165 protein-coding genes, 2 tRNA genes, 2 rRNA genes, 1 other RNA gene, 1 pseudogene and 1 riboswitch (2 of these 172 cut by a window edge) are annotated in these 180,000 nt (G+C 31.2%); of the genes and pseudogenes, 146 read left to right on the top strand and 25 right to left on the bottom strand.

Annotated elements, in window-relative coordinates; all coding sequences use genetic code 11:
• From KEC93_RS25630 to KEC93_RS25590, 9 genes are all read left to right on the top strand, one after another.
• Positions 1–1,900: ribosomal RNA gene (locus KEC93_RS25630) — 23S ribosomal RNA — on the top strand; it begins 1,016 nt to the left of the window's first position.
• A 74-nt stretch (positions 1,901–1,974) separates the two neighbouring features.
• Positions 1,975–2,091 (top strand): 5S ribosomal RNA (rrf, locus tag KEC93_RS25625).
• A gap of 112 nt (positions 2,092–2,203) precedes the next feature.
• Entirely contained in the window at positions 2,204–2,980 is a 777-nt protein-coding gene (locus KEC93_RS25620) for a sulfite exporter TauE/SafE family protein (RefSeq protein ID WP_012061187.1), read from the top strand.
• A 35-nt stretch (positions 2,981–3,015) separates the two neighbouring features.
• A riboswitch (Lysine riboswitch) is annotated at positions 3,016–3,182 on the top strand.
• Positions 3,183–3,327: 145 nt separating this feature from the next.
• A complete protein-coding gene (gene dapA, locus KEC93_RS25615) occupies positions 3,328–4,197 on the top strand; it encodes a 4-hydroxy-tetrahydrodipicolinate synthase (protein WP_077869920.1) in 870 nt (289 codons plus the stop codon).
• A 191-nt stretch (positions 4,198–4,388) separates the two neighbouring features.
• The gene (locus KEC93_RS25610) at positions 4,389–6,044 is read left to right on the top strand and encodes a SulP family inorganic anion transporter (protein WP_077309986.1); all 1,656 of its coding nucleotides are present in this window, start codon (positions 4,389–4,391) and stop codon (positions 6,042–6,044) included.
• A gap of 162 nt (positions 6,045–6,206) precedes the next feature.
• Positions 6,207–7,166 carry a phosphotransferase family protein gene (locus tag KEC93_RS25605; RefSeq protein WP_077869919.1) on the top strand — a complete coding sequence of 320 codons (960 nt, stop codon included), beginning with the start codon at positions 6,207–6,209 and terminating at the stop codon, positions 7,164–7,166.
• Positions 7,167–7,460: 294 nt separating this feature from the next.
• On the top strand, positions 7,461–8,705 hold the full coding sequence (locus KEC93_RS25600; protein WP_012061183.1) for an ammonium transporter: 1,245 nt from the start codon (positions 7,461–7,463) through the stop codon (positions 8,703–8,705).
• Between the two features lie 148 nt (positions 8,706–8,853).
• Entirely contained in the window at positions 8,854–9,192 is a 339-nt protein-coding gene (locus tag KEC93_RS25595) for a P-II family nitrogen regulator (RefSeq protein WP_012061182.1), read from the top strand.
• 254 nt (positions 9,193–9,446) lie between these two features.
• Positions 9,447–10,079 carry an HDIG domain-containing metalloprotein gene (locus tag KEC93_RS25590; RefSeq protein WP_077869918.1) on the top strand — a complete coding sequence of 211 codons (633 nt, stop codon included), beginning with the start codon at positions 9,447–9,449 and terminating at the stop codon, positions 10,077–10,079.
• Positions 10,080–10,572: 493 nt separating this feature from the next.
• Here KEC93_RS25590 and KEC93_RS25585 read toward each other — a convergent pair whose 3' ends face one another.
• Entirely contained in the window at positions 10,573–12,699 is a 2,127-nt protein-coding gene (locus KEC93_RS25585; RefSeq protein ID WP_077869917.1) for a sigma-54-dependent transcriptional regulator, read from the bottom strand.
• Between the two features lie 269 nt (positions 12,700–12,968).
• Here KEC93_RS25585 and KEC93_RS25580 point away from each other — a divergent pair, with 269 nt between their 5' ends.
• Positions 12,969–13,481: an Hsp20/alpha crystallin family protein gene (locus tag KEC93_RS25580; RefSeq protein WP_023974951.1), complete on the top strand. Its 513-nt coding sequence runs from the start codon at positions 12,969–12,971 to the stop codon at positions 13,479–13,481.
• Between the two features lie 147 nt (positions 13,482–13,628).
• Here KEC93_RS25580 and KEC93_RS25575 read toward each other — a convergent pair whose 3' ends face one another.
• Both KEC93_RS25575 and KEC93_RS25570 read right to left on the bottom strand, forming a co-directional pair.
• Positions 13,629–15,206, bottom strand: coding sequence for a DEAD/DEAH box helicase (locus tag KEC93_RS25575; protein ID WP_039773951.1), 1,578 nt, complete (start codon positions 15,204–15,206; stop codon positions 13,629–13,631).
• 222 nt (positions 15,207–15,428) lie between these two features.
• Positions 15,429–16,151, bottom strand: a complete 723-nt coding sequence (locus KEC93_RS25570) for a lysophospholipid acyltransferase family protein (protein WP_012061177.1) — start codon at positions 16,149–16,151, stop codon at positions 15,429–15,431.
• A gap of 230 nt (positions 16,152–16,381) precedes the next feature.
• On the opposite strand from KEC93_RS25570, the gene KEC93_RS25565 reads away from it, so the two are divergent.
• Together KEC93_RS25565 and KEC93_RS25560 are read left to right on the top strand one after the other, a co-directional pair.
• Positions 16,382–18,772: an HAD-IC family P-type ATPase gene (locus KEC93_RS25565; protein WP_077869384.1), complete on the top strand. Its 2,391-nt coding sequence runs from the start codon at positions 16,382–16,384 to the stop codon at positions 18,770–18,772.
• A gap of 310 nt (positions 18,773–19,082) precedes the next feature.
• Positions 19,083–19,157 (top strand) — tRNA-Arg (locus KEC93_RS25560).
• Between the two features lie 113 nt (positions 19,158–19,270).
• Here the strand turns inward: KEC93_RS25560 and KEC93_RS25555 are convergent.
• Entirely contained in the window at positions 19,271–20,425 is a 1,155-nt protein-coding gene (locus KEC93_RS25555; RefSeq protein ID WP_077869383.1) for a site-specific integrase, read from the bottom strand.
• Positions 20,426–20,698: 273 nt separating this feature from the next.
• Between KEC93_RS25555 and KEC93_RS25550 the strand changes: the two genes are divergently transcribed.
• The 6 genes from KEC93_RS25550 to KEC93_RS25525 all read left to right on the top strand — a co-directional run bounded on the left by KEC93_RS25550 (position 20,699) and on the right by KEC93_RS25525 (position 25,535).
• On the top strand, positions 20,699–21,001 hold the full coding sequence (locus KEC93_RS25550) for a helix-turn-helix domain-containing protein (RefSeq protein WP_077869382.1): 303 nt from the start codon (positions 20,699–20,701) through the stop codon (positions 20,999–21,001).
• A gap of 305 nt (positions 21,002–21,306) precedes the next feature.
• Complete coding sequence (locus KEC93_RS25545) at positions 21,307–22,110, top strand: hypothetical protein (RefSeq protein ID WP_077869381.1); 804 nt, start codon at positions 21,307–21,309, stop codon at positions 22,108–22,110.
• Positions 22,111–22,795: 685 nt separating this feature from the next.
• Positions 22,796–23,008: a hypothetical protein gene (locus KEC93_RS25540; protein WP_026886697.1), complete on the top strand. Its 213-nt coding sequence runs from the start codon at positions 22,796–22,798 to the stop codon at positions 23,006–23,008.
• Between the two features lie 13 nt (positions 23,009–23,021).
• Positions 23,022–23,759: a helix-turn-helix domain-containing protein gene (locus tag KEC93_RS25535; RefSeq protein ID WP_077869379.1), complete on the top strand. Its 738-nt coding sequence runs from the start codon at positions 23,022–23,024 to the stop codon at positions 23,757–23,759.
• 267 nt (positions 23,760–24,026) lie between these two features.
• The gene (locus KEC93_RS25530) at positions 24,027–24,413 is read left to right on the top strand and encodes a hypothetical protein (protein ID WP_077869378.1); all 387 of its coding nucleotides are present in this window, start codon (positions 24,027–24,029) and stop codon (positions 24,411–24,413) included.
• A 108-nt stretch (positions 24,414–24,521) separates the two neighbouring features.
• On the top strand, positions 24,522–25,535 hold the full coding sequence (locus KEC93_RS25525; RefSeq protein WP_077869377.1) for a hypothetical protein: 1,014 nt from the start codon (positions 24,522–24,524) through the stop codon (positions 25,533–25,535).
• Positions 25,536–25,625: 90 nt separating this feature from the next.
• Here the strand turns inward: KEC93_RS25525 and KEC93_RS25520 are convergent, their stop codons facing one another.
• The 3 genes from KEC93_RS25520 to KEC93_RS25510 form a co-directional block, all read right to left on the bottom strand.
• On the bottom strand, positions 25,626–26,054 hold the full coding sequence (locus KEC93_RS25520) for a hypothetical protein (RefSeq protein WP_077869376.1): 429 nt from the start codon (positions 26,052–26,054) through the stop codon (positions 25,626–25,628).
• 4 nt (positions 26,055–26,058) lie between these two features.
• Positions 26,059–26,430: a helix-turn-helix domain-containing protein gene (locus KEC93_RS25515; protein ID WP_172462768.1), complete on the bottom strand. Its 372-nt coding sequence runs from the start codon at positions 26,428–26,430 to the stop codon at positions 26,059–26,061.
• A 201-nt stretch (positions 26,431–26,631) separates the two neighbouring features.
• Positions 26,632–27,009 carry a helix-turn-helix domain-containing protein gene (locus KEC93_RS25510; protein ID WP_207717930.1) on the bottom strand — a complete coding sequence of 126 codons (378 nt, stop codon included), beginning with the start codon at positions 27,007–27,009 and terminating at the stop codon, positions 26,632–26,634.
• 454 nt (positions 27,010–27,463) lie between these two features.
• Between KEC93_RS25510 and KEC93_RS25505 the strand changes: the two genes are divergently transcribed.
• The 22 genes from KEC93_RS25505 (at position 27,464) to KEC93_RS25400 (ending at position 41,028) form a co-directional block, all read left to right on the top strand.
• The gene (locus KEC93_RS25505; protein ID WP_077869373.1) at positions 27,464–27,682 is read left to right on the top strand and encodes a hypothetical protein; all 219 of its coding nucleotides are present in this window, start codon (positions 27,464–27,466) and stop codon (positions 27,680–27,682) included.
• Positions 27,683–27,899: 217 nt separating this feature from the next.
• Positions 27,900–29,144 carry an SNF2-related protein gene (locus tag KEC93_RS25500; RefSeq protein WP_077869371.1) on the top strand — a complete coding sequence of 415 codons (1,245 nt, stop codon included), beginning with the start codon at positions 27,900–27,902 and terminating at the stop codon, positions 29,142–29,144.
• Positions 29,145–29,321 carry a helix-turn-helix domain-containing protein gene (locus KEC93_RS25495; protein WP_077869370.1) on the top strand — a complete coding sequence of 59 codons (177 nt, stop codon included), beginning with the start codon at positions 29,145–29,147 and terminating at the stop codon, positions 29,319–29,321.
• Between the two features lie 42 nt (positions 29,322–29,363).
• Positions 29,364–29,573 carry a helix-turn-helix domain-containing protein gene (locus KEC93_RS25490; protein WP_077869369.1) on the top strand — a complete coding sequence of 70 codons (210 nt, stop codon included), beginning with the start codon at positions 29,364–29,366 and terminating at the stop codon, positions 29,571–29,573.
• Between the two features lie 2 nt (positions 29,574–29,575).
• Positions 29,576–29,839, top strand: a complete 264-nt coding sequence (locus KEC93_RS25485; RefSeq protein ID WP_077869368.1) for a hypothetical protein — start codon at positions 29,576–29,578, stop codon at positions 29,837–29,839.
• Positions 29,832–30,149, top strand: a complete 318-nt coding sequence (locus KEC93_RS25480) for a VRR-NUC domain-containing protein (protein ID WP_077869367.1) — start codon at positions 29,832–29,834, stop codon at positions 30,147–30,149. Before KEC93_RS25485 ends, KEC93_RS25480 begins: the two co-directional genes overlap by 8 nt.
• Complete coding sequence (locus KEC93_RS25475; protein WP_077869366.1) at positions 30,139–30,402, top strand: hypothetical protein; 264 nt, start codon at positions 30,139–30,141, stop codon at positions 30,400–30,402. The genes KEC93_RS25480 and KEC93_RS25475 overlap by 11 nt, the downstream gene beginning before the upstream one ends.
• Before the next feature lie 70 nt (positions 30,403–30,472).
• A complete protein-coding gene (locus tag KEC93_RS25470; protein ID WP_172462767.1) occupies positions 30,473–30,628 on the top strand; it encodes a hypothetical protein in 156 nt (51 codons plus the stop codon).
• Positions 30,616–31,254, top strand: a complete 639-nt coding sequence (locus tag KEC93_RS25465) for an ERF family protein (RefSeq protein WP_244999361.1) — start codon at positions 30,616–30,618, stop codon at positions 31,252–31,254. Before KEC93_RS25470 ends, KEC93_RS25465 begins: the two co-directional genes overlap by 13 nt.
• Entirely contained in the window at positions 31,247–31,639 is a 393-nt protein-coding gene (locus KEC93_RS25460; protein ID WP_077869364.1) for a single-stranded DNA-binding protein, read from the top strand. The genes KEC93_RS25465 and KEC93_RS25460 overlap by 8 nt, the downstream gene beginning before the upstream one ends.
• Positions 31,640–31,664: 25 nt before the next feature.
• Complete coding sequence (locus KEC93_RS25455; protein WP_077869363.1) at positions 31,665–31,928, top strand: hypothetical protein; 264 nt, start codon at positions 31,665–31,667, stop codon at positions 31,926–31,928.
• Positions 31,929–31,933: 5 nt separating this feature from the next.
• Positions 31,934–32,119 (top strand): hypothetical protein, encoded by a 186-nt coding sequence (locus tag KEC93_RS25450; RefSeq protein WP_077869362.1) that lies wholly within the window; start codon positions 31,934–31,936, stop codon positions 32,117–32,119.
• Between the two features lie 14 nt (positions 32,120–32,133).
• A complete protein-coding gene (locus KEC93_RS25445; RefSeq protein ID WP_077869361.1) occupies positions 32,134–32,421 on the top strand; it encodes a nucleoside triphosphate pyrophosphohydrolase family protein in 288 nt (95 codons plus the stop codon).
• Positions 32,405–32,659: a hypothetical protein gene (locus KEC93_RS25440; RefSeq protein WP_077869360.1), complete on the top strand. Its 255-nt coding sequence runs from the start codon at positions 32,405–32,407 to the stop codon at positions 32,657–32,659. The genes KEC93_RS25445 and KEC93_RS25440 overlap by 17 nt, the downstream gene beginning before the upstream one ends.
• The gene (locus KEC93_RS25435; protein WP_077869359.1) at positions 32,656–35,322 is read left to right on the top strand and encodes a CHC2 zinc finger domain-containing protein; all 2,667 of its coding nucleotides are present in this window, start codon (positions 32,656–32,658) and stop codon (positions 35,320–35,322) included. Before KEC93_RS25440 ends, KEC93_RS25435 begins: the two co-directional genes overlap by 4 nt.
• A 317-nt stretch (positions 35,323–35,639) precedes the next feature.
• Positions 35,640–36,122, top strand: coding sequence for a DUF722 domain-containing protein (locus KEC93_RS25430; protein WP_077869358.1), 483 nt, complete (start codon positions 35,640–35,642; stop codon positions 36,120–36,122).
• Between the two features lie 439 nt (positions 36,123–36,561).
• Positions 36,562–36,852 carry an HNH endonuclease gene (locus KEC93_RS25425; protein WP_077869357.1) on the top strand — a complete coding sequence of 97 codons (291 nt, stop codon included), beginning with the start codon at positions 36,562–36,564 and terminating at the stop codon, positions 36,850–36,852.
• A gap of 64 nt (positions 36,853–36,916) precedes the next feature.
• Positions 36,917–37,624, top strand: a complete 708-nt coding sequence (locus KEC93_RS25420) for a hypothetical protein (RefSeq protein WP_077869356.1) — start codon at positions 36,917–36,919, stop codon at positions 37,622–37,624.
• 248 nt (positions 37,625–37,872) lie between these two features.
• Positions 37,873–38,217: a P27 family phage terminase small subunit gene (locus KEC93_RS25415; protein ID WP_077869355.1), complete on the top strand. Its 345-nt coding sequence runs from the start codon at positions 37,873–37,875 to the stop codon at positions 38,215–38,217.
• Positions 38,214–39,932: a terminase large subunit gene (locus tag KEC93_RS25410; protein WP_077869354.1), complete on the top strand. Its 1,719-nt coding sequence runs from the start codon at positions 38,214–38,216 to the stop codon at positions 39,930–39,932. The genes KEC93_RS25415 and KEC93_RS25410 overlap by 4 nt, the downstream gene beginning before the upstream one ends.
• 8 nt (positions 39,933–39,940) lie before the next feature.
• Positions 39,941–40,171 carry a hypothetical protein gene (locus tag KEC93_RS25405; protein WP_077869353.1) on the top strand — a complete coding sequence of 77 codons (231 nt, stop codon included), beginning with the start codon at positions 39,941–39,943 and terminating at the stop codon, positions 40,169–40,171.
• Positions 40,172–40,230: 59 nt separating this feature from the next.
• Positions 40,231–41,028, top strand: coding sequence for a phage portal protein (locus KEC93_RS25400; RefSeq protein ID WP_077869385.1), 798 nt, complete (start codon positions 40,231–40,233; stop codon positions 41,026–41,028).
• A gap of 34 nt (positions 41,029–41,062) precedes the next feature.
• Here KEC93_RS25400 and KEC93_RS25395 read toward each other — a convergent pair whose 3' ends face one another.
• On the bottom strand, positions 41,063–42,385 hold the full coding sequence (locus KEC93_RS25395; protein ID WP_077870076.1) for an IS3 family transposase: 1,323 nt from the start codon (positions 42,383–42,385) through the stop codon (positions 41,063–41,065).
• Positions 42,386–42,511: 126 nt separating this feature from the next.
• Between KEC93_RS25395 and KEC93_RS25390 the strand changes: the two genes are divergently transcribed.
• From KEC93_RS25390 to KEC93_RS25310, 18 genes are all read left to right on the top strand, one after another.
• Positions 42,512–42,853: a phage portal protein gene (locus KEC93_RS25390; protein WP_238893304.1), complete on the top strand. Its 342-nt coding sequence runs from the start codon at positions 42,512–42,514 to the stop codon at positions 42,851–42,853.
• Positions 42,854–43,456 (top strand): HK97 family phage prohead protease, encoded by a 603-nt coding sequence (locus KEC93_RS25385; RefSeq protein WP_077869607.1) that lies wholly within the window; start codon positions 42,854–42,856, stop codon positions 43,454–43,456. It abuts the gene before it with no gap.
• Positions 43,428–44,795 carry a phage major capsid protein gene (locus KEC93_RS25380; protein ID WP_077869608.1) on the top strand — a complete coding sequence of 456 codons (1,368 nt, stop codon included), beginning with the start codon at positions 43,428–43,430 and terminating at the stop codon, positions 44,793–44,795. Before KEC93_RS25385 ends, KEC93_RS25380 begins: the two co-directional genes overlap by 29 nt.
• Positions 44,796–44,822: 27 nt before the next feature.
• Entirely contained in the window at positions 44,823–45,092 is a 270-nt protein-coding gene (locus tag KEC93_RS25375; protein ID WP_077869609.1) for a hypothetical protein, read from the top strand.
• Positions 45,093–45,161: 69 nt separating this feature from the next.
• Entirely contained in the window at positions 45,162–45,392 is a 231-nt protein-coding gene (locus KEC93_RS26950; RefSeq protein ID WP_207652962.1) for a phage head closure protein, read from the top strand.
• Positions 45,393–45,749, top strand: a complete 357-nt coding sequence (locus KEC93_RS25365) for a hypothetical protein (RefSeq protein WP_077869610.1) — start codon at positions 45,393–45,395, stop codon at positions 45,747–45,749.
• Complete coding sequence (locus KEC93_RS25360; RefSeq protein ID WP_077869611.1) at positions 45,746–46,078, top strand: hypothetical protein; 333 nt, start codon at positions 45,746–45,748, stop codon at positions 46,076–46,078. The genes KEC93_RS25365 and KEC93_RS25360 overlap by 4 nt, the downstream gene beginning before the upstream one ends.
• A 1-nt stretch (position 46,079) precedes the next feature.
• On the top strand, positions 46,080–46,643 hold the full coding sequence (locus tag KEC93_RS25355; RefSeq protein WP_077869612.1) for a major tail protein: 564 nt from the start codon (positions 46,080–46,082) through the stop codon (positions 46,641–46,643).
• 13 nt (positions 46,644–46,656) lie between these two features.
• Positions 46,657–46,998 (top strand): hypothetical protein, encoded by a 342-nt coding sequence (locus tag KEC93_RS25350; RefSeq protein WP_077869613.1) that lies wholly within the window; start codon positions 46,657–46,659, stop codon positions 46,996–46,998.
• A gap of 582 nt (positions 46,999–47,580) precedes the next feature.
• Positions 47,581–50,115, top strand: coding sequence for a phage tail tape measure protein (locus KEC93_RS25345; RefSeq protein ID WP_172462766.1), 2,535 nt, complete (start codon positions 47,581–47,583; stop codon positions 50,113–50,115).
• Positions 50,116–50,127: 12 nt separating this feature from the next.
• Complete coding sequence (locus tag KEC93_RS25340) at positions 50,128–50,994, top strand: phage tail family protein (RefSeq protein WP_077869615.1); 867 nt, start codon at positions 50,128–50,130, stop codon at positions 50,992–50,994.
• A 2-nt stretch (positions 50,995–50,996) separates the two neighbouring features.
• A complete protein-coding gene (locus KEC93_RS25335) occupies positions 50,997–52,094 on the top strand; it encodes a siphovirus ReqiPepy6 Gp37-like family protein (RefSeq protein WP_077869616.1) in 1,098 nt (365 codons plus the stop codon).
• A gap of 1 nt (position 52,095) precedes the next feature.
• Positions 52,096–54,669, top strand: a complete 2,574-nt coding sequence (locus tag KEC93_RS25330; protein WP_077869617.1) for a hypothetical protein — start codon at positions 52,096–52,098, stop codon at positions 54,667–54,669.
• Positions 54,670–54,970: 301 nt separating this feature from the next.
• Positions 54,971–55,075, top strand: coding sequence for a CD1375 family protein (locus KEC93_RS26800; RefSeq protein ID WP_274597740.1), 105 nt, complete (start codon positions 54,971–54,973; stop codon positions 55,073–55,075).
• Positions 55,076–55,156: 81 nt separating this feature from the next.
• On the top strand, positions 55,157–55,363 hold the full coding sequence (locus KEC93_RS25325) for a BhlA/UviB family holin-like peptide (RefSeq protein WP_026886724.1): 207 nt from the start codon (positions 55,157–55,159) through the stop codon (positions 55,361–55,363).
• 7 nt (positions 55,364–55,370) lie between these two features.
• Positions 55,371–55,595: a phage holin gene (locus tag KEC93_RS25320; RefSeq protein ID WP_077869621.1), complete on the top strand. Its 225-nt coding sequence runs from the start codon at positions 55,371–55,373 to the stop codon at positions 55,593–55,595.
• Positions 55,595–56,353 carry an N-acetylmuramoyl-L-alanine amidase gene (locus KEC93_RS25315; protein ID WP_077869618.1) on the top strand — a complete coding sequence of 253 codons (759 nt, stop codon included), beginning with the start codon at positions 55,595–55,597 and terminating at the stop codon, positions 56,351–56,353. The genes KEC93_RS25320 and KEC93_RS25315 overlap by 1 nt, the downstream gene beginning before the upstream one ends.
• A gap of 88 nt (positions 56,354–56,441) precedes the next feature.
• Positions 56,442–57,752, top strand: a complete 1,311-nt coding sequence (locus tag KEC93_RS25310; RefSeq protein ID WP_077869619.1) for a hypothetical protein — start codon at positions 56,442–56,444, stop codon at positions 57,750–57,752.
• Positions 57,753–58,737: 985 nt separating this feature from the next.
• On the opposite strand, the pseudogene KEC93_RS25305 reads toward KEC93_RS25310, so the two are convergent.
• From KEC93_RS25305 to KEC93_RS25295, 3 genes and pseudogenes are all read right to left on the bottom strand, one after another.
• Positions 58,738–59,886, bottom strand: a pseudogene (locus KEC93_RS25305) (tyrosine-type recombinase/integrase).
• 466 nt (positions 59,887–60,352) lie between these two features.
• Positions 60,353–62,602 carry an ATP-binding cassette domain-containing protein gene (locus KEC93_RS25300; protein ID WP_077869620.1) on the bottom strand — a complete coding sequence of 750 codons (2,250 nt, stop codon included), beginning with the start codon at positions 62,600–62,602 and terminating at the stop codon, positions 60,353–60,355.
• A gap of 1 nt (position 62,603) precedes the next feature.
• A complete protein-coding gene (locus KEC93_RS25295) occupies positions 62,604–63,041 on the bottom strand; it encodes a MarR family winged helix-turn-helix transcriptional regulator (RefSeq protein ID WP_041900644.1) in 438 nt (145 codons plus the stop codon).
• A gap of 866 nt (positions 63,042–63,907) precedes the next feature.
• Here KEC93_RS25295 and ltrA point away from each other — a divergent pair.
• The 25 genes from ltrA (at position 63,908) to KEC93_RS25170 (ending at position 89,427) form a co-directional block, all read left to right on the top strand.
• Entirely contained in the window at positions 63,908–65,323 is a 1,416-nt protein-coding gene (ltrA, locus tag KEC93_RS25290) for a group II intron reverse transcriptase/maturase (protein WP_077870066.1), read from the top strand.
• Between the two features lie 801 nt (positions 65,324–66,124).
• Positions 66,125–66,817: a response regulator transcription factor gene (locus KEC93_RS25285; protein WP_077310227.1), complete on the top strand. Its 693-nt coding sequence runs from the start codon at positions 66,125–66,127 to the stop codon at positions 66,815–66,817.
• A 4-nt stretch (positions 66,818–66,821) separates the two neighbouring features.
• Complete coding sequence (locus tag KEC93_RS25280; RefSeq protein ID WP_077855403.1) at positions 66,822–67,874, top strand: HAMP domain-containing sensor histidine kinase; 1,053 nt, start codon at positions 66,822–66,824, stop codon at positions 67,872–67,874.
• Positions 67,875–68,201: 327 nt separating this feature from the next.
• The gene (locus KEC93_RS25275; protein ID WP_077855404.1) at positions 68,202–69,368 is read left to right on the top strand and encodes an alpha/beta hydrolase family protein; all 1,167 of its coding nucleotides are present in this window, start codon (positions 68,202–68,204) and stop codon (positions 69,366–69,368) included.
• Between the two features lie 175 nt (positions 69,369–69,543).
• The gene (locus KEC93_RS25270; protein WP_077855405.1) at positions 69,544–69,891 is read left to right on the top strand and encodes a DUF2326 domain-containing protein; all 348 of its coding nucleotides are present in this window, start codon (positions 69,544–69,546) and stop codon (positions 69,889–69,891) included.
• Positions 69,892–70,582: 691 nt separating this feature from the next.
• Complete coding sequence (locus KEC93_RS25265) at positions 70,583–71,533, top strand: DUF4179 domain-containing protein (protein ID WP_077855406.1); 951 nt, start codon at positions 70,583–70,585, stop codon at positions 71,531–71,533.
• Positions 71,534–72,163: 630 nt separating this feature from the next.
• Positions 72,164–72,922 (top strand): MurR/RpiR family transcriptional regulator, encoded by a 759-nt coding sequence (locus KEC93_RS25260; RefSeq protein ID WP_012061169.1) that lies wholly within the window; start codon positions 72,164–72,166, stop codon positions 72,920–72,922.
• Positions 72,923–73,050: 128 nt separating this feature from the next.
• A complete protein-coding gene (locus KEC93_RS25255) occupies positions 73,051–74,646 on the top strand; it encodes a PTS transporter subunit EIIC (RefSeq protein ID WP_077855407.1) in 1,596 nt (531 codons plus the stop codon).
• Positions 74,647–74,706: 60 nt separating this feature from the next.
• Complete coding sequence (locus tag KEC93_RS25250; RefSeq protein ID WP_077868157.1) at positions 74,707–76,032, top strand: 6-phospho-alpha-glucosidase; 1,326 nt, start codon at positions 74,707–74,709, stop codon at positions 76,030–76,032.
• A gap of 8 nt (positions 76,033–76,040) precedes the next feature.
• Positions 76,041–76,526, top strand: a complete 486-nt coding sequence (locus KEC93_RS25245) for a PTS sugar transporter subunit IIA (RefSeq protein WP_012061166.1) — start codon at positions 76,041–76,043, stop codon at positions 76,524–76,526.
• A 352-nt stretch (positions 76,527–76,878) separates the two neighbouring features.
• Positions 76,879–77,064 (top strand): plasmid mobilization protein, encoded by a 186-nt coding sequence (locus KEC93_RS25240; RefSeq protein WP_012061165.1) that lies wholly within the window; start codon positions 76,879–76,881, stop codon positions 77,062–77,064.
• Between the two features lie 236 nt (positions 77,065–77,300).
• Positions 77,301–78,194, top strand: a complete 894-nt coding sequence (locus tag KEC93_RS25235) for a ParM/StbA family protein (RefSeq protein WP_012061164.1) — start codon at positions 77,301–77,303, stop codon at positions 78,192–78,194.
• Positions 78,187–78,453 (top strand): hypothetical protein, encoded by a 267-nt coding sequence (locus KEC93_RS25230; protein ID WP_012061163.1) that lies wholly within the window; start codon positions 78,187–78,189, stop codon positions 78,451–78,453. Before KEC93_RS25235 ends, KEC93_RS25230 begins: the two co-directional genes overlap by 8 nt.
• A 284-nt stretch (positions 78,454–78,737) precedes the next feature.
• Complete coding sequence (locus tag KEC93_RS25225; protein ID WP_012061162.1) at positions 78,738–79,211, top strand: DUF6106 family protein; 474 nt, start codon at positions 78,738–78,740, stop codon at positions 79,209–79,211.
• A 348-nt stretch (positions 79,212–79,559) separates the two neighbouring features.
• The gene (locus tag KEC93_RS25220; protein ID WP_012061161.1) at positions 79,560–80,915 is read left to right on the top strand and encodes a sucrose-specific PTS transporter subunit IIBC; all 1,356 of its coding nucleotides are present in this window, start codon (positions 79,560–79,562) and stop codon (positions 80,913–80,915) included.
• Between the two features lie 189 nt (positions 80,916–81,104).
• Positions 81,105–82,097, top strand: a complete 993-nt coding sequence (locus KEC93_RS25215; RefSeq protein ID WP_017212311.1) for a LacI family DNA-binding transcriptional regulator — start codon at positions 81,105–81,107, stop codon at positions 82,095–82,097.
• Positions 82,098–82,118: 21 nt separating this feature from the next.
• Positions 82,119–83,576 (top strand): glycoside hydrolase family 32 protein, encoded by a 1,458-nt coding sequence (locus KEC93_RS25210; protein WP_077868158.1) that lies wholly within the window; start codon positions 82,119–82,121, stop codon positions 83,574–83,576.
• The gene (locus tag KEC93_RS25205; RefSeq protein ID WP_077868159.1) at positions 83,569–84,507 is read left to right on the top strand and encodes a carbohydrate kinase family protein; all 939 of its coding nucleotides are present in this window, start codon (positions 83,569–83,571) and stop codon (positions 84,505–84,507) included. The genes KEC93_RS25210 and KEC93_RS25205 overlap by 8 nt, the downstream gene beginning before the upstream one ends.
• Before the next feature lie 214 nt (positions 84,508–84,721).
• On the top strand, positions 84,722–85,171 hold the full coding sequence (locus KEC93_RS25200) for a nucleoside deaminase (protein ID WP_012061157.1): 450 nt from the start codon (positions 84,722–84,724) through the stop codon (positions 85,169–85,171).
• A 288-nt stretch (positions 85,172–85,459) separates the two neighbouring features.
• The gene (locus KEC93_RS25195) at positions 85,460–85,810 is read left to right on the top strand and encodes a CidA/LrgA family protein (protein ID WP_017212307.1); all 351 of its coding nucleotides are present in this window, start codon (positions 85,460–85,462) and stop codon (positions 85,808–85,810) included.
• Positions 85,807–86,511: an LrgB family protein gene (locus KEC93_RS25190; RefSeq protein WP_017212306.1), complete on the top strand. Its 705-nt coding sequence runs from the start codon at positions 85,807–85,809 to the stop codon at positions 86,509–86,511. The genes KEC93_RS25195 and KEC93_RS25190 overlap by 4 nt, the downstream gene beginning before the upstream one ends.
• 16 nt (positions 86,512–86,527) lie before the next feature.
• Positions 86,528–87,115 (top strand): hypothetical protein, encoded by a 588-nt coding sequence (locus KEC93_RS25185; protein ID WP_012061154.1) that lies wholly within the window; start codon positions 86,528–86,530, stop codon positions 87,113–87,115.
• A gap of 21 nt (positions 87,116–87,136) precedes the next feature.
• Positions 87,137–87,808 (top strand): FadR/GntR family transcriptional regulator, encoded by a 672-nt coding sequence (locus KEC93_RS25180; protein WP_041900610.1) that lies wholly within the window; start codon positions 87,137–87,139, stop codon positions 87,806–87,808.
• An 83-nt stretch (positions 87,809–87,891) separates the two neighbouring features.
• Positions 87,892–89,067, top strand: a complete 1,176-nt coding sequence (locus KEC93_RS25175; RefSeq protein ID WP_023974929.1) for an SAM-dependent methyltransferase — start codon at positions 87,892–87,894, stop codon at positions 89,065–89,067.
• 270 nt (positions 89,068–89,337) lie between these two features.
• A tRNA-Ser gene (locus KEC93_RS25170) sits at positions 89,338–89,427 on the top strand.
• Between the two features lie 165 nt (positions 89,428–89,592).
• Here the strand turns inward: KEC93_RS25170 and KEC93_RS25165 are convergent.
• Positions 89,593–90,336, bottom strand: a complete 744-nt coding sequence (locus KEC93_RS25165; protein WP_012061135.1) for a MurR/RpiR family transcriptional regulator — start codon at positions 90,334–90,336, stop codon at positions 89,593–89,595.
• Positions 90,337–90,646: 310 nt separating this feature from the next.
• On the opposite strand from KEC93_RS25165, the gene KEC93_RS25160 reads away from it, so the two are divergent.
• From KEC93_RS25160 to KEC93_RS25135, 6 genes are all read left to right on the top strand, one after another.
• Positions 90,647–91,969 carry a 6-phospho-alpha-glucosidase gene (locus KEC93_RS25160; protein ID WP_012061134.1) on the top strand — a complete coding sequence of 441 codons (1,323 nt, stop codon included), beginning with the start codon at positions 90,647–90,649 and terminating at the stop codon, positions 91,967–91,969.
• Positions 91,970–92,059: 90 nt separating this feature from the next.
• On the top strand, positions 92,060–93,616 hold the full coding sequence (locus KEC93_RS25155; RefSeq protein ID WP_012061133.1) for a PTS transporter subunit EIIC: 1,557 nt from the start codon (positions 92,060–92,062) through the stop codon (positions 93,614–93,616).
• A gap of 10 nt (positions 93,617–93,626) precedes the next feature.
• Positions 93,627–94,103 (top strand): PTS sugar transporter subunit IIA, encoded by a 477-nt coding sequence (locus KEC93_RS25150; protein ID WP_012061132.1) that lies wholly within the window; start codon positions 93,627–93,629, stop codon positions 94,101–94,103.
• A gap of 1,285 nt (positions 94,104–95,388) precedes the next feature.
• A complete protein-coding gene (locus tag KEC93_RS25145; protein WP_012061131.1) occupies positions 95,389–95,832 on the top strand; it encodes a MarR family winged helix-turn-helix transcriptional regulator in 444 nt (147 codons plus the stop codon).
• A gap of 53 nt (positions 95,833–95,885) precedes the next feature.
• A complete protein-coding gene (locus KEC93_RS25140) occupies positions 95,886–97,334 on the top strand; it encodes an MFS transporter (protein WP_077868160.1) in 1,449 nt (482 codons plus the stop codon).
• A 332-nt stretch (positions 97,335–97,666) separates the two neighbouring features.
• The gene (locus KEC93_RS25135) at positions 97,667–97,825 is read left to right on the top strand and encodes an aspartyl-phosphate phosphatase Spo0E family protein (protein ID WP_077829442.1); all 159 of its coding nucleotides are present in this window, start codon (positions 97,667–97,669) and stop codon (positions 97,823–97,825) included.
• Between the two features lie 443 nt (positions 97,826–98,268).
• On the opposite strand, the gene KEC93_RS25130 is transcribed toward KEC93_RS25135, so the two are convergent.
• From KEC93_RS25130 to KEC93_RS25115, 4 genes are all read right to left on the bottom strand, one after another.
• Entirely contained in the window at positions 98,269–99,606 is a 1,338-nt protein-coding gene (locus KEC93_RS25130; RefSeq protein ID WP_012061128.1) for a 6-phospho-alpha-glucosidase, read from the bottom strand.
• A 21-nt stretch (positions 99,607–99,627) separates the two neighbouring features.
• Positions 99,628–101,169 carry a PTS transporter subunit EIIC gene (locus tag KEC93_RS25125; protein ID WP_012061127.1) on the bottom strand — a complete coding sequence of 514 codons (1,542 nt, stop codon included), beginning with the start codon at positions 101,167–101,169 and terminating at the stop codon, positions 99,628–99,630.
• Between the two features lie 226 nt (positions 101,170–101,395).
• Complete coding sequence (locus tag KEC93_RS25120) at positions 101,396–102,109, bottom strand: MurR/RpiR family transcriptional regulator (protein WP_012061126.1); 714 nt, start codon at positions 102,107–102,109, stop codon at positions 101,396–101,398.
• Between the two features lie 171 nt (positions 102,110–102,280).
• Positions 102,281–103,051: a helix-turn-helix transcriptional regulator gene (locus KEC93_RS25115; protein WP_039773961.1), complete on the bottom strand. Its 771-nt coding sequence runs from the start codon at positions 103,049–103,051 to the stop codon at positions 102,281–102,283.
• Between the two features lie 150 nt (positions 103,052–103,201).
• On the opposite strand from KEC93_RS25115, the gene KEC93_RS25110 reads away from it, so the two are divergent.
• From KEC93_RS25110 to KEC93_RS25100, 3 genes are all read left to right on the top strand, one after another.
• The gene (locus KEC93_RS25110) at positions 103,202–105,331 is read left to right on the top strand and encodes a glycoside hydrolase family 3 C-terminal domain-containing protein (RefSeq protein WP_077868161.1); all 2,130 of its coding nucleotides are present in this window, start codon (positions 103,202–103,204) and stop codon (positions 105,329–105,331) included.
• A 95-nt stretch (positions 105,332–105,426) separates the two neighbouring features.
• Entirely contained in the window at positions 105,427–106,404 is a 978-nt protein-coding gene (locus tag KEC93_RS25105) for a glycoside hydrolase family 43 protein (RefSeq protein ID WP_077868162.1), read from the top strand.
• A 202-nt stretch (positions 106,405–106,606) separates the two neighbouring features.
• A complete protein-coding gene (locus KEC93_RS25100; protein WP_077868163.1) occupies positions 106,607–108,214 on the top strand; it encodes a glycoside hydrolase family 43 protein in 1,608 nt (535 codons plus the stop codon).
• A 121-nt stretch (positions 108,215–108,335) separates the two neighbouring features.
• Here the strand turns inward: KEC93_RS25100 and KEC93_RS25095 are convergent, their stop codons facing one another.
• A complete protein-coding gene (locus KEC93_RS25095) occupies positions 108,336–108,698 on the bottom strand; it encodes a winged helix-turn-helix transcriptional regulator (RefSeq protein ID WP_012061121.1) in 363 nt (120 codons plus the stop codon).
• A gap of 134 nt (positions 108,699–108,832) precedes the next feature.
• On the opposite strand from KEC93_RS25095, the gene KEC93_RS25090 reads away from it, so the two are divergent.
• The 18 genes from KEC93_RS25090 (at position 108,833) to ffs (ending at position 129,059) form a co-directional block, all read left to right on the top strand.
• A complete protein-coding gene (locus tag KEC93_RS25090) occupies positions 108,833–109,486 on the top strand; it encodes a flavodoxin family protein (protein ID WP_077309934.1) in 654 nt (217 codons plus the stop codon).
• 87 nt (positions 109,487–109,573) lie between these two features.
• Entirely contained in the window at positions 109,574–110,092 is a 519-nt protein-coding gene (locus KEC93_RS25085) for a nitroreductase family protein (RefSeq protein ID WP_077868164.1), read from the top strand.
• A gap of 134 nt (positions 110,093–110,226) precedes the next feature.
• A complete protein-coding gene (locus tag KEC93_RS25080; protein WP_023974917.1) occupies positions 110,227–110,373 on the top strand; it encodes a hypothetical protein in 147 nt (48 codons plus the stop codon).
• Positions 110,374–110,699: 326 nt separating this feature from the next.
• Positions 110,700–112,211 carry a sugar ABC transporter ATP-binding protein gene (locus tag KEC93_RS25075; RefSeq protein WP_012061118.1) on the top strand — a complete coding sequence of 504 codons (1,512 nt, stop codon included), beginning with the start codon at positions 110,700–110,702 and terminating at the stop codon, positions 112,209–112,211.
• Positions 112,195–113,211, top strand: a complete 1,017-nt coding sequence (locus KEC93_RS25070; RefSeq protein ID WP_012061117.1) for an ABC transporter permease — start codon at positions 112,195–112,197, stop codon at positions 113,209–113,211. Before KEC93_RS25075 ends, KEC93_RS25070 begins: the two co-directional genes overlap by 17 nt.
• A 118-nt stretch (positions 113,212–113,329) precedes the next feature.
• Positions 113,330–114,355 (top strand): sugar ABC transporter substrate-binding protein, encoded by a 1,026-nt coding sequence (locus tag KEC93_RS25065; RefSeq protein WP_077868165.1) that lies wholly within the window; start codon positions 113,330–113,332, stop codon positions 114,353–114,355.
• A 212-nt stretch (positions 114,356–114,567) separates the two neighbouring features.
• Positions 114,568–116,280 carry a methyl-accepting chemotaxis protein gene (locus KEC93_RS25060; protein WP_077868166.1) on the top strand — a complete coding sequence of 571 codons (1,713 nt, stop codon included), beginning with the start codon at positions 114,568–114,570 and terminating at the stop codon, positions 116,278–116,280.
• Positions 116,281–116,403: 123 nt separating this feature from the next.
• Entirely contained in the window at positions 116,404–117,720 is a 1,317-nt protein-coding gene (locus KEC93_RS25055; protein WP_172462765.1) for an extracellular solute-binding protein, read from the top strand.
• Between the two features lie 15 nt (positions 117,721–117,735).
• Positions 117,736–119,496, top strand: coding sequence for a sensor histidine kinase (locus tag KEC93_RS25050; protein ID WP_077868167.1), 1,761 nt, complete (start codon positions 117,736–117,738; stop codon positions 119,494–119,496).
• Positions 119,497–119,540: 44 nt separating this feature from the next.
• Positions 119,541–120,344, top strand: a complete 804-nt coding sequence (locus KEC93_RS25045) for a response regulator transcription factor (protein WP_077868168.1) — start codon at positions 119,541–119,543, stop codon at positions 120,342–120,344.
• A 312-nt stretch (positions 120,345–120,656) separates the two neighbouring features.
• Positions 120,657–121,097: a large conductance mechanosensitive channel protein MscL gene (gene mscL, locus KEC93_RS25040; RefSeq protein WP_012061111.1), complete on the top strand. Its 441-nt coding sequence runs from the start codon at positions 120,657–120,659 to the stop codon at positions 121,095–121,097.
• 309 nt (positions 121,098–121,406) lie between these two features.
• Positions 121,407–124,847: a pyruvate carboxylase gene (locus KEC93_RS25035; RefSeq protein WP_077829451.1), complete on the top strand. Its 3,441-nt coding sequence runs from the start codon at positions 121,407–121,409 to the stop codon at positions 124,845–124,847.
• A gap of 352 nt (positions 124,848–125,199) precedes the next feature.
• Complete coding sequence (locus tag KEC93_RS25030; protein ID WP_023974910.1) at positions 125,200–126,075, top strand: response regulator; 876 nt, start codon at positions 125,200–125,202, stop codon at positions 126,073–126,075.
• Positions 126,057–126,524 (top strand): chemotaxis protein CheX, encoded by a 468-nt coding sequence (locus tag KEC93_RS25025; protein ID WP_012061108.1) that lies wholly within the window; start codon positions 126,057–126,059, stop codon positions 126,522–126,524. The genes KEC93_RS25030 and KEC93_RS25025 overlap by 19 nt, the downstream gene beginning before the upstream one ends.
• Positions 126,525–126,658: 134 nt before the next feature.
• Positions 126,659–127,294 carry a TIGR01906 family membrane protein gene (locus KEC93_RS25020; RefSeq protein ID WP_031275840.1) on the top strand — a complete coding sequence of 212 codons (636 nt, stop codon included), beginning with the start codon at positions 126,659–126,661 and terminating at the stop codon, positions 127,292–127,294.
• 149 nt (positions 127,295–127,443) lie between these two features.
• Entirely contained in the window at positions 127,444–127,821 is a 378-nt protein-coding gene (gene crcB / locus KEC93_RS25015; RefSeq protein WP_023974908.1) for a fluoride efflux transporter CrcB, read from the top strand.
• Positions 127,822–127,924: 103 nt separating this feature from the next.
• Positions 127,925–128,476: a ferritin-like domain-containing protein gene (locus KEC93_RS25010; RefSeq protein ID WP_077868169.1), complete on the top strand. Its 552-nt coding sequence runs from the start codon at positions 127,925–127,927 to the stop codon at positions 128,474–128,476.
• 316 nt (positions 128,477–128,792) lie between these two features.
• Positions 128,793–129,059, top strand: an RNA gene (ffs, locus tag KEC93_RS25005) — signal recognition particle sRNA large type.
• Positions 129,060–129,213: 154 nt separating this feature from the next.
• Here the strand turns inward: ffs and KEC93_RS25000 are convergent.
• The 3 genes from KEC93_RS25000 to KEC93_RS24990 all read right to left on the bottom strand — a co-directional run bounded on the left by KEC93_RS25000 (position 129,214) and on the right by KEC93_RS24990 (position 131,576).
• Entirely contained in the window at positions 129,214–130,098 is an 885-nt protein-coding gene (locus KEC93_RS25000) for a fumarylacetoacetate hydrolase family protein (RefSeq protein WP_077841654.1), read from the bottom strand.
• Between the two features lie 126 nt (positions 130,099–130,224).
• Positions 130,225–130,716 (bottom strand): dihydrofolate reductase, encoded by a 492-nt coding sequence (locus tag KEC93_RS24995; RefSeq protein ID WP_077868170.1) that lies wholly within the window; start codon positions 130,714–130,716, stop codon positions 130,225–130,227.
• Between the two features lie 68 nt (positions 130,717–130,784).
• Entirely contained in the window at positions 130,785–131,576 is a 792-nt protein-coding gene (locus KEC93_RS24990; protein ID WP_077868171.1) for a thymidylate synthase, read from the bottom strand.
• Positions 131,577–131,874: 298 nt separating this feature from the next.
• On the opposite strand from KEC93_RS24990, the gene dnaX reads away from it, so the two are divergent.
• The 16 genes from dnaX to KEC93_RS24910 all read left to right on the top strand — a co-directional run bounded on the left by dnaX (position 131,875) and on the right by KEC93_RS24910 (position 148,348).
• On the top strand, positions 131,875–133,521 hold the full coding sequence (dnaX, locus tag KEC93_RS24985) for a DNA polymerase III subunit gamma/tau (protein ID WP_023974903.1): 1,647 nt from the start codon (positions 131,875–131,877) through the stop codon (positions 133,519–133,521).
• Between the two features lie 85 nt (positions 133,522–133,606).
• Complete coding sequence (locus KEC93_RS24980; protein WP_023974902.1) at positions 133,607–133,948, top strand: YbaB/EbfC family nucleoid-associated protein; 342 nt, start codon at positions 133,607–133,609, stop codon at positions 133,946–133,948.
• Between the two features lie 111 nt (positions 133,949–134,059).
• Positions 134,060–134,656 (top strand): recombination mediator RecR, encoded by a 597-nt coding sequence (gene recR / locus KEC93_RS24975; RefSeq protein ID WP_077310223.1) that lies wholly within the window; start codon positions 134,060–134,062, stop codon positions 134,654–134,656.
• 214 nt (positions 134,657–134,870) lie between these two features.
• Positions 134,871–135,149, top strand: coding sequence for a YaaL family protein (locus KEC93_RS24970; RefSeq protein ID WP_012061098.1), 279 nt, complete (start codon positions 134,871–134,873; stop codon positions 135,147–135,149).
• 20 nt (positions 135,150–135,169) lie between these two features.
• Entirely contained in the window at positions 135,170–135,439 is a 270-nt protein-coding gene (locus KEC93_RS24965; RefSeq protein WP_077868172.1) for a pro-sigmaK processing inhibitor BofA family protein, read from the top strand.
• Positions 135,440–135,782: 343 nt separating this feature from the next.
• The gene (locus KEC93_RS24960; protein ID WP_039772952.1) at positions 135,783–137,057 is read left to right on the top strand and encodes a CHAP domain-containing protein; all 1,275 of its coding nucleotides are present in this window, start codon (positions 135,783–135,785) and stop codon (positions 137,055–137,057) included.
• Between the two features lie 143 nt (positions 137,058–137,200).
• A complete protein-coding gene (locus KEC93_RS24955) occupies positions 137,201–139,231 on the top strand; it encodes a M13-type metalloendopeptidase (RefSeq protein WP_077868173.1) in 2,031 nt (676 codons plus the stop codon).
• Positions 139,232–139,376: 145 nt separating this feature from the next.
• The gene (locus KEC93_RS24950) at positions 139,377–139,553 is read left to right on the top strand and encodes a hypothetical protein (RefSeq protein WP_017212276.1); all 177 of its coding nucleotides are present in this window, start codon (positions 139,377–139,379) and stop codon (positions 139,551–139,553) included.
• Positions 139,554–139,772: 219 nt separating this feature from the next.
• A complete protein-coding gene (locus KEC93_RS24945; RefSeq protein ID WP_017212275.1) occupies positions 139,773–140,534 on the top strand; it encodes a helix-turn-helix domain-containing protein in 762 nt (253 codons plus the stop codon).
• A 166-nt stretch (positions 140,535–140,700) separates the two neighbouring features.
• Positions 140,701–141,048 (top strand): P-II family nitrogen regulator, encoded by a 348-nt coding sequence (locus KEC93_RS24940; RefSeq protein ID WP_012061092.1) that lies wholly within the window; start codon positions 140,701–140,703, stop codon positions 141,046–141,048.
• 130 nt (positions 141,049–141,178) lie between these two features.
• Positions 141,179–142,273, top strand: coding sequence for a polyamine ABC transporter substrate-binding protein (locus tag KEC93_RS24935; protein WP_017212274.1), 1,095 nt, complete (start codon positions 141,179–141,181; stop codon positions 142,271–142,273).
• A 31-nt stretch (positions 142,274–142,304) separates the two neighbouring features.
• A complete protein-coding gene (locus KEC93_RS24930) occupies positions 142,305–143,432 on the top strand; it encodes an ABC transporter ATP-binding protein (protein ID WP_023974897.1) in 1,128 nt (375 codons plus the stop codon).
• Positions 143,433–143,444: 12 nt separating this feature from the next.
• The gene (locus KEC93_RS24925) at positions 143,445–144,308 is read left to right on the top strand and encodes an ABC transporter permease (protein WP_023974896.1); all 864 of its coding nucleotides are present in this window, start codon (positions 143,445–143,447) and stop codon (positions 144,306–144,308) included.
• 1 nt (position 144,309) lies between these two features.
• Positions 144,310–145,110: an ABC transporter permease gene (locus tag KEC93_RS24920; RefSeq protein WP_039772956.1), complete on the top strand. Its 801-nt coding sequence runs from the start codon at positions 144,310–144,312 to the stop codon at positions 145,108–145,110.
• A 101-nt stretch (positions 145,111–145,211) separates the two neighbouring features.
• Positions 145,212–146,588 (top strand): amidohydrolase family protein, encoded by a 1,377-nt coding sequence (locus tag KEC93_RS24915; RefSeq protein ID WP_172462770.1) that lies wholly within the window; start codon positions 145,212–145,214, stop codon positions 146,586–146,588.
• Between the two features lie 278 nt (positions 146,589–146,866).
• Positions 146,867–148,348, top strand: coding sequence for an aldehyde dehydrogenase family protein (locus KEC93_RS24910; protein ID WP_077868175.1), 1,482 nt, complete (start codon positions 146,867–146,869; stop codon positions 148,346–148,348).
• A 359-nt stretch (positions 148,349–148,707) separates the two neighbouring features.
• Here KEC93_RS24910 and KEC93_RS24905 read toward each other — a convergent pair whose 3' ends face one another.
• Positions 148,708–149,460, bottom strand: coding sequence for a helix-turn-helix domain-containing protein (locus KEC93_RS24905; RefSeq protein WP_039772960.1), 753 nt, complete (start codon positions 149,458–149,460; stop codon positions 148,708–148,710).
• 347 nt (positions 149,461–149,807) lie between these two features.
• On the opposite strand from KEC93_RS24905, the gene KEC93_RS24900 reads away from it, so the two are divergent.
• The 9 genes from KEC93_RS24900 (at position 149,808) to KEC93_RS24860 (ending at position 161,549) form a co-directional block, all read left to right on the top strand.
• Positions 149,808–151,163 (top strand): putrescine aminotransferase, encoded by a 1,356-nt coding sequence (locus KEC93_RS24900; RefSeq protein WP_077868176.1) that lies wholly within the window; start codon positions 149,808–149,810, stop codon positions 151,161–151,163.
• Between the two features lie 62 nt (positions 151,164–151,225).
• Positions 151,226–152,221, top strand: coding sequence for an iron-containing alcohol dehydrogenase (locus KEC93_RS24895; protein WP_077868177.1), 996 nt, complete (start codon positions 151,226–151,228; stop codon positions 152,219–152,221).
• 665 nt (positions 152,222–152,886) lie between these two features.
• A complete protein-coding gene (locus tag KEC93_RS24890) occupies positions 152,887–153,813 on the top strand; it encodes an ABC transporter permease (protein ID WP_077309894.1) in 927 nt (308 codons plus the stop codon).
• 17 nt (positions 153,814–153,830) lie between these two features.
• Positions 153,831–154,778: an ABC transporter permease gene (locus tag KEC93_RS24885; RefSeq protein ID WP_077309892.1), complete on the top strand. Its 948-nt coding sequence runs from the start codon at positions 153,831–153,833 to the stop codon at positions 154,776–154,778.
• Positions 154,779–154,793: 15 nt separating this feature from the next.
• Positions 154,794–155,801 carry an ABC transporter ATP-binding protein gene (locus KEC93_RS24880; RefSeq protein ID WP_077309890.1) on the top strand — a complete coding sequence of 336 codons (1,008 nt, stop codon included), beginning with the start codon at positions 154,794–154,796 and terminating at the stop codon, positions 155,799–155,801.
• Entirely contained in the window at positions 155,801–156,784 is a 984-nt protein-coding gene (locus KEC93_RS24875) for an ABC transporter ATP-binding protein (protein ID WP_077869678.1), read from the top strand. The genes KEC93_RS24880 and KEC93_RS24875 overlap by 1 nt, the downstream gene beginning before the upstream one ends.
• A 158-nt stretch (positions 156,785–156,942) precedes the next feature.
• On the top strand, positions 156,943–158,598 hold the full coding sequence (locus KEC93_RS24870) for a peptide ABC transporter substrate-binding protein (protein ID WP_077869677.1): 1,656 nt from the start codon (positions 156,943–156,945) through the stop codon (positions 158,596–158,598).
• A gap of 768 nt (positions 158,599–159,366) precedes the next feature.
• Complete coding sequence (locus KEC93_RS24865; protein WP_077309884.1) at positions 159,367–160,275, top strand: D-2-hydroxyacid dehydrogenase; 909 nt, start codon at positions 159,367–159,369, stop codon at positions 160,273–160,275.
• A 17-nt stretch (positions 160,276–160,292) separates the two neighbouring features.
• On the top strand, positions 160,293–161,549 hold the full coding sequence (locus KEC93_RS24860; protein WP_077869676.1) for a DUF1015 domain-containing protein: 1,257 nt from the start codon (positions 160,293–160,295) through the stop codon (positions 161,547–161,549).
• Positions 161,550–162,193: 644 nt separating this feature from the next.
• Here the strand turns inward: KEC93_RS24860 and KEC93_RS24855 are convergent.
• The 3 genes from KEC93_RS24855 to KEC93_RS24845 all read right to left on the bottom strand — a co-directional run bounded on the left by KEC93_RS24855 (position 162,194) and on the right by KEC93_RS24845 (position 165,140).
• The gene (locus KEC93_RS24855; RefSeq protein ID WP_023976857.1) at positions 162,194–163,399 is read right to left on the bottom strand and encodes an MFS transporter; all 1,206 of its coding nucleotides are present in this window, start codon (positions 163,397–163,399) and stop codon (positions 162,194–162,196) included.
• 19 nt (positions 163,400–163,418) lie between these two features.
• Positions 163,419–163,850 (bottom strand): MarR family winged helix-turn-helix transcriptional regulator, encoded by a 432-nt coding sequence (locus tag KEC93_RS24850; protein WP_012061073.1) that lies wholly within the window; start codon positions 163,848–163,850, stop codon positions 163,419–163,421.
• Positions 163,851–164,216: 366 nt separating this feature from the next.
• The gene (locus tag KEC93_RS24845; RefSeq protein ID WP_012061072.1) at positions 164,217–165,140 is read right to left on the bottom strand and encodes a DUF2935 domain-containing protein; all 924 of its coding nucleotides are present in this window, start codon (positions 165,138–165,140) and stop codon (positions 164,217–164,219) included.
• A gap of 160 nt (positions 165,141–165,300) precedes the next feature.
• On the opposite strand from KEC93_RS24845, the gene KEC93_RS24840 reads away from it, so the two are divergent.
• From KEC93_RS24840 to KEC93_RS24825, 4 genes are all read left to right on the top strand, one after another.
• Entirely contained in the window at positions 165,301–166,641 is a 1,341-nt protein-coding gene (locus KEC93_RS24840; protein WP_012061071.1) for a potassium channel family protein, read from the top strand.
• Positions 166,642–166,848: 207 nt separating this feature from the next.
• Positions 166,849–167,442: a TetR/AcrR family transcriptional regulator gene (locus KEC93_RS24835; protein ID WP_035790090.1), complete on the top strand. Its 594-nt coding sequence runs from the start codon at positions 166,849–166,851 to the stop codon at positions 167,440–167,442.
• Between the two features lie 80 nt (positions 167,443–167,522).
• Entirely contained in the window at positions 167,523–168,344 is an 822-nt protein-coding gene (locus KEC93_RS24830) for a nitroreductase family protein (protein ID WP_077869675.1), read from the top strand.
• Positions 168,345–168,731: 387 nt separating this feature from the next.
• Positions 168,732–170,738, top strand: coding sequence for a methyl-accepting chemotaxis protein (locus tag KEC93_RS24825; protein WP_077869674.1), 2,007 nt, complete (start codon positions 168,732–168,734; stop codon positions 170,736–170,738).
• Between the two features lie 111 nt (positions 170,739–170,849).
• On the opposite strand, the gene KEC93_RS24820 is transcribed toward KEC93_RS24825, so the two are convergent.
• Positions 170,850–171,542, bottom strand: a complete 693-nt coding sequence (locus KEC93_RS24820; protein ID WP_077869673.1) for a 5'-methylthioadenosine/adenosylhomocysteine nucleosidase — start codon at positions 171,540–171,542, stop codon at positions 170,850–170,852.
• Positions 171,543–171,974: 432 nt separating this feature from the next.
• On the opposite strand from KEC93_RS24820, the gene KEC93_RS24815 reads away from it, so the two are divergent.
• The 7 genes from KEC93_RS24815 to KEC93_RS24785 all read left to right on the top strand — a co-directional run.
• On the top strand, positions 171,975–172,736 hold the full coding sequence (locus KEC93_RS24815; RefSeq protein ID WP_012061066.1) for a tRNA threonylcarbamoyladenosine dehydratase: 762 nt from the start codon (positions 171,975–171,977) through the stop codon (positions 172,734–172,736).
• Positions 172,737–172,915: 179 nt separating this feature from the next.
• Entirely contained in the window at positions 172,916–175,714 is a 2,799-nt protein-coding gene (locus KEC93_RS24810; RefSeq protein ID WP_077870010.1) for a sigma-54-dependent transcriptional regulator, read from the top strand.
• A 214-nt stretch (positions 175,715–175,928) separates the two neighbouring features.
• Entirely contained in the window at positions 175,929–176,351 is a 423-nt protein-coding gene (locus KEC93_RS24805; RefSeq protein WP_077870011.1) for a mannose/fructose/sorbose PTS transporter subunit IIA, read from the top strand.
• 74 nt (positions 176,352–176,425) lie between these two features.
• Positions 176,426–176,917, top strand: coding sequence for a mannose/fructose/sorbose PTS transporter subunit IIB (locus KEC93_RS24800; RefSeq protein ID WP_023976850.1), 492 nt, complete (start codon positions 176,426–176,428; stop codon positions 176,915–176,917).
• Between the two features lie 148 nt (positions 176,918–177,065).
• Positions 177,066–177,857, top strand: a complete 792-nt coding sequence (locus KEC93_RS24795; RefSeq protein ID WP_012061062.1) for a PTS mannose/fructose/sorbose transporter subunit IIC — start codon at positions 177,066–177,068, stop codon at positions 177,855–177,857.
• Between the two features lie 21 nt (positions 177,858–177,878).
• Positions 177,879–178,700, top strand: a complete 822-nt coding sequence (locus KEC93_RS24790; RefSeq protein ID WP_012061061.1) for a PTS system mannose/fructose/sorbose family transporter subunit IID — start codon at positions 177,879–177,881, stop codon at positions 178,698–178,700.
• Positions 178,701–179,314: 614 nt separating this feature from the next.
• A protein-coding gene (locus KEC93_RS24785) for a GNAT family N-acetyltransferase (protein WP_077870062.1) crosses the window boundary here: on the top strand, positions 179,315–180,000 show its 5' portion. Its footprint extends 262 nt past the window's final position; only the first 686 of its 948 coding nucleotides appear in the window; the start codon lies at positions 179,315–179,317; its stop codon lies off the right edge, out of view.

The raw sequence follows: 180,000 nt of genomic DNA, 5'->3' as shown, positions 1-180,000 counted from the left end.
GGAAACAGCCCAGATCGTCAGCTAAGGTCCCAAAGTGTAAGTTAAGTGGAAAAGGATGTGGGATTTCTAAGACAACTAGGATGTTGGCTTAGAAGCAGCCACTCATTAAAAGAGTGCGTAATAGCTCACTAGTCAAGAGATCCTGCGCCGAAAATGTCCGGGGCTCAAACTTACCACCGAAGCTACGGGTTCACGCTATTTTGCGTGAGCGGTAGAGGAGCGTCGTAATCGGGCTGAAGTCGTACCGTAAGGAGCGGTGGACTGATTACGAGTGAGAATGTTGGCATTAGTAGCGAGATGTAGGCGAGAATCCTACAGGCCGAATATCTAAGGTTTCCTGAGTAAAGTTTGTCTTCTCAGGGTTAGTCGGGACCTAAGGCGAGGCCGAAAGGCGTAGTCGATGGACAATTGGTTGATATTCCAATACCACTATAATCGTTATTATCGATGGTGTGACGGAGAAGGATAGGATGTGCTAGCTATTGGATGCTAGTCTAAGCGTTTAGGGAGTTGGGATTGGCAAATCCGTTCCAACAATTCTGAGGCGTGATGGGGAAGGTTCTACGGAACCGAAGTATCTGATTCCATGCTTCCAAGAAAAGCATCTAGAGAGAGAAGTAGTGCCCGTACCGCAAACCGACACAGGTAGATGAGGAGAGAATCCTAAGGCCGACGGAAGAATTGCAGTTAAGGAACTAGGCAAATTGACCCCGTAACTTCGGGAGAAGGGGTGCCTGAGAAATCAGGCCGCAGAGAATAGGCACAAGCAACTGTTTAACAAAAACACAGGTCTCTGCTAAAGCGAAAGCTGATGTATAGGGGCTGACGCCTGCCCGGTGCTGGAAGGTTAAGGGGAACACTTAGTGGTAACGCGAAGGTGTGAACTTAAGCCCCAGTAAACGGCGGCCGTAACTATAACGGTCCTAAGGTAGCGAAATTCCTTGTCAGGTAAGTTCTGACCCGCACGAATGGCGTAATGACTTGTGCACTGTCTCAACTGCAAATCCGGCGAAGTTGTAGTGCGAGTGAAGATGCTCGCTACCCGCGATTGGACGGAAAGACCCCGTAGAGCTTTACTGTAGCTTAGCATTGAATTTCGGTATTGTCTGTACAGGATAGGTGGGAGACTGGGAAACTAGGGCGTCAGCCTTGGTGGAGTCGTTGTTGGGATACCACCCTGATAGTATTGAAGTTCTAACTGGATGCCATGAAACTGGTGACAGGACATTGTTAGGTGGGCAGTTTGACTGGGGCGGTCGCCTCCTAAAATGTAACGGAGGCGCCCAAAGGTTCCCTCAGAACGGTCGGAAATCGTTCGAAGAGTGTAAAGGCAGAAGGGAGCCTGACTGCGACACCTACAAGTGGAGCAGGGACGAAAGTCGGGCTTAGTGATCCGGTGGTACCTCGTGGGAGGGCCATCGCTCAACGGATAAAAGCTACCTCGGGGATAACAGGCTGATCTCCCCCAAGAGTTCACATCGACGGGGAGGTTTGGCACCTCGATGTCGGCTCGTCGCATCCCGGGGGCTGAAGTAGGTCCCAAGGGTTGGGCTGTTCGCCCATTAAAGCGGCACGCGAGCTGGGTTCAGAACGTCGTGAGACAGTTCGGTCCCTATCCGTCGCGGGCGTAGGAAATTTGAGAGGAGCTGTCCTTAGTACGAGAGGACCGGGATGGACTGACCTATGGTGTACCAGTTGTTTCGCCAGAAGCATAGCTGGGTAGCTAAGTCGGGAAGGGATAAACGCTGAAAGCATCTAAGTGTGAAGCCCACCTCAAGATGAGATTTCCCATAGCATAAGCTAGTAAGACCCCTTGAAGACTACAAGGTTGATAGGTCAGAGGTGTAAGTATGGTAACATATTTAGCTGACTGATACTAATAGGTCGAGGGCTTGACCAATATAGTCAAGTTGTAAATACATTAAAGAAACTATGTGCAATTTTGAAAGAACAAAATTTCTTTCAAATTAAAGATCTCGTGATGATGGCATAGAGGTAACACTCCTTCCCATTCCGAACAGGAAAGTTAAGGTCTATAGCGCCGATGGTACTGCATGGGAGACTGTGTGGCAGAGTAGGACGTTGCGAGGTAAGCAAAAGATAGTTGTAATGACTATCTTTTTTATTTTAGTTTTATTAAAGTCGTAATAAGCTAATTATCTTTATAGAGAATATAATTAGCTTATTGTCGTTAGGAGAGGTTATGTATTCATATAATATGACATTGCTTATCATATGCCCATTAGTATTTTGCGCAGGTTTCGTGGATGCTGTTGCAGGTGGAGGAGGAATAATATCTTTGCCAGCATATATTTTTGCTGGAATGCCAATACATATGGCATATGGAACTAATAAGTTTGCAAATGGTATTGGAACATTTGCAGCTTCTATAAAATTTTTAAGTAGTGGTAATATAAAAATTAAACCAGCATTAATTTCAGCTATAGGTGCTATTATAGGATCTTGGTTTGGAACGCAATTAGTATTGCTACTAGATGAAAAGTATTTGCAATACTGTCTTATTATCATTTTACCTATTGTTGCAATTTTTCTTTTGTTTAACAGAAAGATTGGAGTAGAAAATAACGAAAAGAAAGTAGAACATAGAAAGATTTATTTAGTGGCAGGAATAATAGGTTTAGTAATAGGAGCTTATGATGGATTTTTTGGTCCGGGAACAGGAACATTTTTAGTTTTAGCTTTCACATCGTTTTTAGGATTCAATCTTATAACTGCGTCTGGTAATGCTAAGATAGTGAATTTGGCATCTAATTTTGCAGCACTAATAGCTTATATATTAAATGGCAAGGTTTTATTTATGATAGGTATACCTGCAGCTATATGTGCTAGTTTAGGAAATTATTTAGGGGCACATTTTGCAATTAAAAGTGGAGCGAAGATTATAAAGCCGATAATAATATTAGTAATAATTATGTTATTTGGCAAAGTGATAGATGCTATTTTATTTACAAGTAGTTAATTAAATGATATAATTCTAATAATGTAATAACGAAAACCTAAGGTAGAGGTGCTATTAATAAAGAGTATTTATTATGAGTTGGCAAACGTTGACTAATAAAGAAAGGTATTATAGCCGAAGATTTAGATTATGCAAAAATTTATTTCTGGGTATGCATAAAATATATGCATAACTGTCACGAAAGTGGAGAGCTACAAGGATTTGGTGAAGCTATAGATAATAATGTTATAGTTATGATATTATTATGTTTTAGTTTTGTACAAGTTTTATGCGGTTAACTCTACCCGTTGGTATATATGCTAACGGGTTTTCTTATTTAATAAAATAGATTTGAGGAGTTGGAGAAGTTGGCAAAGGTTGAAGGAGTTCTAGTACCATTATTAACACCATTTAAAGATGGAAAGGTAGATTTTAAATCTTACGAAAGAATGATTAATCATTACGTAGAAGAAGGAGTAAATGGAATTATACCACTTGCAACTACAGGAGAATCACCTACAATACTAGAGAATGAATATGAAGAAATTTTAGAAAAAACTGTTGAATATAATAAGAATAGAGTTCCAGTATACGTAGGATTAGGCGGCAATAATACAAGTGAAGTAATTAAAAAGCTAAAATTAGTAGAAAAGCATAAAGTGAATGGAATACTATCAGTTACACCATATTATTCGAGACCAGATCAAAGAGGTATTTATGAGCACTTTAAAAGTATATCAGAATCAACTGATTTGGATATAGTACTGTATAATATACCATATAGAACTGGAGCTAATATTGAAAATGAAACTGTGCATGTATTATCTCAGTTAAAAAACATAATAGGAATAAAAGACTGCTGTGGAAGCATGAAGCAAACAACTGAACTATTAATGAATCCCCCAAAAGATTTTTCCATCTTAACAGGCGAAGATATGTATTTTTATACGACGCTTATGCTTGGAGGACAAGGCGGAATAATGGCATCAGCACATCTAAATACTAAAGATTTTATTGAGGTATATAACTTAGCTAAGGCTAATGATCATCAAGTTGCACTAAAAAAATGGAATTCTCTATATAAAATGATACCGCTATTATTTTCAGAACCCAACCCAACACCTCTTAAATATAGCCTAAAGAAACTAGGGCTAATAGATTCTGATGAGGTTAGATTGCCATTGATGAACATTACAAAAGGACTAGAAAGTAAGATAGATAAGATATTAGGTATTTAAGAGAAAAAGCATAATTATGTTATAGATAATTGTTAAAAAAATTGAATAAGTTAACTTTAATAAAAATCACTTTTTATTAATTTCTCTATAAATTATTCTAGTAATGTAGTAATAACAAGGGATTATTTTGACTACTCTAGCATTTAGGAGTAAGATAGAGACTGACAAATTTAATAAGGAAGTGATTAGAAATGATGCCTAAGTTCTTTTCTATGATTAAGAACAAGGAAATTACTAGAGAGCAAGTTATGAAGGATATTATAGCTGGCGTTATTGTAGCTGTAATAGCATTACCATTGTCAATAGCACTTGGAATATCATCGGGAGTATCTCCAGAGAAAGGGCTTACGACAGCAATATTTGCAGGATTTATTATTTCGCTCTTAGGTGGAAGTAAAGTTCAAATAGGTGGACCTACAGCGGCTTTTGTCGTTATAATTTATTCTATTATTCAAGAGTATGGTATAGGTGGACTTGTTGTAGCAACGATAATGGCTGGAATTATGTTAATAATAATGGGGATTTTAAAGTTTGGTTCATTAATTAAGTACATACCCCAGACAATAACAATAGGATTTACTGCTGGTATAGCAGTAACGCTAGTATCCACTGAAGTCAAAGATTTTTTAGCATTGAAAATTGAAAATGTTCCAGCAGAGTTTTTTGCAAAATGGAAAAGTTATCTTACCAATATAGGAACGTTAAATACATGGTCGCTAATAATAGGTATAAGCTGTATTTTTATAATGATATTTTGGCCTAAAGTTAGCAAGACAATACCTGGATCAATGATTGCGCTAATTGTCGCTACTATTTTTGTGAAAATATTTAATATACCAGTAGAGACTATAGGAAGTAGGTTTCAAGAGATATCATCAACATTACCAATGCCTATTTTCCCTAAGATAAATATGGATGTAATAAATAAATTATTTGCTCCATCGATTACTATTGCTATACTGGCAGCATTAGAATCACTATTATCGGCAACAGTAGCGGATGGAATGATATCAGATAAACATGATTCAAATATGGAACTTATAGCTCAAGGTTTAGCTAATATTATATGTGGAATATTTGGTGGAATACCTGCTACAGGTGCGATTGCAAGAACTGCTGCTAATGTAAAATCAAATGGAAGAAGTCCAATATCAGGTATGGTACATTCTGTAACATTGTTAGCTACTATGTTAATTTTGATGCCACTTGCAAGGATGATACCAATGTCAGTACTTTCAGCAATTTTAATAATAGTTGCTTATAATATGAGTCAGTGGAAAGTATTTAAATCATTATTAAAGGCACCTAAAAGTGATGTTATTGTATTATTACTTACATTTACATGTACGGTTATATTTGACTTAGTTGTAGCAATAGCAATTGGAATGATTATGACAATGTTTTTATTTATGAAGAGAGTATCTGATACTACTAAAATCAGAGATTTGGTAGAGGAAAAGGTTTTTGATAAAGATACTAATACTGTACTAGAAAAAGCAGATGGAAGAATACGCGTATATCAAGTAAATGGTCCGATGTTCTTTGGAGTAGTAAATGAGTTTTTTGATAAAATGAAGGAAATTGAATCTTCAGTGGGGGTTGTAATTTTAGACATGAGACATACTCACGCAATAGATGCATCTGCAATAGATGCATTAACTAGATTACTTAAACATTGTAATGAGTTGAATATAAAACTTTGCTTAACACATGTACAAAATCAACCTATGAAAGTACTAAATAAGATGGGGTTTGTAGTTAAAATTGGAGTAAGTCATATATACGAAACAAAAACAGAAGCTATAGAGAAAGCTTATGATTATGTAAAGGAATTAGAAGCATCCTAGTGGATTATTCCAAAGGAAATAGTAAAATATATTGTTTAGATATTGTCGTAAATTTTAATATTTTACTTAAAAGTAATGGGACTCATAAAAAAACTTTTTTTAAGAATATTTTCATTTAATTTTGATTATAAGCAATAAGTTGAATAAATAAAGAGGTAAGGCATGGAATATAGATGGGAAAGGACATTTCCATTTTTGGAAGTTAGTAGTGCAACGATTAAAAAGTTATTTAAAGGTATATTGAAAGAATGTGACATTAATAATATTATACCAATAGATTCTGGGTGCAGGACTACAAATTATATTGTTGAATCTAATAATCTAGAAAAAAAATATATATTAAAAATATTTTTTATAAAGGGGCAGGATTATAAGAAAGAAATTAAATTATTAAATTTTTTAAGAAACTCTAAGTTCGTACCTGTACCAGAAGTATATAGAGTAAGTGAAGATGAGGATATTGGAAACAGAGAATATGCCATTTATGAATATATTGAGGGAAAGACTATAGGGCAGGCTATAAGAGAAGGTTATAGTTTGGAGGATAGTTTTGTTAGAAACGTTGCAAGGGCTTTAGCTAAAATACATAGCTATAAGTTTTCTAAGGTTGGGGCTTTAGATGAATGTTTACATATAAGAGAAGAACTACCACCACTTGTTTCATGGTATGAAAGCTTCATGGGAGATATAGCTAAGAAGCGTTTAGGAAAAACTATTGTAAATGACATTAATCGCGTAGTTAGGAAGAATGAAAAAGCATTAAGAGATTTAGATAAGGATCCTAGGCTTGTTCATGGCGATTTTCAGGGGACTAATATAATAATAAAAAATAAAATGCTAGCAGGTATATTAGATTGGGAGTTCGTAATAGCAGGGCACCCTTTAGCAGACATAGGACAGTTCTTTAGATATGAAGAATATTTTAATAGAAAATTAATTGAGGCATTTGAATATGAGTATAATAAATTTTCAGATTATAAGCTTACTCAAAATTGGTATAACATAAGTAAGCTAAGAGATCTCGTAAATTTGATTCAATTAATAGGAGCGAATGAGGAAATGCCAATTAAGCATGAAAATATAAAAAAAATAATAATTAATACATTAAGTGTTTTTGATTAGATGTTAAACAAAATTAAATCTCCTTTGAAAAAAATGTTGACAATCTTATATGGAGATAATATACTATCAATAAGAACAATGGTGTTTGAGAAATATACTCGTAAGTATATTTCTCAAGCACCTTTTTTCATTTATAAAAATTATAATTATAATTCTAAGAGACTATTAAATTGATTTTTAGATAATGTGCGCAGTTATCTCTCTATTAACAGTTATTTGAAAAAATTTAAGTGATTTCAAGATGTTAATTAGCAATTTATATCTTAAACTTACTATATTTAAGGGGGATTTTTTATGGAAATTAATTTTGGCGATAGCAGTTTTATATTGATTTGTTCAGCACTTGTACTTTTAATGACACCAGGACTTGCATTCTTTTATGGTGGAATGGTTCGTAGAAAAAATGTTTTAAATACGTTAATGTCTTCATTCTTTATTTGTGGATTAGCATCTGTAATGTGGGTTTTAATAGGCTACTCACTAGCATTTGGGGATAATATTGGAGGAGTAATAGGAGGACTTAACTTTTTTGGATTTAATGGAGTAGGTGGAGATCCTTCATCGTATGCACCTACTATACCACATGAGCTTTTTGCAGCATTTCAAATGATGTTTGCAATAATCACTCCGGCTCTTATAACAGGATCTTTAGTAGGAAGAATGAGATTCTCAGCATTATTTATATTCATAGCATTGTGGTCAATTTTAGTATACTACCCACTAGCACATATGGTGTGGGGTTCAGGTGGATTAATAAACTCTTTAGGAGCAGTTGATTTTGCTGGTGGAGATGTAGTTCATATAAGTTCAGGAGTTTCAGGACTTGTAGCTTGTATTGTATTAGGTAAAAGACGTGGATATGGTATGATGTCATATAAGCCACACAATATTCCATTTGTAGTTCTTGGAGCGGCATTACTTTGGTTTGGTTGGTTTGGATTCAATGCAGGTAGTGCATTAAATGCTGGTCCACTTGCAGTTCATGCTTTCATGACAACAAATACTGCGGCAGCGTCAGCATTACTTTCATGGATGCTAATTGAGAAAATAAAACATGGAAAGCCAACAATACTCGGAGCTGCAACAGGAGCTGTTGTAGGATTAGTTGCAATAACACCGGCGGCTGGATTCGTTCCCCTTTGGAGTTCAATTATAATAGGCGCTATAGTATCTCCAATATGCTTCTTCTTCATGACTGCAGTTAAATCTAAATTCGGATATGATGATGCATTAGATGCCTTTGGATGTCATGGAATTGGAGGAGTTTGGGGAGGTATTGCAACAGGTCTATTTGGACAAACAGCAATAAACTCTGTAGCACAATGGAATGGTCTTTTCTTTGGAGATATTAAGCTTTTAATAGCTCAAATAGAAGGTATAGCAATAACAATAGTTTTTGCAGCGGTTATGACATTTATTATCTTGAAAGTTATGAAATTATTTATGACTATTAGAGTTGAAAGTGCAGAAGAAGCTGATGGTCTTGATGTCGCTGAGCATGGTGAAACAGCATACCCAGCGTTTACTGGATTAGACTAAATATTAATATATCCATGAAACTTTATAGTATTGTGTAATGTATATATTGTGATAAAGTATTTGTATAAAAATTAGTTGTATAATTTTTAGATATATATTGTTAAAATAATATTATACATTATATAGATGATTAGGGAGGAAGTATATTATGAAAAGAGTAGAAGCTATTGTAAGACCTTCGAAGCTTGAAGAAGTTAAAGAAGCATTAAAGAATAAAAATATAAATGGTGTTACTATAAGTCAAGTTATGGGATGTGGACAACAACGTGGCTGGAAGGAATATCATAGGGGTACTGAAATAACAACAAATGTATTACCAAAAATAGAAGTTAAAATAGTTGTAGAAGATGATAAGGTAGAAGATGTAATTGAACTTATTACTTCAATTGCTAGGACTGGTGAAGTTGGAGACGGAAAAATATTTATAATTGATATTGCAGATGCTATAAGAATTAGAACAGGTGAGAGAGGAAATTCAGCTTTATAGAAATAAAGTATTCACCAATTAATATAGAATCTAACTTGCAGTAAGCAATAAGAATAAAATATATAGAAAATAGTAGGTTGATCTGTTTTGATATAGATTTACCTACTATTTTCTATATATAAATAATGTATTAATATTGAAAGTGACTTTTTAAAAACTTTTGAGTTTAATAATTTTGATATTAGATATACTAATATTGTTGAATTAAAATAAAGTTTATTGGTTCAGTAGAAAATGTCTAATAGGAGTATATTATGAATGAAAAAGAAATTTTTTTAAATATTGAGGAGCGTTTAATTAGCGATGATAAGCCATCTATTTACTTAGAGAATGCACTAAAAAATCATAATCTTGATAATTATCCATTTTCAATGATAAGTGACTTACGAGATGTTGATCAGAATCCTAAATTTCATCCGGAAGGGAACGTCTTTGTACATACAATGATGGTTATTGATCAAGGAGCAGTAAATAGAGAAAGAAGCAGAGATAAAAGAGTATTTATGTGGGCGCTTCTATTGCATGATATAGGTAAAAAACCTACTACTAAATTAAGAAAAGGAAGACTAACATCTTATAACCACGACAGTATAGGAGCTGAAATGGCTAGAGAATTTCTTACATATTTTAATATGGAAGAAAACTTTATAGATGAAGTAAGAGGGCTTGTAAGATGGCATATGCAAAGTTTATTTGTAACTAAAGATATGAAATTTCAAAATATAGGAGACATGCTAAGAGATGTAGATATAAATGAGATTTTCTTAGTTTCCATCTCAGATAGGTTAGGTAGAGGTAATTTAGATCATATAGAAATAAATAAAACAAAAGAGGAAGTAAGAAAGTTTAAAGAAAAAATAACTGATTTCAAAAGAAAAAATAAATAATCATCTGAATGTAAGTGATTAAATTTGTTAAAAAAAATGTAGATTAACTACATTTTTTTTAACAAATTTAATCAACTATGTGAGATTGAACACCTGAAGGTGAAAATTGTGTTAATATATGTTCCAACTAGATTACCTATATCCTCACGTGATTTTAATATAACTATGTCTACATTTTTGAGTACCGAAAATCATTTTTGCTGATTTGATAGGCTTTTTTGAGAAATTTTTATAAATGCCTACAATTAATGAAATCACTACTTTACCACCTTTTAATTACTATTTGGATACTAATATATAGCATTAACAGCCTCATTAGTGTGTCAGAGAATATTCAATACGATTAAGAATACAGTTCTATTGTATTTAATATGGTAAAATTATACAAAGTCAATACTGTGTATTAATTCTTTAATATACTTTATTTTAGAAATAATATATTATCTAATATTTACAAGATTATTTTGATACTAAATTCAGAATTGGATGAAGTTTAGTATTCAGTAATAATGTTATTTGCATAGCCTCTAAAACCATTAATTAGATAAGAATAAACGGCGTTTAGATTTGTATTATAGAGGGAACATGCTCTAACAGCCTCTAGAACTAATTGTGTTGATACCATATCTAAACTTTTAGTATTAATGTTAGTATGTTCATTTATAACATCACTCAAATTATTTAATGATCCCATATCTACTAAAAGCAATACTCCTTTACCTTCATCGACTATTTTAACTTTTTCAATAACAGTTTGTAATATATCAGAAGGCGTCATTTCAAGAGGTATATCTACAGCTAAAATATTATCAACATCAAAGAGCTTTCTAGCAACAGCAACCATACTTGTTGCTGCACTCGAACCATGAGAGGCAACTACTATCCCAACCCTTTCTTGGTGAGAGGATTCTTGTATTGAAGCTAAAAGCAATGATAGATAATCAACCTCAATTGCAGGAATAGTCATATTATAACGTTTTTGGGTCAACTGATGGATTTCAGTTGCAACATCATATTCTTTATTGTTAACAGATAACTGTAGCTCAATATGTGATGAAAAAGAGACCTTTCTTTTCTTAATTCTATTAAACAGAGCGCTAAAATGTAGGCTTACCGCATAAATAAATCGTTCATTTAATTTTCTATTTAATCTGGATTCTGCCAGAGCTTTGATCTCTTCAACAAATTCAACAATATCTTTATTGACAATTTTTAATAAGACTTCACGACGATTTGTATCGTTTTTAAGCCTAGCGTAGAATTGCTTTAAATGAATATTGATGTCAGTAGTTATAAAATCTTTTATATAATCATCGCTCATGCCTTCTTCATGAAGAGCAGAAGTTTTGTCCTCAACAATGTTATAAATATTAAAAGGTGGTTTATAATCATCAGTTTCTAAGAAAGTTTTATCACCATCGGGTTGAATTGTAATTGTGTTAGGGATTGTATCACATTCTGTTACATTAACTTTTCCTTTAGCGCTAAAAGTTAAAATTTTGTTTTTTATATTAGATGGGAATAAGTTTAAATTTATATCAATACATTCATCTGTATTAATACAGTTTAAAAATCCTTTTCCACACGCTAATTGAATATTCAATTTAAGCTGTCCAACATTTCCGTAAGATGTACTTCTTATTAAAGCTTCAATAGATTCAGCTGAAATTTTAATAGTTTTGTTAACTCTTTGAGCTTCATTTGATAATAAATAGTGTATCAATTCAATTTGATCATCAATTGGTCTTTCATCAAAACTTGGAATAGTTATAGTTATTGGAATTTTTCTTATGAAAGTATTAAGTAATGTGGAATTAGGATCTTCCGTTGTGGAACCTATTAATAGTATACTAGCTCTTCGGGTGCTACCTGTTTCGCCAAGTTTATTGTAAGTTCCTGTATCCATGAAGTGAAATACCATTTCTTGAGCTTCATGTGGTAATCTATGTATTTCATCAAGGAGTAAAATGCCTCCATCGGCTCTTGAAACAATACCATCGGTCTCTTTAGCGGCACCTATAAAGGAACCTTTGATGTGTCCAAAAATATACGATAGAAGAAGTTGTGGATTATTAGCATAATCAGCACAATTAAAAACAACGAAAGGAGCATCTTTTGAGAGCCTTTTTATATATTTAGAGTATTCATACATTATGTTAGCAAATAAACTTTTGCCAACGCCTGTACCACCAATTATTAATGTATGCAATCCGTTTGGTGGGTACATCAGTGCTGCTTTGGCTTGTTCAATTTGATTTTTTAAACTTGTATTAGCACCAATTAAATAGTTAAAAGGTGACTTATTCTCAGTAAATGCATTTGAAGGAGAAGAAAGTAATATATTAACATCTAATATTTCCTCTAAATCTTCAGGTAGCTTTATAGATAGTATATTTTCAAGGCAACTTCTATCAAAATACATAACTGGCCTATTTTTTATTTTAATAATTTTCTTTTCTCTACAGAGAATATTAAGATCTTTTGAAACATTATTCCTTAATATATCTAATTTTTCGCCAATTTCTTGGGCACTAAACCCCTTTTGATCTAAAAATTTATCTTTATTAAAGTTCTTAGAATTTTTTAAAATATAGTTATAAATCTTATCAATACGCTTCATTATAGTATCCTCCTATATATAATAAATATTGTAATATCTTATATGAGATTATTCAATAGTGTATTGATATATATTGAAAAAAGAAACGCTTTGGATTAATAGAGTATTAAAAAGTAATGATATTATACACTTGAAAAAATTGAGTAATATTTAGAATTGATACACTAATTAAAGTTTAAAAATACAACTAAAATTAAGATAAATGATTTAAACAAATTGGAAGTTTATAAATATTATATAAGTGTTAAGAAATATATTGGGAGGAAGATATGTTTAAAATTTTTACTTTTGGATTTGATAATGTTTTTAATACAAACAATATAGAAAAGATAAGTGGAATTATGAATTCATTTTTAGATAACTTTGATATAAATGAATTTGCTAAAAATAATGAGGATATTTCTTCTGATGAAGGAAATAGAGAAGAATATAATAATTTTATAAAACTTAATCGGTATGATGATATGTATCATCTAACTATAGATCTAAAAGGTATTGATCTTAGAGAGTTAAGCATAAGATATGATCCAGGAATACTAGATATAAACTTAAATAGATTAGAAATCAAAAAAAGTGGATTTGGGATATTTTCTAATACTGCTCTTGTTAAGAAGGCTTATAATAAAAAATTTAATGATATTGAGGATATAGACACAAATCAGATACTTAAAAGTATTGATAATGGAGTTCTTAGTATAATAATGCAGAAAAAGTATTCGTTAGAAAATACATCGAATATAATAGATGTGGATTCTTATCAAGATGATGCGGATATACAGTAATGTATAAGGAATAGCATGAAATGTTTTAATGTTATTTTTAGAGTAGTTATTTTTATAATAAAAGCAAAAAAGGGAGGATAAGCTCTAGGCATTATACCTAAATTTAAATCTTCCCTTAAGTAAGAGTATTAAGAATAAAAAGTTTTATTATCTCTTACGCTTATTAGCAACTTCAACATTAACCTTCTTCTTATTAATTTTTCCACCAGGACAATTTTTTAATATTTTAGAAGATATAGACTCATCAACAGTTACAAATGAGAAGTTTTCCATAAGGTCTATTTGACCAATTGCTGAAGCATTAACTTTTGTCATATCTTTAATATAATTAATTAATACTTTTGGAGTCAAACCGTCTCTTTTGCCGACAGAGAAAAATAAACGAACATCTTCTTTTTTAGGAGCTTCTAATTTGTTTGAACTGTAATCAAATACAATTTCATTTTCAAACTTCATTTTCATTAGAGCTGAAATAACTGATACTGCATCATAAGATTCAGTCAATTCTATTGCACTTGGTATAAACTTAGTAAGATCACCAGCTTTAATAGTACTCTCAACCTCTGACATCATGTCCTTAAATTTTTTATTATTAATTTCTTCTGCAGTTGGAACTGGCTTTTGTGTGATTGAACTTTTAGTAACATTTTGAATTTGTTTAAGCATTGAAAAATCCTTTGGAGTTACTAAAGAATAAGCTGTACCGCTTTTATTTGCTCTACCAGTTCTACCAATTCTGTGAACATATGATTCTACATCTTGAGGTAAATCATAGTTAAATACATGAGTCACACCTTCTACATCTATACCTCTAGCAGCAACATCAGTAGCTATTAATAGATTTAGTGTACCTTCTTTAAATTTATTTAAAGTAGTTAATCTGTGAGCTTGTGTCATATCTCCATGCATACCTTCAACCATATAACCTTTTGATTGTAGCTCTTGTACAAGCTCATCAACGCCTCTTTTAGTTCTACAGAATATTATAGCCGAACTAGGATTATCTAGATCAAGTAACCTACAAAGAGCTTCTAATCTATGCTTATTATTAATCATAAAATAACTTTGCTCAATTTTAGATACAGTTAATGAACTCCTCTTAATACTAACAAGTTTAGCATCTGGTTTCATATACTTTTTAGCCAACTTTGCTATTGGATCAGGCATTGTTGCTGAAAATAATAAAGTTTGTCTTTCAGATGGTGTATGACTAAGAATTTCTTGAATATCATCGATGAATCCCATGTTAAGCATTTCGTCAGCTTCATCTAGTACTAGAAATTCTATACTTTCTAAATGAAGGCATTTTCTTTTTACAAGATCTAATATTCTACCAGGTGTTCCAACTACAATATCGACATCACCTTTTCTTAGTGCTCTGATTTGTCTGTCGATTGAATCTCCACCATAAACAGCTAGAGTTACAATTTTCTCATATTTAGAAAGTCTTTGTATCTCCTCATTAACTTGAACAGCAAGTTCTCTTGTTGGTGCTAAAATAAGAGATTTGATTCCTCTATTATCACTCATCTTGGTGATAATTGGTAAGCTGTAAGCTGCAGTTTTTCCGGTACCAGTTTGTGCCTGCCCTATTAAATCAGCGCCACTAAGTGTTACAGGGATACTTTGTTCTTGTATTTGAGATGGTTTTGTAAAACCAAGGTCTGATATTGCCTTAACAATACTCTCTTTAAGACCTAATGTAGCAAATTGATTATCATTCATTAAATATCCTCGTTTCTTTGTTTCAAAATTAGTTATTTTTGTTTCGATAACTTATATTAAAGTTTTATATATAAGTCAAATGAATTCATTATAACACAATAGATAAATTCATGTCAAAAGATATTATAATCTAAATATATTATTAGCAGCATTTAGTATAAAATATACTTAAATTGATGCATAAAAATAAGCTGCCTAATTTAAGGCAACTCGCTTTTTATATTAGTGTAGCTTGCAAGCACTAGATATGATAGAATGAACAGTTTCAGGGAGTTTTTCTAGCTCGTCTTTGTTTAGAGCAGCAACATCTATTAGAGGATGTATCACTAATTCTATATCAGAACTTTTTATTGCATTATTATTTTCTTCCATAAGCTTATATGTCCCATTTATGGTTAGTGGAACTATAGGACATTTAGATTTTGTAGCCAACTTAAAGCTTCCACTTTTAAACTCATCTACAGACTTGCCTTTGCTTCTAGTGCCCTCTGGGAATATTACCATTGAATAACCAGACTTTAATAAATTAACGCCTTCAACTATTGATTCAGCGGATTTTCTTAAGTTATCTCTATCCATAAAAATGCAATTTATATATTTCATCCAAGTACTAATAAGAGGTAGTTTTTCAAGCTCCTTTTTTGCAATAAATCCTTTTGGAATGTCTATGCAGCTTAGAAGCAATGGAATATCAAAGTTACTTTGGTGATTAGATACAAATAATACAGTTTGATCTTTTGGAAGATTATCTAAGCCGATAACATTAATTTTTGCACCTGATATTTTCATTATAAATTTTCCCCAAGAATGGCTTACTTTATGAATGAAATATTTTCTTCCTTCAATATCGCCTTTATTGGTTAAGATTTTTATTCTAATTCTATAAATAGATGAAAATATAAGACTTATTATTAATCCGAGATAAAAATAGATAGTTCTTAACATTAAAAATTACACACCCTTAATCTATTAATTTTTACACTAATCAGTATAGTATAAAAATTAATAGATTGAAAGACTAAATAGATTACATACCTATTAAAAATTCAATAAAATTAATTTAAAATTAAGTAAATAATTAGGGTAAAATAATATTAAAAAATGTATAATATATAAGACAATGATAATTCTATGAAATAGTATAGCAAATAATTTACATAGGCAGGAGAAATTTGATGAATTTAAATAATAATACTTTGAATATGAAGGAGAAAGATGCTGAAACTATAATTGGCTTAACATCTGAAGAAGTTAAGCAGAGAATTAAAGAAGGAAAAGTAAATCACATTCCGAAAACACCATCAAGAACTATGCCTCAAATAATAAGAGCTAATTTGTTTACAAGGTTTAATGCAATAAACTTTGTACTTGCAGCAATAATTATTCTAGCAGGATCACCTAAGAATGCTATATTTGTGGGCGTTATAATAGTGAATACATTAATTGGAGTGGTTCAAGAAATTAAAGCTAAGCGCACATTAGAAAAGTTATCAGTCATAAGTTCTGCACATGCAAAAGTTCTTAGAAATGGTGAAATAAAGGAGATTGCAATAGAAGAAATTGTATTGGATGATGTGATTTATCTGGAAACCGGCATGCAGGTATTGGCTGATGGAGAAGTTTTGCATAGTAACGGATTAGAAATAGATGAGTCTATGTTAACAGGAGAAGCTGATGCAATATCTAAAAATTACAAAGAGATATTGCTATCTGGAAGTTTCGTAGTATCTGGAGAGGGATATGCGATTGTTACAAAAGTAGGTAAAGAAACATATTCGTCTACTCTTGCTGAGGAAGCTAAGCAATTTAAAATAATAAATTCAGAGCTACAAGCAGCAATAGATAAAATTTTTAGAGTAATAATATGGATTGTACCTCCTCTATCTGCATTATTAATAGTAACTCAACTAAGAATACCAGGGAATACGTGGCAGGATGCATTAATAGGAGCAGTATCAGGAATTGTAGGAATGATACCAGAGGGATTAGTATTACTAACGAGTGCCACATTCATAGTGTCAATTATAAAATTATCTAAATATGATACTTTAGTTCAAGAGTTGAGTGCTACAGAAGTCTTAGCAAGAGTTGATGTACTTTGTTTAGATAAGACAGGAACTTTGACTCAAGGAGAGTTAAGATTGTCAGAAGTGAAGAATATTAGTTCTAAAAGTTCTGAAGATATAGATAATGTATTAGCAGCATTAATAAATAATTTACCAAGTAATAATCCAACTCAGAAAGCTATATTAGAAAAATATAAGGAATATGATAAGGAAATCAAAGTTTTAGACAAAATTGCTTTCTCATCTAAAAGAAAATGGAGTGGAGCTACTTTTGAAAAGCTTGGGACATGGGTACTTGGCGCACCGGAAATAATATTGGGTAAGGAATATCAGTTAATAGAAGAAATAGTTAAAGAAGAAGCTAGAAAAGGAAAAAGAGTTTTATTACTAGCAAATCTTCATAATAATTTGAATGAAAAATTAGAAGGTAAGATAGAAAGTGTAGCACTATTGCTAATTGAGGATATCATAAGAGAAGCAGCACCTGATGTATTAAAGTACTTTGATAGTCAAGGCGTAGGGGTGAAGATTATTTCTGGAGATAGTCCTATTACCGTTTCAGAGGTCGCAAGAAGAGCAGGTGTAAGTGGCTGGGAGAAATATGTGGATGCAAGAGAGTTGCCAGAGGATAATGAAAAATTGAAGAATTTGATTCAGGAGATGACTGTTTTTGGAAGAGTTACTCCGCATCAAAAGAAAAGAATTGTTTTAGCTCTTCAGGAGATGGGTCATACTGTTGCAATGACAGGTGACGGAGTAAATGATGTACTTGCTTTAAAATCATCTGATTGCGGCATTGCAATGGCAAATGGCTCTGATGCAACAAAGGCTGTAGCCCAATTAGTATTAATGAAATCTGATTTCACTGCGCTTCCTAAAGTTCTTGAAGAGGGAAGAAAGCAAATTAATAATTTGGAGAGAGTATCAGAATTATTTTTATCCAAAACTGTATTTTGCATAATTTTATCATTTGTATGTTCTATATTATTTATAGAGTATCCAATACTTCCAATACAGTTGTCATTAGTGGGAAGTTGCGCTATAGGAATTCCATCATTCTTTTTAGCGTTATTGCCTAGCACGGGTGGAGTTAAAAAGGGATTTTTAACAAGAATATTAACTGTTAGTATTCCTAACGGGATATTACTTGCTATATTTATACTTATAACATTTATTATATCAATACAAATGAATCTCCCAATGGATTACAGTAGAACTTTAGCAGTACTAATGTTTTCTGGAATTAGTATGGTGGTATTGCTTAGAGTGGCAAGACCGTTAACTAAGTTTAAAACGATAATGTGTTTATCTATGTTTGGGATAATAGTGTTAGGGTTCTTAACACCAATAGGAAGATATATATTTAGTTTAACTAAAATACAATTAAGTCATTGGCTCATATCGCTAGCAGTAATAATAGCATCCAGTCCTCTGATAACCAAAATTGTAGATATATTTAGAGTTAGAGTTAATAAGAAATTTAAAGTTAAAACAATTTAAAATTATAAGGCTTAAATACATATAGAGGGTATTTAAGCTTTATTTTTACAGTTTTGGCCTAGTACATTCAGATTTTTTGCTTATTAGTTTAGAAGTTCATATGGAGCTAGAAGAAGAATAAGTTATAATATTTGTGTTTTATCAAGTATTTATAAAAAAATTTGTTTTTTTAAAAGTTATTAATCAGACCTTTAATATCTAATATAATTTATTTTTTTATGTAAAAATAAATTATTAATTTGACAATGACAAATAATTGTAATAAAATTTATAAGTACAAATTAAACAAAAAAGGATATTTAAATATTATGCTCCTATAGTTAAATGGATAGAACAATCCCCTCCTAAGGGATAGATGTGGGTTCGATTCCCGCTGGGAGTACCAAGTTGTATAAAGAAACGGCTTAACCATGCGGGTTGAGCCGTTTCTATTTTCTGAAAAAGTGTTTATTTGGTGTTTGTTTTCCTTGGAAAAGTTTTTATGTGTTTATTCGGTGCTTAGTTTGAGATTGCATTTATAAACATATCATTTAATAAATCGGCAGTATTATTTCTCATATCTTCCATAACATGAGTATAAGTATCTAGTGTTTCAGTAATACTTTTATGGCCTAGTCTTTCAGATACAACTTTTATATTTTCACCTTTAAATATCAATAATGTAGCATGAGTATGTCTAAGACCATGAAAACTAAGTTGGGGCAAGTTCATATAACTATCCATCTTATTTTTAGATTTTTTATAATCTGCCAGTGATAATTTATATCTTGATATTTCTTTAGTAAAATTCATTGATAAATTACGTGGATTACACATAAGCCCTTCACGACTTAATACTACAAAATCAGTATCAAGTGCATTATCTTTAATAGATTTTAAATAGTTGACTAATATTTCAGGTAATGCAATTTTTCTATAGCTTGTCTTTGTTTTTAATTTATCTGAAAGGAATAAAGTTTTAGTTGTTTTATCAATTATAGCTTGGTTTCTAATAATAAAATATCCATTATCTAAATCTACATCACACCAACGTAAACCACATAATTCACCGATTCGTAAACCTGTAAAGATTTCAATTAATATTGGTGTATTTAAATAATTATCTTTTATAGCATTTAAAAAAAAATCAACTTCAGATTTGTTCCAAAATGAAACTTTATTTTTTTCAATCGGAACTCTATCAATGTCAACAGGAACCAGATATATTAATTTATTTTTTTGTGCATATCTAAGGCAATTGCTTAAAGTTTCTAATATCTTTTTAGCACTTGAAGGTTTGGCACCCTCATTAATGAGACTATTATAAAAGTCTTGAACGACTATATTAGTAATCTTATTTAATTTATAATGCCCCAATTTTGGTATTATGTGCGTATTAATTCGAGATTTATAATTACTTACAGTATTAATTGATATAGTATTAATTTTGAATTCATTGAACCATTTAGTGATAAAATCTTTTAATAATATATTGCTTTCAGAGGTAGGAACATACCCTTTATGTTTTTTGGATACAATTTCAGTTGCCCATTTTTCAGCATCTTTTTTAGTTTTAAAACCTTGCTTTTTTGTTCTGTTTTGTTTACCGTCTTCGTATCCAAGACTTACACTAACACTCCAATTATATTTAGATATTTGTTTATATGTTGCCATTTGTTCACCCGCTTTTTAAATTTTCATTTTGGTAAAGATTTATTTAATAATTCTGAAAACAAAACAATTACTGGCCAATAATTCTGTCAACAAAACTATTATATAAAAATAATTTGCTTTTGTAAACGGAAATAATAAGAATTTGTTAACGGAAATAAAGATATTTAAAGAAAATCAAATTTAAATACATCTATAAGAGGAATATAAGGTTTTTATTAAATATAATAAATTGATATTATATTAATATAGATTAAAGAAATTAGGAGGAAGAAAATGAATTCAACAAATGACAAAACAATCTTTAAAATAAAAGAGATTTCAGCAAGATATAATATTCCAGTTACTAGATTAACCCTAGCAGTAAGGCAAGGAAAGTTGAAAGCCGTGAAGTCGGGAAAAGAGTATTTAATTACATTGAATGAAGTACATAGGTATTTAGGTATTGAAACAACTAGCGAAAGTCTAGAGAAGGAATTATATATTAGAGAGTTAGAAAGTAGAATTAAAAGTTATGAAATTCAATTAATGGCAATAAAAAATTGTATTGGAATGATAGATAAAGTAGTTACGTGCTAATAATAAAATTATCTATAATAATGTTAAATATTCAATAGAGAATAAAACATTTAATATTGATAATGAGAAAATTACTGTAGTTTTAAAGAAAATATAATAGAAAATTAAGAACCTTTAAAGAGGTTCTTTTTATAATGCAAAGTAACCTTTTTATTCCTCAATTTGGACGTTTTAAGGATATTTAATTGACTCAATATGTCAGTATATATATTATTTAACATATAGTTAATTAGGGGAAGTATCAATATTTTCGACAAATCCCGCGGTTGACTAATAAAATATTATATAAAGAGGAGAGATTGAGAATGATGAATTCTAAAACACTAAAATTTGTTGCTTTAACTTTAATGCTTGCTACAGCAACAAGCTTTACACCAGCAGTAACTTTTGCAGCAACAAATAACAACACTAAGGTAGTCAATAAAAGTATTGACGTTAAAAAATCAGGAAAGTCCAATTTTAAAATTTGGGATAAAAATTTGGCTCATGTTATGTATACTTATGATGAAGATGGCAAATCTTATAAGGTTATGGAAAGTATGAATTCTAAACTTACAAATGGTAATAGTAAGATTTATGTCAAAAATATCGAAACTGGAGATTATGAATTAGATTCCACTTTAACAACAACTGTAGAAAATGGAAAGGTAACTATTAAGACTACAGATGTTAAAACAAATAATACAACTACCGATTCATTGGATTTAAGTGCGAAAAATTTAAATAAGATGAAACAACAAGGTGGAATACATCTAGATTATAGAGAACCAGATGAAAATTTGACAGATTGGGAATATAGTGCCCCATTCTTTGGTTCAAGCAGGATAAAAAGATATACATTAATTGCAGTAACTGGTGTAATTGCAGGTGTTATTGGATCATTAGGTACTCCTATATCAGGTGGAACATCAGGCGCAATAGGCGCTGTAGCTGGTGCCATTGTAGCTGATGAAATTCCTCTTGTATTTTGGGGACAAGATGTATTTTATAAATATATTATTGGAACTAGCACTCCAGGAGCTGAAAGAAGTTTGACAACATTCTATTCTGATTCAAATAGAAACAACCAAATTGGTGATACAATAGTCAATGAATATTATTCTGATTAAAAATAATGGTGGTAAAATATATTGAAAACTATTATAAAATATTTTAAACAAATAAATACATTAATTATGATATTCATAATGGTATTTATTGCTTTAAGTGAAAATAGCAATACAAGATATTTAATAGTAAGTTGCTATTTAGTAGTACTCTTATTATTTATGTCTTATTATATAATTAAAATTAAGCCTATTAAAAAGAGTAGTATAATATCTGAAATTATATTACTATGCGTCTTTGTTGTATGGCTTATATATATTGTATTTAAATTAATATTATAAAAGAGGTGAGATATTATTTTAATATCTCACCTCTTTTATAATATTAATTCAATTTTCATAATTTAGGATGCAGTCAAGAGTCAGCTCGTATTGTTCACATTATCCACAGAGTTACGCTTTTAGTAACACTATTTTTGTGGAGTGTTACTCTTTTAGTAATAGAGAGGTACGATTTTAGTAATACTAGAGTTACTAATTGAGTAATAGAGTGTTACGCTTTTCGATACTATATATATATTACATATATTTATTATTTATATTTATTATTAAAAACAACGTTATCAGTTTAGTTTTATAGTAATAATAGTTTAAGACAAATTAGTAAAAAAAAATTGAGTATACTATTGACGTGTATAGACGTCTATAGTATATTTGATATGTAAGATGAATGGAAGGAGGTAAATGAATGGCACTCGAGCGATTTACTTGCAGACTAGAGCCTGAAGTGTATGACACTTTATATCGTATGAAAAATGAAAGTATGATTGATGCTAGTAAGATAACAAATAAAGCAGTTAAAGAATATTTAATTGCCAATGGTTACGAAATACGATTAAATACAGAAGAAGAAAACGAGATTATATTTAAGGATGTAAGGAACAAGAAACAAAGGAAGTAAGGGGGGAATGATAGTGATTAAAGATTTACTAAAGACAATGCTAAATATAAATAATGATATCAATCTAAAACCAAGTGAAAAGATCCTACTAAGTAGCTTAATATTATATCATAGTCATAAAGATGGATATTCTTATCCGAACTATGAGCATTTAATGATTACATTATCAACTAATAGAAAAGCAACTGTTTCAGATACTTTAAAGGCATTGGAAGAAAAAAAGTATATCACTATCAAAAAAGGTAGAGGGAATAAAAATTTATATTTTATACATAAATATTTATTCTACGTTGGCGAAGGAACAAAGAAACAAGAGAAACCAACAGAAGAACCGAAAGAATTACCAGTTGATAGCAACGGTAAAAAACCCCTTGAAAATCAAATACACGTAGATGAAGTTATTCTGGAAGATTCAGAGGATAAAAAAGTAATTCAAATTGCTAATTATACAGGATTTAACAAAAAGCAATCTAAAGAGTTATTAAAAGATAGTGGAAATGATGCTGCAAAAATTATAAAAGCGTTTGACCACATGAAGAGCCAAAATAATATCAATGATGAATTCAAGTATACAAGATGGGCCATAAAGAATGAGAAGAAAATAAAAGTTGAATTCAAAAACCCGTATAAAAAGGACTGGGCAGTTCCACAATTCAATAATTTTGAGCCTAGGGAGTATGATTATGATTCATTAGAAAAAGCTTTGTTAGGATTGGAAGAATCAAAAAACTTATATGAGTATATGAAATAAAAACAAAAGGCAGCAACTTTAGTTACCACCGATCTCGCAAGTTGATTGTAACATAAAGTTAAAAGCCTGTAAACAAGGGCATTACAATTCAATAAATGGAATATATGGATAATAAATAACGATTTTAATATTATTAAGGAAAGTGACAATATTGCTCATATGTATTATAAACTAAAAAATAATTGGATATTTATTAAAAAATATAGAGATACGGAAGGAAAAATATGTAAAATGTATATTATATACCAATTATTAGGAGGAATGTTTATGATAGTAAAAAAAATTAAAAAAATTGCATTTAGTACATTAAGTGTAGCATTGCTAGGTTGTTTATTTATACCTGCACCAGCGCAGGCAGAATATTATTCTGCTAGTGGATTAATTTCACGGTACAATGGCGAGGGAAAAGTAGGGTATGATGGGAAAACATTAACCAGCAGTGATTGTGCAACTAAACAATATGTGGACAACCCGCCAGCTGGTACGGAAATATATGTAAATGATGACACAAACAGAAAATCATATCACTTTTTCAAATATGATGTTGGCAATTTTCCATCAGGTGTTGTTTTAGATTTAACTTATAGTGGATGGGCTAAATTTGGACATCCTTCTAGTCTTGGACATTTTCAAGGAAGATATTACCATAATTAAAGAAAGAGTTAATAATATTGAAATAAGTCGGCAGTTAATATTGTCTGGCTTATTTCAATATTATATAAATTAAAAATCATAATTTATATAATAAATAGGAGAAGTGGCATGAAAAGAAAATTGTTGTTCGGTTGTGGAGTAGTGATATTACTATCATTAGTGTTATTAATAACAGTAAGACATTATAATAGAACTAATGTTGTGGTTAATGGTAAGGATAATATATATATTATGAGTACTTACGATTATAAGACAACCTATAGTATATACAATACATATAATAAGTCAGTTAAAAATGTTTTCTTTAGGGAGAATAAAAATTATTCTGATTTTAATATAGATGAAATAAATAATACAATATATTATTCAGAACTTGGTGATAAAAAATATGATATATATAAGGCTGAGTTGTCAAATGAATCAAAAAAGGCAACTAGTGTATTAAACGCTAACTACAGTGGTGATATATTTGATGTAAGTGATAACAAAATAATTTTCAGAACACCTACTAAAAATCGCAAAAGTTATACGCTTGGAGTATATTCACTAAAGGACAGTACAACAGAATTATGGAATAATAAAGATGATGATGTATATATATTTAATTTTTATTGGGATAAATATAATCATAAAATATACACAATTGAACGTTCGATTAATGAAATGGAAAGTGGACAAATACCAACTCATAAAATATTTAAATATGATGAAGAGGGAAAAAACAAACAATTGTTATATTCAACAGACAAATCTATAAATAATATATCTGTTAACAACCAAGGTGATAAAATTATATTTGATGCAACAACAATAGAAAATAATATGCCTACAAATAAAATCTATTTATTAGATTTGAATGATAATTCAGAACAAATACTTATACAACCTAATGATAAATTTCAAGATATTAATATTAGTTCGGTTAAATATCCAAAATTCTTATTAAGTGAAAATGGATTTTATTTCTTAGGAACTACTCCAAAATCTAAAATAATTCAAGAGTTGGAGGGTAGTACACCTATAATGTCAAATGCAATTTATTACTATGATTTTGATTCCAAGAAGATAAGCATGATATTTGGAGATACAGATTTTGTTATTAATAGTTTCAAAATAAGTTGATCTTTTATGTTTTAATAATTTATTAGGTAAACCAATATCCGTATAAAATGAGTTGCATTATAAGAGTAGAATTTATGATGAAGCTCATTTTTATTTTCCATCATGTACAACAGTAGTGATACAAGTAAGAGCCAAAGCGAATAATAAGATCCCTATTATAGTAAGAAAAATTAAAAAATATTTTGTCCTTTTTTCATCCCTATAGGTATAATCGTTTGATTGGAAAAGGGGGCGGAATATGACAAGAAGTAGTGTTTCCACTGATTCTCCCACTGTTTGCGGATCTGCAATATATTGCTTTGTACCTTCATGTTTAAATTTAACTAATTTAATTTTGTTAGATCCAAGATTGCTAACTTTTTGAAGTTTAAAAACAACCCGCCCTGAAAGTACAGACATAATAAGCATACCCAAGAATACACCAGCAGCAAATAAAATAATATCTTCAAAATGTACTACAAATGAAAATCCATATTTACCGCCAAGCCATTCTTCGAAGTCTAGAAACCATTTTTCCATGTAATCACTCCTTATGAAATAATTTGTTTGCAATCTCATATAATTGTGCGGCGAATTTGTCCTTTTCTTCAGGTGTTAATTTAGGATCAATGGAAAGTTGTGTAATTAAACCTTTTAAAGAGGGCATATTTTTTAATTGTTGGTTTGTTGGAGGGGTGACTTTATCATAAAGTTTGAACAATTCAGAAGGATCGACATTATAGAATTCAGCTAAGTTAAATAAAACAGCATCCGAAGGGCAGTTTATACCTCGTTCAAGCATTGATAAATAATTTCCGCTTATATGTACTTTCTTTGCTACTTTGAAAACCGACAAATTGGTTTCTTTTCTTATTGCTCTTAACCTGTTACCAGCATCTATCCATTTGCTTTCCATGTTTATTCTCCTTTTTGTCATTAGTTATAGTATATCTAAAAAATAACACTTTATATGAAAATACTTTAAGGTAATATATTAATATATAGTAATAAATTACATAAAGTATTTTACGATAATACTGTATTTTTTTTTAAAGCTACATGTTACAATTGAGCCATAAATCTAATAAAAAAAAGTGGTAAGAACTCGCTACCACTTTTATTTAAGTCTATTATATCTAATTGTACTTATACCCATTGCAATTGCTGACATTAAGATTTTCTTTTCGTCTTTAGTAATTTGTCTATCGTCCAATATCGGATTTTCAATATAATCAATTATGTTAATTATATCCATAAGGTTATCTGTTTCAAAACTTACTGTTTCAGTATTGCCCATTAGATCATTGGCAGTAACACCAAGAGCAGCAGCAATTTTTTCTAAGGTATCTCCTTTTAATGTTTTTCTTTTACCACTTTCTATTTCACTTATAGTTGCACCACCAACGTTAGCGCGTTTAGCTAACTCATAAGCAGAAAGATTTTTTAAAACTCTAATTTTTTTTATATTTTCACCTATTATACTAATATCACTCAATCTTATATCCCCCTAGTTGATAATTTGTAATGGTAATATTCTTTTGGTCTCATACTTCCGTTAACAATAGTATAACATATATAATATGTGATTCAAGATGTATTTATATATAAAATCCGATAGCTCAGATATAACAAAGGGTTAAAAGGAAAAGTATAGTGTAAAAAGAAGTAAATAGAAGAAGAAGTTTTTCTGTATACGGAAAATAATTTTGAATTTTACTTCCATTTACAGAAGTAAAAAGAGTAAATCAAAGTGTTGTTAAGCTAAACTATAATTTTTAGCAAGATTCAGACGTTGAGCAGTATAATAATGTCACGTATACTAATGTCATGGCATTCCACTAACAGAAAAGATCAAATATGAGAGGTAATTATGAAAATTAAATTTATATTGAACTTAAAGACTAATAAAATTAAAATTGAAAAATTGGACAATCAAGAAAGTAAAAAAAATGGAAGCATCGATAAAGTATAACAAAAAGGGTCAAATGGAATACAACCCAGAGTTCCACGGCAAGCAGCATGAAAAATGGACATGGGAAGAAGATCTATATTTAATGGAATATTATAAAATTGATGGACTCATAATGATGAGTTATGCACTTGAAAAAAAGGAATCTACAGTATATGGGAGAGTATGGTATTTGAGAAGTTTGGGTTTTGAATTCTAATGGCCCATGAGATCAAATATAATAAACGCGGCCGCATGGAATACAATCCAGATTTTCACGCAAGACAGGACCAGCCATGGACCAAAGAGGATGATGATTATTTGATGTATTTTTATAAATATGATGGCCTAAAAATGCTAAGTTACGCACTAGAGAAAACAGAAACCGCCATATGCACTAGATACCATAAACTAAAGGCAAGGGGATATAAAAGTAAATGGCTAAAATAAAATTATTTCCACATCAGTTAAAAGCCTTAGAAATGACAAGGGGCATGAATAAAGCCGCCTATTATTTAGATATGGGCCTTGGCAAAACCTTTGTTGCTACTGAAAAAGCTGAAGAATTGGAAACAAACATTATTTTAGTGGTATGCCAGAAATCAAAATTGGAGGATTGGGAAGATCATTTCAATGAATTTTATCCAAAATATAAAACGATCATATATAAAAAGCAGCTGCAAGAGATCCAGCCGAACACAGTAATAATTATAAATTATGATTTGATCTGGCGAAGGGATGAATTTAAAAAACTAAAAGGATTCACTTTGATCCTAGATGAAAGCAGCTATATCAAAAACGAAAGCAGCAATCGAACTAAATTTATCTTGAAGATGAAGGCTAAAAACATAATATTGCTATCTGGAACACCTACAGGGGGAAAGTATGAGGAACTTTTCAGCCAGATCAAATTGTTAGGCTGGAAGATCACAAAAGAAGCATATTGGGACAAGTATATTAAATTCTTTTTGATGAATCTAGGAGGGTTTAAAAAGAAAAAAGTAACAGGGTATAAAAATATAGACGATTTGAAGCAGATGTTGCGGCAGTATGGTGCGGTTTTTATGAAAACAGAAGAAGTTATTGAACTGCCTGAAGTGATCCCATATGAGATTAAAATAAAAAACATTCCGCAGTATAAAAAATTTAAAAAAGATCGTTTAATTGAAATCGAAGAAAATGAGTTAGTTGGTGACACTTCACTTACAAGGTTGTTATATTTGCGCCAGCTTGCAGCAATGTATAACAAAAACAAATATGAGAAGGTCACAGAGCTTTTGGAATCAACAGAGGATCGAATGATTATATTCTACAATTTTAAATATGAATGCCAGAAGCTCCAAGAGATCTGCAAGAAATTAAAGAAGCCTATTTCTATTGTAAATGGAGGGCAAAGAGATCTGAAGAACTACGAGCAGCATGATAATACAATAACATTGATCCAATACCAGGCGGGAGCAATGGGCCTTAATTTGCAAAAGGCAAATAAGATCATTTATTTTAGCTTAACACTTAGCAGCGAACTTTTTGAACAAAGTAAAAAGCGTACCCACCGCATGGGGCAGCAAAGATCATGCTTTTATTATTATCTAATTACTGAAAAGAGTATTGAAGAAGATATTTTTGAAACGCTCAAACAAAGAAAGGATTATACAGACAAGCTTTTTGAGGGGGAAATATAAATGACACTAGGAGAAAAAATAAGATCCGCAAGAGAAAAAGAGTCTTTGTCACAAAGAGAACTTGGGCAAAGGGTGAATTTGAGTGATAGTGCAATATGTAGATATGAAAATAACAATAGAAAGCCGAATGATGAGGTATTAAAAGCCTTACGTAATATATTAGATATTGAAATTTAACAAGAGCCAGCATGAAGGGCGGTGAATATAGGGGGAGTATATATGAACATTGGAAACGCTATCAAAGTGTATAGAGGTAAGCAAGGGTTAACCCAGGAAGATCTGGCAATGAGACTTAATAAAAGCACTAGAACCATACAAAGGTATGAAAGCGGCCAGACAATGCCAAGCATGAAAGTTATAGATAAAATATTCAATATAAAAGTTGAATACATCTTAACAAATGAATTATTAGAGAAAAGGGGTATTTAATTATGGGGTACGTAATGGTGTACGAATCAGGGAAAAATGAATATATAATCAAGCCAGCGAATGAAATGAAAAGCATAGACAAAAGCAAAATAGGTGAAGAAGTAAAAGAATATAAGCAAAATATTTGGGTAGGAAGGTCAAGAGAAGCTTTAAAAGAATATAAGATCCAGCACCAAGCGGAACAGATAGCGAAGCATATGAAAGCCATTGAGAGAATACAAAGAAGAACATTATCAGAAGTAAAGCAGCAGTATAACCATGCCTAGTGAAAAAGAGTTTGAAAAGAAAGTTAAAAAATTTCTGGATTGTTTAGCTCCTGAAGTTTGGTATTTCAAACATTGGGCGGGCGCTTATTCAAAAAGTGGAATTCCTGATATTGTAGGGTGTATTTCAGGCCATTTCATTGGGATCGAATTAAAAAAAGAAGGTGGAACACCATCACCGCTGCAAATAAGGACCATTGAGTTAATAAAAGCAGCCAAAGGATATGGATATATATTATATCCTAAAGATTTTGAAGCCTTTAAGGAAGATATAAAGGCATTTATAAAGGAGATAAAAAACAATGATGATTGAATTATTAAAAGAAAGAATAGAAGAAATCAAAGCAGATATTAAGGAATTTACCATATTGGAATTAGAAGCAAATAATGAAAGAGATAAATTGAAATATGAGTTAAGAGTTGCAGAATTCCAAGGGACATTGGAAATAATAGAAGACGGTTTAAAATTTGCCATGGCGTGTGAAGAAACTGACAAAACAATGAGGATATTTCTTAAAGATACTGAAAGATTAATGAAAATTTTCTTTAATGATATGGGCCTTTAAGCAGCTTTTGTTATGCCCTTATATATAACTAAACAGATCAAACAAATAGGAATTTAAAGGGGATGAAAAATTGATTGTTTATTGCAAAGCTAGTGAATGCAGCTTTAATAACAATGGAGAATGCCAGAAAAAATCAATTTTAATGAAAGATATTGAAGAAAAAGAAAATATAAAATTCAAAGATAATGACTTTATGGTATGCGTATCTTTTGAATGGAGAAAGTAGGAAGAAAGCAGATGGCAGAAGAAAAAAACAAGCTAAATGTAGTTGCAAAGCTGCAAAAGGTGAGGGCAGATTTGCAAGGGGTAGAGTTGAGGAAAACTGGAAGAAATACATATTCTAAATATGATTATTTTGAACTAAAAGACTTTTTACCAGATGTTGCAAAGCTATGCAATAAGCATGGTGTTAATCCGGTTTTCAATATGACTAAAGATGTTGCAACACTTTTAATATATGATTGCGAAGATATAGAAAAATTCATAAGCTTTGATATGCCAGTTGCTATATCAGAATTAAAAGGATGCAATGCAATTCAAAACATAGGTGGAGCTTTGACATATGCGAAAAGATATTTATATATGAATGCCTTTGAAATTGCGGAAAATGATACAACCGAAACCGAAGGGGAAGAAGAAGGGGCGCGCGATCCAATTAGTAACGTTCATGTAAAAGTAATTGAAAACTTAATAAAGGAAACGAATACAGATAAAATGAACTTTTGCGCCTGGGCCAAGGTAAAGGAAATAAAGGAGATCGAGAATAGAGATCTGGCGTATTGCATGAAGATGTTAAATGAAAAGAAAGATAAGATCCAGCAAGAAAAGAGCGGAGGGAAAAAGGGTGAATAAATCTATACTTATAGGAAGATTAACTAATGATGCTAATTTAAGTCATGTGGGAGAGAAACAGACAGCAAAAGCTACCTTTAATATAGCGGTTAATGATGGTTATGGAGAAAATGCAAAAGTCTATTACATACCTATAGTGGTTTGGGGCAAAAGTGCTGAAAGTGTAGCGAACTACACCAGAAAAGGTTCTAAGGTTGGTATAGCTGGGAAGATTGTCACCAGATCATATGACGATCCCCAAGGGATAAAAAAATATATAACCGAAGTTGTGGCAGATCCAGTTAATGGGGTTGAGTTCTTAGAAAATAAGAATAGCAGCAGCAATGAAAATACAAAACTTAACGCAGACATAACACCAGTTGACAACGGAGATATGCCATTTTAATTGATTATAAAGGAGAAGATAACAAATGATTATTGATGTAAATGCCGAAATAGATTTTCACAATATAGATAGGGGAGATATTTTAATGATGGCCAATGGAGCGGTTTGGCTTGTTGTAAATGATGATATTTACTTCAGGGGCGTTGATTTAACTAATAACAGGGTAGAAGATTATGAAGATAACTTCCCAACCCCATATGGGTTATGTATTCATTTAGAAGCAACCGAAGAATGCAAAATAATCAAACATATCGCAAGTAACGATCTTTTATTAACAATAGCGGAGTAGTAGCAATGAAGTTGATACAAATGATTATACTAGAATTTTTAATTGATATAGGTTTGTTCTGGACCATGAAAGCCATAAGGGATATTATATGGAGCTTATTGGACTATAAAATACCAATCAATATATATACCATAATTATTGCTATAGCTTTAGCAGCATTAATAAATTTTAAAATTACTAAATGGGAATAGGCGGGAGGTTCAAGATGTACAGTGAGATACAAATGAATAAAGATCTATTAATAAAAGCTATTTGTAGATTCGGACAAGCAACACAAAAGATAAGAGCAGCACAAGCAGCAGCGGGATTAAGTGAAGCACTTTTGAAAGATGTTTCTGGCGAACCGCACAATATAGAAGAAGGAATTGCAGAACTTGAAATAAGGGTTGCCGAGTTGCGATTGATCTACAGCCAAGCCACTATAGATGGGTTTATTGAAGCGAAGATTGAAAGGTTGAAAAGGCAAATAGATAAAGATGGATTCAGGTATTAAATACAGTGAAAAAGATCTGTATTCCCTGAAGGTCAAATATAATGAGCTATTAGAAAGGAACAAAAAAGCTGAAGTATTTTTCAAGACTAATAGTGTCAGCGAGTGTATAAAATATCTGGATCTTTTCAATGATGTTACCAGGCAATTAAGCGGAATAATATTCTTTATAGAATTTTTATCTGGTGAGGAATTGAGTTACGAACAAAAGATAAATGAATTTAACGAGGTGAGGGAATGAAAGAAATAAGTGATATTAATTTACATGAAACAATTGAAACTGAATTAGGTAATAGGTTTAATAGGCAAGGTTATATAAACTGCCCTTTTCATTCAGATCATACGCCTTCATTATCGGTTAAATTCTTCCCTGATAAAAATAAGTATAGATATAAATGTTTTGCTTGTGGAGCTTCAGGGGATGCGATCGACTTCATGCAAAATTATAGAAATGTTGATTATAAAACAGCGAGGGAACTTTTAGGAATACAAGGCGAAAAAACTGAAATAGAGCTACGCTTTGATAAAATACTAAGCCGAATTGATTGGGATATTAAAAATAGTGAATATAAACTAGGGTATAAACTTTTAGGCGTATTTGAATTTGTTAACGAACAAAATGAAATTATTTATTATAAGGCTAAATTCTTAAAACCAGATGGTAAAAAAGCAAGTTCGTATTATAGATTTATGGGCGATAAGATAATTAATAATAGGGATGGGATAATTGATGTTCCTTACAACCTTTACAATGTACTACAAGGCATTAAGAATGGAAAAACAATAATATTTGTTGAAGGCGAAAAGGATGCAAATACAATTAATAAATTGCTTAGAAGAAAAAATTATGTAGCCACATCAATAAAAGGGTGCAAGGATCTTTCAAAAATCAAAGAGCAAAGGATCAAAGCAGTTTATGTTATTGGTGATACTGGCCAGGCTGGTGAAATTTATGTTGAAAAAATAAGAATTGAGTTTCAGGAGATCAGCGATAGTTTTAAAATGATTAAATTGTCAGATCTTAGAGCTTTGGGCAATAACAAAGATGTTACCGATTGGATCGAAGTGGGCCACAACCTAGAAGATCTATTTGCAGCATTTCACAGGGCATCAAACCTCAATAATAAATATGATTTTTATTGTGAGTTTGGCAAAACATACATAAACATAATTAAAAATGAGGAAGTAAAGAAAATTCCAGTAAGTAATTTTAAGGTTATAGATGGAAAGATCCTTCATTATGTTGAAGATGATGCCGAAGGGGTGAAGATCACCTTCAGGAGTGCAAATGGTAAGACAATCGAAAAGAGTGGCTTTAGCACCGTTTTTGATGATGTAAGGTCCTTTAAGAATTTCATGGGCAGTATGGATCTAACTTTTTATGGCAGCATGGCCATATTGAATGATTATAAAGCTTGGATTAATAACAATTATTTAGTTGATACAGAAGAAATATATTCAGGTGATAGGTTTATTGAGTTAAAAGATGAATTATCATTTGTGACAGGAGTGGGAGCAATGAAAAAAGATAATAAAATAGATGTTTCTATATATGCAGAGGATAGCAAAATTAACATAATGGATATTGAGCCTATAAAGGCAGATAGTTTGAAGGGCCTGAAAGATGCCTTACTTGGGTATTTATCTTTTGATAAAGCAGCAGCCATTTTGGGCACAATAGTTAATAATTTAGCAGTATATCAGAATATTAAGACAGGGCGAAAGCTGCATCACTTATTAATCGTTGGGGAGTCTGGGTCTGGAAAAAGTACAATTCTTGAAAAAGTTATAGCACCTATTTTGAATTATCCAGAAGATAACAAAAAAACTATGGGAAGTTCAAGTTTTGCAATGCTAAAAGATCTATGCACTGGCAATTATCCAGCCTTGTATGATGAATTTAAACCATCAATGATGAATAAGAACAAATTAAATGAAATATCCCAAACCCTAAGAGATCTTTATGATCGTGGGGTAAGAGAAAAGGGAAACAAGCTGCAAAAGCTTTATAAATATGAGTATCAAAGGCCAATAATAATGGCTGGTGAAGAATCATACCCAAACGCTGAAAAGGCCCTTGTAACTAGATCATGTATAGTCTATGTTTCAAAGGCAGCCAGAACAAATGAAAATACCGAAGCTATTAGATATTTAATGGACCACGAAAAGGAATTAAATTCTCTAGGCAGATCAATTATAGCAGCAATTTTGGACCTATCAAGCGAAGAATATGAACAAATGCAGCAAGTCGCAGCAGCCAAGTTCACAGACCTAAAGGACAGGCCGCAAAGCACCGCTTGTAATATATCAGTTGGAATTGAGATATTTAATAAGGTTTTAATTAAAAATGGTATTGATCCTATTATTGATTATGTGGACCAGATCACAGAATTAATCAAAGCCGAAGTATTAGGGAATAAAGATGATGCCTATTCAATAGTAGAACAGATGTTATCACTATTTGATGAAATGGCGGGCCTTGGAAAAGTCCCATATATTGAGGGAATGATAAGGCATGAAGGGGAGTTCTTATATATGTATACAACAGAACTTGTTGCAAAGGTTATGGAGTATGCGAACAACTCAAATGCGGTGGACATAACACCAATTAAAGTAAATGACTTTAAGAAACAAGCCAGACTGTCAGGTTATATTGTTCAAGATCCTGAAGAATTGAAAGACTATGAGGAAGGCCAAAAAGAGCCAGCATATAATAAAACTTTTAAGATCCAAAAGAAATCACTAAGAATGGACAGATATAGTATAAAGAAATTAACTGAATTAGGTTTATTGGTTATTCCTAACGTTGATTCTTTTGAAGGTACTGAAAGTCAGGAAAGGGCAAAATTAACGCTAGTGCCTAACGAGCCAAAAAACGTGGATGATATTGGCAGCTGGCTATAAATAAAAGGTTGCAAAAAATAAGCAAGGTTACACAAATTTTTAAGTGTGTAACCCAACTTGTAACCGCAAAGAATAAGGCTATTACTTGCATTAAGCACTATATATATATATAAGTTACAGAAGTTACAGAAAAAATAATATATATATTATAAGGAAATATAGTAAATAAGCTTATTTTTATAAAAGTAGAGTGTATATATATTTTTGTGTAACCCATCAGAGCGAATATAGCTTAAAGCATTGATATAACTTAAATCCAGCGGTTACAGTTTTAAAAAGTGAATTTGTAACCTGATAAACAAAGGAGTAATAAAATAATGGATCACCTATTTAAGAAAACGGAAAGAGCCTTGTATGAATATAAGAATATAGATCTAAGAATCAAAAGCATAGATATTTATATAGAAAGATTAAGTAATGATGTTGCAGTTGCTGGGGTATCATATGAAGAAAAGACAGGACCTACCAACGCTTTTAATTCATCAGTTGAAAATGAAGTGATCCGAAGGGATGAACATATAAGCGAAGAATTAAAAAGGCTGAAGCAATCAAAGCAAGATCTTATTATATTGCAGCAGCTCATAAACAATGGGATTGAATCATTGAAGGAAGAAGAATTAAAGATAGTTGAATTAAGATACTTTCAAAAGGGAAGGAAAAAGACATGGATAGAGATTGGAATGAGTTTGGGCATGGATAAAGATAATTGCTGCAAAGCTAAGAATAAAATAATAAATCATTTAGCAGCTTACATATATCCCAATGAATCAATTTCACACCAGTTTTTCACCAATATTTAAACAGTTTTTCGCCAATAATTCACCAATAAGCCAACAGTTTTCCATGAGGAAATGATGTTATTATTGTATTATAGCAAAAGGCAATGAGCTTGGAAGATAGCTCAACATAAGCATCTAAGGTTTGCATATTTTTATTTTCATTTATTATGCACCTCCTTTCAGATATAGAGTTAATAAATTTTTTGGTTTACGGTTTACATTAAGCCTTAGATGTTTATGTTGGGTTATCACAATTGCTGAATCTAAACAAATGATAAGAGGACTATGAAAAAGAATAGAAAGAACAATTGATAAAACTATTTAAAGTTAGATCTTAACAAAAATATATTGAGGCACAATATATAAACAAAATGATAAGGTATCATCAACTAACTTTATGCAGCAGCATCAATTGGTTAAGTAGTATTCATATAGCCATTAAGTAACTAATGAGGATAGAATGAAGCAAGTAAATAAGTTTTATAAAGATCCTAAGTGGATAGCCAAGAGATCAAGGATATTGAAGCGTGACGAATATCGGTGCAAAGAATGTTTAAGGTATGGTAGGAGTGTCGCAGCGGCTACAGTACACCACGTAATTCCTTTGGATCAAAGGCCAGATCTAAAATTAAATAGTGATAACCTTATTAGTTTATGTAACAAATGTCATGATAAAATGCATGATAGAACGAACAATCAATTGACAAAGTCAGGGGAAGATTGGGTAGTTAGGATCAATAGGCATAAATAATATAATTTATAAAATATAGTAATGATGTTATAATAATGTAAAAACAATAATGGGGGGATATGTAGTGAAAAAATTAAAATTAACAAAAGTAATGGCTAGTACATTAATAGTAGCGTCAATATTAGCATTAAATCCAATAGGTGCAAGTGCAGAATGGAGACAGGATTCTACAGGTTGGTGGTATGCTGAAGGTAGTTCATATTGTAAAGGTTGGAAGGAAATTGATGGAGGTTGGTACTATTTTAACTCTGAAGGATATATGGATCATGATAAAATTGTTGATGGCTATTATCTAAATAATAAGGGTGTTTGGAGTAATGGTGGAGTAGAACTTAAAAGTTATGCGGAGATTTTACAAAGTAAACAATTAATGAGAAAGTATAATATTCAATGCGATAATCCTCTTACATTATTTAATAATGTTATAGATATAGATCAAGATGGAACTTTTGAAATGATTATAACACATGGAAATTCTATGGGAAGTTTAACAATATCAATATTTACATATAAAGACGGGAATATTCAAGTAGAACATATACCGTTTGGTCATGGATGGTATGTTGGATATAATAGTGATAGAAAAGAATTTATAATAAATGCACAAACTCAAGGAAACATATGGGGTGCAGGATATAAATTAGAAAATAATAAATGCATAAAGGTAGATTCTTGGGACTGCCATAATAATGGTTTAGGTGAGTCATATAAATTAAACGGAACTAATATATCGCAAGATGAATTTGATGAATTTATTGCAAAATTTAATTAATTTCAATAAGGAATAAATAAGTAATTAGAGCAAGAAAATATAATATGATAATTTAGGAAGATGAATCTAGTATTAAGAAGCATCTTCTTTTTATTTATGCTAATTTATATAATTGTAATACAATATTACAATAGTTAAAAAGCTGTTCCCCCACCTTTGAGATAAAATAGTTAACCGATAAGGAACCGAGGGAGATAACCTTTTCCAATAGATCGACTACCCAAAAACTTTTTTTAGGAGGTGAGAGGATGCCAGAAAATAAAGCAGAAATGATGGCCCAAGTGGTGGAAGATATGAAAGTTTTAGGAGTATACAAAAAGCAATATAGCAGCCTTATAGGCATATATGTTGATCTTAATATTCAATATGAAGTTGCATTAAAGGAATTTGAAGATAGCGGCTATCAATATGAAACAGAAACCGCAGCTGGCGGGACCAAAAAGTCTGCAATTGTGGCAACGCTTGAATCACTAAGAAAAGATATTCTTGCATATTCTGATAGACTTTGTTTAAATCCAAAAGCCTTGGGATCTGTTACACCTGAAGGAAATCAAAAGTCAAAACTTGCAGCGGTACTCCAGGAGCTACAATGATCCAATATACAAACTATAATTTAGTAATGGAATATGCCAACAGTATTGTTGAAAAAAGAAAGATAGCTTGTAAAGAACAAATACAAGCTTGTAACAGATTTTTAAATGATTTAAAAAATCCAGCTTATGAATTTAATCCAAAGGATGCTGAATTTGTAATCGGAATAATAGAAAAAACCTTTGTTCATGCACAAGGTGAGAAACTAGATGGAACGCCTTTAAGGGGCACACCATTTTTATTAGAACCATTTCATAAATTCCAGGTGTATAACTTATTAGGTTTTTACCATAAAGGTACTAAGATAAGGCGCTTCAAAGAAGCGTTTATTTTTATACCTAGAAAGAATATTAAGACTTCATTTGCAGCGGCGTTGGCGTGGGCCTTGGGCCTACTAGAGCGAAAAAGTGGAAGTAAGGTATATATTACCGCAGCAGCTTTGAAACAATCCCTTGAAAGTTTCAATTTTATTAATTTTAATCTTGAAGCTATGGGAGAAAAGCAAAACTTCAGAGTTATTGACAATAATCAGGAACATTCAATACAAGGGGATCTTGGGGATGGCGGCATTTTTATTCAAGCACTTGCAGCAAACCCAGATCGTCAGGATAGTTTGAATTGTAATATTGCCATTGCGGATGAAATACACGCATATAAAACACCGAAGCAATACAACATCATAAAGGAAGCTATGAAGGCATATACAAATAAGTTAATGATAGGCATAACGACCGCTGGTGACAATATGAATTCTTTTTGTTACCAGCGGTTAATGTATTGCAAAAAGGTACTTGATGGAACTGTAAAGGATGAAGCATACTTTATTTTCATTTGTAAAGCGGATGAAGACGAAACAGGCGAGGTTGATTATACTAATCCGATCCAGCATGAAAAAGCAAACCCAGCATATGGGGTAAGCATCAGGCCAGATGATATTTTAAATGATGCGTTGCAAGCTCAAAATGATCCGCAGCAGCGAAAAGATTTTCTGGCGAAGTCAATGAACATTTATACAAGTGCCATGAAAGCTTATTTCAATTTAGATGAGTTTAGAAATTCGGACAATAAGTATGAATGGACCTTAAAACAACTTGCAAAGCTACCTATTACTTGGTATGGCGGGGCCGATTTATCCAAGTTGCATGATTTAACTGCCACCGCTTTATATGGAGAATACCAGGGCATTGATATTATTATTCCCCACGCCTGGTTCCCAATCGTTGCAGCTCACAAAAAAGCGGATGAAGATGGAATACCACTTTTTGGCTGGAAGGATGATGGCTGGCTGGATATGTGCAATAATCCAGTTGTTAATTATGCTGATATTGTAAATTGGTTTGTAAAAATGCGAAAGATGGGATTTAAGATAAAACAAGTTGGCCATGATAGAAAGTTTTGTAGAGAGTATTTTGTTGGGATGAAAAAAGCTGGTTTTAATATCATAGATCAGCCGCAGTATTTTTATAAAAAGTCTGAAGGATTTAGAAGGATCGAAGCAAAGGCAAAGGAAGGAAAATTATATTACCTTCATGCCGATCCATTTGAGTATTGTTTACAAAATGTAAGAGCAATCGAAAAAACAGATGATATGATCCAGTATGAAAAAGTTATGCCAGAGCAGCGAATTGATGTTTTTGATGCAGCGGTTTTCGCTTGTGTCAGAAAATTAGAAGATATTGAAAAATCAAATTCCGCTTCAACTTGGTTGAAAGGTTAGGAGTATTAATGAACATAAGATTATTAAATATAGAAGTTATTTGTAATGAGGAAACTTTGACCAATGGTATTGATACAGAAAGTGTATATTCTGTTTTTCGTTTCGAGGGGTATAAGGTTAAATTTACTCTTAATAATCTAATAGAATGTAGTATTTTCATAGGGGCAGATAAAGAAATGGAGCTTGAAGAAATTAAAAAATATATATCACGCGTGATTCAGGAAAAGTCTTGTAATTAGGACTTTTTTTATTTTGCTTGAAAGGTGGTGAGAGATTGGCAAAAAGTAATAAAAAGAAAATGAATAGGAGATCCGAAGGGGATGCGATAAGCTGGTTTTTATCTAATGATTCAGAATCTTTGAGCGTTCCAGGCTATACAAGGTTGTCAGACAATCCAGAGGTCCGAATGGCTGCCCACAAGATCGCGGATCTTATTTCTAGTATGACAATTCATTTAATGCAAAATACAGATAATGGGGATATAAGGGTAAAAAATGCTTTATCCAGAAAGATTGATATAAGCCCTTATTCATTAATGACACGAAAAACATGGGTTTACAACATTGTTCATTCAATGCTATTGGCGGGCAATGGAAATAGTGTTGTATATCCAAAAGTGGATAACGGTCTAATATCTGAATTGATTCCCTTGAAGCCTTCAGGTGTTTCATTCCAAGATACACCAGCAGCCTATCAGGTGCGTTATGGATCTAACACTTACGATTATGATGAAGTATTGCATTTCATTGTAAATCCAGATCCAGAAAGGCCATATTTGGGCCAGGGGTACAAGGTTGTATTAAAAGATATTGTTATGAACTTGAAACAAGCTGCAAAGACTAAAAATTCTTTTATGAGTGATAAGTGGAAACCATCACTAATAATTGCAGTTGATGCAATGACAGAAGAACTAGCAAGCGAAGCGGGAAGGGATGCAATATTAAACAAATATATTGATGAAACAGGGGGCGGGAAACCTTGGGTTATTCCAGCTGACTTGGTAAAGATAGATCAAGTAAAGCCATTGAGCTTAAATGATCTGGCCTTAAATGATGCAATTCAATTAGATAAAAAAACGGTGGCGGGTATTTTCTAAAATGGTTCCTATGTCAAGGACATTTTGAAAAAGGCTAGGCAGCTATGAGCTGGTTTCTGTATTGTACAGGAGCCAGCTTTTTAAGTCCCCACTGATATCTATAATTATTATAATACTCCATATAGTTATCAATTGAAGCTTCTAATTCTTCAAATGTTGAACAACTTTTTAAGTCAATTTCATCTTTCATATGACCAAAAAATGATTCCTGCGGGGCATTATCCCAACAATTTCCGCGCCTAGACATAGACTGACCAATTTTATATTTTTTAAGAAGTTTTTGAAATCTAGGACTAGTATAATGAACTCCTTGATCCGAATGAATAAAGGCATCTTTATTTAGTAAATTTTTGTGATTTTTCATCAACTTTTTAATAGTTTCGGTAGCTATATCTAATGTAAGGCTATTGGAAAGCTGATATGAAAGAATTTCATTTGTTGAAGCATCTTTAATAGTTGACAAATAAGCCCTATTGGATGCTCCATATGTTAAATAAGTTATATCTGTTAATAAAACTTTTCCGACCAAATCTTGCTTGAATTCTCTATTTAAAATATTAGGTACAACAGTATGCTCATGAGTAGCTTTCATCATTCTACGATAAGGGTTAGCTTTTCTAATTGGGCACTCAATATTATATTTTCTCATGATTCGTTGTATACATTTTCGATTTATTATAAGATTAAATTCATTCTCTAACACCATTTTTATAGAACGAGAACCTTTCTTGTAGCCCCTATGATTAAATGCTTTAAGAATGATATCCTTCAATTCTAAATCCTTTTCTTCTCTACGATTACGTTTGCCTGTTGATTTTAAATAATTATAATAGCCTGATCTAGATACTAAAGCTACTTCGCATAAATGTGAAACCATATTTTTATAGTTATATGTCAAAATTATATGTTGTATTATTACAAAGATTGATGATGCACTTAGTTTACTATTTTTCACCTGCCTTTCTTGCAGCTCGATTTTTTTTAATAGTTCTGCCTCAGCTTTCCAATAAGCAATTTCTGCATCCTTTTTGGCTATTATTTCTTCAACGGTTAGTTCACGTTTAAGTGGACGACCACTGTTTAATTTTCTAGAATCTCTTAGACCAAGCTCTCCTGATTCATTATAAGCATTACGCCATCTTTTACTTGCACACCAAATTCTATTATTTCCAATAACATCTATATCAAATTCAGCATCTTGAAAAATATGAATAGGTAGTTTTCCCTTGCTACGCTCAGCGATAAACAATATTTTAAATTCATCTGTATATGTAATTCCACGTTTACTTACAGATTTAACATATCTATTTTTTGATAAACTTTTAATTTCTTCATCTGAAAATAATTTTTTACTCATTCTTTTCACAACCTTACTATATTTCTTCTTATCTTTTATTGTACAAAAAAAGAACCTATTGAAATAGTCTTTTTTTAGTGTCTATTTCATAGGTTCCATTTTAATTCGGAGTACCAGCCTTTTTTTTTGGGCGTAGGTGCGTACAACAAAGAAGAATATAACAACTTCATTAATGCAACGATCCTACCAATGGCCAAGGGTATCGAACAAGAGTTAACAAGGAAACTTTTATATAGTCCAGATCTATATTTTAAATTCAATGCGCGGAGTCTTTATTCATACGATATGAGCGAACTGGCAGCGGTTGGCGGTGATATGTATGTTAGAGGTTTAATGCTTGGAAATGAGGTTAGAGATTGGCTAGGAATGTCACCATTAGAAGGACTTGACGAAAGAGTGATCCTTGAAAACTATATTCCAGCTGGAATGATAGGGGATCAAAAGAAATTGCAAGGAGGTGATGAATAATTGAGTAGAATTGAAAGACAAACAAGGAGCATGAGCATAGCGCTTGAAACCAGAGATAACGCTGATAGTAATGAAATGTATATTGAAGGTTATTTCATTGTTTTTAATCAGCCAACAGAGTTATGGCTGGGAGCATATGAAGAAATAGCACCAACCGCACTTAATAACACTTTATCAAATGATATAAGAGCTTTGATAAACCATGATACGCGCCTTGTATTGGGCCGAAACAAGTCAGGTACTTTGGAATTAAAAGTAGATTCGAGGGGCCTATGGGGAAGGATCAGGATTAATCCAAACGATTCTGAAGCGGTCAATGTGTATGAGCGTGTGAAGCGTGGTGATGTAAGTCAATGTAGTTTTGGTTTTAATATCATATCTGAAGAAACAGAGTGGCGGGATGATGGGAGCGTCAAATGGACCATTACTGAAGTGGATCTCCACGAAGTTAGCGTTGTTACGTTTCCAGCCTATGAAGAAACAGGGGTACAAGCTAGGCACAAAAGCGTTGAAGCTTATAGAGAAAAGCAGATTTTACAAAAGAAAAATAATTTAAAAGTGAGGTTAAAAAATTATGGCATTAAAGAAGCTAATAACAGCTAAAAAGATAGAACAAAGGAAAGCTAGTCTAGCTGAATTGCAGCAAAGAGAAGCAGAATTAAACACAAGGACCGCAGAGCTTGAAGCAGCAGTTGAAGAAGCCAAAACGGATGAAGATATTGCATTAGTTGAAGAAAATATATCTCAATTAGATGCAGATAAAGCAAGTCTTGAAGGCGAAAAAACGACTTTAGAAACTGAAATTGCAGATCTTGAAGGGGAGCTTGAAAAATTAAATTCAAAAGATCCAGTAAATGAACCAGCACCAGCAGCAGATCCAACACCAGCACCAGAAGCAATTGAAAGAAATAAAAACCTAGGGGGAGAACAAAGGATGGCATCAAACAAATTTACTAAAAGAGGACAAGTAATAGAAAGGTTAAACAGAGAAGAAGTAAGAAGTTTCTATTCTAATTTAAAGCAAGCAATAGAACAAAGAAGCATAACTGGCCTTGATCTTACAATACCACAAATATTATTAGATACAATTACAGACGATCTTGGAAGATATTCAGTATTATATGATCTTGTTAGAGTTGCAAAATTAACTGGAAAGGGTAGAGCAATAATAGCTGGTGAAGCACCTGAAGCAGTATGGACAGAAATGGTCGGAAAGATTAATGAATTAAGCTGCCTTTTCACAGATGTTGAGGTTGATGGTTATAAAATAGGAGGATTCATTCCGCTTGATAACTCATACATAGAGGATTCTATGATTAATTTAGCTTCACACGTTGAGGATTGCTTAAAAGAATCAATTGCAATCGCACTTGATAAAGCTATATTATATGGTACTGGAACTAAAATGCCAATGGGTATTATCCCAGCGATAAACGCAAACGCAGGTATTAAAGCAACTAATATTATTACATTAACAACTACAAATACAAAATTTGAAAAAATAATTGAAGCTATGAAGAACATAAAAAGAGGTAGAAGGGGCAGAGGTCCGATAACAATAGTTATGAATGAATCAACATGGCTAGGAACAATTGTACCAATGTCATTGGCTAGTAATGCGGCTGGGGCATTTGTAACAGTAAGCAACCAAGCCTTCCCAGGTGTAGGGTACAAAGTTGTATTTAGTGAAGAAATGGCAGACGATAACATTTTAGTTGGAGATTTTACAAAGTATCTTTTAGCAGAAAGATCGGACATAAAAGGGGCAAGTTCAACAGAATTTTTATTCACAGACGATAAGACAGTATTTAAAGCTACTGGCAGATATGATGGTAAGCCAGTAAGGGAATCCGCTTTCGTTTTAATTGGTTTAGGTGGGACAGCTCCAACGCTTTCAGCATCATTCAAGCCAGATGAAGCCAACAAAGTTGTTACACCATAGTAATTGAAATTTAAGGAGGTGTAATGGATGAATATTGAATTGATCCTCCAATTGGTAAAAGAAGAATTGGGCATCAAGTCTGGTATTAGAGATAATTATATTACTGCAATTATAAAAGGAATAACAAAAGAGTTAGAAGATGAAAAAGGTTTGATTTTAGAATATGAGAACTTTTATCATCTTTTATTTATTGTTGATTATGTTGCTTGGTCCTACAGGAATAAGGATCACGCAGCTATGCCAAGGCATTTGCAATATAGATTACACAATTTAATTATTCATGTTGGAAGGGGTTAGATCATGGCGTATGATTACGAACTAACTTTGATTAAGCATACTTTTAAAAAAGATGAATTAATGAATTAAATTCCTGAAGAAATAAAAACGGATCTATATTGTGATTTAAAAAGCATAGGAAGAAATGAATATTATAATGCAGCAAGCCAGGGCCTAAAGCCAGAGATAATATTTGTAATTCATAAATATGAATACAATGGAGAAAGAGAAGTTTTGTTTGAAGAAAATAGATATAAAGTGATTCGTACTTATTCAGCAGATTTTGAAGAAATAGAGCTAACGTGTGAAAAGGTGGTTTAAATGTCTAAGATAGAAGGATTGGCCAAAGAAATTGCAGCAGCCTTAGCAGCATATTCAAGCGAAGTAACTGAAGGGTTAGAAGTAGCCAAGCAGCAAGCCGCAAATAATACAGCAAAGATCCTGAAAATTACAAGTCCCAAAAATACAGGAGCTTATGCAAAAGGGTGGACAGTTTCAAAAGAAGGCACGAGATTAATTGTTCATAATAGAACAAATTATCAATTAACCCATCTACTAGAAAAAGGCCATGCCAAAGTAAATGGGGGTAGAGTTGCGGCAAAGGTACATATAAAACCAGCCGAAGATCAAGCAATTGAAGAATATATAAGCGGAGTGGAAAGGGTGATCCGTAAATGATAATAACTGAATTAATAGAGATATTACAAGAAACTGGCTACCCAGTTTTTTATTCACATTTCAATGTCACAGATGATAACCCAGCGCCAGAACCGCCATTTATGACATACATTTATGGCCCTTCAGCTCATATGTATGCAGATAATAAAGTCTATAAAGAGATATATAACATTCAAATTGAATTATATACAAAGATCAAAGATCTTCAGGCAGAAAAAAAGCTTGAAGATCTTTTTAATTCTAATGAAATTCCTTATTCATCTGAAGGTGAGGTTTTCATTGAAACAGAGAACATTTATCAAAAAATATACGAAGTGAGGTTAACATAATATGGATAATAAAGTTACTTATGGATTAACAAATGTGCATTACGCAACTTTTTCGGTTGTTAATGGCGTTATAACTTATGATACACCGATTGCACTAGAAGGTGGAATTGAATTGGCCCTAGATCCTAGAGGGGATATGACCGAATTTTATGCGGATAATGTTTTATACTATTCTGCATCAAATAACCAGGGGTACGATGGGACCTTGACCCTTGCAAATATTCCAGAGCAATTTTTAATTGATGCGCTTGGGGAAGTTAAAGACGAAAAAGATGCAGTTTTAACAGAAAGATCAAATTTAGTGGGCAAGCCTTTTGCGCTATTATTTGAGTTTGATGGTGATGTAAAGGCAACAAGACACGTTCTATATAATTGTACTGCATCAAGACCAAAAGTTGGATCTAGTACAAAGGCAGATAAAGCAGATCCAAACACAAGTGAGTTAACTTTTGTTGCAGCTCCAAGAGCAACAGATCTTGCGGTTAAAACAAAGACAACTACAATGACACCAGCAGAGATCTATAATGGCTGGTATTCAAAAGTATATGAAAAAGTAGCAGCTTAAAGGGGTGGCGTAATTGGAAAAGACAATAACAATTGATAATAAAGAAGTCACTTTTAAATCAACAGCAGCAACACCGCTTAGATTTAAAGCGCAATTCCATAAAGATTATTTTGCAGAAATAATCAAATTGAATAGATTAAATAAGTTTAAAGATGCGAAAGACAATTTTGAAATGTTAGAAAATGCAGATTTTGAAATATTTTATAACATTATATGGGTGTTAGCAAAGACCGCTGATAATTCAATTCCAGATCCTATCACCTGGCTGGATGGTTTTGACGAATTTCCATTATTTCAAATAATCCCAGAGATTCAAGATTTGATTGCTTCAAGTATTCAAAGTAAAAAAAAATAGAAAATGATAATTCAGCAGATGATTCGGTTTTAACGACTGAATCATTTGTTATTTTATGCAGAAAATGCGATCTCCAGCGTGAAGATCTTGAAATTATGACCATTGGTATGTGCTTTGATTACATTGAAGAATTTATTGAAATGAACAACCCAAACAGAAGTAAAACAAGAGCAGCAAACCAGGCCGACTTTGATAATTTTTAGAAAGTGAGGTGAGAAGATGGCAGATAGTAGAATTAAAGGAATTACTATTGAATTGGATGGGGAAACCACAGGACTCCAAAAGTCATTGTCAGATGTTACAAAGCAAAGTATTGATATTCAAAAAGAGCTGAAAGATGTTGAAAGGCTATTAAAATTCGATCCAGGAAACACAGCAGCATTGGCCCAAAAGCAAGAATTATTGGCCAAACAAATAGAAAACACAAGCCAAAAGTTGAAAGCTTTGAAAGAAGCTGAAAGCCAAGTCGAAGCGCAATTTGCTAAAGGGGATATAGGCGAAGCACAATACAGAGCATTCCAAAGAGAAATAGAGTTCACAGAAACGTCATTAAATAAGTTTAAAGCATCTTACAAGGATGCTATGAACCCGCCTTCAGGTGGTGATTTAAAAAAGCCTATCAAGGATCTGGAAGAAGAAGTTGAAAAAAGCAAAGGTTTATTCGCTAACATGGGTGAATATATCAAGCGCGGTTTTGGAATGGCCATTGGTGGGGATATATGGGACAAGCTAAAAGAAGGTATAAGCGGAGTCATAACATTTGGTGGAGATTGGCAAAAGTCTTTAAATGGATTGCAAGCTCAAACAGGCGCAACCAATGAAGAAATGGCAAAGTTTAATGACCAGATCGAAGCGGTTTATAATAATAATTTTGGCGAAAGCATTGAAGATGCCGCTGAAAGTTTTTCAAGCGTAAGACAGTATATGCAAGGCACAGGAGAGGATCTGCAAGGGGTAACACAAAATGCCATTGCATTTAGAGATACCTTTGGGGTGGAAGTCCCTGAAAGTATGCGTTCAGTTCAGGCGCTAATGAAACAATTTGGGATCACATCTGAAGAAGCTTTTAATTTATTAGCACAAGGGCAGCAAGAGAATTTAAACTATAGTGATGAATTGTTAGATAGTGTAAATGAATATTCGGTCCAATTTGGAAAGCTTGGTTTAGATGCTAACGATATGCTTGATGTTTTTGAAGCTGGAGCGCAAAATGGGGCCTTTAATTTAGACAAAGTAGGGGATGCAGTAAAAGAATTATCAATCAGGGTTATTGATGGATCTGATACCACAGCAGATGGATTCAGTAAACTTGGCCTTAATGCAGATGAAATGGCCAAAAAATTTGGTGCGGGTGGAGAAACTGCAAGAGCAGCCTTTTTCCAGATCATTGAAGGTCTTAGGAAAATGGATGATCCAGTAAAACAAAGTGCCGCTGGGGTTGATCTTTTTGGAACTCAATGGGAAGATCTAGGCCCAAAAGTAATTACAAACCTTGATAGTATGCAGACCATGTTTGATAAGACAACCGATTCAATGAATCAAATTAACCAAGTTAAATATAATACACCTATCGAAGCGCTGCAAGGATTAGGCAGACAGATTGAAACAAGCATACTATTGCCTATATCAAAGGAGCTTATGCCAAGCTTGAATGATGCAGCAGATCAAATGGCAGACGCTTTTTCCGAGTCCAATCTAAAAGCTGGGATAGAAGCATTGTCACAAGGATTGGGGGAATTAATAAAAAACATAGCTGATATGGCCACAAATGCGCTGCCAACATTGTTGGATGGTCTGGGTTGGATAATGGATAATTCTAGTTTAATAGCCGCTGGAATCGTTGGGATAGGAACAGCTATGCAAGTTTTCGCAGCAACGAGCGTCATTAATGATCTGGTGCTGGGATTCCAGAGCGCAAAAGAAGCTGAAGAAGCTTTGACAGTTACTCAATATCTTTTAAATACCGCCATGGAAGCAAATGTTATAGGTTTAATAGTTGCGGCAATAGTTGGATTAGTTGCAGCTATAGTTTACTTGTGGAATACAAATGAAGGTTTTAGAAATGCAATAATTGGAGCATGGGAGGCAATAAGCACCACCGCAATTTCTGTATTTAATGGAATAATAACTTTCTTTACAGACACAATTCCAACCGCTTTTAGTGGATTTGCTTTGTTTTTTACAACTACAGTACCGCAAACCTTTCAGGATGGATGGACCAAAGTAACTGACTTTTTCACAAAAAGTATACCAGCTTGGTTAGATTCCATGGGGCAATGGTTCGCCCAATTGCCACATAAGATAGCTTTTGGATTAGGTGAAGCGGTAGGAGCCATATTTAAATGGGGATCAGATGTAATTAATTATTTAACTATAAATGTACCTCAATGGATCGATTCAGTTGGTCAATGGTTTAGCGCACTACCTGGAAATATAATGACCTGGTTAACTAATACAATTACTAATATTGAATCATGGGGAAGTAATATGCTAAGCGAAGCGACAGCAGCCGCAAGCAATACATATAATTCTGTTATTAATTGGTTCACTCAATTACCTGGCAGCGTTGAAAATTGGTTAACTAATACAGTTGCTAACGTTACTACATGGGGAAGTAATATGCTTACAGAAGCTACCCAAGGGGCACAAGATACTTTTAATGGAATCGTTGATACCTTTGAAAACTTACCAGAAAGAATGCTTGACATTGGTAAAAATATAGTTGATGGCCTTAGAAATGGAATTAAAACCGCCTGGGATGATATGAGCGGATGGATGGGCGGCCTTGTGGATGATTTTGTGGCGGGTATAAAACATTCATTAGATATTCATTCACCATCAAGGGTTATGAAACAAATAGGGATATATACTGGCCAAGGGTTTGAGATTGGTATTGCATCAACAGTTGGGAACATTGCTAAACAAGCAAAGGCCCTAGCAGCAGCGATCCCAGCAGTTGATTCAGGAAATGCGAATTTTGCAATATCAGGCAGCCGCCAAGTAGCCAGCAGCGGAATTAGTCAAATTGTAAATATCTATAGTCCATCAGCATTAAGTCCAGCTGAAACCGCAAAGCAGAACAAAAGAGCGTTGCAAGAACTAGCATTTGGATTGTAAGGAGGAAAAGAAGTGAAAAAATTAACTTATGTTAACAAATTAGGCCAAAGAATTGATTTTAATGAGTTCGCACCGCTTTTGCTGCTTGGTTTTTCAGAAAAAGGGAAAGTAAATATTTATACTAATAAAGGCATGAATCAGGATGGATCAACTTACTTAGGCAATACGATTGAATCAAATGACAAGACAATTGAAATTGCAATAATTGCTGATAATGAAACGGATCTAATAGATTATAGAAATAAGATCAATAAAGTATTTAACCCGCGACTAGGTGAAGGATATTTGATCTATAAAGATCCAGTAAAAGAAGTTAAAACTAAATGTATAATTGATTCACTTCCATACTTTACAAGTGTTAATGGCACAGTTAATAAATGTCTTATAAGTTGTACCGCAAGCAACCCTTTCTGGATGAATATAGCAGAATCACAAGCTGAAATTGCCTTATGGAAAGGTGATTTCGGTTTTGATTTTGAAATACCAGAGGAAACAGGCGTTGAAATAGGGCACAGAGAGCCATCATTGATCGTTGATGTATTTAATGATGGTGATGTTGATTGTGGTATTAGGGCCGAATTTAGAGCGCTGGCAACGGTTGTAAACCCATCAATATTGAATGTTAATACACAAGAATTTATAAAGATCAATAGGACCATGCAAGCAGGTGAAGTTATTGTTTTAAATACTAGCTTCGGCAACAAAAAGCTTGAAAGCGTTATAGGTGGAGTTTCTACAAACATATTTAATTATATTGATTTTCAAAGTACATTTTTACAATTGGCTACAGGTGATAATTTATTCAGGTATGATGCAGAACAATTCATTGATAACCTGGAAGTTACAATATATTACACACCACAATATTTGGGGGTGTAAGTATGGAGTTGCTTATATTTGATAGGAATTTAACCTTTAAAGGCATAGTTGAAGGTTTTATATCATTTAGATATGTTAGAAAGTATTTTGAAGCTGGAGAGTTTGAGCTGCATTGTGGCCTAACTCCTGAAATTCTTTCGTTATTGAAAAGGGAAAATATTATATATATCAAAGGAGATCCAGAAGCCGCGTACATTGAATATGTGAATTTAAAACAAGATGAAGAAGGCAAAGAGATCATTATTGCAAAGGGTTATTTTTTGACTGGCTATTTAAATAGGCGAATTATTTGGGGTACTGAAATAATAAACGATACAACAGAAAATGCCATGCGGCAGCTAGTAGACCACAATTGTATAAACCCAATGGATCTATCAAGAATAATAAATAATTTAACACTTGGCAGCTTAAAGGGATTCAATGAATCGGTCAATTATCAAGTATCATATTCAAACTTGGCTGAAGAAATTAAGAACCTAAGTAATATATCTGATTTAGGCCATAGGATCAAGTTTGATCCAGTTAATAAAGATTTGATCTTTGAAGTATACAAGGGCCAAGATCGAAGCATAAGCCAGAATGTAAACCCAAGGATCATATTCAGCAAAGAATTTGAAAATGTGCTAAGTCAAGAATTTACAGATAGTTTGAATAACTATAAAAATTTGGTTCTAATTGGCGGGATCGGTGAAGGTCCTGAAAGGAAACTTGCCACCGTTGGAAATTCAGCGGGCCTGGATAGATTTGAAATATTTGCAGATCAAAAGAGCTTAACCAATGTTGATAAAGATAATAATGTTTTGAGCGAACAAGCTTACCATGATTTATTGATCGAAAAGGGAAATGAAGCGCTTGCAGCAACAAAAGAAGTTCTGACTTTTGATAGCACTATTAATGTTAATTCAAATTTAGCATATAAAAAAGATTTTAACCTTGGCGATATTGTTACGTGTGTTTCTAAAAGGTGGAATTTAGTTATAAACGCAAGGATCACAGAAGTTGAAGAAGTATATGAACAAAATGGACAAACTATTAATATAATTTTTGGTAATAATGTACCAACTTTAATTGATAAACTAAAGCAGAAAATGAGGGGATAAGATGGCAGAAAAGAGTGGATTTTTTAACAGTATTAACGGAGATCGTAAGTATAAAGCAGACTTTTTCGCGGAATATTTTTCAAGTTTTATAGGCAATGGAGTTTTCCCAAACCCTAGTACAAACTTACAAACATTATCGAATGGTGATATGACCATAACCATAAAGCCTGGTAAAGCATGGATCAAAGGCTATTACTATAATAATGATGATGATTTAGCCTTAAATATTGAGAATGCGGATGGAATACTAAATAGAATTGATAGAGTTGTTTTAAGATTTGATGTTATAACTAGAGCTATCAATGCAAAAGTGAAAAAAGGTACTTTTGCTACTACGCCAGCAGCTCCAGAGCTACAGAGAGATGCGAACGCCTATGAATTGGGAATAGCTGATATTTATATTGGTAAAGGGGTTTTAAGTATAAGCCAACCCAATATAACAGATCTTAGACTTGATAATTCAAAATGTGGGATAGTCCATGGAACTATAGACCAAGTAGACACGACAACATTATTCAATCAATATCAAACCTGGTTAACTCAAAAGAAAAGCCAATATGATACAGACCTTTCTACTTGGACAACTCAAAAGAAAACAGATTTTCAAGCTTGGTATGATTCTACTAAAACAACAGAACAATCACAAATAGATGCTATGGAAACTCAATTTGCAAATGATTTTAACTCATGGTTTTCAGGAATAAAAAATACTTTAAATGGCGATATCGCTGGAAACTTAACAAATAGGGTTGATGGTATACAAGTCTTACAGTTGGCCCAGGGATCTTCAAACGCAATAATATTAAATGGTGTGGATCTTATTGATGGAAGTTCAAAAAGCTTCAGAGTTGCTTATAATAACAATGGTACAAGCACACTTGTTAATGGAAGGCCGCTATATAAACCAAACACAACAACACCAGCCAATTTGATAAAGGGTAAGGCGGTTACAATTTGGTACGATCTGGCGGGTGATTGTTTTTTTATCAAGGCTAGTGCCGAAGGGAACACCATTGCAGCTCATGTACTAGCGAATGAAACTTTTAGCAATGATAATGATACAGGCATTGTTGGAACTATGCTAAATCAGCCAGCTTCAGTAAGTGCGGTAAGTGTTGGAGTTAGTGCGTTCTACCCTAACAATAGATACTTCAGATTTCCACAAGGGGCGTATATAACAAGCACAACAAGCGGCTACCCAGAAATAGTTGCCACAGCCGCTCAAATTGATTCAAATATCGTTTCAAATAATATAAAATCTGGTGTTAAAATCGTGGGCGTTTCAGGAAGTCCAACCGTTATCGACAGCGCAGATGCAACCGCAGCAGCAAACCATATTTTAAATGGATATAGTGCCTATACTAAAGGGGTAAAAGTGGCGGGGAATATCCCTTCCAAAGCTGCCGCAACAATAACACCAGGAACAACGGATCAGACGATACCAGCCAATACATATACAGCTGGCCCGCAAATAATCAAAGGTGATCCAAACTTATTAAGCCAATATATTGTAGCTGGAAAAAGCATTTTTGGGGTTGATGGATCTGCAACAGTTGAAAGTTTGGGCGGATCTTATACATCTTTTTATAGATCAACAACAAGTTATCAATATGCAACCCCTTGTGTTGCAATAGACAATGATGGTTGTCCATATTTATTGGTTTGCAATACTAACTATGGCACAGTTGATTTAATAAAATTTGATGCTAAATTAAATGTAGTAACAAAAGTGTCATGGCCTAGGCCATCAGACACAAGCGCACCATTTATAAGGTTTGATAGATGGACAAATTTATTATGGGTAAATATCGCCTATGGTGGAGGGGCTAATTCAGGTTGGTATGATACTAATTTACAATTTGTAGGCTGGACATACAGATCAAATAGGTGCTTGGCCCATTCTCCAACAAGTTATAGTTACGTGCTTGATGATAGCAACGGAGACATCTACAAAGTATCAAGGTACAGCCGCGATGCCAATATACAGAGGTTTGATATAAACGGAAATTTAGTTTATTCTTCAACGATCTCAAGTGTTTTCCAATCCACGACAGGGGGAAGTCTTATTACTTCAATAGGACTATCTAAAAACTGTATTTGGATAGTAGACAGTTTCAACAACGGTACTACATCTTATACAAAAGCCAATAAATCAGATGGATCGAATGTTGCTAAAGTCAGTCTTAGCTCGATCTATCAAGTTGGTTTTGTAGGAAATGGAACTACTGATTATGTATTTAAGCCATTTAGGTCAAGTACAAGTTCTTCAAGTTCATACGGTGGTTATATATTGAAGGAATCTGGGGCGCAAATGTCAATAGGTTACGCATACAACGCAGGATTCAGCCCAGCGGGGCGATCAGTGATAGTGTTAGGGACAAGTGAAGGAAGTGGATCAAGCGCAACTGGAACTGGCGTTACTGTATTGGATGGTGATGTTACCTCAATTCCACAATCATATCCATTTGGCGGTCTATACAATGAAGGTAGCGGATTTGTTGGGGCCGCTGGTAATGCAAATAATGAATTTGTAATGCTTGCAAACGCAAGAAATATATTAAAATTTAAAGTTTAGGAGGATATAAAATGATATTTATTAGAACTAACGAAAAAAATGAGGTTACATTTATTAGATAAAATTTTAATTATGATCTTAATGAATTTGATGTAAATGAAGGCTATGTATTAGATAAAAATGAGCCTGAAATTGTTGAGGTCGAGGGGAAACAATCAATACTGGTATATGATAAAGAGCATAATGAACTATACTACAAATATATTGATATAGCAAAAGAAGTTGATCCAGTTGAAGCAAGATTAAACGAACTTGAAGCCGCACTTGTAGAGATTGCAGCAATGTTAGGAGGTGCAAAATAATGGTTGTTATATATGTTAGAAGAATAAAAGAGGGGATAATGACAATCGAAGAAGTGCCGCCATTATGGAGAGATAGAGTAGCGGCGATTTTAGCAGCTCAATAATAAATGTCATGGCCTAAATAACAGACTTTTGATAAGTCTTTTTTTTATGGCCTTTTTTAATGTTGAATGAGTAGGTGTGTTATGGATGAATTAATTAATATGGCCTTAAAACAGGGCCTGGGGTATGGAATGTTTGCGTGTTTACTGGTTTATGTATTAAGGACCACAGGCGAAAGAGAAGCGAGGTATCAAAATTTATTAGATACTTTGGCAGAAAAATTTAATTTAGTTGAACATATTCAGGAAGATGTAAGAGAGATCAAAAGCAAAATAAATGAAAAGAGGTAGAAATGATATGAATAAAATTGATTTAAAGGCAAGATTAAAAAATAAGAGTTTTTGGGTGTATATTGCAAGTGCAATTGTACTTTTAAGCCAACAATTAGGATTTAAAATATTCCCTGATAATTGGAATGATATAGTAAACACAGTGCTTGGAGTTCTAACAATGTTAGGAATCGTTGTGGACAATAGCACAACAGGAATGAGCGATAGTGTAACAAAGGAGGAATTGCAATAATGAAAATAGGATTAAGGGGCGGGCATAGCTCCAATTGTATTGGGGCAGTTGGGATCGTTAATGAATACGAACAAATGCAGCAATATTTCAAATATGTTAGGGATCTATTAATACAATATGGCCATACTGTTATAGATTGTAATAGCAATGGCAGCAACGCAAATGCTGAATTATCTGAAGGAGCAGCCGCAGCAAATGCCGCTAATGTGGATCTATTTGTAAGCCTTCATATGAATGCTTTTGATGGATCAGGCCATGGGGTTGAAGCGCTTGTTTCATCAGAATCAAGCAAGGCCCTTCCATATGCCCAAAGGTTATGTAATAACTTTGGATCGTTGGGATTCACTAACAGGGGTGTAAAATATGTAAAAGATTATGAAATGAACCATATTGCAGCTGGCAACATAATATTTGAAATATGCTTTTGTGATAGCGAAACGGACATGGACATTTATAGGGGTTGTAGCTGGCAACTTTTGGCCCATAGGTTTTGCAATGCATTTGATTCAAATATACCAGCAGATCCAGCCGCCGCAGCAACAAACAAAGGCTATGTAATTACAACCTATTTGCCGCCTGAATCAGCTTCATATGATGGGGTTAACATAAATAATGTCTTGAAGTATTTCAATGGTATTACGTGCTACGTGAGGGGCAATAATAAAGGGATCTGGATCGAAACACAATATTTGGATATGAGCAAATGTAATGAGTTGAAAAATAAATTAGAATCATGGTTCTATGAAATAAAATGGTAAGTTTTTATGGAATAATGTAGAAGATTATTGAAATATATAGTAAAATGTGAATAATACTGAATGACTATAGAATTTATAGGGGGTAAATATGAATAAGAGTAAATTAAGAAAGAATACAGCTATCGGATCAATAATACTTCCACTATTTTTATTAAATACAATAGGAGTAAGTGCTAAAGGTCAAGAAAATGAGATAAACACGATGAGTACGATTTCTATATATTTTAAAGGTGGCGATATTGAGAATGTATCTGCTAATGTTCATGATTTTTATTATAGAGATGATGAGGGTGACGCATACTATACTGGTGATGTATCTAAAGTGTTTGATCCAAATAGTTTGACATCAAATTCTATAGCATTGTTTATAGGAAATGATGGTAAATTACAGTCACGTGCTAAAATTGATGCAGTTTCTTATATAGATAAAGATGGGAATAAAATCCAGATTGGCGATTTAGAAGAAACGTCAAAAAATGAAGTTACAGATAGTACAGAAGAAAGTAAAGTTGCTGATTTGAATTCATCCCAAGTAGGAGCAAGCGGAAGATGGACAACCGAAGGTCCTGGTGGTTTAAAGTATATTGATTCTAACGGTTCACCACACGAGGGGTGGCTAAATTTTGCAGGTAAGACGTATTATTGTAATGGAGGTGTCCCAGAAACACACTTCTTAGTAAAAGGTGATAAAACTTACCTTTTTAGAGATTCGGGAGAACTTTTTAAGGAAATTCCAACAGTAGATGGAGTTGTTGAAAGTATATTTGATAAAAATGAAGATGGGATTCTAGATGAGGTAGAAATTCCTAATGGAGCTTCTGATAGGAATGCAAAAAAATATATTGTAGACGGATCGAGTACAGACGCCTTTAAATATTTTAATAAAGACGGAACGATAGCAAAAAACCAAATAATTCAATCAATTAACTCAGATGGAGGTGAAAGTCTTTGGTTTGTAACAGATAAATATGGATATATAGCACGCCAAAAAGCTAAATTAAAAATTAATGGAAAAACATATATAGAATATCACACTGGATACAATGAGAATTCTTCGAGTGTAATAAACGATCCAGATACTAACGAAGAAATACTTATAAATTTGGATAAATCTTTAGGCACATCGTACCACCCAATGTATATAGCTTGCAATGAGTGGGGAGATACTGGTGCCTACAGATGGTATCATTCAGATTCAGAAGGAAGAATAGAAAAAAGTGTTTGGAGACAAAATGACGCTAAAACTAAATGGTATTATTTAGATGAAAAAGGCATAATGGTAAGATATAAATGGATTCAAATAGGTGGTGACTGGTACTATTTTGATCCTGAGGGTGCTATGGTAACCAATAAAACAATAGATGGATATAGATTAGGTGCAGACGGTAAAATGATTTAGTAAGAGAAATTAAAATTTATATGAATGATTTATAATAATTATAGGGTATAAAGTTATGGTAAATATTACCAATATTTGCATATTGCATAATTCAATGCCTCCTAAGAAAAACTTCGTTGGATGCTAAGTTCTTGAAATAATTAAATCTTCAATGAAAAATCCTTATGTTTTATTATTATATCATAATAATTTGATAATGATTACCATCTAAAATTATAAGATTTTAAGTTTTATTGTTCTGCCTGGATTTAATGTGACGAGCAGATTACTTGCCACGTTAGGGGTTAATTATGCTTTTTAGTAAAGGTTAATTTCAGTCCTATGATCACAATGAAGAATTGTAATATATAGAATATAGATTTTAGTAATTCACCCATATTGATTTGAGAATTGATTTAGTATATATTTAATCTAATGGGGGCAGATCCTCGAAGATTATTTCTTTAGGCTTTTCAAAACCATTACAACAGCGGTTAAGAAAGTACCTATTTTAAGTGCGAGATTGGTTAGAGCGTCGAAAACTTTACCAATCTCTTTTATTATGTTTACTAAATTCTATTTCTGCTTCCCTCCATTATTTTAGCGTATATATTTATCATATTATAGATGTCACTAGACGCCTATAAAGTTCGTAAAATTATTATGCAACTAAGAATAGAAATATACTTAAGTGTGGATAATTTTTAGGAGTAAAAAATAATATAAAAAAGTGTTTGTTCGGTGTTTATTCTCCAATTTTAGAGCAATTTTAATGGCTTTTGTTTAATGTATAAAATGCTTTGAAACGTAGTAGAATAGCACCCTTTAGAACTTTATAGAATGTATTGAAAGGCATGGAAGGAATCCCGCTGGGAGTACCAATGTGCAAAGAAGAATGGCTTAACTGCAATGGTTAAGCCGTTTTTATTTATTAAAAAGGTGACGAAATGATGACCAAAAGTTTATTTGAAGTAAAAAGATGACTAAAAGTGACCACAAATTAGAGTTATTTATTATCATCATTAAGGGGTTTATATTTAAATATATTATCAAGTAATGCAGCAGTATTATCTCTCATATCATCCATGACATGAGTATAGGTGTCTAATGTTTCAGATATACTTTTATGTCCAAGTCTTTCAGATACAACTTTAATATTTTCGCCATTAAATATTAATAACGTGGCATGGGTATGTCTGAGGGCATGAAATGTTATCTGTTTGAGCTGCATGTAATTTTGAGGAATATTTTCACCTTCTCTTTTTAAATCATCAATAGATTTTCTATATTTGTGTATAGATTTAGTGAAATTCATTGATAGGTTTCTAGGATCACACATTGAACCTTCACGATCTAATACTACAAAATCAGTATCAAGTGCATCACATTTAATTGATTTTAAATAATCAGTTAATATTTTAGCTAGAGTTATCTTTCTATGGCTTGTATCAGTCTTTAATATCTCTGAAAATACCAATATTTTTAATTCTCTATCATAAATAACCTGATTATTAACAGTTAGATACCTATCTTCGAAATCAATATCATACCATCTTATTCCACAGAGCTCTCCAACACGCAAGCCAGTAAATATTTCTATTAAAATTGGTGTGTAGAGGTATGAATCGTGAATCTTATCTAAATAAAAATCAATTTCCTCTTTAGTCCAAAACTCGACTTTAGGCTTATTCATAGGCTGCTTTTCTATGTCAGTAGGTAGGTTATATATTAACTTACTTTTTTGAGCATATTTTAAAACACCATTAACAGTTTCCATGATTTTTTTTACACTGGAAGGCTTGAGGCCTTCTCCTATAAGGCTATTATAAAAATCTTGAATGATTGCATTAGTAATTTTATTTAACTTGTATCCGCCCAATTTTGGCACTATGTGAGTATCAATTCTTGACTTATAATTTGTCTTGGTATTTATGCTTATGTGTTTAGATTTATATTCGTCAAACCATTTTAATATATAATCCTTAAATAAGGTATTACCTTCAGTTGGAGCAATAAATCCTTTATTTCTTTTTGATAAGATTCCAGTAACCCATGCTTAAGCTTCTTTTTTAGTTTTAAAGCCTTGCTTTCTTTCAACGTTCTTTTTACCATTTGTGTATCCAAGGCTTACTGTAGCTCTCCAATTGGCTTTGATAGATTAAATTATATGAAGAAAAATAGATTTCATTAATGAGTTTTATCTAAAGTAAATACGAAATAGGTTTGGGATAATGGAGGGTGAACAATATCATAACTAAAGGATAAGTATACTTGATTTAATAAGAATATGCCATTGATAAGTATAAGAAAGACCATAAAAGAATTGCAATTAAAGCTTTGACGATAAAGAAGGAAACAATGGAGATTTTTTCAACGGTAATAATATTTAATACATTATACAAGTTAGTATTAATAATTTATCATTAAGAATAAGTGATAAATTTATATATGTATAAGTAAATTTGTAAGTAGAGTGCCTTTAATACTAGAATAACTAATGATTAAGGCACTTATGCTATTAATAAAGTATCATAATATAAGTATAGTTTAATAAATTTATTTAATACTAAAAAATACCTAAAATTAAATAAAATATACAGTTATCTTACTTAATATATATTTTAAGATATATATTCCAATAATCTTTTTCCTGTAAAAGATGAAGAACATTTTGTAATGCCACTAGGATATCCCATATATACAAGTTCTCCTCCATTAAAGCCCCCTAGTGGACCTAAATCAATAATCCAGTCAGCTTGGCACATTATACTTAAATTATGTTCTAATATTATAACTGTTTTTCCTTTATTAATTAATTTATTAAATAACTGTATCAATTTCTTTATATCTGACTCATGCAAGCCTGTGCTTGGTTCATCCAATATGTAAATTTCCCCAGCGTTATTTAAAAGAGTTACAGCAATTTTTAATCTTTGAAGTTCTCCACCTGACATTGTGTCAAGAGATTGACCGAGTTTAATATACCCTAGATTTACTTCAGAAATAGTATACAATATTTTATTTAGCTCTTTGTCAATAAAGACTGCCAAAGCTTCATCAACAGAGAGGTTAAGGATATCACTTATTGTATATGAACTGTACTTATAATTTAATATTTCTTGTTTGTATCTTGTTCCATCACATAATTCGCAAGTTTCTTCAACATCATCCATAAAAGCTAAATCTGTTTTTATTATACCTTTTCCTTTACACAAAGGACATGCACCTTCTCCAATAAAGCTGAATAGTGAAGGTGATTTACTATTTGCTTTACCAAAGATAGCTCTAATTTTATCAAAAAAGCCCATGTATGTTGCGAGTATTGAGCGAGAAGAGGTATGGACTCTTTTTTGGTCTAAGAGTATGCTGTTTGGATACTTGTCAAGGAAAAGATGTGTAATCAATGTACTTTTACCTGAACCGGCTACTCCAGTTACAACTGTTAAGGCATTCCTAGGTATTTTTATAGAAATATTTTTCAAATTAAACATATTTGCATTATTAAGCTCGTAGAATTCGTGAAACTCCTTATTTTCTGTAATTATTTCATGTCTATTAGATAAAGCATTTCCAGTGGAAGTATCACTATTTAAGAGCTGCTTATATGTACCTTCAAAAGTAATTTCTCCACCTTTAACTCCTGATTCAGGCCCCATGTCAATAATGTGATCTGCTATATTTATTACATCAGGATCATGTTCCACAATTATAACTGTATTTCCTTTTTCTTTAAGCCCTTTGAATATCTTATTTATACCAGTTATATCATGAGGATGTAATCCAATGCTAGGTTCATCGAATATATAGAGAACATCACTCAGACTGCTGTTTAAATGTTTTGACATTTTAATTCTTTGAGATTCACCACCAGATAAAGTATTAGTTGTACGATTCAATGTAAGATAATTTAATCCCACTTCTTCTAATGTACATAAACGCTTGAGAATATCATCAATAACTGTTTGAACTTTTTGTTCATGGACTAATTGAAGAAAAGATTTCAATTCACTTATTGACATATCAGTACAATCACCAATTGACTTTTCATTGATTTTGCAGGACAAAATAGTATCATTAAGACGTTTTCCATTACAATGAGGACAGATTTGTTCATCAACAAGCTGCTCAAGTTCTTTTTTATATTGCTTTTGATCTTTTTCTAAGAATGAGTTTCTGATTCTTGGAATAAGTCCAATATATTTTGCTGTCTTATGCCAATTACTTGTAGGATTATCAGGAGCTTTTTCTTCTTCATAAAGTAGAGTATTAAGTTCTAAATCTGAGTAATCTTTAATTGGTTTTTCAATATCAAAATAACCAGACTCTGTATAACGACTTAATCTCCATCCTCCGGGTTGAAATGTTGGAAACTTAATAGCACCATCATTTAAGCTTTTGTCAAAGTCTATTAATTTATGAATATCAATATCTTTAATTACTCCTAATCCTTGGCAATAAGGACACATACCATTTGTATTATTAAAAGAAAAATTCATTGAGTAGCCAACAAAAGGTTTCCCTATTCTAGAAAATAGAAGACGCAGTAAGGTATATATATCAGTGACGGTACCAACTGTTGAACGTGCATTTCCTCCTATTTTATTCTGATCTATAATTATAGAAACAGGAAGATTGTTAATTTTTTCAACATTAGGCCTGCCATAGTGGGGCAATAATTGTTGAACATAAGAGGAATATGTATCATTTAACATCCTTTGGGATTCAGCAGCTAAGGTATCGAAGATTAGAGAAGACTTCCCTGAACCAGATAAACCTGTAATTATTGTAATTTTCTTCTTGGGTATATTTATAGATATATCCTTAAGATTATTTTCATTTGCATGGAAGATTTCAATCATTTCTTTTGACATATTAGCGCCTTCTCTCTTCAAAAACACTGCTCACTTTTAGGCATAGCTCAGCAAAAAGTTTTTGTTCACTTGGAGTTAAGGCAGAGGATGCAATTTTAGCTAAATGTTCATGACCTTTTTTTATTTCTTTTAAAAACTTGAAACCTTTATCTGTTAATGCTGTCCAAAGAGCCCTTGCATCGGAATCGCTTTTTTCTTGTTTTACATATCCCTTATCTTTAAGAGCTTTTAATCCCTTAGATATTTTAGAACGTGAAACACCTAAGTTAATGCTTAATTCTGCAGGGCGACTTCCATTTGTGTGATATAAGGATTCTAATAAATCATATTGAAACCAAGAAATATTCTCTGTATTTATCGTATTCCTTTCGGCAACAAGTTCACATTGAAGTCTCGATAATCCCTCTTCTAATTTAGAAGTATATAATTGTTTGTTCATAAAGTAAGTATCTCCTTAATATTTATAAAAGTAGTTTCTTTATGGAAACTATTTTAACATTTTTGCAAAATGATTGCAATATGGAAACTATTTTTAGAATAACAATAGTAAATCAATATAGATGAACATAGTTGAATATGCTTGACGTATCCCGTTGGGATTACCATAAAAAGCCTGTAGCTAATTGAATAAATAAGCTGCAGTTTTTTGGCATTATTATAATAAGAAAGGTATGTTCTTGCTAAACAAATATTAAATCAATGGTGCAATAATGATGCAGTGAATTGCACAAATTATAGAAAATACTAAGCTGTAATAGAACTGATAAAATGGCTTGAATACTAGTGGTTAGAGGGAAACAAATACTAAGAGGGAAATGATTTAATCGAATCCAGAAATCGTAGGTTATAAAAGCATCTATAGAAATATAGGTGCTTTATTTTATGGTGTGCCCAGCATGGGCACGCGCTAATCGGTGAAAGTCCGTAATGGGGGCTGATAGTGCTAACCATTAGCTTAAGACAAGGGTGTCCATCGCAAGGTGGAATCTGAAGGAAGTCGGCGGCAAAGCCTTGGTCTGAGGAATACGAATCACATCTGAGGCTCAATTCTGTGGGTAAACTTGCCATACAAAGTAAAGCCCAATAACTATCCGAAACAGAATGAGTAAATGTGGCAGATAGATGAGGTGAAAGTGCGTGCTCTTACCTGGGGAGGTCTGATAGATAAGTGCCAAATGAATTAAATTTCTAGGATACAACCTATATAGTGATATATAGCTGAACTATCAGAAGTCAGCAGAAGTCATAGTAACTCCGCTAAACGCGATAGCGGATGAAGGACTGAACATTAGGAGGTTTACAACTTTGGATAAATCAAAGCAATTACAAAGAAAGCAGAAAACTCAATATAGAGACCAAGTGATGGAAGTAGAAGTGGAACTTCAAGGTAAATCAAAGGTGCGGAGTAATTCTATGGTTTTACCAAATAGAGAAAGCGTAAACGATGGAACATTTGATACTAGTAGATTACTTGAAGAAGTTCTAGAAAGAAATAATATGCTTCTAGCACTTAAAAGAGTAATTAGTAATAAAGGTAGCCATGGTGTCGATGGAATGAAGACCGATGAACTTCGTGAGCATATCAAGAAACACTGGGAAACAATTAAAGCTAAACTACTAGAAAATAGATATAATCCATCACCTGTAAGGAGAAAAGAAATATCCAAACCAGATGGTGGAATTAGATTATTAGGCATACCAACTGTACAAGATAGATTGATTCAACAGGCTATTGCCCAAGTTTTATCTAGAATATATGAACCTTTATTTTCCGAGAATAGCTTTGGATTCCGTCCTCGCAGAGGAGCACAAGATGCTATAAGGAAATCAAAACAATATATAAATCAAGGAAATAGATGGGTTATAGATATGGATTTAGAGAAATTCTTTGATAAAGTCAATCATGATATTCTTATGAGTAAACTTGAAAAGAAGATACAAGACAAAAGATTGTTATCATTAATAAGAAAATACCTCAAAAGCGGAATCCTCATTAATGGGGTTTCAGTAACAAGTGAAGAAGGAACACCACAAGGTGGTCCGTTAAGTCCATTATTAGCAAATATAATGTTAGATGAATTGGATAAAGAACTTGAAAGGCGAGGGCACAAATTTTGCAGATATGCAGATGATAATAATGTATATGTCAAAAGCAAAAGAGCAGGGCTTAGAGTAATGAAATCTATGACCAATATAATTGAAAATAATTTAAAACTTAGAGTAAATAAGGATAAAAGTGCAGTAGACTTTGTATCTAAACGAAAATTTTTAGGATTTTCGTTTTACTTCTCGAAAAGCGGAGCAGAAATAAGGATCCATGAGAAATCCATAAAGAGATTCAAGGAAAAGGTTAAATTCTATACTAACAGAAATAAAGGAATTAGCATGGAATATAGGTTACTTAAATTAAATCAAATTACAAGAGGATGGATTAATTACTATGGAATTGCTAACGCACGCGGAAGGCTAGTGGAACTAGATAAATGGATTAGAAGAAGACTAAGAGCTTGCATATGGAAACAATGGAAGAAGATTAGCACCAAGCAAAGAAATCTAGCTAAATTAGGAATTAATAAATACAAAGCATGGGAATACGCTAATACAAGAAAAGGCTATTGGAGAATTTCCAACAGCCCGATTTTGAGCAAATCTTTAAATAATAAATATCTAGAATCTATAGGATTTATTAGTCTAACACAAACATATCAAATGATGCATTAAATTCTGATGAACCGCCGTATACCGAACGGTACGTACGGTGGTGTGAGAGGTCGGAAAACAAAATAATTGTTTTCCTCCTACTCGATTGAAGTTTTGTATATATTGCATATACAAGCAATACAATTATTTTTTTAGTATTCTTGTTCTATTAAAGCCATAGGGTAATAGTAGTATAAATACCATATGAACAGTATAAAAAAGAATATTACACTATAAATTTAAGACATATCAAATAAATTATGATTGGATATCTATATAAACGCCATATAAAAGTACTTAAGTGTAATATGATTAATAAAAATATATACAGATATGGGGGAATAATGATGAATTATTTTAAGAATTAGTTTGTTATAACATATTTCTATGATTCTATATATTTTTTACTTAAGAATTTATTACTTTTTTGGCACCATGAAATAAAATAAGTATCTAATTGAATATTAAAAAAAAGAGTGCTATACTTTTTTTATATAGGGTACTATGGTACTTTATTTGAAAATCCCTGAAATATATATAAGTGATCCTCGGCTCATTAACTGTATCAGTCATTGTATTTATTGGTGTTTATGTCAATATATTATGGTGGAATTATGCTGATTCAAATGAGAAAAATGACATTCGCAAATGAATTGGAACAATTATAACAAGAGCAGATAATCATAATAAGATTTCACTTTCGTTAAATACTACTTCTGAAAAGGCATTAAATTTATCATCCTTGATAATCATAAATGAGATAGTATTGTGTGGAAAGCCTGTAGAAGAGAACGTTTATTGAAGCAGATCGGAGGTGCAAAAGTGCAAAAAAAGATATTAGTTATAGATGACGATAAAGATATAGTAAAACTTATAACAAAGAGTTTAAGCTATGAAGGATTTGAAACTATTTCGGCATATTCTGGGAAAGAAGCCTTATGTGTATTGAAAGAAAATAATATTGATTTCATCATTCTTGACATAATGATGCCTGATATGGATGGCCTTGATGTCTGCAGAAGCATCAGAAAATCTTATAATGCTCCAATTCTGTTTTTAAGCGCCCGGGATAAGGATATTGATAAAATCGTTGGGCTCGAAATAGGGGCAGATGATTATATGACAAAGCCCTTTAGTATTCAGGAGCTTAATTCCAGGATAAGGGCCAACTTCAGGAAAGTCGACAGGCTGTTTAAAGAGTGGAATGAACTTAGTCCAAATGGAGAAAAGATTGATTCTCCTCTCATTTTGAATGATAAGACTTTTGAAGCATTTCTAAATAACAAAAAGCTTAACTTATCAACAAAGGAATTTCAAATATTGTCCATGCTCATGCATAACCCCAATAATGTATTGACTCGTGAGCGGATATATGAATATGTCTGGGGAGACGAATACGGAGAATTAAATACTGTAACGGTTCATATAAAAAATATCCGTAAGAAACTTGGTCCTGAATATGATTTTATTAAAACAATTTGGGGAATTGGATATAAGTACAAGGAAAGAGAGTGATAATATGAAACTGAAAATAAAGCTTCCTTTACTATTTCTGGTTATGTTTATAGTTTTTATGGCTTCAATTGGAATCTATTTGAAGTTTATCTTTGCAGAATATTCACCTATATCTAGTTCATTACTGGATCCATCATATATAGTATTACTCCTTCCCATATTCGCTATTGCCTGTTTCATCTTTATTATTTTAATTATGTATATCCATTTTTGTATAGAAGAACCAATAAGATTACTTAATTCCAGACTAGAAAGAATAAATATTGTGCATCCATTGCCGCCACTTGCGCTAAGGAGTAATGATGAAATTGGAGACCTTTATAATCATTTTAATAATATGGAAAAGAGGCTCCAACTAGCACACAAAGAGCAAATGGATATGATTGCTGCCATTGCTCATGATCTAAAAGCACCATTAACATCTATTAATGGTTTTGCTGAACTGTTAGCCATGCAAAAGGGTCTACCAGAAAATGAAAAGCAGGAATATTATGAGTTGATTCAAAAAAAGTCAAAATATATGGCTGAACTTATCAACGACTTTGTAAGCTTCATCAAAGAGAAACTGAATTTAGAATCCATGACCGTGAAACCCGTTAATGCATCAAAATTATTTGAGAACATTGCCCTAGAATATGAACATGAGCTATCAGGATTTGACTATGAGCTTATTTACAAACATTTATTTAAGGAAAATATGATGCTTATGGTCAATGAGATTATGATAGGTCGAGTCTTTGGTAATCTATTCAGTAATGTTGTAAGATATGGAGGAAAAAATGAGTTGAAAGTGTATATGACTGGATACTCACAAGGGGCTTATGCCTATTTTGAAATTGAGGATAATGGGATTGGAGTACCGGATAAGGATATATCTTCACTATTTTTTAAATTTTTCACTGTGGATAAATCCAGGCAAATTGAAAATGGTGGGATAGGACTTGGACTAGCAAGCTGTAAATCAATTATTGAATATCATGGTGGAGAAATCTATGCATATTCTTCTGAATATGGTGGCCTGGGTATAAAGTTCAGCCTTCCACTTGTACAATGCTAATTTTATTTCTCTAAAATAAATTAAAGGTCACTGTTGGTTGAACGTAGAGAACACCGGCAGTGGCTTTTTTGCTTCCTAATACTTTATAATTTTTTACATTCTCTTTATAAAGATTTATTTTCCTTTTAGGGCAGCTTTATTTTTATATCGTAAAATTTACTTGTAGCTTAAAAACTACAAGTAAATTGATAGGAGGAAATGATATGGTAGAGAATCAAGTTCGTGGCACGGACATAGATAGGTGCCGCTATTTCGAAACATGTACTCTTATGCTTAATCAGAGAAGGATGGAAGTAATAAATATAACTAGAGAAGGAGGATACTGCAATGTCAATTGAATTTAGCCGTTGGCCAAACAACTATATGATGTCATATCAAGTAACTAAAGCTCTAGGCTTGGCAAGTCTTGGTGCTGCTGACGTCACCGAGATTTATGAAGCATGCAAAAAAATAGATCCAAATGATAAGGAAACATGGCATAGGGAATGGCTCATAACAGCAGATGCTTTGGAAAGGCATGGTAAGGAGGCAGAAGCGGTTGGAAACTGGTATACAGCACGTAACTGTTACATTCGTGCTTGCAATTACCACCGAATCGCTGAATATGCTGTGATGGATAATGATGCCGAGAAACTTCGTATATTTAGGAAAGTAAATGAACTCTTTGAAGCTGCTGGAAAGTACTTTGATGTAAAACCAGAGAAAATCCAAGTAGATTATGAAGATGTCAAGTTGGATGGGTACTTTTTCTCACCTCATTGGATAAAAGGTCCGAAGCCCACAATTTTGGCCCTCAATGGTGGTGATGAGTGGTCAATTGAGAACTATTTCTGGTTAGGACCTGCCTTTATTTCGTGTGGATATAACTTTATGGTCTATGATCAGCCTGGAACTGGTCTTTCAATGTACGAAAAAGGAAAGGGCAGAAGAGCTGACAGCGAGGCTTTTCATTCAAGAGCAATTGACTTTCTTCTAACTAGACCTGAAGTGGATCCTAACAAGATTATTGTTCATGGTGAGAGTTTTGCGGCATATGACTCCCTTAGATTTGCTGCATTCGACAACAGGATTGCTGCCGTCATCTCTGACGGAGGAACTCACGCGTTTGACTGGGAGGCAATGCTAAAATGGATGCCACCAAGTTTAGCTGCTCACGGCATGAGAATTTTGGGCGCAAAAAGCTTGGATGACTTTGCAGGAAATCCTCGTTTTGCCTACAATCTTGAGGGCGTGCTTCACCAGATAGAATGCCCACTTCTTGTGATGCACGGTGCGGAAGAGATATTGGTTCAGCCCAATCCGCTAACACAAGCTCTTAAAAATTACGAGCAGGCTGGTTCGAAAAACAAGACGTTCTTCGCCATAGAGGATAGAAGACTTGGCGGATTAGAGCACTGCCAGGTAGACAACATAAATGTGCTGCATGAGGTAGTACTGAATTGGCTTTGTTCTATTGGTCTTGGACCTTCTGCACCTAGACCAAGTGATTTCTAGGATATTTTTAAGTTAATCAGAAGGTGGAGTTTATGAAACTTACATTTATACAGGTGGAACCGTGCTTGTTAGAAAGCATATAGCGAGATATTTTAATTTAAGGATACGGAAGCTATTAAAGAAAATTTAGATGATTATTTTGAAGAATTAACTTATGTAGTAGTAGGATAGCCATTTGCCACTGTATTTAAAATATAATGATGATGAAATTCCTGTTAAGATAATTGGAATTAATGGAAAGCCTGGAACTGGAATAAAGAAAGCAATGATCACTTGTTTTTATTTAGTTCATGTTAAGTTAATTATAAATAAGGTATATCATATGCCAATTTTTAAAATTCATGATAAATTAGAAAATATTGATTTAATGGAGTTAAGTAATATCGTTAAGGAGACACGTAACTTTGAGGGCCAGTACATATTTCTAATTCTGAATGATGGAATTGAGAAACTTGGAATAGAAAGAGGAAGAAGTTGTATTAAGGCTTTCGACAGAAGAAAAATTTCTTGGAGTGTAAGTTAGTATATATTAGTGAATTAAAAAATATAATCAAATATATATTACAATTTGGTATAAAAGGAATACTTAGAGTAATAGGAACTTTGAGTATTCCTTTTTCTATTTTGAAGAGGTACTAACGATGATGAAATTATATAAAAAGGAACAACTAGAGGAACTAAAATAAAAATACTCAAAGTAAATATTAAATTAAGTAGAGGAAATAAAAATCATGTTAGGCGAAAAAGAAATAGAGCTTAAAATTGTACTGTAGTTGTACTATTTTATTTTGATAAGCAAAAAATAATAAGAAATTAAACAAAAAAATGAACAAAAGTTTTCATACTGATTCTTAAAAGGAAAGTCAAAAAAATATAGATAAATATTTTAGGAGTTTAGTGCATATATACGCTAATACTTGATATTAAATGCTAGCATCCTATATCAAAGAATTTGGATTTATAAATGTAAAAGAGATGAGGAATCAAGAGATAAGAGATAGTGTTTTTCTCTCAAATCTACCAACAAGCTATTTCAATATATGTAATTATTTGTATGAAATAGAAATTAGGCGTATAATTTAATATTATTTACAACAAGAAAGGAGGCTGTCAATAAAAAACGAATGATAACAGAAGATCATTTTTAATTATTATTAAAAGTGGACTTGCAGTGATATCAAAAAAATGAAAAGTTATGTGGGAGGAATAAGATAATGAAAAAAATAAAAGTAGGTTTTCGAAATAAAAAATCTAAAAGTTTACTTATTGGAGCAATTGCACTTATTTCAGTAATTACTGCAGGTAATTGCCAATATTCTAGTGCTGCAGTAGTTAATAATACATCTGCAATTCAAGATGCTAGCGGAAATTCTGTTTCAGAAAAAGAAAATTATTCAATACCTGAAAAATCTAAAATAGTGATTGGAAAAACTGTTGAAGATAAGGGAATTAAGGTTACTCTATCTGATTGTTATGCAGATACTCATATGCTTACTTTTACAACACATTTGGATAGTAAAGAAAGAGGTGATTATGCACAAGAGTTGAAACCAAGTATATCTATTAATAGAAAGATAATAAATAATGAAACAAATAAATTTAAGTACGATTATATCCATAACGATGATGGAACTTGTGATATAGTGACACATATTTACTTAGACAATATAGATACAAGTCAAAATTTAAATATTTCAATAGATTATGATAGGATAGGGGTAACTAGTACATCCAATATTGACTCGTATGTAACAGGGAATTGGAAATTCAATTTTGCAATTGGCGCATCTCAAATAGACAAGCCGATTTTAGCCAAGGATATTAATCAGACTCTAGTAATAGATGGCCATGAACTATATGTGCACAATATAAAAATATTCCCATACCGAATTGAATTTACAGGAGGCAGTGATATCGATAGTTTTAGTGATACTACAGATATGGCATCATGGGAACTTACGGATGATAAAGGAAATAAGATTAAGGAATCAGATGGTCATGGATCTGATAAAAGTATAATGTTAAATTATTTTGTTGACACAACTGATATGAGAAGTGTAACGATAATCCCAAGAACTTCTTTTAATAACCCTGATACAGCATATCCTAGAAAATTTCCTACTATTAGCAATTATGATAAAGCCATTACAATAAATATAAGATAATAAGTAAAAGAAATACTTAAAGTAATAAGAACTTTAAGTATTTCTTTACTTATTTAGGATAATTATCATGAGAAAAAGATTAAGTATATTATTGAAAATACTTTAGATTTGGATTATATAAATAAACTAATTTCGCAGTGAGGAATATCCAGTGTTCATATAAGTTAATAATATGTTTTTCATATTTGAATACTAAAATACAAATAAGCTTCGAGGAGTATATTTCTATAGCTATAATTACATATAGATTAAGCATTTGAATTCTAAGTAGATAAAATAAAATTTTTATAAATTAAATGTTGTGTATATTGTATAGACAAGCAATACAGTATATATTTTTCTAGATAAGATTATGGAAATTTAGACTTTGTATAAGGTAATTGAGGTATAAGAACCATACTAATGATATAAAAAAGAATACTAAAATAAGTATTACGTTTGGATAAGCAATTTATAAGCAGATTATATTACAAATGCCATATAAAAGTATTTGAATAGAATATAAGAACAAGAAAGTAGTTATGACAACATATATAATAGTGTGCTAAGATTGAATAATAAGATAGTAATGTATTACAATAATGTTATTGCAACTATTGAAATCGTATAATAATTAGAGGATGATTAAAAATGAAAGTTGATCTAAGCAAAATTGTTAATAATAAAAAAATCACACCGATAGAAGAACAAGTATTAGAATATATAATCAATAATATTGATAGTGTAATGGATCTTGGCGTTAGAGGGGTTGCTGCTGAAAACTACACATCTACATCAACTATTATGAGACTTTCAAAAAAATTAGGTTTTACAGGATTTATAGATATGATTTATAATATAACACCACTAATAGATGGTGGTGGCACGGGAATTATAGAAGAGTCAGAAGCATTAATAGGTACTGATATTAAGTTTTTATCTAAATATACAGATGAGGAAAATGTAAAAAGGTTTATAGAAATATTAGCAAGTGGAACCAAAAAGTATATTTTTATTTATGCAAGAGGCTACTCTGAAATCACTGGAGAATACTTTAACAAAAAGCTGCTTGGGGTAGGGATAAAGAGCATATTAATAGATTCTAAGGGGAGTTTTGAAAATAATCTAGAAGACATGGAAACATTAATAGTAATATCAAAGTCTGGAGAGACTAAAGAAGTATTAGATAAGGTTCAAGTGGCGAAGAAGAAAAATAAAGTAGTAATTTCCTTCACAAAGGAAGTAGAAAACAGTATTTCAGCTCTTTCGGATATTTCATTTAAGATATTTGATATGCATAAATTAGATGACAGTAATGTGCTGCCTAACTCGTTTTTTGCAAATATGCTTATGTTTATGGAATACTTAATCTACAGATATTATCAAGAAACAAGAAAAGAAAATAAATAGTCAAATTAAGAAACCTGTTATCTTTTAAGCTAACAGGTTTCTTAATGCTTGCAATCTATTTCAATTAAATGAAAACGTATATATAATGAGCCTATGGATGACACAATAATTGATAAGAGGTGGAATATATGAAGGATAAAATTATGAATGCTATGCAAAGATTTTCTAAGGCTATGTTTATTCCAGTATTAATACTTCCGATTGTAGGTATATTAATAGCTTTTGGAAATATTCTCACAAATACCAAATTAGCAGAATATGCACCGTTCTTAAAGAATAGTGTGATATTTGGATTTGGAAAAATATTATCAGGATCCTTGGTTCCTATACTATCAAACCTTGGAATAATATTCTGTGTTGGTTTAGCTGTAGGACTTGCGAAAGAGAAAAAAGCAGAATCAGGTTTCACATCAGTATTAGTATATTTAATATTTAATAATGCCATGAATATTTTCTTGAGTTTATCAGGGAAGTTAGTAAATCCAGATAATTTAAGAGGTTCTGGTCAGGCGATTGTACTAGGGACTCAAGTTTTGGATATGGGAGTTTTTTTAGGAATAATTTTAGGTATAGTGGTAGCGTATTTTCATAATAAATATTGCAAGAAAGAATTTAATGGAGCATTTCAAATATATGGGGGTTCAAGATTAGTATTCTTAATATTAATTCCAGTAGTTGTTGTATTAGCTGTTATACTTTCTTATGTTTGGCCATCAGTACAGTGGGGAATATCAAGTTTAGGATATTACATACAAAAGAGTGGTAATTTTGGAGTATTTATGTATGGAACACTAGAAAGACTTTTAATACCAACAGGATTGCATCACTTGGTATATACTCCATTCTTATATAGTCAGCTTGGAGGAATAGAGACTATAGGGGGAAAGGCGATAGAAGGAGCAAGAAACATTTATTTTGCACAAATTGCAGATCCTTCAATTAAAGTTTTATCCAGTACAGTTATATGGGATGCTAGAGGATTATCAAAGATGTTTGGATTAGTAGGAGCGTGTTTAGCACTTTATCACACAGCTGATGCTGATAAGAAAAAGAAGGCTAGAGCGATTCTTATACCAGCAGCAGTAACTTCAATAATAGCAGGTGTTACAGAACCTATAGAATTTTCATTCTTATTTACAGCACCAATATTATTTGGGGTACATGCAGTTTTAAGCGGTCTTGGAATGGTAACTTTAAATATATTAAACGTAAGGGCTATAGCACCTAATGGATTTATAGATTTCTTACTTTATAATTTACCATTAGGTATAGAGAAAACAGGTTGGCCAATGTTTATTTTAGTAGGTGTAGTGCAATTCACAGTTTACTATGTAATATTTAGATTTCTAATAGTTAAGCTTAACTTAAAGACTACTGGAAGAGAAGAAAGTAATGAAGAAGTTAAACTTTATACTAAGCAAGATTATAAGGATAAAGTAACAGGAGGCCAAGGGTCTGGAGATAAAGAATCAACATCAGGAAATGAAGCACTTGTAATAATAGAGGCCCTAGGAGGAAAGGAAAATATTAAAAAAGTAGATAACTGTTTCACAAGACTAAGATTAATCCTTGATGACACATCAAAAGTTGATGAAGCTACATTAAAGGGAACAGGAGCTACAGGAGTAGTTAAAAAAGGAGAAAATGTTCAAGTAATTTATGGATTACATGTAACTAGAATAAGATCTATAGTAGATGAAGCACTAGGAATTGTAGGAGAATAATAATATAAATTGTAGAAATATTTGAAGAATAATATAAATTAAAGGAAAGAGGTAATATATATGAAAAAACATTCTATTGTTATTGCAGGAGGCGGAAGCACATTCACTCCAGGAATAGTTATGATGCTATTAGATAATCTACACCGTTTTCCAATTAGAAAATTAAAATTATATGATAATGATGCTGAGCGTCAAGGTGTCATTGGTGAAGCTTTAGAAATTGTATTAAAAGAAAATGCACTAGATATCGAATTTTCTTATACAACAGATCCTAAAGAAGCATTTACAGATGTTGATTTCTGTATGGCCCATATACGTGTTGGAAAATATGAAATGCGTGAGAAGGATGAAAAGATTCCTTTAAAATATGGAGTGATTGGTCAAGAAACTTGTGGAGCAGGAGGAATTGCTTATGGAATGAGAAGTATAGGAGGTATGTTAGAGTTAATAGATTTGATGGAAAAATATTCACCAGACTGTTGGATGTTAAATTACTCTAACCCAGCATCAATTGTTGCTGAAGCCTGCCGTAGATTAAAACCAAATTCGAAGGTATTAAACATTTGCGACATGCCGGTTGGAACACTTCGTCGTATGGCTGGTATTGTGGACTTAGAACCAAGTGATTTGGAAGTTAAATACTTTGGATTAAACCACTTTGGATGGTGGACTAGCGTTAAAGATAAACAAGGTAATGATTTAACAGACAGAATTAAAGCTTATGTTGCAGAAAATGGCTACTTAACAGTAAAAGAAGTAGAAACACAACATACAGATCCAAGCTGGCAGGAAACTCATAAAAAAGCAAAAGATTTATTAGCAGTAGATCCAAGATTTTTACCTAATACTTATTTAAAATACTATCTATATCCTGATTATGTTGTAGAACATTCTAATGCAGAATATTCTAGGGCAAACGAAGTAATGGATGGAAGAGAAAAAGATGTATTTAATGCAGCACGTGCTATCACAAAGGCAGGAACAGCAAAAGGCGGAGAATTCCATATTGATGCTCATGCAACTTTTATAGTAGATTTAGCTAGAGCAATTGCCTATAACACACATGAAAGAATGCTATGTATAGTAGAGAATAAAGGTGCTATTTCTAATTTTGATTCTACAGCTATGGTTGAAGTTCCATGCATTGTTGGAAGTGATGGGCCAGAACCTTTAGCACAAGGAGAAATTCCACAATTCCAAAAGGGATTAATGGAGCAACAAGTATCAGTAGAAAAATTAGTTGTTGAGGCATGGATTGAAAATAGCTATTTGAAATTATGGCAGGCACTTACTTTATCTAAGACTGTACCAAGTGCTAGAGTTGCTAAATTATTATTAGATGATCTTATTGAAGTTAATAAGGGCTATTGGCCGGAATTAAAGTAGGAGTATGTATGTTTAAGAATTTGTTTAATAAAAATAAGAATAAAGTATTTTATGCTTTTGCTAATGGTGTAAGTGTTGACCTAAGTGAGGTTAATGATGAAGTGTTCTCACAAAAAATGATGGGGGAAGGAGTTGCGATTAAACCAAGTGAAGGAAAAATATATTCACCTTGTGATGGAACGATAGCGGCAGTTATGAAGGAAAGTAAGCATGCTGTTGGAATAAGGACCAAAGATGGAGTAGAATTTCTAATTCACGTGGGAATTGATACTGTAGCTCTAAACGGAGAAGGTTTTGAACTATATTGCGAAGAAGGAAACGCAGTAAAAAAAGGTGATCTTCTTTTAAGCTTTGACAGAAAATTTATTAAGGAAAAGGGCTTAGACGATATTACTATGCTGGTAATATCAGAACTTAATAATCATAAAATTGTGGATATTCATATTGATTTGGATATGAAGGTAAATGAGATAATCCTACTAGAGTACAACTAGTTTGTTAAAGATACAATAAATTAAAATGATAAATTATGAAGGTTGATTTAAATGATCTAGAGTATAATATGCGAATATATGCTCTAGATTATTTTTTATTCTCTAAGATTATAGTTGTTAAATAATCCTTTGTATAAATCAATATACTGGCAAGAGAGTCAAGTCTATATACTGGAGTGACTTACGAAAGTGATAATGTTTATATAATATAAAAAACAAAATACGAAAGAAGTCGAGAGATTTTATAATTTTTATGCTATATTTTTACAAAAAATGTAAAACAAGTGTGATATTGTATGTAATGTATAAATCGTAATTACATTATATACATTACGTAGAATGGGGGGATACGATGAAAGATGCTACCATAATGCTCAGAGTTACAACAGAACAGAAGCTAGCTATAAAAAGAATGGCTAGAAAGCAAGGAATGACTATTACAGAATTTATGCTATTTAATATGATGAAATCGATTAGTGAATCTGAATTATCTGAAATAAATGGAGATATTAATTTGAATTTAGAATCCAAAAAATAGTAAGTTGATCTTGAGTTTTACCTGCTTGTATATAAAGTATAGACAAGCAATACATTGTACAAATACTGTTTAATGGCCTAAGGTACTAGCAGTATGATAGCTATATAAACTACATACAAAGGAATATTAATGGAGAAACATTTCATAAGGATAAATAATTTTTAGGTGAACGGTGGTATAAACGCCATAAAAAGATATTCAAATAGAATGTAAAAGTAAAAAAGGGGGATTAAAAAATGAGAATCAGTGCAGACATAGGCTACAATACAACAAATTTTATTGGACATAACATAGAAGGCTCCTTTTCATCGACAGTAAAAGAAAAGATGCACGAGTTAGAGACGGCTAAATATACTGTTGAGTACAACAATAAAACATATTTAATTGGTAATGATGATGGATTTACCAGCATAGAACATTCAAGAGATAAGGATATTATATTTCATATTTGCCTATATACAGCTATAGCAGCTACAATGAGTTCAACAATAGATAACAATGTAAGGGTTATAACAGGACTTCCTGCTCAATTTTTTGCAGAACAAAAGAATTCTCTGATAAAAGCTCTTGAAAATAGACGAGTCTTTATGAAACTTAATGGAGAAAATAGAAGTTTTACAATTACCAAAGTAATTGTATTTCCTCAGTCGGCAGGATTATTTTTATATGATAAATCATTAGTAGAAAAGGATACGCTAGTAGTAGATATAGGTGGTGGTACACTAGATATAGCATATATGAGCAATGGCCAATTTAAAGAAGGTAGAACGTATCCATTGGGAGTGAATCCGACATATGATGTACTTCTACAAGAGTTAACCAAATATGGAGTCAACTACTCTAATCGTATGAAAGCAGAACAAATAATTGCAGATAAAGCTATATTTGTAGAAGGAAAGGAAATAGACGTAAGCAAGGATATTGATAATGTATTAAGTTTGAGAGCAGGAGAAATAATAAATGCCATAAAACAGGCATTTCCAGAGCAATCGAAATATTCGAGATTTGTTTTCATAGGTGGGGGAGCCTTATTGCTTAAAAATTATTTAAAAGACTATAGAGTATTAGATGATGCACAGATGATTAATGTAAAAACTTATGACATAATAGGTAAGAGTAAGAATGTGTAAAAAGTTAAAAACTACAATTACTTTAGCTCCCCATATTAAGGAATTTGCATCTAAAGAAGCTAAATCTCTGGGTTTAGATTTTTCTGCATATATAACTGTACTAATAGGTGAAAAAATGAGAGGTACTATGATACCTTCAACGATTAAAAAAGTTAGTGATGATAAAATTGATGAGGCAGCTATATCCATAGACGAAAAAGAATCTATAAAAATAGATAGTGAGCAGGAAAATGAGATAGATAGATTGCTTCAGTGGTAAAGAACAGATGAAAATTTTCATCTGTTCTTATGCATCTCATTATTAATAAAAGGATATGAATTTATAGTTGCTGGATTATAGAAATTTATATGAAATCTATGTAATATTTCACAAAAAGTAAAAGAACTAATATAATTTATTGCTCTTAGTATGTATAATAGTAATTAAGTAATGATAAAATGAAATTTTCATTGAAATAAATTTTGATTTTATGCTTACTACATGATATAAATTAATTTAAAATATTTACTATAGATATAACTGTTTAAAGGGGGAGTGAGAATATGGAAGTTGTTTTAGAACAGTTTATTCCATCAGATAAGCCTAAGAGAATTAGTAACATACTCCAAAAGATTTCAATTGTTTTTTTAGTAGTTGGATTAATGATTGTTTTTGCATCACCAATAATCGGAATAGCGCTAATAATAGTAGCATTAATATTTTTTGTGGGAAGTTACTTTATGTATATTGATTATGAGTATGAGTTATATAATGGTGATATAACAATAACTAAGGTCTACAATGCAAGTAGAAGAAAGATTGCCCAAAAGATTAGTAGAGATGATGTGAGAAAAGTATATCTTACAGAACGGAAAGATGCTCTTAAGAGCGGGGTGGCAGCGTATTATAATACTAATATAAATGGACTAAAGATTTATACTTTTGAATTAAACAACAATAAAATAATACAATTAGCCTTAAATGAAGAACTTGAAAAAATAGTCAAGATAATTTATGTTCAAAAAATTACATTTTAAAAATACAGTATAGTTAATAAGTGTATTCCTTAAACTACAAAAAGGAGTACACTTTTTTTATGTTCTAAGAACTAATTGTTTTATATATAAATTTAATTCTTAAAATTAGCAATAATAGTGGGAACAGTACCACATAAGATGAATTATAGTTTTCGAAAATATAAATCATATGAATAGGGAGGCGTAATGGATAATATATTAGAAACTATGCATTGTACATGGGGGGAAAAGGAAATTTATATAATTTATTATTTAGGTAAAAAACGTATTGACACATTATATATGGAACTGGTATCATATTAACATGAAAACGGTTTTCGAGGTTAATTGAATTAGGAGGGGACATTAATGAAGGAACAAATAGTAGCAAAAGAAATTCTAGAGAATATTGGTGGAAAAGAAAATATAAAATCAGTAGAACATTGTGCAACTAGATTAAGACTTATACTTAATGATAAGGAAAAAATAAATGAAAAAGCTATTGAAAATATTGATGGTGTAAAAGGACAATTTTTCTCGGCAGCGCAATACCAAATAATTCTTGGAACAGGATTTGTAAATAAAGTTTATGATGTCATAGTTGGACAAAATTCTGACTTAGTAACTGGAAATAATAAAGAGGAAGCTTATAGCCAAATGACATTAATTCAAAAAATATCTAGAACTTTTGGAGATGTATTTGTACCTATAATACCAGTATTAGTTGCAACAGGTTTGTTTATGGGACTAAGAGGTCTTTTGACAAATCTAGGAGTTCAAATGAATGAGAATTTTGTTCTCTTTACTCAAGTATTAACAGATACTGCTTTTGCATTTTTACCAGCATTAGTTGCATGGTCAACCATGAAAAAGTTTGGAGGTACACCAGTAATAGGTATAGTAATAGGATTAATGCTCGTATCACCAAGTTTACCAAATGCTTATGCTGTGGCAGCGGGAACAGCAACGCCAATTAATCTAACTATACTAGGATTAAATATTCCTGTAGTTGGATACCAAGGATCTGTATTGCCAGCATTAGTATTAGGAATTATTGCAGCTAAAACTCAAAAGGCACTTAAGAAAGTAGTTCCAGATGTATTGGATCTAATAGTAACTCCATTTATTACATTATTATTTTCAATGGTACTAGGATTATTAATAGTTGGGCCAATTATGCATAATGCTGAGCAATTAATATTTGGAGCAATCAAAGGATTCATGGGGCTTCCATTTGGATTAGGTGGACTAGTTGTAGGAGGAGTACATCAACTTATAGTTGTTACTGGAGTTCACCATGCATTAAATGCTTTAGAAGTTGAATTACTATCCAGCACAGGAAAAGATGCATTTAATGCAATGATAACTTGTGGTATTGTAGCACAAGGTGCGGCAGCTTTAGCAGTAGCCGTCAAAACAAAAGATAAAAAGAAGCGCTCATTATATATTTCATCGGCAATTCCAGCATTTTTAGGTATTACTGAACCAGCAATATTTGGTGTTAACTTGAGATTCATAAAGCCATTTATATTTGGATGTGCAGGAGGAGCAGTTGGAGGGATGCTTTCAGGAATACTTCACCTAGCAGGTACAGGAATGGGAATTACAGCATTACCAGGTATGCTATTATATGTGAACAATCTTGGAAGTTACATTTTAGTTAACGTTGTGGCTATAGCGGTTGCTTTTTGTTTAACATTGTTCTTCTTCAAGCCAGAAGAATAGGAATAATAATAAATATTTAGATGAATTACAGATAGATTTAGTAGGGATAATTTTGCTTGCTAAATCTATCAAGCTATATAAAGTTATATTTTATATATTAATATCCATATAAGTTTATAAGTTATCTTTTCAATAATATGTATTAATGATATATAATAATATTTATATAAAACATATATGGAGGATAATATGGATCGAAAAGTCACAATTCAAGATATTGCTAATATGGTTAATGTTTCAAAGAGTAGTGTTTCTAGATATTTGAATAATGGATATGTGAGCGAAGAAAATGCTAAGAAGATAAAAGAAGCGATTGAAAAGACCGGATTTGAAACTAATTTTTTTGCAAAGAGATTAAAGACTAAAAAAAGTGGATTAGTTGGAATTGTAATTCCTAGAATCGATTCTGTTACAATAGGCAAAGTATTAACTGGTATCAATAAAAAATTAATGGAAAATGATTATCAAGGAATTATTTTGATCAGTGAATTAGATATAGAGAAAGAACTAGCAAACATTAATAGCCTTTATCAGCAAGGGGTTGATGGAATAATCATTAATTCTATGGCTATTACTAAAAAGCATATTCAATTAATTAGTAGGCTTAGTATTCCAACTATATTTACAGGACAAAAAAATGAGTTTACTAATTATATAAAGATAGATGATTATGAAGCAGGAAAAATACTTGGAAGTTATTTTAAATCTAAGGGGCATAAAAATATAGTGTTTTTAGGAGTAAATGAATGGGATATAGCAGTAGGAGTGGATCGTAAAAATGGATTCATTGATGCCGTGAAGAAAGATAATCCAGATTGTAATGTTCAATTTGTTGAAACTGATTTTTCATTTACTAATGCATACAGTAAGGCTAGCCAGATATTAGAATATAAGCCCACAGCAATAGTTTGTGCAACTGATAATATTTGTTTAGGAGTACTTAGATATTTACATGAAAATAATATTAAAGTTCCAGAAGAAATTTCAGTAGCTGGATTTGGAGGATATGATATAGGAAGTGTTTCATACCCTACACTTACAACAGTAGCTTTTGATTATGAATTAATTGGTATAAAAGCAGCTCAAGGAATTCTAGATTTAATAGAGGGAAAAGAGTTAGAAGAGAATAAGGATACTTCCTTGAGGCTAATAGAAAGAGAAAGTGTGGGTGGGATTAATTAAATTAATAGGAGAAGAGGAAAGATGCCAAACCCAAAATCATACCAGGAAATAAACCAAAATTTAAATAATTATTACAGTAATAAAGAAACGAGTATATGGCGAAACAACTTTCACATTGAGATGCCGTTTGGTCTGATCAATGACCCAAATGGATTAAGTTATTACGACAATAAGTTTTATATATTCTATCAATGGAATCCATTTGGATGTGAGCATAAAACAAAGCACTGGGGATTAGTAACAACAACCAATTTCGTTAACTTTACTAAGCCCCAAATAGCGTTAAAACCACAAGATTGGTTTGATAGAAATGGATGCTATTCAGGGTGTGCATTGATTAAAGATAATGAGTTAAAGTTATACTACACAGGAAACGTAAAAGGTCCAAATGGTGAAAGAGAGTCATATCAGTGCTTAGCCACTTGTAATAAAGATGGAATAATAGATAAACATGGAGTAATTATAGATAAACAACCAAACGGATATACAGCTCATTTTAGAGATCCATATGTATTTATAGAAGATGACACTTATTACATGATATTAGGTGTTCAAAGTGAAGACTTAAAAGGAAGAGCTTTAATTTATGAATCAATAGATTCAGTTAAATGGAACTTGCTTGGTGAGTTAAAAACCGATATGAAGGACTTTGGATACATGTGGGAATGTCCTAATATAATAAGGATAAGTAAAGGCAAACATGCATTTATATTTTCACCACAAGGTTTAGAAAAAGAAGAATTGAAAAATCAAAATTTATATCAGGCAGGGTATGTAATTGGTGAGCTAGATATAAAGAGCGTTGAGCTTAAAAATCATAGCAGATTTAAAGAATTAGATATGGGATTTGATTTTTATGCTCCGCAAATATTTAATCATAATGGTAAAAATATAATGGTTGGATGGATAGGAATGCCAGATAGGGACTCTGAATACCCGACGTATGAGAATGGATGGATGTATTCATTAACTATGCCTAGAGTTTTAGAGTATAAGAATAATGTCCTTTATCAAAAGCCCATTAATGAAATGAGAAATTTAAGAGAAACTCAATTAATAGATATTAAAGGGTTAACTTTGAATAAGTACAATTTAGCTTTAGAGTCTCGTTCAATAGAAATAATGATGAGTATAGAAGTTGAGGATATTGAATCTACAGAAGTTAAATTTAAATTTAATGACGAATATATTCTGATAACATATGATAATAAAAGACAACTATGTACAGTTGATAGAAGTAATATGAATATTGGCGGAAAAGGCATAAGAAAATTCAAATTAAATTCTTCAAAAGAACTAAAAATGAATGTATTCATTGACAATTCTGTGATGGAAATATATTATCAAGATGGATTAGAAGTAACAACATTAACATATTACCCTAAGAGTGAAGGATTAGAACTTCAAATAAGAAATGATAGCAAAATTACAATTAATGAGCTAAATATGTGGAACTTAAGGAGTGTGAAGTATGAATAATAATGTTTTTTGCATTGGGGAACTTTTAATTGATATGGTTTGTGTAGATAATAAAGGTTTAAAAAATGGAGAGAAATTTGAGAAAAAAGCAGGTGGAGCACCAGCAAATGTAGCGGCGAGTATTTGTAAATTAGAAGGTAATGCTTATTTTTTAGGACAAGTAGGTAATGATTTTTTTGGTAAGCATTTAGTTGAGTTGCTAAAAAGCTTGAATATAAATACTGAGATGACCGTAGAAAGAGGAAGTACAACAATTGCATTAGTTGGAATTGATGCAAATGGTGAACGTAACTTTGACTTCTTAAGAGGTAGTGATGGGGAATATTCGCTTGATAATATAGATCTATCAAAGATAAGTAATTCAGATATAATTCATTTCGGGTCTGCAACGGGATTTTTAGAGGGAGAGTTAAAAAAGACATATTTTAAACTATTAGAATATGCGAAATCTAATAACATATATGTATCATTTGATCCTAATTACCGCGATGCACTAATTACTCAAGACAAGTTAGAGTTGTTTGTTGAGGATTGTGTTAAATTCTTGAGATATAGTAACTTTACGAAACTAAGTGATGAAGAATTATATTTAATAACAAAAGAAAAAGATATAGAAAGCGCTGTTAATAAGTTACATGAAACTGGAGTTAAGGTTGTAACAGTTACTTTAGGTTCTAAGGGCACATACTTAAGTGTTAATGGAAAAAATGAAGTAATACCATCTATAAAAATTAAGCAAGTAGATTCCACTGGTGCGGGAGATGCATTTGTTGGAGCAGTATTAAGGCAGGTATCCGATATTGATGACAAAGAGAGTATAAGTTTTGATAGATGGAAAGAGATAGTTTCATTTGCAAATAAGGTAGGTGCAATAACATGCACCAACTACGGGGCTATAGCTTCAATGCCGACACTAAACGAATTAAATTAAGCCGAGTTAGATGAATTCATATATAGGAGGGAGATATTTTAAATATATCCCTTCTATATTTTTGGATTTTTATTTGATTATTGAATATAAGTTGATAATAATGAGTATGAAACTTATGATTTTATATTTTTATTATATGATAGAATATTGAGAAAGGAACATATATAATATTAAAAATATTTAGTCAAGAAAATTCATGATGGGAGCATTACAAATGGTTGATTTTCTAAAAATTGCAAAAGAAGAAGCTAAGATGGCAATGAAAAAAGGGGAGATTCCAGTAGGAGCAGTGATTGTATTGGATGATAAAATAATAGGAAGAGCTCATAATTTAAAAGAAACCTTAAATGATAGTACTGCTCATGCTGAGATTTTAGCTATTAAAGAAGCTTCGAAATTTATTGGAGATTGGAGATTAAATAGAGCTGAAATGTATGTTACATTAGAACCTTGTCCCATGTGCGCGGGGGCGATAATTCAGAGTAGAATATCTAAAGTATATATAGGAACATTTAATAAAGATATGGGTGCTTGTGGTTCGGTAATTGATGTTACAGATAATAAATGGTTAAATTCTTTTGTAAGTACCAAATGGCTATATGATAAAGAATGTTCTGATATCATGTTGGAGTTTTTTTGCCAGAGAAGAAATAAGTATAAATAAATTATAAAAAATATATATAGTTAAGAATGGAATTAATTTTAAATTTTATTGCAATATAGAAATAAACTATGCACTTTAAATCTTAAAAGTATTAGATTTAAGGTGCTTTTCTTATTTAAAGAGATTAGTAAAGATATAGGTAGTTAGTGAGAGCCAATTGGAAATATGGGGAATAAAATCACATTTTTAGAATATTATGAAGTTGAGATATAAAAATAAATATGATATAGTAATAGCAACTGGTCAGACCACTATACCAATGATTTTTAAACAAGAGGTGATTTTTAGTTGAAGTATTTAAAGCAGTTAATGATTATTCTAGTATCATATTTTTTAGGAACAATAGTACAAGTAGTTTTTAAATTACCTATACCAGGCACAGTTTTAGGTCTCATTTTTCTTTTCTTAGCTTTATATTTTGGAATTGTTAAAGTTGAGATGATTGAAGATATATGTGAGGTATTAATAACTCATATGTCATTCTTATTTATCCCAGCAGGGGTAGGGTTAGTGACATCATTTCAAGCAATTAAAGGCAAGATTATACCTTTCTCCACTATAATTGTTATTTCTACATTTGTAGTTTGGATTGTGACTGCCTACGTTGTTAAATTTTTAAGGAAGGTGACTTCAAAATGAATGATATGATAAATTCACCTGTTTTTGGAGTCTTAATATCTATTATTGCTTATGAAATAGGTCTTTTAATAAAACAAAAACTTAAGCTTTCAATATTTAATCCATTACTTATAGCAATAGTAATTCTGATTACATTTTTATTAAAATTTAATATTAAGTATGATGATTATAATAGCGGGGGACAAATAATTTCTTTCTTTTTGGCTCCGGCAACTATTGCATTAGCATTACCATTATATAAAAAGTTTTCTTTGTTTAAAGAAAATGCTTTGCCTATTTTATCAGGTATTTTATTTGGAGCCGTATCTGGTATGATATCTGTAATTCTGCTTTCGAAGGCATTTAATCTTTCAAGCGAGCTTACAAAATCATTAATTCCTAAATCCATAACAACTCCTATAGGAATGGCATTATCTAAACAGTTAGGAGGGCTTCCTTCTGTAGCTGTTGTTGCTATTATAATTACTGGAATATTGGGTTCTATCATTGGACCATTCCTATATAAAATATTAAGGATAAATGATAAAGTAGCCATGGGAATTGCCATGGGAAGTTCATCACATGCTGTTGGGACAGCAAAAGCTATGGAAATAGGTGAAATTGAAGGAGCTATGAGTAGTTTGACTATTGCAATTTCTGGGATTGTGACTGTACTGATAGCACCTGTATTATGGAGTTTATTTTCAGTATTTTTAAATTAGTTAGGGGGGATTATCTTTGAATGGAGATAAAAATAACTACAAAAAGGGAGAGAGTCCAATTAATAAGTTATTTAGTTCTATTGATAATTTATTAATTGAAGAGAGAGAACAGAGGCTAAAAGTAAAGTTAGGAAAAGAGATAAAAAATAGCATATTCACAGATGAAATTATAATGAAGCTTAATGAAAATGACTTCTCTGGTTTAATTGATGAGGAAGATAATAATATGGCGATGCTTTTTTCAAGTATATTTCCAGTATTTATAAAAAGTAGAGATGTTGTTTTTAGACTGTATAAGCATAAAATAGAAGTTAATTTATCTGATGAAATGAGCGATAGATATATTTATATCTTTTCTGATGGGAGGTTGACCTCTGGATTATTTCAATGTTTTAAACTAAGTGATGATGAATATGTATATGGAATAAAGAGAATAATTGATAGTATTCCTCTTTTTAAAATTGCTATTATGAACACATTGGATAGCTTTAGAAAAAATATTAGTATACATAATCATAAAATAGAGAATTCAAAAAATAAAGAACTGTTAGCAGAAAAAAATTACAACGAATTACTTAACTACTTATCAAAAGCAAACATATAAAGTTTTGAGAGGATGATATCGATGTTAAGTCCTGTGAAGAGTACAAAAATATATGAAATAGTAATAGAGCAAATAAAAGAAATTGTTAAAAGAGGAGAACTAAAGAGTGGAGATAAGTTACCATCTGAGAGAGATTTATGTGAGAAGCTTGAGGTTAGCAGGGCATCTGTTAGAGAAGCACTAAAATCTTTACAAATGCTTGGACTTATAGAATCTAAGCACGGGGAAGGGAATTTTATCAATGAAAATTTTGAAAATAGTCTGCTTGAACCTTTATCTATTGTATTCTTACTTCTAGGAAGCAAAAGTGAGGATGTTCTTGAGCTTAGAAAAATAATTGAACCAGAAACAGCAGCTATCGCTGCTAAAAATATAACTGATGAACAACTTATAGAATTGAAGGAAATAATGGACGAATTAAATAATAATTCAGATATTGAAGCCTGTGCTATATTAGACAAAAAATTTCATTATAAAATAGCGCAAGCTACTGGCAATCACTTAATTTCAACTATAATGTTTTCTATATCTTCTTTGGTTGAAAAATATATTGAAAATTCAAAAGTTCATACTATTAATAAAATACCTGTAAAAAATCATCATGAAGAAATATGGAGAGCTTTAAAAGATCATGATTCTAATGCAGCTTCAATTGCGGCACAAAAACACTTGGAATTAAATCATATTGTTTAGAATCTATTTAGAAATTTAATTTGCATATTTCTGTTTAAAGTTCTATATTTAATAATTAATTTTAAATAGGGAGATGATTATCGATGATTATTGATAAAATATTTTACAAAACATTATTTAAGAATTTATTTTCAGATACTTTTGAATTAAAACTTTGGGATGGAAGTTCAGAAATTTATGGGGAAGGGAATCCAGAATTTAAAATAATATTTAATGAGCCTATTCCTAAAGCCGATATTATAAAGGATCCTTCATTAACATTTGGTGAAGCTTATATGACTAAAAAAATAGATATTGAAGGAAGCATTCAAAAGGTTATAGAATCTTTATATAATAATCAGGAAAGTTTTTTGAGTAATAGTGACAAATATGCAAATTTACTAAGGATGGCTACAAATAGTATCAAAAATAGCAAGAAAAATATTGAGTTCCACTACGATATTGGAAATGATTTTTATAAATTATGGTTAGATGATACTATGACATATTCATGTGGATACTTCAAATCAAAAAGTGATTCATTAACTCAAGCACAAAAGAATAAAGTAGAGCATATTCTTAAAAAGTTAAACTTAAAAGAAGGAGAAACACTACTTGATATAGGTTGTGGTTGGGGTGAACTGATAATATCTGCGGCAAAAAAATATAAGGTAAAAGCGATGGGGATAACTTTAAGTTCTGAACAATTAGCAAAAGTTAAAGAAAGAATAAAAAGTGAAGGATTAGAGGATCTTCTTGAAGTTGAACTTGTAGATTACAGGGAACTAAAAAATAGAACATTTGATAAAATAGTTAGTGTGGGAATGTTAGAACATGTAGGGCAAGATCATCTTGCAGAGTATTTTTCAAATGTCAATAACTTATTAAATGATAAAGGGGTATCTTTACTCCACTGCATAACATCAACAGAGGTTGGAGGAAATAATACATGGATTGATAAATATATATTCCCAGGCGGATATGTGCCAGCAGTTAGAGAACTAATCAATTGTATGTCAGATGAAAAGTTCACTTTAATTGATGCAGAAAACCTAAGACTTCATTATGGAAGAACTTTGGAGCATTGGGCAAAGAACTTTGAGAATGCATTGCCAGAGATAAGGAAGACTAAGGATGAAACATTTATAAGAATGTGGAGATTGTATTTAAATGCTTGTGCAGCATCTTTTAACTCCGGAAATATAAGTATTCATCAATTTGTATTCAATAAAGGAGTAAACAACGATTTACCATGGACTAGAGAGTATATGTATAAATAAGTCCATATAAGTACTTTAAGAGATAAATTTGTGGTATTACTAAATTATAGCTAATTAAATAAGAAGTAATTTATAGTAGGCAAAAGTACTTAAATTTTAAGTATTTCTGCCTATTATTTGCATTAATTACGAAAATGGAAGGATGATGGTTTATATTAAATATGAATAAATAGATTCTATTATATTAAATGATAGGATTTCTATATAGAAAATATTCAGTTGAATCGATGACAATTATATGATATTATAATAAAGCATTAAATACTATATGGAGAGATGTCCGAGTGGTCGAAGGAGCACGCCTGGAAAGCGTGTATAGGGGCAACTCTATCAGGGGTTCAAATCCCCTTCTCTCCGCCAATTAAAAAACGAAATATAAAGAATGCCTGAGAATTTAGTAATACTAAGCTCTCAGGCATTCTTTATATTTAGATAGTTATTGAAAATATTGTCAATAACTATAGTGGCTTTTGTATGATGATGAATCTATGGCAAATAATACAGTTATAAATGTATATAATTTAATTACAGATATTTGTCTAAATATCTGAAGAACACATATTCCATTATGGCATTCGCTGTTACTCTGGATTTGAATTTAATGCTGTTTATTTCATATTCACTTGAGAATATGAAAAGGCATTTATCAGATAAGTTGGCTAATGTATTATAACCTACACTGGTAACGCATATGATTTTACAGCCTCGTGTTTTTGCTATATTTACTGCCTTGATTACCTGGGAGGTTTCTCCGGACATGGATATAGCAATAATTAGAGTTTTACTATCAAGATCGCTTGCTGTAGAATACATTATGCTGGAGTCGTTAAAATATCTGCAGTTTTTTTCTACAAGATGAAATTTTCTTGAGATATCTATACATACATCTTTAGAGGAACCTTCCCCGTAAAAATCTATTTTTTCAGCATCGTGGATTATACTTATTACTTCATCAATCAGAGAATCATTGATTAAATCTTTAGTTTTAGCAATATCATCAAATAAAAACATATTATCGGATATTTTTTTATGATTATTTTCTCTATCTATTGAATTTCTCAAGTTTGCTTTAAATTCAGAGTATCCTGAGTAAGATAATTTATTACAGAATCTCACTATTGTTGCAGTGGAAGTAAAGGTTTCTTTAGAAAGATCTTGAATTCTCATGTTTGATACCTTTTCAATGTTTTCCAATATATATTTAAGTAAATAATTTTCATTTTTATTTAGAAATTTTCTATTTTTTTCAATAGTATCAAATATTGTCATAAAGTGCCTCCTTAAAAGAATATCACAAAGAGCAGAAAATTGGAAACATCACAAAATTTTGCACCATTCTAGTAAAAGAAATATGATGTTGTGTGTTACTAATTATAACACACAAATGAAAATATTTTCATAAATGTACATTATACTATATGTGAAAAAATTTTCTAAAGCTGTTTAAACCCTTCTCTTATTGATAATATCACATTATACTAAAAGTATCATGAATGGTACCACATGAAAGAGTGTTAAAATTTCTATGACAAGGGATTAATAATACCTTGTACAGTAGATATATAAGGGGATGTTTTAGATGAAAAAATTCAATGTATCATTAGTTGGTGGAGGTAGTACATGGACTCCAGGACTTCTCGCAAGTTTATGTAAATTAAAGGACAGGTTTCCTATAAATAGATTGATTTTGTTCGATATAGATAAAGAACGTCAAGAAACAATTGCAAATTATGCAAAAGTATTGTTTAATGAAAGATACCCTGAATTGGATTTTAGATACACTACAAAGGTTGAAGAAGCTTATATAGATGTTGACTTTGTAATTATGCAAATGAGAACCGGTGGTTATAAGATGAGGGAAAAGGATGAAAAAATTCCTTTAAGCTTAGGCGTAATAGGGCAAGAAACCTGTGGTGCTGGAGGATTTGCGTATGGTCTTAGATCTATAAAAGACATGATTAAAACAATAAAGGATATAAGAAAGTATTCTAAAGATGCTTGGATATTAAATTATACAAATCCAGCTGCTATAGTGGCAGAGGCATTAAGAAGAGAATTTCCAGAAGATAAGAGAGTTTTAAATATATGTGATCAACCAGTTAATTTATTACGTTCTTATGGCAGAGTTTTGGGAAAAGATTCGAAAAACTTTGAACCAGTTTATTTTGGATTAAATCATTTTGGATGGTTTACTAATTTATATGATGAAAATGGAAACGATTTGGTTCCAGAACTTAGAAAAGTAATAAAAGAAAGGGGATTTATTCCTGTAGATGCAGAGCAAAGAGATAAATCATGGTTAGATACTTATGCAATGGTACAGGATATGGTTAATGATTTCCCAGAATATCTTCCAAATACTTATTTACAATATTATTATTATCCTGATTATAAAGTTAGTCATTTAAATCCAGATTATACAAGAGCAAATGAAGTTATGGATGGAAGAGAAAAGAGAGTTTTTGAAGAATGTAGAAGAGTCGCTAAAGCTGGTACTGTAGAAGGTTCTGTGATGGTTCATAATGATGCACACAGTGAATTTATGATAGAAGTGGCTGAATCTATTGCTTATAATCTTAAAAAAATATATATCGTAATTGTAAAAAATAATGGAATAATTTCAAATTTAGATGATGATGTAATGGTTGAAGTTGCTTCGATAATGACAGCAAATGGACCAAGGCCTCTTTCAGTAGGTAAAATCCCTACATTTTACAAAGGTCTAATTGAATCACAATCAGCTTATGAAAAATTAACAGTAGATGCTTATTTTGAAGGTTCATATGAAAAAGCGTTACAGGCATTAACTATGAACAGAACTATCGTATCTGCTAAAAAAGCAAGAGCGGTACTTGATAAATTAATAGAAGCCAACAAGGAGTATTGGCCTGAATTTAAATAATAAGATTTAAATAGAATATTGGTATATTAAAAAACAGTACCAATATTCTAATAAAATATGAAATAATTATTATATTAGGAGGAAGAATAAATGACAAATACAAGCTATTTCTCTAAATTTCAACAATTAGGAAAAGTATTAATGACCCCAATACTTATATTGCCAATTGCTGGTATATTAATGGGAATTGGGTCTGCATTTTTAAGCCCATCTGTAATGAAAACGATGCCTTTTTTGCAAATGCCATTTTTCAAGTTGTTTTTTAGTTTGCTTAAATCATCAGGATCAATTGTATTTAATAATTTGCCGGCAATCTTTGCAATATCAATAACTATAGGTTATGCAAAAAAAGAGAAAGGTATTGCAGCTTTATCTGCTTTTTTAGGATATATGGTTATGAATGTAACCATGAGCGCCTTACTTATTAATCTTGGTAAAATAAACCCAGATAAACTGCTTGTAGGACAATCAAATATACTAGGAGTTCCAACAGTTGATACAGGAGTTTTTGGTGGAATAATAGTAGGATTTTTAATCGTTTATCTACATAATAAATATTATAATATATCTTTACCTCCTGTTTTATCAATATTTAGTGGTACAAAATTTGTCCCAATGGTTTCTATTATCGGATCATTAATTTTAGGATTAGCATTGTCTGTAGTATGGCCTTTTATTCAAGGTATATTAATTGAATTAAGTATATTAATTAAAAACTCTGGTGCTTATGGATCTATGATATACGGTCTAGCTGAGCGAGCTCTTCTTCCTTTTGGACTTCATCATTTTGTATATCTTCCATTTTTCTTTACAAGTCTTGGTGGTAGTATGGAGATAGGTGGAAAAGTAGTTGAAGGTGCTGTTAATATTTATCAGGCTCAGTTAGCTACTCCAGGAGAAATGTTTAATATTGATGTCACTAGATTTGCTATGAATGGTAAAGTTATAGAATCTATGTTTGGATTGCCAGGGGCAGCTTTGGCTATGTATAAGTGTGCAAAGCCTGAAAGAAAAAAAGTTATAGGGGGATTTTTTCTTGCAGCAGTAATTCCAGCCTTCTTTTCTGGAATTACAGAACCAATTGAATTTGCATTTTTATTTGTAGCACCAGCATTATATGGAATTCATGCTATATTTGCAGGAACTGCTTATCTTGTAACTTATTTGTTACAAATTAATATACCTGGAAGTGCAGCTTTTGGTGGACCTTTCTTAAGCTTTATATTTAATGGAATTATGCAATCAGATAAAGGTTCTCACTGGATATTTGTTCCTATAGTAGGTGTAATATATTTTTGTTTATACTATTTCAGTTTCAAATTTGCAATAAAAAAATGGGATTTAAAAACTCCAGGACGAGAACTTGAAGAAGATTCAGAAGAAATTTCAGTAGTTTCATCAAGTAATACAATAATTAATGATATAGTCGATGCACTTGGAGGAAAAAATAATATTAAAAGTGTAGATGCCTGCTTTACAAGATTGAGGGTTTCTGTTAATGATATGTCTATGGTTAAAGATGATAATATATGGAAGAAACTTGGTGCTAATGGAGTTGTTAAGGTTAAAGATGGTGTTCAGGTCATCTATGGAGCAAAAGCTGATGTTTATAAAACTCAAGTAAGAGATTTACTTGGAATGGAATAGGTGATTATATATGTTTAGTAAATTATTTAAGAAAAAAAATGATATTGTAATATATTCTCCGATAAAGGGGAAAATTGTTGATATTTCCGAAGTCCCAGATCCAGTGTTTTCTGATAAAATTATGGGTGAAGGTATTGCAGTAATTCCTGAAGATAATATTATATGCTCACCAGTAAATGGTTATGTAGCTCAAATTTTTAAAACTAAGCATGCAATTTTACTAAAGAGTAGTGATGATTTAGAAATAATAATTCATATTGGATTAGAAACAGTTAATTTAAATGGTGAAGGTTTTGAAGTGTTAATAAATGAAGGTGACGAAGTAACTACAGGTAAAAAACTTATAAAAGTAGACTTTGAGTTCATGAAAAATAAAGGGATTAATACAATAATTCCAGTTGTCATAATTAATCATGCGGATAGAAATATTATTAAATATTTTGGAGACAAGCAAACTGGAGCTGAGATAATGAAAATCTCACAATAGCCAATTAATATGGATAATAAAGGGAATAGTGTGCAATTCAAGTCTAATAATAAGATTTGAAATTATAGACCTGTTTCCCTTGTTATGTAAGTGTATAGATAACTAGCACAACTCGTTAATTTATATATCTGTTTATAACATATTCTGCATCATCAGATAATTTTAGGTATGTGCGTAAAAAATGATTTGAAGTTGGTTAGTTAAAATAGGGAGAATTGAATCATGAAGTAGATTTAGTTTTTAACATAAATTATTTCTATCATCAGTTAAAACTGAAATATATTTTTCGGAGTGTTCGTGATGATGGAAAAAGGAATAATTGAAGAGTTAAAAAACAATTAAAAGAAGAAGTGATGACTGAGATAAAGGCAGAGGTGGCAAAAAACAAGCAGATTAAAATATGAGATAAAGAAGATTTAATGAATATGTTTAAGATGGGAAGAACAAAATTTAAAAAATTATAGATAATAAACAATCGCCTATTAAAGTTATAGGACAAGAATGCTATGTGACTAATAATAAGTTACAAGCGTGGTTTTATGACTTTGAGGGTATGAAGATTGATATAGACTAACCGTAGTTTACCTCAAAAGATTGTAATCTACCATATTTTTTGTAATCAGTATTGTAATCAAATAATGAAAAATAGGATTGAAAGCTTTGGAAAAACTAAGGTTACAGAAATGACGAGAAAGCTTTCAAATCCCCTTCTCTCCGCCATGAAATAAGATGTGAAGAATGCCTGAGTGCTAAGTAAAACTAAGCACTCAGGCATTTTTTAATATTTTTAAGTTGTCCAAATCATACCTCAAACTACCGTATAAGACGTTAATTTTCCAGCTATATTCTAATCAAAATAGGGTGATGCAACCAACGCTTTATGCGAGCGTGGATGGGAGATAATACTACAATAGGTTGATTAGTCAACTTGACGATGATAAAGTATTGTTGACTAATCAATTATATTGCAATATGATAAGATGATAAATTTTAAAAGTATAAATTTGATAATGTTTATAAGTAAATATGGACAATGAGCTGTTATATTATCACTTTGTAGTAAGAGATCAATTACCATGCTTTCAATAATTAAAAAGATTATTCAAAAGTAATTTATATAAGTCTGTTGTGAGAACGGGTTGTATGATGATCAAGATTATGTGAATATAAATAGAATATTTATATTATATGAAGTAAAATTGTTCCACTATAAACGTTGACAAGTCAACACAGTGTAAATATAATATAGTAGACTAATCAATTATATTATAAGGAGAGAATGATTATGGATGTTGAAAGCATGAACCTCATAATGATTACAAGTAAAATTTTTAGATATAAGCAAATGTATTTAGAAAAGGCCTTAAAAAAATATGGATTAAGCAGTGGTTCCAGCCCATATTTGTTTAATCTTGAAGGAAACGAAGGTATAAGCCAAAACGGCTTAAGCAAAGAACTTGGTAATGACAAGGCAATGTCTGCAAGAACAATTACAAAATTAGTAGATCTTGGTTACGTTTATAGAGAACAAGATGAAAAAGATAGCAGATCTTATAAATTATATCTAACAGAGAAAGCTAAAGAAGTATTGCCCAAAATTCATGAAGATGTTCAAACGTTGATGAGTTTAATAACAGAAGATGTATCAGAAGCAGAAATGTTAATTACAATGCAGTCTTTAAAGAAAATTCTAATCAATATCCGAAGATTAAACGAATTTGAGAATTAAGGTAATATGGTTATGTAAGTTAAATATTGACAAGTGACAAGGGAGGAAAATTTATGGAAAATATAAAAAATAGAAGCAAATGGTCCATATTAGTAATAGTTTTAATGTTTACAGTTATGTCTGCTCTAGATGGTAGCATTGTAAATGTAGCATTACCTAAAATGGCTACTGCTTTAAATGTAACAACATCTAGTATACAATTAGTTGCAACAAGTTATTTAATAGTAATTGCTGGGACAGTATTGATTTTTGGAAGACTTGGAGACATGCTTGGAAAATCCAAGATGTTTACATTCGGATTAGGATTATTTACCCTTGGATCGTTACTATGTGGTATAACAAATTCTTTTCCAATACTTATTTTAGCAAGAATAGTACAAGCTATAGGCGCTGCTGGAACTATGGCTAATAATCAAGGGATTATTACAGAAACATTCCCTCCACATGAAAGAGGAAAAGCTCTTGGATTTTTAGGTACTTCTGTAGCTTTAGGATCTCTAATAGGACCAGGACTTGGAGGACTAATAGTAGGCGCAGCAAGTTGGGAATATATTTTTTTGATAAATGTACCTATTGGAGTAATAGCATTATTTTATGCTATTAAATTGTTACCGAATGGGAATAAAACAGTTAAGGGAAAATTAGATATCTTAGGAGCTGTATTATTTATGTTTGCAATAGTTCCACTCTTTGGAGCTTTAGATGAAGGGTTGAATATTGGCTTTTCAGATCCAATGATTTTATTGAGCTTTGCCATCGCAATTGTCTCATTTATAATATTTATTTTTGTGGAAAAGAAAAAAGAAGATCCTCTATTACAATTAAATATATTTAGCAATAAATTATTTTCTTTAAGTATATTTTGTGCATTTGTAACTTTTGTGGCAATCTTCTGTAACAATATTATTCTGCCATTTTACCTTCAAGATGTAATGAATTATACACCAGAACATACTGGATTAATAATGATGGTTTATCCATTACTCTTAACTGTAGTAGCACCTCTTAGTGGAAGCTTATCAGATAAAATTGGTTCAGAGCTTTTAACCTTCATAGGTTTGATACTTATAAGCCTAGGTTTAATATTAATGTCCACTTTAAATGTAAATTCAACTGTAATAATCACAATAATATTCATAGGAATTATGTCTATTGGTATGGGATTATTTCAATCGCCTAATAATTCTTTGATAATGTCAACAGTACCGAAAGAGAAACTTGGAATTGCAGGAAGTGTAAATGCTCTTGTAAGAAACTTGGGAATGGTATGTGGGATAGCTTTAGCTACAACGCTTTTATATAGCATGATGAGTTCTATAATTGGATACCGTGTTACAGATTTTGTAGCAGGGAGAAATGATGCTTTTATATATGCTATGAGAACTGTATATATAGCGGCTGCAGTAATAAGCTTAATCGGTGCTGCCTTGACTTTTTTAAGACTAAGAAGTAAAAAGCTGAAAAGCTCTAATATGCATTTGGAGCACCAGTTTAAAGTTTAATATGAATAAAGGTAAATATATACCTTTATTCATAGAAACATATTTAAAAAGATAACTATATTCCTATGTAACTATAAATATATGTAAATATTTATAGGACATATAAGAGCTTCAGACATCATTGTGTAAAATAAGAGTTTATGAAATATAAGCTCTTATTTTTTTGGTGTGCCCAGCATGGGCACGTACTAATCGGTGAAAGTCCGTAATGGGGGCTTATAGTGCTAGATCATAATTATAAGAAGTATACGAACATATGTTTGAAATTAATGCATTGTTATTGTATAATATGGATAAAGTATAAATTTAAGGAATAGGGAAGAACGAAAGCTATGGGTATAAAGAGTGAACTTGAAAGAACTAGAGACGAATTAAATATATTAATTGACAATAAGGAAATAATTACAAATGATAAGGAATTATTAGAACTTAGTATAAAGCTAGATAAGTTGATTAATGAATATATGAACAGTATTAATAAAAGTATTTAGGTATTTTTTTATCGCAAAAATTCGAACTGATGTTTTTATATTATCTGTAGATTAGTATTTCTAAATCATATAGTTTTATGAATATATAAAAACAATGATATTAGCCAGAAAATAATAAAACATGTTCTTACCATTTGCACTTAAGTGAAAATAGCAAGGCATGTTTTCTCTTGAAAGTGTAATATTAGAATATATGGTTTTATATTCTAGTATATTTAATTTCATATTACACACAATAATAACTGAAAGAGGTGGTTCTCATGGACATTGATTTTAACAATAATATTTTAGGATTAGTCCGAAAATGATTTTAAAGTCCCCATAAGTACACTTGTTTCGAAACAGACCAGGGTTTAAAAATAAACCCTGGTTTTATTTTGAAGTATCAGAGAAGATTGTCTGATCAAGTATATAGATTGCATACGTTATGAATTAGCTAGATTCTAATGGAGCTCATTCCAATAACCTTTGTTTGCATCCATTAAATCTTTTAATAATTCTTTAGCAATATTAGTATTTACAACTGTACGATTTAATACAAGTGCCTGTAATGCTTTTTGATAGCTTCCTTCTAAGCACGCGTCCACTGATAATTTTTCATATGCATATTGATTTTCCATAAGTCCTTTGTAAAAAGTAGGTACACTTCCTACGGCTAATGGTTCAACACCATTACTTCCAACACGGCATGGAACCTCTACCATCATTCCAGATGAAACATTTTGAATAGCTCCGTTATTTTCCGTAATTATTAAGAAGATTTCATTTGTATTATTTGCGATTGCTGTTGCTAAATCAACTATATATTCTGCATGGCATCCCACATCACTGGTGATTTCATATTTGGTACCATGCATCGTACCTAGAGAAATAATTTCACGCAATCTTTCGTAAGTTTCTTTTTCATTTCCATCCATTACTTCATTAGCACGTGTGTATTTGGGATTTTCTTTATCTCTCATTTTATTTGGGTATAAATAATATTGCAAATATGTGTTTGGCAGATATTCATCATAATCATTAATCATTTGACTCATAAAGTCAAAGGTTGCTTTCCATGAAGGTTCTTTAAAAAGAGGTTCTGTTTGTACATCTACTGGGGTTTTTAATATTTCTCTTAATTTAGGTAAATAATCCTCTCCGGTCTTTTTATCTAAGATATTGGTGAACCAGCCAAAATGATTTAAACCAAAATATTTAGGCTCTAAATCTTTTCTTTTTAAGCCAAGCACACTTGCGTAAATGTCCATGATTGCAATTGGCATATCACAAATGTTTATAATACGATGATCACTAGGAAATACTCTCTTTGTTGCTTCAGCAACAATTGCAGCTGGGTTTGAATAATTTAAAATCCAACATTCTGGAGAATAAGTACGAATATTTTTTATTATGTCAATAACAGCAGGAACACTTCTTAATCCATAAGCAAATCCTCCAGGACCACATGTTTCTTGACCAAGACATCCATGTTTTAATGAAATTTTTTCATCTTTTTCACGCATTTTTAATCTTCCTGCACGAATTTGCATAAGTGCAAAGTCTATATCTTTAAAGGCTTCTTTTTCATCAGTAGTATATATAATTTCTTCGAGTTCTGGATAATATTCCTTAAATAAGATTTCAGCATATTTTCCAACTATACTTTGACGTTCACTTTCATTATCATATAAGATAATTTTCCTTAAGGGGAATCTATCTTTTTGATTACATAACATTGCGAGCATATCTGGTGTATAACGGCTTCCTCCGCCAACGATACAGATTGAATACTTTTTCATTTTACATTACTCCTTTTAGTTTTATTTTTTTGTGTTTAATACATTAACAAGTTTTTCTTTTTCAGATTCTACAGTCATTCCAATAATAATTTGTACGTTATTCCCTTTAATAACGACACCTTTTTGTTTTGCTTTACTAATTATTTCTTTATCTACTTTGTTAATGTCACTTACATCAATTCTTAAACGCGTAAAGCAGTTGTTTACTTCCACAATATTTTCTGCACCACCTAGCCCTTCAATAAATAATTCGGCATTTTGATTGTTAGGATTATTACTTTCAGGGGAGTCACAGATTATATCATTATTAAGAGATTCTTCCTCTCTACCAGGTGTCTTTATATCAAATTTTTTAATTAGGAAAACAAAGGTGAAGTACCATACTATAGCCATTACAATACCAACGGCAAAGAAAATGTATATCTTAGATAACTTTGGATCTATAACAGAATTGCAAACTATAGTATCAAGTAAGCCATAGATTGAATATGTCCTTGATCCTAATACCCAAAGTAGCATTTCTGAAAAGCCAGTGAGTAATCCGTGTACTAACCAAAGTAATGGTGATATAAAAAGAAATGAGAAATCAAGTGGCTCTGTAATACCTGCCACCATTGAAACGAAGAGTGTTGGTATAAGCAAACCTTTCACAGTGCTTTTATTTTCTGTTTTTGCAGTTTTTATCATAGCAAGAACTATACCTAAGCTTGCGAAGATTTTTGCAAATCCAAAAGTAGCAAATCTTATCGAAGGATCAATAGCTGTTAAATTAGCACCACTACCCATTTCTGCATAGAAAATGTTTACGGCGCCTTGAACAGTATTACCATCAATTTGGGAAGTTCCTCCAAATCCAGTGAAGCAAAATGGCATCCATAATAAATGATGTAATCCTGTTGGAATTAAAAATCTGTTACCAAATGCATATACGAATACTCCTAATGCGCCTGCGCCTTTCATGAATATTGATAAACAAGAAATGCCATAATTTATAACAGGCCATACATAACTAAGTACAATTGCTAATATTAAAGTAATTGGTATCATAATTATAAATACAAGTCGTGATCCGCCGTATACTCGAAACATTTCTACGAATTGTATATTAGACGCTTTATTAAACACGTATCCAGTAATACATCCAAGTATTATGCCTAAAAATACATTCATATCTACTACCTGGAATCCTAAAACAAGGTTTTGCCCAGTTCCAAATAACCCCATGGCGCCAGGCTGAGCTAGCATATTTTGTGAAGTAAGCCATGCATTGTTTCCAGCCAAAAATATAATGTACACAATCAGACTAATAATAGCAGCGTCCACTTTTTTATTTTTAGCAAATGCGGTTGTTAGTCCAACACAGAAAATAATAGAAAGATTATTTAACATAGCATTCATCATGGTCTTTAATAAAGTTCCAATAAAAATCATAAATGATGGCATAAAGCTGAGTTGCATAATGACAGCAATAGCGAGACCAGTTCCCATGATTGCTAAAAACATTACAGGTTGAACTGCGGCCTGTGAAAACTTTTGACTTAATGATAATAATTTTTCTTTCATATAATATGTACCTCCTTTTATTTGTCTTTAGAATACACTAGAATATATAGAGTATCAATGGAATTGCCACTTCTATGATAATGTTTACTTTTAGTGAAAAAGTTCACTGAACTACAAATATAAGAAGATCTGTTAGAAGTGAACATTGTAAAGAGTTTTACAAAGTAATCTACTTTTAACAGACCTTTCATGGAGTAAATATCATATTTAATTGAGTTTATAGACACTAGTTTCTTTGTGGCGATAAATATTTATTAGAATATTTGCTTAATGCTAATTCTAATAAGATTATTAAATTTGAAGTGAAAAAATTAGGTAGGTAATGCTCTTTATCTGATTTTGTTCCAGCAACCTCTATTGTCATATGAGCTATTTTGCCCAATGGAGAATCTTTAGTTGAAGTAAAGGCTACAACTTTAAAATTATTCTCTATAGCTACGTTAACCTTTTCAAGAACTTCTGACCTTGCCCCAGAATAAGAAAGAAAAAAATAAAGTCCAGATTTATTCTTACTGAATGCTTCGTAATGATAGCTGCTAGCGGCATCAAATCCAAATGATAATAATTTTTGTAAGTAATATTCCTTAGCACTGTCGCAAAAGCCTAGGGAATCAAGATAGATTCTTTTTTCGCTATATTCTCTTAGTAATTCCACAAGCATATTAACATGAATTGTTAAAGTCTCACTTTCATAAGTACTAACAATATTATTCGAAAAGTCCAATTTGAGTGCATTATTAGTAGAGGCAAGAATTGTATAATACATTTCACTATATCCGCTGTAGCCAAGTTTCTTCGATAATTTTATAATTGCTGCTTTTGAAACAAAGCATTCTTGTGCAACTCCATTTATTCCAACCCTTTCATTTTTGCTGATATGCTCATGTATTTTATTCAATATTATTTTTTCAAGCTCTGAGAGGTTTATATTACTTTGCATTTTTAACACTTCCCGTCTATAAAAATAATTCTTATGCGTATAAAATTACTTTTCCTTTAGTATATCATTATGATTAAGTTAAAATCTACATAATAGATAAAAGAGTAATCTTATTTATAGACGTTTGAGAATACTGAAACTGCTATTATGTGGTATTTAATTAACTGTAGATTAAAAGTTTCTATAAGTTTTTGGAGTCATATTCATAATCTTAAGAAAGTTTCTATTAAATGAACGGATGCTTGAGTAGCCACATTTATAAGTAATATCAGTAATCGGGTCTTCTGTATTTTTTAATAAATATGCCGCGTAATTAATTCTATTTTGATTAACAAAATCAACAAACGATATTCCGAGTACATTATTTAAATATTTGGATAGGTAATTGTAACTGTAGCAAAATTCATCTGCAATGCTTTTTAATGAGATATCTTTAGTAAAATTATTTTGAATATAGTTAAGGATTTTATGTAATAATTCATAATCATTTTTCACGCTTATAAGTAATTGCGTATGTTCCATAACTTCAGAACAAAGCAAATAAAGACAAGCTTTCATCTCGAGAACATTGACATTATCTCTGAAAATTTTGTCTAGTATAAGAGCTCGCGCGTTATGTGATAAATTAAAGACTGGATTTTCGAGAAATTTACCATAGATCATGCTGTCAAATGTTTTTACATATTCGGGGGAAAATATGCAAATACGAGCATCAGAGTACTTTTTAGTTGAGAGAGAGTGGATTTCGTAAGGCAAAATTAATATACATTCATCCTTTTTTACTTCAAGATTTCTATTATTAACAGAAATTTGAAGATCTCCATCAATAACAGATATGAACTCGAAGCTTCGATGTAGATGAACAGGGTAATTAAGATTAATTGGATGGTAGTGGGAAAAAAGAGTGTTTTCTCCAAAGTGGTGCGACTCGTATTTTAACATAGAATACCTCCAAGAGAGTAAATTTTGTCTACAATTATATAAATACTTTCTTGTTAAGTCAACCATAAATTTTATATTATTAAATTACAAATTGAATATTGTATTATAGATTTTAATCTCCATAAATATTTAAGGAATAGAGGGATATAGATGAATGGTGAGCAAGAAAATACTCATGAATTTGCAGTAAAGGCAGCAAAAGAATTAGTATCTAAGATGACATTACAAGAAAAAGCGGAGCAATTAACTTATCAATCACCAGCAATAAAGCACTTAAATGTACCTGAGTATAATTGGTGGAATGAAGGTCTTCATGGGGTAGCTAGAGCTGGAACAGCAACTGTGTTTCCTCAAGCGATTGGTTTAGCCGCTATATTTGATGATGAATTCCTGGGAAAGGTTGCAAATATTATTGCTACAGAGGGACGTGCTAAATACAATGAATACAGCAAAAAAGACGACAGAGGCATATATAAGGGATTAACTTATTGGTCTCCCAATATAAATATTTTTAGAGATCCTAGATGGGGACGTGGACATGAAACTTACGGGGAAGACCCTTATTTAACATCTAGATTAGGGGTTGCATTCATAAAAGGATTGCAAGGAGAAGGAAAATATTTAAAGTTAGTTGCTTGTGCAAAACATTTTGCAGTTCATAGCGGACCAGAAAGGTTAAGGCATGAATTTAATGCGGTAGTTAACAAGAAGGATCTATATGAGACATATTTACCAGCATTTGAGGCATGTGTAAAAGAGGCAAATGTTGAAAGTGTAATGGGAGCATATAATCGTACAAATGGGGAGCCATGTTGTGGCAGTAAAACTCTTTTAAAAGATATTCTAAGAGGCAAATGGGAATTTAAAGGACATGTAGTATCTGACTGTTGGGCTCTTGTAGATTTCCATATGCATCATATGATTACTAGCACAGCAACTGAATCAGTGGCATTAGCAATAGAAAATGGCTGTGATCTTAACTGTGGAAATATGTATCTTAATTTGTTATTAGCATATAAAGAAGGTTTAGTAACTGAAGAACAAATAACTACAGCTGCAGAAAGATTGATGACAACAAGATTTAAATTAGGTATGTTTGATGAAGAGTGTGAATATAACAAGATACCGTATGAGGTAAACGATTGTAAAGATCATAATGAAATTGCCTTAATAGCTTCTAGAAAATCTATGGTATTGCTAAAGAATAATGGAACTCTTCCATTAGATAAGTCAAATTTAAAGTCAATAGCAGTAATTGGTCCTAATGCAAATAGCGAAATAATGTTAAAGGGGAATTACTCTGGAACAGCATCTAAGTATACAACAATATTAGAAGGAATTCATAATGCAGTTGGTGATGATGTGAGAGTATATTACTCTGAAGGATGTCACCTATTTAAAGATAAAGTGGAAGACTTAGCAAGGCCAGATGATAGATTATCTGAAGCGATTTCAGTAGCAGAAAGATCTGATGTAGTTGTATTATGCCTAGGATTAGATTCCACAATTGAAGGAGAACAAGGGGATGCGGGTAATAGCTACGGGGCAGGAGACAAAGAGAATTTGAACTTGCCAGGAAGGCAACAAAATTTACTCGAAAAAGTACTTGAGGTTGGAAAGCCAGTTATTGTTGTCCTTGGAGCTGGAAGTGCTTTAACACTAAATGGTGCAGAAGAAAAATGTGCAGCCATTTTAAATGCATGGTATCCAGGTAGTCATGGAGGTACTGCTGTAGCAGATATATTATTTGGAAAATGTTCTCCAAGTGGTAAGTTGCCAGTAACTTTTTATAAAGATACTGCTAATCTCCCTGAATTTACTGACTACTCAATGAAGGGAAGAACTTATAGATATTTAGAACATGAGAGTTTATATCCATTTGGGTATGGTTTAACTTATTCAACAGTAGAATTATCTAATTTACAAGTGCCTTCTGTTAAACCTGGCTTTGAGAGTTTTGATATTAGCATAGATATTAAAAATACTGGGGAATATGATATTGAAGAAGTAGTTCAATGTTATGTAAAAGATATAGAATCAAAATATGCTGTATTAAATCATAGCCTAGCAGGATTCAAACGCGTTTCATTGAAAAAAGGAGAAAGCAACATTGTAACAATAAAATTGAATAAGAAATCATTCGAAGTTGTAAATGATGACGGAGAAAGGCTTCTTGATAGTAAGAAATTCAAATTATTTGTAGGGGTATCACAACCAGATAAGAGAAGCTTTGAGCTTACCTCAGTAGCGCCATTGGAAGCAAATATTGAATTAATATAGAGATTTAAATTATATATTAAACAGACAAATTATAATTACAAAAATGTAAGTTAGTATGGAAATAAATATTCAAAGAAAAGATAGGAGAGAATCATATGAAAAATATTGCAAAACAAAACGAACCTCTAGTAACTCATATTTATACGGCAGATCCTTCTGCACATGTATTTGAAGGTAAGATCTACATCTATCCTTCTCATGATCTTGACCAAGTACAGATTTCAAACGATAATGGTGACCAATATAACATGGAAGATTACCATATTTTATCTCTTGATGATACTAATTCACCTTGTATCGATAATGGAGAAGCACTGCACTTAAAAGACATTCCATGGGCAAGTAAACAATTATGGGCTCCAGATGCTGCTTATAAGAATGGAACTTATTACTTGTTTTTCCCAGCAAGAGATAAAGAAGATATCTTTAGACTTGGAGTAGCTACTAGTGAATCTCCTTCTGGACCATTCAAAGCGCAAGAAAGTTATATACCTGGAAGCTATAGCATTGATCCTGCTGTTTTAATGGATGACGATAATAGATCATATGTTTATTTTGGAGGCCTTTGGGGAGGACAGCTAGAAAAATGGCGAACTGGCACTTTTAATCCAGATGGAGACGGTCCTGCTGCTACAGCACCTGCTATAGGACCAAGAGTAGCTGAATTAAATGATGATATGCTTACATTTAAAGAAGCTCCAGAGGAGATATCAATTGTTGATGAAGATGGAAATCCTATACTTGCTGGTGATGAAGAAAGAAGATATTTTGAAGGACCATGGGTTCATAAATATGATGGAAATTATTATCTTTCATACTCTACTGGTAGCACACATTGCATAGTATATGCTATGAGTAAGAATCCAAAGGGACCTTATACATTTAAAGGAAAAATACTTGATCCTGTAATTGGTTGGACAACTCATCACTCAATTGTTGAGTTCCAAGATAAATGGTATTTATTCTATCATGATAGTTCTTTATCAGGTGGAGCAGACAACAAACGTTGTGTAAAATACACTGAAATAAAGTACAATGATGATGGTACTTTACAAAAAGTAGAGTTATCTTAATAATCTAAATTATAATAAATATGTATCTTGAAAGTTTATAGAAAGGTACTTCATATTTGAAATTCACCCTGTCAAGTAGACAGGAGAAATAATGAAAAATTATGATGCTAAGGTCTGATTTCAATAGTCCATTGGAGTCAGGCTTTTTAATATTTTATATAGTCTGTTTATGTATAAAATTCTTAACTTAAGGAGGAGAATTATGTTAAAAATTAAAAACCCAATCTTAAAGGGCTTTAATCCAGATCCATCTATATGTAAAGCTGAGGACAATTATTATATTGCAACCTCTACTTTTGAATGGTTTCCAGGAGTTCAAATTCATCATTCCAAAGATCTAGTGAATTGGGAGCTTATAGCACATCCATTGAATAGAGTCTCTCAGCTAAATATGTTAGGAACCCCTGATTCAGGTGGAATTTGGGCGCCATGTTTGTCCTATAATAAAGGTATCTTTTACTTAATATATACAATAGTAAACAACAATGGACATATTAAAGATACCCATAATTATCTGGTAACCTCAAGTGATATTTGTGGTGAGTGGTCAGAGCCTGTTTATCTTAATTCGAGTGGTTTTGATCCATCTCTATTCCATGACGATGACGGAAAAAAGTGGCTTATAAACATGAAATGGGATAATCGTATAGGAAAGAATAATTTTGCTGGTCACCTTTTACAAGAATATGATAAAAAAAACAAATGCCTTACTGGCCCTGTAATTAATATTTTTAAAGGGACAGATTTGGGTTGCTCTGAGGGTCCTCATATATATAAGCATAATGATTACTATTATTTGATGGCGGCTGAAGGAGGCACTAGTTATGAACATGCAGTAACACTTGCTCGTTCGAGAAAACTTACGGGTCCCTATAAGGTTCATCCACAAAATCCAATTCTTACTTCTGTGGGAAGTGATATGCATAAAGTTCTTCAAAAAGCAGGACATGCAAGCATTGTGGAAGGTCCTAATAATGAATGGTTTATGGTTCATCTTTGTGGAAGGCCTCTTCCTGAAACAGATCGCTGCATTCTAGGAAGAGAAACGGCTATACAAAAGGTGGAATGGCGTGAAGATGATTGGCTTTATTTATGTTCTGACACAGATAACTTACCGTCTTGGGAAATAGAAATTAACAATAACAGTGAAAGTGAATCAAATAATGAAGAAGATGTCTTAGTTTCACAGTATGACGATTTTAATAATACTTTACTAAATATAAATTTTCAGTCCTTAAGAGTTCCTGCGGAAACCTTTATGTCACTTACTGAAAGGCCAGGATTTTTAAGGTTATATGGAAAAGAATCAATGTTTTCCAAGTTTACACAAAGTATGATAGCAAGACGTCAGCAGAACTTTGTTTATTCTGCCGAAACCTGTGTTGAATTTGAACCTGAAACAACCTTGCAGCTTGCAGGATTAATTTGCTATTACAACACAGAAAACTATTATTATTTGAGGATAAGCATGGATGAAGAATTAGGAGGCAAATGCATAGGGGTTCTAGCTAGCATAAATAATGATTTATCAGAGTCCATGACTCAGGATGATAACATCTTGATAACTGATGTAGAACGTATTTATCTAAAAGTGGAAGTGAATTTTGGGCAACTTAGATTTTTCTTTGCTACCAATAAGAACGAGTGGAGGCCTATAGGCAAAGTTTATGACGCAAGTACATTGTCAGATGATGCTATCAAAGGTTCATGGGCTTTCACCGGTGCTTTTATAGGAATTGCGTGTCAGGACTTATCGGGTATGAATAAGTATGCAGATTTTGATTATTTTTCATATGTAGAGGTGAGATAAGTTAAAATCCCAATTGCATTATCATAAATGGTTCATATGTCAAAACAGGTGGTTTCAATATAGATTTAAACCACCTGTTAATATATAATATACGGAGATAAATAAGAAGTATTTTAAAAATTTATTTATCAAGTTTAAGTTGATCTTCGCCCCATACATATAATTCCTTTAATGTAGGAAGTAAGGCTTTTCCTCTTTCTGTCAAAGAATATTCAACCCTAGGGGGAATAGTTTCATATTGAGTTCTAACAATTAGCTTATGTTCTTCTAATTCCTTTAAGGACTTTGTAAGCATCATGTTAGTAACACCTTTAACTTTTCGTTTTAATTCATTATATCTAGTAGAATCTTTACTTGATAAATACCACATGATAGGTAATTTCCATTTTTGACCTAAAATATCAAGTGCATATATAACAGGACACTCTGTTTCATAGATATTATCATCAGGGAATTCTTTATTATAACGCATATAATCACTCATAAGTATAGCTCCTTTGAATCTTATAGTATACTTTTTATACTGACACAGAAAAAACTGCATACTTGTATATTTATACCTTTATGTTATATTGATTATAACAGAAAAATAAAACATTAAAAAGAGGAGTGTTATTTGTGAAGGTTTATGCTATCAATGGAAGCCCAAGAAAAAATAAAAATACGGCTACATTACTTCAAAAAGCTTTAGATGGAGTGAAAGAAGCGGCGAAAGATAAAGAAATTGAAACTGAAATAATTAATTTATATGATTATAACTATACTGGATGCAAAAGCTGCTTTGCTTGTAAGAGACTTGAAGGGAAAAGTTATGGGAAATGCGCAGTAAAAGATGATATTCAAGAAGTTTTAGAAAAAGTGTCTCAAGCTGATGGAATCATTTTTGGATCTCCAGTATATTTTTTAGATATAACAGGTCAATTGCGATCATTCATCGAACGATTATTATTTCCTTATTTAGTGTATGATAAAAATTATTCTTCACTGGCACCAAAAAAAATGCCAACAGCAATAATTTATACAATGAATGTAACAGAAGAGATAATGAATAAGTCTGGTTACTTATCAACTTTTAATAATGTAGAAGGAGCGATTGAAAGAATATTCACAAAACCATTAGTTATGTATTCAAATGATACTTATCAATTTAATGATTACTCAAAATATAAAATGGAAGTATTCTCTGAAGAAGCAAAAGCAGAACATAGAAAAGTTCAATTTCCTTTAGATTGTCAAAAGGCATTTGAAATAGGGGCTAGTCTAATAAAGTAATATATATAAGTTTAATCATAAAACATTTTACAAAGTCATAATAGATGAGGTATAAAGATATTAACTTAAATGAATGGAGATGTATATATGAAATTTATAGAATTAGCTGCCAAAAGATATTCTGTAAGAAGTTTTGACACAAAGAAAATCAGTCAGGAGGATTTAAATTTAATTTTAAAAGCAGGACAATTAGCTCCGACTGCTGCAAATCGTCAACCGCAAAGAATTTTGGTACTTGAAAGTGAGGATGCTCTTGCTAAACTACAAACTTGCACAATTTATCATTTTAATGCACCGTTAGCATTACTTATATGCGCCGATAAAAATGAAGCATGGGAACGCAGCTATGACGGAAAAGTCCACACTGATATTGATGGAAGTATTATTGCTACGCATATGATGTTACAAGCTGCTGAACTTGGATTAGGTTCAACATGGGTTGGTCATTTTGATCCTGCGGCTATACGTGAGGCTTTTAATATACCAACAAATCTTGAACCTGTATGTCTTTTACCAATTGGTTATCCAAGTAGCGAGGCTAAGCCAAATCCTAACCACGAAAAAAGAAAGGATATTTCCAAAACTGTCTTTTACAATAATTTTTAATGTATGATTTATTTATTAGGATAATTTAATTGTATAGGAAATTATAGAATTTTTAAGAGTTCAAAGCTAGATGAAATCTGGCTTTAGGCTCTTCGGTATGTTAAGAAGTAACTATAAAATTAAGAGGTATACAAATGAAAAAGGATAAAATAAATAAGATACTAGAAGACTATTGGAATAGTTTTGTGAAATTGTATGGTAAAAGCAAAAATAAAGAAAGCCCGACGTGCAAGCCGGGCTTTAAATATGTGCAAAAAATGAGCTACTACAAACTTAGTTAATTACTTTTGTAGCAGCTCTTTTTATTTTAATTTAGTAAATAAGTACTTTTTAAAACTTATTTAAGAAGTAAAGATTTCAAATGTAGAGGTAAAGATATTACATATAATTAATTAATGCATTACTGTAAAATAACAAATGTAAACGATGTTAAACGCTTTGAAGATGAGAGTTTAGCAAACGTATTCTTAGAGATTTAATAACTTTTTAATCATTATTTAAAAAGTAAAAATTTCAAATGTAGAAGTAAAGATATTAAATATAACTAACTAATATATTATTGTAAAATGTTCATGAAAACGATTAGTGAAAGTTGAGGTGGTTAGAATTGAGTAATGTATTTTTAGAAATGAAAAATATACATAAAAGATTTCCAGGAGTTTATGCTCTTAAGGGAGCACAGTTGGAAATTAAAAAAGGTGAAGTACATGCTTTATTAGGAGAAAACGGTGCTGGAAAATCAACTTTAATGAAAATACTTGGGGGAGTTCATACACAGGATGAAGGTCAAATATTTGTTGAAGGAGTTGATTGTGGAGTTATTAATCCAACTAAAGCTGCACAATTAGGTATTGGATTTGTTCATCAGGAGCTAAATCTAGCAGAGACATTGACGGTTGCAGAAAATGTTTATATGGGAAGACTACCATATAAAAATGAAGCCTTGGGTATTGTTGACTACAAGAAATTACACGAAGATACAGATTCCATAATAAAAAAATTAGGAATAGATATAAAAGCTACTGACCTAGTTATGCAGCTTCCAACTGCAAAGAAACAGATGGTAGAAATAGCAAAGGCAATAAGTTTAAATGCAAAAGCGATTATTTTTGATGAACCGACAACATCGTTATCTCAGAAGGACGTTGAAAACCTTTTTAAAGTTATAAAAACACTAAAAAATGAAGGTGTTGCAGCAATATATATATCACATAGATTAAAAGAGGTTTTTGATATTTGTGATAGAGCTACAGTACTCAGAGATGGTACTTATATTGAAAGCTGTGAACTAGAAGGGATAACTCAGGAAAGACTTATAAATATGATGGTAGGAAGAGATTTGACAGAGCTATTTCCTAAGGAGATTTTTGAACCTAAAGAATACGTTTTAGAAGTAGAAAATATTAGTGATAATGTTGGCAGAGTTAAGAATGTTAGTTTGAAAGCAAGAAAAGGTGAAATTTTAGGACTAGCTGGTTTGGTTGGATCAGGTAGAACAGAACTTATGAGGCTTGTATTTGGCGCTGATAAAATAAGTGAAGGTAAGATAAGAATCAATGGGAAGGAAGTTAAGATTAATTCACCTATGGATGCAATCAATAATGGTATCTGCCTTTTAACAGAAGATAGGAAGAGCCAAGGATTATCTCTAGTAATGAGTGTGCTTGATAATATAACTTTAACTAACTTAAAAGATTTTGTGTTAAATCATAAAAAGTTAAGGGAAACTGGAGAAAGATTTAAGGATGCACTTGAGATTAAAACAGCAAATCTTGATGTTATGGCAGGAACATTATCAGGTGGAAATCAACAAAAATTAATACTAGCTAAATGGTTAAATACGGACTCGGAAATATTTATTTTTGATGAGCCGACTAAAGGAATAGACGTTGGTACTAAAGCTGAAATATATCACATAATGAATGATCTAGTTAGAAAGGGCAAAGTAGTTATAATGGTGTCTTCTGAATTACCTGAATTATTAGGTATGTCAGATAGAATATATGTTATGTGTGAAGGAAAACTCACTGGAGAACTTAGCAGAGAAGAAGCGACACAAGAAAAGATTATGAAATTAGCTACGCTTGGAGGGATTAATAAAGATGAATCAAACAATTAATAATAAAATTGTACAAGAAGAAGGTATTAAGATGAAAAAGGAAGGGTTTAATATTAAAAACTTATTTCTCAAATATTCAATCTATCTAGTACTTGTAGTGCTTATTTTAGTATTCTCAATAGCAAGCCCGGACTTTTTGGGAGCAGCAAATGCTTCAAATTTCTTAAGACAGATTCCTACAGTGGGAATTTTAACTGTTGCTATTACTATGGTAATAATAACTGGAGGTGTTGATCTTTCCATTGGTGCAATAGCTGCATTTTCTGGATGTACAGTAGCCTATCTATCTGTAAAAGGGGTTAGCGTACCAGTTTCTTTACTTGCTGGGTTATTAGTAGGTGCAGTTTGGGGATTATTTAATGGAGTATTAATTACAAAATTTAAATTAGAATCTTTTATACTTACTATGGGTACAAGTTATTTAATAAGAGGATTAATACTATTTTTTACAAATGGGATTTATATCAAGGGTGTTCCGGATTGGTTCTATAATATTTCTAACACAGAAGTTGGAATATCAATAATACACACTAACACTATAGTATTCATCATAATAGTATTAGTAATGGCTTACTTAATGAAAAATACAAGATTTGGTAGATACTGCTATGTGGTTGGATCAAACAAGGAAGCAGGAAGATTATCAGGAATAAATGTAAACAAGCATGTTATAAAGGTATATGCAATAGAAGGTGTTTTAGCTGCAATAGCTGGTATATTACTAATGTCTAGTATAAATGTTGGTGCTCCAAGTGAAATAAATGGTCCAGATCTATTTGCAATGGCTGGTGCAATCATGGGTGGAGTACAATTCGGTGGAGGAGTAGGAACTATCGGTGGAGCTATGGTAGGAATATTTACTATACAAGTATTCCAAAGTGGATTAGCAATCCTTGGAATTAACTCATTCTTACAACAAGCTGTAACAGGAGCTGTTATTGTACTTGCTATAGTTGTTGACTTCTACAGAAAAGGAAGTTTATTTAAGAAAAAAGGCTAATCATAAAAAGTCGTTTGAGCGTAATTTGGTAGACTTGAGGCTTAAGTGTTTACTACTGAATAAGGCTTAAAATATAAAAACATATCTAAAAAATTGGAATTACGGAAGGGGAAAAATTATGAAGAAGAAAATAATTGCTTTATTATCAACAGTGCTTATTGTTGGTAGCTTAGCAGGGTGTGGAACAAAGACACAAGCAGGGGGAACAGCAAGTACAAGTGGAAAAAAGGTTATTTATTTTATTCCAATAGTTGATACAGGAGCTTACTGGTCACCTATGAAGAAAGCAGCCGAGGATGAGGCTAAGGCATTAGGATATGATTTAGTAGTTAAAACTTCACCACCAAATGAAACACAAAAGAACGAAAAGCATATAGGATTCCTTGACGAAGCTATAAAGAATAAAGCAGCAGGAATAGCTATTGCTCCAATGGATCCAGATATGTTTGATAAGAAGGTTAAGGAAGCAAATGATAAGGGAATTCCAGTAGTAACTTTTGATGCTGATGTAAAGACAAAAGAAAATAGAACATCTTATATAGGAACAGACAATAAGCTAGCAGGAGAACAACTTGGTGAAAATGGTGCTAAAGCTTTAAAGGAAAAGGGTGTAACAAAAGGTAAAATTGCAATGGCAGCAGTAAACTTAACTCAAACAACTATGACATATAGACAAGATGGAATAAAAGCTGGATTTGAAAAAGTTATGGGAGCAGATGCTAAGAATTTTGAGTGGTTAGAGCCAATCCAAGATAATGACCAATCAGCAGAATCTAAAAGACAATTAGAAGGACAAATAACTTCAAATCCTGATATGGTAGCTGTATTCTCATTAGGATCAGAAGGACCAGATACAGGTGTAATGGAAGCAATAAAATCTCAAGGTAAATCAGGAAGTATCTATCACTTCGGTTTTGACTATACTCCAACTTGGGAAAATGGTGTAAGTAGCAATTTAATATCAGGAATTGTTGACCAAGATTCTTATGCAATAGGTAAAACTATAATTGATACTTTAGATAAGAAAATAAAAGGTGAAAAAGTTGATGATGTTTATCCAGTACCAGTTAAATGGGTAACTCCAGATAAAATTGTTGAATACGGAAAAGAAAAACAAAAGCAATTTACAACAGAAACTAAATAATAATTAAATACAAATAAAATTAATAAGGGCTAACTCAAATGATTAATGTATTCAAATTTACTTTAGTATATTTTCAAATTGAGTTACCCTTTTTATTGCTATTTAACTAAATGACTATACATATTAATTGGTAATAGGGAATGCTTTATAAGTGATTTAAAATACATATGAAAATCAAGCTTTGAACTAAAGGTTACAAGGAGGTTTAGAGGATGAATTTTGGGAATAATTTTAGTGTGGGTAAAAGATTGGTAATTTCATACACTCTATTATTTATAATTATAACATTGGTAGGACTCATAGGTTTAAAGAGTTTAAGTAAAGTTAATAATGCATCAGATAGTATGTACAATACAGATCTTGTATCTATAGATGTTTTACATAGATTAAACGCAAATTCATTGGAAATAAATAATAACATATTAAGCCTAATTCATGATAGAGATGAATTAATGATAAAAAAATTAAATGATGACATTTCAAAAGAATTTGAACAAGGCAATATACTTATAGATGAATATAGAGGGTTAAATTTAGATGAATATCAAGAGAATGAGCTTGTAAATTATAATGAAATTTATAAGGATTATAAGGAAAAAAGTGATTCGTTGCTAAAGCTTGTAAAGGAAAATAATTATGATGAAGCTATACTAGATTATCGAAATTTATCAGTATCGCGAAGCAAGGTTGCAGCATCACTAACTAAATTATTAGAGTATAGCTCAATTAAGGCAAAGAATGAGAATATTAACAATGCTGATTTATATAGCAAGGTAGAGATACAAATATTAACTTTTATAATAGCAGGGTTGATTCTTACTATAATCTTAGGATATGCAATGACTAGAAATATGATAGTACCTTTAAAGAAGATAAAGAATTATGCGAATAATCTTGCGCAGTATAATTTTTCGGAGAAAATTATACTTAAGGGAAAAGATGAATTTGCACAAACAGGAGACGCTCTTAATATAGCATTGAAAAATGTAAGGGAACTTATTAGGACAATCCTAGATAACTCAACAGAACTATCAGCGTCATCTGAGGAATTAGCTGCATCTGTTCACGAAATAAGTTCGAAGCTTTCTTTTATAAATGAATCGACAGATGAAATAGCAGTAGGAGCTGAGCGGACGAGTTCATCAACCGAGAAATTTGTTTTATCTATCCAAAAGATTAATGAAAATATAAATAATCTAGCTGAAATAGTAAATCAAGAGGTTAAAAAATCAGTAGATATAAGAACCAAATCAAGTAGCATGATGGAAAAAAGTGAAGATTCCATACAATTATCCAGAAAGATATATGAGGAAAAAAACAAAAAAATTAAAGCCGCTATAGAGAGGGGAAAGGTAGTTAAAGAAATAGAAGTTTTAAGTGAATCTATAGTAAGTATTGCTTCAGAGACTAATCTTTTAGCATTAAATGCAAGAATAGAGGCAGCAAGAGCGGGAGAAATGGGAAAAGGTTTCTCAGTTGTTGCAGATGAGGTTGGAAAGCTAGCAGAAGAATCTATTACTACTGTAAGTGGTATTCATGGAATTGTAGAAGAAATAAAAAATGTATTTGAATATTTATCAGAAAATTCAAAAGGAATTTTAAAGTATATAGAACAAAACGTAAACGATGATTATGAGTTTATGATAGAATCTAGTAAAAGTTATGAAAATGATGCTAGATTTATAAATAAAATGTCCGAGGAAATTGCTATCATGGTAAAGGCAATAAATTCAAATATTGATAATGTAGATAGTACAATGAGAGAGTTTTCAATTAATATAGAGAAATCTAAAAATAATTCTAATGAAATATTAGATAGTATAAATGAAGTAACCAAAGAAGTAGAGCAAATTTCCTTTAATACGCAGAATCAAAGTGAATTAACATTAAAATTGAATGAGGTCATTAATAGATTTACTATATAGATGAGTTGTGTTAAAAGTGAATTTTGGTTCCATTAAAATATAAAGTATATTTATATTTTAAGAGAAATTTGAAGACTTGCAGTAAAAGCATAATACAGATATAGTTAAGGAAGGAAAATTTAAATGATTGATCATCATCGACCTAATTATCAGTTTTTTTGGGGAGGGATAATTATTAAAAAAGTAATTTTATTTCCTATAATTTTAATATTTTTAGTTAGTTTAAATGGCTGTTCTTTAGATAAAAAAAATGACACAGAAAATAAAGAAAAAATAACATTAACAATGTGGCATATATGGTCACAAACTACAATGGATGCTAATGGAAGGATAATTCAGGATACGGTGGAAGAATGGAATAAGGCTAATCCTAATGTCCAAATTAAAGTTGAGGCTGTAGAAAATGAAAGATATAAAGCAAAAATAAAGACAGCATTTGCTGTAAACGAGTTACCTGATATATTTTATTCTTGGGGAGGTGGCTTTAGTAAGCCATTCATAGAATCTGGAAAGGTATTAAATCTTAATGAATATATAGATGAAGATACAAAAGATAAGATTAATAAAGATATGCTTAATAATGTAACCTATAATAACAACATATATGGATTACCAATGACTTTATCAGTTGGAACATTTTATTGTAATACAAAGCTCTTTTCACAAGCAAATATTAAAGTACCAGAAAATTATGATGAATTCCTAGATGCAGTAAAAGCTTTTAGGAATAAAGGTATAACACCTCTTTTAGTAGGCGAAAAAGACAATTGGACAGGAATTCTCTATTATGATATCTTAGCTTTACGGGAAGGTGGAATAGGTGGAGTCAGTGATCCGCATGTAGGTGCTAATAAAAGTGATACAATATTAAAAGCTGCATATAGATTAAAGGAATTAGTAGATTCAAAAGCTTTTAATGAATCAAATATGGAGCTTACAAGAGATGAATCTGAGATCTTATTTAAACAAGGAAAAATTCCTATGTATTATACAGGAAACTGGTTCATTGGTGAGATAGGGAATATGGATCCGTCTATAAAGGATAATGTAATCGTTAAGAAATTCCCGGTAGTTAAAGAGGGAGATGGGAATGATAAAGAATTTTTGGGTGGAGCAGTGGATCACTTAATGGTAAGTAATAATACAAAATATAAAAAAGAAGCTGTTGATGCGGCAAAATTTATAGCTGAAAGAATATCAAAAAGATATTTTGAATTTGGTTCAGGGCTTCCAGCGTGGAAATACACTGATGATAAGAGCAATGTAAATAAATTATCTAAGGAATTAGAGACATTAACAGAGAATGCATCATATAGCTTATATGGGGATATTTACTTGGGAGAAGAAAAGGGAAACAGAGAGAAGGAGCTAGTTAGTAAGCTATTTAAAGGACAAATAAGTCCTGAAGACTTCACAAAGGAAATGGTGAAAATAGAATGATGAGGATATGATTAAATGTATAATAAATTTTTTATATTAAAGAATTTGAAGGATAAATATTTAAATTCAAAAATAAGTATAAAGATTATTGTATATTTTTCAATAATTTTTGTGCTTTCAACAGTCATACTTACCTTTGCATATAAGAAAATAAATTCTATTTATAATATAGAGAAGATGAAACAAAGTTCAGTTGAGGTTTTGGAAAGTGCAGAAACTAATACGAGCATGATAATTGATAATGTTAATAACGTCTCAAAGATGATTATATCAAGTGACAATGTTCAAAATACATTAAAGAGAGTTCAGAAAGAAGGGACTGCCTATGATAATATTAGTAATTATCTGATACAATTCACTAATTTTAGCTCTAATATATCTTCAATATATGTATTAGATAACTATGGCAATAAGTATTATTCTGAAAATGTCTTTTATAAGGATTTTCAGATGGATAAGATTAAAAATTCTGAATGGTATAATGAATTATTAGAGGGTAAGGGTAAATATATATTAAGATTAAATGGCGGAGGATTTTTTGAGGGTTATGGTAATAATTATGTATCCTTAATAAGAGAAATAAATGATATAAATACTGGTGAAAAAATTGGCTTGATAATTATAAACATGAATGAGAATGCGTTCTATAATTTAAGTTTGAAGCTAAATAATCAATATGGAACAAGACTTATTATAAAGAATGATAAAGATGAATTGATAACAGGTTCGGAGGTTGATTCTAAAATACTAAGTAGAATAAAAAATTATAATGATTCTAAATCAAAAGTGTTTTTTTTAGAGGAAAAAATACAAGATAAGGATTATATAATATCAAATCTTAAAAATTCAGACTATAACTGGAATCTGACGACTGTAGCAGAATACAATGAATCTCCAGAGCAAACAAAGTATACTAATTATTTTCTTTTGTGTTTTAGTATAATAAATTTCCTACTAATTATTATTGGGTCTATAATAATATCTAAATTTATAACAATGCCTTTAAAGAAGCTTAGTGAATCAATGAAGGGGATTCAAAGTGGAGAGTTTAATATTGTTAATATAAAAACGTACAATGATGAAGTAGGAGAATTAAAAAAGGGATATAATATTGCAATTTCTCAAATTAATTTACTTTTGGATAAAATACGTAAAGATGAAAAGATAAAAAGGCAAAATGAATTGAATTTGTTAATGTCACAAATAAAGCCTCACTTTCTATACAATACGTTTGATACTATTAATTCTTTAGCTCTACTCGGAAAAAATAAAACAATATATGAAATGATAAAAGCCTTGGGTAAATTCTATAGAACAAGCTTAAATAATGGAAAAGATATTATTACTGTAAAAGAAGAAATAAATACGGTAAAAAGCTATCTGATAATTCAAAATATAAGATATGAGGATATGTTTGAGGTTGAATATGATTTAGATCCACGATGCGACGATTTTAAGATAATAAAATTAGTATTACAACCGCTAGTTGAAAATGCTATTTATCATGGAATTAGAAGCAGCAAGAATAAAGGAAAGATAAGAATATCTACCTTTCAAGAGGAAGAAAAAGTTATATTAATTTTGGAAGATAATGGGAATGGCATGGATGAATCACAAGTTAGCAATATAAACGAAAATAAAACTACTGGCATTGGAGTAAGAACTACAAAGGAAAGATTAAGAGTTTTCTATGGAGAAGAGCACGAATTTATTGTTGAAAGCAAGAAAAATGTTGGTACCAGAATAACTATTAAGATGCCTAGAATTAAGAAATAGATTAAGTTTTCTAACGAATATTCTAAAGGGAAGTGGATTATTTTATGGATAGCATTATAAAAGTTATGATAATTGATGATGAACATCTTATAAGGGATCTAATAAAAAATTGCATTGATTGGAATGAAATTGGCATGGAGATAGTAGCTGAAGCTTCTAATGCGGTTGAGGGATTAAATCTAATAAATAAAGAAAAGCCAGATATTATTTTAACAGATATAAATATGCCTGTAACAGATGGATTGGATATGAGCAAAAGCATATTAGAAAGGTATCCAGATATAAAAGTTATTGTAATTACAGGTTACAATGAATTTGAATATGCTAAAAGAAGTATAAAGATTGGTGTGAATGATTTTATTCTTAAACCTATAGATGAAGATGAATTAAGAAATTCAGTTTTAAAGCTAAAAGACGAGATTCAAGATGAATATCTAAAGAAGAAGGAATACAGTGATATTAAGGAAAAAATGGTTGTATATAATAATATAATAAATCTAAATGATGCAAATGAAACTGAGGATAAAAATTTAAGTATAGAACAAATTAAAAAATTTATAGTGAAAAATATATCTAATCGAGATTTATCTTTAAAACTGGTAGCTGAATATTTTTATGTTAATCCAAGTTACCTAAGCAGAATATTTAAGGAAAAAACTGATGAGACTTTTTCAGAATATATTGTAAATACTAAAGTAAAGATAGTTACTGAAATGCTTAAGAACCCAAATGCGAAGGCTTATGAAATTTCAAAAAAAATTGGTATCGATGATCCTAACTATTTTAGTAATTGGTTTAAGAAGTGTACTGGTCTATCAATCAAAGAATATAAAAAACAAAAGCTATGAATTTACAAGAGTATAGGGATATGAGTAGAAATGTAAGAATATGTGGTTTGTAGAAACTGGGTATTATTACATTTCTTTTTTTTGTTATATTTAAGTTTTAATAGCCTGAAATCAATACATAGATGATAAAGAATAGAAGTAGAAAGGTATAATTTCCACGATAATACACGTGTTTATTAATTAATGAATATAAAATAATTCACAAGAATAAAAAATTTAAAGTCACAGATAATAAAATAAGTTATGAATGATTAGTCTATGTTTAATGCAGTTACGCATTTAAACAATAAAGCAAGAAAAAGGAGAATAAAAATGTTTAAGGAATTCAAAGAATTTGCTATGAAAGGAAACATGGTTAGTCTAGCGATAGGTGTTGTTATTGGTGGAGCTTTTAGCAAAATTGTTACATCTTTAGTTAATGATATTATAATGCCACTAGTTGGCTTATTGATGGGAAGAGTTGATTTCTCTAATTTATTCTTTACTTTAGGAAGTGGAAATTTTAAAACTGTTCAAGAAGCTAAAGATGCAGGAGTGGCTACAGTTAACTATGGAATATTTATAAATAACATAATAGATTTTCTGATTGTAGCATTCTCAATTTTTATTATTATACAGCAAATAAGCAAACTTACTAAGAAAAAGGGAGAGAATATTGTTCCTGATAAGAAAAAATGTAAATACTGCTACACCGAAATTAATTCGCAGGCAACAAGATGTCCTAATTGTACGTCAGAATTGAAAGAAAATTAGATAAATGAGATGGTGTATAAATACAGAAAAATGAAAGAAAAATTTTTTTATATTTCATATTTGTGAAAAAAAATAGCTTGCAGGCATAGTGAGAATTATGTAAAGATTCATAGAAAAGATAAATAATATGTATCATTTAACGTCAAATATGTTATAATCAATATATTAATTTTTTAATGAACAAAATTTGTATTATGACAACTTATGAGTTATAAAAATTGCATAATTGGTTTCTAACAACTAACACATGCATTAAAAGATAATTCATATGAAATAAAAATAATAAGCATTGAAGGAGTTGTATTTTAATTGGGGAAAAAATTTAAAAGAGTACTGGTTGCAAACAGAGGCGAAATAGCAATAAGAATTTTCAGAGCTTGTCATGAACTTGGAATAAGAACTGTGGCTATATACACAGAAGAAGATAAGTTTGCTCTTTTTAGAACTAAGGCTCATGAAGCATATCAAATTGGAAAGAATAAGGGGCCAGTTGAAGCTTATTTAAACATTGACGAAATAATAAATCTTGCATTAAAAAAACATGTAGACGCTATCCATCCAGGATATGGATTTTTATCTGAAAATCCAGACTTTGCTAGAAGATGTGAAGAAGCTGGTATAGAATTCATAGGTCCAAAATCGGAAATGATGGAAAAATTGGGGGATAAAATTAAATCAAAAATAGTAGCTAAAGAAGTTGGCGTTCCAGTAATACCAGGGGTAGAAAAACCTATATCTTCTGAAGAAGAAGCAATTGAAATTGCAAAAATATGTGGTTTTCCTGTAATGATAAAAGCTGCTGCCGGTGGTGGTGGTAGAGGAATGAGAATAGTAAGAAGCGAAAATGAGCTTCTACCTTCTTTTAGAAATGCTAAGAATGAAGCAAAAAAAGCTTTTGGTAATGATGATATGTTCATTGAGAAATATATAGAAGGACCAAAGCATATTGAAATACAAGTGCTTGGAGATAAGTATGGTAACATAGTACATCTTTATGAAAGAGACTGCTCTATTCAAAGAAGACACCAAAAGGTTATCGAAATTGCTCCAGCATTATCATTAACACAAGAAAAAAGAGAAGAAATCTGCGTAGATGCACTTAAAATAGCTAAATCTGTAGGTTATAGAAGTGCAGGAACTCTAGAGTTCTTAGTTGATATGCACGGAAATCATTACTTTATAGAAATGAATCCAAGAATCCAGGTTGAACATACAATTACTGAAATGGTCACTGGAATTGATATAGTTCAAAGCCAGATTTTAATAGCAGAAGGCTATGAGTTAGGCTCTGCAGAAGTAGGTATACACTCTCAAGACGATATACAGCCAAGAGGATATGCAATCCAATGTAGAATAACTACAGAAGATCCTGCAAATAATTTTTCACCAGACACAGGTAAAATTGATGTTTACAGAACAGGATCAGGTTTTGGTATCAGACTTGATGGAGGAAATGGATATAGTGGCGCAGTAATAAGCCCATATTATGACAGTTTACTTGTAAAGAGTACTGCATATGCAAGAACTTTTGATGATGCTGTTAGAAAATCCATACGTGCAATCAAGGAGCTTACAATTTCAGGGGTTAAAACTAATGTAGACTTTTTAATTAATGTGTTAAATAATGAAACCTTCAAAAAAGGTGAATGTGATACTAACTTTATATCAAATAATCCACAATTATTTGATATAAGGCCTAGAAGTGATGAAGAATACAGAGTATTAAAGTTCATTGGTGAAAAGATCGTAAATGAAACTAAGGGTACTAAGAAAGAATATGACGTGCCAGATATTCCAGCTATAGCATCTTTAGAAGGCTTAAGCGGAACTAAGCAGATTTTAGATGCAGAAGGTCCAGAAGGTGTAGTTAAATGGATAAAAAATCAAAATAAGCTGCTTCTTACAGACACAACTATGAGAGATGCTCAGCAGTCTTTAATGGCTACTCGTGTTAGAACCCAGGACATGAAGAATATTGCAAAGGCAACAGCAGTTTTTGGAAATGATTTATTCTCACTTGAAATGTGGGGAGGAGCTACTTTTGATACTGCTTATAGATTCTTAAAGGAATCTCCATGGAAGAGACTTGAATCGTTAAGAAAGAGAATTCCAAACGTAATGTTCCAAATGCTTGTTAGAGGAGCAAATGGTGTAGGTTATAAGAATTATCCAGATAATGTTATAAGAGAATTTATAAAAGAATCAGCTGACAGCGGAATAGATGTATTTAGAATTTTTGATTCTCTTAACTGGTTAAAGGGCATAGAGGTATCTTTAGAGGAAGTATTAAAATGCAATAAGGTAGCTGAAGTAGCATTATGCTATACTGGAGATATTTTAGATGAAAAAAGAGATAAATATAGCTTAGAGTACTATGTAAATAAAGCTAAGGAAATTGAAAAAATGGGAGCTCATATTCTTGCAATAAAGGATATGTCAGCACTACTTAAACCTTATGCAGCTAAGAAGCTTATAACTGCATTAAAGAATGAAGTTTCGATCCCTATTCATCTTCATACTCATGATACTACTGGTAATGGTGTTGCTACAGTATTAATGGCAGCAGATGCAGGAGTTGATATTGTTGATACAACTTTCAATGGAATGTCAGGACTTACAAGTCAGCCGGCTTTAAACTCAGTTGTTGCTGCTCTTCGTAATACAGATAGAGATACAGGTATTAATTTAAGCGGAATTCAAAAGATATCTGATTATTGGGATACAGTAAGACCAGTATACAGCCAGTTTGAATCAGACTTAAAATCAGGAAGTGCTGAAATTTATAAATTTGAAATACCTGGTGGACAATATTCAAACTTAAAGCCACAAGTTGAGAGCTTTGGTCTTGGACATAGATTTAATGATGTAAAATACATGTATAAAGATGTAAATGATATGCTTGGAGACATAATCAAGGTTACTCCATCATCAAAAATGGTTGGAGATTTAGCTATCTTCATGGTTAAGAATGATTTAACTCCTGAAAATATAGTTGAAAAAGCTAAGAATATGGCCTTTCCAGATTCTGTAGTTTCATATTTCAAAGGAATGATGGGTCAGCCAGAAGGCGGTTTCCCTAAGGATTTACAAGAAATTGTATTAAAAGGAGAAGAGGCTATAACTGTTAGACCAGGTGAATTATTGCCACCAGAAGACTTTGGAAAGATTGAAACATACTTAAAAGAAAAGTATAAGTTCACACCATGCAAAAAAGACGTAATAAGTTATGCATTATATCCAGATGTATTTGAAGCATATATAAAATCTATATTAGAGTACGGTGACGTAAGCCGTATGGGCAGTGATGTATTCTTCCATGGACTTGCAGAGGGAGAAACCAGTGAAATTGAAATAGCAGAAGGAAAGACCATGATTGTCCAACTGGTTAAAATCGGAGATCTTGATGCTGAAGGAAATAGAACCTTAGATTTCGAAATCAATGGAAATAGAAGAGAAATTAAAATAAAAGATAAAACTGAGAGAATTATCAGTAATTCAGGTAAGGATGATTCATCTAAGATGGCTGATCCTGATAATAAGCTAGAAGTTGGAGCTAGTATCCCAGGAACCATAATCAAGGTGCTTGTAAAAGAAGGAGACGGTGTAAAAGAAGGAGATAGTTTACTTGTGGTAGAAGCAATGAAGATGGAAACAAATATTGTTGCATCTAGTGCAGGAACTATTGAATCTGTTTTAGTAAGTGAAGGACAACAAGTTAAAACAGGTGAATTATTAGTAAAACTTAAATAATAAGCATATATAAATAGCCCTATAAGATAGTTTATAGGGCTATTTATAGTGGATGGAATATTAATTATACAGAAAGTGACAAGCTCAAAATATAATATAAATATGAAATAAGAAATAGGGTGATTTACTGATTTTTATCTTAACTAGAATATGTATTAATATGATAAATTTATTATATTATGTAGAAATTTCGTTGAGTATTAGTAGAATTTAAAATATAATGATAATATGATTAACTTACAAAGCATATTAAATTTAATGGTTATTTTAAGAAGGAGAATTGTGAGACAGATTGATATTAAAGTTAGGTAGGTTGATTGTATTTATAAATAAAGGGGTAGGTGGTGTAATTATGAAAAATGTGAATATTGTTATAGTGGATGACTCGCCTTTTCAAATTGCTTTATTGAGAGATTTATTGACAGAAAGTGGATTTAATGTTGTGGGTGAAGCAGGTTCCTTAGAGGAAACTATTGAGGTTGTTACAAATATGAAGCCGGATTTAGTAACAATGGATATGACTATGCCAGGAACTGATGGATTTGAATGTACAAGGGAAATACATAAAATTGATCCTAATATTAAAGTTATAATTGTTAGTTCTATGATGGATGATGAAATAGTAAGAAAAGCGAAAAAGAATCACGTATGTGGGTACGCACAAAAGCCAGTAGATGCAGAAGAATTAACATTATTAATAAATAGAGTTATGGCAGATGAAGAATTGTTTTTAGAATTGGAAGGTCTATATTCATCAGTGTTTAGAGAGGCTCTATTAGATGTCTTTAATAAGCTTACTAAAACAGTGCCGGTGATTACACATGAAAGTAATGAAAATGTTGAGAAAATTAGTAAGGGAATTTCAATTGTCATGGGGGTTATAGGAAAGTATTCAGGAAGAATAATTTTCGATATGTCATTTGAAACTGCTAATAGCATAGGAAAGGCATTGCTTAAGAGAGAGGTAAAGAATACTGAAGAAATGCTTAATGTTATGTCTGAGATAACAAATATGGCGGCAGGAAATGCATGCTCAATGATAAATAAAAGAAATAGGATATTTGGATTAAGGGTTGCTCCGCCAACCACATTCCATGGAGAATCAATTAGTATATCGAAAGCAGAATTAGAAACTACTTATTCTGCGAATGCAAAAACTCAGTTCGGAGATTTATCAATTAGTATAGGCTTTGGAAGAGGTGAAGGAGAATGGATGTCAATTATATAAATCCAATATTAAATTCTTTTGCAAGTGTATTGCCACAGTTAGGGTTACCTGATGTAGAGAAAAAGGGAATAAGTCTAAGAGGTAGATTCATAGAGAGTCCTGGAGTTGTCATTATTGTTGGTATTATAGGTGACATTAAAGGTAATGTTATTTATGGGTTAAGCTTAGATGATGCAAAACGAATAGCATCTACAATGATGATGGGAATGCCAGTTGAACAATTTGATGAATTGGCTCAAAGTGCAATTTCAGAACTTACAAATATGTTAACTGCAACTGTAGCAACTAATTTTTCAAAAGAAGATATTAATATAAATATATCTACACCAACTCTTGTACATGGAAACTTTACTGCAAATGCGAGTTCAGATAAAGTTGTATGTGTGCAAATGGGTGTTGGAGATATGAATATTGAGGTTAACATTTCAATGGAGAAAAACACAATTTAGAATATTTATAATTTTTATAATAAAACCATTTGTGATTTTAAATCATAAGTGGTTTTATTAAAGGCGAATTAGATTATTTAAGGAAGTGAATTCATATAAATAAGAGTATATTTTCAAAAGTTTTAAGAATAGCTTTGGGGATTTCTAGAGATATATTTTATGCGATATCAATTATATCCATTATAGTTTTAAGTGTTTTAAATACAACTAGTATATATGGTTATGCAATACAAAGATATAAATTAAATGAATACACTGGATTATCAACAGAAATATTAATGGATAACTATAAAAGAGTAATTTATTATGTTCAGAATCCGTTTATTAAGGAATTAAAGTTTAATAGTATACCTATGAGTGAATTCGGAAGGATACACTTTTTTGAGGTGAAGAGAATATTTATAGCGCTATATGTATTTAGTATAATATTTATTGGCGTTATAATCTTTAAAGTATTGGCTAATAAATCAAATGATTTAAAAAAGAGGCTTATAGCAAATTTCAATAGTGGTGTAAATATGATGGCAGTAATATTCATATTTGTTGGTGCAATATCAGCAAAGGATTTTTCCAAAGCATTTATTTATTTTCATAAAATATTCTTTAGAAATAATTACTGGATATTTGATCCTAGAACTGATCCTATAATAAATGCATTACCAGAAGAATTTTTTATGCTTGAATTAATGAGTATAATAATTTTGTTGATAGTAGTTACTGTCGTTATAAAGTTACTTTATATTAGAAACAAGTTAGGTTCGAAAAGTTAATTATAATTTACTTTTGAAACTCTCTGGTATATAATAACATTTATAAGAAAAACTGATTAAATATAGCGAGGTTAATACTACATACGCTATGTTAAAAGACTCTTGCTTTAAAAGGCGGGAGTTTTTTTATTATTAAGGAGGAGATTATTTTGCAAAAGATTATTTATGTTGGAATAGGCGGTTGCATTGGAGCTGTAATGAGATACCTAGTGACCATGCAATCAGCAAAAATGATAAATTCTAATATTCCATTAGGAACATTAATAGTAAACGTAGTCGGAGGTTTCCTTATAGGAATGATAATGGAACTAAGTGTTTCAACAGATTTGATATCGCCCAATTTAAAGCTTTTTTTGACAACAGGTGTTATGGGTGGGTTAACAACATTTTCAACATTTAGCTATGAAACAATAAATTTAATTAGCGACGGAAGATACTTATTTGGAATTGCTAACATTTTATTAAACGTATTTTTAAGCATAGGAGGAGTTGCCTTAGCTAGATTAGTATGTAGTATATCAATTTAGAAAAGAATAGTTATTTTAAAAAACTAAAAAAAGATGAGATTAAAGCAATAAGTCTATGAAAAGTATGTTAAAATATATATGAAATTTAAGGGGGATGGACTATTTGAAGTGTAAAATATGTGGTATGGAAATAAATGAAAGAAATTTTAATTTTAATGAAGAAGCTTTTATTAATAAGAATTCGATAGACAATATTATTCATTGTCCATTTTGTGGTGTAGGTAAGGAGTATTTGAGTGAAAGTAATGAAATAATTGCAGTACAAAGTGACTTGTTTGATGAAAATACTTTGAAGATTTTAGATCATGCTGTTAAGCTTGAGCTCTTTAATGGTGACTTTTATAACACGGCAGCTATGAGAGCTAAAAATGATAAAGTCAAAAAAGTATTTGAAGTATTATCAAAAATAGAAATATGTCATTCAAAAATACATCAAAGACTAGGTGGCTTTATAAAGGCTCCTAATTTAAGTAAAGTTAGCTATGATAGATATGATAGTGATAGTGCACTTTTACAATTAGCAAAGCAAAAAGAAGAACATGCTGTTGGATATTATGAAAAATATAAAAATCAGGTTAATGACAGCAATTTATTTGAAATATTTGCAGCTTTAGCTGGCGTAGAAAAAGAGCATATCATTCTTGTTGAAGAGTAGATAATCTTTAATTTGAAAAGATTTAAGGCTTATTTAAATAAAAAATATGAGGAAAGAAATGATATAAAGTTAATTTTATTATTGTATTATGGTATGCATGGAATAAATTTAACATAAAGACAGTAATAATGTTCTTGAATTTAGACTTTTTATGTGTTATCATTAACAAGTATCGAAAATGACATTTAATAAATTAATAATAATTCTAAAAATGTGTTTTTGATAAAAGCAATGATTAACATGGTTTGACGTCTGAGAAGAGACGATTTTCTCAATAGGAGAAATTAAGGTGCAAACCCTTATCATTCCACCATTGCCATGCTAGATGGGGAGTTAGCGGTGCCCTGTAACCTGCAATCCGCTATAGCAGGATTGAATTCCTCGCTTAGGTATTAGCGATTTATAGTCTGACTTTTGTAAGTGGTGTTGATGACTGGGTCCCACGCAATGGAAGCCCATGAACCTCGTCAGATCTGGAAGGAAGCAGCGATAAGTGGTTCCTTCCATGTGCCGTGGATCAATCTGGTCTGAGCTAACTGCATTAGTAACGTATAGAAAACTAATAACGAAGCGAGGTGCATGGTTTATTTTAATGTTTAATTATAGCATGGAAATGAAAAATTAATTAGGTTATTCTTCAATAGGATTAACATAGGACACAATAGGATAAGAAAGTGAGGGCATTTCAGCAATGAAATACCCTCATTTTCTTATCCTATTTAATTTAAATTTACTATTTACTTTACAATATTTTTAAGACAGCCTATACCTTCAATTTCGCATTCAACTATATCGCCAGGCTTTAGGAATTTAGGTGGTATGAATCCCATGCCCACACCAGCTGGAGTTCCCATTGCAATAATAGTTCCAGCCTTTAAAGTAATTCCCTGAGACAATTCATGAATTACGTCTTGTATTGAAGTAATCATAAGATCAGTAGTACTATTTTGTCTTAGCTCTCCGTTAACTCTAGAGCATATCCTTAATACTGGAGGATTAACAAATTCATCTTTAGTGACAATACAAGGCCCCATTGGAGTAAAACCATCTAAACTTTTACCGAAATACCATTGTTTATGTCTTGTTTGAAGGTTTCTTGCACTCACATCATTTATTATAGTATAGCCAAAAACATAATCAAAAGCTTTTTCTTTAGGTACATCTTTAGCGTCTTTTCCAATGATCACTGCTAATTCAGCCTCATAATCTAGACTATCAACTATTTGTGGATAACTAGGGATATAATCACCATCAGCAGTCGCAGTATTAACTCTTTTAGAAAAATATACTGCATATGGTCTATCTCCACCAAAGGCTTCGTTTTTATATCGAGCAGATTCAACTGCATGCTCCATATAGTTGATACCTAAACAAATAATATCTTGATTAGGATTAGGTATTGGAGGCATTTTAGAAATATCCTCTATGGAGATATATTCCTTATCATTATTAGTTAATGATTTTTGTAGAAGATCCATTTCATGATCTGTTATGTTTTCTATTAAACTGATCATGCTATCATAATTAATGCCAAGAGATTTTATAGGATAAACTCCTTGCTCATTGAGAGCTAGTATTCCTACTTGCTCTATACCTTCATGCTTAAAAGTTACAAATTTCATAATACATTCCCCAATTCTAAAGATTTTTTATTTTAAAGTTGTATTTTAGCCCATTTCTAAAATAGAATTTAATTCTTCGTAATTATGATAGAGTAATATGAATTTAAAACTGATATTACTGTATATTTACATCTGTATTAAATTTACAAAAGTATAATGCAATCCATTCTTTTCGTCAATAAATTTCTCTGATGTGTATTCAGTATTATAATTTGAATAATTAATTCCAGGGAAATGTGTATCGCCTTCAAATTCTTCATCTACTTTTGTTAAGTATAATTTCTTTGCATAAGGGAGAAATTGTTTATAAATTTCAGCACCTCCAATTATAAAGACTTCATCTTCACACTCCAAATATCTTTGAAGTACTGAATTAAAATCGTGCTCTATTGTCACCTTATCCGAATCTACATTAAAATTATTATCTCTAGTTAGAACTATATGTTCTCTATTAGGTAAAATTCCAGGCAATGATTCAAAAGTTTTTCTGCCCATAATCATTTTTTTGCCTGTAGTTATTTTTTTAAATCTCTTTAAATCCTCTGAAATATGCCATAATAATTTATTATCTTTTCCGATTACATTATCTTTAGCAATAGCAACAATTATTGAAATCATTTATTATCCCACCTATCTTAGGCACAATCAAAAAGTATATTATTTTCTTTCATATGCCTTAAATTTAATTATACTGATACGTCCATTTTTATAGATTCATGATGCTTATAATCTTCTAATTTTATGTCGTCAGGAGTAAAATCATAGAAATTTGTAATCTCTGGATTGATCCAAAGTTTTGGAGCATTATATGCATCATTTTTTCTTGTAAGTTGAAGTTTCAAACCATATACTTGATTTTCGTATATATGAGCATTATTTATTACATGAGTAAATAATCCTGGCTTAAGTCCAGTAACTTGAGCTAACAGATGAACTAATACAGCATACTGAGATGTATTAAATGGAACACCAAGTCCCCAATCTCCGCTTCGTTGAACAAGCATACAGTTGAGCTTCCCATCTGTTACATCCCACATTGTAAGAAAGCAGCAAGGATATAAAGGAGCGCTATCTAGGTATGGAATCTGCCATAAATTAATCATCATTCTTCTATCTTGTGGGTTATTTTTTAATGCATCTATTAATTTATCCATTTGATCGAACTTTTTCACTATCCAACCATAAGAAGTTCCGATGGTTCCGTCTTCCATCATCCATTCATCCCATATTTTTACGTTTTGAGATTGAAGTTCTTTTACACTGTTTGATTGATCTTTAAAGATCCAAAGAAGTTCTTTAACGGCAGTTTTAAATGCCACAAATTTTGTTGTTAGTATTGGAAATTCTTTTTCTAAATTAAATTGCATAATTTGATGAGGTAGTTTATAAGTCTTGACTCCAGTTCTGTTATTATCGAAGTAACCATTTTCTAATATATCATTAGCAATGGCTAAATATTTATCATCATATAAACTCATTATAGATATGCCTCCTTATATTTAAAAACTATTTTTATAATAAAATTATTCAATATACATTTTAACCTAAAGTATTTAACAAGTCATCCAATATATTTTAGATAAAAGCATATTAAAAGTATATGGTCTTCAGAAGGAGTGTAAATTCAAGAAACTATTAGTATTTATTTTTAAAGATTTTTATATTACATATATTTCTTCAAATATATGTAATATAAAACTAATTGTGTATTTTGCATTGCACAAGCAATAGTGTATAATAATGTTATATTTAAGAGAAATGGCGAGGTGGTATCCCGTGGGTTATACAGCACTATATAGAGAGTGGAGACCAAAGAATTTTGAAGACGTTGTTGGACAGGAACATATAACTACAACGTTAAAGAATGAAATTTTAAACGATAGAATTGCACATGCTTATCTTTTTTGTGGAACTAGAGGAACAGGAAAAACATCAACTGCAAAAGTAATGGCAAAGGCATTAAATTGTCTAGATTTACAAAATGGAGAACCATGTAACGAGTGTGAGATGTGTAGAAAAATAAATGAGGGATTAGCAATTGATGTAACAGAACTTGATGCCGCTTCTAATAATGGTATAGATAAAATTAGGGACATTATAGATGATACAAAATATCCGCCCCAGGAAGCTAGGTATAAAATATATATAATGGATGAGGTTCATATGCTTTCAGTAGGAGCAGTTAATGCGTTCTTAAAAACTTTAGAAGAGCCTCCTAAGAGAGTAATATTTATATTAGCCACAACAGATCCGCAAAAGCTACCTATAACTATTCTATCTAGATGTCAAAGATTTGATTTTAAGAGAATAAGCCAAAAAGAAATATCTAGCAGACTTAAAAAGATAACAGATTCTCAGGGAATAACTTATGAGCAAAAAAGTTTGGATTTAATTTCAAGAGTCTGCGATGGTGCAATGAGAGATGCATTAAGTATATTAGATCAAGCGATTGCTATGGGTGAAGATAAAATTAACTACGAAGATTTAGTTAGTATATTGGGACTTGTGACAAATGAATATTTGTTTGACATAACTTATGCCATTATAGATAGAAGTATTGAAAAATCCATGATTATAATTGATAAGCTTGTTTATTCTGGTAAGGATATGCAATTGTTCATTAAAGATTTAATAGCACATTTTAGAAATTTACTTATGGTAAAGGTTACAAATAATCCAGAAGAAGTTTTAGACATGTCTCTTGAAAATATTCATTTAATTAAAGAACAAGGAAGAAAGATTAGAGTAGAAGAAATAATGAGAGCTATTAGAATACTTCAGGATTCGGAAACAAATTCAAAAGCTAGCAAGCAAAGTAGATTATATTTAGAGCTTGCTATTATAAAGATGTGTAAAATTGAGTATGATACTTCAAATGAGGTTATTTTATCAAGAATAAACAAGTTGGAGGAATCATTAAAAACTGGCAAGATCCGAATGGTTCAATCAGAAAATATTAATGAAGAATTAAAATCTGCACATAATAATATAGGAACTAATTCAAATAATAATCAAAGTAGAAATGCTATTAATAAGGGTAACATAAATAGTAACAGTGTTAATTTAGAAGCTAATCCAAATTCATCGTTAACAGTAGATGATGTTGGGAGAGTATGGACAGAAATATTAGAAAAGTTCAAGGCAAAGAGGGCAATGATTGTTTATGCTTCAATTGTTACAGCAAAGCCATATAGCTTAAAAAATGGTATAGTTACACTTGAATATGATTCAATGTATGCATTTAATAAAGATAGGTTACAGAAGGCAGAATACAGAGAAATTGTGAATACCGTATTTTCAGAAGTTCTAAAGGAAAAAGTAATTGTAGATTATGTAGTAAAAAATGATAATGAAGTAAAAGATCAAGAAGAGTTATTAAAAGAAACAATAGAAGGAATACCATTTGAAATATATGATGAATAAGAAGTTACTTATTCATTAAACTTGAGTATTAATAAAAGATGTTTTATAATTAATGAATGAGATTCAAGAAAGAGGAGGATTTTTTATGGCAAAAGGTGGATTTCCAGGAGGCTTTGGTGGCGGAAATATGAATAACCTTATGAAGCAAGCACAAAAGCTTCAAAAGCAAATGGAAGATATGCAAAAGGAACTTGAGACAAAGGAATTTGAAGCATCAGTAGGTGGTGGTGCTGTAGTTGTAAAAGTAACTGGTAAAAAAGAAGTATCATCAATTAACATAAAACCAGAAGTTGTAGATGCAGATGACGTTGAAATGCTTGAAGACCTAGTAATGAGTGCTGTTAATGAAGCACTAAGAAAAGCAGAAGAGGAAACTTCAAGTAAAATGGGTAAACTAACAGGTGGAATGCCAGGCGGGTTATTCTAAGAATTTCAATAGTTATTAATAAGTTAGCATACAGGAGTGTAGAAGAAACTTCAGCCTGTATGCTTTTTATAATAGGCTAAAAATATAGATAAAGGAGAATTATAAATTATGATGGAGTTTTATCCAGTAGCCATAGAAAAGTTGATAGAAGAATTCGCTAAGCTACCAAGTATTGGACAAAAGACGGCTCAAAGATTAACATTACATATATTAAATCTTCCGGATGATGAAGTTAAGGAATTTGCGGATGCATTAGTTAAGGCAAAAGGAACGGTTAAGTATTGCTCGGTATGTGGAAACTTTACAGATAAAGATCCTTGTGCATTATGTGGGAATCCTAATAGAGATAAGGGTACAATATGTGTTGTAGAGCAGCCAAAGGATATTATGACAATGGAAAAGGTTAAAGAATACAATGGAGTATATCATGTATTACATGGAAATATATCTCCAATGCAAGGAAGAGGTCCTCAAGATATAAAAATCAGAGAACTTGTTGCCAGAATGAATGAAGATGTAAAGGAAGTAATATTGGCAACTAATCCCAATATAGAAGGAGAGGCAACTGCAATGTACATATCTAAGATACTTAAACCTCTTGATGTTAAAGTGACTAGAATTGCTTCAGGAATACCTGTTGGTGGTGATTTAGATTATGCAGATGAAGTTACATTATCTAAGGCACTAGAGGGAAGAAAAGAGATATAAAATAAAGGAACCTAAATAAAATTAGGTTCCTAAAAAGTGTTACATAGATGGGAGTTAGAAGTTTCTATCTGCATGAGTGAAAAGCTTCTTAAGTATAATATATATAAATTTGAAAAAGTGTTACAGTATTAAAATAAATTATGAAATCAAATTATGTATATTTTTACCATTGAATGGATAAAATGGTAGTAAGAAGTTTTTTGGAGGGATTTACATGAATAAAAAAAATATTGTAGAGTACCTGATGAACAAGACTAATGACTCAACTATGTATGCTAAGTTATTACATGATATGGAAATTGCAAAAATGGAAATAAATGTGGCTCGTAGCATGTTTAATAATGTTAACGATGACAAATTAATAGAAGTAGCTATTTATTCAGAGAATGTTGCAAGAAAAAGATATGATTACTTATTATCAATAGCAAGAGAAAAGGGGATAAGAGTAGAACATAATTATGTAGTAGAAAATAATGTACGAATTGTTGAATAAATAAAGTGGGGGAGCTAAATATGGAGGGACAATATTTAATATATGGATTAGCAGGCATAATATTATTATTTTTAATGATAAGATTATTAAAATGGCCGATAAAAATACTTATAAATGGTATCATAGGCGTTGTAATATTATATTCAGCTAATTTTATAATTGCAAATCTCGGATTAATAGGCATAAATGTTAATTTTTCGCTGGCGATTAATCCAATTACCGCTTTGATAGCAGGTTTTTTTGGAGTTCCTGGTGTTATTGTTTTGATTATAATAAGGTTATTTCTTTAATTGAGTTTTAGAATTTTCATTTAGAGAATTTTGACATTGCAAAATTTAATAATTGTTTAAAGATTGTCTGTATTTAGAAATATAAAAAGTTTATTATGTTTCTAAATACAGATTTTGTTATTTTTAATTATAATTATGTTTGTTAATTAAGTGATTTTGAGTTAATATTTAATGTATAAGGATTAAAATTCCTAGAGTATTATTTATTTTCCAAGGGGGGACTCTTTTAACTTATTGAGATTAGTTTTATATTGAAATTAATGTAGTAATTTTTTATGTATAAACAATAAAAGAGTATATTATGAGTTACGTATAAGAAATAATTTATGAAGGGGAAAAGAAAGTGAACAAAGAATTTCTTAAAAAGATTATAATAACGGGAATGACAACTCTAATGGTAACAAACATGTGTTATATCTCAGCATCAGCTAAATGGATTAATGATAAGAACAATGGTTGGAGTTGGTTAGATGGAGATATTAAAACTACTGGTTGGAAAGAAATTGATGAAAAGTGGTATTATTTTAATACAGATGGAATAATGAAAACAGGATGGCTTAGTGATAATGGAAAATGGTACAACCTATCTAATAGTGGAGAGATGACTATAGGTTGGAAAAAGGTTGGTGAAAAGTGGTATCACTTTAATAATGATGGGGTAATGAGCATAGGATGGGTAAATGACAATGGCACTTGGTATTATACTAATTTTAGTGGAGAAATGGAAACTGGAACATTAGGCATAAGTGGCAAAGTTTATACTTTCTCTGATAGCGGAGAAATGCTAAATGGTAATACTGAGCAAATAGAAAGTGGATCAGAGAATGTAAATGGTGTAAAGGATGACACAAATTCTCGTATTGCATATGTTGCGACAAATAATGATTCATTAAACGTTCGATCAGATGCATCAACTTCGTCAGATATAATTGATAATATATACAGAGGTGCACAGGTTAAAATTGTTGATGATGAAAAAAATGGATTCTATCCCATAATAATAAATGGAAAAAGGGGATGGGTAAGCTCTAAATGGGTCACGTTTAATAAACCTGAAGATGATACAACAAAGAGTCCAAGCTCTTCTAATATACCTAATTCTAGTGTAGGTACTCCATCAGTAGATAATAAAAATTCTAATGCGATCAGTAGTTCGCTTAGTGATATAAGGAATACACAGCCAAGTACAGATAATAAGTATTACTATTCTGATGATAATCTTTTTTATAAAGTTAAACTTTCGCCACCATTTTATAGTGGAGGAAAACCGATTAAAGGAAATTGTACATGGTATGCTTGGGGACGCGCTTGGGAAATTACAGGAGTAAAGCCAAGTGATGCAGGATTTATAGGAAATGCCTATGAATGGTGGGACGCAAATCAAAAAAGCGGTAAATACCAGTATGGTTCTCAACCTAGAGTAGGAGCTATTGCAGTTTGGAAATCTAACATGCCTAATTCTGGAGGCGATGGACATGTAGCAATAGTTGAAAAAATAGATGGTGGTAAAATTTATATATCAGAATCAACTTGGAATGGTGTAACTTTTAGGTATAGAGAAATATATGATACCAATTATTTATATGGATATATTTATCTGGACAAGGCAAACCACTAAGAATTTCATAAGCTAAAGGGGCTAGGGAGTAGTTTTTATTAGTGAAACATAATAAATATTATTGCACATGTAATATAAACAGAGGTTAATATTAGGTTATAAAAGCTAATTATAAAAAGCTATCCTGAAAGAGAGGTGTAGTAATGAAAAAAATTAAAAAGTTAAGTATAGTAGCAAGTATAGTAGCATTTATGCTGGTTGTATCTAATGGATCACATAATGTTGCAATGGCAGAGGAATCATCAGTAACAAACAATAGTCAAGGAGTAAGATTAAATGATGATTTTTATGATGCAGTAAATAGTGATTGGATTAAAAATGCTAAAATTGAAGATGGAAAATCTACTGCGTCTACTTTTGATGATGTTGAGAATAAAGTAACAGAACAAATCAAAGATATAATTAACAATTTGTTGATTAATAAGGATGCGTATAAAGAAAATAGTGATGAGAAGAAAATAATAAATATTTACAATAATACTTTAAATATAGAAGCAAGAAATAGAGAAGGGATAAAACCAGTAAAGGAAAATTTAGATGAAATTAAATCAATTGGAACAATAGATGATATTACTAAGCTCTGGAAGGATAAGAGGATATTAAACTCAACAATAAAGTTTTCTGTAGAAAAAGATATAAAAGATGTGAAAACAAATATACTTTATATAAGTCCTACTGCGCTTAGTTTAGGGGATTCAGATGAATATACTAATCCAACAGAGAATAGCAAAAAAGAGCGTAAGTTAACGGAAGATTATTATAATAAAATATTGATGTTAAGTGGATATACTCAACAAGAATCTCAGAAAAAAGTTGATGATATGTTTAAATTTGAAGAAATGGTAGCTCCGTATATTAAAGGAAAAAAGGAAAAGTCTACAACTAAGAATTTGATTGATGAACAATATAATGTATATACAGTAGCAGAATTAAATAATTTAGCTCCTAATTTAAATCTACCAGAAATTATGAATTATATGGGAATAGACAAAGCTAATAAGATTATTTTAGAAGATCCAGAATGGTTGAAAGCATTTAATAAATTATATAATCAAGAAAATTTACCTCTCATTAAAAATTATATTGAAATAGTTAATTTACTATATGCATCAAATTATTTAAGTGAGGATTTTGAAAATGCCAATAAAGAATACGCAAGTAATATGCTAGGCATAACTGGTAATGTATCAAAAGAGGAAGAGGCCGTTGATAATGTAAATTCTATGATGGGAATGGCTATTGGAAGACTTTATTCTGAAAAATATGTTCCTGAAAAGACTAAAAAAGATGTAGAATCCATAACAAAGGATATTATAGCAGTTTACAAAAAGAGAATTGATAATCTTGATTGGATGAGTAGTCAAACTAAAAAAAATGCTATTGATAAGCTAGATAAGTTAAAGATAAAGATAGCGTATCCTGACAGTTGGAATGATTATTCAAAGTTAGATATTAAATCATACGAAGAAGGTGGATCACTTTTCCAAAATGCAATGACACTTAGAATATTTGAGCGTGATAAGATGTTTAATAAAATAAACAAACTAGTGGATAAAGATGAAGATCAGTTTAAACCTCAAACAGTCAATGCTTTTTATAGTGCAACAGAAAATTCGATTATTATACCAGGCGGAATAATTCAAGGCCATTTTTATGATGTAAATGCACCTAAGGAAGTTAATTTAGGTGGAATTGGAGTTATTATTGGTCATGAAATTAGCCATGCTTTTGATAATACTGGGGCCCAATATGATTCTGATGGTAACCTTAATAATTGGTGGACCGAAGAGGATTATAAAGAATTTATGCAAAAGACTCAAAAGGTTGCAAATTTTTATAGTCAGATTGAAGCAATGCCTGGTGAAAAGTTAGATGGCAATCTTACTGTGGGAGAAAATATTGCAGATATAGGTGGAGTATCCTGTCTTTTAGATATACTAGGCGAAATGAATAATGCAAATTATAAAGCGTTTTTTGAAAGTTATGCAGTTACTTGGAGGCAAATAACAACAAAAGAATATGCAACATATGCATTAATCATAGATGTTCACTCTCCTAATAAGGTTAGAGTAAATGCAGTCCTACCACAATTTCAAAAGTTCTATGACACATATGGAATTACTGAAAAAGATGGTATGTATGTTAAGCCGGGGGATAGAATAGGAATTTGGTAAATGATATCTTATATGTTTTAAGTGAAAAATAGGTAGCTTTTCAAAAAAGCTATCTATTTATTTATTAATGGCTTATAATTTGACATTCATTAATTTTGAGTTAATAATAATGTAAGTATAAAATTAAAGGAGTAGTGATGCTATTATGCCAGCAGGAAATGGAGTAAATTGCGGAGATTGTGGAGAACTAAAGCAAGGAAGATGTAATGGAAAGGATCTGACTTGTTTATGTTATAAATGTCCAAGAAAATTGGCACAGTGTATGTGCGTTAAATATTGTAGAGAAACTGAATCAGTATTATATTTTGATGAAGACAATTAAAATATAACTTTATAATTACTTTAAATGTACTCCTAAAGGAGTATGTTTAGTATAAAAAATAATCAAATGATAATGTTGAAAGGCGAATAGTGAAAGAGTAAAATAATGTATAAGTAAATTGATATGTGCAAAGAGGCATATGTAAATATCTCATTAAGAGAATTACATATGCCTCTTATTTTATATTATTCAATACTTTAGGAAAGGAAGTTTTAGCAAATGCGTAGTTTAGAAACAAATGATTGGATGGTTATTAACAATATAGTATATCAGATTAATTCTATTGAGAATTCTACTACTATGCGAAAAAATTTCCTTACTCAGATGGCTTTAGTTTTAGATTTTGATAGTGCTGATTTTTATATTGCATCAGAATTAAATAGCCATACATTGGTTAAACCAGTATTTTACAATTATAAGCCTAGAGCGGATGAAAATTACATGGACAAGTATGACGGTATAGATTATAGCAGGGGATTAATGTTTGGTGGTAAAAGTAAAGTATATAGAGAAAGTGATATTATTTCAGAGAAAAAGAGAGTAGAGACGGAATACTATAAAAAGTACTTTGAACCTAACAATTGGCATCATACACTAAATATGATATTGGCACACAAAAATCAGTTTGTTGGTGTAGTATGTTTCTTTAGAATAAAAGGAAAAGAAGATTTTATATATGAGGATTCTTTTGTACTTGATATTATTAAAGAACATTTAGCCTTTAGGTTATATCAGGATCTAAATAATAATTCCATGGGTGGAGAAAAAATATCTATTTCCCAGTGTGTAGATACTTATGGATTAACCAAAAGGGAGGAAGCTGTGTTATGTGAACTAATGAATGGATTAGAGAACAGTGAGATTAGCAATAAATTATGCATTACAAATAATACATTAAAGAAACATGTACTTAATATATATAGAAAGCTAGGTATTAAGAATAGAGTTCAGCTATTTAAGATGGTTAAAGAAAGAGGATGAGAATACTACTTTAGGGGTATCTATATATTAAAAAGGATAATTAAAATGGTGTTTTTGGTGAATTGTTATAAAAAGATTTTGATAGTATATTATTCACAAGAAGTAGTGAAATAGTTGTTTAGATGGAAGTTTGTATATAATTTTGCAATTAGGGAGGAGAGAGGTTATGAAAGAAATAGTATTAATTATAAGACCGGAAAAATTAGAAATTATTAAAAGTATTTTGGATGAATACCACTGTGGTGGAATGACAATATCAACTGCAATGGGATGTGGAACTCAAAGAGGCTCGCTAGAAGGTGTAAATGAGATTAAGGGTTTAAAAACAAATATAAATTTATTACCCAAAATTAAAGTCGAGGCAGTAGTAGAGGACAATATAATAGAAGATATTATCTTATCAGTAATAGACAAGGTAGGAACTGGCAATGTTGGAGATGGAAAAATTTTTGTTAGAAATATAGAACAAGTTGTTCGTATTAGGACAGGTGAAAGAGGAAGTAAGGCTTTATAATTATAAATATTTAGATGCAAGGGTGCATAAAGGTATGAATATCTTTATGCACTTTTTTGTTTTAGCTCATGATAGAAGATTCAGGAAATTATAAGCATAAAAGCTATTTTTATTTAGAGGAGTGATTTAGATGATAAAAGGTATATTAAAGAAACTTATATTAAGTATAACAATAGGATGCATGGTAACAATGAGTTTATCTGGCTGTGGTTCAAATACTCAATCAACTTCTAATGGAAGTACAGGTGAAAATTCTGGTGAAAGTAAGGAATTAAATGTTATCTGCTGGTCCGAATATCTGCCAGATGACGTCCTAAAAGGCTTTGAAGAAAAGTATGGGGTTACAGTTAATATGACTACATTTACTGATCCAGATGAAATGCTTGCAAAAGTTAAATCAGGAAGTAAAGGGACATATGATATGATTATTGGCCCGGCTCAAGATATTAATATACTAAAATCTCAAGATTTGATTCAAAAATTAGATACAAGTAAAATAGAGAACTTCAAAAATATTGATGAGCAATATTTACATGAAGCAAATGATCCTAAAAATGAATACAGTATTCCTTATTTGGGTACAAGCATATTAATCGCAGTTAATACAGATAAAATTAAGGATAATATAAAATCATATAAAGATTTATTGAATCCTAAGTATAAAGATACTATGGTTGTTGTTGAGGATGCTAGGCCAATAGTCGGGATTGGATTAATGACAAATGGATATAAGATAAATGATACAAGCGATGAAGGATTAAAGAAAGCAGAGGACTTTTTAACACAATTGAAACCAAATATTCATGCATTCAATGGTGATAGTCCAAAAACATTATTATTAAATGGTGAGTGTTCATTAGGCCTTGTTTATGGAGGTGAATGCGCTTTAGCAGCTAAGGAGAATCCAGCAATTAAAGTAGTTTATCCAGAAGAAGGCATTTACTTCACATTTGATATGATGATGAAAGTGAACGGAGCTAAGAATTCTGAGAATGCAGACTTACTAATGAACTATATATTAGATCCAGAAGTAAGTGCTACTATTTCAAAGACTTTCCCATATGTAAATCCAAACAAAGCAGCCAAAGATATTCTAGGAGACGACTTTAAAAATAACAATATTATGAATATCCCGGAGGCTGAAATGAAGAAAAGTCAAGGTTTACAAGACATTGGAGAAAATGTATCAAAGATAACTGACTTATGGACTAAGTTTAAAGGATAAGGGTGAAAAATAAGACTTTGGAGGGGATTAAATGTCTGAGGTTATCGTGAAAATAGATAATATAAATAAAAAATACGGAGATAATCATGTAGTTAGAGATCTATTTATTGATATAAAAAAAGGTGAATTTTTAACTATGCTTGGCCCCTCGGGTTGTGGTAAAACTACAACCTTGAGAATGATAGCAGGCTTCGAAACACCTACTAGTGGAAGCATTTATATTGAGGGGGAAGAGGTTCAAAACTCTGAACCTTATGAGAGAGAAGTAAATACAGTTTTCCAAAACTATGCACTATTTCCTCATATGACTATTTATGATAATTTAGCTTTTGGATTATCAGTCAAGAAAGTTAACAAAGCAGAAATTAAACAGCGTGTTACAGAAATTCTCGAGCTAGTGCAGCTAGTGGGATTTGAAAATAGAAAACCAGATCAATTATCAGGTGGACAAAAACAAAGGGTTGCAATAGGAAGAGCCCTTATAAATAGACCAAAGGTTTTGCTTCTAGATGAACCTTTAGGAGCTTTGGATTTAAAATTAAGAAAGCAAATGCAATTTGAATTGAAGCGTCTTCAAAAAAAGTTGGGAATTACATTTGTTTATGTCACTCATGATCAAGAGGAAGCACTTACAATGAGTGATAGAATTGCAATTATGTATGGAGGAGATTTAGAGCAAATAGGAACACCAAAGGAAATATATGAAAGGCCAAAATCTAAATTTGTGGCAGATTTTATTGGAGAATCAAATATTTTTTATGGAGTTGCTAATAAGTTAGAGAATGATTTATCAAGAGTAAAATTAGAAAATGGAGATGCTATAGTATTGGATTCTCAGGTTATGGATAATGAAATAATTTATGTTCTAGTAAGGCCTGAAAATATAAGATTATCTAAGGAAGCGATAGAAGGATTTACTCTTGTAGGAAAAGTAAAAGAGCATGTCTATATTGGGAATGTTAATAAAACAATAATTATGCTTCCAACAGGAATGGAGATAAAGATGAATACTACTCCAAAAGTGGAATTACTACCAATAGGTTCAGAAGTATATGTGTATTGGGAAAAGGAAGATGCAGTTGTTATTAAATCACAAAGCCAAGAAGTCTTCAATGTTGTAGATAATCCCGTATTTACAGTAGAGAACCAAACAAAATAAGGAGGTGCTTAAATGAAAAGTAAAAAGAAAATAAACATGCCTCTTATAACCACAGTTGGTCCAGTTTCAGCATGGATGATTTTGCTAGTGGCTATTCCATTTATTTATGTCTTCGTTATGAGTTTTATGAATAAGGGGACTTATGGTGGAGTTGTTATTGGATTTACATTAAATAATTTTGTACAAGTATTTGATCCGTTATATTTAAAGGTTTTTGGTGAATCATTTTTGATTTCGACCTTTACGACTGTAATCTGCATAGTAATTGCATATCCATTTACTTACTTTATAGCCCAAAAAACAACTATAAAGAAGATAGTTTTTATGGCTATGGTAATAGTTCCTTTCTTGGTAAGTTCGTTAATTAGACTTTTTGGATGGATCAATTTACTTCGCAAGGACGGTATTATCAATTCACTATTGTTGAAATTAGGATTAATTAATGAACCACTTCAACTAGTATATAATACAACCGGGGTAATGATAGGTCTAGTATATATGTTATTACCATTCATGATTTTACCTTTATATAGCTCAATTGAAAAATTGGATAAATCGCTTTTGGAAGCCTGTAGTGATTTAGGAGCAAAACCTATTACTTCTTTTATGAAAGTTACCTTACCACTTACGATGCCGGGAATATTTGCAGGCAGTATTCTAGTATTTATTCCTTCATTAGGATATTTCTTTGTTACTGACTTACTTGGAGGAAGTAAAACTCAAGTAATTGGTAATGTTATTAGAACTCAATTTATAACCGCCAGGAATTGGCCACTCGGATCAGCAATTTCAATATTTTTAATTGTAATTACTTTGGTACTTGTATGGTTATACCAAAAATCAGGTGGTAATATGGACGACTTAGGAGGTATGTAAAATGACAAAGATGCAGAAAAAGAATATATCTAGAATATTTAAAAATATTTATATTTATCTTGTTTTCTTATTTTTATATCTTCCTATCTTTTATGTAATTATTTTTTCATTTAATACTTCAAAGTTAAATATTACTTTCGAAAATTTCACTTTTCAATGGTATGGGACCTTCTTCAAAAATAGAACTTTAATGGAGGCGCTTTCAAATACTTTGATTATTGGGATTATAAGTACTATTATTTCAACTATTATAGGAACTATTGGTGCTATAGGGCTAAGTAAATACAGATTTAGAGGAAGAGATGTAATAGATAAATTATTATACATCCCTATAGTAATTCCAGAAGTAGTACTTGGTATTGCTCTACTTTCAATATATTCAGTTCTTAGTATTCCTTTAGGATTAATTAGTATTACTTTATCTCACATTACTTTCAGTATTCCTTTTGTTGTAATAACAGTGAGAGCAAGACTTGCTGGATTTGATAAATATCTTGAAGAAGCAGCTATGGATTTAGGTGCAAATAGGATTGTGACTTTCTGGAGAGTAACGTTACCGCTCATAATGCCAGGAGTTTTGTCTGGTGCTATGCTGGCATTTTCATTATCTATTGATGATGTTGTAATTAGCTTCTTTACAGCTGGACCAGGAAGTACAACACTTCCACTTAAAATTTTCTCCATGGTAAAGACTGGAGTAACACCAGAAGTAAATGCTTTATCCACAGTAATAATGGTTATAACTATTATAATTATAGCTTTAAATACTGCATTTCAAGTTAGGAAGCTTAAGTCACAATAAGAGAATAGTAGAACGGAATATTTGTCTGTTATTTATTTTCACGTTCATGAAGATAATAAGGAATAAAGGTTTACTAACTTGAATAAGAGGGTGAGTTAATGATTAAATATGATGTTGTTATTAAGAATGGAACCATAATAGATCCAAAGCGAAAAAAGAGTACTATTGCTAATATTGGAATTCTAAATGGAAAAATAAGAGCTATAACAAGAGAAGATATGGAAGGTAACATTGAATTAGATGTAAGAGGCAAAACAGTATGTCCAGGTATTATAGATATTCATGCTCATGTAGAGGGGGACTTAGATTGTGCTAGAGTGCTAGCAGCCATGGGAGTTACTACAGTATACAATGGTAATTGTGGAATGTCTCCAGAAAATATTAAGGAATTCTACAATAAATATGATAGTTTTTTAATCAATCAAATAGAACAAATTGGACATACTACTCTGAGAGAACAAGTTGGGGTTACTGATAGATATAAATCATCCAGCGATGAAGAAGTTGAAAAGATGAAGGTTATCCTTGAAGAAGCATTTGAATTTGGAGTCAGCGGATTATCATTCGGACTTGAATATGTTCCTGGAAGCTCAAGGAAGGAAGTATTAGAACTAGCAAAAGTTGCAGCCCAATATGGAAAGTTAGTATCAATTCATACAAGGTCAGACTCCTATGGTGGCCTTTCTAGCTTAAGAGAAGCTATTGATATAACTAGAAAAACAGGTGCAGCTGTAAATATATCTCATCTAACTTACCAGTTTGGAATGGGAATGGCAACAGAAGCTCTTCATATGATAGAAGAAGCTTTAGCTGAAGGGCTAGATATATCTGTAGATAGCGGAATGTATAGTGGATTTGCGACTTCCATTGGAAGTGCTGTTTTTGATGAAGGCTGCATAGAAAAGTGGGGATGCGATTATAGCAGCTTAATAGCTGGGACTGGTAAATATAAAGGTAAGAGATTAACCAAAGAAATTTATGAAGAACTTAGACGAAATTATCCGGATGATACGGTCATAGGCATGGTAGGAGAGGAATATGAAGTATTTGAAATCCTAGAAAAACCTTATGTAATGGTCTCTACAGATGCGGGAACATTATACGATGCTGGAGTCCCAGGTCATCCCCAAGATGCAGGGACATATCCTAAATTTTTTAAAACTATGGTAAGAGAGCAGCATAGAATCACTTTAATAGATGCTATAAGACGATGCACATACATGCCGGCAAAACGCTTAGGATTAATAAATAAAGGATTTATTGGAGTTGGAGCTGATGCAGATATTTTAATATTTGATGCGAAAATAATAGAAGATAGAGCAGATTATCCATGCTTTGGAGCCACAGACACAAGGCCAGAAAGCATTGAATATGTTTTTGTAAATGGAGTTATTACAGTAAAAGGGAAAGAAGTATTGGATATAAGTGCAGGGAAAACTATTAAAGATAAGTGTCTTATGTGGAATTGGGAGCAATGATAAGTATGGAATAAACTAATAAGGGCTACCACAAATATTCTTGAGAATATTAGAATATATATTCTTCGGAATATTACCATAAATATTCTTAAGAATAAGTATTCTGTACCATATATATTCTTCAGAATATCCTTAAAAAATCGGGAGCTACAGATATTTTATTAGAATTTGAAATTAATTGTTAATAGAAATTAATCTGTGAAATTCACAGCAAAATAAATTGGTGGCAAAAATAAGTTGAGAGATCTTATATTAATTAAATGAGAGGAAGAGATATTATGGAAATTAAAAAGATGTACATCAATGGTGAATGGGTAGAAGCTACTTCTAAAAAAACGAGAGATGTAATAAATCCAGCTAATGGACAAGTAATTGCAAAGACAACAGAAGGCGGGATTGAGGATACTAAGCTAGCAATTGCAGCTGCAAAAGAATCTTTTTATGGAAAAGGTGAATGGAGGAGAATGAATGCACAAGCTCGTGCTGATATTCTTTTACAAATTGCAGATAAGATAGCAGAAAAAAGAGATAAATTTGCAATGCTCGATACAATAGATAATGGAAAACCTCTTCGTGAGGCAGAAGGTGACATAGATGACGGAATTCATTGTTTTAGATATTATGCAGGCTTAATCACAAAACCATATGGAGGAGTTTATGATGTAAATGATGGATTTGGGCAAATGCACTCATATACAGTGCATGAACCAGTAGGGGTATGTGGACAAATCACTCCATGGAACTACCCATTTTTAATGGCAGTTTGGAAGTTAGCGCCAGCTATTGCGGCAGGAAACAGTGTCGTATTTAAACCTAGCTCAAATACTCCTTTATCAACAATTGCATTATTTGAAATATTTGATGAAATAGGGCTTCCAAAGGGATCTGTTAATTTGGTATTAGGTTCAGGTGGAACTGTAGGGCAGGAAATAGCTGAAAGTAATGATATAGACATGGTTACTTTCACAGGAAGCACAGAAGTAGGACAAAGTATTGCAAGAGCTGCTGTAGGAAACCTTAAAAAAGTTGGCCTAGAACTTGGGGGGAAATCACCAAATATTATTTTTGCAGATGCGGACTTTGAAGGAGCAGTTGAATGGGCCATGGTTGGTATATTCTTTAATCAAGGTGAAGTTTGTTCAGCAGGTTCTCGTATTATTATCGAGGAGTCAATTAAGGATAAGTTTGTAGCACGTCTTGCAGAAAAAGCAAATGCAATGACTATAGGAAATCCAGTAAATAATCCAGATATGGGTCCGTTAGTTTCAAAAGAACATATGGAAACAGTATTAAAATATATTGAGATAGGTAAGAATGAAGGTGCAACCCTAGTTTGTGGTGGAGAAAGATACACAGAAGGAGAATGTGCAGAAGGATATTATGTGAGACCAACTATATTCGACAACTGTACTTCAGATATGACAATTGTAAAAGAAGAAATCTTTGGACCAGTTGTAACAATTCAAACATTTAAAACAGAAGAGGAAGCTATAGCCTTAGCTAATGATACAATCTACGGTTTAGCAGGAGCAGTATTTACATCAGATGGAACTATAGCATTAAAAGTAATAAAGGAAATTAGAGCAGGTATCACGTGGATTAATTGTTATAATCCAACTTTCAACGAAGCACCATGGGGAGGATATAAAATGAGTGGATATGGTAGAGAACTAGGTGTCCACGGTTTAGAAGAATACCAAGAAATAAAACAAATAAACATTAATTTAACCCCAGGACCAATTGGCTGGTACGAACATTAAAATTGGTTTTGTGAAGAATATAAAGTGAAGCGAGAACAACCGAAAGAGAATACATATATGTTCCTCAGGACTGTGAAAAATTTCGCTGAGAATATCTAAATGGAAAGTTGCACCACTTCTGCATGCTCCTGTGACAAGCGCAGGACAAGCAAAAGCGGAACAACTTCCCATTAAGATATTACGGCAGCTTATTTTTCAATGCCTGCTCCACATATATGTATTCTCTTTCTTTGTGCTGCTATCACTTTACATACTTCTTCACATATATTCTATTTCTGATTTTTGTAGTAAATTTAAAATATTTCTGCACTGCAAGTATTTTTACATTTCGGGTACTTTGTAGCGTCCTTAAAGTAAGGTTATTCTCTAAATTTTAACAAGTTCCATTTAGTAGACACATTGAATTTGCGGTATAAATTCTGAATGTGTTTTTTTAGTGTATATCCACTTATATAAAGTTTGTTAGCAATTTCATCATTATTCATATCCTGAAAAATTAATTGTAAAACTTCTACTTCACGATTCGTTAAATTATACTTCGAGGCTAGATTTGCCATAGAGAACGATATATTGGAAGAATTTTTTGAATCCTTTGTATAATATTCATAAAAGCGAAGATTGAGATGATCGCTAAAGGCCTTTACAATGAACATCTCATCGGAGGTAAAATCTCCTTCTTCTCGTCTACGATAAATTGTGAGAACTCCTAAAAATAAATCATTATATACGAGATTTAATTGTAATGAGTAATGAAGCCTAAATGGCTCGTAGCATTTCTTATATAGTACTGTTTTCACTCTCTCTTCTTCAGGCATTAAATCGCTTTCACGAATAAGTAGGCATTGTCCGCTCAACATTACCCAACGAGTATAATCTTCATCTTCATTTAAAAGGTAATTTTTTTCAGTATCTGAGTAAACCTCAGGGACACAGATGGGATCACATACCAAGTTCTTCGAATTAGTATGGTCAGCCATTAAAATACTGGAGGCTGTATTAGGAATTAACATTTTTAGTAGGTTCAAAAATGTTATTTTCATTGTATCAAAATCCGGAATGCTATATATCTGATAAATTATATTATTTATTAATAGAAATTCATTATTTTGCATATAGATACCTTCCATAACTATATATTACTAATATTTATATCTGCATAAATATTCTATAAATATGCGAGATTATTAAAGGTATTTTACCATAAATTACATAAATTGTACATGTAGTTATAATACTTAAATATTATTGTAAGTATATACTAACAAGGAAAGAAGATACTTATAAAGTAGTATACGTACTTCTAAAATAATGCAATAACCATACATTGAGAGAATTGTTTTAACTAGGGCATTTGATTTATAATAATATCAATAAAGAAAATAGATTAAATACAACGACGTATTACTGATTTAAAATCATTGTAATGCGTCGTTTTGATTTTAGAAAGGGAGTAATTATTATGGCACAAAGAGAACAAATTGTTGAAGATTTAAACAGAGTTATAGGATATATAAAAAGCGATGGATTAACAAACGAGGAAAAAGAATCAATTACAAAGGATACAATAAATTATTTTGATAACTATGTAAGTCCAGGATGGCTTAAATACAGAAAATCAGTATCAACAAATGCAGCAGTTGTAGAATGGACAGATCAGGGAGCATATTGCACAGGATTATATGGAGAAGAATTTATAGATTGTCTAGGTGGATTTGGAATTTATACATGTGGGCATAGAAATGAGGAAATACTTGATGTTGTAAAAGCACAGCTCGATCATCAAGCATTACATTCACAAGAATTATTAGATCCATTAAGAGGATATCTTGCAAAAGCAGTTGCTGAAATTACGCCGGGAGATTTAGAATATTGCTTTTTCACTAATGGAGGAGCAGAAGCAGTAGAAATGGCATTAAAGCTTGCAAGAATCGCAACAGGTGGAAGATGGTACATTTCAACAGTAGGAGCGTTTCATGGTAAATCAATGGGAGCTATTTCAATGGGGGGGAAGAGCACATACAGAGTGCCGTATACACCAATGGTACAGCAAGTTCAACACGTTGAATATGGAAATGCAGAAGATATAAGGAAAGCTATAAGTAATCTATATGCAGTAGGCGAGAGAGTTGCAGCTGTTATATTAGAGCCAATACAAGGTGAAGCAGGGATTATCATTCCACCAGAAGGTTATTTACAAGAAGTTCGTGAAATATGCGATGAATATGGAGTTGCTCTAATATTTGATGAAATTCAAACTGGAATGGGTAGGACTGGAACAATGTGGAGGTGTGAAGCAGAAGGTGTAACTCCTGATATCATGACTTTTGGTAAGGCGTTTGGTGGAGGAATAATGCCAATAACAGGTATTATATGCAGACCTAAAATGTGGACAGAAGAATTAGTGGACAATCCATGGCTTTTAGGATCACCAACTTTTGGAGGAAATCCAGTTTGCTGTTCAGCAGCGCTTGCTACAATAAAATATATGCTAGAAAATGATGTTCCAGGACAATGTAAAGAAAAAGGTGAATATTTAAAGTCAGGGTTAGAAATGTTATGGAAGAAGTATCCTACAGTTATAAATGAGGTAAGAGGTACTGGACTTATGTTAGCTGTAGAGTTTCGTGAAAGTGATATAGGATACTCTGTTGCTAAGGGGTTATTTAAAAGAGGCGTTATGACTGCAGGAACTTTAGTAAATGCTAAATGCATCCGTTTTGAACCAGCAGCTGTTATTTCAAAAAAAGATATGGATAATGTTATTGAGAGAATGGATGCAGCATTGGAAGATACAAAAAAGGAATTTAATATTTAGAAGTAAAGATGCTATATATCAATGTATATAGCATTTTTTTCATGATAAGGAGATATGTGCTTATGAGACAATTAATGCTAGGTCCTGTGATATATAAATATAATGATTGTAAAACTTTTTGTAAGGAATTTCACATAGGCAAAGATGATTTGATAATTACAGAAAAAGAAATATATAATAATTGCTTGAAATTTAATGTAAATGAGGCAGCAGTTCTGTTTAAAGAGAACTATGGAATTGGAAATATGTCTGAGGATATCGTTGAGAGTATGTATGAACATGTTAGAAGAATATCTCATGAAAGGATTATTGCTATTGGCGAGAAATGTATTTTAGAGATCGGAAAAATATTTTCCTTAACAAATATTTCTCCAGTTGTAGATTTATACAATAATAAGATAGAAATAATTAAAGAAAAAGAATTAGTATTAGTCCCAACTAAACTTGGTATCGGAAGTGAAGTAAATAATGTTTCTGAATTACAATTAAAAGAAAATAATATGAAAGTAAGCCTTGTTGCAGATGAATTATATGCTGATAGTACAGTTATGATAACAGAATTACTAAGCAAATTGCCACTAGACCTGCTTATAAGTAGCTCTATAAATGCATTAATTCATGCCATTGAATCATATTTATCTCCCAGAGCAACTGAATATACTAGGCTTTTTTCTTTAAAAGCTGTTGAAATAATATTTAGAAGCTATAAAAATATTATAAACAAGGAAATGGTTATGAGTAGTCAGACAGTAGATGATTTTCTTTTAGCAGGCAATTATTCAGAAATTGCTTTTGCAAATACAGGCGGGGATGATTTAGATGTAATTAAGCAGGAATTAAGAAAAAAAGATAATACAGTTACGTATGGAGAAGCTAATTATATTACGTTTATGGAAATGCTTAAATCTTATCAGGGTATATATCCTGATAGTGACATCATAATATTGAGTGGATTTTTTGCAAATTTGTTAGAGTGCGATACTAGCGAAGTGTTTGAACAAGTAGAAAATCTATTATGCAAACTAATTGTAAAAAGTTCATCAAGTAAGAGGCGATAGATTAAATATAGAAGAAACAAATATAAATTATAGAAATTTATAAAATTAAGTAAAAGACAAAAGGTCTTAATGATAATAACAATTTAAATCTATAAATAAATTAGGATAATCATATAAATACTATTTTACATCAGATTATGATATCAAAAAAATATGGAGTTTAGTAAAAATGCTCTATATTTTCAAAGATATAAAGAAATTATAATTGGAATAATAAGTTATAGCTTTGCGCTAGAAAGAATATAATATTGATCATTAGAAACTAGTTAAAATCACGAATATTTAGATTTATAATGCATATATTTAGTTCATCATAATGGTAATATTTTATGAAATTTATATAGAATTGATATTATCTATTTCAAATATAATGTTGACATTTTTAGAGAATAAGATTATTATTATAGTATTAAATTGAGAATAAATTAAATTTTATGGAGTAAAAATTAAATATTGATAAATAGATAACAACGGAGTTATTAGACATTTTAGTTTTGTTTAATGACTCCATTGCCATAATATATTGAAATTTTTAAGCGAATGTGGAAGCGCTTCCAAGAAAACAGAAAATATTTAAAATTTTATTAAAAATTTTAAATATTCATACAGAATTTCCAAATATTAAAAAATAAATTATATAAAATAGAAAAGAAGGAGAGAAATACATGTTAAAATATATTGGAAAAAGATTTTTAGTAAGTCTGTTAACAATATTGGTTGTAATAACAGTGACATTTTTTCTAATGAGACTTATGCCAGGAGGACCTTTTGATGGGGACAAGTTAACGCCACAAGTTAAGGCAAATATGGCAGCAAAGTATGGAACAGATAAACCTTTATTCGACCAATACACAATGTATTTAAGTAACTTGGTTCATGGGGATTTTGGTGAATCAATGGTTTTTGAAGGAAGAGGAGTAGCAGATACTATAAGTAAATCATTCCCAGCATCTGCTGAATTAGGTATAATAGCTGTAATTATGTCACTAATTGGAGGAATACTTCTTGGAACACTTGCAGCATTAAAAAATGGAAAGTGGCCGGATAGAGTGGTTGTATTTATTGCAACGCTTTGTATCACAATACCAAGTTTTGTAATTGGTGCAGTTTTAATTTATATATTAGGTGTTGAACTTCAACTACTACCTCCAACAGGTTTTGGTGAATGGAAAAATGATATAATGCCTTGTATAGCACTATCAGCATCATCGTTATCATTTATCACAAGACTTACAAGAAGTAAGTTAATAGATGTATTAAAATCTGATTACATAAGAACCGCAAAAGCAAAAGGCTTAAGCAAAAGTACAATCATCTTTAAACATGCTTTAAGAAATTCGTTGATTCCAATAGTCACATATGTTGGGCCATTAACGGCTTCTATATTAACGGGTGGATTTGTAACAGAAAAGATTTTTGCTATTCCTGGACTTGGTAATGAATTTGTACAATCGGTTACAAATAGAGATTATTCTATGTTGCTTGGGGTAACAGTATTTTATTGTACAATGTTAATATTCTTTACATTCTTTGTTGATGTATTATATGTATTAATTGATCCGAGAATAAAATTACAAGATGCGGAAGTATAAGGGGAGGAAAAGAGAAAATGGAAAATGGATTAAAAATTAAAAAAGAATTGTTTACTCCTCTAAGTGCAGAAGAAAAGAAAATCGATGTAGTAGTTAGACCAAGTGTTGGATATTGGCAGGATGCATGGAGGAGATTAAAAAAGGACAAAATGGCAATAGTATCATTAGTGATAATAGTACTTGTAGTTGCAGCTGCTATTTTGGTTCCAATGTTATCTAAATATGATTATGCTGCTAATGATTTATCACAAACATATTTAAAGCCGTCTGCTGAGCATTGGTTTGGAACAGATAACCTTGGAAGAGACTTGTTTGTTAGAAATTTTTATGGAGCTAGATATTCATTAATTATTGCTGTACTGGCAGCATTTATAAATCTAGTTATTGGAGTATTATATGGTGGAGTAGCTGGTTATTTTGGAGGAATAGTAGATAGTATATTAATGAGAATAGTAGACGTTCTATCTTCAATTCCAATGACTATATATGTAGTAATATTTATGGCTATTTTAAATAAACCAGGAGCAGCTGGTGGAAGTGGTCTTCTCACTATAGTATTGGGTCTTTCTATAACCTATTGGATTGGAATGGCTAGAATCGTAAGAGGAGATGTTCTTCAATTAAAGCAACAAGAATTTGTTCTTGCTGCAAAGTCATTGGGTGCAACAAATGCAAGAATATTAATAAGACATTTAATTCCAAACTGTATAGGATCAATAATGGTTACATTAACATTATTGATTCCAGAAGCCGTATTTACAGAAGCATTTTTAAGCTTTATTGGTCTTGGGATTGCAGCGCCAAGAGCATCTCTTGGAACATTGGCAAATGAAGCGATGCAAGGTATATACACATACCCATATCAATTATTTTTTCCAGCAGCGATGATTTGCATAATAATATTATGCTTTAACCTTTTTGGCGATGGATTGAGTCAAGCATTAGATCCAAAAAACAAGAGATAGGAGGAAGAATGAAAAATGGAAAAATTACTAGACGTAAAAGATTTAAAAACTTCCTTTAAAACTAGTGCCGGTGAAGTACATGCAGTAAGAGGGGTGTCTTTTTACTTAGAAAAGGGAGAGGCCTTAGGAATAGTTGGAGAATCAGGTTGTGGTAAAAGTGTTACTATGATGTCAATTATGAGATTACTAGCAGACAATGGAAGAATTGTAGGCGGAGAAATACTCTTTGATGGAAAAAATATTTCGGATGTAAAAGAAGTTGAAATGGAGTCTATAAGAGGAAATGATATAGGAATGATATTCCAAGATCCTATGACTTCACTAAATCCAGTTTATACAATAGGCGATCAATTGATGGAGCCATTAATAAAACATAAGAAAATCAGTAAAGCAGAGGCGAGAAAAGAAGCTATAAAGATGCTTGGATTAGTTGGAATACCAAGTCCTGAAAAGAGAATGAAACAGTATCCTCATGAATTTTCAGGTGGTATGAGACAGAGAGCAATGATTGCTATGAGTTTAATTTGTGAGCCAAAGCTTATTATTGCAGATGAGCCAACAACAGCATTGGATGTTACTATTCAAGCTCAAATTTTAGATTTAATGAAGGAATTAAAACAGAAACTTGATACTGCTATTATATTAATAACTCATGATTTAGGTGTTGTTGCGGATGTATGTAGTAGAATAAATGTAATGTATGGTGGAATAATAGTAGAGACGGGAACAGCAGAAGATATATTCTACAGAGGAAAACATCCTTATACTTGGGGACTTTTAAGAAGTGTACCAAATCCTAAAGAAGATATTAAAGAAAAACTTATTCCAATTGAAGGACAGCCACCAGATTTATTAAAGCCACCAGTTGGATGTCCATTTGCAGCCAGATGTGATTATGCAATGAAGATTTGCATTCAAGAGCAACCTCCTTTATTTGAAATAGGAGATAAGCATCGTACAGCATGTTGGTTATGTCATGAGGATGCGCCAGAAGTCGAATCACCTATAAGGAGGATGGAGTAGTGGAAGATAATAAAGATGTAATTTTAGAAGTTAAAGATTTATGTAAATACTTCCCTGCAAATAAAGGGTTATTTAAAGGTAAAAGTTATGTTAAGGCAGTAGATAGGGTTTCATTCTCACTAAAAAGAGGAGAAACTTTAGGACTTGTAGGTGAATCGGGATGTGGAAAGACAACTACAGGTAGAACTATATTAAAGCTTTATGAACCAACGGAAGGTCAAATAATTTTTAACGGAAAAGATATAACAAAGTATTCAAAACAAGATATGGTTCCTTTGAGGAAGGAAATGCAGATGATCTTTCAAGATCCTTATGCATCTCTAGATCCAAGAATGACTGTTGGAGATATAATAGGAGAAGCTATTGATGTTCATAAATTACTAACAGGTGAAGCAAGAACAGAAAGAATAAGAAGTTTATTATCAAAAGTTGGACTTGCTAGTGATCATATAAATAGATATCCACATGAATTTTCAGGTGGACAAAGACAAAGAATAGGCATAGCAAGAGCGTTAGCTGTAGAACCGTCATTAATAGTCTGTGATGAGCCAATATCAGCACTGGATGTTTCTATCCAAGCTCAGGTTATAAACATGCTAGAAGAACTTCAGGAAGAATTAGGATTGACTTATTTGTTTATAGCCCATGATCTTTCAATGGTTAAGCATATATCAACTCATATAGGAGTTATGTACCTTGGAAGAATGGTTGAAAAGGGAGAAAGTAATAAGGTTTATTCGGAAGGATTGCATCCATATACACAAGCATTACTTTCAGCAGTACCAATACCAGATCCAGATGTAGCTAAAAATAATAAAAGAATAGTTCTAGAAGGAGATATTCCATCACCAATAGATCCACCACCAGGATGTAGATTTAAAGGTAGATGTAAGTATGCAAAACCAATTTGTTCAGAAGTTGATCCAGAGTTAAAGGAAGTAAAGCCAGGCCATTTTGTGGCATGTCACTTGTATAATAACTAAATTTTGGTAAGAAAAGTGATTAGTTAAACTCATAATGCCTAAACAAAAAATAGAAATTAATTAGATATTTAGTATACTGTTAAAGAATTTTGGGAAAAATGATTTAAACAGATATAAATAAAATAAATAATAAATGATAAATTAAGGGGGAATATGCAATGAAAAAAAGCAAAGTAAAACAATTATGCGCAGTAGCTTTAGCAGCAACACTTGGACTTACAGTTTTAGCTGGTTGTGGTTCTAAGAAAACTGATAAAGCAGCGACTTCAGGAAAACAAGAGTTAGTTTTCAACTTAGCAGCTGATCCAAAGACTTTAGATCCAGGGCTAAACCAAGCAGTTGATGGATCTATAGTAGACGCAAATGCTTTTGAAGGGCTATGTAAATTGGATGAGAGTGGTAAGGCAATTCCAGGTCAAGCTGAAAAATGGGAAGTATCTGATGATAAGTTAACATATACTTTTCATTTAAAGAAAGATCTAAAATGGTCAAATGGGGATCCAGTTAAGGCTAGTGATTTTGAATATGCATGGAAAAGAGTATTAAATCCTGAAACTGCATCTATATATTCATTCCAATTACTATATCTTAAGGGTGGAGAAGAATATAATACAGGAAAAGGAACTGCAGATCAAGTTGGAGTAAAAGCAACTGATGATAGTACATTAGTAGTTACTCTTGCAGCACCATGTCCATACTTCTTAGAATTAACATCATCTACGACATATATGCCTGTAGATCAAAAGATTGTTGAAGGAAATAAAGATTGGGCAAAAGATGCTAAAACTTTAGTTTCAAATGGTCCTTTCAAATTTACAGATTATAAGATTAAAGATCAAATTGTACTAGAAAAAAATGAAAATTATCCAGATAAAGATAAAATCAAACTTGATAAAATCACAATGAAGATGGTTACTGAAAATACATCAGCATGGGCAAGTTATAAGACAGGTCAATTCGATATGGTATACTCTGTTCCATCATCAGAAATTGAGCAAGCGATAAAAGATAAGACTGCTACTACATTTAAGATGTTAGGAACTCAATATGTTGATGTTAATGTTTCTGATAAAGCTAAAGAAATAGATCCAAATGCTGCAAAAGTATTGAGTAATGCGAAATTTAGAGAAGCATTAGCTAATGCCATAGACAGAACAACAATTGTTGAAAAAGTACTTAAGAGTGGTCAAACACCTGCACATAGCTTTGTAGCTCCTGGAATTACTGGCCCAGATGGAAAAGACTTTGCAAATAAAAAGTACTTTGAAGAAAATGGTGATATAGAAAAGGCTAAGAAGCTATTAGCTGAAGCTGGATATCCAGATGGTCAAGGATTACCACCACTTGTAGTATTATACAATCCTGAAAATGGTAATGGTGAATTATATCAAGCAATCCAAGATATGTGGAAGAAGATTGGCGTAAATGTTGAACTTCAAACTCAAGAATGGAAAGTATTCCAAGCAACTAGAGATGCTAAGAACTATGAAATGGCAAGAGGTGCATGGACTGGAGATTATTCTGATCCTATGACCTTTGTAGACATGTTTATATCAACTTCTCCTAATAATGAAGTTGGATACAATAATCCAAAATATGATCAATTAGTTGATGCAGCAAAGAATGAAACAGATGCTAACAAGAGATTCGATATATTACATCAAGCAGAAGATCTTCTAATGGAAGAGATGCCTATTATTCCTTTATATCACGATACTAAGACATTTGGAATAAAGGATTATGTTAAAGGTGTAAGAGTATCTCCACTTGGCTATATATACTTTGATAGCGCATATATAGAAGGTAAAAAATAATAAACTTTAGTTAAATAAATTGAAAGAACTACTTTAAAATATGCTTATATTTTAAAGTGGTTCTTTTATTTTTTAGGAAGATATAATTAAATTAAATCCGAAGATAGCTCTTAAAAATAATAGAAATACGCAATCTCAAAAGTGGAGCATGTCCCTATAAAGAAAACTATTTAATATATTCTGCTGCAAGCGATTTTTTACGTTTCCAGCTGAATTAAGTATAAGTACTCGATTACTAGGATTTTGAAAATATATACTTTAAGATTTATATTAAGCAATTTTTAAGACATATTTACATAGATTTAACAGTATAAAAGCATCAATATTAAAATCATAATTTGGCCCATAAAGTATTGAATTAAAGCCAAATAAGTAGTAAAATAAAAAAGATAGGATTTAAGAAGTGAAATAAATATTCCAAGTCCAAGGATAAAATTTAAAGTTTATTATAGAGTAATTTATATGGTGCAGAAGCTTAGAATTATATAGAAATATAAGGAATTTAAGTCTATGCAATTTTTTTAGCTCTACAATTCAGATAAGTTTAATAGGATATGGAAATTGGATATTGTTTATGGCACTTTAGTAGTGGAATTATAATTAATTGTGTGAATTTATGTTAGCTATTATGAAAAGGCGGATAATTTATCTGACTAATAATATTAGTAGTTAATAACTATGATATAACAATTAGTTATTGTTTGAAGCTTATAAATTTTATTAGAAATATTAGCAATAAGCGTATTTAAATTAAGGGGGATTTTAAACATGATCAAAGTATTAACAAACGACGGATTAGAAAATGCGTCAATTGAGGCATTGAATGGATTGGGAGTAGAAGTTGTCAATGAACACTTTAACCAAGATATATTGGGGGCGAAATTAAAGGAATTTGATGCAGTTGTTATTAGATCAGCTACTAAGCTTACAGCTGATGTATTTGAAGCAGAAGCAGGCGGAAATTTAAAATTGGCTATTAGAGCTGGTGTTGGAATAGATAACATAGATATTCCTGCTGCACAAGGAAAAGGAGTAACAGTAAGAAATACTCCATCAGCAAGCTCAGATTCAGTTGCAGAACTTGCAATTGGTCATATGTTTGCACTTGCAAGATTTATTGCGATATCTAACTACACTATGAGAAATGGTGAATGGAATAAAAAGAAATATGAAGGAACTGAAATTGCGGGTAAAACACTTGGAATCGTTGGAATGGGAAGAATAGGTCAATCTTTAGCTAAAAAGGCAACTGCTTTGGGTATGAAGGTTGTATATTATACAATTGAAGGAAGACATGATGATTTAGATTATGATTTTGTATCTTTAGAAGAAGTATTAAAGGTTTCAGATTTTATTTCACTTCATGTACCTTATGATAAAGCGGCTGGTTCATTAATAGGAAAAAAAGAATTGGAATTAATGAAGAATACAGCATATCTTATTAATTGTGCTAGAGGTAAGGTCGTTGATGAAGCAGCATTAATAGAAGCACTTAATAAAGGTGAAATTGCTGGAGCTGGTATTGATGTATTTGAAGAGGAGCCAACTAAGAATGAAGAATTAATTAACCATCCGAAAGTTAGTGCTACCCCACACATTGGAGCTGCAACTAAAGAAGCTCAAACAAGAATAGGTGAAGAAGTAGTTTCAGTAATAAAGGAATTCTTTAATCTATAATTTAGGAGGAATTTTTGATGGCGATAGTTAAAGCTTTTAGAGGAATTAGACCAGTTAAGGAATTAGCTTCAAAAATAGCAGCTTTACCATATGATGTAATGAGTAGTGATGAAGCAAGAGAAATGGTGGTTGGAAATCCACACTCATTTCTCCACGTTGATAGACCAGAAATAGATTTAGATCCAGAAATAGATGTACATGATCCTAAGGTATATGCAAAGGCTAAAGAAAATCTTGATAGAATGATAAGAGATGGAGAATTTATTCAAGATGAAGAACCTTGTTTATACATATATAGGCAAATAATGAATGGAAGATCTCAAACAGGAATTGTATTCTGTGCATCTATAGATGATTATATGAATAATATAATTAAAAAACACGAGTTTACAAGGGCGGATAAGGAACAGGATAGAATTAATCATGTTGATTATTGTGATGCAAATACTGGGCCAATTTTCTTAACATACAAGGAAGATCAAATTGCATCAGAAATAATAGATGCTTGGATTCAGAATGAAAGTAAAAGAAAACCTATATATAATTTCGTAGCCGAAGATGGTATAACGCACATTGTATGGGTTGTAGATAATGAAATTATTATAGACGAAATAGTTGACCTATTTAAGGAAATAGATTATTTATATATTGCAGATGGTCATCATAGATCGGCTTCCGCTGTAAAAGTTGGGCTTAAGAGAAGAGCCGAAAATCCAAATTATACTGGTGAGGAAGAGTTTAACTATTTCTTAGCGGTTGCATTCCCTGATAATGATCTAATGGTTATGGATTATAACAGAGTTGTTAAAGATTTAAATGGAATGACTAAAGAAGAATTGATTACGAAGTTAGAGGAAAACTTTATTGTAACTAAATCTGAAAATAATGTGCCTGTAAAGCCTGCTAAGAAGCATACATTTGGGATGGATGTTGAAGGAGAATGGTATTTATTAGAGGCAAAAGATGGGACGTTTGATGAAAATAATCCTATAGCGCAACTTGATGTTGCAATTCTTCAAAGTAATGTACTAACACCAATCTTAGGAATTGAAGATGTCAGAACATCAGATAGAATTGACTTTATAGGCGGTATCAGAGGAATCAAAGAGCTTGAAAAAAGAGTTAATTCAGATATGAAGATTGCTTTTTCTATGTATCCAACAGAGGTTCATGACATTATGGATGTTGCTGATATTGGAGAGGTAATGCCACCAAAATCAACATGGTTTGAGCCTAAATTAAGAAGTGGATTATTTATTCATGAATTAAAATAGTTGTCCCCGTCAAAAAAAGATTAACTAAGAAATAAAAAAGATTGACTACGTGGCGGAGCAGTAAAAAAGAGAACTCAAAATAGAATAAAAGATAGAGCATAAAAGCGAGTAGAACATACCCTTCGGGTCGGTTTTCTTAATTCGAATTTATGCTCTTTTTTTGCTTAAAAATAAAGTTGTGTTCAGTTTCTATTTAATGAAAAATAAATATATTTTAATATTTTTCTATAAACATATGTATAAAGATAAATATATTTATAGGAATATATTTAAAAAGGAATCTACGTTTATAGAAAACTATTTAAAAATGTAAATATTTAAATAGAAAAATATAAACATATGTAAATATTTATAGGAAACATCAAGGTTTCAGCCTAGTATATTTATATAGGTGTCACGTTAAAATAATCTTATTCCTTTTCCTATGTCCTTTTTCCTGTTTAGTTTTCTGCAAAACTTATTATAAAAAAACTGTGATTAATGTGGATATATCTAAAGTAAAAAGGAATGTTTTGTGGATAGATTTATACAGACTTTAAATGAGATAAAAGGATTCAGAATTTAATAGATAGAAAATTAGAATTGATAAAGGAACTGAAGGATGTTAGCAAAGTGGAATTCCACTAATGCAACAACCCTTTAATTTAGGAAAGTTTCTCTTCTATAATTTCTGGTTCTTCAGAATTATCTATAAAAACATAATAGGAGTATATCAATAAAAGCAAAATTATAAAAATAGCAGAAAATCTATACATAATTGCATAACTTTTATGCTCAGCAATGAAACTTAGAAGAATTGATCCAAGTGTATAGGATAAATCCATGGAAGATAAGAAAGTTCCGTTAGCAGCTCCCTGCCTATTAGAAGGAGATCGGTTTACAGCCCAAGCTTGAAGAGAAGGCTGAACGGCACCATACCCAAGTCCGTAGAATAAGGAGGAGAGTATAAGCATTAAAATAGAGTTTGCATAGGAGAGAGTTATAAGACCTATTATTAAGCAAATTGAGCCGGGTAATATTACTACAGCATGTCCTTTTTCATCAAATATTTTTCCAACAAGAGGCCGTGTTATTAAAATCATTGCAACAAATCCAATAAAATAAATCCAAATAGAGGATATTTTTAGCTCCTGCCCGTATAACATTATATAACTCATAATTCCACATAATGTGATTACAAGAAAAAAGCATAATAAAGAAGGCAAGGCTGCTTTTTTTTCAAAGGAATCTTTTAATGAGCATTTGGAAATCGTATTAGATGTTGAAGAGATTTTTATAGTTGATTTAACTTGACTGAGAAATATAATACCAATACCTACTAAAGTTATTGAAATAAGAACAATATTTTTAAAACTGTATAAATTCATTATTACTATTGCAACCATAGGAGATAATGCCATGGATATTATCATTGAAAGAGAATAGTAGCCCATGCCCTCACCGCGTTTCTCTTTTGGCACAATATTAGAAAAAATTGCAGCAGCACCAGTAGAAGCAAGTCCCCAACCTATGCCTTGAATGACGCGAACCAATATTATTGCATCTATTGGAAGCCAGATATATGATAGTGTGCTTCCAGCAAGTATTAGAGCGCCTAAAAGCAGTAGAGGTTTGATTTCGATCCTATCCATAATATTGCCTATGAATAATCTAACAAGTAAAGAAGTTATTGAAAATGTACTTACAACTAGGCTGGCTTCTAAATTATTACCGCCACATAGCTTGGCATATGCAGGAAGAGTTGGAGTTAACATATAAAAAGCTAAGTATATAAATAAATTTGAAAGTAGCATAAATATATAATTTTTGGTCCAAAGTTTTGATGAATTAAAATGATTTTTTATTTCCACATTGATTCCTCCTTTTGTATTATAAACTATTTATATTTTTATCAATTTTTAAAAGAACTGCATTATATACTTCCAGTTTTTCAAGAGATATGTCTTTAAGTAATTTATTAAATAAATCTTCTAAAAAAGGAGAAACCTCTCCAATAATATTTAAACCGCTATCTGTTATATGGATTTCAAAGGAACGTCTATCCTCTTTGCTTGGATGTCTTTCAATAAAAGCCTTTCTTTCAAGTATATCAAGTATTCTAGCTAAAGTGGACTGGTCTTTGCCTGAAACTTCAGCTAAAAGTTTCTGACTTATTTTATTCTTTTTAGAGAGTTTTAATAGTACTGTCCATTGCTCGGTTGTAATATTAAATTTTTCTAATTTATTATTTAGATAAGATGTTAATTTTTTAGAAACTTTATTTGTCAACATTCCAATATCTTGATCATAGGATTCAAACATATAATTACCTCCAGTAAATAAAGTTGTTGTAAATATAATTGTTTTACAAATAGTTGCTACAACAATTAATTATAAGTATAATTGAAAAAAAATCAAGACTAATTTGATTATAGAATAAAAACTATAATGAAAAGAAAATTTATTAATAATAAAAAGATCCACATTATAAACAAAGTTATCAACAGATTCTGTTGATAACTTTGTTTATAATGTGTGAACAACAACATAAATATTTAATACTTATGCCACTTTTATATTTGATTGATAAAGATATGTTCTACTAATCAATCGAGAGATATATTTAGACGGAATTAATTTAACTGTCTTGTCTATTTTGAGTTATAAATTACTTCAAATTAAATGAATTTAAATGTTGCTGAAGGATTTTAATAAGTTTATATAGTGATTTGATTCTCTAAGAACATGATCAGCAAAGAGTGGTAGAATTATTGATTTAATTTTACAAGTTAAAAGCCCTTCAGTACTCTGGGCTTTGAAATTTCTGAGATTAGTGGCTGCACTTAAGGTAGTCTCGGTAAGTTCAGACAAATCTTCTGCTGATTTATCCATATCAGAAGCCTCATCTCTCAATGCCACGAATTCTTTTCCGAAATTATTAGCTATATTGAATAATTCTACTTCGGTAGGATCTAGCATTCCTCTAATAGTAAATGAATGTTCTGCTAACTTATCATCCCAAAAGTTTTCAAGTATTAGTATATCTCTCTTAGTACCAATTCCGACACCACTTTGCAATCGTGTTAGAAGCTCTGTAAATATTATTGCTTCACTAAGCACATGGTTTAGAACTGCAGGGTATAAAGTCGTAAATATCTTACAAGATAGAACATCATTTCTAAGTTTTGTTTTAAATTTAATAATCATATTAGTTGCAGCTATAGACTGGTGGTTAAGCATATATACATTATCGGTTAACATAGATGTATCACTATTTCTCATGCCAGATATTAATGACTTTTCCATAGAAGTTATATTAGAGTCTATAAAAATTCCAGTAGCAAATTGAGTAGCCTTTTCAGCATCCATTGTATATTTTGTGCTTATTTCATTGGAATCTAATGTTTCGAAAGGGATAACTCCATCTGATAGTAATATGGCACGAGAGAGTAAAGTTGTAAACTCATTTTTAAAGGCATCAGCTTGACTTATAAGATCTTTGTTCTTTGGTGGTAGGGCTGCTTCAATAAATATCGAGTGTTCCCGCATAATTCTTAGAAAGAATAAGTTTAATTCTAAAGATTGGTTAATAAACTCTTGCTTTGATAGCATTTTCTACTCCTGAATATATTCTTTATATCTTTATTAATATATTCAAAAATAAAAATTAAGTGATATATTAATTTTTATCAATTCGCATTATTATGGAAGCTGGGTGGTAAATAATATATAATAAAATAAAAGTTATATATACTTTAGGATGAGGTAGATAATGAATAAAGAAATATTAACTAAAGGCTTTGATGAATTAGAGCTAGAAAAAGATATTAAAGAAAAAGATGATTTTATATTGATTGATAAAGATGGAGTTATATTGGAATATAGAGTCATTTTTACAGAGAAAGAGCTATTGGAATATCTTAATGACCATAAAGGTCATACAGAAAATAGAAGTGGCTTATTAGTGACATTTGAATGTAATAATATTTTAGGAGAATTTTATAATACTATATTTTTAAAGAAATTTAGATTTGATAGCTATTCTAATCTCAAAATGGATAGTCATTTACGACTGATACTTAATAATTGTGAATTTGTTGAGGATATAGAATTATTAGGGGGAGATTATAAAAGAATAAAAATCAATAATTGCATAATAAGAAATAACATGTTTGTAAGGTTCATAAACTGTGATAAGTTAAGAATAAGTGAAACTGTGGTTAAAGAAAGCATAATAGTGGAGAATTCTGAGGTTGGAAAATTCTATGGAAATGCATCTATATTTAAAGAAAATTTGCTTTTCCAAGAAGTTAACATACTGAATGATTTTATCCTTGACAAAATTAAAGGAGAAAAGGAATTATGCTTTGTTGATTGTAGATTTGAAGGATTAAGCAAGTTGGAGTTAGATATAAATGGGGAATTAAGTTTTTTGCAGTGTTCTTTTTATAAAAAATCAGAAATTAATTTTGATGATATTAAAGGTAAGTTTAGTCTGTATAAAACTAATTTCTCAGATAAATGTTATCTGGAATATGAACTATTGGAAAACAAAAAGTACAAGCCTCTAATTTTTGACAATGACTTTAAGAAAACAAAATGGAACTTTTTGATCGTATCAGATATATATAAATCTAGTGGAAGGATAGATCAATACCTTGAAACGCTTTATTATTTTAAGAAGTATGAGAGATTAGAGAGAAAAAGTAAAAATAAAGGTAATTTTAATTTGCTGTATTATTTAATTGGCATAACTACAAAGTACTATACAAGTTGGGAGAGAACATTATTGTCTATGGTAGTAGTGATTGTTTCATTTTTTCTACTATACTGTTTCTTTCCTAATTTGCTGATGTGTAAGGATGTTCAATTGAATTCAAAAAATTTATTCATAACAGTATTTGAAATGCTTAAGAATTCGAATTTTGATGCTAATTTTTTAATTAGTAAGTTTGGTAATACATTATATTTTACAATAATAACATTTACAACCGTTGGATATGGTGATATAATCCCGCTAAACTGGATGAAGATGGCTGTTAGTTTAGAGTCATTCTTGGGAGTGTTTTTTACATCGAGCTTTGTAGTATCTCTATCAAGAAGATTTATGTAATGAAAGTAAATATGTTAATTTCAAAGTTAAAGTCTTAAAATTAACTCTTGAGAACTTATGAATATCAATAAAAAAATCACTGCATTTTTGCGGTGATTTTTATTTATCAAAGTTCATTAGCTTGACAAATAGTTATTGAATAGTATACTGTATGTTATACAGTATGGTGTTCAATATGCAGAGTCTATAATAATAGGAGGTGAAAACATGGGAGAAAATGATGCTAAAGAAAAGTTGATAGATGTTACTATACATATGATATGTGAAGGCAAAAAGCCTAGTGAAATTACCGTAAAAGATATTACCGAGAAGGCAGGACTTGGTAATGGAATGGTAAACTATCATTTCCAGAGTAAAGATAATTTAATTCGTCTAGCAGTAAAAAAGGTTATGAGTTGTGCAACGAGATCTTTAAGTGAGAAAATGAAATCAAAGAGTAATGAATCATCAATTTATAGACTCACCTTCATATTAAAAGAAGTTGCAAACTTTATTGCAGATAATTCTGAAATTTCTAAGATTGCGATTTTAGATGACTTAGAGAATAATCAGATGACAGCACATTTACTAGGGTCAGAAGAGGAATACAATAAGTGCCTTAGGGAACTTTATGGAGATGACACGCATAAATTTTGGGTTAAGAACTACTTAATTGCAGGATATTTAAATTACATATTCTTAAAGGCAGAAAATATAAAGAATGAAATGGGATTTGATTTCTATAAAAAAGAGGATAGAGAAAAAGCAATTGAGAATTTAGTTAATGAATTAGTCAATTGTAATATGTCTAAGATGAAATAGGTAGGCAAATTTATATAAATATATTGTGGATACTTAAAAATAATAATAGATAAATTTAATATAAAAGGAGTAATTATACTATGATGATTGTAGATAAAGAAAAGTGTGTGGGATGTGGACTTTGTGTTAAAGATTGTTTTCCTAATGATATTGAGATAAATGGAAACAAGGCAGAAATCAAAAATGTTAGATGTATGAAGTGTGGACACTGTATTGCAGTTTGCCCTAAAGGAGCAGTATCTACAGATGAATATAATATGGAAGATGTAAAAGATTATAATGAGTCTGAGTTTAAGATAGAATCGGAGAAACTTCTTAATTTTATTAAATTTAGGAGAACTACAAGACAATTTAAAGATAAAGAAGTAGAAAAAGAAAAGATATTAAAAATTATTGAGGCTGGTAGATTCACTCAAACTGGAACTAATAGTCAAAATGTTTCATATGTAGTTGTGGAAGATAATATTGAATTATTGAAGGAATTGGCTTTAAAAAACTTAAAAACTAGAGGGGAAGAAATACTTAAAAATCTAAATCCACAAACTTTACCTTTCAAGAGATATGCACAAATGTGGATTAAAATGTATAATGACTATAAAGAGGATTCTAAGAAGAATGATAAATTATTTTTTAATGCACCTGCGTTAATTCTTGCAGTTTCAGACTCGACTGTAAATGCTTCTTTAGCGTCATCTAATATGGAGCTTATGACTAATGCTTTAGGCCTTGGAACATTTTTTAGTGGATTCTTTACAATGGCAGCACAGGGAAATGATGAAATAAGAGACTTACTTGGTTTAAAAGGTAAAGAAGAAATTGTAACATGTATGGTTGTTGGATATCCTAATGTGAAATATGTTAGAACTGTTCCAAGAAGAGATGCAAATATCTCTTGGAAATAGGAATTAATATTATATAGTAAAAATAGAGTTATCTTAGATTGGGTTCCCAGTATAAGATGACTCTATTTTATTGATAAAAAATTAAAGATCTTTGTAATACAGCCTAATTATTTATGATAATAAAATAATTAGGCTAAATTAAATATTAAATTAGATTAACATTTATCTTTGCAAGTAAAAGTGAATATTAAAATCAAGGATATTCAATTAGCTTATTTTCGACTACTTGAATATAGTAAAATACAATGTTATCATGAAAATATTATATTTAACCTATTAAGTTATATTATTACAGATAAGTTGTGTTTATATTTACTATTTGTAGTATTATGTATATTAATGTAGTTAATTCTAGAGAAAGATAAAGTTTATAGGAGTGTTAATGAAATGAATAGGAATAGTAAGCTGTTTAGAAAGATAGTGATTGGAATTATCATTATGCTTCTACTCCCAACTGTAACTGTTGGATTAGTAGCAATTTTTAAGTCTGATGTTGTTTTGGAGAATAATTTGAAGACTACAAGTGTTCAAACTATTAAAGAAGTTGATAAAGGTTTTTCGCAATATCTAGAAATTTTGAATACTCAATTGAGAGTAATATCGAAAAATGCCGATATCAAAGATTTATCAAATCCGCAAGTAGATCATGCACTAATATCTAAATATGTACAAGGTATGTTTAAAGATACTAAGGATTCAATAAATGGAATTATTAATGCAGGATATGCAACTGAATATGGAGAGCTTGTATTAGATAGCGGAACGATGAGTATTAATGATTTCAATTATAAAGAAAGGGAATGGTATAAGAAAGCTAAGGAAGCTGATGGAAAGGTTGTATACATAAAACCATATAAAGATAGCGTAACAGGAAAGCAAGTAATGACAGTTGCTCAAGCTGTTAAAGATAATAATGGACAAATCACCGGGGTAATAGTAATAGATATGTCTTTAGATTCCATGCAAGAATATATTAGTAACATAAAACTACTGAATACGGGATTCATAGTACTAGTTGATAATGATGGAGATGTAGTAGCAAATAACAATAATAATAAAGAGATAGATGATAATATTAGTAAATTACCATTTTGGGAATCAGCTAAAAATGAAGAAAGAGGAGTATATAATTGGGAAAATAATGGGAAAGCATTTTATGCCTGTCAAGAAACAGATGCTTTAACAGGGTGGAAAATGGTAGGTATAATTGATGGCAAAGAAGTAACAAATAATGTTTTAACAATGAAGGTAACAGTTATTACTGCTAATTTATTATGTGTAATTATAGGAATAATTATATCAATGATTTCAGCATCGTATATTGTGAAAGAAATACATAAATTAAAAGAAGCGTTTAGTACAGTAGCTGAAGGAGACTTCAGTAAAAGAATAATTGTAACGGCTAAAGATGAATTCGCTGAACTTGGAGATAACTTTAATTTTATGGTAGAGAATATCTCGAAGTTATTGAAAGGAATTCAAAATACATCATCTGATTTATTGGAGGCATCAGGAAATATATCTAGTATGTCTGAGGAAACAACTGCATCAGTATCAGAAGTTTCAAATGCAATACAAGAAGTTGCAAATGGAGCTACAAATCAAGCGCAATCAGCAACAGAGGTTGCAACGAGTACTGAAGAATTATCAAATAGGATAGATGAAGTTGATGGAGAGACTAATCATATTAATGAGTTAGCTGGTGAAGCTGAGAAATTAGGTACTCAAGGATTATCTATACTTAATGACTTGATATTTAAAGCTGAAAAGTCTAAAGAAAATGCAATTAAGTCTGGCGGCATGGTTCATGAAATGGGAGAAAGTATAAATAAAATAAATTATATATCGGATGTAATAGCAGGAATAACTGAACAAACTAATCTTTTAGCTTTAAATGCAAGTATAGAAGCTGCAAGAGCTGGAGATGCGGGAAAAGGCTTTGCGGTGGTTGCAGAAGAAATCAGAAAACTAGCAGAAGAATCAAAAAAATCTACAGATGAAATAAAAGCAATTGTTTCAGAAATAAATAATAAGAGCGATTCTACCAAAATAGCCATGAAAGAAAGTAGAGAAATGTCACAAAAACAAGGAGAGGCAATAAAGAAAACAGAAGGTATATTTAATGAAATAGTTGATTCTATAATTCCTTTAACAGGCGCAATAGAAAATATTAAGGTCTTAAATGAAAAAATGAAATTAAATAAAGAAGAAGTTAAGACGCAAATTGAAAATATAGCAGCGGTTTCAGAGGAATCGGCATCAATATCTGAAGAGGTTACAGCATCAGCTCAGGAAGTAAATGCAACAATGGCAGAATTAACAGAGTATGCTGGCAATTTGCAACAAATATCATATAAATTGCAAGAGGAATTAAAGAGGTTTACTGTAGAATAGTATTTTAAATAGGAAGACATTAATATAAAGAAAGCCGTCTTTTATAAGTGTATATAAATATATTTAGACACTTATAAAAGACGACTTTCCCTATATAAGATATTATTTTTACTACATCATTTCTAACATTTGTTTTATTATTCTAGTAGAATTTTTAACTGCGATCGGTACAAATTTCTCATAATCCATATGAGCACCATTATTTGCGTTATCAGAAATAGATCTTATAACTACAAAAGGAATTGCGTTTAGATAGCAAACTTGAGCTATACTAGCGCCTTCCATTTCACAAGATATTGCTCCAAACTCCTGATCAAGCCAATGAATTTTTTCTATATTTGCTATGAATTGGTCACCAGAAACGATTCTTCCTGTAAAACTATTTAATTCTGCAATTTTCTCGCATGCATTCTTAGCTATAGAAACCATTTCTTTATCACATTTAAAGTCAAATGTATCGAGTCTTGGAATCTGCCCAACCTTATCTCCGAAAGCTGTAGTATCCATGTCATGTTGAACTAAATTTTCAGCAACAACAATATCACCAGGATAAATTTCTTTTCCTATTCCACCAGCAACTCCTACGTTAATAATTTTATCTACTTTGTATTCAGATGCTAATATTTGAGTGCAAATAGCTGAATTAACTTTACCGATACCGCAAACTACAGCTACAACATCTTTTCCATATAATTTTCCTTTGTGGAAAGTCATATTAGCCTTATCTTTTTTTTCTTCAATAGTTAAATCATTTAGTAATAGTTCTAATTCTTCTGCCATAGCAGCAATTATTCCAATAATCATATATAAAGTGAGCCTCCTAAAATAATTAATTAATAAATATGATATAACCTATGTATATATTTAATTATTATGTAAATTTATTGAGTAATATATAGAAATTAAAAATGAACAAGTTCTTAATATGAACGAAAGCAGTAAATTTCATCATATCTATACTAAATTCAATAAATTATAGTAAAATAAATATTTTGGTTAAACATATATGATACTTAATATATATTATAATCATTAGTTTGACAATTTAATAGATAAATTTGTAAAATTATTTATGCACTAATGTTAAATTAAAAGAAAGGTTTTGGTATTAATTAACATATATATGTAAATAATCATTATTAAGGCTATAATATATAATAATTATACTGCCAATTTTCGATTGTTTTTGTGTTATAATATCAATTAAAAGTATAAGATAATAAGGAGAGAAAATTTATGACAGCACAACATTCTTTATCAAGAACTGAACTTTTGATAGGTAAAGATGGATTAGATAAATTAAAAAATAGCAAAGTTATTGTTTTTGGAGTAGGTGGAGTTGGGAGCTATACTATAGAGGCTCTTGCAAGAGCAGGAGTAGGTGAATTAATCATTGTTGATGATGATACTGTTTGTTTAACAAATTTAAATAGACAAGTGCATGCTACCTATAAGACAATAAGTCAACCTAAAGTAGAAGTGATGAAAGAAAGAATATTATCTATAAATAGAACATGCAATGTTATAACACATCAAATTTTTGTTACACAAGAAAATATAGAGTCTATAATTCCTGATGATGTAGATTATGTAGTTGATGCAATAGATACAGTGTCAGCTAAATTAGGATTAGTAGAATATTGTTATAAAAAGGGCATAAGAATAATGAGTTCTATGGGAACTGGTAATAAATTAGATCCTACACAATTTAAAGTTACAGATATATTTAAGACAAAAATCTGTCCTTTGGCTAAGGTTATGAGATCCGAGTTACGTAAAAGAGGAATAGAAAAATTAAAGGTAGTTTATTCAGAAGAAGTTCCGATAAAACCTAACTATGATGATGTTGTTACATGTAAAACAGGATGTGTTTGTACTGGTGGTACTAAGAAGTGCGCTATTAAAAGACAAATACCGGGAAGTATATCATTCGTTCCTCCGGTTGCAGGAATGATAATTGGTGGAGAGGTTATAAAGGATATATTAGAAATAAAGTAGTACTAGATTCCGGTATTGGTATAAAAGTTTCAAGTATATAGTAAATTTATAGTAATTGATTTTAACTGACTCTTTTGATGAAGTATATTGTATTTTTTTTGGTAAAAGGATACTATATATTTACTTGAAAGAGTTAGTTTTTTATTAATTATAGACAAATCTAAAAGAAGGTGAGCATCATGAAGCGTATTGATAGGATTTACAATTATATCGAAAATAACTCAAAAAAATTTACAAAGAATAAGCTCTTAGAAGTTAAAGGATTTAGTGCGCAGGAAATAGGAGAATATCTTGAAATATTAAGAAGTAATGTGTCGAGAGAACTTAATGCACTCTGCAGAGATTCGAAAATCATTAAGATTAAAAATAGACCTGTTCTTTATTTCGATAGAAAAACCTTTGAGGAAATATTATCTATAAAGTTACCAGACGATTTGGAAGAGATATCAGATATAATGGAATTTGCCTCAAGTGAAGATGTGGTAAGAGATGAAGAAAAATCTCCTTTTAACTATTTAATTGGAGCTAATACTAGCCTAAAAAATCAAATCGAACAAGCAAAGGCTGCGCTTTTATATCCTCCTAATGGACTTCACACCTTGATAATTGGAAGTACAGGAGTTGGAAAAAGCTTATTTGTTAATATAATGTACCAGTATTCAAAATATATAAAAAAGTTACCTGAAGATGCACCTTTTGTTGTTTTCAATTGTGCAGATTACGCTAATAATCCACAATTACTTTTATCGTATATTTTTGGACATATTAAGGGGGCTTTTACAGGAGCTGATAAGGAAAAAGAGGGAATTGTTGAAAAGGCTGATGGAGGAATATTATTTTTAGATGAGATACATAGATTACCACCAGAAGGGCAAGAAATGATTTTCTATTTTATGGATACAGGAACCTATAATAAGCTTGGAGAAACAGATAGGCAGCGCAAAGCTAACGTATTGTTAATAGGTGCTACAACAGAAGATCCTAATTCTACATTACTAAATACTTTTATTAGAAGAATTCCTATAACCATAGTTATTCCTAACTTTGAAGAGAGATCATTACAAGATAAATTGGAACTTATACACTACTTACTTTCTAAGGAAGCTCAACGGGTAAATAAGACTATTAAAATTTCATCGGAATCGATAAAAGCATTAATTGGAAGTACAACATATGGAAATGTGGGTCAATTAAAGTCAAATATACAGCTAGTTTGTGCCACAGGATTTCTAAATTGCATGAATACAGATAAATGTATTGAGATAAATTTAGATTTACTACCAGAAAGTATGAGAAATGGGATACTTAATTTTGAAGGTAAAATAAAAGATGATTCCAATTTTTGGGGAAGGGTTCCTAGTACATTAGTGGTTAAACCTGATGGTAACAAAACTTTTTTAGAGACTGACGCTTATGAGCCACCATTTAATATTTACAATATTATAGAGGACAAGGCATTTGTTTTACAAGAAGAAGGTATGAGTGACCAGGATATTAAAAATTATATAACAACAGATATAAATGTTCATTTAAAGCAATTTTATGCTAGATTCAAGAATGATGCGTATCGTAGAGAAGGTTTATTGAAAATTGTTGATAAAGATATTGTTGATTTTGCTGAAGAAATAAAAATGTTAGCTGAAAATAGATTGAGCAGAAAGTTAAGTGATAGATTTATATATGCCATAAGCCTACATTTCAGCGCGTTATTTAATCGTATAAAGAAAAACACAGTATCATTTTCAACAAATATTGAGTTAACATTATCATCTAATAGTAAAGAATATGGAGTAGCTAAAGAGATTCATAAGTTAATAGAGGATAGATATAACTTAATAATTCCAGAAGTTGAAATAGAATATTTAGCTTTACTTCTAAGCTCAATACAAGAATTATCACATCAAGAAAGAGTTGGAATAGTAGTTGCATCTCATGGTACAAGCACTGCTACAAGCATGGTGGCGGTGGCTAAAAAACTTTTTGATGCAGATAATATTGCAGCAGTTGATATGCCGCTTGAAAGAAAACCTTCTGATATTATAGATAGTGTTATTGAAAAAGTTAAGCAAGTAGATGAAGGGAAAGGTGTATTACTTTTAGTAGATATGGGATCTTTAAATAGTTTTGGTGAAACTATAACGAAAAAGACCAAGATAAATATTAAGAGTATTGATATGGTATCAACGGCTCTAGTACTAGAAGCAGTCAGAAAATGCTCAATTTTTGATGCTGATCTAAATTCAGTATATTCATATTTAATTACTGATTTTAGAGGATATACTAATAATATGATGACAGAAGGTAAAATGGGAGAAGAGAATGCTATAATTACAATTTGCTCCACAGGTAAGGGCGCTGCGATTAAACTCAAAGAGTTAGTTGAAGCTGTAGCAAAGAATATCTCAATTAACGATAATGTTAGAATAATCCCAGTAGGATTAAATAATCTAAATGAGTCAATAAAACAGATTTCGCGGAAAAATAAAATTTTAGCACTTGTGGGAATAGCAAATCCTAATATGGGAATTCCCTTTATATCGATTGAAGAACTAATTGATGGATCTGGAGAAAATATTTTAAGAAATATAATTGAAGGAAAGGATATTAATCCGGTTATAAAAGGAGAAAATCAGATTGTTTTAAAAAATCTTTGTAAGCAAACTTTAACAGAGATTTTAACCTTTCTTAATCCTGAAAAGATATATTCGTTATTAGATGATTTTATAAAATCTATCGAAAAATCTTTGAATGTACATTATGAGAATCCAACTAAACTAAGAATTATGTTTCATGTTGCATGTGCATTAGAAAGGATGCTTTTAAATAATGGACTGGTATATGATTCATCTGATTCAGAATTAAATCCAAGATATCTGGAAGTGTTAAGAAGAGCAAATTTAATATTTAAAGAAGCTTTATCAATAGAGCTGACGGATGATGAGCTATACTATATGATTGATGTTATAGATGTGTGTTAAATTTAGTTTATATAAGAAAAATAATGTGTCAAAATACAATTAAAAGTGTGTCAAATAATACTTTAGAGTGTCAAGGTGAAAACTTATCCGCATTGTATGCGTTTAGAATTCATGTTTGGAGAAAGGTATTTGTTGACACACTTTTTTTGGCATGGGAATTGCTAGGTATATTGGTATAGAAATAATATATGTAGCAGGAAAGGATGATGAAATAATGATAGCAGTAATCATAGGTACTCATGGTATATTCTCGGAAGAAATCCTTAAATCAGCTGAAATGATTTTTGGAGTCCAAGAAAATGTGGGAAGTGTTACTTTTCAGCCAGGGGAGGGTATAGATGCTCTAGCTGAAAAATACAATTCACTTATAGAAAAAATGAATTCAACAGATGGCGTATTGTTCATGGTAGACCTTTTTGGAGGAAGTCCATTTAATGCAGCGAGCATAATTGCAATGAAGCATGAGAATATGGAAATTGTGACAGGTGTTAATCTCCCAATGATATTAGAGGTTCTAGGAAGTAGAGATTTTTCAAGTGTGTCAGAACTTTTATCAATTGCAGAAAATTCGGGAAAGGAGGCTATAAGAACTTTATCTAAAAATATTGCAGAGGATTTAGATGATGAGATAATATAGCAACCTATGATTAGTTAGTATAAGAATTACATGAATTTAATTATAATATGAAATTTGAAAGGTGAGATATAAAGATGGAAATTAGTTTTGTAAGAATAGATGACAGATTAATACATGGACAAGTTGCAACAGTTTGGACAAAGTATAGTGGATGCAATAGAATATTTGCCTGCAGTGATGAAGTTGCAGCAGATGACTTAAGAAAACAATTAGTAATTCAAGTAGCGCCTCCAGGGATAAAAGCATATGTGCTTCCAATAGCAAAGGCAATTGAAGCATATAATAATCCTAAATTTGACAGTTTTAAAACTTTATTCTTATTTACAAACCCTACAGATGTATTAAGAATGGTTGAAGGTGGAGTACCTATTAAATCTGTAAACGTTGGAGGAATGTGCTATAAGGCTGGAGATAAACAGGTTACAAATGCATTATGCATGAATGATGTTGATATTGAGGCATTTAAAAAGCTTAATGAAAAAGGCATCGAATTAGAGGTGAGGAAACTAGCAAAAGATCCTAAAGTAAATTTGATGGACAAATTTAAAGAATTACAACTTATATAGACATAAATTTTACCTAAAACCAAAGATAAGATCCTTTAAAAACTCTTAGATTTTGATAGAAGGAATAATAAATCCTGTTAAAAGATTAGATATATAAAATTTAAAAAAGTTTTTATATATAAATTAAAAGAAAGAGGGGAATTTACAAATGAGCACTTTACAATTAATTTTATTAGTAATAGTTGCAGCAATTACTGGTATGGCAAGTGTACTTGATGAGGCACAATTTCATAGACCAATAATTGCATGTACATTGGTTGGACTTGTACTAGGGGATATTAAAACAGGAATTATACTAGGTGGAACACTTGAAATGCTAGCATTAGGATGGATGAATGTTGGTGCAGCTATGGCACCAGATGCGGCGCTTGCAAGTGTAATTTCAGCAATACTTGTTATAATCGGTAAACAATCAATTGGAGCAGGTATAGCAGTAGCAGTACCAATTGCAGCTGCAGGACAAGTTCTTACTATATTTGTGAGAACAATAACTGTATTTTTCCAACACTTAGCTGATAAATATGCTGAAAAGGGTAACACAAGAGGAATAGAAATGTGTCATATACTAGGGCTATCACTTCAAGCAATACGTGTAGCGATACCAGCAGCCATAGTAGGAGTACTTGCAGGAACAGATGCAGTAAATGCAGCACTTGCAGCTATACCACAAGTTATTACAAGAGGACTTCAAGTGTCAGGTGGATTTATAGTAGTTGTTGGTTATGCAATGGTAATGAATATGATGAATAGTAAATCATTACTACCATTCTTCTTCATTGGATTTCTACTAGCAGCATTTACAAACTTCAATTTAATTGGTTTTGGTGCTGTAGGTGTTATTGCAGCAATATTCCATATAAAATCAATAGCTAATGAAGGTAAAGTAGCAGTAGCTGGAACAGGAAGTATTGATGATATTGATGATTCAGAGTTAATGTAAGTACAGAAAGGAGATAAAATAATGAGTGAAAAGAAATTAAATAAAAGTGATATAGTAAAAATGTTTATCCGTTCAAATTTCTTATTGGGATCATTTAATTTTGAAAGAATGCAAGCAATAGGTTTTTGTGTTACATTAATTCCAGCTTTGAAGAAATTATATAAAGGTGACGAATTAAGTGCAGCACTTAAAAGACATTTGGAATTCTTTAATACACAACCATTTATGGCAACGCCAATTATGGGAATAACAGCAGCTATGGAAGAACAAAAGGCAAATGGGGCAGATATAGATGAGGCATCAATAAGTGGTGTTAAGATTGGTCTTATGGGACCACTTGCCGGAGTTGGAGACCCAATATTCTGGGGAACACTAAGACCTGTGCTTGCAGCATTAGGGGCAGGACTTGCACTTACAGGAAGTATAATTGGACCATTAATTTTCTTCATAGGATTCAATGCAATAAGACTTGCAACAAACTGGTATGGAATGTTCTATGGATATGAAAAAGGAACTCAATTAGTTGCTGATATGGGAGGAAATAAACTTAGATATCTTACAGAAGGTGCTTCAGTACTTGGATTACTTGTTATAGGTGGTCTTGTTTCAAAATGGACAACTGTTAATATACCTTTTGTTCTCTCTAAATATACACAAGCTGATGGAAAAGAAGTAGTTACAACTATTCAAAGTGTACTAGACAGCTTAATGCCAGGATTAGTTCCGCTTTTACTAACATTTTTATGTATGTATCTATTAAAGAAGAACGTGAATCCATTAATAATAATCTTTGGATTATTTGCAGTAGGTATTTTGGGCGTAGCTTGTGGAATATTACAGTAGATATATAAATATCAAATAAATAAACGGTTAAATTAGATAATATAGTAAACTTCCTTAAAAATAGAACCCGCAATATATTAGCATGGTATGTAGAAATATCAACAATATATTGTGGGTTTTGTGTATAAGTATGTAGTAAATCCGACTTTTGTGGATAAAATTTATGCATTAGGTCTAAGTATATAGCTACAATAGTAAATTTGCATTTGATATCTGAATAATGTAAGTTCACAATCAAGATTAAATCTAGAAAACCAATATTAGTATATATGGTGCTATAAAAATATGAAATATATAATCTCTTATATATTTTAAAAAGAGAGGGTTATTTATGAAACTAGAGTATAATTATATTGCTTTTCTAATTATCAATTTTTAGTTAGTGTAAGAAGGGCGTATAGGGTTATGAGGTGGCACTTATGTAACCAGTAATAATCTTATATATAGAATTTAGGGAAATATAATTGATAAGAGTAACTAAGATTACAGCAAAAAGGAAAATTAAAATAAGTGTTGAATGATTATATAGGAATGTTGAATAGTGAAGTTGAAAATAATAAATAATGGATTAAGAATCGAGAAGACAGATTTTCATAATTGTAGAGGGGAATTATATGGAATCAAACATGAAAGTAAAGATACAAGGAAATAGATCGAATAAAACAGAATATTTAATAAGAGATATGGATGATATTATCATTGGTAGATTCAGTACTGATGAATTAACTGACAGAAGCAAAACATGCAACGTCAATCTTAAGTTCTATAGAGAATATAATTATGAATTATTAAGTGATACACTATCGCTTATATTAAAGGGAATATTTAAAGATCCGAATATTTTTAAGGTTAACATAAAAGTTCTTGAAAAAATAGACTTAACTGCATTTTTAGATCTAGGTTTTACTCTAGAAGGAATATTTAATGAAAATGAATATTTTCAAGGTGAATATCTTGATGAACTGTCATTTGGTATAACTAGAATTGAATATGACCAAATGTGCAGGTATTCATTAGTGGAATTAAAAGGGGAAAATATAATTCTTAGAAATCTGACTCCTAGCAATGCTCAAGAAATGTTGGATTATTATAAAAGAAATAAAAATTACTTGGCTCCTTTCGAACCAAGTAGAGATAGTGATTTCTACACAGTTGAGACACAAAGAAAATTGTTAAATAAGAGTTATAAGGAATTTTTGAATGGAACAAGTGTAGATTTGGGTATTTTTAAAGAAGAAAAATTGATTGGAAAGATAAAACTTTCACGAATTATATATGGATCGTTGAAGAATGGCATATT

Origin of the sequence: Clostridium beijerinckii (genome assembly GCF_018223745.1) — a bacterium.
Classification (GTDB): domain Bacteria; phylum Bacillota; class Clostridia; order Clostridiales; family Clostridiaceae; genus Clostridium; species Clostridium beijerinckii.
Note: the sequence above shows the minus strand (reverse complement) of the source record. Positions and strands in the feature narration are given on the sequence as shown.

Excerpts from the sequence above, each read along its gene's own strand:
- KEC93_RS25585 (WP_077869917.1), bottom strand. The coding sequence starts at position 12,699 with ATGAAGCGTATTGATAAGATTTATAACTATATTTTAAAAAATTCTAAG.
- KEC93_RS25300 (WP_077869620.1), bottom strand. The coding sequence starts at position 62,602 with ATGTCAAAAGAAATGATTGAAATCTTCCATGCAAATGAAAATAATCTT.
- KEC93_RS25405 (WP_077869353.1), top strand. The coding sequence starts at position 39,941 with ATGAACATAAGATTATTAAATATAGAAGTTATTTGTAATGAGGAAACT.
- KEC93_RS25500 (WP_077869371.1), top strand. The coding sequence starts at position 27,900 with ATGGCTAAAATAAAATTATTTCCACATCAGTTAAAAGCCTTAGAAATG.
- KEC93_RS25395 (WP_077870076.1), bottom strand. The coding sequence starts at position 42,385 with ATGAGTAAAAAATTATTTTCAGATGAAGAAATTAAAAGTTTATCAAAA.
- KEC93_RS25140 (WP_077868160.1), top strand. The coding sequence starts at position 95,886 with ATGGAAAATATAAAAAATAGAAGCAAATGGTCCATATTAGTAATAGTT.
- KEC93_RS25295 (WP_041900644.1), bottom strand. The coding sequence starts at position 63,041 with ATGAACAAACAATTATATACTTCTAAATTAGAAGAGGGATTATCGAGA.
- KEC93_RS25330 (WP_077869617.1), top strand. The coding sequence starts at position 52,096 with ATGGCAGAAAAGAGTGGATTTTTTAACAGTATTAACGGAGATCGTAAG.
- KEC93_RS24990 (WP_077868171.1), bottom strand. The coding sequence starts at position 131,576 with ATGAGTTTATATGATGATAAATATTTAGCCATTGCTAATGATATATTA.
- KEC93_RS25550 (WP_077869382.1), top strand. The coding sequence starts at position 20,699 with ATGAATTCAACAAATGACAAAACAATCTTTAAAATAAAAGAGATTTCA.
- KEC93_RS24840 (WP_012061071.1), top strand. The coding sequence starts at position 165,301 with ATGAATAAAGAAATATTAACTAAAGGCTTTGATGAATTAGAGCTAGAA.
- KEC93_RS25165 (WP_012061135.1), bottom strand. The coding sequence starts at position 90,336 with ATGACAATATTTGATACTATTGAAAAAAATAGAAAATTTCTAAATAAA.
- KEC93_RS25430 (WP_077869358.1), top strand. The coding sequence starts at position 35,640 with ATGGATCACCTATTTAAGAAAACGGAAAGAGCCTTGTATGAATATAAG.
- KEC93_RS25445 (WP_077869361.1), top strand. The coding sequence starts at position 32,134 with ATGTACAGTGAGATACAAATGAATAAAGATCTATTAATAAAAGCTATT.
- KEC93_RS25095 (WP_012061121.1), bottom strand. The coding sequence starts at position 108,698 with ATGAGTGATTATATGCGTTATAATAAAGAATTCCCTGATGATAATATC.
- KEC93_RS24880 (WP_077309890.1), top strand. The coding sequence starts at position 154,794 with ATGGAAAAATTACTAGACGTAAAAGATTTAAAAACTTCCTTTAAAACT.
- KEC93_RS25610 (WP_077309986.1), top strand. The coding sequence starts at position 4,389 with ATGATGCCTAAGTTCTTTTCTATGATTAAGAACAAGGAAATTACTAGA.
- KEC93_RS25155 (WP_012061133.1), top strand. The coding sequence starts at position 92,060 with ATGACAAATACAAGCTATTTCTCTAAATTTCAACAATTAGGAAAAGTA.
- KEC93_RS25230 (WP_012061163.1), top strand. The coding sequence starts at position 78,187 with ATGTGTAAAAAGTTAAAAACTACAATTACTTTAGCTCCCCATATTAAG.
- KEC93_RS24965 (WP_077868172.1), top strand. The coding sequence starts at position 135,170 with ATGGAGGGACAATATTTAATATATGGATTAGCAGGCATAATATTATTA.
- KEC93_RS24815 (WP_012061066.1), top strand. The coding sequence starts at position 171,975 with ATGACAGCACAACATTCTTTATCAAGAACTGAACTTTTGATAGGTAAA.
- KEC93_RS25400 (WP_077869385.1), top strand. The coding sequence starts at position 40,231 with ATGAATAGGAGATCCGAAGGGGATGCGATAAGCTGGTTTTTATCTAAT.
- KEC93_RS25485 (WP_077869368.1), top strand. The coding sequence starts at position 29,576 with ATGGGGTACGTAATGGTGTACGAATCAGGGAAAAATGAATATATAATC.
- KEC93_RS25080 (WP_023974917.1), top strand. The coding sequence starts at position 110,227 with ATGAAAAAGGATAAAATAAATAAGATACTAGAAGACTATTGGAATAGT.
- KEC93_RS25085 (WP_077868164.1), top strand. The coding sequence starts at position 109,574 with ATGAAATTTATAGAATTAGCTGCCAAAAGATATTCTGTAAGAAGTTTT.
- KEC93_RS25025 (WP_012061108.1), top strand. The coding sequence starts at position 126,057 with ATGGATGTCAATTATATAAATCCAATATTAAATTCTTTTGCAAGTGTA.
- KEC93_RS25310 (WP_077869619.1), top strand. The coding sequence starts at position 56,442 with ATGAATAAGAGTAAATTAAGAAAGAATACAGCTATCGGATCAATAATA.
- KEC93_RS24795 (WP_012061062.1), top strand. The coding sequence starts at position 177,066 with ATGAGCACTTTACAATTAATTTTATTAGTAATAGTTGCAGCAATTACT.
- KEC93_RS25565 (WP_077869384.1), top strand. The coding sequence starts at position 16,382 with ATGAATTTAAATAATAATACTTTGAATATGAAGGAGAAAGATGCTGAA.
- KEC93_RS24910 (WP_077868175.1), top strand. The coding sequence starts at position 146,867 with ATGGAAATTAAAAAGATGTACATCAATGGTGAATGGGTAGAAGCTACT.
- KEC93_RS24885 (WP_077309892.1), top strand. The coding sequence starts at position 153,831 with ATGGAAAATGGATTAAAAATTAAAAAAGAATTGTTTACTCCTCTAAGT.
- KEC93_RS25175 (WP_023974929.1), top strand. The coding sequence starts at position 87,892 with ATGATTATTGATAAAATATTTTACAAAACATTATTTAAGAATTTATTT.
- KEC93_RS24805 (WP_077870011.1), top strand. The coding sequence starts at position 175,929 with ATGATAGCAGTAATCATAGGTACTCATGGTATATTCTCGGAAGAAATC.
- KEC93_RS25440 (WP_077869360.1), top strand. The coding sequence starts at position 32,405 with ATGGATTCAGGTATTAAATACAGTGAAAAAGATCTGTATTCCCTGAAG.
- KEC93_RS25320 (WP_077869621.1), top strand. The coding sequence starts at position 55,371 with ATGAATAAAATTGATTTAAAGGCAAGATTAAAAAATAAGAGTTTTTGG.
- KEC93_RS24820 (WP_077869673.1), bottom strand. The coding sequence starts at position 171,542 with ATGATTATTGGAATAATTGCTGCTATGGCAGAAGAATTAGAACTATTA.
- KEC93_RS25225 (WP_012061162.1), top strand. The coding sequence starts at position 78,738 with ATGGAAGTTGTTTTAGAACAGTTTATTCCATCAGATAAGCCTAAGAGA.
- KEC93_RS25030 (WP_023974910.1), top strand. The coding sequence starts at position 125,200 with ATGAAAAATGTGAATATTGTTATAGTGGATGACTCGCCTTTTCAAATT.
- KEC93_RS25065 (WP_077868165.1), top strand. The coding sequence starts at position 113,330 with ATGAAGAAGAAAATAATTGCTTTATTATCAACAGTGCTTATTGTTGGT.
- KEC93_RS24995 (WP_077868170.1), bottom strand. The coding sequence starts at position 130,716 with ATGATTTCAATAATTGTTGCTATTGCTAAAGATAATGTAATCGGAAAA.
- KEC93_RS24920 (WP_039772956.1), top strand. The coding sequence starts at position 144,310 with ATGACAAAGATGCAGAAAAAGAATATATCTAGAATATTTAAAAATATT.
- KEC93_RS24905 (WP_039772960.1), bottom strand. The coding sequence starts at position 149,460 with ATGCAAAATAATGAATTTCTATTAATAAATAATATAATTTATCAGATA.
- KEC93_RS25450 (WP_077869362.1), top strand. The coding sequence starts at position 31,934 with ATGAAGTTGATACAAATGATTATACTAGAATTTTTAATTGATATAGGT.
- KEC93_RS25435 (WP_077869359.1), top strand. The coding sequence starts at position 32,656 with ATGAAAGAAATAAGTGATATTAATTTACATGAAACAATTGAAACTGAA.
- KEC93_RS25525 (WP_077869377.1), top strand. The coding sequence starts at position 24,522 with ATGAAAAGAAAATTGTTGTTCGGTTGTGGAGTAGTGATATTACTATCA.
- KEC93_RS25355 (WP_077869612.1), top strand. The coding sequence starts at position 46,080 with ATGGATAATAAAGTTACTTATGGATTAACAAATGTGCATTACGCAACT.
- KEC93_RS25415 (WP_077869355.1), top strand. The coding sequence starts at position 37,873 with ATGCCAGAAAATAAAGCAGAAATGATGGCCCAAGTGGTGGAAGATATG.
- KEC93_RS25105 (WP_077868162.1), top strand. The coding sequence starts at position 105,427 with ATGAAAAATATTGCAAAACAAAACGAACCTCTAGTAACTCATATTTAT.
- KEC93_RS25200 (WP_012061157.1), top strand. The coding sequence starts at position 84,722 with ATGGTTGATTTTCTAAAAATTGCAAAAGAAGAAGCTAAGATGGCAATG.
- KEC93_RS25045 (WP_077868168.1), top strand. The coding sequence starts at position 119,541 with ATGGATAGCATTATAAAAGTTATGATAATTGATGATGAACATCTTATA.
- KEC93_RS24860 (WP_077869676.1), top strand. The coding sequence starts at position 160,293 with ATGGCGATAGTTAAAGCTTTTAGAGGAATTAGACCAGTTAAGGAATTA.
- KEC93_RS25240 (WP_012061165.1), top strand. The coding sequence starts at position 76,879 with ATGAAAGATGCTACCATAATGCTCAGAGTTACAACAGAACAGAAGCTA.
- KEC93_RS24970 (WP_012061098.1), top strand. The coding sequence starts at position 134,871 with ATGAATAAAAAAAATATTGTAGAGTACCTGATGAACAAGACTAATGAC.
- KEC93_RS25280 (WP_077855403.1), top strand. The coding sequence starts at position 66,822 with ATGAAACTGAAAATAAAGCTTCCTTTACTATTTCTGGTTATGTTTATA.
- KEC93_RS25530 (WP_077869378.1), top strand. The coding sequence starts at position 24,027 with ATGATAGTAAAAAAAATTAAAAAAATTGCATTTAGTACATTAAGTGTA.
- KEC93_RS25580 (WP_023974951.1), top strand. The coding sequence starts at position 12,969 with ATGTTTAAAATTTTTACTTTTGGATTTGATAATGTTTTTAATACAAAC.
- KEC93_RS25490 (WP_077869369.1), top strand. The coding sequence starts at position 29,364 with ATGAACATTGGAAACGCTATCAAAGTGTATAGAGGTAAGCAAGGGTTA.
- KEC93_RS25465 (WP_244999361.1), top strand. The coding sequence starts at position 30,616 with ATGGAGAAAGTAGGAAGAAAGCAGATGGCAGAAGAAAAAAACAAGCTA.
- KEC93_RS25220 (WP_012061161.1), top strand. The coding sequence starts at position 79,560 with ATGAAGGAACAAATAGTAGCAAAAGAAATTCTAGAGAATATTGGTGGA.
- KEC93_RS25265 (WP_077855406.1), top strand. The coding sequence starts at position 70,583 with ATGAAAAAAATAAAAGTAGGTTTTCGAAATAAAAAATCTAAAAGTTTA.
- KEC93_RS24835 (WP_035790090.1), top strand. The coding sequence starts at position 166,849 with ATGGGAGAAAATGATGCTAAAGAAAAGTTGATAGATGTTACTATACAT.
- KEC93_RS25205 (WP_077868159.1), top strand. The coding sequence starts at position 83,569 with ATGAATAATAATGTTTTTTGCATTGGGGAACTTTTAATTGATATGGTT.
- KEC93_RS24850 (WP_012061073.1), bottom strand. The coding sequence starts at position 163,850 with ATGTTTGAATCCTATGATCAAGATATTGGAATGTTGACAAATAAAGTT.
- KEC93_RS24925 (WP_023974896.1), top strand. The coding sequence starts at position 143,445 with ATGAAAAGTAAAAAGAAAATAAACATGCCTCTTATAACCACAGTTGGT.
- KEC93_RS24935 (WP_017212274.1), top strand. The coding sequence starts at position 141,179 with ATGATAAAAGGTATATTAAAGAAACTTATATTAAGTATAACAATAGGA.
- KEC93_RS25515 (WP_172462768.1), bottom strand. The coding sequence starts at position 26,430 with ATGGAAAGCAAATGGATAGATGCTGGTAACAGGTTAAGAGCAATAAGA.
- KEC93_RS25130 (WP_012061128.1), bottom strand. The coding sequence starts at position 99,606 with ATGAAAAAGTATTCAATCTGTATCGTTGGCGGAGGAAGCCGTTATACA.
- KEC93_RS25145 (WP_012061131.1), top strand. The coding sequence starts at position 95,389 with ATGGATGTTGAAAGCATGAACCTCATAATGATTACAAGTAAAATTTTT.
- KEC93_RS24830 (WP_077869675.1), top strand. The coding sequence starts at position 167,523 with ATGATGATTGTAGATAAAGAAAAGTGTGTGGGATGTGGACTTTGTGTT.
- KEC93_RS24950 (WP_017212276.1), top strand. The coding sequence starts at position 139,377 with ATGCCAGCAGGAAATGGAGTAAATTGCGGAGATTGTGGAGAACTAAAG.
- KEC93_RS25375 (WP_077869609.1), top strand. The coding sequence starts at position 44,823 with ATGAATATTGAATTGATCCTCCAATTGGTAAAAGAAGAATTGGGCATC.
- KEC93_RS25055 (WP_172462765.1), top strand. The coding sequence starts at position 116,404 with ATGATTGATCATCATCGACCTAATTATCAGTTTTTTTGGGGAGGGATA.
- KEC93_RS25600 (WP_012061183.1), top strand. The coding sequence starts at position 7,461 with ATGGAAATTAATTTTGGCGATAGCAGTTTTATATTGATTTGTTCAGCA.
- KEC93_RS25605 (WP_077869919.1), top strand. The coding sequence starts at position 6,207 with ATGGAATATAGATGGGAAAGGACATTTCCATTTTTGGAAGTTAGTAGT.
- KEC93_RS26800 (WP_274597740.1), top strand. The coding sequence starts at position 54,971 with ATGGTTGTTATATATGTTAGAAGAATAAAAGAGGGGATAATGACAATC.
- KEC93_RS24940 (WP_012061092.1), top strand. The coding sequence starts at position 140,701 with ATGAAAGAAATAGTATTAATTATAAGACCGGAAAAATTAGAAATTATT.
- KEC93_RS24825 (WP_077869674.1), top strand. The coding sequence starts at position 168,732 with ATGAATAGGAATAGTAAGCTGTTTAGAAAGATAGTGATTGGAATTATC.
- KEC93_RS25275 (WP_077855404.1), top strand. The coding sequence starts at position 68,202 with ATGTCAATTGAATTTAGCCGTTGGCCAAACAACTATATGATGTCATAT.
- KEC93_RS25000 (WP_077841654.1), bottom strand. The coding sequence starts at position 130,098 with ATGAAATTTGTAACTTTTAAGCATGAAGGTATAGAGCAAGTAGGAATA.
- KEC93_RS25050 (WP_077868167.1), top strand. The coding sequence starts at position 117,736 with ATGTATAATAAATTTTTTATATTAAAGAATTTGAAGGATAAATATTTA.
- KEC93_RS25455 (WP_077869363.1), top strand. The coding sequence starts at position 31,665 with ATGATTATTGATGTAAATGCCGAAATAGATTTTCACAATATAGATAGG.
- KEC93_RS25575 (WP_039773951.1), bottom strand. The coding sequence starts at position 15,206 with ATGAATGATAATCAATTTGCTACATTAGGTCTTAAAGAGAGTATTGTT.
- KEC93_RS25345 (WP_172462766.1), top strand. The coding sequence starts at position 47,581 with ATGAACCCGCCTTCAGGTGGTGATTTAAAAAAGCCTATCAAGGATCTG.
- KEC93_RS24790 (WP_012061061.1), top strand. The coding sequence starts at position 177,879 with ATGAGTGAAAAGAAATTAAATAAAAGTGATATAGTAAAAATGTTTATC.
- KEC93_RS24945 (WP_017212275.1), top strand. The coding sequence starts at position 139,773 with ATGCGTAGTTTAGAAACAAATGATTGGATGGTTATTAACAATATAGTA.
- recR (WP_077310223.1), top strand. The coding sequence starts at position 134,060 with ATGGAGTTTTATCCAGTAGCCATAGAAAAGTTGATAGAAGAATTCGCT.
- KEC93_RS25260 (WP_012061169.1), top strand. The coding sequence starts at position 72,164 with ATGAAAGTTGATCTAAGCAAAATTGTTAATAATAAAAAAATCACACCG.
- KEC93_RS25590 (WP_077869918.1), top strand. The coding sequence starts at position 9,447 with ATGAATGAAAAAGAAATTTTTTTAAATATTGAGGAGCGTTTAATTAGC.
- KEC93_RS25125 (WP_012061127.1), bottom strand. The coding sequence starts at position 101,169 with ATGAAAGAAAAATTATTATCATTAAGTCAAAAGTTTTCACAGGCCGCA.
- KEC93_RS25115 (WP_039773961.1), bottom strand. The coding sequence starts at position 103,051 with ATGTTAAAATACGAGTCGCACCACTTTGGAGAAAACACTCTTTTTTCC.
- KEC93_RS25620 (WP_012061187.1), top strand. The coding sequence starts at position 2,204 with ATGTATTCATATAATATGACATTGCTTATCATATGCCCATTAGTATTT.
- KEC93_RS25360 (WP_077869611.1), top strand. The coding sequence starts at position 45,746 with ATGATAATAACTGAATTAATAGAGATATTACAAGAAACTGGCTACCCA.
- KEC93_RS25235 (WP_012061164.1), top strand. The coding sequence starts at position 77,301 with ATGAGAATCAGTGCAGACATAGGCTACAATACAACAAATTTTATTGGA.
- KEC93_RS25255 (WP_077855407.1), top strand. The coding sequence starts at position 73,051 with ATGAAGGATAAAATTATGAATGCTATGCAAAGATTTTCTAAGGCTATG.
- KEC93_RS25190 (WP_017212306.1), top strand. The coding sequence starts at position 85,807 with ATGAATGATATGATAAATTCACCTGTTTTTGGAGTCTTAATATCTATT.
- KEC93_RS24955 (WP_077868173.1), top strand. The coding sequence starts at position 137,201 with ATGAAAAAAATTAAAAAGTTAAGTATAGTAGCAAGTATAGTAGCATTT.
- KEC93_RS24890 (WP_077309894.1), top strand. The coding sequence starts at position 152,887 with ATGTTAAAATATATTGGAAAAAGATTTTTAGTAAGTCTGTTAACAATA.
- KEC93_RS25210 (WP_077868158.1), top strand. The coding sequence starts at position 82,119 with ATGCCAAACCCAAAATCATACCAGGAAATAAACCAAAATTTAAATAAT.
- KEC93_RS25570 (WP_012061177.1), bottom strand. The coding sequence starts at position 16,151 with ATGTTAAGAACTATCTATTTTTATCTCGGATTAATAATAAGTCTTATA.
- KEC93_RS25480 (WP_077869367.1), top strand. The coding sequence starts at position 29,832 with ATGCCTAGTGAAAAAGAGTTTGAAAAGAAAGTTAAAAAATTTCTGGAT.
- KEC93_RS25245 (WP_012061166.1), top strand. The coding sequence starts at position 76,041 with ATGTTTAAGAATTTGTTTAATAAAAATAAGAATAAAGTATTTTATGCT.
- KEC93_RS25250 (WP_077868157.1), top strand. The coding sequence starts at position 74,707 with ATGAAAAAACATTCTATTGTTATTGCAGGAGGCGGAAGCACATTCACT.
- KEC93_RS25365 (WP_077869610.1), top strand. The coding sequence starts at position 45,393 with ATGTCTAAGATAGAAGGATTGGCCAAAGAAATTGCAGCAGCCTTAGCA.
- KEC93_RS25160 (WP_012061134.1), top strand. The coding sequence starts at position 90,647 with ATGAAAAAATTCAATGTATCATTAGTTGGTGGAGGTAGTACATGGACT.
- KEC93_RS25215 (WP_017212311.1), top strand. The coding sequence starts at position 81,105 with ATGGATCGAAAAGTCACAATTCAAGATATTGCTAATATGGTTAATGTT.
- KEC93_RS25555 (WP_077869383.1), bottom strand. The coding sequence starts at position 20,425 with ATGGCAACATATAAACAAATATCTAAATATAATTGGAGTGTTAGTGTA.
- KEC93_RS25100 (WP_077868163.1), top strand. The coding sequence starts at position 106,607 with ATGTTAAAAATTAAAAACCCAATCTTAAAGGGCTTTAATCCAGATCCA.
- KEC93_RS25505 (WP_077869373.1), top strand. The coding sequence starts at position 27,464 with ATGGAAGCATCGATAAAGTATAACAAAAAGGGTCAAATGGAATACAAC.
- KEC93_RS25335 (WP_077869616.1), top strand. The coding sequence starts at position 50,997 with ATGGAGTTGCTTATATTTGATAGGAATTTAACCTTTAAAGGCATAGTT.
- KEC93_RS24895 (WP_077868177.1), top strand. The coding sequence starts at position 151,226 with ATGAGACAATTAATGCTAGGTCCTGTGATATATAAATATAATGATTGT.
- KEC93_RS25120 (WP_012061126.1), bottom strand. The coding sequence starts at position 102,109 with ATGCAAAGTAATATAAACCTCTCAGAGCTTGAAAAAATAATATTGAAT.
- KEC93_RS25540 (WP_026886697.1), top strand. The coding sequence starts at position 22,796 with ATGGCACTCGAGCGATTTACTTGCAGACTAGAGCCTGAAGTGTATGAC.
- KEC93_RS25060 (WP_077868166.1), top strand. The coding sequence starts at position 114,568 with ATGAATTTTGGGAATAATTTTAGTGTGGGTAAAAGATTGGTAATTTCA.
- KEC93_RS24870 (WP_077869677.1), top strand. The coding sequence starts at position 156,943 with ATGAAAAAAAGCAAAGTAAAACAATTATGCGCAGTAGCTTTAGCAGCA.
- KEC93_RS25475 (WP_077869366.1), top strand. The coding sequence starts at position 30,139 with ATGATGATTGAATTATTAAAAGAAAGAATAGAAGAAATCAAAGCAGAT.
- KEC93_RS25325 (WP_026886724.1), top strand. The coding sequence starts at position 55,157 with ATGGATGAATTAATTAATATGGCCTTAAAACAGGGCCTGGGGTATGGA.
- KEC93_RS24980 (WP_023974902.1), top strand. The coding sequence starts at position 133,607 with ATGGCAAAAGGTGGATTTCCAGGAGGCTTTGGTGGCGGAAATATGAAT.
- KEC93_RS24845 (WP_012061072.1), bottom strand. The coding sequence starts at position 165,140 with ATGCTATCAAAGCAAGAGTTTATTAACCAATCTTTAGAATTAAACTTA.
- KEC93_RS25315 (WP_077869618.1), top strand. The coding sequence starts at position 55,595 with ATGAAAATAGGATTAAGGGGCGGGCATAGCTCCAATTGTATTGGGGCA.
- KEC93_RS25110 (WP_077868161.1), top strand. The coding sequence starts at position 103,202 with ATGAATGGTGAGCAAGAAAATACTCATGAATTTGCAGTAAAGGCAGCA.
- KEC93_RS24800 (WP_023976850.1), top strand. The coding sequence starts at position 176,426 with ATGGAAATTAGTTTTGTAAGAATAGATGACAGATTAATACATGGACAA.
- KEC93_RS25135 (WP_077829442.1), top strand. The coding sequence starts at position 97,667 with ATGGGTATAAAGAGTGAACTTGAAAGAACTAGAGACGAATTAAATATA.
- KEC93_RS25410 (WP_077869354.1), top strand. The coding sequence starts at position 38,214 with ATGATCCAATATACAAACTATAATTTAGTAATGGAATATGCCAACAGT.
- KEC93_RS25520 (WP_077869376.1), bottom strand. The coding sequence starts at position 26,054 with ATGGAAAAATGGTTTCTAGACTTCGAAGAATGGCTTGGCGGTAAATAT.
- KEC93_RS25595 (WP_012061182.1), top strand. The coding sequence starts at position 8,854 with ATGAAAAGAGTAGAAGCTATTGTAAGACCTTCGAAGCTTGAAGAAGTT.
- KEC93_RS25545 (WP_077869381.1), top strand. The coding sequence starts at position 21,307 with ATGATGAATTCTAAAACACTAAAATTTGTTGCTTTAACTTTAATGCTT.
- KEC93_RS25150 (WP_012061132.1), top strand. The coding sequence starts at position 93,627 with ATGTTTAGTAAATTATTTAAGAAAAAAAATGATATTGTAATATATTCT.
- KEC93_RS24865 (WP_077309884.1), top strand. The coding sequence starts at position 159,367 with ATGATCAAAGTATTAACAAACGACGGATTAGAAAATGCGTCAATTGAG.
- KEC93_RS25495 (WP_077869370.1), top strand. The coding sequence starts at position 29,145 with ATGACACTAGGAGAAAAAATAAGATCCGCAAGAGAAAAAGAGTCTTTG.
- KEC93_RS25380 (WP_077869608.1), top strand. The coding sequence starts at position 43,428 with ATGGCATTAAAGAAGCTAATAACAGCTAAAAAGATAGAACAAAGGAAA.
- KEC93_RS24900 (WP_077868176.1), top strand. The coding sequence starts at position 149,808 with ATGGCACAAAGAGAACAAATTGTTGAAGATTTAAACAGAGTTATAGGA.
- KEC93_RS25180 (WP_041900610.1), top strand. The coding sequence starts at position 87,137 with ATGTTAAGTCCTGTGAAGAGTACAAAAATATATGAAATAGTAATAGAG.
- KEC93_RS24810 (WP_077870010.1), top strand. The coding sequence starts at position 172,916 with ATGAAGCGTATTGATAGGATTTACAATTATATCGAAAATAACTCAAAA.
- KEC93_RS25070 (WP_012061117.1), top strand. The coding sequence starts at position 112,195 with ATGAATCAAACAATTAATAATAAAATTGTACAAGAAGAAGGTATTAAG.
- KEC93_RS24930 (WP_023974897.1), top strand. The coding sequence starts at position 142,305 with ATGTCTGAGGTTATCGTGAAAATAGATAATATAAATAAAAAATACGGA.
- mscL (WP_012061111.1), top strand. The coding sequence starts at position 120,657 with ATGTTTAAGGAATTCAAAGAATTTGCTATGAAAGGAAACATGGTTAGT.
- KEC93_RS25425 (WP_077869357.1), top strand. The coding sequence starts at position 36,562 with ATGAAGCAAGTAAATAAGTTTTATAAAGATCCTAAGTGGATAGCCAAG.